Annotated in this window: 222 protein-coding genes and 3 tRNA genes (1 of these 225 running past the window's edge); 107 read left to right on the top strand and 118 right to left on the bottom strand. The window is 66.8% G+C overall.

The window, feature by feature from the left end; translation table 11 throughout:
* A protein-coding gene (locus GO488_RS02310; RefSeq protein WP_162316190.1) for a DUF7973 family transport facilitator crosses the window boundary here: on the top strand, window positions 1–401 show its 3' portion. 703 nt of this gene lie to the left of the window's left edge; the window shows 401 of its 1104 coding nt (coding positions 704–1104); its start codon lies beyond the left edge, outside the window; the stop codon is at window positions 399–401.
* A gap of 62 nt (window positions 402–463) precedes the next feature.
* Window positions 464–1639, top strand: coding sequence for a Cdc6/Cdc18 family protein (locus GO488_RS02315; RefSeq protein WP_162316191.1), 1176 nt, complete (start codon window positions 464–466; stop codon window positions 1637–1639).
* A 1-nt stretch (window position 1640) separates the two neighbouring features.
* Here GO488_RS02315 and GO488_RS02320 read toward each other — a convergent pair whose 3' ends face one another.
* From GO488_RS02320 to kdgK1, 3 genes are all read right to left on the bottom strand, one after another.
* Complete coding sequence (locus GO488_RS02320) at window positions 1641–2612, bottom strand: ROK family protein (RefSeq protein WP_162316192.1); 972 nt, start codon at window positions 2610–2612, stop codon at window positions 1641–1643.
* Between the two features lie 56 nt (window positions 2613–2668).
* Window positions 2669–4429: a pyruvate kinase gene (pyk, locus tag GO488_RS02325; RefSeq protein ID WP_162316193.1), complete on the bottom strand. Its 1761-nt coding sequence runs from the start codon at window positions 4427–4429 to the stop codon at window positions 2669–2671.
* Window positions 4430–4547: 118 nt separating this feature from the next.
* Window positions 4548–5507: a bifunctional 2-dehydro-3-deoxygluconokinase/2-dehydro-3-deoxygalactonokinase gene (kdgK1, locus tag GO488_RS02330; protein ID WP_162316194.1), complete on the bottom strand. Its 960-nt coding sequence runs from the start codon at window positions 5505–5507 to the stop codon at window positions 4548–4550.
* Between the two features lie 162 nt (window positions 5508–5669).
* On the opposite strand from kdgK1, the gene GO488_RS02335 reads away from it, so the two are divergent.
* From GO488_RS02335 to GO488_RS02345, 3 genes are all read left to right on the top strand, one after another.
* Window positions 5670–7031 carry an ABC transporter substrate-binding protein gene (locus GO488_RS02335; protein ID WP_174242480.1) on the top strand — a complete coding sequence of 454 codons (1362 nt, stop codon included), beginning with the start codon at window positions 5670–5672 and terminating at the stop codon, window positions 7029–7031.
* A 2-nt stretch (window positions 7032–7033) separates the two neighbouring features.
* Entirely contained in the window at window positions 7034–8944 is a 1911-nt protein-coding gene (locus GO488_RS02340) for a HAMP domain-containing protein (protein ID WP_162316195.1), read from the top strand.
* 75 nt (window positions 8945–9019) lie between these two features.
* Window positions 9020–9496: a hypothetical protein gene (locus GO488_RS02345; protein WP_162316196.1), complete on the top strand. Its 477-nt coding sequence runs from the start codon at window positions 9020–9022 to the stop codon at window positions 9494–9496.
* 185 nt (window positions 9497–9681) lie between these two features.
* Here GO488_RS02345 and GO488_RS20045 read toward each other — a convergent pair whose 3' ends face one another.
* Entirely contained in the window at window positions 9682–9804 is a 123-nt protein-coding gene (locus GO488_RS20045) for a hypothetical protein (RefSeq protein ID WP_277814704.1), read from the bottom strand.
* 1365 nt (window positions 9805–11169) lie between these two features.
* On the opposite strand from GO488_RS20045, the gene GO488_RS02350 reads away from it, so the two are divergent.
* Entirely contained in the window at window positions 11170–11592 is a 423-nt protein-coding gene (locus GO488_RS02350; protein ID WP_162316197.1) for a DUF5805 domain-containing protein, read from the top strand.
* Entirely contained in the window at window positions 11589–12629 is a 1041-nt protein-coding gene (locus tag GO488_RS02355) for a tyrosine-type recombinase/integrase (protein WP_162316198.1), read from the top strand. Before GO488_RS02350 ends, GO488_RS02355 begins: the two co-directional genes overlap by 4 nt.
* Window positions 12630–13103: 474 nt before the next feature.
* Here the strand turns inward: GO488_RS02355 and GO488_RS02360 are convergent, their stop codons facing one another.
* Complete coding sequence (locus tag GO488_RS02360; protein ID WP_162316199.1) at window positions 13104–13880, bottom strand: HpcH/HpaI aldolase family protein; 777 nt, start codon at window positions 13878–13880, stop codon at window positions 13104–13106.
* Window positions 13881–14199: 319 nt separating this feature from the next.
* Here GO488_RS02360 and GO488_RS02365 point away from each other — a divergent pair, with 319 nt between their 5' ends.
* The 5 genes from GO488_RS02365 to GO488_RS02390 all read left to right on the top strand — a co-directional run bounded on the left by GO488_RS02365 (window position 14200) and on the right by GO488_RS02390 (window position 20530).
* Entirely contained in the window at window positions 14200–15297 is a 1098-nt protein-coding gene (locus GO488_RS02365) for a Gfo/Idh/MocA family protein (RefSeq protein ID WP_162316200.1), read from the top strand.
* A gap of 100 nt (window positions 15298–15397) precedes the next feature.
* Complete coding sequence (locus GO488_RS02370; RefSeq protein WP_162316201.1) at window positions 15398–16675, top strand: sugar ABC transporter substrate-binding protein; 1278 nt, start codon at window positions 15398–15400, stop codon at window positions 16673–16675.
* Window positions 16676–16699: 24 nt separating this feature from the next.
* On the top strand, window positions 16700–17761 hold the full coding sequence (locus tag GO488_RS02375) for an ABC transporter permease (RefSeq protein WP_162316202.1): 1062 nt from the start codon (window positions 16700–16702) through the stop codon (window positions 17759–17761).
* 78 nt (window positions 17762–17839) lie between these two features.
* Window positions 17840–19648 carry a thiamine pyrophosphate-binding protein gene (locus GO488_RS02385; protein ID WP_162316204.1) on the top strand — a complete coding sequence of 603 codons (1809 nt, stop codon included), beginning with the start codon at window positions 17840–17842 and terminating at the stop codon, window positions 19646–19648.
* A gap of 84 nt (window positions 19649–19732) precedes the next feature.
* Complete coding sequence (locus tag GO488_RS02390; RefSeq protein WP_162316205.1) at window positions 19733–20530, top strand: ATP-binding cassette domain-containing protein; 798 nt, start codon at window positions 19733–19735, stop codon at window positions 20528–20530.
* Window positions 20531–20558: 28 nt separating this feature from the next.
* Here GO488_RS02390 and GO488_RS02395 read toward each other — a convergent pair whose 3' ends face one another.
* Together GO488_RS02395 and GO488_RS02400 are read right to left on the bottom strand one after the other, a co-directional pair.
* Entirely contained in the window at window positions 20559–20996 is a 438-nt protein-coding gene (locus tag GO488_RS02395) for a universal stress protein (protein WP_162316206.1), read from the bottom strand.
* A gap of 42 nt (window positions 20997–21038) precedes the next feature.
* Entirely contained in the window at window positions 21039–22109 is a 1071-nt protein-coding gene (locus GO488_RS02400; protein WP_162316207.1) for a 2,3-butanediol dehydrogenase, read from the bottom strand.
* A gap of 228 nt (window positions 22110–22337) precedes the next feature.
* Between GO488_RS02400 and GO488_RS02405 the strand changes: the two genes are divergently transcribed.
* From GO488_RS02405 to GO488_RS02420, 4 genes are all read left to right on the top strand, one after another.
* On the top strand, window positions 22338–23096 hold the full coding sequence (locus GO488_RS02405) for a hydroxypyruvate isomerase family protein (protein ID WP_162316208.1): 759 nt from the start codon (window positions 22338–22340) through the stop codon (window positions 23094–23096).
* A gap of 590 nt (window positions 23097–23686) precedes the next feature.
* Window positions 23687–25654, top strand: coding sequence for an archaea-specific SMC-related protein (locus GO488_RS02410; protein WP_162316209.1), 1968 nt, complete (start codon window positions 23687–23689; stop codon window positions 25652–25654).
* 45 nt (window positions 25655–25699) lie between these two features.
* Window positions 25700–26326 (top strand): rod-determining factor RdfA, encoded by a 627-nt coding sequence (rdfA, locus tag GO488_RS02415; protein WP_162316210.1) that lies wholly within the window; start codon window positions 25700–25702, stop codon window positions 26324–26326.
* Between the two features lie 272 nt (window positions 26327–26598).
* Window positions 26599–26850: a hypothetical protein gene (locus GO488_RS02420; RefSeq protein WP_162316211.1), complete on the top strand. Its 252-nt coding sequence runs from the start codon at window positions 26599–26601 to the stop codon at window positions 26848–26850.
* 71 nt (window positions 26851–26921) lie between these two features.
* Here the strand turns inward: GO488_RS02420 and GO488_RS02425 are convergent, their stop codons facing one another.
* Complete coding sequence (locus tag GO488_RS02425; protein ID WP_162316212.1) at window positions 26922–27467, bottom strand: phosphopantetheine adenylyltransferase; 546 nt, start codon at window positions 27465–27467, stop codon at window positions 26922–26924.
* 95 nt (window positions 27468–27562) lie between these two features.
* Between GO488_RS02425 and GO488_RS19875 the strand changes: the two genes are divergently transcribed.
* The 4 genes from GO488_RS19875 (at window position 27563) to GO488_RS02445 (ending at window position 30745) form a co-directional block, all read left to right on the top strand.
* A complete protein-coding gene (locus GO488_RS19875) occupies window positions 27563–27988 on the top strand; it encodes a universal stress protein (RefSeq protein ID WP_162316213.1) in 426 nt (141 codons plus the stop codon).
* 71 nt (window positions 27989–28059) lie between these two features.
* Window positions 28060–29022, top strand: a complete 963-nt coding sequence (locus tag GO488_RS19880) for a CapA family protein (protein ID WP_162317517.1) — start codon at window positions 28060–28062, stop codon at window positions 29020–29022.
* 38 nt (window positions 29023–29060) lie between these two features.
* Window positions 29061–29456: a secondary thiamine-phosphate synthase enzyme YjbQ gene (locus GO488_RS02440; protein WP_162317518.1), complete on the top strand. Its 396-nt coding sequence runs from the start codon at window positions 29061–29063 to the stop codon at window positions 29454–29456.
* Between the two features lie 77 nt (window positions 29457–29533).
* Window positions 29534–30745 (top strand): PEP/pyruvate-binding domain-containing protein, encoded by a 1212-nt coding sequence (locus GO488_RS02445; RefSeq protein WP_162316214.1) that lies wholly within the window; start codon window positions 29534–29536, stop codon window positions 30743–30745.
* Window positions 30746–30756: 11 nt separating this feature from the next.
* Here GO488_RS02445 and GO488_RS02450 read toward each other — a convergent pair whose 3' ends face one another.
* From GO488_RS02450 to GO488_RS02460, 3 genes are all read right to left on the bottom strand, one after another.
* Window positions 30757–31128, bottom strand: a complete 372-nt coding sequence (locus tag GO488_RS02450) for an Hsp20/alpha crystallin family protein (protein WP_162316215.1) — start codon at window positions 31126–31128, stop codon at window positions 30757–30759.
* A 526-nt stretch (window positions 31129–31654) separates the two neighbouring features.
* Window positions 31655–31819, bottom strand: a complete 165-nt coding sequence (locus GO488_RS02455) for a hypothetical protein (RefSeq protein WP_162316216.1) — start codon at window positions 31817–31819, stop codon at window positions 31655–31657.
* Between the two features lie 275 nt (window positions 31820–32094).
* Window positions 32095–33558, bottom strand: coding sequence for a dihydrolipoyl dehydrogenase (locus GO488_RS02460; RefSeq protein ID WP_162316217.1), 1464 nt, complete (start codon window positions 33556–33558; stop codon window positions 32095–32097).
* Window positions 33559–33800: 242 nt separating this feature from the next.
* Between GO488_RS02460 and GO488_RS02465 the strand changes: the two genes are divergently transcribed.
* Window positions 33801–35213: an FAD-binding oxidoreductase gene (locus tag GO488_RS02465; RefSeq protein WP_162316218.1), complete on the top strand. Its 1413-nt coding sequence runs from the start codon at window positions 33801–33803 to the stop codon at window positions 35211–35213.
* A gap of 482 nt (window positions 35214–35695) precedes the next feature.
* Here GO488_RS02465 and GO488_RS02470 read toward each other — a convergent pair whose 3' ends face one another.
* The 4 genes from GO488_RS02470 to GO488_RS02485 all read right to left on the bottom strand — a co-directional run bounded on the left by GO488_RS02470 (window position 35696) and on the right by GO488_RS02485 (window position 40020).
* Window positions 35696–36322 carry a DUF7344 domain-containing protein gene (locus GO488_RS02470; RefSeq protein WP_241692878.1) on the bottom strand — a complete coding sequence of 209 codons (627 nt, stop codon included), beginning with the start codon at window positions 36320–36322 and terminating at the stop codon, window positions 35696–35698.
* 245 nt (window positions 36323–36567) lie between these two features.
* Window positions 36568–37938, bottom strand: coding sequence for a nucleotide sugar dehydrogenase (locus tag GO488_RS02475; RefSeq protein ID WP_241692879.1), 1371 nt, complete (start codon window positions 37936–37938; stop codon window positions 36568–36570).
* Window positions 37919–38920, bottom strand: a complete 1002-nt coding sequence (locus GO488_RS02480; protein ID WP_162316219.1) for a Gfo/Idh/MocA family protein — start codon at window positions 38918–38920, stop codon at window positions 37919–37921. The genes GO488_RS02475 and GO488_RS02480 overlap by 20 nt, the downstream gene beginning before the upstream one ends.
* Window positions 38917–40020, bottom strand: a complete 1104-nt coding sequence (locus GO488_RS02485) for a DegT/DnrJ/EryC1/StrS family aminotransferase (protein WP_162316220.1) — start codon at window positions 40018–40020, stop codon at window positions 38917–38919. The genes GO488_RS02480 and GO488_RS02485 overlap by 4 nt, the downstream gene beginning before the upstream one ends.
* Window positions 40021–40348: 328 nt before the next feature.
* Here GO488_RS02485 and GO488_RS02490 point away from each other — a divergent pair, with 328 nt between their 5' ends.
* Together GO488_RS02490 and GO488_RS02495 are read left to right on the top strand one after the other, a co-directional pair.
* Window positions 40349–40882 carry a DUF7344 domain-containing protein gene (locus GO488_RS02490; RefSeq protein ID WP_162316221.1) on the top strand — a complete coding sequence of 178 codons (534 nt, stop codon included), beginning with the start codon at window positions 40349–40351 and terminating at the stop codon, window positions 40880–40882.
* A 131-nt stretch (window positions 40883–41013) separates the two neighbouring features.
* A complete protein-coding gene (locus GO488_RS02495; protein ID WP_162316222.1) occupies window positions 41014–41295 on the top strand; it encodes a winged helix-turn-helix domain-containing protein in 282 nt (93 codons plus the stop codon).
* Between the two features lie 4 nt (window positions 41296–41299).
* Here the strand turns inward: GO488_RS02495 and GO488_RS19550 are convergent, their stop codons facing one another.
* The 3 genes from GO488_RS19550 to GO488_RS02505 form a co-directional block, all read right to left on the bottom strand.
* Entirely contained in the window at window positions 41300–41443 is a 144-nt protein-coding gene (locus tag GO488_RS19550) for a hypothetical protein (protein ID WP_164509604.1), read from the bottom strand.
* Window positions 41444–41522: 79 nt separating this feature from the next.
* Window positions 41523–41783: a HalOD1 output domain-containing protein gene (locus tag GO488_RS02500; RefSeq protein WP_162316223.1), complete on the bottom strand. Its 261-nt coding sequence runs from the start codon at window positions 41781–41783 to the stop codon at window positions 41523–41525.
* A gap of 144 nt (window positions 41784–41927) precedes the next feature.
* Window positions 41928–42851, bottom strand: a complete 924-nt coding sequence (locus GO488_RS02505; RefSeq protein WP_162316224.1) for an NAD-dependent epimerase/dehydratase family protein — start codon at window positions 42849–42851, stop codon at window positions 41928–41930.
* Window positions 42852–43022: 171 nt separating this feature from the next.
* Between GO488_RS02505 and GO488_RS02510 the strand changes: the two genes are divergently transcribed.
* Window positions 43023–44123, top strand: a complete 1101-nt coding sequence (locus tag GO488_RS02510; RefSeq protein ID WP_162316225.1) for a DegT/DnrJ/EryC1/StrS family aminotransferase — start codon at window positions 43023–43025, stop codon at window positions 44121–44123.
* Complete coding sequence (locus GO488_RS02515; RefSeq protein ID WP_162316226.1) at window positions 44120–45124, top strand: Gfo/Idh/MocA family protein; 1005 nt, start codon at window positions 44120–44122, stop codon at window positions 45122–45124. Before GO488_RS02510 ends, GO488_RS02515 begins: the two co-directional genes overlap by 4 nt.
* Window positions 45125–45208: 84 nt before the next feature.
* On the opposite strand, the gene GO488_RS02520 is transcribed toward GO488_RS02515, so the two are convergent.
* From GO488_RS02520 to GO488_RS02570, 11 genes are all read right to left on the bottom strand, one after another.
* Window positions 45209–45550 carry a HalOD1 output domain-containing protein gene (locus GO488_RS02520; protein ID WP_162316227.1) on the bottom strand — a complete coding sequence of 114 codons (342 nt, stop codon included), beginning with the start codon at window positions 45548–45550 and terminating at the stop codon, window positions 45209–45211.
* Entirely contained in the window at window positions 45534–45989 is a 456-nt protein-coding gene (locus GO488_RS02525; protein ID WP_162316228.1) for a DUF7344 domain-containing protein, read from the bottom strand. Before GO488_RS02525 ends, GO488_RS02520 begins: the two co-directional genes overlap by 17 nt.
* A 195-nt stretch (window positions 45990–46184) precedes the next feature.
* Window positions 46185–47042 carry a formyltransferase family protein gene (locus GO488_RS02530; RefSeq protein ID WP_162316229.1) on the bottom strand — a complete coding sequence of 286 codons (858 nt, stop codon included), beginning with the start codon at window positions 47040–47042 and terminating at the stop codon, window positions 46185–46187.
* Window positions 47043–47135: 93 nt separating this feature from the next.
* Window positions 47136–48605 carry a flippase gene (locus GO488_RS02535; protein WP_162316230.1) on the bottom strand — a complete coding sequence of 490 codons (1470 nt, stop codon included), beginning with the start codon at window positions 48603–48605 and terminating at the stop codon, window positions 47136–47138.
* Window positions 48602–50473 carry a hypothetical protein gene (locus tag GO488_RS02540; protein ID WP_162316231.1) on the bottom strand — a complete coding sequence of 624 codons (1872 nt, stop codon included), beginning with the start codon at window positions 50471–50473 and terminating at the stop codon, window positions 48602–48604. The genes GO488_RS02535 and GO488_RS02540 overlap by 4 nt, the downstream gene beginning before the upstream one ends.
* Window positions 50474–50551: 78 nt before the next feature.
* Window positions 50552–51496, bottom strand: coding sequence for a glycosyltransferase family 4 protein (locus GO488_RS02545; RefSeq protein ID WP_162317520.1), 945 nt, complete (start codon window positions 51494–51496; stop codon window positions 50552–50554).
* A 5-nt stretch (window positions 51497–51501) separates the two neighbouring features.
* A complete protein-coding gene (locus GO488_RS02550) occupies window positions 51502–52506 on the bottom strand; it encodes a lipid II:glycine glycyltransferase FemX (protein WP_162316232.1) in 1005 nt (334 codons plus the stop codon).
* 36 nt (window positions 52507–52542) lie between these two features.
* Window positions 52543–53499, bottom strand: coding sequence for a polysaccharide deacetylase family protein (locus GO488_RS02555; protein WP_241692880.1), 957 nt, complete (start codon window positions 53497–53499; stop codon window positions 52543–52545).
* Entirely contained in the window at window positions 53496–54533 is a 1038-nt protein-coding gene (locus GO488_RS02560) for a DUF354 domain-containing protein (RefSeq protein ID WP_162316233.1), read from the bottom strand. Before GO488_RS02560 ends, GO488_RS02555 begins: the two co-directional genes overlap by 4 nt.
* Window positions 54530–55303 carry a polysaccharide deacetylase family protein gene (locus GO488_RS02565; RefSeq protein ID WP_162316234.1) on the bottom strand — a complete coding sequence of 258 codons (774 nt, stop codon included), beginning with the start codon at window positions 55301–55303 and terminating at the stop codon, window positions 54530–54532. Before GO488_RS02565 ends, GO488_RS02560 begins: the two co-directional genes overlap by 4 nt.
* Window positions 55300–55881 carry an acyltransferase gene (locus GO488_RS02570; RefSeq protein WP_162316235.1) on the bottom strand — a complete coding sequence of 194 codons (582 nt, stop codon included), beginning with the start codon at window positions 55879–55881 and terminating at the stop codon, window positions 55300–55302. Before GO488_RS02570 ends, GO488_RS02565 begins: the two co-directional genes overlap by 4 nt.
* Window positions 55882–56113: 232 nt before the next feature.
* On the opposite strand from GO488_RS02570, the gene GO488_RS02575 reads away from it, so the two are divergent.
* Window positions 56114–57064: a polysaccharide deacetylase family protein gene (locus GO488_RS02575; protein ID WP_162316236.1), complete on the top strand. Its 951-nt coding sequence runs from the start codon at window positions 56114–56116 to the stop codon at window positions 57062–57064.
* 46 nt (window positions 57065–57110) lie between these two features.
* On the opposite strand, the gene aglF is transcribed toward GO488_RS02575, so the two are convergent.
* On the bottom strand, window positions 57111–57890 hold the full coding sequence (aglF, locus tag GO488_RS02580) for a UTP--glucose-1-phosphate uridylyltransferase AglF (protein ID WP_162316237.1): 780 nt from the start codon (window positions 57888–57890) through the stop codon (window positions 57111–57113).
* A gap of 250 nt (window positions 57891–58140) precedes the next feature.
* Between aglF and GO488_RS02585 the strand changes: the two genes are divergently transcribed.
* A complete protein-coding gene (locus tag GO488_RS02585; RefSeq protein ID WP_162316238.1) occupies window positions 58141–58755 on the top strand; it encodes a DUF1326 domain-containing protein in 615 nt (204 codons plus the stop codon).
* A 49-nt stretch (window positions 58756–58804) separates the two neighbouring features.
* On the top strand, window positions 58805–59596 hold the full coding sequence (locus GO488_RS02590) for a DUF2182 domain-containing protein (RefSeq protein ID WP_162316239.1): 792 nt from the start codon (window positions 58805–58807) through the stop codon (window positions 59594–59596).
* A 23-nt stretch (window positions 59597–59619) separates the two neighbouring features.
* Here the strand turns inward: GO488_RS02590 and GO488_RS02595 are convergent, their stop codons facing one another.
* The 3 genes from GO488_RS02595 to GO488_RS02605 all read right to left on the bottom strand — a co-directional run bounded on the left by GO488_RS02595 (window position 59620) and on the right by GO488_RS02605 (window position 62676).
* Window positions 59620–60492: a beta-keto acid cleavage family enzyme gene (locus GO488_RS02595; protein WP_162316240.1), complete on the bottom strand. Its 873-nt coding sequence runs from the start codon at window positions 60490–60492 to the stop codon at window positions 59620–59622.
* A 67-nt stretch (window positions 60493–60559) separates the two neighbouring features.
* Window positions 60560–60760: a hypothetical protein gene (locus GO488_RS02600; RefSeq protein WP_162316241.1), complete on the bottom strand. Its 201-nt coding sequence runs from the start codon at window positions 60758–60760 to the stop codon at window positions 60560–60562.
* A gap of 2 nt (window positions 60761–60762) precedes the next feature.
* Window positions 60763–62676 (bottom strand): hypothetical protein, encoded by a 1914-nt coding sequence (locus GO488_RS02605; RefSeq protein ID WP_162316242.1) that lies wholly within the window; start codon window positions 62674–62676, stop codon window positions 60763–60765.
* A gap of 281 nt (window positions 62677–62957) precedes the next feature.
* Here GO488_RS02605 and GO488_RS02610 point away from each other — a divergent pair, with 281 nt between their 5' ends.
* The gene (locus GO488_RS02610; RefSeq protein ID WP_162316243.1) at window positions 62958–64568 is read left to right on the top strand and encodes an alkaline phosphatase family protein; all 1611 of its coding nucleotides are present in this window, start codon (window positions 62958–62960) and stop codon (window positions 64566–64568) included.
* Between the two features lie 15 nt (window positions 64569–64583).
* On the opposite strand, the gene GO488_RS02615 is transcribed toward GO488_RS02610, so the two are convergent.
* Both GO488_RS02615 and GO488_RS02620 read right to left on the bottom strand, forming a co-directional pair.
* Complete coding sequence (locus GO488_RS02615) at window positions 64584–66008, bottom strand: hypothetical protein (protein ID WP_162316244.1); 1425 nt, start codon at window positions 66006–66008, stop codon at window positions 64584–64586.
* A gap of 86 nt (window positions 66009–66094) precedes the next feature.
* Window positions 66095–67144 (bottom strand): glycosyltransferase family 2 protein, encoded by a 1050-nt coding sequence (locus GO488_RS02620; RefSeq protein ID WP_162316245.1) that lies wholly within the window; start codon window positions 67142–67144, stop codon window positions 66095–66097.
* Between the two features lie 231 nt (window positions 67145–67375).
* Here GO488_RS02620 and GO488_RS02625 point away from each other — a divergent pair, with 231 nt between their 5' ends.
* Together GO488_RS02625 and GO488_RS20050 are read left to right on the top strand one after the other, a co-directional pair.
* Window positions 67376–68485, top strand: a complete 1110-nt coding sequence (locus GO488_RS02625) for a Gfo/Idh/MocA family protein (protein ID WP_162316246.1) — start codon at window positions 67376–67378, stop codon at window positions 68483–68485.
* A 104-nt stretch (window positions 68486–68589) separates the two neighbouring features.
* Window positions 68590–71331, top strand: coding sequence for a PKD domain-containing protein (locus GO488_RS20050; protein ID WP_162316247.1), 2742 nt, complete (start codon window positions 68590–68592; stop codon window positions 71329–71331).
* A gap of 605 nt (window positions 71332–71936) precedes the next feature.
* On the opposite strand, the gene GO488_RS02635 is transcribed toward GO488_RS20050, so the two are convergent.
* On the bottom strand, window positions 71937–72989 hold the full coding sequence (locus GO488_RS02635; protein ID WP_162316248.1) for a DUF1616 domain-containing protein: 1053 nt from the start codon (window positions 72987–72989) through the stop codon (window positions 71937–71939).
* Window positions 72990–73222: 233 nt separating this feature from the next.
* Here GO488_RS02635 and GO488_RS02640 point away from each other — a divergent pair, with 233 nt between their 5' ends.
* On the top strand, window positions 73223–74257 hold the full coding sequence (locus tag GO488_RS02640; RefSeq protein WP_241692881.1) for a GNAT family N-acetyltransferase: 1035 nt from the start codon (window positions 73223–73225) through the stop codon (window positions 74255–74257).
* A 9-nt stretch (window positions 74258–74266) separates the two neighbouring features.
* Here the strand turns inward: GO488_RS02640 and GO488_RS02645 are convergent, their stop codons facing one another.
* The gene (locus GO488_RS02645) at window positions 74267–74626 is read right to left on the bottom strand and encodes a DUF7344 domain-containing protein (RefSeq protein ID WP_162316249.1); all 360 of its coding nucleotides are present in this window, start codon (window positions 74624–74626) and stop codon (window positions 74267–74269) included.
* 543 nt (window positions 74627–75169) lie between these two features.
* Here GO488_RS02645 and GO488_RS02650 point away from each other — a divergent pair.
* Window positions 75170–75700, top strand: a complete 531-nt coding sequence (locus GO488_RS02650) for an HTH domain-containing protein (protein WP_162316250.1) — start codon at window positions 75170–75172, stop codon at window positions 75698–75700.
* Here GO488_RS02650 and GO488_RS02655 read toward each other — a convergent pair.
* A complete protein-coding gene (locus GO488_RS02655) occupies window positions 75697–76053 on the bottom strand; it encodes a DUF5658 family protein (RefSeq protein ID WP_162316251.1) in 357 nt (118 codons plus the stop codon). The genes GO488_RS02650 and GO488_RS02655 overlap by 4 nt on opposite strands.
* A gap of 245 nt (window positions 76054–76298) precedes the next feature.
* Between GO488_RS02655 and GO488_RS02660 the strand changes: the two genes are divergently transcribed.
* Window positions 76299–78389, top strand: a complete 2091-nt coding sequence (locus tag GO488_RS02660) for a pre-peptidase C-terminal domain-containing protein (RefSeq protein ID WP_162316252.1) — start codon at window positions 76299–76301, stop codon at window positions 78387–78389.
* A 57-nt stretch (window positions 78390–78446) separates the two neighbouring features.
* Here GO488_RS02660 and GO488_RS02665 read toward each other — a convergent pair whose 3' ends face one another.
* From GO488_RS02665 to GO488_RS02675, 3 genes are all read right to left on the bottom strand, one after another.
* Complete coding sequence (locus GO488_RS02665; protein ID WP_162316253.1) at window positions 78447–78800, bottom strand: HalOD1 output domain-containing protein; 354 nt, start codon at window positions 78798–78800, stop codon at window positions 78447–78449.
* Window positions 78801–78876: 76 nt separating this feature from the next.
* Entirely contained in the window at window positions 78877–79446 is a 570-nt protein-coding gene (locus GO488_RS02670; protein WP_162316254.1) for a metal-dependent hydrolase, read from the bottom strand.
* A 353-nt stretch (window positions 79447–79799) separates the two neighbouring features.
* Window positions 79800–80324 carry a DUF7344 domain-containing protein gene (locus GO488_RS02675; protein WP_162316255.1) on the bottom strand — a complete coding sequence of 175 codons (525 nt, stop codon included), beginning with the start codon at window positions 80322–80324 and terminating at the stop codon, window positions 79800–79802.
* 318 nt (window positions 80325–80642) lie between these two features.
* On the opposite strand from GO488_RS02675, the gene GO488_RS02680 reads away from it, so the two are divergent.
* Window positions 80643–81254, top strand: coding sequence for a DUF7344 domain-containing protein (locus tag GO488_RS02680; RefSeq protein WP_162316256.1), 612 nt, complete (start codon window positions 80643–80645; stop codon window positions 81252–81254).
* Between the two features lie 42 nt (window positions 81255–81296).
* Here the strand turns inward: GO488_RS02680 and GO488_RS02685 are convergent, their stop codons facing one another.
* From GO488_RS02685 to GO488_RS02705, 5 genes are all read right to left on the bottom strand, one after another.
* Entirely contained in the window at window positions 81297–82193 is an 897-nt protein-coding gene (locus GO488_RS02685; RefSeq protein WP_162316257.1) for a phosphoribosyltransferase HisG-related protein, read from the bottom strand.
* Window positions 82194–82257: 64 nt separating this feature from the next.
* The gene (locus GO488_RS02690; RefSeq protein WP_162316258.1) at window positions 82258–83391 is read right to left on the bottom strand and encodes a hypothetical protein; all 1134 of its coding nucleotides are present in this window, start codon (window positions 83389–83391) and stop codon (window positions 82258–82260) included.
* Window positions 83392–83462: 71 nt separating this feature from the next.
* On the bottom strand, window positions 83463–84293 hold the full coding sequence (locus GO488_RS02695; protein ID WP_162316259.1) for an MBL fold metallo-hydrolase: 831 nt from the start codon (window positions 84291–84293) through the stop codon (window positions 83463–83465).
* 32 nt (window positions 84294–84325) lie between these two features.
* Entirely contained in the window at window positions 84326–85684 is a 1359-nt protein-coding gene (locus tag GO488_RS02700; RefSeq protein WP_162316260.1) for an MFS transporter, read from the bottom strand.
* Between the two features lie 123 nt (window positions 85685–85807).
* On the bottom strand, window positions 85808–86206 hold the full coding sequence (locus GO488_RS02705) for a YlbF/YmcA family competence regulator (protein WP_162316261.1): 399 nt from the start codon (window positions 86204–86206) through the stop codon (window positions 85808–85810).
* Between the two features lie 172 nt (window positions 86207–86378).
* On the opposite strand from GO488_RS02705, the gene dph2 reads away from it, so the two are divergent.
* Complete coding sequence (dph2, locus tag GO488_RS02710; RefSeq protein ID WP_162316262.1) at window positions 86379–87425, top strand: diphthamide biosynthesis enzyme Dph2; 1047 nt, start codon at window positions 86379–86381, stop codon at window positions 87423–87425.
* Between the two features lie 79 nt (window positions 87426–87504).
* On the top strand, window positions 87505–88128 hold the full coding sequence (locus GO488_RS02715) for an METTL5 family protein (RefSeq protein ID WP_162316263.1): 624 nt from the start codon (window positions 87505–87507) through the stop codon (window positions 88126–88128).
* 24 nt (window positions 88129–88152) lie between these two features.
* Here GO488_RS02715 and GO488_RS02720 read toward each other — a convergent pair whose 3' ends face one another.
* Window positions 88153–89802, bottom strand: a complete 1650-nt coding sequence (locus tag GO488_RS02720) for a rhomboid family intramembrane serine protease (RefSeq protein WP_162316264.1) — start codon at window positions 89800–89802, stop codon at window positions 88153–88155.
* Between the two features lie 86 nt (window positions 89803–89888).
* Window positions 89889–90308: a DoxX family protein gene (locus tag GO488_RS02725; RefSeq protein ID WP_162316265.1), complete on the bottom strand. Its 420-nt coding sequence runs from the start codon at window positions 90306–90308 to the stop codon at window positions 89889–89891.
* Between the two features lie 136 nt (window positions 90309–90444).
* Between GO488_RS02725 and GO488_RS02730 the strand changes: the two genes are divergently transcribed.
* Both GO488_RS02730 and GO488_RS02735 read left to right on the top strand, forming a co-directional pair.
* Window positions 90445–90795, top strand: coding sequence for a winged helix-turn-helix transcriptional regulator (locus GO488_RS02730; protein ID WP_162316266.1), 351 nt, complete (start codon window positions 90445–90447; stop codon window positions 90793–90795).
* Window positions 90796–90863: 68 nt separating this feature from the next.
* Window positions 90864–91190, top strand: coding sequence for a DUF5789 family protein (locus tag GO488_RS02735; protein WP_162316267.1), 327 nt, complete (start codon window positions 90864–90866; stop codon window positions 91188–91190).
* Here GO488_RS02735 and aglJ read toward each other — a convergent pair.
* Both aglJ and GO488_RS02745 read right to left on the bottom strand, forming a co-directional pair.
* Window positions 91187–92281 carry an S-layer glycoprotein N-glycosyltransferase AglJ gene (gene aglJ / locus GO488_RS02740; RefSeq protein ID WP_162316268.1) on the bottom strand — a complete coding sequence of 365 codons (1095 nt, stop codon included), beginning with the start codon at window positions 92279–92281 and terminating at the stop codon, window positions 91187–91189. The genes GO488_RS02735 and aglJ overlap by 4 nt on opposite strands.
* A gap of 250 nt (window positions 92282–92531) precedes the next feature.
* Window positions 92532–92711: a hypothetical protein gene (locus tag GO488_RS02745; RefSeq protein ID WP_241692882.1), complete on the bottom strand. Its 180-nt coding sequence runs from the start codon at window positions 92709–92711 to the stop codon at window positions 92532–92534.
* 86 nt (window positions 92712–92797) lie between these two features.
* Here GO488_RS02745 and GO488_RS02750 point away from each other — a divergent pair, with 86 nt between their 5' ends.
* Window positions 92798–93652, top strand: a complete 855-nt coding sequence (locus GO488_RS02750) for a TrmB family transcriptional regulator (protein WP_162316270.1) — start codon at window positions 92798–92800, stop codon at window positions 93650–93652.
* A 15-nt stretch (window positions 93653–93667) separates the two neighbouring features.
* Here GO488_RS02750 and GO488_RS02755 read toward each other — a convergent pair whose 3' ends face one another.
* The 3 genes from GO488_RS02755 to GO488_RS02765 all read right to left on the bottom strand — a co-directional run bounded on the left by GO488_RS02755 (window position 93668) and on the right by GO488_RS02765 (window position 96424).
* Window positions 93668–94555: a sulfotransferase family protein gene (locus tag GO488_RS02755; protein ID WP_162316271.1), complete on the bottom strand. Its 888-nt coding sequence runs from the start codon at window positions 94553–94555 to the stop codon at window positions 93668–93670.
* Window positions 94556–94581: 26 nt separating this feature from the next.
* Window positions 94582–95430, bottom strand: a complete 849-nt coding sequence (locus GO488_RS02760) for a polysaccharide deacetylase family protein (protein ID WP_162316272.1) — start codon at window positions 95428–95430, stop codon at window positions 94582–94584.
* Window positions 95431–95536: 106 nt separating this feature from the next.
* Window positions 95537–96424 (bottom strand): sulfotransferase domain-containing protein, encoded by an 888-nt coding sequence (locus tag GO488_RS02765; protein ID WP_162316273.1) that lies wholly within the window; start codon window positions 96422–96424, stop codon window positions 95537–95539.
* Between the two features lie 151 nt (window positions 96425–96575).
* Between GO488_RS02765 and GO488_RS02770 the strand changes: the two genes are divergently transcribed.
* On the top strand, window positions 96576–97358 hold the full coding sequence (locus tag GO488_RS02770) for a glycosyltransferase family 2 protein (protein WP_162316274.1): 783 nt from the start codon (window positions 96576–96578) through the stop codon (window positions 97356–97358).
* Here GO488_RS02770 and GO488_RS02775 read toward each other — a convergent pair.
* The 6 genes from GO488_RS02775 to aglG are packed head-to-tail and all read right to left on the bottom strand — an operon-like array spanning window position 97355 to window position 103675.
* On the bottom strand, window positions 97355–98776 hold the full coding sequence (locus tag GO488_RS02775) for a lipopolysaccharide biosynthesis protein (RefSeq protein ID WP_206674378.1): 1422 nt from the start codon (window positions 98774–98776) through the stop codon (window positions 97355–97357). The genes GO488_RS02770 and GO488_RS02775 overlap by 4 nt on opposite strands.
* Before the next feature lie 48 nt (window positions 98777–98824).
* A complete protein-coding gene (locus GO488_RS02780; RefSeq protein ID WP_162316275.1) occupies window positions 98825–99673 on the bottom strand; it encodes a PHP domain-containing protein in 849 nt (282 codons plus the stop codon).
* Between the two features lie 43 nt (window positions 99674–99716).
* Window positions 99717–100340 (bottom strand): adenylyl-sulfate kinase, encoded by a 624-nt coding sequence (gene cysC / locus GO488_RS02785; protein ID WP_162316276.1) that lies wholly within the window; start codon window positions 100338–100340, stop codon window positions 99717–99719.
* A 2-nt stretch (window positions 100341–100342) separates the two neighbouring features.
* Window positions 100343–101494, bottom strand: coding sequence for a sulfate adenylyltransferase (gene sat, locus GO488_RS02790; protein WP_241692883.1), 1152 nt, complete (start codon window positions 101492–101494; stop codon window positions 100343–100345).
* Window positions 101495–101541: 47 nt separating this feature from the next.
* Window positions 101542–102723, bottom strand: a complete 1182-nt coding sequence (locus tag GO488_RS02795) for a glycosyltransferase family 4 protein (protein ID WP_162316278.1) — start codon at window positions 102721–102723, stop codon at window positions 101542–101544.
* A gap of 4 nt (window positions 102724–102727) precedes the next feature.
* The gene (aglG, locus tag GO488_RS02800; protein ID WP_162316279.1) at window positions 102728–103675 is read right to left on the bottom strand and encodes a glucosyl-dolichyl phosphate glucuronosyltransferase; all 948 of its coding nucleotides are present in this window, start codon (window positions 103673–103675) and stop codon (window positions 102728–102730) included.
* A gap of 95 nt (window positions 103676–103770) precedes the next feature.
* On the opposite strand from aglG, the gene GO488_RS02805 reads away from it, so the two are divergent.
* The gene (locus GO488_RS02805; protein ID WP_162316280.1) at window positions 103771–106851 is read left to right on the top strand and encodes an oligosaccharyl transferase, archaeosortase A system-associated; all 3081 of its coding nucleotides are present in this window, start codon (window positions 103771–103773) and stop codon (window positions 106849–106851) included.
* 58 nt (window positions 106852–106909) lie between these two features.
* On the opposite strand, the gene cutA is transcribed toward GO488_RS02805, so the two are convergent.
* Window positions 106910–107227, bottom strand: a complete 318-nt coding sequence (gene cutA / locus GO488_RS02810) for a divalent-cation tolerance protein CutA (RefSeq protein WP_162316281.1) — start codon at window positions 107225–107227, stop codon at window positions 106910–106912.
* 56 nt (window positions 107228–107283) lie between these two features.
* The gene (locus GO488_RS19555) at window positions 107284–107460 is read right to left on the bottom strand and encodes an HEWD family protein (protein WP_164509606.1); all 177 of its coding nucleotides are present in this window, start codon (window positions 107458–107460) and stop codon (window positions 107284–107286) included.
* A gap of 84 nt (window positions 107461–107544) precedes the next feature.
* Here GO488_RS19555 and GO488_RS02815 point away from each other — a divergent pair, with 84 nt between their 5' ends.
* The gene (locus tag GO488_RS02815) at window positions 107545–108096 is read left to right on the top strand and encodes a class I SAM-dependent methyltransferase (protein ID WP_162316282.1); all 552 of its coding nucleotides are present in this window, start codon (window positions 107545–107547) and stop codon (window positions 108094–108096) included.
* Here GO488_RS02815 and GO488_RS02820 read toward each other — a convergent pair.
* From GO488_RS02820 to GO488_RS02830, 3 genes are read right to left on the bottom strand one after another with little or no spacing between them, the layout of a single operon-like run.
* The gene (locus GO488_RS02820; RefSeq protein WP_162316283.1) at window positions 108093–108548 is read right to left on the bottom strand and encodes a DUF7992 family protein; all 456 of its coding nucleotides are present in this window, start codon (window positions 108546–108548) and stop codon (window positions 108093–108095) included. The two genes, GO488_RS02815 and GO488_RS02820, sit on opposite strands and share 4 nt — an antisense overlap.
* Window positions 108549–108579: 31 nt before the next feature.
* Window positions 108580–109017 (bottom strand): acyl-CoA thioesterase, encoded by a 438-nt coding sequence (locus tag GO488_RS02825; RefSeq protein ID WP_162316284.1) that lies wholly within the window; start codon window positions 109015–109017, stop codon window positions 108580–108582.
* A 53-nt stretch (window positions 109018–109070) separates the two neighbouring features.
* The gene (locus GO488_RS02830; RefSeq protein WP_162316285.1) at window positions 109071–109346 is read right to left on the bottom strand and encodes a PadR family transcriptional regulator; all 276 of its coding nucleotides are present in this window, start codon (window positions 109344–109346) and stop codon (window positions 109071–109073) included.
* 249 nt (window positions 109347–109595) lie between these two features.
* On the opposite strand from GO488_RS02830, the gene GO488_RS02835 reads away from it, so the two are divergent.
* From GO488_RS02835 to purM, 3 genes are read left to right on the top strand one after another with little or no spacing between them, the layout of a single operon-like run.
* On the top strand, window positions 109596–111131 hold the full coding sequence (locus GO488_RS02835; RefSeq protein ID WP_162316286.1) for a TraB/GumN family protein: 1536 nt from the start codon (window positions 109596–109598) through the stop codon (window positions 111129–111131).
* Entirely contained in the window at window positions 111083–111763 is a 681-nt protein-coding gene (locus tag GO488_RS02840; protein WP_422111215.1) for a zinc metalloprotease, read from the top strand. The genes GO488_RS02835 and GO488_RS02840 overlap by 49 nt, the downstream gene beginning before the upstream one ends.
* A gap of 48 nt (window positions 111764–111811) precedes the next feature.
* Window positions 111812–112822 (top strand): phosphoribosylformylglycinamidine cyclo-ligase, encoded by a 1011-nt coding sequence (purM, locus tag GO488_RS02845; protein ID WP_162316288.1) that lies wholly within the window; start codon window positions 111812–111814, stop codon window positions 112820–112822.
* 231 nt (window positions 112823–113053) lie between these two features.
* Here the strand turns inward: purM and GO488_RS19560 are convergent, their stop codons facing one another.
* The 3 genes from GO488_RS19560 to GO488_RS02860 all read right to left on the bottom strand — a co-directional run bounded on the left by GO488_RS19560 (window position 113054) and on the right by GO488_RS02860 (window position 114329).
* Window positions 113054–113215 carry a hypothetical protein gene (locus GO488_RS19560; RefSeq protein ID WP_164509607.1) on the bottom strand — a complete coding sequence of 54 codons (162 nt, stop codon included), beginning with the start codon at window positions 113213–113215 and terminating at the stop codon, window positions 113054–113056.
* 139 nt (window positions 113216–113354) lie between these two features.
* Window positions 113355–113897: a CBS domain-containing protein gene (locus tag GO488_RS02855; protein ID WP_162316289.1), complete on the bottom strand. Its 543-nt coding sequence runs from the start codon at window positions 113895–113897 to the stop codon at window positions 113355–113357.
* A 63-nt stretch (window positions 113898–113960) separates the two neighbouring features.
* Complete coding sequence (locus GO488_RS02860; protein WP_162316290.1) at window positions 113961–114329, bottom strand: DUF555 domain-containing protein; 369 nt, start codon at window positions 114327–114329, stop codon at window positions 113961–113963.
* Between the two features lie 275 nt (window positions 114330–114604).
* On the opposite strand from GO488_RS02860, the gene GO488_RS19565 reads away from it, so the two are divergent.
* The gene (locus GO488_RS19565) at window positions 114605–114775 is read left to right on the top strand and encodes a hypothetical protein (protein WP_164509608.1); all 171 of its coding nucleotides are present in this window, start codon (window positions 114605–114607) and stop codon (window positions 114773–114775) included.
* Window positions 114776–114849: 74 nt separating this feature from the next.
* Entirely contained in the window at window positions 114850–115566 is a 717-nt protein-coding gene (gene psmB / locus GO488_RS02865; protein WP_162316291.1) for an archaeal proteasome endopeptidase complex subunit beta, read from the top strand.
* 206 nt (window positions 115567–115772) lie between these two features.
* Here psmB and GO488_RS02870 read toward each other — a convergent pair whose 3' ends face one another.
* The 5 genes from GO488_RS02870 to GO488_RS02890 all read right to left on the bottom strand — a co-directional run bounded on the left by GO488_RS02870 (window position 115773) and on the right by GO488_RS02890 (window position 120623).
* The gene (locus GO488_RS02870; protein ID WP_162316292.1) at window positions 115773–116597 is read right to left on the bottom strand and encodes a nucleoside phosphorylase; all 825 of its coding nucleotides are present in this window, start codon (window positions 116595–116597) and stop codon (window positions 115773–115775) included.
* A complete protein-coding gene (gene cdd, locus GO488_RS02875; RefSeq protein ID WP_162316293.1) occupies window positions 116594–116980 on the bottom strand; it encodes a cytidine deaminase in 387 nt (128 codons plus the stop codon). Before cdd ends, GO488_RS02870 begins: the two co-directional genes overlap by 4 nt.
* A 62-nt stretch (window positions 116981–117042) precedes the next feature.
* A complete protein-coding gene (locus GO488_RS02880; protein ID WP_162316294.1) occupies window positions 117043–118404 on the bottom strand; it encodes a phosphohexomutase domain-containing protein in 1362 nt (453 codons plus the stop codon).
* A 396-nt stretch (window positions 118405–118800) separates the two neighbouring features.
* Window positions 118801–119964 (bottom strand): NAD(P)/FAD-dependent oxidoreductase, encoded by a 1164-nt coding sequence (locus GO488_RS02885; protein ID WP_162316295.1) that lies wholly within the window; start codon window positions 119962–119964, stop codon window positions 118801–118803.
* A gap of 125 nt (window positions 119965–120089) precedes the next feature.
* Window positions 120090–120623, bottom strand: coding sequence for an HTH domain-containing protein (locus tag GO488_RS02890; RefSeq protein WP_162316296.1), 534 nt, complete (start codon window positions 120621–120623; stop codon window positions 120090–120092).
* A gap of 124 nt (window positions 120624–120747) precedes the next feature.
* Here GO488_RS02890 and GO488_RS02895 point away from each other — a divergent pair, with 124 nt between their 5' ends.
* Window positions 120748–121668 (top strand): NAD-dependent epimerase/dehydratase family protein, encoded by a 921-nt coding sequence (locus GO488_RS02895; protein WP_162316297.1) that lies wholly within the window; start codon window positions 120748–120750, stop codon window positions 121666–121668.
* Window positions 121669–121694: 26 nt separating this feature from the next.
* Here the strand turns inward: GO488_RS02895 and GO488_RS02900 are convergent, their stop codons facing one another.
* Window positions 121695–123209, bottom strand: a complete 1515-nt coding sequence (locus GO488_RS02900; RefSeq protein WP_162316298.1) for a sensor histidine kinase — start codon at window positions 123207–123209, stop codon at window positions 121695–121697.
* 75 nt (window positions 123210–123284) lie between these two features.
* Here GO488_RS02900 and rocF point away from each other — a divergent pair, with 75 nt between their 5' ends.
* Entirely contained in the window at window positions 123285–124199 is a 915-nt protein-coding gene (gene rocF, locus GO488_RS02905; RefSeq protein ID WP_162316299.1) for an arginase, read from the top strand.
* A gap of 4 nt (window positions 124200–124203) precedes the next feature.
* Here the strand turns inward: rocF and GO488_RS02910 are convergent, their stop codons facing one another.
* From GO488_RS02910 to gyrB, 3 genes are all read right to left on the bottom strand, one after another.
* Window positions 124204–125247, bottom strand: a complete 1044-nt coding sequence (locus GO488_RS02910) for an FAD-binding oxidoreductase (RefSeq protein WP_162316300.1) — start codon at window positions 125245–125247, stop codon at window positions 124204–124206.
* A 250-nt stretch (window positions 125248–125497) separates the two neighbouring features.
* Window positions 125498–127951: a DNA gyrase subunit A gene (gyrA, locus tag GO488_RS02915; RefSeq protein WP_162316301.1), complete on the bottom strand. Its 2454-nt coding sequence runs from the start codon at window positions 127949–127951 to the stop codon at window positions 125498–125500.
* Window positions 127948–129876, bottom strand: coding sequence for a DNA topoisomerase (ATP-hydrolyzing) subunit B (gene gyrB / locus GO488_RS02920; RefSeq protein WP_162316302.1), 1929 nt, complete (start codon window positions 129874–129876; stop codon window positions 127948–127950). The genes gyrA and gyrB overlap by 4 nt, the downstream gene beginning before the upstream one ends.
* Before the next feature lie 179 nt (window positions 129877–130055).
* Here gyrB and GO488_RS02925 point away from each other — a divergent pair, with 179 nt between their 5' ends.
* Together GO488_RS02925 and GO488_RS02930 are read left to right on the top strand one after the other, a co-directional pair.
* A complete protein-coding gene (locus GO488_RS02925) occupies window positions 130056–132446 on the top strand; it encodes a DNA topoisomerase VI subunit B (protein WP_162316303.1) in 2391 nt (796 codons plus the stop codon).
* Window position 132447: 1 nt separating this feature from the next.
* Window positions 132448–133554 carry a DNA topoisomerase IV subunit A gene (locus GO488_RS02930; RefSeq protein ID WP_162316304.1) on the top strand — a complete coding sequence of 369 codons (1107 nt, stop codon included), beginning with the start codon at window positions 132448–132450 and terminating at the stop codon, window positions 133552–133554.
* Between the two features lie 46 nt (window positions 133555–133600).
* Here the strand turns inward: GO488_RS02930 and GO488_RS02935 are convergent, their stop codons facing one another.
* The 5 genes from GO488_RS02935 to GO488_RS02955 all read right to left on the bottom strand — a co-directional run bounded on the left by GO488_RS02935 (window position 133601) and on the right by GO488_RS02955 (window position 140591).
* Entirely contained in the window at window positions 133601–134347 is a 747-nt protein-coding gene (locus GO488_RS02935; protein WP_162316305.1) for an MBL fold metallo-hydrolase, read from the bottom strand.
* 72 nt (window positions 134348–134419) lie between these two features.
* The gene (ligA, locus tag GO488_RS02940) at window positions 134420–136078 is read right to left on the bottom strand and encodes an ATP-dependent DNA ligase LigA (protein ID WP_162316306.1); all 1659 of its coding nucleotides are present in this window, start codon (window positions 136076–136078) and stop codon (window positions 134420–134422) included.
* Window positions 136079–136136: 58 nt separating this feature from the next.
* Window positions 136137–138578, bottom strand: coding sequence for a type II secretion system F family protein (locus GO488_RS02945; protein ID WP_162316307.1), 2442 nt, complete (start codon window positions 138576–138578; stop codon window positions 136137–136139).
* A 1-nt stretch (window position 138579) separates the two neighbouring features.
* Window positions 138580–140202 carry a type II/IV secretion system ATPase subunit gene (locus tag GO488_RS02950; protein ID WP_162316308.1) on the bottom strand — a complete coding sequence of 541 codons (1623 nt, stop codon included), beginning with the start codon at window positions 140200–140202 and terminating at the stop codon, window positions 138580–138582.
* 221 nt (window positions 140203–140423) lie between these two features.
* On the bottom strand, window positions 140424–140591 hold the full coding sequence (locus GO488_RS02955; protein ID WP_162316309.1) for a hypothetical protein: 168 nt from the start codon (window positions 140589–140591) through the stop codon (window positions 140424–140426).
* A 429-nt stretch (window positions 140592–141020) separates the two neighbouring features.
* Between GO488_RS02955 and GO488_RS02960 the strand changes: the two genes are divergently transcribed.
* Window positions 141021–141227: a hypothetical protein gene (locus tag GO488_RS02960; protein WP_162316310.1), complete on the top strand. Its 207-nt coding sequence runs from the start codon at window positions 141021–141023 to the stop codon at window positions 141225–141227.
* 120 nt (window positions 141228–141347) lie between these two features.
* Here the strand turns inward: GO488_RS02960 and GO488_RS02965 are convergent, their stop codons facing one another.
* Window positions 141348–141848: a TIGR04206 family protein gene (locus tag GO488_RS02965; protein ID WP_162316311.1), complete on the bottom strand. Its 501-nt coding sequence runs from the start codon at window positions 141846–141848 to the stop codon at window positions 141348–141350.
* A 121-nt stretch (window positions 141849–141969) separates the two neighbouring features.
* Here GO488_RS02965 and GO488_RS02970 point away from each other — a divergent pair, with 121 nt between their 5' ends.
* On the top strand, window positions 141970–142395 hold the full coding sequence (locus GO488_RS02970) for a DUF5793 family protein (RefSeq protein WP_162316312.1): 426 nt from the start codon (window positions 141970–141972) through the stop codon (window positions 142393–142395).
* On the opposite strand, the gene GO488_RS02975 is transcribed toward GO488_RS02970, so the two are convergent.
* Window positions 142392–143174 (bottom strand): NAD-dependent protein deacylase, encoded by a 783-nt coding sequence (locus GO488_RS02975; RefSeq protein WP_162316313.1) that lies wholly within the window; start codon window positions 143172–143174, stop codon window positions 142392–142394. The genes GO488_RS02970 and GO488_RS02975 overlap by 4 nt on opposite strands.
* A 209-nt stretch (window positions 143175–143383) precedes the next feature.
* Here GO488_RS02975 and sucC point away from each other — a divergent pair, with 209 nt between their 5' ends.
* The 4 genes from sucC to GO488_RS02995 all read left to right on the top strand — a co-directional run bounded on the left by sucC (window position 143384) and on the right by GO488_RS02995 (window position 147048).
* Entirely contained in the window at window positions 143384–144532 is a 1149-nt protein-coding gene (gene sucC, locus GO488_RS02980; RefSeq protein WP_162316314.1) for an ADP-forming succinate--CoA ligase subunit beta, read from the top strand.
* Complete coding sequence (gene sucD, locus GO488_RS02985; protein WP_162316315.1) at window positions 144529–145401, top strand: succinate--CoA ligase subunit alpha; 873 nt, start codon at window positions 144529–144531, stop codon at window positions 145399–145401. Before sucC ends, sucD begins: the two co-directional genes overlap by 4 nt.
* Before the next feature lie 228 nt (window positions 145402–145629).
* Window positions 145630–146631: a sensor histidine kinase gene (locus GO488_RS02990; RefSeq protein WP_162316316.1), complete on the top strand. Its 1002-nt coding sequence runs from the start codon at window positions 145630–145632 to the stop codon at window positions 146629–146631.
* Between the two features lie 180 nt (window positions 146632–146811).
* Complete coding sequence (locus tag GO488_RS02995; protein ID WP_162316317.1) at window positions 146812–147048, top strand: transcriptional regulator; 237 nt, start codon at window positions 146812–146814, stop codon at window positions 147046–147048.
* 21 nt (window positions 147049–147069) lie between these two features.
* Here the strand turns inward: GO488_RS02995 and GO488_RS03000 are convergent, their stop codons facing one another.
* On the bottom strand, window positions 147070–147507 hold the full coding sequence (locus GO488_RS03000; protein WP_162316318.1) for an SRPBCC family protein: 438 nt from the start codon (window positions 147505–147507) through the stop codon (window positions 147070–147072).
* Window positions 147508–147567: 60 nt separating this feature from the next.
* Here GO488_RS03000 and GO488_RS03005 point away from each other — a divergent pair, with 60 nt between their 5' ends.
* From GO488_RS03005 to GO488_RS03020, 4 genes are all read left to right on the top strand, one after another.
* Window positions 147568–148470 carry an ABC transporter ATP-binding protein gene (locus GO488_RS03005; RefSeq protein WP_162316319.1) on the top strand — a complete coding sequence of 301 codons (903 nt, stop codon included), beginning with the start codon at window positions 147568–147570 and terminating at the stop codon, window positions 148468–148470.
* Window positions 148471–150366, top strand: a complete 1896-nt coding sequence (locus GO488_RS03010; RefSeq protein WP_162316320.1) for an ABC transporter permease — start codon at window positions 148471–148473, stop codon at window positions 150364–150366.
* Window positions 150359–151447, top strand: a complete 1089-nt coding sequence (locus tag GO488_RS03015) for an ABC transporter permease (RefSeq protein WP_162316321.1) — start codon at window positions 150359–150361, stop codon at window positions 151445–151447. The genes GO488_RS03010 and GO488_RS03015 overlap by 8 nt, the downstream gene beginning before the upstream one ends.
* A gap of 84 nt (window positions 151448–151531) precedes the next feature.
* Window positions 151532–152509, top strand: coding sequence for an aldo/keto reductase (locus GO488_RS03020; protein WP_162316322.1), 978 nt, complete (start codon window positions 151532–151534; stop codon window positions 152507–152509).
* 217 nt (window positions 152510–152726) lie between these two features.
* Here GO488_RS03020 and GO488_RS03025 read toward each other — a convergent pair whose 3' ends face one another.
* Together GO488_RS03025 and GO488_RS03030 are read right to left on the bottom strand one after the other, a co-directional pair.
* The gene (locus GO488_RS03025) at window positions 152727–153008 is read right to left on the bottom strand and encodes a DUF8145 family protein (protein ID WP_162316323.1); all 282 of its coding nucleotides are present in this window, start codon (window positions 153006–153008) and stop codon (window positions 152727–152729) included.
* Complete coding sequence (locus GO488_RS03030) at window positions 153005–153505, bottom strand: macro domain-containing protein (protein WP_162316324.1); 501 nt, start codon at window positions 153503–153505, stop codon at window positions 153005–153007. The genes GO488_RS03025 and GO488_RS03030 overlap by 4 nt, the downstream gene beginning before the upstream one ends.
* An 85-nt stretch (window positions 153506–153590) precedes the next feature.
* Between GO488_RS03030 and GO488_RS03035 the strand changes: the two genes are divergently transcribed.
* From GO488_RS03035 to GO488_RS19570, 9 genes are all read left to right on the top strand, one after another.
* Complete coding sequence (locus tag GO488_RS03035; RefSeq protein WP_162316325.1) at window positions 153591–154286, top strand: DUF2071 domain-containing protein; 696 nt, start codon at window positions 153591–153593, stop codon at window positions 154284–154286.
* A 47-nt stretch (window positions 154287–154333) separates the two neighbouring features.
* The gene (locus tag GO488_RS03040; protein ID WP_162316326.1) at window positions 154334–154975 is read left to right on the top strand and encodes a DUF998 domain-containing protein; all 642 of its coding nucleotides are present in this window, start codon (window positions 154334–154336) and stop codon (window positions 154973–154975) included.
* A 49-nt stretch (window positions 154976–155024) separates the two neighbouring features.
* A complete protein-coding gene (locus tag GO488_RS03045; protein ID WP_162316327.1) occupies window positions 155025–155756 on the top strand; it encodes an ABC transporter ATP-binding protein in 732 nt (243 codons plus the stop codon).
* On the top strand, window positions 155753–157150 hold the full coding sequence (locus GO488_RS03050; RefSeq protein WP_241692884.1) for a hypothetical protein: 1398 nt from the start codon (window positions 155753–155755) through the stop codon (window positions 157148–157150). Before GO488_RS03045 ends, GO488_RS03050 begins: the two co-directional genes overlap by 4 nt.
* Before the next feature lie 69 nt (window positions 157151–157219).
* On the top strand, window positions 157220–158632 hold the full coding sequence (locus GO488_RS03055) for a sensor histidine kinase (RefSeq protein WP_162316328.1): 1413 nt from the start codon (window positions 157220–157222) through the stop codon (window positions 158630–158632).
* A gap of 36 nt (window positions 158633–158668) precedes the next feature.
* Window positions 158669–159463 (top strand): HAD-IIA family hydrolase, encoded by a 795-nt coding sequence (locus tag GO488_RS03060; RefSeq protein WP_162316329.1) that lies wholly within the window; start codon window positions 158669–158671, stop codon window positions 159461–159463.
* An 88-nt stretch (window positions 159464–159551) separates the two neighbouring features.
* Window positions 159552–160142, top strand: a complete 591-nt coding sequence (locus GO488_RS03065; RefSeq protein WP_162316330.1) for a DJ-1/PfpI family protein — start codon at window positions 159552–159554, stop codon at window positions 160140–160142.
* A gap of 100 nt (window positions 160143–160242) precedes the next feature.
* On the top strand, window positions 160243–160476 hold the full coding sequence (locus GO488_RS03070) for a zinc ribbon domain-containing protein (protein ID WP_162316331.1): 234 nt from the start codon (window positions 160243–160245) through the stop codon (window positions 160474–160476).
* 1 nt (window position 160477) lies between these two features.
* Window positions 160478–160645 carry a DUF8143 family protein gene (locus GO488_RS19570; RefSeq protein ID WP_164509609.1) on the top strand — a complete coding sequence of 56 codons (168 nt, stop codon included), beginning with the start codon at window positions 160478–160480 and terminating at the stop codon, window positions 160643–160645.
* A gap of 41 nt (window positions 160646–160686) precedes the next feature.
* Here the strand turns inward: GO488_RS19570 and GO488_RS03075 are convergent, their stop codons facing one another.
* Window positions 160687–162006 (bottom strand): PQQ-dependent sugar dehydrogenase, encoded by a 1320-nt coding sequence (locus GO488_RS03075; protein WP_162316332.1) that lies wholly within the window; start codon window positions 162004–162006, stop codon window positions 160687–160689.
* 121 nt (window positions 162007–162127) lie between these two features.
* Here GO488_RS03075 and GO488_RS03080 point away from each other — a divergent pair, with 121 nt between their 5' ends.
* Entirely contained in the window at window positions 162128–162376 is a 249-nt protein-coding gene (locus GO488_RS03080; RefSeq protein ID WP_162316333.1) for an MTH865 family protein, read from the top strand.
* On the opposite strand, the gene GO488_RS03085 is transcribed toward GO488_RS03080, so the two are convergent.
* Window positions 162373–162873: a metal-dependent hydrolase gene (locus tag GO488_RS03085; RefSeq protein WP_162316334.1), complete on the bottom strand. Its 501-nt coding sequence runs from the start codon at window positions 162871–162873 to the stop codon at window positions 162373–162375. The genes GO488_RS03080 and GO488_RS03085 overlap by 4 nt on opposite strands.
* 99 nt (window positions 162874–162972) lie before the next feature.
* Between GO488_RS03085 and GO488_RS19575 the strand changes: the two genes are divergently transcribed.
* From GO488_RS19575 to GO488_RS03135, 11 genes are all read left to right on the top strand, one after another.
* Window positions 162973–163134, top strand: coding sequence for a hypothetical protein (locus tag GO488_RS19575; RefSeq protein WP_164509610.1), 162 nt, complete (start codon window positions 162973–162975; stop codon window positions 163132–163134).
* Window positions 163135–163198: 64 nt separating this feature from the next.
* Window positions 163199–163888 carry a metal-dependent transcriptional regulator gene (locus GO488_RS03090; RefSeq protein ID WP_164509611.1) on the top strand — a complete coding sequence of 230 codons (690 nt, stop codon included), beginning with the start codon at window positions 163199–163201 and terminating at the stop codon, window positions 163886–163888.
* Window positions 163885–164592, top strand: coding sequence for a TMEM165/GDT1 family protein (locus tag GO488_RS03095; RefSeq protein ID WP_162316335.1), 708 nt, complete (start codon window positions 163885–163887; stop codon window positions 164590–164592). The genes GO488_RS03090 and GO488_RS03095 overlap by 4 nt, the downstream gene beginning before the upstream one ends.
* 42 nt (window positions 164593–164634) lie before the next feature.
* The gene (locus GO488_RS03100) at window positions 164635–165225 is read left to right on the top strand and encodes a winged helix-turn-helix transcriptional regulator (RefSeq protein ID WP_162316336.1); all 591 of its coding nucleotides are present in this window, start codon (window positions 164635–164637) and stop codon (window positions 165223–165225) included.
* Between the two features lie 134 nt (window positions 165226–165359).
* Entirely contained in the window at window positions 165360–168026 is a 2667-nt protein-coding gene (locus GO488_RS03105) for a heavy metal translocating P-type ATPase (RefSeq protein ID WP_162316337.1), read from the top strand.
* A gap of 49 nt (window positions 168027–168075) precedes the next feature.
* A complete protein-coding gene (locus tag GO488_RS03110) occupies window positions 168076–169818 on the top strand; it encodes an ABC1 kinase family protein (RefSeq protein ID WP_162316338.1) in 1743 nt (580 codons plus the stop codon).
* Between the two features lie 388 nt (window positions 169819–170206).
* A complete protein-coding gene (locus GO488_RS03115) occupies window positions 170207–170680 on the top strand; it encodes a YeeE/YedE family protein (RefSeq protein ID WP_162316339.1) in 474 nt (157 codons plus the stop codon).
* A gap of 32 nt (window positions 170681–170712) precedes the next feature.
* Window positions 170713–171147, top strand: a complete 435-nt coding sequence (locus tag GO488_RS03120; protein WP_162317526.1) for a DUF6691 family protein — start codon at window positions 170713–170715, stop codon at window positions 171145–171147.
* Window positions 171148–171229: 82 nt separating this feature from the next.
* Window positions 171230–171931: a DUF2270 domain-containing protein gene (locus tag GO488_RS03125; RefSeq protein ID WP_162316340.1), complete on the top strand. Its 702-nt coding sequence runs from the start codon at window positions 171230–171232 to the stop codon at window positions 171929–171931.
* Between the two features lie 548 nt (window positions 171932–172479).
* Window positions 172480–172863, top strand: coding sequence for a hypothetical protein (locus GO488_RS03130; RefSeq protein WP_162316341.1), 384 nt, complete (start codon window positions 172480–172482; stop codon window positions 172861–172863).
* A 255-nt stretch (window positions 172864–173118) separates the two neighbouring features.
* A complete protein-coding gene (locus GO488_RS03135) occupies window positions 173119–173778 on the top strand; it encodes a plastocyanin/azurin family copper-binding protein (RefSeq protein WP_162316342.1) in 660 nt (219 codons plus the stop codon).
* Window positions 173779–174260: 482 nt separating this feature from the next.
* On the opposite strand, the gene GO488_RS03140 is transcribed toward GO488_RS03135, so the two are convergent.
* The 3 genes from GO488_RS03140 to GO488_RS03150 all read right to left on the bottom strand — a co-directional run bounded on the left by GO488_RS03140 (window position 174261) and on the right by GO488_RS03150 (window position 175102).
* A tRNA-Arg gene (locus GO488_RS03140) sits at window positions 174261–174334 on the bottom strand.
* Between the two features lie 65 nt (window positions 174335–174399).
* Window positions 174400–174717 carry a twin-arginine translocase TatA/TatE family subunit gene (locus GO488_RS03145; RefSeq protein WP_162316343.1) on the bottom strand — a complete coding sequence of 106 codons (318 nt, stop codon included), beginning with the start codon at window positions 174715–174717 and terminating at the stop codon, window positions 174400–174402.
* A 148-nt stretch (window positions 174718–174865) separates the two neighbouring features.
* Window positions 174866–175102: a hypothetical protein gene (locus tag GO488_RS03150; RefSeq protein WP_162316344.1), complete on the bottom strand. Its 237-nt coding sequence runs from the start codon at window positions 175100–175102 to the stop codon at window positions 174866–174868.
* Window positions 175103–175230: 128 nt separating this feature from the next.
* Here GO488_RS03150 and GO488_RS03155 point away from each other — a divergent pair, with 128 nt between their 5' ends.
* Genes GO488_RS03155 through GO488_RS03165 form a run of 3 tightly spaced genes read left to right on the top strand, consistent with a single transcriptional unit; the run spans window position 175231 to window position 177016 of the window.
* Entirely contained in the window at window positions 175231–175704 is a 474-nt protein-coding gene (locus GO488_RS03155) for a redoxin domain-containing protein (protein WP_162316345.1), read from the top strand.
* 46 nt (window positions 175705–175750) lie between these two features.
* Window positions 175751–176563 (top strand): HD domain-containing protein, encoded by an 813-nt coding sequence (locus GO488_RS03160; RefSeq protein ID WP_162316346.1) that lies wholly within the window; start codon window positions 175751–175753, stop codon window positions 176561–176563.
* A gap of 57 nt (window positions 176564–176620) precedes the next feature.
* The gene (locus tag GO488_RS03165; protein ID WP_241692885.1) at window positions 176621–177016 is read left to right on the top strand and encodes a hypothetical protein; all 396 of its coding nucleotides are present in this window, start codon (window positions 176621–176623) and stop codon (window positions 177014–177016) included.
* 39 nt (window positions 177017–177055) lie between these two features.
* Here the strand turns inward: GO488_RS03165 and GO488_RS03170 are convergent, their stop codons facing one another.
* The 3 genes from GO488_RS03170 to GO488_RS03180 all read right to left on the bottom strand — a co-directional run bounded on the left by GO488_RS03170 (window position 177056) and on the right by GO488_RS03180 (window position 178877).
* The gene (locus GO488_RS03170; RefSeq protein WP_162316347.1) at window positions 177056–177589 is read right to left on the bottom strand and encodes an NUDIX domain-containing protein; all 534 of its coding nucleotides are present in this window, start codon (window positions 177587–177589) and stop codon (window positions 177056–177058) included.
* Between the two features lie 436 nt (window positions 177590–178025).
* A tRNA-Gly gene (locus GO488_RS03175) sits at window positions 178026–178096 on the bottom strand.
* 124 nt (window positions 178097–178220) lie between these two features.
* On the bottom strand, window positions 178221–178877 hold the full coding sequence (locus tag GO488_RS03180; RefSeq protein WP_162316348.1) for a class I SAM-dependent methyltransferase: 657 nt from the start codon (window positions 178875–178877) through the stop codon (window positions 178221–178223).
* Window positions 178878–179102: 225 nt separating this feature from the next.
* Here GO488_RS03180 and GO488_RS03185 point away from each other — a divergent pair, with 225 nt between their 5' ends.
* A complete protein-coding gene (locus tag GO488_RS03185) occupies window positions 179103–180113 on the top strand; it encodes a right-handed parallel beta-helix repeat-containing protein (protein ID WP_162316349.1) in 1011 nt (336 codons plus the stop codon).
* A gap of 54 nt (window positions 180114–180167) precedes the next feature.
* On the opposite strand, the gene GO488_RS03190 is transcribed toward GO488_RS03185, so the two are convergent.
* Both GO488_RS03190 and GO488_RS03195 read right to left on the bottom strand, forming a co-directional pair.
* Entirely contained in the window at window positions 180168–181211 is a 1044-nt protein-coding gene (locus GO488_RS03190) for a tyrosine--tRNA ligase (RefSeq protein WP_162316350.1), read from the bottom strand.
* Between the two features lie 80 nt (window positions 181212–181291).
* Window positions 181292–181924 (bottom strand): DUF4013 domain-containing protein, encoded by a 633-nt coding sequence (locus tag GO488_RS03195; protein WP_162316351.1) that lies wholly within the window; start codon window positions 181922–181924, stop codon window positions 181292–181294.
* A 118-nt stretch (window positions 181925–182042) separates the two neighbouring features.
* Between GO488_RS03195 and asd the strand changes: the two genes are divergently transcribed.
* Both asd and GO488_RS03205 read left to right on the top strand, forming a co-directional pair.
* Entirely contained in the window at window positions 182043–183080 is a 1038-nt protein-coding gene (gene asd / locus GO488_RS03200; protein ID WP_162316352.1) for an aspartate-semialdehyde dehydrogenase, read from the top strand.
* A gap of 84 nt (window positions 183081–183164) precedes the next feature.
* Window positions 183165–183545, top strand: coding sequence for a hypothetical protein (locus tag GO488_RS03205; protein ID WP_162316353.1), 381 nt, complete (start codon window positions 183165–183167; stop codon window positions 183543–183545).
* Here GO488_RS03205 and GO488_RS03210 read toward each other — a convergent pair whose 3' ends face one another.
* Entirely contained in the window at window positions 183546–184499 is a 954-nt protein-coding gene (locus GO488_RS03210) for a D-2-hydroxyacid dehydrogenase (RefSeq protein ID WP_162316354.1), read from the bottom strand.
* Window positions 184500–184656: 157 nt separating this feature from the next.
* Here GO488_RS03210 and GO488_RS03215 point away from each other — a divergent pair, with 157 nt between their 5' ends.
* Both GO488_RS03215 and GO488_RS03220 read left to right on the top strand, forming a co-directional pair.
* Window positions 184657–185241 (top strand): response regulator, encoded by a 585-nt coding sequence (locus GO488_RS03215; RefSeq protein WP_162316355.1) that lies wholly within the window; start codon window positions 184657–184659, stop codon window positions 185239–185241.
* Between the two features lie 54 nt (window positions 185242–185295).
* Window positions 185296–186654 carry an NAD(P)/FAD-dependent oxidoreductase gene (locus GO488_RS03220; protein ID WP_162316356.1) on the top strand — a complete coding sequence of 453 codons (1359 nt, stop codon included), beginning with the start codon at window positions 185296–185298 and terminating at the stop codon, window positions 186652–186654.
* 487 nt (window positions 186655–187141) lie between these two features.
* Here the strand turns inward: GO488_RS03220 and GO488_RS03225 are convergent, their stop codons facing one another.
* The 3 genes from GO488_RS03225 to GO488_RS03235 all read right to left on the bottom strand — a co-directional run bounded on the left by GO488_RS03225 (window position 187142) and on the right by GO488_RS03235 (window position 190934).
* On the bottom strand, window positions 187142–189322 hold the full coding sequence (locus tag GO488_RS03225; RefSeq protein ID WP_162316357.1) for a heavy metal translocating P-type ATPase: 2181 nt from the start codon (window positions 189320–189322) through the stop codon (window positions 187142–187144).
* Window positions 189323–189432: 110 nt separating this feature from the next.
* A complete protein-coding gene (locus GO488_RS03230) occupies window positions 189433–189861 on the bottom strand; it encodes a universal stress protein (RefSeq protein WP_162316358.1) in 429 nt (142 codons plus the stop codon).
* A gap of 149 nt (window positions 189862–190010) precedes the next feature.
* Window positions 190011–190934, bottom strand: coding sequence for a hypothetical protein (locus tag GO488_RS03235; protein WP_162316359.1), 924 nt, complete (start codon window positions 190932–190934; stop codon window positions 190011–190013).
* A 249-nt stretch (window positions 190935–191183) separates the two neighbouring features.
* Between GO488_RS03235 and GO488_RS03240 the strand changes: the two genes are divergently transcribed.
* On the top strand, window positions 191184–192290 hold the full coding sequence (locus GO488_RS03240) for a NosD domain-containing protein (protein WP_162317528.1): 1107 nt from the start codon (window positions 191184–191186) through the stop codon (window positions 192288–192290).
* A 17-nt stretch (window positions 192291–192307) separates the two neighbouring features.
* Here the strand turns inward: GO488_RS03240 and GO488_RS03245 are convergent, their stop codons facing one another.
* Together GO488_RS03245 and GO488_RS03250 are read right to left on the bottom strand one after the other, a co-directional pair.
* The gene (locus GO488_RS03245) at window positions 192308–193657 is read right to left on the bottom strand and encodes an FAD-dependent oxidoreductase (protein ID WP_162316360.1); all 1350 of its coding nucleotides are present in this window, start codon (window positions 193655–193657) and stop codon (window positions 192308–192310) included.
* 248 nt (window positions 193658–193905) lie between these two features.
* Window positions 193906–195231, bottom strand: coding sequence for a permease (locus GO488_RS03250; protein WP_162316361.1), 1326 nt, complete (start codon window positions 195229–195231; stop codon window positions 193906–193908).
* 385 nt (window positions 195232–195616) lie between these two features.
* Here GO488_RS03250 and GO488_RS03255 point away from each other — a divergent pair, with 385 nt between their 5' ends.
* On the top strand, window positions 195617–195967 hold the full coding sequence (locus tag GO488_RS03255) for a four-helix bundle copper-binding protein (protein ID WP_162316362.1): 351 nt from the start codon (window positions 195617–195619) through the stop codon (window positions 195965–195967).
* A gap of 86 nt (window positions 195968–196053) precedes the next feature.
* A complete protein-coding gene (locus GO488_RS03260) occupies window positions 196054–196377 on the top strand; it encodes a hypothetical protein (RefSeq protein WP_162316363.1) in 324 nt (107 codons plus the stop codon).
* Between the two features lie 10 nt (window positions 196378–196387).
* On the opposite strand, the gene GO488_RS03265 is transcribed toward GO488_RS03260, so the two are convergent.
* The 6 genes from GO488_RS03265 to GO488_RS03290 form a co-directional block, all read right to left on the bottom strand.
* Window positions 196388–197302 (bottom strand): TIGR03571 family LLM class oxidoreductase, encoded by a 915-nt coding sequence (locus GO488_RS03265; protein ID WP_162316364.1) that lies wholly within the window; start codon window positions 197300–197302, stop codon window positions 196388–196390.
* Between the two features lie 7 nt (window positions 197303–197309).
* Window positions 197310–198164 (bottom strand): CPBP family intramembrane glutamic endopeptidase, encoded by an 855-nt coding sequence (locus tag GO488_RS03270; RefSeq protein ID WP_162316365.1) that lies wholly within the window; start codon window positions 198162–198164, stop codon window positions 197310–197312.
* A 44-nt stretch (window positions 198165–198208) separates the two neighbouring features.
* Window positions 198209–198748 carry a DUF1684 domain-containing protein gene (locus GO488_RS03275; protein WP_162316366.1) on the bottom strand — a complete coding sequence of 180 codons (540 nt, stop codon included), beginning with the start codon at window positions 198746–198748 and terminating at the stop codon, window positions 198209–198211.
* 48 nt (window positions 198749–198796) lie between these two features.
* Complete coding sequence (locus GO488_RS03280; protein WP_162316367.1) at window positions 198797–200689, bottom strand: hybrid sensor histidine kinase/response regulator; 1893 nt, start codon at window positions 200687–200689, stop codon at window positions 198797–198799.
* A 96-nt stretch (window positions 200690–200785) separates the two neighbouring features.
* The gene (locus GO488_RS03285) at window positions 200786–202762 is read right to left on the bottom strand and encodes an AMP-dependent synthetase/ligase (protein ID WP_162316368.1); all 1977 of its coding nucleotides are present in this window, start codon (window positions 202760–202762) and stop codon (window positions 200786–200788) included.
* A 102-nt stretch (window positions 202763–202864) separates the two neighbouring features.
* A complete protein-coding gene (locus GO488_RS03290) occupies window positions 202865–203272 on the bottom strand; it encodes an Hsp20/alpha crystallin family protein (protein WP_162316369.1) in 408 nt (135 codons plus the stop codon).
* A 135-nt stretch (window positions 203273–203407) separates the two neighbouring features.
* On the opposite strand from GO488_RS03290, the gene GO488_RS03295 reads away from it, so the two are divergent.
* The 5 genes from GO488_RS03295 (at window position 203408) to GO488_RS03315 (ending at window position 207604) form a co-directional block, all read left to right on the top strand.
* On the top strand, window positions 203408–204253 hold the full coding sequence (locus GO488_RS03295) for an NOP5/NOP56 family protein (protein ID WP_162316370.1): 846 nt from the start codon (window positions 203408–203410) through the stop codon (window positions 204251–204253).
* A complete protein-coding gene (locus tag GO488_RS03300; protein ID WP_162316371.1) occupies window positions 204250–204882 on the top strand; it encodes a fibrillarin-like rRNA/tRNA 2'-O-methyltransferase in 633 nt (210 codons plus the stop codon). Before GO488_RS03295 ends, GO488_RS03300 begins: the two co-directional genes overlap by 4 nt.
* A 72-nt stretch (window positions 204883–204954) precedes the next feature.
* Entirely contained in the window at window positions 204955–206037 is a 1083-nt protein-coding gene (locus tag GO488_RS03305; protein WP_162316372.1) for a glutamate--cysteine ligase, read from the top strand.
* Window positions 206038–206499: 462 nt separating this feature from the next.
* Window positions 206500–207000, top strand: a complete 501-nt coding sequence (locus tag GO488_RS03310; protein ID WP_162316373.1) for a helix-turn-helix domain-containing protein — start codon at window positions 206500–206502, stop codon at window positions 206998–207000.
* Between the two features lie 115 nt (window positions 207001–207115).
* Window positions 207116–207604, top strand: coding sequence for a phosphopantetheine adenylyltransferase (locus GO488_RS03315; protein ID WP_162316374.1), 489 nt, complete (start codon window positions 207116–207118; stop codon window positions 207602–207604).
* Here the strand turns inward: GO488_RS03315 and GO488_RS03320 are convergent, their stop codons facing one another.
* Window positions 207605–207913: a cyclin family protein gene (locus tag GO488_RS03320; protein WP_162316375.1), complete on the bottom strand. Its 309-nt coding sequence runs from the start codon at window positions 207911–207913 to the stop codon at window positions 207605–207607. It lies immediately after the preceding gene.
* 84 nt (window positions 207914–207997) lie between these two features.
* Between GO488_RS03320 and GO488_RS03325 the strand changes: the two genes are divergently transcribed.
* Window positions 207998–208081, top strand: a tRNA-Leu gene (locus GO488_RS03325).
* A 405-nt stretch (window positions 208082–208486) separates the two neighbouring features.
* A complete protein-coding gene (locus tag GO488_RS03330) occupies window positions 208487–209719 on the top strand; it encodes an ABC transporter substrate-binding protein (protein ID WP_162316376.1) in 1233 nt (410 codons plus the stop codon).
* A gap of 96 nt (window positions 209720–209815) precedes the next feature.
* Here GO488_RS03330 and GO488_RS03335 read toward each other — a convergent pair whose 3' ends face one another.
* Window positions 209816–209977, bottom strand: coding sequence for a hypothetical protein (locus GO488_RS03335; RefSeq protein WP_162316377.1), 162 nt, complete (start codon window positions 209975–209977; stop codon window positions 209816–209818).
* 302 nt (window positions 209978–210279) lie between these two features.
* Complete coding sequence (locus GO488_RS03340) at window positions 210280–210504, bottom strand: DUF7385 family protein (protein WP_162316378.1); 225 nt, start codon at window positions 210502–210504, stop codon at window positions 210280–210282.
* A gap of 154 nt (window positions 210505–210658) precedes the next feature.
* Here GO488_RS03340 and cobT point away from each other — a divergent pair, with 154 nt between their 5' ends.
* The 4 genes from cobT to GO488_RS03360 all read left to right on the top strand — a co-directional run bounded on the left by cobT (window position 210659) and on the right by GO488_RS03360 (window position 214713).
* Window positions 210659–211687, top strand: a complete 1029-nt coding sequence (gene cobT, locus GO488_RS03345; RefSeq protein WP_162316379.1) for a nicotinate mononucleotide-dependent phosphoribosyltransferase CobT — start codon at window positions 210659–210661, stop codon at window positions 211685–211687.
* Window positions 211684–212979: a cobyrinic acid a,c-diamide synthase gene (locus GO488_RS03350; protein ID WP_162316380.1), complete on the top strand. Its 1296-nt coding sequence runs from the start codon at window positions 211684–211686 to the stop codon at window positions 212977–212979. Before cobT ends, GO488_RS03350 begins: the two co-directional genes overlap by 4 nt.
* A gap of 127 nt (window positions 212980–213106) precedes the next feature.
* On the top strand, window positions 213107–213916 hold the full coding sequence (dacZ, locus tag GO488_RS03355) for a diadenylate cyclase DacZ (RefSeq protein ID WP_162316381.1): 810 nt from the start codon (window positions 213107–213109) through the stop codon (window positions 213914–213916).
* A gap of 2 nt (window positions 213917–213918) precedes the next feature.
* Entirely contained in the window at window positions 213919–214713 is a 795-nt protein-coding gene (locus GO488_RS03360; RefSeq protein ID WP_162316382.1) for a mechanosensitive ion channel domain-containing protein, read from the top strand.
* Between the two features lie 9 nt (window positions 214714–214722).
* Here the strand turns inward: GO488_RS03360 and GO488_RS03365 are convergent, their stop codons facing one another.
* From GO488_RS03365 to purD, 4 genes are all read right to left on the bottom strand, one after another.
* Complete coding sequence (locus GO488_RS03365; RefSeq protein ID WP_422111212.1) at window positions 214723–215235, bottom strand: acyltransferase; 513 nt, start codon at window positions 215233–215235, stop codon at window positions 214723–214725.
* A 108-nt stretch (window positions 215236–215343) separates the two neighbouring features.
* Window positions 215344–215544: a DUF7576 family protein gene (locus GO488_RS03370; protein WP_162316384.1), complete on the bottom strand. Its 201-nt coding sequence runs from the start codon at window positions 215542–215544 to the stop codon at window positions 215344–215346.
* A 341-nt stretch (window positions 215545–215885) separates the two neighbouring features.
* Window positions 215886–218438 carry a bacterio-opsin activator domain-containing protein gene (locus GO488_RS03375; protein ID WP_162316385.1) on the bottom strand — a complete coding sequence of 851 codons (2553 nt, stop codon included), beginning with the start codon at window positions 218436–218438 and terminating at the stop codon, window positions 215886–215888.
* Window positions 218439–218557: 119 nt separating this feature from the next.
* Window positions 218558–219850: a phosphoribosylamine--glycine ligase gene (gene purD, locus GO488_RS03380; protein WP_162316386.1), complete on the bottom strand. Its 1293-nt coding sequence runs from the start codon at window positions 219848–219850 to the stop codon at window positions 218558–218560.
* An 89-nt stretch (window positions 219851–219939) separates the two neighbouring features.
* Here purD and GO488_RS03385 point away from each other — a divergent pair, with 89 nt between their 5' ends.
* A complete protein-coding gene (locus GO488_RS03385) occupies window positions 219940–222132 on the top strand; it encodes a thioredoxin domain-containing protein (protein ID WP_162316387.1) in 2193 nt (730 codons plus the stop codon).
* A gap of 2 nt (window positions 222133–222134) precedes the next feature.
* Here the strand turns inward: GO488_RS03385 and GO488_RS03390 are convergent, their stop codons facing one another.
* Both GO488_RS03390 and GO488_RS03395 read right to left on the bottom strand, forming a co-directional pair.
* Complete coding sequence (locus GO488_RS03390) at window positions 222135–222539, bottom strand: thioredoxin family protein (protein WP_162316388.1); 405 nt, start codon at window positions 222537–222539, stop codon at window positions 222135–222137.
* Between the two features lie 9 nt (window positions 222540–222548).
* Window positions 222549–223016 (bottom strand): DUF488 domain-containing protein, encoded by a 468-nt coding sequence (locus GO488_RS03395; protein ID WP_162316389.1) that lies wholly within the window; start codon window positions 223014–223016, stop codon window positions 222549–222551.
* 120 nt (window positions 223017–223136) lie between these two features.
* Between GO488_RS03395 and GO488_RS03400 the strand changes: the two genes are divergently transcribed.
* Window positions 223137–224048 carry a PLP-dependent cysteine synthase family protein gene (locus tag GO488_RS03400; protein ID WP_162317529.1) on the top strand — a complete coding sequence of 304 codons (912 nt, stop codon included), beginning with the start codon at window positions 223137–223139 and terminating at the stop codon, window positions 224046–224048.
* Between the two features lie 43 nt (window positions 224049–224091).
* Here GO488_RS03400 and GO488_RS03405 read toward each other — a convergent pair whose 3' ends face one another.
* The gene (locus tag GO488_RS03405) at window positions 224092–224853 is read right to left on the bottom strand and encodes a helix-turn-helix transcriptional regulator (protein ID WP_162316390.1); all 762 of its coding nucleotides are present in this window, start codon (window positions 224851–224853) and stop codon (window positions 224092–224094) included.
* Window positions 224854–224942 lie beyond the last annotated feature (89 nt).

Here is a 224942-nt window from a genome sequence, read left to right on the forward strand (position 1 = left end):
GCGTGCTCATGATAGGAAGCGTGACCGGCATCCTCGCCGGGTGGACCGCGATCATCACGAACAGCGCCTTCCTCGCGTTCGGTATCTCCGCGGCGCTGCTGACGTTCCTGAACCTCGGCGTCGAGAAGATCCCGGTGACACACCACATGACGCTCCCGGCCAGCACGGCCGCGCTAGCCGTCATGCCCCTCGGTATGGGCGAACCCGTGACGCTCGTCGTAGCCGCGGCGTTCGGCGTCATCGGCGCGCTCGCGGGCGAAGTCGTCCAGCGCACCTTCTACGCTCACTCCGACACCCACTTCGACCCGCCGGCGGCGGCGATCGTGGTCGCGACGTTCGTCATCGCGATCCTGGCGATAGTCGGCGTCTTCCCCACCTCCGTGTGGATTCCGCTGCCGTAAGCGGTTCGTACGGCTTTTAACTCACTACTTCGGACTAGCGGTACTCACGACTCAGCCAATCTATGGACATCGAAGCGAGGATCAAGCGACGACAGCGCCGAAACGGGCACCCGCGTCTGATACGGGACTACGAGTCCCTCTCGCCCGTCGCACACATCGACGAACCGGCCGACCGCGGCCCGGTCCTCGAGCGCCTGCTCGACCACCTCGACCCGGTCTTCGACGGGAACCTCCCGCCGAACGCGTACGTGTACGGTCCCGCCGGATCGGGAAAGTCCGCCGTCGTCACGGCGCTGTTCTCCCACCTCGACCGCCTGCCGTCGGAAACGCGCGCGGTCATTCAGACCAGCACGCGCGCACAGACGCCGACGTCGCCGGCGTTCGTCTACGTCGACGCCCGACGGACCGCAAGCGAGTTCGCGTTCTACCACGCGGTGCTGGACGCCCTCGTCGACGAATCGGTGCCCGAACACGGTATCGGGACCGACAGGCTCCGCAGTCGGCTCGACGACCGGCTGGCCGGGTCGCGGGCCGGGGTGGTGATCGCGGTGGACCACGTCGGCGAACCCCGGAGCATCGACGAGGGGGACCTCGTCGACCGCCTCGCCGGCCTGCCGAGTAACGTCAGCTGGCTGGCTATCGGCCGGGACGACCCCGAGGCGACAGGCCTCACCGGCTACACGGCGGCGTCGATACACGTCGACCGCTATCAGCGACAGATGCTGGTCGACGTCCTGATGACGCGGGCGTCGCTCGGCCTCGCACAGCAGGCCCTCGACCACGGCCTCGCCCGGTCGATCGCCGAGTGGGCCGAGGGCGACGCCCACGACGCCCTCACGGTGTTGTTCGTCGCGACCGACCACGCGAGCGAGGCCGGACGCGCGCGGCTCACCGAAGCGGACGTCGAGCGGGCGATCGACGAGATGCCCCGGCCCTGTATCTCACTGGGCATCGTCCTCGGGCTTCCGGCGAACAGACAGGCGGTACTGCGGGCGCTCGTCGACGTCAGTCCGGAAGACCGGTCCTCGGTGACGGCGACCACCGCCGCAATCAGCGAGTCGTCGTCGGTAGACCTCTCGGAGGGCACCGTCAAACGGTTCCTCTACGAGATGGCCGAGGCGGGCGTCGTCGAGCGGGTCCAATCGGAGGCGCGACACGAGCAGGGCCGACCGCCCAGTCGGGTCGTCCCCCGGTTCCCGCCGACGGCGTTTCGCCGGCTGTACGACCTTCGACAGTGAGCTAGACGCCCTTCGCCGGGTCGCCGGTCCCGGCGGTGAGCGCCGACGCGAGCGCCCCGCGGACGCCGACGTCGTCGCCGAGGTTGGTCAGCTGGATGTCGGGGATGTTCGACATCACCATGTCGTCTAAGCGGTTCCGGATGGGGTCTAACACCTGCTCGGGATTGTTCATCGCGACGGCACCGCCGACGTAGATGACCAGCGGCGCGTAGGAGTGGACCATGTTGGCGACGCCAATGGCGTTCCAGTGACAGACCTGCTCTAAGACGTGCGAGGCGAAGTCGTCCTCGCCGGCGTACTCGAAGACGTCGGCGGCGCTGAACCCCTCGGTGTCGAGGGGGAGCGCCGTCTCGACGGGGTCCTCGCGGTGGAGACGCGTGGCGTAGCGGGGGATGTTCTCGCCCGAGCAGTACGCCTCCCAGTGCCCGTCGTGGCCGCAGCCACAGGTCATGAACCCGTGCGGGTCGATGGTGAGGTGGCCGACCTCGCCGGCGTTGCCGTCCCACCCGCTGAGGACGTTGCCGTCGACGACGACGCCCGCGCCGACGCCCGAGGAGATAGTCAGGTAGATCATGTCGTCGGGGTTGCGGTCGGCGTAGAAGCGCTCGCCGATAGCGCCCGCGTTGGCGTCGTTGTGGAGATACACCTTGGACGTGCCGAGCAGGTTCTCGACGGGACCGGTGAGCGGGATGCGGTCGATGGTGTCGGGGAGGTTCGCCGGGTTCTCGACGATGCCCTCCGCGAGGTCGAGCGGGCCGAACGAGCCGATCCCGGCCGCGACGACGTCGGTGGGCTCGATGTCGGCCGCCGCACAGGCCTCGCGCAGCGCGTCGAGGACCGCCTCGGTGACGGCGATCCCGTTCGGTCCGCGCGGCGTTTCCGTCTTGTACGACGATATCGGCGTTCCGGACTCGTCGCCGATGATGGCCCGGATGTGCGTCGCACCGAGGTCGACCCCAGCGTATGTGCCCATGTTGCTGGGGAAGTCGCTCTTGCGGTACTTAATTGCACATATTCGTCCCGCCCGTGCTATCGCGCGTCGTCCAGGCGTTCTCGACCGACGGCTTCCTCGTAGACGACGCCGCGTTCGGCGTCGAGGGTGATGACCGCGCCGTCCTCGACGTCGGCGGGGAGGCGGGCGTCGGATACCATCGGGATGGAGAGCTCCCGAGCGACGATGGCGGCGTAGCTCGTGATCCCCTCGTGGGCGTCGACGACGCCGCCGACGCGGCTCGTATCGCCCGTGAACTCCCCGTCGAACCCCTCGGGGATCGAGAGGATCGCGCCGTCGGGGGCGTCCGTGAGGTCGCCGTCCTCGACGTGATACACCGGGCCGGTCACCAGGCCGGAGACGACCGACCGGCCGCTGACCAGCGTCTCGGCGGCGACGTGGACCTTCAGCATGTTCGCCGTGTTCATCCCGTCCAGTTCCGTCATCATCCCCGAGAGGACGACGACCGTGTCGCCGCCCTCGGCGGCCTCGGTGTCGAGGGCCGCCTGCACGGAGGTCTGGATGATGGCGTCGGCACCCTCGTTGGTGTATTTCGTCGTCACCGGCGTGATGCCCCACGAGAGCGCGAGTTTGCGCCGCACCCGCTCGTTGGGCGTCGAGGCGACGATCGGGATCGACGGGCGGTACTTCGCGGCCTTGAGCGCGGTGTAACCGGACTCGGAGGCGGCGACGACCGCGGACGCGCCGATGTCACGGGCGAGGAAGCGGGCCGACCGGGCCAGCGCGTCGGTCCGCGTCTCACCGGCGGTCGGGACGCGCTGTTCGCGCGACTCGGCGTACTCGTCGCTCTCCTCGACGTCGCGGACGATGCGGTCCATCGTCTCGACCACGCGCGCGGGGTGGTCGCCGATGGCCGTCTCGCCCGAGAGCATCACGGCGTCCGTCCCGTCGAGGACGGCGTTGGCCACGTCGGAGGCCTCCGCGCGGGTCGGTCGCCGGGAGTGGACCATCGAGTCCAGCATCTCTGTGGCGGTGATGACCGGGACCCCCGCCTGGTGGCACTTGCGGATGATGCGCTTCTGGATGATGGGGACGTCTTCGAGGGGGCACTCGACGCCGAGGTCGCCGCGAGCGACCATGACGCCGTAGGCGGCCTCGATGATCGAATCGAGGTTCTCGACGGCTCCCGAGCGCTCGATCTTCGCGATGATGGGGATGTCGATGCCGCGTTCCTCCATCGCCTGGCTGATCTCGTAGATGTCCTCGCCGTCGCGGACGAACGAGGCGGCAACGAAGTCCGGTTCCTTCTCGGCGGCCACGTCGAGTTCCCGCTCGTCGTTCTTGGTGATGGTCGGCAGGTCCAGTTCGACGCCGGGGACGTTGACGCCCTTCCGCGCGCCGAGTTCGCCGCCGTTCTCGACGTGTGCGAAGACCGCGTCGCCCTCGACGCGCTCGACGGTGGTCTCGATGCGGCCGTCGTCTAAGAGGACGCGGTCGCCGGGTTCGACGTTGGTGATCGACTGCGAGAGGCCGATCTCCTCGGGGGTCGCCTCGTCGCCGACGACGAAGCGGACCGTCGTCTCCTCGACGAGTTCGATGGGCTCTCGGACCGGCGCGGTCCGGACCTCCGGGCCGGGCATGTCCAGCATCGCCGCGACGGGCGAGTCGACGGCGTCGTCGACCTCGCGGATGCGGTCGATCATCTCCCGGCGGTGCTCGGGGGACCCGTGGCTGGCGTTGAGCCGGGCGACGGACATTCCGGCCTCGGCGAGCGACGCTATCTCGTCGACGGATTCGCTCGCGGGACCCAACGTACAGACGATTTTCGCGTTACGCATCGGTACAGTCACCCGAGAAAAACGGCAGTGAGCGTGCGTTTCGGTGGTTCATAGGAGTTGCTAGCGAGGGAGGGGATAAGAAGGTTGGCGGATAGCGAAGAACTTCTTCGCTATCGAGTTACCGGGAGATAGCGCGCGTGTCGCCCGCGATGACTTCCCGGACCTCGTCCGGCGAGACGACGGCGATGTCGCCGGGGACCGAGCGCTTGAGCGCCGCCGTCGCCGCGCCCCACTCGAGCGCGTCGGGGACGGACTCGCCCGCGAGGTACTGCGAGAGGAAGCCGCCGACGAAGGAATCGCCCGTCCCGACGGGATAGGCGTTCGACGCCTCGTAAGTCGGCTGCTCGTAGACGTTCCCGTCCGCGACGGCGAGGGCGCCCTCCGCGCCGCGGGTGACGAGCGTCACGTCGAAGCCGTAGTCGTCGGCCAGCCCGCGAGCGACCGCCTCGGCATCGCCGTGGCGCTCCAAGACGAGTTCAGCGTCCCGACGGGCGACGACGAGGACGTCCACGTCGGGAAAGAGATCAGTGAGGACGGCCTTCGCCTCTTCGGGCTCCCAGAGCTTCGACCGGTAGTTCAGGTCGAAACTCGTCACGGTGTCCGCGTTCCCCGCCAGCGAGAGGAGGTCGGCGGTGGTGGATTCGAGCGTCTCCGAGAGCGCGGGCGTGATACCGGTCGTGTGGAAGCCGGTGGCAGCCTCTATCGTCTCGGTCGGTAGTTCGGCCGTTCGCGCGGTGGTCACGCTCGCGTTCGCGCGGTCGTAAATCACTTCGTTACCCCGCGGCGGCCGGCCCTGTTCGAGGTAGTACGTCCCCTGTCTGCTCTCCTCGGAGTCGTCCCACGAGATATCGGTCGTGACGCCGTGGTTGCGGAGTTCCCCGACGACGCGCCGGCCGACCGGCGAATCCGGGAGCTTCGAGGTCCAGACGGCGTCGAGGCCCAGTCGCTGTGCGGCGACGGCGACGTTCGACTCGGCCCCGGCCGCCCGGACGTTGTACTGATCGGCGGTCTCTAACCGTTCCTCGTCCGGCGGCGAGAGCCGGAGCATCGTTTCGCCGAACGTGACCAGGTCTGTCATATGCCTCTCTCGTAGTCGGCCCGGTATAAATCCACGAGAGACGACTGCCCGCTCGCTTCCGGTGTAACTGTGCCGTAATATCTACACCAATACCTCCTAATTTGGTCTCTAACTATTGATATTCTCCAAAGGCTTTTGTACCACTATTTTACACAAGTGTCTATGGGTCGTAGGCAAGTGAGTGGCGGGAAGCCCCTTTCTCGAAGGCGATTTATCCGAGCGGCGGGGGTGTCCGGCGTCGCCGGGCTGGCCGGCTGTGGCGGAGGCAACGGCGGCGGTGGCGGCACACCCACCGCAGAGCGCATCGGTAACTACCCCGTGACCGGGGAGACCGTCGCGTTCGGCTTCAACGTCGCGCGGTCGGGACCGTTCTCGACGACCGGCGAGGAGGAACTCCGCGGGCATCGCCTCGCGGTGAAACACATCAACGAGGGAGGGGGGTGGGTCGATACGCAGTACTCCGGCCAACTGACCGGCGACGGGTTGCTCGGCAAGACCGTCGAGCCGGTGGTCGGCGACACGGAGAGCGACCCCGACACCGCTCGCGCCTCCGCGAATTCGATGATAGAGAACGACGACGTCATCATGCTCTCGGGGGGGTCCACCAGCGACACCGGTCTCGCGCACCAACGACTGGCCGCCGAGAAGGAGGTCATCTTCATGGCGACGATGACGCACATCGATACGCTGACCGGGGCCTCCTGCAACCGGTTCACGTTCCGCGAGCTGTTCAACGGCTACATGACGGCGAGGGCGCTGAAGCCCGTTCTCGTCGACGAGTACGGCGAAGACGTCGACTTCTTCCAGATATACTCACAGGACGACTGGGGGAGCGCCCAGAGGGACCTGATGAAGCGGTCGCTGACGGACGCCGGCTGGACGCCCGTGGGAACGCTGAGCGCTCAACTCGGCACGCGGGACTTCAGCCAGTACGTCTCCGACATCGAGAACGCGAGCGAGGACGTACTGATCCTCAACCTCCGCGGTCTCGACGCCGCGAACGCCGTGCGAGCGATCCGCGAGGCGTTCCCCGAGGAGAATATCGTGATTCCGCTGTACACGCGAGCCGTCGCACAGACCGCGGGCGGAGCGATCGAGGGCGTCATCGGAACCATCGAGTGGGACCCCTCCATCGAGACGCCCCTCTCGGAGGAGTTCCGGTCGGCGTTCAGCAGCGAGTACAGCGGCGGAACGGGGTCGGCGTCGTCGTCGATCCCGTCGGGGCCGGCTCACGTCGCGTACACGCAGACGTTACAGTACGCCTACGCGGCCCAGAAGGCGGGGACGTTCGACCCGAACGCGGTCATCTCCGCGCTGGAGGGACTGGAGTACGGGGCCGGAATCGGGTCGGAGACGCTACGGGCGTGCGACCACCAGTCCATGCGACCGGTGCCGGTCGTCCGCGGACGGCCCGGCGACCAGCAGGCGTTCGGACGGTACTACAATCTGATAAACACGACGCGGGACGCGATGTACCCGTGTAGCGAAGGCCCGGCGGCGGAGTGTTCGCTGGACGGTAACTGACTATGAGCTCACAGGACACGACTTCGGCAGGGGAATCGGGAATCGACGACACCAACGGCGGCCTCGTGGCGACGGTCGTCCCGGACGCGATTCGTCGGAACTTCGCACTGAAGTTCGCTATCGTGCTGATGGTCATGGCGCTGTCGGTGGGCGCGATCGGGCTGTTCGCCACGGGACAGATTCAGACCTACACCGAGACGCAGGTGACCGACGAGTACCAGGGGATCGCTCAACAGGAGGGCGACATCATCGAGCAGTGGTTCGAACGAAACCGCCTGTCCGCACAGTTCGTCTCCTCTAGCGGCGTCTGGGCCGCCGACGACACTGAGGATCTCCGGGCGGAGCTCCGGAACCGGGAGGCGGGGCTGTCGGCCGACGTGGCGGACGTCCACCTCGTGGAACGCCGTATCACCGGGACGTCTATCGTCGCCAGCACGTCGCTGAGCGCCGGCACGAACGTCTCGGACGTGCGTCGCGGCTGGACCGACGGGCCGGAGTTCGACCGCGCGGGCGAAGTTGTCAACTCCGACGTCTACCGGACCCAGACCGGTCCGGTCGTCGGGTTCATGAGTCCCGTCGACGCGACGCAGAACCGCTACATCGTCATCGAGTACTCGCTTTCGGGGATCACCGAGTCCCTCCGAGGGTCCGAACGGGCGGCGGGCGGGTTCACGCAGGTGGTCAACGCGTCTAGCGTCGTGATGTTCGACGAGCCGACGGGCGAGAACAGCGCCATCGGCGAGGACACGCTGCGGCCGTACGCCGAGAGCGACGGCGCGCTCCAGCCGATTCGCGCGGCCAACGAGTTGCGCGGTGGCGACCGAGAGGCCGGTGTCGTCGCCGCCATGCCGGCCGGTTCCGTCCTCGACGAGCGGTACACCGTCGGTTACTCGCCGATAGCGGGGACCGACTGGGTCGTGCTCGTCCACGCGCCGTACTCGGCCGTCTTCGGATTCGTCGAGAACGTCCAGCTGTACGGCCTCGTCGGCACGGCGCTGATGGTACTGCTCATCGGCGGCGTCGGGGCCGCGCTGGGGTACAACACGGCGACGTCGATCGACCGCCTCACGCGCAAGACCGAGCAGATGCGTCAGGGGAACTTAGACGTGGACATCTCCACCAATCGCATCGACAACGTCGGTCGGCTCTACGCCGGGTTCGGTGACATGCGTGACGCGCTCAAACAGCAGATAGACGACGCCGAACGCGCCCGGAAGGAGGCCGAGGTGTCCCGCGCCGAGGCGATGGAGATGAACAACTACCTCCAGGAGAAAGCCGAGGAGTTCTCCGACGTGATGGAGGCCGCCGCCGCCGGCACCCTCACCGAGCGGATGGACACCGACGGCGAGAACGAGTCGATGGACCGCATCGCGGGCGAGTTCAACGGGATGATCGCCGAACTGGAGAAGACGCTCGGCCAGCTCAAGAGCTTCGCCGACGAAGTCGCGGAGTCCGGTGACGTGGTGCTCACGAGCGCCGAGTCGGTTCGGGACGCGTCCGAACAGGTCGCGGCGTCCGTCCAGATGATCTCCGACGACGCCTACGACCAGAAGGAGCGCCTGCAGGCCGTCTCCGAGGACCTCGATCACCTCGTCGAGACCCTGGAGCGGGTCGAAGCGGAGAACCCCGACGTCGACCTGGGGAGTTCCGTCGAGCAGTTCCGGACGATGGCGACCTCGCTACAGGCGGCCGCGGACACCAGCGAAGACATGATGGCCGAATCCGAGAACGTCGCCGGGGCCGCAGAGGAGCAAGCCGCCGAACTCAACGAAGTCTCCGCTCGCGCCGAACAGCTCAAGCGCTACGCCCAGCCGCTGGGCGACATCCTGAACCGCTTCGAGACAGAGGCCGAACACGAGTTCGTCTTCTCCGGCGGTCCCTCGCAGGGGCTGGCCGAGAACGACGACCGGTAACCACTCGCCGCGCGATCTGATTTTCCGCTTTTCCGCTCCGGAACCGATTTCCCACGGCCCCGAGTAGCTTCGGCGATGCCCACCGACGATACGGGCGACCCGACCCCCGAGGACTACGTCGAGTATTGCCAGACGCAAGCCGCCCTCCTCGCCGGCCGGATCGAGACGATGCGCGAGGACGTCGACGAACTGCTGGCGGACGTCGAGGCCGAGACCGCAGCGGTTCGCGAGGAACTCGACCGAGCGCAGACCGAATCGCCGACCGGCCCGGCCTCGCCCGACGCCGGCCGCGACCCCGAGGCAGACGTCGAGGCCATCGAGGCGAAACAGGAGACCATCCGGGAGAAACAGGCCGCCATGGAGACGTATCGCGACCTCGCCGACGGCTACGCCGACCTCGCGGAGCGGCTGTTAGACGACGAGTTCGACGCGAGCGAGGCGCTCGTCGAAGTCGTCCGCTTCGAGACTGAACGCGACGCCCCCGCGTGCTTCGACCGGACGACGCTCGCCGAAACAGTCGCCGACGCCGCCGAAGACGAGCAGAGCGAGTGATTGCGCGACGAGACCCGTTCTTCGCGACAGCCTCCTCTTTCCGTCTCTGTCAGGAGCAGGAATTCGTGGCAGTTTTAGTATAGCACTATACGATTTACGAGTTCGTAGCGCGACAGACCAGTGTGATCAATTCTAGTTGCTATTCTATCACTATTGCAGTCTCGATGGAAAAGAACAGCCGCTGACTACGACTCGAAGGTATAGCCGATCAGGTACTTGACGAGATAGAAAGAGCCGACGAGCCCGACCAGCATCGCGACGAGGACGATGACGATCATGTAGAGGCGGACGAGAGCGGGGTCAGCCATCGATACCGTCCCTCCCCGCCGCGGTCGTTTCCGGAGCTGCCGAGTGCATACATCGCGCTATCGCTCGGAGACGGGAAGCGATTTCGGATTGCGCACCCCGCAGCGATTCGAGACCACGAACTCGCGCGAGCATGACGGTGTCCCCCTCGTAATCGAAGACCTACGGCCACAACTGCTACTCTCGCTACAGGCTGGAAGTCACCGTTCGGCGCTCGAAGCTGTATTCGACTCTCGGAGACGCCACTACCCGGTCGGGGACTGATCACGTGTCTCGATGGGAGGCACGAGGATAGCCGGGCAGTACCGAACCGTATCCCTTGTGGGAAATAATCGTCTGTGGATGGCATCCCGCTCCGTGTATTCCCGATCGCGACTGAGAACCAGTAGTGTCGGTGGTAGCGTAGACGACGGTGTATCGAGACCCAGCGCAGGGATTCGACTCCCGGTATACGGCGACGAATGCAGAGCGAATACTGGGAACGCGAATACGATCAGGCGGATAGGCGCTGCAGCGTCCCACAGCATCGGGTCGTTACGATGGGATCCCCTGAAACCGCGGGTGAGGTGCTATCTCTCGGGCGATAAGAGGCCGTCTCGTCGGATTCGTTACGGACTTCCGCCGCCGGCAGTGTTGCGTCGCCGCTTGGGTCCAACGCCCCGTAGCGACGTGGTTTCGAGTTCGTTCTATGCTCGGCGCGGCTAGCAGCTATCAGTTACCGCTCTATCTACGGTTTCGCTTACGGCTCACTCCCGACAGCGGGAGGCTAAAACCGGGTAGTTGAGCGATCGGGGTCTCACCCCTCTCACAGTTCAGAGGGAGAATGAGACTGGCGGGTCTCCCCGGGAGCTTAGATAGAGGCCCCGCTACTCGTATTGAACACCACTGTCTCGTGAACCACTCGATTACGGTGAGCGAGTGTTCATCGGAACTATCCACACGAATGTCGTCGACAGCCCCTTCTGTCAATACCTCGCCATCGAGAGATAGAAACCGATTCTCACCCAAGATCCGACCGCTAATCGAGCGTCTCTACAGTCCACTGTGAGGTGCCCTCTAAACAACAGTCGAGCCATCTCACTCCTTCCATCGGAGCACGACCGGTCGGGTTTCAGGGGGGAGAAGGAACTCGAGCTGTGACGGAAGCGCGACGAACCGATACAGATCGACTCGACTTCGAACGGAGCTGCCAATATTTAGATGCGTAAGTATGGGCACATCAAAATCCCTGCCTTCCCGGCGTGCACACTTTTATTTGTGTATATGAGTACAGAATGCCGGCTATCGAAGTACTAGACTCCCAAATAAGTGTGTTTATCCGTACGAATGGGATTAGATTGAAGTGGACACGCAGAGAGGGGGAGGATATGGCAGTAGACGGTGATGGAGACGAACGGACCTCCGTTCGGACGTACGTGCCGGCCTACCAGAAGGAACTGTGGCGCGAACACGCCGACGAACTCGACATGAGCCAGAGCGAGTTCGTCCGAACGATGGTGCAGGCGGGCCGTAGCGGTTTCGAGCCCGCCGAATCGGGATCGACTGATGGGACCAGCGAACCGTCCACGGCCGAGGAACCCACTTCTCCGAACGCAACCCCTGGGGTTGACGGGTTGAAAGACCGTGTCCAGGCTGTTCTCGCTGACGGCGACCCACACGACTGGGACGAACTGCTCGCGGAGCTCACCGACGACATCGAGGAGCGTCTCGACCGGACGCTCCAGGAACTCCAGTCGTCGGGCCGGGTTCGATACAGCGGCCGCCACGGGGGGTACGTCCTGGACGAATGAGCTCTGATGCCGCCGACGCTACGGACGAAGAAGACCCGATCGCATATTTCCTCGACGACATTACCTATCACGGAAAGAGCGACCGAACGCGGGCGTTCTACGAGCGAGTGCTGCGGGACTTCGAGGCGTTTCTCACCGAGGGCAGTCGACCGGTCCCGGTCGCAGAGGCGTCACACCGGGACTGCATGGCGTACGTCCACGGGCTCCGCGGCGAGAAGAGCGAGAGCACGATCGCCACGTACGCCTCGTATCTCCACCGCTTCTTCGCCTACATGATACAGGTCGGAACGTTCGAATCGAACCCGATGGCGCTGGTCGTCAAGGAGATGGACGAATCGATCAACACGGACCCGACGCGCCGCGAGATCGGCGTCGCACCGATGCGAGAGTTCGTCGCAACTGTTCGCCATCCGCTCGAACGCGCCGTCGTCGTCACGCTGCTCAAGACGGGGATGCGCGTCGGCGAACTGTGTAACTTGGACGTTCGGGATGTCCACCTCGAGACTCCTGGACCACGCCCCGACGTGCCCGTTCGCGCCGGGCTGGACGGTCGCCCCGACTCGCTGTACGTCTCCGCGTCGCCGTCTCGCGGGCAGGTCTCTAACGGCGAGGAACGGACCGCCTCGAACAAGCGCAAACGGGATACGACGATACCGATAGACGGCGAACTCGCCCGCGTCCTGCGGTACTGGCTGGCGATTCGGCCGGATACGCGCTCCTCGGCGACGCCGCTGTTCGTCTCTACGAGCGGCGAGTGGGGAGCGCGCCTCACACCCGATATGGTGCATCACCTCGTCGAGACCCACGCCCGCGACCGGGGCTGGTATCGAGACGGCGGCGGTGCCGAGGAGAACGTCACGCCGCATTACTTTCGACACTTCTTCACTACGCACCTGCGCGACCGCACCGGCGACCGCGGGGTCGTGAAGTACCTCCGGGGTGACGTCGCACAGGACGTCATCGACACGTACACGCACGACTGGGGTGACCGGGTTCGGGACGTCTACGAGGCGAATATCTACTCGTTGCGGGTATAGCGCCGAATTCTGTCGTTCTCATTCCGACTGTGGTCTGGCTCGTAGAGGACTCATGAATGCTATGTCGCTATATAGAATCGAGCGGCAAACCTCTCGAACCGTACTGAACGCGCTTTCGGGAGAGATGAAAATATCAATAGTACGCGCGTTATCTGACTGCAGTCTCTCCAAATGTGACGAGAAAGCGCAGCGACCCCCCATTCTGTGAGATGGAACCGAGAACGTTCGTAGGTGACGAACGGCTCTCTGGTACCGTCGAAGAAGCGACTTCGTGTACTCTCAGAGAACAGACTGGCCTGAGTTCCGTACTCTCGAAAAGCGGGTCGTACTTCGGAACGGTCTTTACCGAGGTCGGGTTACTCGTTCGGCGATGCCGAACGGGTATACGTCGCGTTTATCCGAAGCACCCCGTGGCAGATTGTTCGAGGAGCGACCGCCGTCCGCAAGTTGTCTATCGACGACGTACGACGGTCGTCACTCGGTCGAGGCAGCGGCCTCTTCGTATTCGTCGATCGCCGTTTCGATCCCATCCATCAGCAACGAGACGTCCTTTCCGGCGATGAGGAAGTCGAACCCCTGTGCGACCCGCTTGGGTATGTCCCGGACGTCGACGGTGAGCGTGCCGACGGGGACGTCGGCGGCGTTGCCCGCACGGACGACGGCTTCGATGGCGCGGTCGAACTCCTCGGAGTGCCACTCCCCGAAGAGATCGAGGGCCGCCGAGAGGTCCGCGGGACCGACGAACAGCGCGTCGATGCCGTCCACGCGTGCGATTTCCGCGACGTTGTCGAGGCCCTGCTGCGTCTCTATCTGCGCGACGGTCAGGATAGAGCCGTTGGCCGTCCGGACGTATTCCTCGAAGTTGCGGCCGTAGCCGGTCGCGCGACTCCCGGCGATACCGCGAATCCCGTCGGGGGGATAGCGGAGCGCCCGGACGAGGGCGCGGGCCTCTTCGACCGTGTCGATCATCGGAACCATGACCCCGGCGACGCCGATATCGACGATCCGTTTCAGCCTGACCGGGTCGTTCCACGGAACGCGAACCACCGTCTCGGTGTCGCCCCCGGCGGCGTCCACGCCGCGGGCCATCCCCTCGACGGTCTCTGGGCACATCGCCGTGTGTTCCATGTCGACGAGGACGAAGTCCACGTCGAGTCCGGCGGCCGCTTCCGCCACGGTCGGATGCCCGATGGAGAGCCACGTTCCGAGCGGCTGATCGAACGCTTCGATGGCGCGCTTGATACCTGCCATATCACGTCCTCGAGGCGAGCGATGCGGCTGGACCTGATGCCACCGGCGAGCCCGTACAGTGCATGTTATTATCTACCATTGCAATTTGGGATGGGGCTACAAAAGCGTTGAGGGTCGGTCGCGAACAGAGCGGCTCCCGCCGCTGTCGCGCACCGTCGTAAAGAGCGTCGCGAGAGCGGCGTCGCGCGGACTAGGTTTTTGCCGTCGGGCGTCGCAGTGCGAGTCGTATGACCAGACCGATCTCCGGTAGGAGCGCCGGGTTTCGACGGACGAACGAAACGAAGACGACCGCGCCGAGTGCGGACGGAAGGCGGTACCGATGACGTACGACGTCGGCTTCGTCGGGTACGGGCTGATGGGGAAGGCCCACGCGAACGCGTTGGCTCGCCTGCCGATGTTCTTCCCGGACGCGCCGGCGACGAACCGGCGGATCATCGCCGGTCGCGACGAAGACGCGCTGGCCCGGGCGGCGGAGCGGTACGGGTTCGACCGGACGACGACGGAGTGGCGAGACGTCATCGACGAGGTGGACGTCCTCTACAACCTTACGCCGAACGACCTCCACCCCGAGCCGTCGATCGCGGCGCTCGAAGCGGGCGTCCACGTCCTCTGTGAGAAGCCGCTGGCGTCGACGCTCGACGCGGCCGAGGAGATGGTCGCTGCCGCAGCGAACTCGGCCGCGCAGGCCGCCTGTGCCTTTAACTATCGGTACGTGCCCGCGGTGACACTGATGAAACGGCTGGTCGAAGAGGGCGCACTCGGCGAGATTCGACATTTCCGCGGGACGTACTTACAGGATTTTCAGGCCGACCCGGAGGATTCGTGGATCTGGCGCAACGACGCCGACGTGGCGGGCTACGGCCGCGTCGGAGACGTCGGCGCGCACACGATCGACCTCGCCCGGTGGCTCGTCGGCGACGTCGAGCGAGTGGCCGGGACGCTCTCTCGGTTCGTCGAGGAGCGGCCCCATCCCGACGACGGGACGCCGACGCCGGTGACGACGGACGACGCCTACGGCGCGCTCCTGCGGTTCGAGTCCGGCGCGCAGGGCGTTATCGAGGGGTCTCGCGTGGCGACCGGCCACAAGAACACCAACGCGATCGAGATAATTGGCACCGACGGGGCGGTCAGATACGACGTCGAGCGGTTCAACGAGCTCGAACTCCGCGGTGCGGACGACCGGGGGTTCCAGCGGATCAGCGTCACGGAGCCGTCGGACCCCTACATGGACGCGTGGTGGCCGGCGGGTCACGGCATCGGGTGGGAACACTCGTTCGTCCACGAGAACTACGAGTTCCTCACCGCCGTCGATGCCGGTGAGGGTTACGAGCCGGGCTTCGCCGACGCCTACGCCGTCCAGACGGTCGTGGACGCTATCGTCGAGAGCCACGAGAACGGTTCGTGGACGACGGTCTGAGTTACTGACGCGACGGTCGACGGACATTTCGCGTATCTACGACGATCTTTTGAGAAAGATATTTATATCGCGTGAGCGAACAATCATGCGTGTTAGACCCATGGTAAGCGATAGCCATTGTGACGGACGCGTCTCGCGGCGAAAGTATATCACCGCAGTCGGAATCGGCGCCACAGTCGGCCTTGCCGGCTGTGGCGGCGACGGTGGTGATGGCAGCGACGGCGGTGACGGCGGCGGTGGAACCGCGACGGGCGACGGCGGCGCTACCACCGGCGGCGAGACCTCGACCACGGGTAGCGGCGGCGGAGAGTCCTACCGATTCGGGTTCTCCATCAAGAACATGAACAACCCGTGGCTGCAGGTATTCCGCAAGATCGGGGAGGTGTACGCGCAGGAACTGGGCCACGAGATCCAGGTCACACAGGCCGGCGGGCAGGCCCAGCGACAGATTCAGAACGTCAGGAGCATGCTGAACAGCGGCATCGACGGCCTCCTCATCAGTCCGTACTCCTCGGACGCCGCCGTCGGCGTCATCGAACGCGCCGCCGAACAGGGTGTGCCGGTGTACACGGCCAACTCCTCGGCCCCGACCGACGCCATCGAACTGTTCACCGGATTCGGGAGTTTCAACGCCGGCTACCGCGCCGGCCAGCTGATGGTAGAGGCGCTGAACGACACCTACGGCGGGAGCCGTGTCGTCGACCTCGTGGGCGACCAAGCCGACCAGTCGGCCGTCCGGCGGAGCGAGGGGTTCCGGCAGGCCATCAGCGAGGCCGACGGCGTCGAGATCGTCCAGGTCATCTACAACAAGGGTTGGAGCCAACAGGCGGCGACCCAGAACCTGAGCGCGTTCTTAGAGAGCGACAGCGACATCGACGGCATCTACGCCGTCTGGGGCGGCGGCGCGCTCGCTGCGGTCAACGTCTTGGACCAGATGGGGATGCTCACCACGATGGACGACACGGAGAACTACATCCCGATCATGAACATCGACGGGTTCCCGGGCGTCCTCGACAACATCAGGGAGGGGTACATCCACACGACGCTCCAGCAGCCGATGCCGTTCTACGCGCCCATCTCGATGGAGTACATGATCCACCAACTGGACACGGGCGAGGCCGCTATCCCGCAACCCGACAGCGAGGTGACGGCCGCGGACTCCGCGAACCTCCCCAACGAGGTGGCCGTCCAGAACATCGAGTACAACGGCGTTCAGCCGCTGTCGAACAGTTACTGGTCGCCGGGGACGGTCACGCAGTGGTCCTCGGGCGACACGAACTACTACCCGTGGCTGCAGCCGAAGACCGTCGCCATCACGCAGGAGAACGTCGACGCGGAGTACCTCTGGGGCAACTACGCGAGTGACCTCCTCGGCTAACGAACCCGGAAAGTACGCATTCACATGAGCATTCGAGACCTCGACTGGAGCGAGTGGTTGGACCGGACGAGCGGCGAGGGAACGAAGTGGCTCCTCTGGGGCCTCGACAACATGATCTGGCCCATCGTGGTCGTCACGTTCGCCATCTTCGCCGTCCTGATGCCGCAGGTGTTCACCTCGGCGAGCAACATCCAGTTCATGCTGTATTCGAGCGCGGGGCTGGGAGCGCTCGTGCTCGCGGAGTCGCTGTGCCTACTCAGCGGGAACTTCGACCTCTCTATCGGCTCTATCGCGGGCTTCTCCTCGATGGTGACGGCGCTGTTCTTGAACACGTGGTTCCCGGGGACGCCGGGGCTCGTCGGCGTCGTCCTAATCCTCTTCATCGGCGGCGCGATCGGGCTCGTCAACGGCGTCTCCATCGGCTATTTCGGCATCAACCCGTTCCTGCAGACGCTCGCCTTCTTCATCATCTTCCGCGGGGCCGTCTTCCTGCTCTCGACGATAACCGTCGCGCCCCTTCCGGAGTCGTATCTGTTCGTCGGCGGCGCGCTCATCGGTGACCTACCGGGCCTCGGCGGCGCGGACTCGCTGTGGATATTCGGCGGGATCCCGATAGCGGTGCCGCTGATAATCGCGCTCTACGCCGGCGTCTGGTTCGTCATGAACTACCGGCGCATCGGCCTCGCCATCATGGCGGTCGGCGGCGACGAGAACGCCGCAGAGGAGGCCGGCATCCCGCGCGAGCGCGTCCTGCTCATCGTCTTCACCGCCTCGGGCGTCCTGAGCGGGCTCGCGGGCCTGCTGTACACCGGCTACCTGAGCGCGGCCCCGCCGGGTCTCGCCGAAGGCGACCTGTTCCCGGCGTTCGCGGGCGCGGTCATCGGCGGCATCAGCCTCGACGGGGGCCGCGGCGACATCAAGAACGCCTTCGGCGGGATGTTCCTCCTGACGATGATTCAGGTCGGACTGGTGCAGGTCGGCGTCGGCGGCGACGCCATCCAGTTCATAAACGGCCTCGTCCTGCTGGTCGCCATCTACCTTTACACGACCGAGTCGAAGATCCGCCGTCGCCTGCTCTCCACCTGAACGGTCGCTTTTCGGCCCCGGAATGATGCTTGCCAACACCCCACAACCTATAAGAGCGCAGTTGCCGAATCTCTCGCCATGGTTCGCCTGAACGGCAGTGAAATCATCGCCGAGTACCTGGAGCGAGAGGGCGTCGAGTACATCGTCGGCATTCCGGGCCACGGGAGCACGCTGATGATCGACGCGTTCAACGACTCGTCGGTGGACGTGGTCCAACCGCGTCACGAGCAGGGAGCGGCACACCTCGCGGACGGCTACGCCCGTGTGAGCGGCGATCCGCTGGTCGTGTTCACCTCAATTGGTCCGGGTGCGACGAACACGGTGACGGGCGTTGCGACTGCGTTCGTCGACTCGGTGCCGATGGTCGTCCTCACCGGCGGCCCGCAGACCCACGAGTACGGACAGGGCATCCTCCAGGAGATAGAGCGCAAACGCCCCGGCGACTTCCCGAACGTGATGGAACCCATCACGAAACAGACGTTCCAGGTCCACGACGTCGAACAGTTGCCCCGGACGCTTCGCCGGGCGTTTCAGGAGGCGGTGACGGGACGGCCCGCGCCGGTCCACGTCGAAATCCCGATGGACGTACAGGCCGCCGTCGCCGACGTGGACATCCCGGACCCGACGCGCTCGCGGGCGCAGTATCGGCCGGCCGGCGACCCGCGAGCGGTCTCCGAGGGGACGGAGCTGCTGATTGACGCCGAGCGCCCGGTCATCGTCGCGGGCGGCGGCGCGATGCTCGCCGAGGCGTGGGACGAGGTGCGCGAACTCGCGGAGTTCCTGCAAGCGCCGGTCAGCCCGACGTTTCAGGGGAAGGGCATCGTCCCCGAGGACCACGACCTGTTCGTCGGCTACGCGGGCGCGTGGGGGACGACGGCCGGCAACGAGCTCTGCAGCAGCGCCGACGTGATCCTCGCGCTGGGCTGTCGGTTCTCCGACCTCCACACGTCGTCGTTCGACCCCGGCGTGAGCTTCGAGATCCCGCCGACGAAGCTCGTCCACGTCGACGTCGACAGCCACGAGATCGGAAAGAACTACCCCGTCGAGGTCGGCGTGCAGGGCGACGCCAAAGTCGTCGCCCGCCAGCTCCGCGACGAGCTGGAAGAGCGCACCGACCCCGTCGGCACCGAGGACAACGAGTACTACGAGGAAGTACAGCGCCGCTGGGAGGACTGGGAAGAGCGCATCGAGGAGCGCCATACCGACGACTCGGTACCGCTGAGCATGGCCCGCGTGCTGGGCGGCCTGCGCGAAGTCCTCGACCGCGACGCGATCGTCACGTCGGGTGCGGGCCACCCGCAGGACATCACGAACCCCGAGTTCCCGGTGTACGAACCGCGCTCGAACATCTCCGCGGGCGGGTTCTCGACGATGGGCTTCTCGCTGCCCGCGTCGATGGGCGCGAAGCTCGCCGCGCCGGACAGACAGGTCGTCTCGGTTCAGGGCGACGGGAGCTTCCTGCACTGCAATCAGGAGCTCATCGCCGCGGTGCAGGAGGACATCGACGTGAACGTCCTCGTGCTCAACAACCACGCGTGGCTCTCGATCCGGAACCTGCAGGTCACCCAGTCCGGCTGGGACCGCGTCATTGCGACGGAGTTCGACGAAGAGCACGACTACGACGCCGTCGGGATGGCCGAGTCGATGGGCGTCGAGTTCGCCGAGCGCGTCTTCGAGGCCGACGACCTCGATTCGGCGCTCGAAGCGATGGTCGAACACGACGGTCCGGCGCTGGTCGAGGCCGTCGTCGAGCGCGATTCGACGGAGACGGGCGGCATCATGACCGGCGCGTGGCACCTCCCGGGGCTCGGCGAGGGCTACGAGGCCGGAGAGCGCCCCGGCGAGGAGAGCGCCGAAGCGGAGGAAGAGGCCGCCGGCGACGACTGATTCGCCGCTCCGGAGCGGCCTGTCTAGCGGGCCGAGACCGCGCTGCGGGAAACGCTTATGTGACCGAACGGTGTAACGATTCTCATGGTTGACGGTAGCACGGATAACCTCGTGGAGATGCGCGGCATCGAGAAGCACTTCGGCCGCGTCGTCGCGCTGAACGGCGTCGACCTGGAAGTACGGGAGGGCGAGATAATGGGGCTGCTCGGCGACAACGGGTCGGGGAAGTCCACGCTCATCAAGACCCTCGTGGGCGTCCACCAGCCGGACGCCGGCGAGGTGTACATCCGCGGCGAACGGGTCCGCATCTCGAACCCGAAGGAGGCCCGCAAATACGGCATCTCGACGGTGTATCAGGACCTCGCGCTCGTGGATACGCTCTCGGTCTCGGCGAACCTGTTCCTCGCTCGCAACCCGATGAAGAAGTTCGCCGGCGTCTCCGTCGTCGACTGGGACACGATGAACGAGCAGTCAGAGGAGATCATCCGCAGTCGGCTGAACCTCGAGATCGACCCGACGGCCCGCGTCGAGTTCCTCTCGGGCGGCGAGCGACAGGCCATCGCCATCGCCCGGTCGCTCGTCACCGACCCCGACCTCGTCATCATGGACGAGCCGACCTCCGCGCTGTCGGCCGACTCGGCGCGGCGGGTGCGCGAGCTCGTCCGGACGCTCAACGACGAGGGCATCACCGTCCTCCTCATCACGCACAACATGGACGAGGTGTTCGGACTCACCGACCGCGTCACCATCCTCGACAGTGGCGACCTCGTCGGCACGGTCGACACCGACGCGGTGACCAAAGAGGACATCGTCCAGATGATGGTCTCCGGGGAGATGCCCGCCGATCTGCGGACGGCCTCTGACACCGAGGCGCAGGCGTAGTCATTACCGCTCTATCTGATGTCTCACTTCACTCCATCACGAGCGTCACCGGCACGTCGACGCTCAGGAGGACTTCCTGTGCTGTATCGCCGAAGACTGCCTTGCCCGTCGGCGACCGCCGACGGCCGGTGAGGAAGACGTGCGTGCAGTCGAACTCCTCGACGGCGGCGACGATCCGCTGGGCCGTCTCGCCGAACGCGCCCTCGACGGCGAAGTCCACGTCGTCAGCGAGCAGTTCTCTGCCGAGGTCGCCGGCGAACTCCTCCGCGCCCTCGATACCGGACCGATAGTTGTGATCGATCCCGGTGAGTTCGCGCATCCGCTCGCGGACGGCGCTGCCGTCAAACGTATCGGTGACGTGAAACAGGAGCAACTGCGCGCCCGACCCGCGGGCGAAGTCGCTGGCGACGTCCAGTAACTCTCTGACGCGCGGTTCCGGTTCTACGACGACGAGTGCACGCGGCATACGGTAGCTGATGACATAGACGGACAAAAAACGATAGGGCCGTCAGGGCGAGACGAGCACCTTGACGTGGCCGTTCTCCGGGTCGCCGATGGCCTCGAACCCCTCCTCGACGATGTCGTCCAGGTCGATGGTCGCCGAGACGAACGCGTCGGTGTCGACCTCGTCGGCCGCGAGCGACCGGATGACGGCGTCGAACTCGGAGCGGAACGACAGCGGCGGGTACGCGTAGGTCTGGCTCCCGAGCACCGTCCGCTCGGTGGTGACGATCTCCTTGAGGTCCGTCGAGGTCTCCTCCTCGAAGACGGCACCCACGGTGACGGTGCCGCCCCGGCGCGTACTCTTTACGGCCGCGTTGAACGAGGGGTCGACGCCGGCGTACTCGAAGGCGGCGTCGACGCCGCCCGGTGTCTCCGCTTTGATGCGCTCTACGGGGTCCGTCGAGAGCGGGTCTATCGTCACGTCCGCGCCCAACTCGGCCGCCTTCTCCCGGCGGACCGCCTGCGGTTCGGAGACGAACAGACGCTTGATACCCGCCGACTGCGCCGCGTGAACGACCGTGAGGCCGATCGGGCCGGCCCCGAAGACGGCGGCGGTGTCGCCGGGACTGATGTCCGCTCGGCGAACCGCGTGGAGGCCCACGGCGAGCGGCTCGACCAGCGCCCCGTCTCGCAGCGATACCTCGGCGGGCAGTTCGTGGACCTGCTGTTCCGGGACGACGGCGTTCTCGGCGAAGCCTCCCGTGTCCGTCTGGAGGCCGATGGCCGCGGCGTTCTCACAGAGGTTGTACCGCCCCTCCTCGCAGTAGTAACACTCGCCGCAGGGGATGTTCGGCTCGACGACGACGCGGTCGCCGACCGAGAGGCGCGATACGTCTGCCCCCACCTCCGCGATTCTCCCGGTGAACTCGTGGCCGAGCGTCAGCGGGAGCGTCTTCCCGGTCCGGGGATGGGGCTCGTCCGGGACGAAGATCGGGCCGCCGAGGTACTCGTGGAGGTCCGTCCCGCAGATACCGCACCACGCGACGTCGATGCGAACGTCCGAAGGGCCGACCTCGTCCGCCGGTACGTCTTCGATGCGAACGTCTTCCGGTCCGTGGTACACTGCTGCTTTCATGGTTGGAATCGGAAACGATCGGCTGGTGACCGAGCGTATCGACGCGTTCGTCGCCCCGTCGCATAAGGTTTCGGCCGCCCGAGAAGCCGAATTCACAAACGGGGCAAACGCTATTGAGTGGGGACGCCAATCGCCGTCCGTGATGTCACAACGTAGCGACCGAAGCGGCAGGCGTACCTCCCGACGACTACCCAGGAGATTCCACGAATCGAACCGGAGGCGAGACTGATGCCGGCGCTGTCGGTCTGTCTGGAGATGCTGTACACCGACCGAGCCTTCATCAACCGCTTCGAACCCGTCGCCGACCTCGGGGTCGACGCCGTCGAGTTCTGGACGTGGCGGGACAAGGACCTCGATGCCGTCGAACGAGAATTGGACGCACACGGTCTCGACCTCGTCGGGATGGTGGGCACGGAGGGACCGCTGACCGACCCCGAACGCGTCGACGAGACGGTGGCCGAGATCGAGCGGTCGGTCGAGGTCGCAGCGGACCTCGGCTGTCCGACGCTGTTCGTCCTCACGGGCGACGAACGGGACGATATCCCCAGAGAGCGACAGCGCGAACTCGTCGTCGAGGGACTGACGGCCGCTGCGCCCGCGGCGAAGGCGGCCGGCGTCACGCTGGTCCTCGAACCGCTGAACACCGCCGTCGACCATCCGGGGTACTTCCTCGAAGCGGCGGCGGAGGGGTTCGATATCGTCCGGACCGTCGATAGCCCGGCGGTGGAACTCCTCTACGACGTGTATCATCAGCAGGTGACCGAGGGGAACATCATCGAGACGGTGACAGAAAACGTCGAGGAGGTCGGGCACATCCACGTCGCCGACGTTCCCGGTCGGTGCGAACCCGGGACCGGCGAACTCAACTATCCGAATATCGTCGAAGCCATCGACGACGCCGGGTACGAGGACTACTTCGGCTTCGAGTTCCGGGCGGAAGAGGACTCGGACGAGGCCGTTCGGGCGGGACTCTCGCTAGGGAAATGATCTCGTTCGCCGGAGGACCGTCGAACGAAGTTCCGGTCGCTCGGCCGTCCACTCCCTTCGAACGGCGTCTACGGGATACTGCTCTCGAAGGCATCTCTGAAAGAGGTTCGGCCCTCGCGAACAAGTATTGGTACCAGGGAACATGGATTCGACACTGCTCCCGGGGTTCATCGCGTTCGGAGTGACGGGCCGTCCAGCGGATTACAGCGAAGCGCACGCCCCGGATAGACCGCTGAGACGGTCGTCGCCGCGTTCGAGTCTGCCGAACAGCCGTCGCGACGCGACGGAGAGCGGGGTCGGACCGTCTCCGTATCGTTCTGAGACCGACGTTGATCGGACACTCGATTGGATGCGGCGAAGAGTAACACTATCGATGAGGGTACCGATTGCCAGCCGCCCCTGCTCGCCGAACCGGTAGCGTCCCGGGTCGAGCGCCAGAATAATAATGTACGTACTTTTGTTATTTAGTTGCGATCGAAAACGACGCTATGTTCGTTGTGGGGTTGCTCTCAGTGGCGAATCCCGTTGAGACAGCCAATGATGCGTAGGATGTAAGAAGATTTATTACACTACAGAGTCTTGCCATCGATATGTCTACATCAGAGGAACTCGCAGAAAATGCCAGATTTGCCGTCGAGAATATCGGTGGCATCGACGAGGCCGAACTCTCCGTCTCGAGCGGTGTGACGGTCCTCTCGGGGAAGAACGCCACCAACAGGACGTCCTTCCTGCAGTCGATCATGGCCGCGATGGGGAGCCGCCAGGCGACGCTCAAGGGCGACGCGGACGAGGGGAGCGTCGAGATGGAGTTCCGGGGCGAGACGTATAAGCGAACGCTCACTCGGGCCGGCGACAGCCTCCAGTTCTCGGGCGAGGGCTACCTCGACGACTCCGACGTCGCGGACCTGTTCGCGTTCCTCTTAGAGACCAACGAAGCGCGCCAGTCGGTCGCCCGCAGCGACGACCTCCGGGACATGATCATGCGCCCGGTCGACACCGAGGCGATCAAACGCGAGATCGAGGAGCTAGAGGAGGAGAAAGGCGAGATAAACGAGGAACTGGCCACCATCGAGTCCCGACAGCGCGACCTCCCCGACCTCGAACAGCGCCGGAACTCCCTGCGCGAACAGATCGAGGAGAAGCGCGAGGAACTCGCCGCAAAGGAAGAGGAGATCGACGAGAGCAGTCGGGACGTTCAGGAGAGTCGACGGGAACAGGAGAAGCTCGAAGAGAAGCTCGACGAACTCCGTTCGACCCGGTCGGACCTCGAATCGCTGCGGCAGCAGATAGAGTCTCAGGAAGCGAGCGTCACCTCGCTCAACCAGGAACAGAGCGAGCTCGAAGACGAGTTCGAGGACCTCCCGGACGCGCCGATGGGCGATAAGGACCACCTCGAGAGCGAGATCGACCGGCTCCGGGAGCGACGGCAGGAACTCAACAGCGACATCTCGGATCTGCAGAGCCTCATCCAGTACAACGAGGAGCGGATCGAGTCGGGCGACTACGACGTCCTCGATACCCTCGAAGGCGACGGCGGCGAAACCGCGGACGGCGGTGCCCTGACCGAGCAGCTGCTCGACGACGGTGACGAGGACCAGGTCGTCTGCTGGACGTGTGGCTCCACCGTCGAGCAGGAACAGATCGAGTCGACCATCGACCGCCTGCAGGACCTCAGAGAGGAGAAGCTCTCGGAGCTCTCGTCGGTGAAAGACGACCTCGAAGAGCTGAAGAGTGACCAGCGCGAGGCCGAGCAGAAACAGCAGCGACGCGAGCAACTCCAGCGGAAGATCGACGACATCGAGGACGAACTCGATCAGCGCACCGAGCAGATCGATTCGCTGAAAGAGCAGCGAGACGAGCAGAAGTCCGAAGTCGAAGACCTGGAGACGGCCGTCGAGGACCTCGAATCCGAGGACTTCGAGGACATCCTCACGCTCCACAAGGAGGCCAACCAGCTCGAGTTCGAGATCGACAGCCTCGAATCCGACCTGGACGACGTCAGCGAGGAGATCGAGGAGATCGAGGGTCGGGTCGACGACGCCGACGACCTGCGCGAGGAGCGCGACGCCCTCATGGACGAACTCACCGACAAGCGGACGAAGGTCGGACAGATCGAGGAAGACGCCGTCGAGGCGTTCAACGAACACATGGAGGCCGTCCTCGATATCCTCGGCTACGAGAACCTCGAACGGGTCTGGATCGAACGGCTCGAACGGACGGTTCGAGAGGGCCGTCGGAAGGTCGAGAAGAGCGCCTTCGAGCTTCACATCGTCAGAAGCACCGAGAACGGCGCGGCCTACGAGGACACGGTCGACCACCTCAGCGAGAGCGAGCGCGAGGTCGTCGGCCTCATCTTCGCGCTGGCGGGCTACCTCGTCCACGACCTCCACGAGACGGTGCCGTTCATGCTGCTGGACTCGCTCGAAGCGATCGACTCGGACCGCATCGCCGCGCTGGTCGATTACTTCGCCGACTACGCCGACTTCCTCGTCATCGCGCTCCTCGAAGAGGACGCGCAGGCGCTCGACAGCGACTACGAGCGCGTCACCACCATCTGAGCACAGCAGCCTTTTTAAGTGCCAGTTGCGAAGGGAAGGTAAGAGATGTCAGAGACGACCGACGACCGGCCGCCGAGCAAAGTCGCGCGACTCATCGACGAGTACGAACTCGACGGGCTCGGGGCGGACCTGGAGACGCGATGGACGGGCGAGGGCGTCGAGCGGATGAGCCTCCGCGACCTCGCCGACTACTTCAACAAGCAGCTGCTGGAACAGGCGCTTCGAGACGCGGGGATGAGCACGCTCGATACGGACGTCGACAGCACCTACGTCAACCTCACGGACGACGAGGTGAGCACCGGCGTCCGGACCGACACGCGGAACCGCCTCGAACAGAACGGCGTGGACGTGGACGCGGTGGAGACGGACTTCGTCACGTATCAGGCGATCCGCTCGTACCTCAAGGAGTGGCGCGGCGCGGAGTACGACCACCCCTCCGACGAGGAGAAGCGAGCGAACGACCGCGAGAGCATCCAGCGGCTGCTCACCCGGACGCTCTCGGTGACCGAGGACCGCATCGAGAAACTGCGTGACACGGAGCGGATCGCCGTCGAGGACTTCGAGGTGTTCGTGGAGGCACAGGTGCTCTGCCAGCGCTGCGGGACCCAGTACTCCGCGACGGAGTTCATCGAGAACGGCGGCTGTGACTGCCTGCTCGACGACGCCGAGTGAGCGTCGCCGCTCCGTAGGACGCCCCTACTCGGAGCGAGGGGCGTGATCTGTGAGGTGATATTCCGTTCGAGCGACCGGTTCGCGGGCGAAATCGAAGCGTCGAGCGTCCCTCGACGGGCCGAAAGCAGACGGCGGGCTAGGACCTCGCTACGGCGGCGTGGGCGGCGAATACTAAATACCGTCTCCGCAGTGTGCAGACGTATCATGATACTCCATGACACGAATCCGGCCCCGGCGAAGCGAGACAGGGACGCGCACCGGAGGGCGGACCCGTGAGTACCGACCGGCCCGCGTCGGCGAGTGCCGGAGGGACGCGACAGCAGGAGTTGCGGAGCGTCTTCGTCGAGGTGACCGGGACCGAGGAGTTCGTGACCGAGCAGGAACAGGAGACGAGCGGGACGCGCGACGTCACGGCGGGCGGCGCGGCGTCGGCCGAGACGCTCTCGGAGTACGTCTCCGCGATGGTGCGGGCGGACGGCCTCGCCGAGACGTACGACGACCCCGAGAGCGAGTCGGGTGACTGACCTCGAACGCGGTCAGCGCGGCGGTAATCAGTCGTTACCGCCGCCGTCTTTCGATAACAGGCATACCTTTGTTACCGCATGCGGTCGGAATCAGGGGGAGATTCTCCCGATAGCAGGCGGCCGTGGCGGTCGATCTCGCCGTCGCGGATGCGCGTGCTACTGATGCGGTGGCCGTCCTCGGCGACGACGAACGGCGAGGTGTGGATCTCGAGGGGGCGGAACCCGCGGTCGATCCGCTCGTCGTTCAGGTCGTGGGCGCGCCGATGCGCCTTCCCCTCCGGAGCGACGACGAGGGCGTCGGCGTTCTCGCGGCTCACTGCGGGTCCGTACGCGTCGGTAAGCTTCGATATCTCGTAGGTCGCCGTGTAGGCCCCGCTGACGCGTTCGAGCGTCTGTTCCAGCGCGTCCCGCCGGGCGTCGAACGGACCGAGCAGTTCGGCGTGCGAGGGGTCGCTTCGGGTCTCCGTCGCCAGGTCGGTCGAGGTCAGACCGACGACGACGTGGCCGTCGCCGTCCCCGTCGTGCGAGGCGGTCTGGAACGCGCTGTGCAGGAGGGCGCGGTGCCCGTCGTGGAGGGGCGTGAACGTTCCCCCGAGGATGGCCATGCGGTCGTTCATGCAGGGTCGTCGCGGGGGACGCTCCTATAGTTGTGGGACTCCGCAACCGCGGGGTAGTGACAAAAACTTAACTACTGATGCGTGGTACTCCAGGTATGGAGCACATCCTGTTAGCGACGGACGGGAGCGAGTACGCTCGCGCGGCCGCGAAACACGCGATCGACCGCGCCAAGGAGACGGGCGCGACGCTGCACGTCCTCTGTGTCGTCGACGAGCGGCGGTTCAACGAACCGGCGCTGAGTTCGGCGGAGCTGTCGACGATATACGCCGAGGACCACGCCAACATGTGCGTCGCCGAAGTCTCGGAGATGGCGGCGGGCAGCGGCGTCCGCGTCGAGGGGGACTCCCGCCACGGCCTGCCCCACGAGGTCATCGTCGAGTACGCCGCGGACGTCGGGGCCGAGACTATCGTCGTCGGCGAGCACGGCAGTCACGACACGCACTTCTCCGGCGTCGGCCGGAAGGTCCGGGAACTGGCCGACTGCAAAGTGGTCGTCGTCGGCGCACCGGCCCGAGCCTGAGCGGCGACGAGACGGCGGTGAATCCAGTGAACACACCGACGGCGATCAGACTCGGACTGGCCGGCGACGTGATGCTGGGCCGGCTCGTGGACGAACGGCAGCGACACCGGCGGGTGACGGCGGTCTGGGGCGACCTCCGGGAGCGTCTCGTCGCGCTCGACGGCCTGTTCGTCAACCTCGAATGCTGTCTCTCGACGCGGGGCCGGCCGTGGCGGCGGACCGACCGCGCCTTTCACTTCCGAGCGAGCCCCAGATGGGCGGTTCCGGCGCTCGAAGCCGCCGGAGTCGACTGCTGTGCGCTCGCGAACAACCACGTCCTCGACTTCGAGGAACCGGCGCTGCTGGACACGCTCGACGCGCTCGACGAGGCGGGTATCGCTCACGCCGGAGCCGGTCGGGTTCGTTCGGAAGCGTTTCGGCCGGCGGAGGTGGCCGTCGCCGACCTCGACGTGGCCGTCGTCTCGCTGACCGACAACACCCCCGAGTACGCGGCGACTGACGCCTCGCCGGGGACCGCGCACGTCGAGACCGACCCGACCGACGCGGCCGTCCGACGGACGGTCGGCGAGACACTCGATCGGGCGCGCGAGCGCGACCCGGACCTGCTCGTCGCCTCCCTGCACTGGGGGCCGAACATGCGGACGGAGCCGCCGGAGCCGTTCCGCGAGTTCGCGCACTGGCTGGTCGACGCGGGCGTCGACGTCGTCCACGGCCACAGTGCCCACGTCTTCCAGGGCGTCGAGGTGTACGACGGTTCGCTCGTCTGCTACGACACGGGCGACTTCGTCGACGACTACGCGGTGGACGAGCGGCTCCGGAACGACCGGAGTTTCCTCTTCGAACTGTCGGTGACGCCCGGCGGACGCGTCACGGCGCTCCGACTGGTGCCGACGGAGATCGCCGACTTCGCCGTGCACGCGGCGAGCGAGACGGCCGCCGCGTGGAGCCGCGACCGGATGCGCCGCCTCTCGGAGCCGTTCGGGACGACGTTCGAACGCGACGGCGACCACCTCGTGCTCTCGGTGGCAGCGTGAGCCGCACTTTCATCACGCCGGCCGGCGTCCCCGCGAACATGCGAATCGAGATCGACACGGACGAGCGGGTCACCGTCGAGGATATCACCTCGAAAATAACCGAGGCCGTCCCGGACGGCGTCGAGCGAGGCGTCTGTACAGTGTTCGTGCGACACACGACCGCCGGTATCTGCGTCAACGAGCACGAGCGGCGATTGCTCGACGACGTCGAACGGGCGCTGGACCGACTCGCGCCCAGCGAGGAGGGGTACGCTCACGACCGGATCGACGACAACGCCGACGCTCACCTCCGGGCGATGTTACTCGGGTCGAGCGCCTCGGTTCCCGTCGCGGACGGCGACCTCGACCTCGGGACGTGGCAGTCCGTCCTCTTCGTGGAGTGTGACGGCCCGCAGACTCGCACGCTGGACGTGACGACGACGCCCGTCCCGTAGCCGGACGTTACAGCCCGCGTCCGGGCCGGTATGACAGACATGTCCTTATCGCTCCAGTGCCTATCGCCTCGGAGTAGATGACAGACCTAGTGCTCCCGTTCGACGACCCGGTCGCCGCGGAGCCGTCGGTGAGCGGCGGGAAGGGAGCGACGCTCGCGCGGCTGCGCGCGCTCGGCTTCCCCGTTCCCGACGGCGTCGTCGTGACGACGGCGACGTACCGACTGCTCGCGGACGCGCCCGAGATCACCGACCGGCTCGACGACCTCGACGCGGCCGTCGCGCGAGGCGACGACGAGGCGCGGTCGGCCGCCGCCGCGTCGCTCCGAGACCTGCTGCGCGAGCGACCGCTTCCGGCGGGAGCCGTGGACGGCCTCGAACGGCACCTCCTCGACGGACCGTCCGCGGTGCGATCCTCTGCGACCGCGGAGGACCTCCCCGGAGCCTCCTTCGCGGGCCAGTACGACTCGTTTCTCGGCGTCGAGGGCGTCGACGCTGTGACGACGGCGGTGCGGGACTGCATGGCCAGCCTGTTCACCGACCGGGCGGTCGCCTACCGCGCCCGGAACGACATCGCCGCCGCGGACGCGGCGATGGCCGTCGTCGTCCAGCGCTTCGTGGAACCGGACGTCTCGGGCATCCTCTTCACCGCCGACCCGGTGAACGGGAGCCGCACCGTCTCCGTCGTCGAGGCCGGACCGGGCCGCGGCGACCGACAGGTCTCGGGCCGGTCGACGGCGGATTCGATACGCGTCGGTGAGGACGGGACCGTCCTCGACTATCGGATCGGTCCGTCCCGGGAGGGGCCGGTACTCTCGGACGAACTCCGCGCGGCGCTGGACGACCCCCGGACGCTCACCGGCGTCGACTTCGCCGCCCGCCGTCGGGAGTTCGAGCGACACGAGCGACTCACCGCGCCCAGTATCCTCACGAGCGACGGCGAGCACCCGACGCCGACAACTAAGGCGACGACGGGACGGCTGCTCGGGACGGGTGCCGCACCCGGCGTCGCCGAGGGCGTGGTCCGCGTCGTCACGGACCCGAGCGAGACGCGGCTATCGAGGGGCGAGGTCCTCGTCGCGCCCTACACCGACCCCGGGTGGACGCCGCTGTTCCCGAACGCCGCCGCCGTCGTGACGGAGGTCGGCGGGCGGCTCACCCACGGGTCGCTCGTCGCCCGCGAGTACGGCATCCCCGCGGTGGTCGCCGTCGAAGACGCGACGACGCGACTACGGAGCGGCGACCGGGTCAGGGTCGACGGCACCCGCGGCGTCGTCGAGCGGTTGGAGTGAGCCGGCGGCGTTCACTCCACGTCGATTCGCTTGCGCCTCCGCAGTTTCGGTAACGTCACGCGGAGAACGCCGGCGTCGTAGGAGGCCGAGACCCGCTTCTCCGCCACCGGTTCGGGTAACTCGACGACCCGACTTCGACCGGCCGGGCCGCGCTCTCGCCTGAGGTAGGTGCCGCTCGCCCGGTCCCCGTTCGGGTCGGCGACGATCTGGAGACGGTGCTTCCGAACGCTGATGTCGAGGTCCTGTTTCCGGAGACCCGGGAGTTCCGCGGAGACGACGAACTCGTCTCCCCTGTCGACGATGTCGACGGGAAACGGAATCCGTCGGTCGGGCAATTCGCGCTGTCCCTGCCGCCGTGGGTTCGATCGCCGTCTCGGAGACATGGTAGTATCGAACTGACGATTCAGCAACACTTAAAGGTACGTCCCGACTGGAGTACGATATCGGGTCGAAACCGCGCTACGGTGTGAAACTGGTCCCGTGCTGCCACCGGGAGCTACCACCATCAGTACGGTTAGCGTTCACGTTTATACTAGAAGTTACTCGTTTACTCAACGAAGGTAGTGACTCACCGTGTGATTCGCCACCTTACTGCGCCGTGGCGGGCAGTAACCCGTGTATGCTCATAATGGACCGTCCACAACGTGGGGCTGTCGCGTCCAGTGTCGAGGCCCTCACTGGTCCTGTCCTCGGACTGCGTCGCGGCACGGAACGCGTTGGGACGGAGCGACGCATCCGGACCACCCCCAGCGTGACGCCCCAGGATAACGTGCCGACCTCGGCTCAGGCGGGAACGGCGGGGCGAGCGTCAGACCGGACATCACCCGCGTCCAGTTCGGCGAGCCGAACTGGACGCGGCGTCGCTTCTGTAACCGATGCGCATCTCTCTCGCCGAGCGGCGGCCGGGTCTCACTCGTCGTCGGCCAGTTCCGCCTCGGCGTCCCGCTCCTCGCGCTCTCCGCGTCGCTCCTCGGCGTCCTCGCGTTCTTCGAGTTCCGCCTCCAGCTCTTCCTCGCGCTGTCGTTCGTCCTCGCGCAGGCCCTTCTCGTCGCGGCCCTCTTTGGTGTCTCCCATACTGGTGATAGATCGGTGCAGAGCGACATAATACTGTCCAATTGACACCTGCGAGACGACAGAATCGCGAGCGCCCGCCGTGATCGCCCGGGGGCACGCTCCCTCGAAAGTCCGGTCTGTCGCGACCGGACGACGACCGAGAGGTGATCGGCCTGGTCCGAACGCACGCGGACGAGAAACACGACATGGACGTCTCGGAGGGAGACGTCCGAGACGGCTGGGAGGAAGTCGAAGCGGCGGCCGACGACTGACCCCTTCGGGCGACCGGTCGGCGCTCAGTCGTGGCGGTGATGACCGTGGCTCCCGTGCGTGAACCGCCCGGCGAAGGCGCGCTGGACCACTTCCGGCAGCGCCGGGTGGACGTGGACGGACTCGCGGACGTCGGCGACGGTCCCCGTTCCGGCCTTCATCGCCACGACGACCTCCTGAATCAGCGCTGAGGCGTCCGGGCCGACGATGTGCGTCCCGAGGATCTCGCCGTCGGGCGCGACGAGTACCTTCACGAGACCCTCGGCGTGCATCGCGTTCCCGCGAGCGGTGTCCTCGTAGCGGTAGGTCGAAGTCGCGTACTCCCTGCCGGCCGCGACCAGGTCCGACTCGCGCGCCCCGACGCCGGCGACTTCCGGCGATGCGAACACGGCGAAGGGCATGGCGGTGTAGTCTACCGGCTGGCGCTCCGAGCCGAACAGGTTGCGGATCACGGCGCGGGCCTCGTGGTTGGCGCTGTGTTTCAGGAGGTACTCCCCGACGATGTCGCCGAGCGCCCAGACGCCGTCGGCGGTCGTCCGCAGGTACTCGTCGGTCTCGACGAACCCCGCGTCGTCGACGGCGACGCCCGCCGCGTCGAGGTTCAGCGCGTCCGTGTTCGGCCGCCGTCCGGCGGCGATCAGGAGGGCGTCTCCCGTCGCCGTGACCGGGTCCGCGTCGTCGTCGATCCCGCCCGACTCGCCGTCCGCTGCGTCCTCGCCCTCGCCGTACGTGTACGGGCGCGCGGTCAGCGTCACCGTCCCGTCGTCGCCTTCGGCGACGGCCGTGACCGCGTGGCCGGTGTGGACGGTGAAGCGGTCGGCGTACCGGTCGGTGAACAGTTCGGCCACTTCTCCGTCCGCCTCGGGGAGCAAGTGCGGACGGCGGCCGACGATAGTCACGTCGCTGCCGAACGTCCCGAAAAAGTGCGCTAACTCCGCGGCGATGTAGCCGCCGCCGACGACGACGAGGTGCTCGGGCGGCGTCTCCAGTCTGAGCGCTTCCGTGCTCGTCAGGTACTCGACGTCGTCGATGCCGTCTACGTCCGGAATCGTCGGGCGCGTCCCGGCGGCTATCAGGACGTTCTCCGCCTCGATTCGGGTGCCGGCGTCGTTTCCGCCGGTAATCTCGATAGTTCGCTCGTCGACGAAGCGCCCCTCACCCTCGAACAGCGTGTGGTTCGGCGACTCGCGCAGTCCGTGACGAATCGCCTCGGCCTCTCCGGCCACCTCTTCGGTCACCTCGCGGACGATAGTTCCGAAATCGACGTCCCGTACTTCGACGTCGACGTGGAACTCCCCGGCCCGTCGCACCGTCTCCAGGACGTCGGCGTGATACAGCAGCAGTTTCGAGGGGATACAGCCGCGGTTGAGACACGTCCCGCCGAGTGGCCCCTTCTCGACGACGGCGACGGACTGGCCCCGGCTCGCCGCGACGCTCGCCACGCTGAGCCCGGACCCGGATCCGACGACCGCGAAATCGTACGACTCCATGTCGAACTGTTGTATCGCTCGCGTAATGAATCTCCGTGCAGCGGGCCGGAGCCGGTCATCGGTACCGAGCCGGGGCCGACTGAGGGCTGCCCGCTCGGAGAGTATGACCGCCCTAGGCGCCCGACCGTCGTCATTTTCGGCGATACCGCTCGCCCGAGATGACTGACCGAAGGCCGGCCTACCCGAACGCCGTCGGCGATTCTCAGCGCATAACTACGCTCTCGGACCGCGTCCCTGTTCGCATGTCTCAGGAACCGTCAGACAGCCCGGCGGAACTGCCGGACGTGCAGGTCGCGCCGCTTCGAGAGCGCGTACGGGGCGAAATAATCACTCCGAACCATCCCGCGTACGACGAGACCAGAGCCATCTGGAACGCGATGATAGACCGGCGACCGGCGCTCATCGCCCGATGTACCGGGACGGCAGACGTGGTCGCCTGCGTCGATTTCGCGCGGGAGAACGACCTCGAGATATCCGTCCGCGGCGGCGGCCACAACGTCGCGGGGAAGTCGGTCACGGAGGGCGGGCTACTGATAGACCTCTCGCCGATGGACGGCGTCCGCGTCGACCGGGACGCGCGGACCGTCCGGGCGGGCGGCGGCGCGGAACTGGGCGACGTCGACCACGAGACGCAGGTGTTCGGTCTCGCCACGGCGCTCGGGGCCGTCTCACAGACCGGAATCGCGGGACTGACGCTCAACGGCGGCTACGGCCACCTCTCTCGGGAGTACGGCCTCGCGGCGGATAACCTGGTGTCGGCGGACGTGGTGACCGCGGACGGCGAGGTGCTGACCGTCAGCGAGAACGGCCACGAGGACCTGTTCTGGGCGATCCGCGGCGGTGGGGGCAACTTCGGCGTCGTCACGTCCTTCGAGTACGAACTCCACGAGGTCGGTCCGGAGGTGTACGCCTTCTTCGTCTGGTTCCACGGCGACGACGCCGAGACCGTCTTCGACGCTTTCCGCGAGTGGGCCGACGACGCCCCTCGGAACGCCGGCGCGTTGCCGTTCCTCGCACACATCCCCGAACTCGACGAGTTCCCGGAACCGTCGTGGGGCGAGCCGGCGATCGCCCTGCTCGGCTCGTTCCGCGGCGAGATCGGCGATGCCGAGGACGTCTACGCGCCGCTGCGCGAGGCCGCGACGCCCATCGCCGACCTCAGCGGACCGATACCCTACGAGACGCTCCAGTCGATGCTCGACGAGGACTACCCCGACGGGCTACGCTACTACTGGAAGTCCGTCTTCCTCACCGACCTCACCGACGAGGTGGTGGACATCGCCATCCGCTACAACGAGTCGGCCCCCTCGCACCTCTCGACGGTCGACGTCTGGCACCTCGGCGGTGCCGTCGCCGACGTGCCGCGGGACGCGACGGCGTTCTGGCACCGCGACAAGCCGTTCATGCTCACCGTCGAAGCCAACTGGGAGGACGAGAGCGGGGACGACGCGAACGTCGAGTGGGCGCGCGACCTCTTCGACGAGGTCGCGTCGCTCGACGTCGCGTCCGGTCGGTACGGCAACTTCCCCGGATTCGCCGAGGACCCGACGACGATGCTGTACGGCGACAACTACGACCGACTGGTCGAGGTCAAGACGAAGTACGACCCGGAGAACGTCTTCCACCTGAACCAGAATATCGAACCGCGGACGTAGAGCGGTTCCGTCGGGAAGAGAGCGATACGTAACGGCGGTATACCGCGGAGTTAAACGCCCTTTTCGCGCGCTAACGATGACTTCGATGCGGATTTTAGCCTGGTGTAAGCCAGTCCTACCGCCAGATAGCGCCCGTTTCGTCTGACAGTCGGCCGAGCGACGTGAACTATCTGAACAATCGTGAACGTTGGCGAAAACGGAGTGAGTCGAATCCCGAAGGGAGCGCGCCGTCGTGATCTGATACCCGACCCCTGGGACTTGCTTGGATCGGGCCACGAACTCGACGCGGTCGGTCGAGACTGTCGTCGTTCTCGACTCGACGGCTCCGCTGCTCGCGTCGCCGTGCGCTCGTCGCTGAGCGGCCGATTCGGCACACACCGCTCTCGTAGTCGGTGACAGTCGCTACGGCGGCCGCTGCTGTGGTCGCCGGCGAAAGTGAAGAAGCGGTGGAGACGGTCGGGACAGCGCCGGTCGCGCCGCAGTCAGTCGTCGGTACGGGACTCGGCCAGCCAGTGGCAGGCCGAACAGAAGGTGAACGTCCCGACGACGAGGCCGACGAGCGCCATCAACACGCCGCCCGTGAGTCCGGCGGCCACCGAGAGAGTCAGTACGGCGAGACCGATGCCCGAGATGGCGGCGTAGTAGCGGTGCCAGGGGACGGCGGCCGCGTCGCTCGGCGTGTCGAGGTACTCCGTCAGGTGGTCGGCCGCGGGCGCGAGCGCGACGTGACCCCTGTCCTGATTGAAGTCGACGACGCCCATGTCGTCCATCTTCGGGAGGTGACACTGATACAGCCCGACGTAGACGCGCTTTCGCTCGCTGGACGTCAGCGCGTCCGTGGTAGTGTCGTTCTCGATCGCCGCGACGTGCTCGGCCAGCTCTCCCAGCGAGACCCGTTCGTCCGGGTCCGCCTCGCGGAGGTAGTGCAGCACTTCGCGGCGACGGCTGTTCTTCAGGATCTCGAATATCAGGTCGAGCGAGAGCGAACTCTGCTCGGCCTCCTCCGCCTCGACGTCGGCCGGCACCCCCTGCTCGGCCTCCATCGACTGACCTTGGCGTCCTGGTTCCTCGATGCTCGTTCCGGTGGTGGGTTGGTCCTGTGTGCTCATGGATAGCCCTCGACGGCGTGGTTTCGGACGGCGTTTCGGGAACCGCGTCGGGAAGGTCTCGACCGCACCCCCGTGGGTCGTGACCAGTGGTACCGTCCGAACCCAAGCGCGTGTCAAATCAGTCACGCGATTAGCACTTAATACTTTGTTATGAAAACATTCTTACACATAAGGCGGGCGCTACGAACTCGTTCGCGCGTTCGTCACCGAGACGCGCGTTAACAGGTCAAAATCGAACGGCGCGCTCATCGCGTGCCGCTACCGACCGTGTACGTAGGCAATGACTCACCGTCGAGGGCCGCTCGCGTATCGACCGCGACCGCGTCCTCGAACGCGCCGTAGTCGACGCGTTCGTACTCCTCGTGGGCCGTCACGAGGACGACGGCGTCGAAGCGCACGGCAGCGTCCTCGATGTCGCCGTGGTCGAGCGGCGTCGCCTCGAACTCCGGGACACTCGACACGTCCACGACCGGGTCGGTGGCCCATACTGACGCGCCGAGTTTCGAGAGCCTGTCCGCGATCGGGCGGGCCGGCGTCTTTCGCGTCTCGTCGACGCCCGCGCGGTAGGCGACGCCAAGTAGCAACACGTCCGCGTCCGCCACGTCGACATCCCGGTCGTCGAGGCACCTGACGACGGCGTTGGCGACGAACGTCGACATGGCGTCGTTAACGGACCTGCTCGTCTCGATAAGCGGCAACTGGATGTCGACCTGCGAGGTGAGGAAGTGCGGGTACAGCGGGATGCAGTGGCCGCCGACGCCCGGACCGGGGTCGTGGATCTCACAGAACGGCTGGGTGTTGGCCACCTCGATGGCCCGGTTGACGTCCACGTCCAAGGGGTCGGTCACGCGCGCGAGTTCGTTGGCGAGCGCGATGTTCACGTCGCGGTAGATCCCCTCGAACACCTTCACGCACTCGGCGGTGGTCGCGTCGCCGACGCGGATGACCTCGTTGCTCGTCACCTCCTCGTAGAGCAGGCCCGCGACGCGCTCGCTCTCGTCGTCGACGCCGCCGACGACCTTCGGGTAGGCACCGCGGATGTCCCGTAGCGCGCGCCCGCTCGCGGTCCGCTCCGGGCAGAACGCGACGCCGAACGACGACGGGTCCAGCCCGCTCCGCTCCGCCAGACGCGGCGTGACCACGTCGCGGGTCGTCCCCGGCGGCACCGTCGACTCGACGACGACGAGGTCGCCCGAGTCGAGCCCCTCGCCGACGGCGTCGACGGCTGCGAGCAGCGCCGAGAGGTCCGGCTCGTTCGTCTCGTCCAGCAGCGTCGGGACGATGAGGACGTGCATCCGCGCCGCCTCGGCGGCCGCGGCGGGGTCGGCGCTCGCGGTCAGCGACCCGTCGGCCGCCGTCTCGGCGACGAGCTCGGAGAGCCCGGGTTCGCCGCCGACGGGGGACTCGCCCGCTTCGACCGCGTCGACCACCTCGGGGTCGATATCGACGCCGGTGACGTTCCCCGTCACGTCGGCGAGGACGGCCGCGAGCGGCAGCCCCATCTTCCCGAGCCCGTAGACGGCGACCGGGATCTCGCCGTCGGCGAACGCCTCCTGGATCGCCAGCCCACCGGTCTCTGCGGCGTAGAGCGCCCCCTCAGGTCGTGCTGCCGTCACTGACGCTCACCTCCCTGTGTTCGAGCCCGTGAGCGGACGCGAGGTCGCTTATCTCGTTGGCTATCGAGAGCGCGCGGAGGCCGTCGTCGCCGGTGATGCGCGGGGTCTCCCCCTCGCGAACGCAGTCGACGAACGAGCGCAGTTCCCGCTTGAGCGGTTCGTCGCTCTCGACGGCCGGGCGCTCGATGATGCTCTCCTGGCTGTACCTGACGTCGCCGTCCTTCGTGTGGTAGGACGGGTCCGAGTGGCGGTAGATGCGCATCGATTGGTCCATGAAGTCGACGTCGACGTGACACTCCCGGGCGGTCACCGAGAGGTCGCGTATCCGTTCCTGCGTGACGCGACTGGCGGTCAGCGAGCAGACGGTGCCGCCCGCGAACTCGATCTGCGCGTCGGCGTAGTCGCCGTTGCACGCGCCGAGGGCGCTGACGCCCGCCACGTCGTCGTCGAACAGCGAGCAGACGACGTCGATGTCGTGTATCATCAGGTCGATGACCACGTCGTCCTCGACGTCGCGCGAGACCGGCGGGCCGAGACGGCGGGCCGAGGCGGCGATCGGTTCGACGTCGGCGAGGACGTCCTTGAGGACGTCCACGACCGGGTTGAACCGCTCGACGTGACCGACTTGCAACTGGACGCCGACGTCGTCGGCGTGGCGGATGAGTTCGCGGCCGTGCTGCGGGTTGCTGACGAAGGGCTTCTCGATGAGGACGGCGGTGCCCGCCTCGATGGCCTTCGAGGCGACGTGATAGTGGAACCGCGTCGGGACGGCGATGGAGACGAGGTCGACCACGTCCAGGAGGTCGTCCGCGTCCGCGACGCCGGTCCCGTACTCGGCGGCGACTTCGGCGGCCGCCGCGTCGTTCGCGTCGGCGACGCCGGCGAGCTCGACGCCGGGGAGTTCGTTGTACACGCGCGCGTGGTGCTTTCCCATGCTCCCGACGCCGATAACGCCGGCGGCGAGCGGATTTCTCGTGTTCATGCTTCGTACTCCGTGAGCGCGACTGTGATCCGCCGGACGTCGTCCGCCGAGAGCGACGGATGGACCGGCAGCGAGAGGACTTCCTCCGCCGCGCGTTCCGCCACCGGGAGCGACGCGTCGACGTCGTCGTAGGCCGGTTCCTCGTGTATCGGGGTCGGGTAGTACACCGCGGGGCTGATGCCGTAGTCTCGGAGGTGAGACCGCAGCGCTTCGCGGTCGTCACAGCGGACGGTGTACTGGTGGTAGGCGTGCCGACAGCCGTCGGGTTCGACCGGCCCGACGACGTCGGTCTCGGTCAGCGCGTCGTCGTACGCCGCGGCGTGCTCTCGCCGAGCGTCGACGTAGTCGTCGAGCTTCTCCAACTGCACGCGCCCGACGGCGGCGCAGATGTCCGTCATCCGGAAGTTGTGGCCGACGACGGCGTGGTTCCCCTCGTCGTCGCGGCCGTGGTCGATGTAGCTCCGCAGCCGGTCGGCGAGCACGTCGTCGTCCGTGACGACCATCCCGCCCTCGCCCGTCGTCATGTTCTTCGTCGGATAGAAACTGAAGCAGGCGACGTCGCCCAGGCTGCCGACCGGGCGGCCCCGATACGCCGCGCCGTGGGCCTGTGCGGCGTCCTCGACGAGGGCCGCGTCGTATCGGTCGGCGAGCTCGCGCAACTCCGCCATCGGGGCGGGACAGCCGTAGAGGTGGACGGCGACGATGGCGTCGATGTCGCCGTGGGATTCTGCGGTCGCCTCGACCGCTTCGGGATCCAGGTTGTACGTCGTCGGGTCGATGTCGGCGAAGACCGGCGTCGCGCCGACGTGACGCACGGCGTTGGCCGTGGCGACGAACGAGAACGGGGTCGTGAGGACGGTGTCGCCCGCGCCGAGCTCCAGCGCTTCGAGGGCGGCGTGGAGGGCGGTCGTTCCGTTGCTGGTCGGAACGCCGTGTGCAACTGTGCAGTAATCCGCGAATTCCTCGCCGAACGCGGCCACCTCGTCGCCGCCGCTGAGGTGGCCGGAGCGCAACACGTCGTGGATGCGACGCAGCTCCGTCTCGCCGACGTCCGGCGATGCGATGGCGATGTCGGGTTCGAGCGGCCGGGTGTCGCTCATCCCGCCTCACCACCGCGCGGGGAGTCGGGCCGACGCTGTCCCGTCGGCTTCAGTTGTGCAACTATCACGGTTTGGGGCAAGCAAAGTATAGCCATTGTTATGGGCGTCCTGTGTCTCGAAGGTGTAGATTTCGCCCTCCCCGGGGGTACTTGCACCGTCGTCGGAACGCTCCTACAACTACGTTGGTATTGTGTCGTTTCTCCCGGGGGACCGTCTCGCGCCCGAGGGATATGTAATACGTAACAAAGGGTGGCCCATGTGATTGTCACTCAACAGTGGCTTCAGGACACGGACACCTCCGCGCACGCCGACGCGTCCGGAGGGGACGATGACAGCGCCGGTCGCCCGCGATACGGTGTTCGAGGTGTTGAGCAACAACCGGCGGCGGTTCATCATCTCGACGCTCCGGCAGCGCGACGACCCCGTGGAACTGACCACGCTCGCCAGAGAGATCGGCGCGCACGAGGCGGACATCGACCCGTCGGCGGTCGATTCGGCCGAGCAGAAGCGAGTCTACGTCTCGCTGTACCAGACGCACATCCCGAAACTGGAGAGCGCCGGGTTCGTCCGATACGACGAGGAGACGCGCACCGTCGCCGCGACGCCGACCGTGGCCGAAGTGGATCGGTACCTCGGTCCGGTGCAGTCGGCGCTCCCGTGGTCGCGGCTCAACGGCGCGCTCTCGCTGGTCGTCGGCGGACTGTTTCTCGGGACGCTGTTCGAGATCTCGGTGCTGACCGGCGTTTCTCCGCTGTTGCTGGCGAGTGCGATCGTCGTCGTATTGCTCGTCGTCGCCGTGGCACAGCTCGTCGATCACCGGCGGTGTCAGCGCGCCCGCCCGCTCGAACTCAGGGATCCGTGAAACTGCAACGATGTTCCACACTAAAACCTCAAGACGGCGTATCGACCAACGACCGAAATGGTTATCGACAGCTCCCGGCAAACGACAGACGCGCCCTCGCCGCGCGGCGGGGACCCACAGAGGGTGGACAGATGAGTGACTCAGATCCGTGGGACGACGTCAGCTACGTCATCAGCTCGCGCTATCGCGTCGAGACGCTCAAACGACTCGCCGAGGGGCCGGCTACCCCCTCGCTCATCGCCGAGGAGACCGGGTTGAGCATCGCACACGTCTCGCGGGCCTTACAGGAGCTCAAAGAGGGAGACCTCGTCACGTTGCTGGTCTCTGAGGACCGACGAAAGGGCCGCGTCTACGGGATTACCGATCCGGGACAGGAAGTCTGGAACACCATCGAAGCGGAGAACATGCTGTAGGTCGCTATTCGGCCGTCGACGCGTCGTCCGGTTCGCGCTCGTCAAGCGCCCCCTCGGGGAGGAGTTGTTCCGGCCGTCTGCGGTGTTTCGGAGTCTGCGCGAACTCCGTGATGCGTCGCCACTCGTCCGACGTGAGGTGACCACTCATACAACCCTGTAGTGAGTAGTCGACGCTCTTCGTAATTTGGGGGTTACGGCGAGAAACGTCCGCCTAGCGGACAGGTGGGCTACTCGCGAGCGACGGTGACTTCGGTCGACGAGACGGTGATCGCGTGGCCCTCGTGCGTGAACGTGAGTTCGAAATCCGCGTCGCTTCCCCGGAAGAACGCGTTCAGCGCGTCGGTGTTTATCGAGTCGGACAGCGGCGCGATATCCATCGGATCCTCGTTCCGGACCGCCGCGAGTTCGAGCGCGACGACCGTCGCTACCGACTGCTCCGGCCCGATAGACCGACTGCTTGTGGTCCCTGCTCCCATGCAAATCTCCATACGAAATCTCTTCCGGAGCGGGGATATATATTTTTCGAAGCCGTCGTAAACTCAATCATCGATATCGCACCATCGGTACGACTTGATTACTGTCGGCCGAACGACGGAAGCGATGACCGGCGAGCGGTCTAACACGTCGACGGCTCAGTCCTCGGCGAGCGTCAGGGCGAGCCCCTCGCGGAGGCCCACGTCGGCTTCGAACCCGAGTCGGTCGCTGGCGACGGTCACGTCCGCCTCGCTTCGCTCGATGTCGCCCTCGCGGGGCGGAACGTGTTCGATGGAGACGTCGGAACCCACCACGTCCCGAACCGTCTCGGCGAGGTGGTTGATCGTGACGCTCTCGCCGGTGCCGACGTTGAACGGGCGGCCGGTCGCGTCGGTGGTGGCCGCCCGCAGGTTCGCCCGGACCACGTCGCCGACGTAGACGAAATCGCGGGTCTGCTCGCCGTCGCCCTCGACGGTCAGCGGCTCGCCGGCCTGCGCCTGCCGGACGAACGTCCCGATGACGCCGGCGTACTCCCCGTCGAGGCCGCGCGGGCCGTAGACGTTGAAGTACCGGAGCGGCACGGTCGGCAGGCCGTACGTCTCCGCGTAGAACCTCGCGTACTGCTCGTTCGAACGCTTCTCGAAACCGTACGGCGAGGCGGGCGACAGCGCGTCGCTCTCTTCGACGGGGACCTTCTCCGGCGTCCCGTAGACGGCGGCGCTGGACGCGAGGACGACCCGGGCGTCGTGTCGGCGCGCGCGGTCGAGGACGCCGACCGTCGCCCCGCCGTTCAGCCGGTGGCAGTCCACCGGCCGCTCGACGGACTCGGGCACGCTGACCATCGCCGCCTCGTGGAAGACGACATCGATGCCCGCCATCGCCTCGTCGACGGCGGCCTCGTCCCTGACGTCGCCCTCGACGACCGTGACGTCCTCGGGGAGGTGGTCCCGCGCGCCCGTCGAGAAGTCGTCCAGGACGGTCACGTCGTTCGTCGGTGCGAGCGCGGCGACGAGGTGGCTCCCGACGAACCCCGCGCCGCCGGTGACGAGCACTCGCCGGTCGCTGACTGACTCCAGTGCCATCTTCTCGGGTCCCACTCCCCTTCGGCGGTAAGTTATGCGGTGACGAACCCGTCGTTGGGACCGCCTACGGTGCGTCGGCTCGCCTCGCGCCCGCGAACCGGCGGCTCGAACGCGGGACACGCGCGCGAACGCGGAGTATAACAATGGGTATCTCTCGACAACCCGAGTCCGATGACGGAGCAAGTCCCGTTCACAGACGTCTACGTCGACGATACCATCGTCGAGAGGGTGGTGGAGACGGTCGAATCGCGGCGGTACGTCAAAGGACCGCGCGTCGAGGAACTCGAAGCGCAGTTCGCCGAGACCTGCGGCGTCGACCACGCGGTCGGCGTCAGCAGCGGTACCGCCGCGCTGTACCTGACTATGAAAGCCGCCGGCATCGGTCCCGGCGACGACGTGCTGGTACCCGCCCACACGTTCTTCGCGACGGTCAGTCCCGTCGTCGAACTGGGCGCGAACCCGGTGTTCGTCGACGTCGACCCGCAGACGTACACGATGAGCGGGACCGACCTCGCCGAGAAGGCCGAGGACGCCGAGAGCCCCGAAGCCGTCGTCCCGGTCCACCTCTACGGCCAGCCGGCGGCGATGGACGCGATTCACGGCGTCTCCGACGCGCACGACCTGACCGTGATCGAGGACTCCTGTCAGGCCCACGGCGCGACCTACCGCGGGGACCCCACGGGGAGCCTCGGGGACGCGGGGTGTTTCAGCTTCTACCCCTCGAAGAACATGACCGTCGCCGGGGACGGCGGCATCCTAGTCACGGACGACGCGGACCTCGCGCGCACGGCCCGCGAGCTGCGCAACCACGGCCGCGACGGCGAGGGCAACCACGTCCGCGTCGGCCTGAACCACCGAATGAACGAGACGAGCGCCGCCGCCGGCATCGAACAGCTGTCGCACTTGGCCGACTGGAACGCGGAACGCGCGGCCGCCGCGGAGCGCTACAACGAGCGTCTCGACGACGTCGACGCCGTGGAACTGCCGATGCAGATGGACGACGCGACGCACGTCTATCACCTGTACGTCGTGCAAGTCCCCGACCGGGATGGCTTGCGCACGCACCTCGACGCGAAGGGCATCCAGACGGGCGTCCACTACGACCCGCCGGTGCATCAGACACCCGCGATGCGGGACGCACTCGACGAGATTCCGTCGCTGCCCGTGACCGAGGAACTCAGTAAGCGCATCGTCTCGCTCCCGATGCACCCCCGCATCACCGACGAGGAGATCGACCGCGTGGCGAGCGAGATACGGGGGTACCACGAATGAGGTACGGCGTCGTCGGCACGGGCTACTGGGGGAAGAACCACGTCAGAGTCGCCAAGGAACTGCTTGACGACGGACAACTGGACGAGGTGGTCATCTGCGACGTCGACGAGAGTCGCGTCGAGTCGCTGGCCGACACCTACGACCTGCCGTACGTCACCGACGTCGACGACTTAGACGTCGACGCCGCGACGGTCGCGACGCCCTCGACGACACATCCGGCCATCGGCGACGCGATGCTGAACCGCGGCATCGACCTCCTCGTCGAGAAGCCGCTGGCGCTGACCAGCGAGGAGGCGTGGGAACTCGTCACGACCGCCGAGGACAACGACTGCACGCTCGGCGTGGGCCACATCTTCCGCTACCACCCGGCGCTGCGGGCGCTGAAACGCCGAATCGACCGCGGCGAGCTCGGCCGCATCAAGTACCTCCAGACCCGCCGCTTCTCGTTCCGCGTCCCGCGGACGACGACGGGCGTGGTCTACTCGCTGGCGGTCCACGACGTTGATATCTACGACTATCTGCTGGACAGTCGGCCCGACACCGTCCACGGCCAACTGGACTCGTTCGTCCGCGAGGGGATCACCGAGACGGCGACGATAACGCTCGGCTACGGCGACACCACGGGCGTCGTCAACTCCTCGTGGCAGATCCCGGTGTTCGATAAGACCCGCGACCTCGTCGTCGTCGGGTCGAACCGCTCGGCGTACATCGACTACTTAGAGAACACGAAGCTCGAACTGTTCGACGCCGAGGTGTTCTCGGACCCGCACGACGGGCTGAAATCCCGCAGCGACGGGTCGATCACCCATACGGCCGAGGAGCGCGAACCCCTGAAGTTCGAGGTCGAATCCTTCATCGAGGCCAGCGAGAACGGGACCCAGCCGCCCGCGAGCGGCGCGGTCGGAGCCCGCGCCGTCGAGACGCTCGAACACGTCGAGCGCTCCGACGCGGAGAACGTCGTGGTGGACGTCGAGCAGCCGCCGATGGTCCAACGGCCCTGAGATTCTGACGACGCCGTCGAACGATGCGGCCGCGTTTTCGCCTGCCAGTCGGCGCAGATTGCAGAGCCGGTTGCGGTCGGGCGGTTACTCGTACACTTGTATCCACCCGTCACTCCGAACTTTGACGAGATACTGGTCGAATTCAAATTCGATGGTTCCTGTACTGCGGCGAGATTCCCCGTTCACGTCTGGTCCAAAGAAGCTCTCTTGAATCGCGGGTGCGTCCACCGCGTTGTACAGGATCGGGGATTTGAGTTCCGTCCGATCAACCCCTTTGGCGTCGGCGATCGCAGTAACGAGTGCAGTCGTCAGGTCCGCGTCGGCGTCTGGGTCGAAGTGATACTGAGCGGCCTGGCTCCACGAATTCTCGCGACCGAGCGTCGGGTCATCCTCGCTCTCGAGGCCGTCGTCAGGACTCTTGGTCATCCATCTCCCCCCGCGCGTGCGTTTCCTGTTTGCTATCGAGGTGTGCGCCCATTCCGTTGAGCGCGTGCAAGACTTGCTCGGCGTTTTCATCGGTCGAAATTCGCTCGCGGTCCTCGTCGAACGTGAGCACCTCCTCGGCGACCAATTTCGGAACGTGTGCGTGATAGAGCGAGACGTAGACGTCGTCCCGCTGGTCGTCCGTGACGGCACCTTCCGGAATCTTGTTCTCCCACGCGGCTATTTTCACTGCCAGGTCGGTCAACGACCACTCTGTCTCTTCCATGAGCGTGTAGCAGAGATACCGACGGCGCGGATGAGCCAGCGCCGAATAGACGTAATCGAGTTCCAGCATCTCGGGTGAAACCGTTTGCTCCTCGGGTAGCCCGGTGAGTGACCTCCGAAGTGTGTCTTCCGTCCTCGCTTGGTCCTCCTCGGTCATCGTGTGGGACACGTTACTCTTACGAGGAAAAAAAAGAATCGTTGACTCACATCTTCACACCCGTACTCGCTGATGCACAACCCTCACCGACGCTATTTCACGCCGAAGTAGCCACGCTGCGCCGTAGCACGAACGCCGGGAAGACACCCCGGGAGGCGGCGAAAAAAGCGGGCGGTAGTGAACTGCTCGGTCCGCTCAGTCCTGCGCGAGCGGCGTCGACTCCTCGGGCGCGTCGACCTCGAAGTCGGGGACCGGCGCGTCCTCGAAGAGGTCCTCGTAGGACGTGGCGGTCAGCTGGACGCGGTGGCCGCCGAGCGTCGTGTACGCCGGCTGGAACGGCGGGAAGTCGAGCGCACGGATCTTGTCGTACACTTCCAGTTGCGTGTCATCGTCGGTCGCCGCCAGTCGCTCGACCGGGATCTCCTTCTCGCCGTCGAGGCTCTGTTTGGTGTAGAAGTAGCGCTCGCCGTCGAACTCGGACTGCGGGGTCGCAAGCTCGCGGACGCGCTTCTCCCGCATCAACGGGAGCTGTTCGCGGAACAGCTCGACGGACTTCTCGGTGACGCGGTCGTACAGGGTGCGAGCGGTATCGGTCTCGCGGATGGGGACGAACGCGCGGGCGACGATATCGCCGGCGTCGACCTCCGGAGCCATGACGTGGAACGTGGTGCCGTACTTCCAGTGGTCGTCTTCGCGGGCGTTCAGGATGGCGTGGCTGAAGACGTTGCTTCCCCGGTAGCGCGGTAGCTCCGCCTGGTGGAGGTTCAGCGGCGCGACGTTCGGATGACCGAGCAGTTCCTCGCCGAGGATGTTCGGGTAGTAGACCGAGAGCAGGTAGTCGATGTCGAGGTCGAGCACGTCCCGCTCGTCCTCGCGCGTGACGACGGCGTGCCCGAGTGACTCGGCGGTGTCGTACAGACAGCCGTCCCACCAGGTGTCCTCGTCGGGACCGTAAGTGACGACCAGTTCCACGTCGAAGGCGCCGTCGTCGGTGAGCAGTTCGAGGCATCGTTCGCCGAGGGGGTGACTCCCCATGAACGCGACTGATGGCATGGCCGGTTCTAGTCGCAAGACCGGTGTAGTTATGGAGTCCCTGTGGCGACAGTCGTCGCCGATCACGCCGACCGCCCACTCAGCTCTCGGCTCTCAGCTCATGAAGGCGAGGACGGCGCGGGGCTTGAGCAGGCCGCTGGCAACGGACAGTCCGGCCCAGACGCCGCCGCCGACGACGATAGCCCCCGCGAGCGTGAGGAGGCCGGTGACGTGGGGCATCACCGTCATCACGGCACCGGCCATGACGGCGGCGATGGCGAGGACGCGCGCGAGGTGGCTGCCGATCGCCGTCGCGTCGAAGGGGAGCTCGCGGTGGATGTAGTAGACGTTGACCAGCGTGTAGGCGCCGTACGTTATCACCGTCGCGATCCCGGCCCCGAGCGCGCCGAGCGGGGGGATGAGGAGGACGTTCAGACCGACGTTACAGGCGGCGCTGACGCCTCTGGCGACCGCTCGGACGCGAGCCAACCCGAGATAGTCGAGAGCCGAGCCGGTTATCTTGTGGACCGCCCGAACGACGACGAAGAGGCCGTAGAGTCGGATCAGCGGCACCGCGCCGAGGTAGTCGGAACCGACGACGTACCGGACGGTCGGTTCGGCGACGACGGCGAGGCCGAACGCCGCGGGCACGTACAGCAGGAGGACGTTCCGGAGCGACGAGGCGTAGATGTCGCCCGCTCGATCGCGGTTCTCGGCGGCGGACTGCTCGCCCAGCGTCGGCGTGATAGTGAATCCGAGCGACTGCGCGGGCGCGATACAGAGATCGGCTATCTGGCGGGCGAGCGTGTAGAAACCCACGGCCGCCGGCGTCGCCAGCACGCCGACGAGGACGGTGTCCATCTTGCTGTCGACGACGACGCTCGCTCGCGTCGCCGCCGTCGGGACGCTGTACCGGAGCAGCCGGTTTCGGAGGTCGGGCTCTATCGACCCGTCGGTCGGCAGCGTCCGGTAGAACCGGACGTACAGGAGACCGAGTCCGACGGCGACGGTGACGAAGAAGCCGACGACGTAGCCGATCATCGCCCCGGCGATGCCGTGACCGAGCGCGACCAGCCCGGCGGCGGTCAGCAGTCGCACGACGCTGTTGATGCTGGTCAGAACGGCGCTGTAGGTGACGCGGTTGAACGCCTGAAAGGCCGACTTCAGGTAGCCGAAGAGGGAGCGGCCGACGACGTAGAGGCCGCCGATCGCCAGCAGCGGCGCGGCCTCCGGTCGGCCGAGCAGCGACGCGATGAGGTCGCTGGCCACCGTGAAGACCAGCGCGACGGCGACGGCGATGCCGGTGATGACGGCGAGCGACGATCGGAGTATGTAGCGGACCTGCGTCGCGTCCCGCTCCACGTACTCGTTGACGTAGCGGGCCGTCGCCTTCGGGACGCCGAGCGTACCGAACAGCTCCGCGACGCCGACGACGGAGATGGCGAAGTAGAGCAGGCCGTACTGGCCGGGGTCGAGGAGGTACCGCGTCAGAACGAGCAGGAGCGCCCCGTTCGCGAGCGCGTGAACGACGCGCGCCGCGAGCGTCGCCTTGAATCCCGCGGCGATGCGCTCCTGGATGCTCATCGCAGGCAGTCCTCGCCCCTGACGAAGTAGAGGCGGTAGTCGCCGTTGGACTGGACGCGGTAGACGTCGGGGTTCTGCCGGAAGTTCCGGAAGTCCTCGGCGGAGTAGCGGAACCCGTCGTAGAGCCCGATCTCCTTCTCGTAATCGCGGGAGGTCAGCGGGACGTATCGGCAGTGCGAGTAGTGTGTCGTCGTGTTCGTCCCGAAGACGGAGAAGGGTATCTTATCTTCCTTGCCGGGGAAGTGCTCGCCGGACGGGGTGTAATCGGAGTAGGTCGTCCCGTAGTAGGCGTCGACGTAGCGGCGCGGCCCGCCGCGCGGGCCGGCGAACCAAACCGACGGATCGCGGTTCTCGAAGGTGGTGACGTGGCCCTCCATGTACGTCTCGGGGACGTGGTCGGAGGTCTTGTACATGTGCGGCGATTGGTGGAGTATCAGCGCCTGCGGGATCAACAGCAGGACCAGCACCACGGCGACGGCGGCCCGCCAGTTGTCAGAGGAGAGGGAGAGGCCGAACGGAACGCCGTCGGAGACCGCCACTGCCGTCAGGACGGTCACGAACACCATCATGAACCCGAGGTAGCGGAACGGCTGGCGGGTGACGCTCGTGACGAAGAAGATACCGAACAGCATGAACACGGGGATGAACCCGAAGGTGACGTACCGCAAGAGCGCGTTGCGGTCGGGATAGCGGTCGTCGAGGCGGCCGGAGAGCGCCGCCAGCATCACCAGCCCGGCGACGACCGAGAGGACGGCGCTGACGAGGAATATCTTGGCGAAGAGGACGCCGATACCGCTGCCGATCGCGTCGAGCGAGCTCGCCGAGGTGGATATCTCGTCGGCCGGGTTCGCCCCGTACAACAGGCCGTTGACGACGGTGCCCATCGTCCCCGTCGCCCGGTCGAATCGAGGCGTCCACAGCGCGAAGAACAGTCCGACGACGACGGCCTGGGGCGCGAGCGAGCGATGGCTCGTGTACCGCGTCCCCGCCTGGCCGTAGGTGGTGGAGAGCGACGCTCGGTTCCTGCGCTCGTCCCAGATCTCGTAGAGGCCGGCGAGTACCTGCAACCCGAACCCGGCGGCGATGACGAACAGCACGTTCGACCCGGACTGCGGGTGAATGAGGATGGCGCTGATGCCCGCGAGGATCAACAGGAGGCCGAGGGGCGTCAGGACCCGTCGGCCCCCGACGGAGAGCAGCGAACTGTCGTCGCCGAGATATCGGAGCACCAAATACAGCGCGAAGGGCGTGAAGAAGATGGCGGCGCTCGTCGGATACGGGAAGATGTAGGTGTGGATGTTGTTGATGGGCAGGAACAGGAGCGCGAAGAAGACGCCGACGGCGAGCGCGTTCGACCGGGCGGCGAGCCGCGCCACGCACAGGCCCGTAAACAGGATGTACAGCGCGACGAAGAAGACCATCACGAGCTGGAGCGTCCGGCGCGGTGCGAGCCCGGTCACCGACGTCAACACGACGGAGGTGCTGTGGATCCCCGGATAGAGGAAGTTCACGGGGTTCATCGTCCCCTCGGCGATCATCCGCGTCCAGCCGAGATAGGAGAGGGCGTCGCCGAGGCCGTAGTAGTAGTAGTCCCGTATCGTCGGCAGCGCGGCCATCGAGATGCCGACGAGCGTCCCGAGCAAGAGCGCGAGGCGGTTGCGGAGCGTGCCCGTCGGCGCGTTCAGGCCGACGAGGACGGCCGTGACGAACGCGACGGCGACGCCCGCCCAGAACGCGATCGGCGTCGCCCTGTATATCGATATCTCGTACCCGGTCGGCTGTTTCTGTGCGGCGAACCACACGCCGATCGTGTACGCGAGGAAGCCGACGAGGAGGACGGCGACGTGACGGCGTCTATTCGATGACATTTCGGCTATCTGACCCCTGCTGTGAAGTGTTCGGGCATTGTTATGGTCTGGTTGTGCGTGGTATGGGTCGCTTTCCGTTCAGTCCTCCAGCACTTTCTCGTAGACGGCGACGATGCGCTCGCCCATCCGTTCGAGGGCGATGTCGGCGGCGTACTCGCGGCCGGTCGAGCGCTCGCCGCGTTCGAGTATCTCCGTGAGGCCGGCGACGAGGTCGTGGTCGTCGTCGCTGACCGTCGAGGGCTCGACCGGGTCGAGCCGGGTCCGGACGTCGCCGACGTCGGTCGAGACGACGGGGAGGTTGCAGGCCATCGCCTCCTTGACCGTGTTGGGCGACCCCTCGCGGCGGGAGGTCATGATCATCGCGTCGGCGGCGTTGAGGTAGTACGGCATCCGGTCGTGCGGGACGCCGGTCGCCGTCTCGAGCGTGACCGACTCGTCGACGCGGTCGCTCGCGCGCTCGACGATGCGCTTCGCCCGCGGGTGGTTCTTCACGTCCCGCTTCGGCGGGTACGGGAACAGGACGATGCGTTCGTCCCGCGGCCAGCCGAGCGCTTCGCGCGCCTCGGCCCGCTCGATGGGGCGGAACACCGAGAGGTCGACGCCGTGCGGGATGACGAGACAGTCGCCGTCGTACTCCGCCGCCATCCCCTCGGACATGACGATGACCTCGTCACAGAAGCGCGCGAACCGCTTGGTGACCGGGCCGTACTTGCCCATGAGGTCCGATCCCCACAGCGAGAGGACGACGGGCAATCGCGGCTGGGCGACGGCCATCGGCGCGGTCAGGCCGTAGTTGGCGTGGATGAGGTCGTAGCTGTCCAGCGAGTTCGCAAGCACCGACGGGTAGAAGCGGGCGTACTCCAGTATCGACCGCTCGCCGTCCTCCTCGGCGTCGATGGACTCGGAGCGGTTCCGACCGGGGACCGACAGCGTCGTCAGCTCGACGCCGCGGCGTTCGAGTTCCTCGACCTGCGCGCGGAAGAACTGCGCTTCCTCGTTGGTCACGAGGTTGAGGACGCGCAACGGCATCACCTCGTCACCGCCATGAACGCCGACTTCGCGATGTTCATCGCCGCGCTGTCCGTCTCGATCGTGTAGTAGGGAACCAGCTCGCCGGCGAACTTGCCCTTGTAATCACAGAGCCGTCGGGTGTTCGCGCCCATCAGGTCGTACTCGGTGACGCCCTCGAAGGTCGGGTCGGCCAGGATGTCCTTGATGACGCGCCAGTGGATGAGGCTGTTGACGACGATGCCGTCGTGGTCGGTCTTCGCGCCGCCCTGCCAGAAGTACGCCGTGTCCGGGCCGTAGAGGACGGTCACGCCCGAGAGGAACTCGCCGTCGGCCGACCGAGCGACGTAGGTGCGCGCGTCGTCGCCGAGTTCGGTGACGAGGTCGCGGACGTAGGGCCACGACAGCGAGAAGCCGCGGTTCTGGTCGGCGTAGCGGTCCCGCGTCGTCCGATAGATGTCCTCGGCGGCGTCCAGCCCCTCGACGGAGACGGTGACGTCGCTCTCTCGACCCCGGCGGATGTCGCGCCGGAGGCTCTTCGAGAAGGATTCGAGGACCGTCTCGGCGTCGGTCTCGGCGAGGTCGACCACGTACGTGAACTGCGTCGTGAGGTCGAAGTCGGCCCACTGGAACGGGCGCGGGTCGCCGTACTGTCGCGGCGTCAGGAGTCGGACCAGCGACAGCGGCCCCATCGCGCCGATCTCTTCCAGCACCGACTCGACGAACTTCTTGTTCACGCGCTCTCGCTTGCGCTGTTTCGGGCTGGTCGGCATCACGATCGGGCCGAGGCGGGGGATGTTCATGCCCGGCGGCGGGGACATGAGCGTCCGGCCGACGGTTCTGGTCGTCTCGACGACGGGGAGTAAGCCGACCGGTTGGTCGCCCTTGAACCCGCCGAAGAGGACGAGATCGCCGTCGGCGTAGCGCTCGACGACGGAGAGCGCCGCCGGTCTGTGAAACACCTCGTAGCCAGTGTTCGGTAGCGCGTCCCCCCACTCGGAGAGCGTCAGTCGTTCGACTCGCATGTTGCTCGACTCCGAGTCGCTATGGAAGGGTATTGGTTATCGGGTTCCTACGCGGTCGTTGTACAGGTCTCCGGGCGACCCGACCCACGCGCCGCGGTCGAGCGCGGTCCGCACGAGGCGGCGGTAGAGGCGGTCGAATCCGGGGTGGTCCGAACTGAAGTAGCGCGGGTGCCACAGCACCGTCATCACCGCGTCGTTCTCCTGGGCCTCCGAAAGCAGCGACTTACAGGCGGCCCACGCTTCCTCGAAGGAGTCGCTCGGGTCCGGGAGCGCCGCCTCCATCGCCGTCAGCGGGAAGACGACGAACTCGTCGTCGAACGGTCTGAACGGTTCGTAGCCGTCGGTGAACCCGTACTCGGTGGGACTGCCGAGCGTCGTGTCGTATCGGAGCCCGAGATCGCGGTAGTGCTCCCACGTCTCGGGTTCCTCCAGACGGAGATAGTGTTGTCGCCCCCCCAGTACCGACTCGCCGAGGACGGTTTCGAGGTGGTCCTTCTCGGCGGCCAGCCGCTCCCGGTCGTCGACCGACTCGTAGGAGCCGTGGAGACCGACTTCCCAGCCGCCGTCGCGGAGTTTCGAGAGCAGGCCGCGGATGCGCTCGTCCTCGATGTCGTACCGGCCCGCGTACAGTTGCCAGCCCTCCATCGTCAGCCACTCGGCCGGCGAGCGGTCGGTGAACAGCGACTGCTCGTCCAGGATGTAGAAGGCCGAACGGACCCCCTCACCGCGCTCGAAGTCGAGCAGGTCGTCGAACGTCCAGTAGGGCGTCCGCCACGGCGCGAGGTCCAAGAGGTGGCTCGGATCCTGTCGAGTGAGCGCGTAGAAGACGGACTGATAGGTCTTGAACGGCCGGTCCACGTCGTGGGTGAGACAGAGCGCGAACTCGTGGTCGTCGGGGATCCAATCGACGTCGTCGTCACTTTCGGATACGTCGCGGTCGCTCGCCGTCTCGGCACGCCCGTTCGCCGTCGCGTCGGGCCTGCTCGCCGTCATTCTGCGGCACCCAGCGCCTCTTCGAGGACCACGTCGGTCACGTCGACGCGGGTCTCCAGGAGCCGCTCCCGTCGGCCCTCCCACTGGGCCGCCGTTTCGGGGTCCTCGACCAGTTCCTTCAGTTTCGCAACCGCGTCGCCCTCCTCCCGGAAGTTGAAGACGAGGCCGTAATCTTCGAGTTCGCCGAACATCGAGACGTCGTCGTCGCCGACGAAGGAGTTCGAGCGGATCGACGGCGTCCCGAGCAGTCCGGCCTCCATCGCCATCGTCTGGGAGTCGCCGACGTAGCCGTCGGCGTAGTACAGCAGGTCGTGGATCGTCTCGGGCGGGACCGGGAGCCGGTACGCCTCGAAGGCCTCGGGGAGCTCGGACTCGCTGGTGATGTACACCTCGCCGTGACTGGAGAGGTACTCGACGAGCTCGCGCTTGGCCTCGCGGCTGAACCCGGAGTTGCCGACGTCGTGGTGGGCCTCCCAGGAGACGAACCGCAGGACGTAGTACGGTTCGTCCACGGTGACGCCATGCTCGCGCAGCCGCTCGGGGTCGGGGTCGAACCGGTCGGGATGGAGGTACGCCAGTTCGTGGTAGCCGTCGTAGCGGCGGTGTTTCCGGCCGAAGCCCATCTCGAAGTTGGCGGGCGTGCAGATCCGGGCGGTAAAGGGGACGGTCAGGCGTTCGAGCGTCCGCGTCTCGACCTCGTCGTCGGTGAAGGTGACGCTCGGCGTCCCCGTCAGGCGCGCGGCCTGTGCCGCGACGGGACTCAGGTGACTGACGACCACGTCCGAGCCGAACTCGCGGATGGCCCGCATCAGTTTGAGCTCGCGCAGCGCCCACTCCAAGACGAGCCCCGGCGTCGAGTCGGCCTGTCGTGAGAGCACCCGGTAGTCGATGTCGTAGGCGTCGAGTAACTCCGTCGTCACCTCCTTCTCGCGGGCCGTCACCAGCGTCTCGTGGCCCGCGTCCTCCAGGTCCCAGATGGCGTGTTTGAACAGGTGGACGTGAGCCGGGTGGCCCACCTCGAAGTGGACGTTCATCGCAGCAGCGTCAACCCCCGCTTGCCCACGTTCGTGATCGCGTCCTTGGCCGTCTCGGCGACGTACTCCGTCGTCGAGTCCGCCCAGCGGTTGGGATGAGTCAGCAGACACGCCCGGGAGACCCGGCCCTCGCGGAGCAGGGCTTCGAGGTCGGCCGTCGAGTCGGCGCTGACCCGCTTGTCGCCCTCGCCCATCGTGTGGTCCTTTATCTTGAGCGCGCCGTCCTCCCACGTCCGGCCGGTGTCCGAGAAGTACGTCACGTCGGTGAAGTCCATCGACAGGTAGGCCTCGCCGATAATGTCGAACGGTTCGAGGTCGGCGGGGTCGTCCCACATGTCGCGGTTGTCGTGGGGCGTCAGCGGATTGCCGTGCATGCAGACGGTGTCGACGTCCACGTGGTCCCGGAGCCTAGCGAGTTGCGTTCCGAACGACTGGCGCGCCCGCTCGACGTCCCCGTCCGCTCGGTCCAAGTCCTCGTAGTGATAGCCGACCTCGTGGCCGAGCGCGGCGAGGTCGCGGACGAACTGCGGGTCGAACACCTTGTCGATTGTGCGGACGTAGTACGTGCTCGAAACGTCCCGCTCGGCCTCGATGCGGGCGAAGCGGGTCGAGTTCTCGGGCTTCCGGTCCACGTCGTGCCGGAGGATGACGAACCGCTCCGGGAGGGTCTCGCGTCGGATGTACTCCCTGACGGTGAGGAAGTCGTACCCCGCGTGCAAGCCGGTGTCGAGCAGGCTCGCGTACGCTGCGTCGGTGAAGTCCCGCGTCATCGGTAGGCGTTGACCGCGTCCAGGTGTTCCGGGAGCGGGCGATGTTTCGCGGGCGTCCCGACCGCCAGCGTCCGCGGCGGCACGTCGTCGGTGACGACGGCCCCGGCCGCGACGAACGAGCGCTCGCCGACGGAGATACCCGGCAGGATCGTCGCGTTCGCCCCGATGGAGACGTCGTCTTCGAGCGTCGGTCCGCGGAGGTCACCGCCCCGCCGCAGCGGATAGGGGTCGTTTGTCAGCACGGCCCGCGGCCCGAGGAACACTCGGTTCCCGATGGTCGTCTGCGGCGGGACGTAGACGCCCGTCTGCATGCTCACCTCGTCACCGACGTCGCACTGGCCGTCGATGACGGTCTGTGTCCCGACGACGGCGTCGTGACCGATGGTCGTCTCCTCGCGGATCAGGGCGTTGTGACCGGTCTGCAACCGGTCGCCGACGACGACGTCGGGGTAGAGGATCGTCCCGCCGCGTATCACGGAGTCGTCGCCGATGCTCGCGGGCGACTGCTCGCCGTCCGGCGGGAGGAGCTGTGCGGACTCGGCGATGCGACAATTGCTGCCTATCCGGCACTTACTCATCGAGATACCTCCGTTCGGGCTGTCGGTGCGTCACTGGCTGGGCGCGACTGTCGGAGCCGGTCATCTTGCGTTCGAGCGAGATTTCGGCCAGTTCGAGGCTTTGTTATGGAGAGCCTGTGCGGCCGCCGCACTCGGCGGCTCGGTCTCTGTCCTCGGTAAATTGACGCTACGAATCCCTTACTCCCGTATCGTCGTCGTATAACCAAGGTGAGCGCCGGCCACTCGACGACAAATGGGAACCGTCGTCATCTCCGTCGACGCCGAACTGGGCTGGGGGTTTCACGACTACGAACCGGGAGACCGCCCGACCGAACGCATCGAGCGGTCGCGCTGGGGGTGGAACCGACTCGCCGACCTCTTCGAGGAGTTCCGCATTCCCGCGACGTGGGCGATCGTCGGCCACCTCTTCGAATCGGAGTGCAACGGGGCGCACGTCGGCCACCCGTCGCCGCCGGGGTGGTTCGACCACGAGCGCGACCCCGACCCGATGCCCGCGGAGTTCCGCTTCGCACCGGACCTGATCCGCTCGCTCGTCGACGGTCCGGTCGACCACGATATCGGATCGCACACGTACTCCCACGTCGAGTTCGGCGAGTCGTACGCGACGCCCGAGCTCGCGCGCGCCGAGTGCGAACGCTCGGTCGAAGTCGCGGAGGCCGCGGGGCTCTCGCTGTCGTCGTTCATCTTCCCCCGGAACAAACTCGGCCACCGCGCGGCGCTCGCCGAGACCGGATTCACCTGCTACCGGGGGCCGGCACCGGAACCCGCCATCGACGGGCCGCTGTTGGCTCCGGCGCGGAAGCTCGCTCGCGCGACGGTCGTCGACGCCGCGCCGCCGCTGGTCGAGCCGACGGTCGACGAGCACGGGCTGGTGAACGTCCCCGCGTCGCTGTTCCTCTACGAACTCCAAGGCCCCGCGCGCCGGGCGATCGCGTCGGCAGTCGGCGACCCGGTTCTGAAGCAGGCCCGCCTCGGCATCGACGCGGCGGCGGCCGGCGACGGCATCTGTCACCTCTGGTTGCACCCGAACAACGTCAGACGGGAGTACGACGTCGAGCCGCTCCGAGAGATACTGCGCTACCTCGACCGCGCGCGCGAGCGGACGGACTTGACCGTCGAGACGATGGCGGACGTCGCGGAAGCGACGCTGCGCGGTGAGCGGCAGACGGCGAAACAGGTCTGAGCGAGGAGGACGGTTTACGCTCGGACGCGCCGAGGCGGCGTCGCGTTCACTCGCCCGACTGCGCGGCCGAGGCGTCTCCCTCTCCGCTCTCGGAGTCGGCGTCGGCGGCGATGGGTTCGTCGCGGAGGCGGCGCTCGGCCTCGTCGCGGTCCTCGGGGTAGCCGATGTCGTTTCGCCAGCCGTTCATGCGGATGGCGTCGATGGTGCGACCCGAGTCCAGGAGGAGGTCGACGGCGTCGCTGATCTCGTACTCGCCGCGGTCGGAGGGCTGGACGAGGTGACAGGCGTGGAAGATCGCCGGCGTGAACGTGTAGAAACCGGTCATCACGAGGTTCGACGGCGGGTCGTCGGGCTTCTCGACGACGTTCGTTATCTCGCCGTACTTGTTGGTGTCACAGACGCCGTAGCGACTCGCCTCGTCCCAGGGCACCTCCTCGACGAGGAAGGCGGCGTCCGCGCGCTCCTCCTGCTGGCGGTTGACCACGTCGCGGAGGTTGGCCTCGAAGATGTTGTCGCCGAGCATCAGCATGAAGTCGTCGTCGATGTGCTCTTCGACGGTCAGCATCGCATGGGCTAACCCCTTCTGCTCGCGCTGGTGCGTATAGGTGATCGGGACGCCGTCGAAGCTGTCCTCGTAGTGGTTGATTATCGCCTGTTTCTTGTAGCCGACGACGACCAACAGCTCGTCGGCTCCCAGTTCGATCAGCTGTTCGAAGCAGTGCGTCAGGATGGGCTTGCCGTCGACCTCGACCATCCCCTTGGGCTTGTCCTCGGTGAGCGGGCGGAGGCGGCTCCCCTTCCCGGCCGCGAGTATCACAGCGTCCATCGTACTCGGAGTACGGAACCTGACCGGGGAAAGGTATAGTCCGCCTTCGCGGAGTAGCGGCCGGTTTCGACCGGGCTCTCGGCCGGGAACCGTCCGCCCGGAGACGGGTCCGTGTCCGACGAGTAGAGACTCGACTCGTCACGGTTCGACGGGTCGGTATCGTCTCCGACAGCCGCTAATACGCCGTTATCTCCCGTCCGGGGGCGGCTCGCTCCGCATAACAAAGTACGCCCGAAGCATGCGCGTAACTATGACACAGCAGTGGACTATCAGCGGCGACTACGTCGAGGCGTGCAACTGCGAGGTCGCCTGCCAGTGCGTCTGGCTCGAACCGCCGGACGACGACGTCTGTACCGTCTCGCTCGCATGGCACATCCGCGAGGGGAACTACGGGGACGTGGACCTGAGCGACCTCTCGGTCGGGATGCTCATCTCGACCGAGGAGGGGGTCATGTTCGACTCCGAAACCGAGTGGGACGTCGTCCTCATGATAGACGAGACGGCCGACGACGACCAGCGCGAGGCGATCGAGGACATCTACTTCGGCCGGGCCGGGGGTATCTGGGAACCGGTCGCCGACACGCACGTCAGGTCGGCCGAGACCGCCACCGTCCCGATCGAGTTCTCCCGGGACGGCGACGAATACGCCGTCGAGATCGGCGACGCCGTCACCATGGAAGCCCACGGGGCCGTCGGCTTTAACGACGAGGTCGGCACCATCTCACCGCATCCGCTGACGAAGAGCACGAAAGTCCAGACCGGCAAGTCGACGACGGCCACGGTGTCCTACGGCGACGGCGAGTTCGAGTGGGACGTCTCGGGCAACAACGCGTATCTCGGGGACTTCGAACTGGCGAACTCGTAGGTCATGGCCGACGACCGCCCCGGCGATACCGCCGACGACGGGGGAGGCGATGCGAGAAGCGTTTAGACGGCGGTTCGGGCTACAGCGCGCTCCGACGGTCGCGCTCGTCACCTACGTGATAGCGCTGCTCGCGTGGGTCGCCGTCGTCGAGCGCTGGCTCCCGATGGTGGGGTCGGACGGCGGGATGGAGATGCAGATGTCGGCACCCGGCGCTCCGGAAGCGATGGCGCTCTCGAACGGCCTCCCGGGCGTGGGGCTGTACCTCGTCATGTGGGGCGTGATGATGGTCGCCATGATGTACCCGTCCTCGGTCCCGCTGTTTCGCATGTACCACCGGACGATCGCGGGGGCCACGCGCTCGGGCAGGGCGGCTCGTCTGGCGGCGTTCATGGGCACGTACGCGCTCGTCTGGACGCTCACCGGCGTCGTGCCGCTCGCGGTGAACGCCGTCGTGCCCGTCGCCGCCGTCGCCGAATCGCACACCGCGCTCCTGTTCGGCGGGACGCTGGTGTTGCTCTCGGCGTATCAGCTCTCGCCGTACAAGTACCGGTGCCTGAGATACTGCCGGACGCCGCTCGGATTCCTGATGGAGTACCAGCGGCCGGGGATCCGCGGCGCGGCTGCGATGAGCGCCCGCTTCAGCCTCTTCTGCGTCGGCTGTTGCTGGGCGCTGTTCGCCGTGATGGTCGTCGTCGGCTCGATGAACGTCCTCTGGATGGCCGCGCTCACCGTTGTGCTCTCGCTCGAACGTCTCGTCGGGTGGGGTGAGCGGCTGGCCAGCGGCGTCGGCGTCCTCGCGGGCGTCGGCGGCGCGGCGTTGCTCCTGTTCGCACTCTCATGAGCGAGAACGAGATAGAAGAGGGTTCAGGCTTCGATATCGTCGTTCGCTACCTCTTTCCCCGGGAGACCGACGAGGCGACGCGCGCCGTCGGCGTCGGTGAGGTCACGGAGGGAGTTGCGCGCGAGTTCCGCGACCTGTCGGACCAGCTGCGCGTTGCGCGACACCGGCGTCTCGGGGTCGAAGAAGAGGTTGTCCTCCATGCCGACCATCGGGTGAGCACCGAGGAAGAACGCCATCGCCGTCAGCGGGTACTGGTTGGGACCGGTCGCCCGCACGAGGCAGTGGGCCCGCTCCGGCACGGCGTCGAGCAACGCCAGCAGGTTCTGTGGCGTTCCGACCGTTCCGTCGGGAGCGCCGAACAGCAGCGTCACGACCGGCGGCCCGTCGAACGCCCCCTGCTCGCGCAGGCGGTCGACCTCGTGGAGGTCCCGACCGCTCGTGACCAGCAGGTTCGGAACGACCCCTCGGTCTTGCAGTTCGCCGACGAACTGGTCGACGTCGCGGCGGCTCGTCGCCGACGTCCCGCGGTGACCGTGCTGTGCCGGGCCGACGCGAACCGACGCGAGATCCGGCAGCGGGCCGTCGTCGATGGCGGCGAGGAAATCCCCGGGCGGGCAGTCCGGCCCGACGGCGTACTCCACAATCACGTCGTCCCCGCAGCGGTCGTGGACGGCGGTGCCGAACGCCGGCAACCGGGCCGGCGCGGGGTCACCGTCGCTGTCGCGCCCGTGGAGATGGGCGATAGACGCCCCGAGGGCGACGGCCTCGTAGATTTGATCGGCCACGTCCTCGGCGGTCACGGGCAGCGAATCGTTCGCGTCGGTCGAGTAGCGATACCCCGTCGGCGCGACACCGAGTGTGACCTCGTCACCGCGGATGTAGTCGTCGTACGTCATCGTCGGCCCCCTGAGATCGGGTGTGTGGTCACACCACGGACCGACCGTTAGTTATGGAGGTCTTTCGTCACCCCTCCAGTTCGACGAGGGCGTCCTCGTCGGCGACGATGAACGCCTCCTCCAGCAGTTGGTCCTCCTCCGCGGGGAGAAAGACGTACCGGTCGTCCGTCTCCGACTGGATGACCGTCAGTTCCTCCAACTCGTAGCCGAGGTTCTCGTGCGGGTCCGGGTCGTCGGGGACCTCGTCCCAGTTGCCATCCGAGAACATATTCAGTCCTGGAAGCGGTTGACGTCGGCTTTCCCGTGGACGTCGATGGAGCGAACCTCGCCGCTGTAGTAGTAGGCGGCGACGCCGTTGCAGACCCGGCCGGACGAGGAGCTCCCGTCCGTCGCGCGCTTCTTCGCCTCCAGCGTCGTCCCGCCCTTCACGACGGTTCGTTCCTCGTCGACGACGAGATCACCGGAGACGGCGAAGCCGTACATCGCGCCCTCCTCGGCGTCACCGGTCCCGTCGATCTCGATGCGCTTGGGGAGCGGTTGACTCGCCTCGGACTCGCTTTCGGCGTCGCCCGACGGGCTTTCGGAGGACTCGTCGGAGTCCCTTTCGGGCGCCGAACTCGCAGACGCGGAGTCGTCCGCCGACGAGTCGACCAGCTGCCCCGTGATCGTCGTCGAACCGTCTTCGGACTCGCCCGACGAGGAGCTGTCCTCGGTAACGACGTCGCCGACCGACGACTCGTTCGCGGAGCTATCGGACGCGGACAGGGCCGACGCGTTCGAGGACTCCGGTGTCGGAGTCGACGGTTCCGTCGAGGAGCTATCGTCCGACGAGTCGTCGTCCGCTTCCGGTTCGTCGGTCTCCGCAGCCGTCTCGTTCGACGCGCTTTCGGTGGCGGTCTCCGTTTCCGTGGTCTCGGTTTCGGTTTCCTCGGTTTCCGTGGTCTCGGTTTCAGTTTCCGTGTTCTCGGATTCCGTTTCTGTACTCTCGGTCGATTCCTCGGTGGTGTTCGTCTCGGTCGACGCGTTGGAGCTGTCCGCGCTCGTCACGTCAGTCGAACCGCTCTCGGTCGTGCCCGCGGAGCTGTCCCCGACCGGCGTCCAGATCGCGTAGTCGGTGTTCGGCGCGGTCGCCTCGCTGCCGGTGACGGCCTCGAATCCCTCCGGCAGTTCCGTGTCACCGCTACCGGTCAGGCTGATGTTCTCGCCGGACCAGTTGCCCTGGACGTCCCACTCGGTGTCGATGGGCGCGCTGTCGGAGTCGTTCCGGATGCGGCAGTTCCGGACGACGCCGGACCCGCCCTGCCCGCGTTCGTGGAAGTCGAAACAGGGGCCGCCCGGGTCGCCCCAGACGAAGTCGCAGTCCTCGACGACGACGTCCTGCCCGGCGTCGTCGAACTTGATACCGCGCTGAGCGACGCCGCCGCCCTCCTCTGCCGGCGCGGTCTCGGTCGCCTCGAAGTAGCAGCCGCGAATGACGCTGTCGCCGGGTGCGAAGCGCACGCCGGCCGCGTTCGTGTTCCGGAGAACGCAGTCCTCGACGACGACTTTCCCGTTCCCGCCCGTGTAGGGGTCGGAGACGTACAGCGCGACGTTGCCGAACCCCTCGAGATAGCAGGACTGTATCCGGAGCGTGCCCGCGTGGTCCGTCCCGGCGTAGAGCCCGGTCGAGTCGGACCCGTCGACGGTCCCGTCGGGCATGTTGACGTTGACGACCTCCATCGTCGCGCCCTCGGCGGCGCCGACGCGCCAGCGGGACTGCTCCTGCCCGCGCTTGCCCTTGACCGTGATGTTCTCGACGCGGACGGTCCCGCTCGTCGCGCGGATGCCCGGTCGAACCGTCGTCTCCGGGTCGTCGGGCCGGTTGAACGTGACGCCGTCGGGCGACCCGACGAGCGCGCAGTTCCCCTTGTCGCCGCCGAGGCCGGCACCCGTATACTCGTACTCGCCGGCCGGGATCAGTACCCGGTTCCCGTCTGTGAAGTGCTCCTCGAGATAGGAGTCGATGTTGTCGCCGTTCGAGAGCCCCTCTTCGCCGAGGTCGACGGTCGTCTCGGCCGCGGTGGCACCGCCGAACGTCGAACTGCCGAGCGCCGCCGTCGCGGCGACGCCGACCGTCTTCACGAACGTCCGTCGGGTGGTATGTTGACCTTTCTCCGCTTGCGCGTCGTCGTGGCGTTCTGCCATGGTCGGGCAGGCTTGACTTACGGGAAAAGGCGTTCTGGCCAGCTACCGCGTAAGGTTCACCTACTCCATAGCAAATACCCGTCGGACGAGTACGGTCTGTTTACCACGCGCTCTTGGTTCCCCGAAAGCGGCGCTTAATTCAGTAGATACCGCCACACACGTATTATCACCCATGAAGGAATCATTTTCTGTTCGCTCTGACAGAGTAAGCATCAGATAGTTCGATTGAACGGTCGGTAAGGCTTCGATAACAAAGCCGAACGGCGAGAGAGACGCCCACGATGCGGACGCTCTTACTCGGACTGGACGGCACCTGCCGGCCGGTCCTGGACTCGGTGTTCGAGGCCGGCGTCGCGCCCGCGCTCGAATCGCTCTTCGAGGAGAGCGCGACGGGACCGCTCACCTCGCAGCTGCCGCCGTGGACGCCGAGCGCGTGGCCGTCGCTGTACACCGGCGTCAATCCCGGGAAACACGGGGTCTACGGCTTTCTGACGTTCGACGGCTACGACTACGACGTGGTGGACGCGACGGACGTGCGTGCCCACGCGCTATGGGAATTGCTCGACCGACAGGGCCGTTCGAGCGTCGTCGTCAACGTCCCCGTGACCGCCCCGGCCGCTCCCATCGACGGCGCGATACTCCCCGGGTACGTCTCCCCGGAGGACCCGCCGGGTCACCCAGATGGGATCTTCGACGACGTGCGCGAGGAAATCGGAGCTTACTCGGTCTACGGGCCGATGGATACGCCCGGCGAGGCCGACCTCGACGACGTGGCGGCTCACTCGGAGACCCGCGGCGACGCCTTCGCCTATCTCGTCGATCGGTTCGATCCCGACTTCGGCTTCCTGGAGTTCCAGCAGACCGACACCGTCTTCCACCGCCGCCCGACGGACACCGAGGCGATCGAACGCGTCTTCGGGGCCGTCGACGACGCCGTGGCGACGGCGCTCTCGGCCGCCGACCCGGACAACGTTATCGTGGTGAGCGACCACGGCATCGGCGAGTATAGGGGGCACGAAATCCGCGTTAACGAGTGCTTACGCGACTGGGACCTGGTCTCAGCGACGGCCGGCGGGGAGGGGATGCCATCGTGGGACGCCATCGCGCGCCGCCGCCTCCAGCGCGGCGAGAGCGGCGGGACGCCCGACCCCGGACTGCTGGAACGCGGCGTCTCGTCGCTCGCCCGGGTCGGCGTGACCAGCCAGCGGATCGAAGCGGTGCTCGAACCGCTCGGACTCGCCGAGGTCGTCGCCCGGATCGCGCCCACGGACGCCGTCCGCGCGGGGACCGAGCAGGTCGACTTCCGGAACTCCAGGGCGTACATGCGGGACCGGATCGAACTCGGCGTCCGGATCAATCTCGCGGGCCGCGAACCCGAGGGCGTCGTCGACCCGGACGAGTACGAGGCGACGCGGACCGAGCTGCTCGACAGACTGCGCGACCTCAACGATCCGGACGGCGAGCCGGTCTTTGAGACGGTCCTCCCGCGAGAGGACGTCTTCGAGGGACCCTACGTCGAAGACGCACCGGACGTGGTGGTCGTCCCCCGAGAGTTCGAGAACTTCCTCAACGGCTCGCTGCTGGGCGAGCGCTTCGGGACGCCGCGGGAGTCGTGGAACCACAAGCGCGACGGGATCGTCGCCGCGACGGGCGCGGACGTGGACGAGACGGCGTCGCTCGCCGACGCGCACCTCTTCGATATCGCGCCCACCGTACTGGGGACGCTCGGGGTTCCGCAGTCCGACCTGATGGACGGCGCGGCGCTGTCGGTCGTCGAACCGCCGCCGGTCGAGACGTATCCCGAGTACGAGGACCGCGACGCGAGCACGCGGGACGACCACGACGTGGCCGATCGACTCGCACACCTCGGCTATCTCTCCGAGGACCAATAGGCCGGTTCCACGCCCTCAGCGGCAGCCGCACGACGGACCGCCGAGCGCACCGATCCGACCGAGTGAATGGAGGCGGACGTCCCGCCGAGCGAGCGGCGCTCGCCGCGTCACGAGCGGTCGTCCGGTGACGGTGATGTTCGCTCGGCGGAGCACCCCGTCGGCGGAGGCGAGGACGTGGACGCCGTCGCGGTCGAGACCGGACTGGCAGAGACAGAGGTCCTCGATGAGCGTCCCGTCGCGGTACGAGACTTTGACTGCCGCGCCGCGAGCGGCCGAGCCGTCGACCGTGAGTCCCCGGAGCTGGATCGGGTGACGGCGAACGTCCGCCCCGACCGCGTCCGGCTCCTTCGCCCAGACCGCCGGGACGTCGTCGGCCGCGACGGTGACGTGCGTGTCCCGGATCGTCGCCTCGTCGAGCCACTTCGCGCAGGTGATGCCGCCGTCGCTCGCCGTCACTTTCTCCATGACGACTCGACAGTTCTCGACGAGGACGCCCGACCCCTCGCGGAGGCGGATACCGCGCATGTTCGGGACGCTCCGCCGGGCCTCGTCACAGCGGACCGTGACGCCGCGCACCGTCGCCGGGCCGCTGACGCGGACGTTCGAGACGCCGCTGTTCCGGTAGACGCCCCCGACGACGTCGACGCGGCCGACGGCGGGCGAGGCGTATAGGCCGTTGTCGGGGAAGCCGTCGATGCGGCAGTCCGCGAACGCGACGTGACCGCGATGGTCCTCGCCGACGTAACAGCCGGTGTTCGTAAAGCGGGGGTCGCCGCCGTCGGGCATCCGGAGGCGGCGAACGACGCCCGTACCCTCCTCGCGGGTCACGCCGAAGCGCATTCCGTCCTGGTCTAGGTCCATCTCGCCGCGGACGGTCACGTCGCTGACCGCCAGCCCGTCTTCGACGGCGGCGTATATCGGCCGCGGTCCGGTGTCCGCCCGCCGGAAATCGAACGTCAGCCCGGAGATCGCGAGGTCGCGGGCGTCGCCGTCGCCGCCCAGTCCGAACAGCGGGCCGGTGATTCCGGGGTCGGTCGTGATCGTCGCCTCCGGGCCGACGATAGCGAGGCGCTCGAACTCCTCGACGCGCCAGCTCCCGTCGAGGCGGTACTCGCCCGGCGGAAACCTGACGAGCGTGTCGTCGGGGTCGATCGATTCGAGAATCGGCAGCACGGACTCGGAGCCGCCGGTGTCCCCGCCCGCCTCGGCGACGTCGACGACGGTCCCGTACCGCTCTGCGTCGGGCGGCCACTCTTCGGTCTGTCGCTCGACGTCGAGCGGCGTCTCGCTCTCCGGCGTCGGGCCGGGGGTCCTCGGCGTCGGCGTCTGCTCGTCGGGTCCCGGCCCCGGATCGTCGCTCGGGCACCCGGCGAGCGAGCCGAGCAGCCCGGCCGCTCCCAGTCGCTCGACGAGCTCTCGCCGGGTCCAGTCCCTGCCCATACCCACGCTGACGGCGGTCGAGGAATTGTTATAGTGCTCGTACAGGGAGTAAGGCCGCTCTGCTCGTCCGGCCCGTCGTAATCGAGCTAGTCCTGCCCGATCGGGGCGGAGACGGCCGCAGCGTCGTCGTCGTCATCGTCGTCGCCGTCGTAACCGCTCGCTTCCGCCTCGACTGTCGCCCGCCCGTCGAGATAGCTCTCGTGTGAGTAATCGAGCAGCATCGCACCGAGGAGGAATACGGCCGAGAGCGCCAGCGCCCCGACCGCTCGGGAGAGCGTCGAGAGCGGACCGCCGTCGCCGCGGGCCGCGCGGACGAGACCGGCCACGCCCGTCGCGCCCGCGGTCCCGTACAGCACGGCGACCGGATGGACGCCGTCGGAGAGGTGTTTCGCCCGGAGCCGCCAGAGGAAGTTCCGGAACAGCATCCCCGACACGCGCGGGATGTACGAGCGGTAGCTGATGTGGCTCTCCTCCTCGCCGTAGTTCGCCGGTCGCGGCACGTCGAGGACGCGCAGGCCCGCGACGTTCAGCCGGACGAGGAGGTCGTTGCAGTAGCCGTAGAACTCGTACATGTCCTCGATGCCGGCCGTCTCCAGCGCGTGCAGGGAGATGGCGGTGTAGCCGTTCTGCGGGTCGCCGATGGACCAGTAGCCGCTGGCGATGCGGGTGAGCCAGGTCAGGATGCGGTTGCCGACGTACCGGAAGCGCGGCATCGTCCCGTAGTGCCCGTCGAGGAGGCGGTTCCCCTTCACGTAGTCGGCCTCGCCCTCGACGATGGGGCGGATGACGCCTTCGAGCAGTTCGGGCTGCATCTGCGCGTCGCCGCCCATCACCGCCGTGACGCCGATCCCGTCCTCGCGGGCGGCGAGGTAGCCGGTCTTTATCGCGCCGCCGACGCCGCGGTTCTCCTCGTGACGGATGGGGACGACGCGTCGCCGGAACCCGTTGGTCCGGCTATCGCGCTCGTTGACCCGCTCGGCGGTCTCCCGTATCTCCCGCCACGTCTCGTCGGTCGAGCCGTCCTCGACGACGTAGACGCGATCGACGTAGTCGGGGACCGTCTCGATCACCGTCCCGACCAGACCCTCCTCGTTGTACGCCGGAACGACGACGGCAACAGTTGTCTCCCGGTACATCTCACCGGCCCCCGACGCGGCGTTGATGCTCGAAACCCATTCTCATCAGTACTGCCGGCGAGACCCGCATTGTTATGGTCGGCTTGCGGAGACGGACGGCCGTGCGGTGACTGTTTCGGCGGCGCTCCCCCGCGTACGGCGGCCTTATGCCGGTCACTATCGGCGGTAATCACCGATTACCGGCCCACACAGCGCCTATAACAATACCCGCAGGACCGAGGTACTGTGACGATGACGCTCGAAAGCGCGGTCGTCGGCGGTGGAACTGTCTCGGACTTCCATCTGTCAGGATTGAAGAAGTGTCCAGCGACGAACCTCGTCGCCATCTGCGACGTGGACGAGTCCAGAGCGCGGACGAAGGCCACGGAGTACGACATCAGCGCCTACGCCGACTTCGAAGGGATGCTGGCCCGTGAGGACCTCGACTGGATCCACCTCTGTACGCCCGTCCAGACCCACCTCGACCTGGCGCGGATGGCTATCGAGGACGGGATCGCGGTCCAGATCGAGAAGCCCGTCACGACCTCCGTCGCCGAGGCCGAGGAGCTGGAGAAACTCGCCCGGGAACACGACGTGCCGGTCTCGGTCGTCCACAACCACAACTTCGACCCGGCGGTTCGCAAAGCGTCGAAGCTCATCGACGCGGGGGCCATCGGCGACGTGCGCTCGGTCGACCTGCTCTACTCCGGCGAGACCTACCCCGACGACGTCCGCCGGGGCGCGTGGGCGTTCGACCTCCCGGGCGGCGAGTTCGAGGAGGGGCTCCCGCATCCGATATACCTGGTGCTGAAACTCGGCGGCTACCCGGTCGACGCGGCCTCGATCCAGTCCCAGACGGAGCGGACCCGCGAGTACGAGCAGGGGTTCGACTACGACAGCGCCGGCTTCCAGTACACGAGCGAGTCGGGCGTCCTCTGTAGCGGGACGATACTCGCGAGCGACGTCCCGCACAAGGCGGTCCGGGTCCACGGCGAGCGCGGGAGCCTGGACATCGACATCGTCTCACAGTCCGTCACCGTCCTCGACAAGGACTACGAGGCCTCGCCGAAGGCCCGAGCGCAGACGAACATCGACCACGTCCTCGGGCGCGTGCAGGGGACCGTCGAGAACGTGGTCGCCGTCGCGCGGCGGGCCCTCGACGACGACTGGACGGCGGAGCGCGACCTCGATTCGCACTACTACCAGATCGACGCCGACGCGCGAGCCATCATCCGCGGCGAACCGATGCCGGTCCCCGTCGAGGAGGGGACATGGACCATGCGAATCGTGGAGTCGGTGCGGGCGGCGGCCGTTCAACCGATAGACGACGGGCAGATTCGAGTCAACACCGATTCGGCGTAAGCGGTCGTTACCGGAGCGGGTCGCGACGACGGCGCTCCATAACAAAGCGGGAATCTTCTGAAACCCGGGCATACCGAGGCGGGCCACCGGCCCGTAGGACCACAATGGAACGGGACACACTTGCAATCACGAGTATCGCGTGGGTACTGCTGGTCGTCGGGGCCAGTATCGCGCCGTTTACGCCGGTCGGGACGGCCGCCGGGAACGTCGAGAACGTCGAAGAGCGGCCCGACGAATACGCGGTCGTCCAGGGGAGCCAGTGCATCCCGCTGGCGATGGTCGGCGACGCCTCTCAGAACGTCTCGACGTACTACGACTACCGGGGCGGGACCGGCACTGATTACAGCTCTCACGGGACCGACGACCTGCAGGTCTCGGGGGTAAGTCAGCTCTACGTCTACCGCGGCGAGGGCGGCGATAGTCTGGTCTTCCTCCACGACAGCCGGAACGACGACACCGGCGGCGGGGCGCTCTCGATGGACATCACCGGCATCCCGACGCAGGCGGGCTGGGCCGTCGAGGACGACAACTACGACGGACAGGACGACAGCTTCGAGCACACCGAGACGACCAGCGACGTCGACTGGCAGTGGCAGCCGAGCCGCAACGACGGGGGCGCGCTGCGCGGAATCGCTCACCTCTCCGGGAGCGACGGTATCGAGATCTCGGCTGGCTTCGGCGAGAACAGCGACTCGCCGGACTCCGACTGGGCCGACGACCCGCTATCTTGGCGAGCACGGAGTCCGAGCGGACTCGTCGAACTCGATAAGTCCCAATCGGTCTCCGTGGTCGCGGGCGGCTGTCCGACCGCTGACCTGACGGCGACGCCCGCGAACCCGGCCGTCGGCGCAAGCGTGACCTTCGACGCCGGAGGCTCGACGCCGGCGGGCGACATCGTCAGCTACCGTTGGGACGTCGGCGACGACGGGAGTTTCGAGGCACAGACCGCCCAGCCGACCTTCGAACGGGCGTTCGAGACGACCGGCGAGAAGACGGTCGCCGTCGTGGTCGAGGACGCGAACGGCAGGCAGAGCGAGGCCAACGCGACGGTGACGGTCGGGTCGAACCAGCAGGTCGAGGCCGTGATCGAAGCGCCCGCGTCCGCTCGCGTCGGCGACGCGGTGCAGTTCGACGGCCGGAACTCGACGGCCGGGCAGTCGGCGACCTACCGGTGGGCGTTCGGCGACGGCGCGACGGCCACCGGGCCAGCGCCGACCCACGCGTACGGGAGCGCCGGCACGTACGACGTGACGCTCACCGTGACCGACGGCAGCCAGAGCGATACGGCCAACGCGTCACTCGTCGTGGAGGCGAACGAGAGCGACGATCCCACGGCGGCGCTCGCCGGACCGGCGACGGCGACGGTCGGCCAATCCGTCACGTTCGACGCCTCGAACTCGACGGTCCCGCGCGGCGGTGCGACTTACCGCTGGGACGTGAACGCCGACGGCACCGTCGAGACCGAGACGAGCCAGCCGACGCTGGCGACGGCCTTCGACGCGCCCGGTGATCGGACCGTCAGCGTCACCGTGGTCGACGGAACGAATCGGTCGGCGACGGCGAGTACGACAGTCACCGTCGAGCGTGAGTCGTCGAGCGGCGGCGGGAACGGCGGCGATAGCGGCGGTGACGACGACAGCAGTAGCGGTGGCAGCACGGGCGGTGGCGGTGCCGCCCCGCCGCCGTCCAACGATGGGCCCCCCGCGACTGCGACGCGGACCGACGAGGGCGTCCGCGTCGAGGTCAGTGACCCCGGGACCGGTGCCGTCGGCGTGGCACTGGACGACGGAATGCTGGGCTCCGGTCCGGCAGCGGTCCAGCGGATCGCGCTCGCCGACGCCAGAGCGGGGACGGCCCTCACCGTGACCGACGCGTGGAACGGGAGCGAGGGACCGCCGACCGGGAGCGACGAGACCCTGTTGGCGCTCGACCCGACGGTCCAGGACGGGTCGGCACCCTCGTCGGTCACCTACCAGATAGCGCTCGACCGCGAGGCGATCCGCAACCGCGGCGGCTCCGTCGAGTCGCTCGCGGTGGCGACGTGGACCGGCTCTGACTGGCAAGCGGCCGAGACGACCGTCGTCAGCAACGGTTCGACGGTCGTGGTGAACGCCACAGCCGGCCCCGAGACGCCGCTCGCGGTCGGCCTCGCGCGACCGAACATGGTCGGCGGGAATCTGACGGTCGAGGGGGACGCCGTCGCCGACCAGCCGGTGAACGTCACGGCGACGCTCACGAACGCGGGGCAGCTCGAGGGGACGAAGACGATAACCGCGGTACTGGGCGGTCGCGTCGTCGGGTCCGAGCGAGTGACGCTCGGCCCGGGCGAGACGAGGCGGCTCACGATGTCGGTGATACCGGCCGCGTCGGGCCGTCAGCGGCTCACAATCGCCGGCCAGAGCCGGATGGTCGACGTCGCGCCCTCCGAGGCGGACATCGGCCGGCCGACCGTCACCGTCGAGCGCGACGCCGTGAACCCCGGCGAACCCGTGCGCGTGACCGCGACGTTCACCAACGATGGGACCGAGTCGGGCACCGTCACCGCGTCGTTCGTCGCCTTCGGCGACGTCGTCGGGACGGAGCGCCTCACCGTCGCCGCGGGGGCCTCCGAGACGGTCACGTTCGAACAGCGCATCGAGCAGCCCGGCCAATACACGGTCGGCGTGAACGGCCAGAACGCCAGCGTCACCGTCGACGGCGACGCGACGCAGCGCCGGAGCGAGACGCCGGCGGGCGGTGACGGCGGGTCCGACGGCGGGACGTCCCCGCTCCTGCTCGGCCTCGTCGCCGTCGGGAGCGTCGGCGCGCTGGCCGGCGGCATCGTCGTCCTCAGCCGACAGCTCTGACACGGACGAGACGCTTTTTTCCGCAGGGCAGACTTTCGCTGCCATTCGGTACGCAGTCAGCGACGCACAGTCGAAGCGCGATTGCTCAGCGACCGATCGCGATAGACGGCCGGGGGTCGGCGCTCGGCCCGCGCTCGACGCCGCCGAGGACGCGCGTACGGCCGACGCACCGAGCCGCATCGACATAGTCTCACGACGCGCTGGGCGACCGAGAGCCGGCGGGCTCCGGACGCCGGCCGGTGGGTTCCAGTACCCCGTCGCACGGCAGACCACGCTGGACCGAACGACGAGAGCGGGTCGACCAGACGACGGGCCAGCGCCGACTGATCGACGGACCAGTTCGGCTGTACGGCGAACCGTCGGCTCGCCGCGGCTCCATTCACCGACGCCGCGTAGCCGCCGAGTCGACACGGAGCGACACGCCGCTCTCGTGGGGAGGCGACGGCGGTGACGGCGTCGCTGTGCCGACACGACTGCCGTGACAGGCTGTCCTGATTGCTGGACGGGTGAGCGTGTCGTCGGCTCAGAATAGCATCGACGGGAAGGCGATGCGGAAAAGACGGAACTGCGCTCGAACGGCGGCGTTACTGGGACGGCGTCGGGGCCTAAGTCGCGTTCGCTGACTGCGTCGCGTTCGCCGACTGGGCCGTCTGTGACTGATCGGTCGGCGTCACGTCGAGCCGCAGGTAGAGGACCCGTTCGGCCGTGTTCTCGTTCACGTCGTCGGGCATCGGCCCGCGGACGACGTAGTAGACCAGGCGGAGGTCCTGACCGGCCATCGACGGGCTGACGGTGTGGTCGTAGGTCCACGTCTCGTTGACGCCTACGCGTTGGTTCTGGGTCAGCAGGTCGTTGCTCGCCAGTACGGTCCCGCCGTCCACGCGCTGAATCTTCGCGACGATCGTGTAGTTGGCCGCCTCCTCGTGGTGGTTCGTGACCTCCACGACGAGCTGCTGCGGTTGGCCCTGCGTGACGTTGGTCGGGTAGCCGCCCAGTCCGCCGTCGCCGGACTTCGTCAGCAGCGACGCGCTGGTATAGGACATCGACTGCTGCGGCCCGGCGAGGGCGACGGTGGCCGACCCGAGGGCGGCCACGACCGCGAGACAGAGACAGACCGTCAGCACGTTCGTCACCGCGTCCCCGGCAAAGACGCCCTCGTTCCGTGGCTGTCGCGCGACGGTCAGCGGGTCGAAGCGCTCCCGGGACGGTAGGAGGAGCCGCCGCGCACCGCCGACGACGACGCCGACGCCGACGATGGCCCACACCGCCGCCAGGACGGACTCGGTCGTCAAGAGGACGCCCGCCGCGCCGAGAGTGACCGCGAAGAGCGGGATCAGCGTGACGCTGACGCCGAAGGCGAGCGCCAGTCGCTCCTGGGGGAGCAGACCGTCGTGGGCCGAGGACAGCGAGAGCGTCCGCGACTGCTCGCCCGCGTCCCTGTTTCGCGCCCGGCCGGGAAAGAGCGCCGCGACGACGGCGTAGCCCGGGGCGAAGAAGACGAGTATCGACCCGACGACGAACAGGCCGACCTCGCCGCCGACGCCGCCGGCGACCGCCGCCGTCGCGAACGCGACGTACGCGACGAGGACGACGAGGTCCACCGGGACGACGTCGAGAGTCGATTCCACGAGGCGACGGGCAGTTTCCGTGACACTCACACGTCGGTCCCCCACTGGTCGGCCGAGCGCGAGGCGTCGGCCGGGACGCTGACCACAGACATTGTTCGGTTACGGGCTTTCCCCGAACGTCGCTTTGTTATACCGCGCATACCACCGCTGGCCGTCGGTTCGGGGGCGGCAGACTACCGACGGAGGCCGTACCGTAGGCTGGGTATAACTTACCCCCCGGGGCGGCCACTTTCTGGCCGACAGATGTGGGCGTGTAACTGCCAATGGCAAGGGCCGACACACCGCGGGAGGGACCGATGAGTCCGGAGATCTCGAAACTATCGACGAACGACGGAGCGGTATGGAACGACGCGCTCGATCGGACCGACGAACGGACGCCGTTTCACCGGTTCGAGGCGCTCGAAGTGTTCGCCGCGCACTCGGGGGCGGAGTTTCACCCGCTGGTCGGCTACAAGGGACAGGAGGAGATCGGCCTGTTCCCGCTGTTCACCCTGGAGAAGGGGCCGATAACGACGGCGTTCTCCCCGCCGCCGAACCTGAAGGTGAGCTATCTGGGGCCGGTCCTGTTGACCCAGCCGGGGATGAAAGCCAACACGGTCGAGCGCCGGCGACAGCGGTTCATCTCCGCCTGTATCGACTGGCTCGACGAGGCGCACGCGCCCCGGTACGTCCACGTTCGGACGGCCATCACGACGCCGGACACCCGCCCGTTCGACTGGGAGCTGTTCGAGGAGACGCCGCGTTTCACGTACGTCGTCGACCTCGACACCGGACCGGAGGCGCTGTTCGACCGGTTCAGCCGCGACGCGCGCTCGAACGTGCGCGAAGCCGAGGAGGCCTGTTCCGTCTCGCTGTCCGGCCGAGACGCCGCTCGACGGATCATCGAGCAGGTCAAACAGCGCCACGACGAGCAGAACATCGGCTTCCCGGTGACCCCGGAACTGGTCGGGGACCTCTACGACGCGCTCCCGGAGGGATATCTCAGACCGTACGTCTGTACCATCGACGGCGAGTTCGCGGGCGGGAGTCTCGTCCTCGACGACGGCGAACGCGCCTACGGCTGGCAGGGGACCGTCAAGCAGGACATCGAGTACGACATCAACGACTTGCTCCACTGGGAGATCATCCGGGACGCCGCCGACCGCGGCGTCCGGAGCTACGACCTCGTCGGCGCGAACAACCCGCGCCTCTCGCGGTACAAATCGAAGTTCGCGCCGACGCTGACGCGGTATCACTCCCTGGAACGGAGCGCGACGGGGTTCGGGATGATGGCGCAGCTGTACCGACGAATCCAGTGAGAAGCCGGATCAGGACTCGTCGACGGCGGCGAGCCACGTCTCGATCCGCTCGTCGCCGCGGTACCGGACGCTGTTCGTCTCGCGGTCGTAATCGACGACGCCGGCGGCGTCGAGCTTCGGGAGGTGCGCGTGGTGAAGCGAGACGGCGATCCGGTGGCTCGGCGTCGCGCCGAGGCCGGTCGCTCGCTCGGTCTGTGCGATGGCCGTCGCGAGCGACTCCAGCGTGACGGGCCCGCCGGCGTCGACCAGCAACTCCAATAGGGTTCGCCGCCGCCGGGAGGCGAGCAGTTCGATCGCGTCGGAATCGGGGAGCAACCCCGTCTCGCTGTCCCCGTCACGGAGCGGCGATTCGTCGTCCTCAGGCGACATGGGTAGACCGAACTCGCGGGGCGATCGGCGCGCTCGCGACGGCGACCACCTCACTCATCGCGGGACGGTGAACGGCGGGTTCTGTACCAGACGCCGAAGGCGAGCGCTGCGATGCTGACCAACAGGATTCGTTTCGATGCGAACATCACGCCGGATACTCACACGAGGAGACAGTAGTTATACGTCGTCTTCTCGCGTTTCCAGATTCGATATTCGAGTGAAACAGTTCGTCCCGTCCGGCGGACGAACGACTGCCTACCGCCGCTAACCAGGGAATAACAATACAACTAGCCCGTGCAGTCAGAACGCGGGGAGAGCGACACTGCACGTACTGGCCAACCGGTCCATCCCTTGCCAACTCACCCACCCCACCCCCCCACTCAGGCCACGCGACGGCGGGCGTCGTCGTCCGAACTGCGCTGTCCGCTCTCCCCCAACGCGATTCGTCCGGGAGTCTCGGGGAGAACGTTCGTAAGAGTTTCTTAGCCCCGAAAAGGCTGTGTGTATTTAATACCGTGCTCGGGACATCCCGATCCGAGACCAATGAGTTCAGGTGAGTCCCACGAACGCCTCGACAGGCTGTTGCCTTCCGGCGAAACGGACCTCCGCGTCGAGGTGTTCGTCCACTCTCTCGCGCCCGTGGGATGTAAAGAGAAACAGGATACCCTGGTCGAACGACTCAGGGCGCTCGTCGCGGACGGCGAGCTCGCGGATATCGATCTGCATGTCTGGGGAGACAGCGTCGCGACCGGCGGCCCGCTCGCGGAGGTCGGGGCCGGCGAGCGAATCTCGGCCGCGATCGGCGAGTTCTACGAACTGGCCGCGAAAACTGACGTCTCCATCTCGCCGTTCTTCCGCATCTCGAAGGTGACGTCGAGCGTCACTGACGAGTCGTTCCGGCGTATCGTCCCCCCGCACTGCTGTATTGCGCTGTACGCCGAGGACGAACTGGTCGGCGTCTTCCCCAGTCTGATAGACGGCGTCGCTTGCACACCCGACGACGCGGTCGCGTACCTCGAAGCGCGCACGCCCAGCGAGCTCCCCTCTCAGATACTCGCCGACGACCGTCCCTAACTGCAGAGGTGCGCGTAGCGGGCCAGCAACAGCCCGTTGTGGCCCACGGCGTACAGTTGCGGCAGCGAGAACGCGAGCAGCGCCGCGCGCCGATAGGTCGTATCGAGGCGGCGACAGACCGCGAACAACACGCCCAGCGCGGCGATTTTCAGGGCCAGTAACCCGACACCGCCCGCGACGTCGAGGATAGCTCTCGCGACCGGGTTCGCTTCGCTGAAACACAGCGACAGCCCGACCAGCGTCAGGGCGACGTCGGCGCTCGATGCCCCCAACACGACGCCCCAGAGTACGTGGTCGTATCGCAGTCGGGAGTCCCGAAGGAATCCGACGTTCGCGGCGAGATCGGAGGTCACCGGTGAGTAGTGGTCGGGACGTGCATTGGTAACAGGCCGTATAACGGCCCGCTGCAACGGTCGAAGGGAGCGGTTACCGCGAGAAATCGAGACCTAGGTGGCCCAACCGCCGCGGAACCCGTTATTCGGGCCGTACGCCCCAGCGAGGCCCCGTACAGAGTGGGTAACTATACCATAGTCTCCTGTTCTCTCGCTGTGATGTCCGATACAGACAGCAGTTCGGAATCCCGAGATGGGGGTGACCGATGACCGCACGCCTCGCGACCGTCGGCGTGGTCCTCTTGGTGGCGCTCACCGCGCCGATCGCCGGCGTGGGTGCCGTCGCCGCCGCGCCGGGAGACGACACGCGCGAGATAGCCTACGGCGAGACCGTGAGGGGTGCCGTCGACAGCGTCGACGCGATACGAGACAATCCGACCGAGAACGGCCACAGCGGCCAGTGGTACTACGAGCCGGTCTCGTTCGAGGGCGAGGCCGGGGACGTGGTCAACATCAGCCTCTACGGCCCGACCGACACCTCGATGGTGCTCGTCGGTCCCGACGGCCAGCGCCTCTCGCACAACGAGGACGGCGGGACGGGCAACAACTCCGAGATCGTGACGCGGCTGCCCGCGGACGGGACCTACACCATCCAGGTGACGAGTCACTTCCCGGAAGACAGCTACGAGTACCTGCTCTCGCTGCACCGACTGGACGCCGAGGACCGGACGTCCATCGAGCTGGGTGAGACTGTCGTCGGCACCGTCGACGAGTCGAACCCGGAGAGCGAGCAGTTCCACGGCCGATACGCCGAGCTCTCGCTCTCGGCACCCGTCGGGCAGGAGATCGAGCTGACTCACTCCTCGGCAGCCGACTCCGGGCTGTTCCTGATCGGCCCGAACAACCGAGTCGTGGCCCAGAAGGTCGCTCCGTACGCCGGACAGGACGTCACGCTCCGGTACGTCATCGAACAGGAGCGGCCCTACACGGTCATCGTCGCGAGCGACGACTACGAGGGCGAGTTCTCCTACCAGGTGAGCGCGAGCGCGGTCGCGGAGAACGAGAGCGCGAACGACAGCGCGACGGGGAACGAGACCGCCGCGAACGAGACGAGCGACACCACCGATGACGAGACCGAGGGCCACAGCGGCCACGCCCCGGACGCTCCCGCTTCGTCGTCGCTCCGCGTGCTCGACGGCGGACTCAACCAGTCCGCGACGACGCTCGGGACGTCCGTGACGCATACGGTGACCGTCGCCAACTTCGGCGACGCCGCGGGGACGTTCGACGAACCGATCGTCGTCGACGGCACCGAGACCGTCCGGTACAACGCGACGCTCGCGCCCTACGAGATGCGGACGCTCAGCGTCAGCATGACGCCGAACCGGACCGGCCAGTACGCCGTCGCCCTCGGTGACAGGGCCGCGCAGTCCCTGACCGTCGTGCCGCCGGCGAACGCCGACGGCAACACGGTGCAGATCGGTAACGACACCTACGTCGGCGTCGCCCAGAACGCGATGGCCGGGCAGACGGTCCCCTTCGAGTTCGAGATGGGGGCGGCGGACGCGACTCTCCGGACGGTGTCCGTCGACGCCGGTGGGTCGGGGACGCTGTGGCTCGAGGCGACGCGAACGGCGAACCTCTCCGCCGGCGGCCCGCCCGCCGACGGGCTCGCCGTTCAGCACGGCTTCGCGCTCAGCCCGTCCCTACAGAGTAACGGAACCACGGTCGATCAGTCGATTCAGCGCGGCGCGGTCACCGTCGACGTGTCCCGAGCCGCGCTCGGCGAGACCGCCGAGGCCGACGTCGTCCTCTACCGATACGACGAGGACGCGGGGACGTGGAACGCGCTGCCGACGACTCGCGTCTCGTCCACCGCGGAGAACGTGACCTACCGGGCGGAGACCGATCGGTTCTCCACGCTCGCGCTCGGGACCGTCACGGCCGCCCAGACCGGCGGCTCGCTCTCGACGAACGCCGTCTCGGCCGGTGAGACGGTCACCGTGACCGCGACCGTTCGGAACGCCGGGTCCGCGCCCGTCGAGACGACTGTCCCCGTCACCGTCGACGGTGATACCGTCACCGAACGAACCCTGACCGTCCAGCCGGGCGGCGAGCGGACGTTCACCGCGACGCTCTCGCCGGCCGCCGGGACGCACGCCATCGGCGTCGGCGACACGCAGGTCGGCACGCTCGACGTCGCGGCGTCGGGAACGGCCGACGGCGAGGACGCGGTGACGACCGACGCGACCCCGACCTCGACGACCGGCGGCGACGGTCCCGGCTTCACCGCCGTGGTCGCGCTGCTCTCGGTCGTGGCGGCGCTGCTGATGGGATACGGGCGCAGAGAAGCGTAAGCCGACGCCCGAACGGCCCACCAAGCCGTTCGAGGCGATCGGTATCGCTAGGTACCGTTATTCCGGCGGCGAAATCTCTATTTTCCCGCCGCTGGTGACGACGATCTCGAACCCGTCGACCGTGGCCGTCACGCTCACCGAGTCGCCGCTCCCCGTGATGATCGCGTCGAGCGCGTCCGTGTCTATCTCGTCGTACAGCGGGCTGAGCGCCGTCGTCTCGCAGTGACGGACAGTCGCCAGCGCCTCGGCGACCGCGATACTCGGCGAGACGTCCGCGAACGAGACAGTCGTCGTGTACGTGTCGGTCATCGGGTCGTAAGTCGGTTTGGCCGCGTCCGCGTCAGCCAACTCACCACCGGGTAGTTCCCATGCCTGTGCCTGCTCAGGATGGCCGGAGTCGTTGCCGTTCATCGAGCTAACAGGAGGTCGATGCACAGCGTAATAAAGGCTCCGTCAGACGCGACCGACGAAGGCAACTAGCGCGCCCTTACCGACTGTTCGCGCGCGGTCGGAGCAGATCGAGGCCGGGCCACCCGTCGTCCCACCACAGGATGAACGTTACCCCGAGCAACAGCGCTTCCAGCGCGAGAAACCGATACCCCATGGGCGTGCCGAGAATCCCGACGAACTCGACGAACAGCTCGCCGGCGCGGGCGAAGATCGCCGTCGGCTCCATGGGATGGGCCGGGACCACCGGCCAGAGCAGGAAGCCGAGCCTGAGGTGCCCCCCGAGAACGAACGAGTAGACCGCGTCGGCCGGCGGGTGTGCGAGGTACGCGAGCGCGAACCCGACGCCCACCGAGGAATGGCCGTACCGATGCGCGACCGCGACGACCAGGAGCGATATCGGGACGGCGAACAGGATCGAGTGTGCGAGCGACGTCCCCGAGGGCAACAGCGTCGTCCCCCAGCCGAGCGGTTTGTCGACGAGGTCGGGGAACTGCGAACCGACGGCGACGGCGACGACGTCGACGCCGCTGGGGCGCTCCCGCCCGCGGACACGAACGTACAGCGAGTAGACGAGGTATCCGACGGCGAGGTGTTCCCACGGCCACATCGGCTATCCGCTCCTCGGAGCGACTGCAGTTGAGTGTCTCACGCCAGCCGCTGAGGAGCGTTTCCGTATTGTTATACTGATTATACTCCGGGACGATACCGCTCCCGTCTGGTGGTTTTTCCGCTCGGTCGACGGACGTGAACCCCGCCGTCTGACTCGTAAAGTATGAACTACATTATCTGTCCTATGAACTTAATTACTAACCCCGAAGGAGGGGTTGTCGCCGGTGATGCCTGAGCACATCACGGACCAGGAGTTGGAACGGATGGCCGAGTTCGCGAACACGCCGGTGTACCTGCGAAAGCCCGAACAGTTACTCCCCGAAGACGAGGAGTGACCGCGCCGGGGCGATCTCACTCGGTGAATTCGACCGGTGGCGGGCGTTCTCGCCAGCGGTAGACGACGTGGACCGCGGTCAACACGACGAACGCACCGACCACTATCATCGCGACAGTCCCTTCCGCGACGCCGAGTCCGGCGACGGACGCGGCGATGAGGAGCGTACTCAGGACGGCCAACCCGAGATAGTACAGGTACCAGCGCGGCTCCTCGGACTGCTCGCCGAGATACGGGTCGATCTCGGACGCCTTCCGCGAGATCGACACTTCTCCGGAGTCCTCGTCGTACTCGACGAGACCGGAGTCCGCGAGCTTGGGGAGATGTGTCTGATACAGTGACACGTACACGCGTTTGCGCTGCTGTGTCGAGAGCTCCTCGACCGTCGTGTCGTTCTCCCAGGCCGCGACGTGCTCCGCGAGGTCGGTCAGCTGGATCGGGTTCGGCTCGGTCCGCAGGAAGTACAGGACGTACCGACGGCGCGGGCTACTGAGGATGTCGAAGACGCGGTCGCGTGAGAGTTCTGTATTGTTTTGTTCCATCGCATCCGTCACTGCGGTTGGTGAGGAGGCTGTTCATCTGGCTGTCGTCCGAGACGACACGAACGTACCGATAATCGGACACCCATTTGTTACAGCGTCGTTACTCCCGAGACAGGCCGGATTACTGCCTTCGGCGGCAGCAAGATCCGAACCTGATACCGCCGTTCGCGACGCGTCGGGACGGTCTCGACAGCCGTTCGCCTCGCTACCGAACTGGTTAGAAAATGGTAAAGAACTATATACTTCGATTGTCAGATAAGAAGTGGAACCGTCGCTACCGCACCGTCGCTGGACCCCGTTCCCGAAATTCAACTACCCGTGACAGATAACGCGAATCCACAGGCGAGATCGAAGTCGAACGCGCCGAGCGAGGCCGACGGAGCGACCGAATCCGCCGGCGAGGGTGGTGACGAGGCTGCGGGACGCGCGGCGGACTCGACCGCCGCGCCTCTCACCGACAGCGAGCTGTTCGACGTCTTGAAAAACGAGCGCAGACGCGCGGCTCTCTCGCTGCTCTTCGCCTCGGAGGACGCCCGGGTCTCGGTCAGTTCCGTTTCCGAACAGGTCGCGGCCCGGGAGAACGACACGACGGTCGATTCGCTCGAAGAGCAGCAGCGAAAGCGCGTCTACGTCTCCCTCTATCAGTGTCACCTCCCGAAGATGGACGGGCTGGGAATCGTGGAATTCGACCGCGAGACGGGCACTATCGCGCTGGGCCCCAACGCGACGGTGCTCAGCGGCTACGTCGACGGCGAAGCGAACGCCGGACGAGCGTGGTATCGCTACTACGCCGCGGTGGCGGTCGCGGGGGCGGTCGGCGTTCTCGCCAATCGAGTCGCCGGGCAGATTCTCGCCGCCGAACTCCTCACCGGGGGCGTCCTCCTCGCCGTCGCCGCCTGTGCGGTCGCTCACTGGTACCGGGAACGCTAACGCGGGGGAATAACCGGTTCGTACCGGCCCGTGAACCGGGACTCAGACCGACTGCAGCGCCGTCTCCTCGGGAGCGGTAAAGAGGTCCGCGACTCGCCGAGTGGTGTCGTCGCCCTCGCTCGCGTTCTCCAGGAGGACGGTCTCGCTCGGGAAGAGGCGCTCGCCGAGTTCCAGGTCGTGGTCGCGTGCGGTCGATCCCGTCACCGTGAGGTAGACGCCGATGCCCGTCGCGGCGATATCGGCCTCCTCCTCGTTGCCGTTATCGGGGTAGGTGAACGTGATACCGTCCAGGGCCGCCGTTCCCAGCACCGCCTCGACGAGCCGTTCGTAGCGCGGCGAGATACAGAGCTCCCCCTCGTATTCGGCGACGAATTCACGGTTCAGCGGTCGGTTCTGGGCGTCGATCACGCCGGGCAGCGCCAACAGCGTGTGATAGACCGTATCGCCGAGTCCGGTGACCACCCGGACGTCCGTATCGAGCGGGTCGATGCGGTCGTTTATCTCCCCGATGCTCGTGAGCGGGTCGTCCCGGAGCTGGACGACCTCCTCCAAGACGAGGTCGGCGCTGTCGAAGCCGAGCGCGAACTCGTGGGTCCGGAGGGCGCGGAACGGCTCCTCGCGGCCGATCAGCTGCACGTCGCCGTGGTCGGTCGGGACGGTGACGCTGTCGAAGACGACGCGGCGCGGCATCCCGTCGCGGTCGTCCCGGAGCAGCGTGTACTCCGGTCGGCGCGGGTCCGAGAGCGTCGAGTACTCGGCGAGGCGATGGTAGACGTCGTCGTCGGCGCGCTGGTTCCCCTTGGTGATGGCCTTCTCGTAGCGAAGCGTCGAGATGATGTCGTCGGCCAGCTCGGCGGTCCCGGTCCGAGACGCGAGCCGTTCGAGGACGGCTTCGAGGGGCCTGCCCTTTCGCGGCACGGCCACCCTGGTCGTCGTCATTACGGCGATCGACAGGAGCGAGCGGTAAAACCAGTTCGATTCGAACGAGGAGCCCCGGCGGGGTTCAGTTGCCGCCGCCGATGACCGACGAGAGCTGTTCGCGCCACTGTTTGAGCTCCTCGATCTCGTCCTCGAGGGTCGTGAGGCGCTCGTCCACTTCGCCGTCGCCGATCTCCTCGCGCAGCGAGTCGAGTTCCGATTCGAGGTCGTCGAGCTGGTCGTCCAGCTCGTCGACGGTCCCCTCCACGTCGTTTACGTCCGATTCGACGGTCTGGACTTCGTCGTCGAGGCGAGAGACATCCTCGCTCGCCGACTGTGCGGTCGACTTCGCGCTCTGAATATCGGACTCGAAACTGGCGAGCTCGGACTCGAATCGCTCCAGACGATCACTAAAGTCCGAGATCATCTGATCTCCGGTCCCATTTTCAGCGAGAAACTCTTCGAGCGCGTCGGTATACGCACGGAGGTCGGATATATCTCCCTGAATACGCTCGATACGCGCCTCGTTGACGCCGTCCGTCGGTTCGTCGTCCTCAGAGACGGCATCGAGCGCTCGCTGGAGGAGCTTTACGTCCTCGGGCGAGACGTTCTGTCGTCGAATCTCGTCGGCCATCGCCGCGACGACGCCGTCCTCCACGTCGGGTGCCGCCTCGTCTCCGTCCCCGTGCGTCGCCCCGTCACCGCCGCCGGGGCGGTTCGGGTCCTTCAGGTCGAGCGTCTCGATGTCCTCGTCGTCCTCGTCTTCCAGTCCGGGGACGCTGTCGGCGTCGCCCGCGATGACGTCCCTGACCGCGTCGTCGCCGCCGCCAACCAGGTCGGCGTCGTCCCCGTCAGTCGGCGGGTCGACGGACTCGATCTTCGGTTCCGTGAGGAACTTCTCGACGTCGTCGGTGCCGGTCGCGCGGATGCCGTAGACCGTCGTGTAGTCCGCGTCGGCTTCGACCTCCTTCTCGAAGGCGATGCGGTCCTCGTTGATGTCCCAGTACTCCGAGCCGTACTCGGGGTGGAAGCCGAGGTCCTCGACGGCCACGTCCTCGGGCACCTCGTCGACGAGGCGAAGCGTCACCGGTTCCGTTCGACGGGACTGTACGTTGAACGCGATCGCGGGCACGGGGAACTCGTCGGCCTCGAACCGCTTGGTGACGGTGACCCCATCAGAGGCGACGGTAACCTCTTCATATGTTTGCGAATCACTCATGTTTGTTAATCCATACCCCGCAGTATTAAAGCTACTTCGCCTCTCGCAAGCGCTGATTTCGACCGCCGCCGTCAGAGGTCCACGCGATCGCCGATCTTCGCGATCTCGAGCGATCGGGGGTACTCGAAACTGTTGGCGTGGTTGTGCAGGACCGTCGGCTCGGTCGTCATGCCCTTCCACATGTCCCAGTGGCTCGGCAGCAGCCGGTCGAGTCGGAGTTCGTTCGCCGCCTCGATGATCATGTTCTCGTCGCTGTACCACTGCGTGCGCGTCGGTTCGCCGGTATCGCTGTCGTCGATCATACCGATGGTCCCGAACGCGAGGACGCCGAGGTCGATGTCGTACGCCTCGCCGACCGCCTCGAAGTCGCCGGGGCGGGCGTCGCCGCCGTGGAAGAACGTCCCCGACTCGTGTTCGAAGACGTAGGAGACCGGATGCTCGGCGTCGGGGTCGTTCGCCGGTTCGACGTGTATCGTCAGATCGCCGATCTCGAGCGCGTCGCCCTCCTCGACCTCGTGGAGCTGGTCGTCGGTCACCGACCAGTTATCCATCCACGCCTCCTCGCGGATGACGTCGTGACCGCTGTCGGTGGTGTAGTAGTCCGCGTTCGTGCCCGCGAGGATCGGGGCCTGCGAGGGACCGTGGACGTGATCCGTGTGCTCGTGGGTGCCGAGCACCGCGTCGGCCTCTTGTACGTCCGTCGGATCGAACGGCACCGGTACCATGCGGACCGTGCGCGGCGGGTCGCCGATACCGAGATACGGGTCGATGAACACCGTCGTATCGCCGCTGGACTTGACGATGAAGCCGTTACAGCCCAGATACCAGATGGCCAGCCCGTCGGGGTCGGCGTCCTCGACGGCGCGCAGGAGCCAGTCGTCCCAGTCGGAATCAACCGTCATGTCCCTGTCTGCGACGGCGGCGGGCTAAGTCGTTACGGACTCCGGAACTCCTCGATGCGGTCGTCGCCGTACTCGACGCTCGCGACCGACGGGAGCGCCCGGAGCGACCCCGAGAAGAGGAAGTAGAGCGTCCCGAGGAAGTTCGCGCCGCCGACGAACAGGACGATGGGGACCGGGCCGACGACGGCCGCCGCCGCGCCGCCGAGGAGCGATCCGAACGGCGTCGCCACCTGCTGGAGCGTCGACATCGAACTCGTCACCCGCCCCAGTTTGCGCTCCGGAACGACCGTCTGGACGAGCGTATCGAAGAGGACGCTGTTGCCGCCCGAGTAGACGATCGCGAGCGCGAAGAACGCGACGACGGCCGGCGTCCACGTCGCGAGACCCGCGCCGATCCACGCGAGGCCGGTCAGCGCCGTCCCGCCGAGCATGAAGTAGCCGTAGGGTACGCGGTCGAGTCGCGCAGAGAGCACCGACCCGACGAGCGCGCCCGCGGCCAACGCCGACAGCAGGACGCCGTACAGGCCGGCGCTCCCGCGGAGCTCGGCGAAGGCCGGGAGGATAGCGAGCATCATCCCGGTCGCGAAGCTGATGAAGATCTGCGGGAGCAAGACGGGAACGAACGCCGTCCCGCGGAGGTACGCGAGGCCGTCGCGGAAGTCGCCGACGTATCGCCGCGTCCGCTCGCGGAGCGACTCCGAGTCGGAACCCTCTCGCTCGGTGTCCCCGCCGCCGTCGGACGCGGCCGACACTCCGTCGCCGGGGTTCGTGTCGTCGGCGTGCGCGTCGGTGTCCGCGTCCGGAGCGCCCCTGCGCCCGGGCAGCGTGAGACCGGCGAACAGCAGGATCGCGACGCCGAAGGTCGCCGCATCGACGAGGAACGCCCCGACGGCACCGACCGCGGCCAGTCCGACGAGGACGCCGCCCACCGCGTTGAACGCCATGTTGACGCCCTCGTGGGCGGTGTTGAACACCGCGTTGGCCGACGAGAGGTTCTCCCGGCCGACGGCGCGGGGGAGCGCGGCGGACTGCGCCGGGTAGGTCACGAGGTTCACGAGCGACGCCAGCGGAATGACGACGAGGACGAGTTCGACCGTCAGCGCGTCGAACCACGCCGCGACCGGGATCGTCAGCACGAGCAGGCCCTGAACGGCCTGCGTCACGACGAGCGCCCACCGGACTTCCACGTCGTCGACCAGCGGCCCGACCGCGAAGGAGAGCAGGCCGGGGACCATCACCAGAAAGGAGGCGACGCCGGTGTAGAACGTGGACTGGGTGAGGTCGTGGACCAGCCACAGCGCCGCGACGTAGTAGATGCTGTCGCCGGCGTTGGTCACCAGCCGGCCGACGAGCAGGCGGAGGAAGGTCCGATTGGAGAGCAGTTCGCGCACGACACGTCTCTCGCACGACGATTCAAATATGTGTTGTGGTGGTTCCTCGCAGTTTCAAGCGAGGCGAACCGCACCTCGGATCGGCGGCCGAGGGGGGGGGACTTCCTAAAAGGGGACTCCGCGTCAGTCCTCGCAGCAGCCGCCGGCCTTCTGCCCGAAGTCGACGGCCAACTGCTCGGAGACGAGTTCGTTGAGCTCCTGCAGGCGGAGTTCGAGGTCGTTCTGGACCTGCAGGTACTCGCTCATCACGGGGATGTCGTGAAGCTCCTCTTGGGCGTCCTGCAGTTTCCGGAGGTCCTCCTGGGAGGCGCGGCCGGTCTGGCGGGCGAGCTGGAACTCCTCGCGGAGCTGCTCGAACTCCTGGATGGCTTCCTGGGCCTCCTCGTGGTTCTCGACGGTCTCCTTGGCTTCGAGGTAGCGCTGGTACACCGGCAGTTCGGTGATGGCCTCGCCGAACTCCGTGGCGAGTTCCTCGACGCTGTCGTCGGTCGGGTCGGCGGCGGTGTCGCTCTCGATGCTCATGTCCCGGGGTTGGGACTGGCGATGTATAGGCTTGCCGAAACCCCACCTACGAATTGTCGTGGCTGTTTACCGGTAATCGCCGTACCGGAGCTGGCGATACCGGGAAGAGACTACAATAGTCCGTAGCCCAGAAGCGCGGAGGTTTTACACCGCGAAGCAGTAAGCCGTCTCAATGAGCCAAGAGCGTACCGAGGGCGACCTCCGAAACACGGGCCTCTCGCTGAAACACGACCGGGAGTGGGACTACGAGATCGACCGCATCGTCGAGGCGGTCGAGGAGCGCGACGCCGAGACGGTCGGACTCCAGTTCCCCGAGGGGCTGAAGCGGCGCGGTCCCGCCGTCACCGACGACCTGCGGGAGACGCTTCCCGACGACGTGCAAGTGATGATGTCGGGTCAGCCCTGCTACGGGGCCTGCGACCTCGACACGTACATGATGCGCCGGACCGACGTGTTCGTCCACTTCGGCCACTCGCCGATGAAGGAGTCCGAGAAGATCATCTACGTCCCGCTGTTCTCGAACGTCGACGTCTTCCCGATGATGGAGCGGGCCACCGAAGAGGAACTGGCGAGTCCGGACGAGGACCCCGACGTGGGCCTCGTGACGACGGCCCAGCACATGAACAAGTTCGACGAGATGCGCTCGTGGCTCGAGGAACGGGGCTACGAGGTCCACGTCCGCAAGGGCGACGACCGCCTGACCCACGAGGGGCAGGTGCTTGGCTGTAACTACGCCAGCGCCGACGTCGACGCCGACCAGATCCTCTACGTCGGCGGCGGCAAGTTCCACCCGCTCGGCCTGGCGATGGAACACCCCGACAAGAAGGTCGTCATCGCGGACCCCGTCAACAACGCCCTGACCGTCGCCGACACGGAGCAGTTCATGAAACAGCGCTACGCCTCGGTCCACAAGGCGATGGACGCCGAACAGTGGGGCGTCATCTTCTGTACGAAGATCGGGCAGGGCCGCTGGGACCAGGCCCAGGAGATCGTCGAGAACAACGACGACGCCTACCTCATCACGATGGACGAGGTGACGCCGGACCGCCTGACCAACTTCGGGATGGACGCCTACGTCAACACCGGCTGTCCGCGCATCACGACCGACGACGGCCCGCAGTTCAAGAAGCCGATGCTCACCCCCGGCGAGTACGAGATCGCCATCGGCGAGAAGCCGCTCGACGCCCTGGAGTTCGACACCTTCCACGGGACGTGGTGAGGCGCGCCGCCGGGAGAGGGTTCGAATAACTCCCAGACATTCCCAAAGGTTTTTGGATGAATCTGGCGTATCCCCGCTGATGCCGACAAAGAGCGCCCTCGCCCAGCAACTCGCCGTCGTCGCGGGATTCGACGACCCACGGGCAGACCTCGAACAGTACCGGACGCCCCCGGAACTGGCGGCGCATCTCGTCCACACGGCGGACCTCCAGGGCGACGTGCAGGACCGCACCGTCGTCGACCTGGGATGCGGGACCGGCATGCTGGCCCTGGGCGCGGCACTCAGAGGACCGGACACCGTCGTCGGCCTCGACATCGACCCCGCGCCGCTCTCGACGGCCCGGACGAACGAGCGCAAGGTCGGCTCGACCACGTCGGTCTCGTGGGTGCGCGCGGACGCGACGCGGGCACCGCTCTGTCCCCCCGAGGAGACCACCGTCGTGATGAACCCGCCCTTCGGCGCGCAGTCGGGCAACGAACACGCCGACCGCGGCTTTCTCGAAACGGCCGCCGAGGTGTCCGAGGTCTCGTATTCCATCCACAACGAGGGCAGTCGCGAGTTCGTCGAGTCCTTCGCCGCGGACAACGGCGGCGAGGTGACCCACGCCTTCGAAGCCGAGTTCGACCTTCCCCGCCAGTTCGACTTCCACGAGCGGGACTCGCAGGTCATCACCGCCGAAGTGTATCGCATCGCCTGGGACTGAGACGGGCGAGCGGCGCGTCCCTCGTCAATTCCGCGGTTTCCGCTTCTCCGCGACGATCACGCGCGTCCCGTTCTCACCGGCGTATAGTCGGGTTCGATTCCGGTCGAACGTGAGGCCGCCGATGGTGCTCGTCGTCATGTTCGCCGGGACGGGCCCCCGCCCGACGGTCTGATTCGCGCGGGTGACCGCGATCCGAAACCCGTCTTCGCTCGGGCGGATCGTGACGTTCCTATCGGCGATCGTCGCGTCGGCCGTCGACGGCGGCGACGTGAACGCCGTCCGACGCTCGCCGCCCTCGCGGCGGAGTTGGACCCGGTAGACGGTGTCGTTTCCGAGCACCGACCAGCCCGTGCGGTTGGCGTACACCGTCTCGCGCCAGCCCACGCCGCCGACGATCACGGGAACGCGCTTGTTCAGGGAGAGCCGCCCCTTCGGCACCGCCGCGATCCACACCTCTCGGTCGGCGTTGACGACGACGACGCCGCTCTGGGTGACGTTGGTCTGGGCCTCGCCGACGCCGAACGGCGTCGGAACCGAACCGACGTAGGCGTCGCGGACGCCCTCGTCGTAGGTGACGACGTAGTCCCTGACTTCGACCCCGTTCTCGGGCACGTCGTCGGGGCCGATCTGGACGAGATTCGTCGGCACCGACGCCAGACAGAGCGCCCCGAGCGCGACCACGATCGCGATCGTCGCGATCGAGGGGCCGTGCCACTCGAAGCGGGGGAATCGACCGTCGAGCGGCCTCGCTCCGGCGGCGAGCAGGAGCGCGAGGAGGAAGACCAGCCCCGTCCCGAGCCAGCGGTACAGCGTGAACCGACCGCCGCCGACCGGAAGGTACACCGCCCAGAGGCCGTTCGCGATGGCGAAGACGAGCGTGGCGAAGAAGACGCGCGTCGGCCGCGGCCGCCTCTCGCGAGTCCGGAGGAGCAGCCCCGCGACCACGACGCCGGCCAGCAGTCCGATGGCGTGACCCTGGATGGCGATGTCGGCCCACCAGGGCGTGATGTAGCGGGTCGCGCCGCCGACGGTCGGTTCGGGGTAGCGAAGCGCCGTGTAGACGAGGTCGACGATGCGGTTGGCGAGAAAGGCACCGAGGAAGAGGAACGGACGCGTGACGAGGGCGAACCCGGCGAGCGCGAACACCACGCCGGAGAAGCCGACGACGGGACCGATGGCGAAGACGCCCGTGAACACGCCGACGGTGGCCATCGCCGCCGGAACCGCGAGGATCCGCGCGAACGGGTTCGTCGCGAGCGAGGAGAACGTCTGCGTGCCCCGCTCTCGCGGGTAGTGGCCCCACACGTACTCGACGACGGTGCCGTAGACGAGCGTCGCCATGAGGTTGCCCGTGATGTGACCCTGGCCGGCGTGGGTGAAGGGACCGGTCAGCATCCCGAGCGGGTAGAAGTACGACCACGTCCGGAACGGCGTCACGAGCGGACGTGAGTACCACCAGGCCCCCTGTACGAACCAGTAGACGGCGAGGACGCCCGCCATCGTCAGCAGCGTCCCCCACGGAACGCCGAACAGGAGGCGACGGCGGAGCGGGTCCAGCAGTCGCCCGCCGGCGAGGCGGCGCAGCGCGACCAACACGACGACGACGGCGACGACGACAGCGAGCGGCCGGAACGGTGCCGCGGCCACCGCCCCCCACAGCGACGACTGCATCATTCACCCACTCTCGGGACGGCGACGGCTTAGATGTGGCGGCGATGTCGGCGACGGTGAGCGATCAGAACGTGTTCGATGGCCCCGGTTCAGAACAGACCGATACCGACGCTGTAGGGCCAGGACGTGCCCGCGACCGTCAGGACGACGAGCGCGCCGCCCGCGAGCGCGACGTTCTTCAGGAACTGCGTCATCTCGTCCTGTTGCTGGTCCTCCGGGACGGCCCAGAAGTCGTGCATCGTCACCGCCGAGGCGACGAGGAAGACGGCGAGCGCGCCCGCCGCGACGACGGGGTACGCGCCGAGAATGACGAGCAGGCCGCTGAACACCAGTAACCCTCCGCTCCCGTACACCGCCGCCGCGGGCGCTGGCAGCCCCTTCGCCTCGGCGTAGGGGATCATCCCGTCGGCGTTCAGGAAGTGATTCAGCCCGGTGAACGCGAGGACGCCGCCGAAGAGGAGCCGGCCGAGCAGGAACAGCTCGGCCGATCCCGCAGTTTCGAAGGCCATCAGTGTTGCACCTCGACGACGACGGCAGTTCGAGCTCGGGTCGACCGTGCAGCGAGTTGTGGTTTCATTACGTTACTTGGTTCGGATGCGAACCTATATATCGCTTCCCGGACATAGTCGATACCAGGTAACGTCGATGTCATCAGAAATCTTCTCCGAGGAGGCGGCCGACGCCGATGACGGCCCCTGCGCGCTGGTCGAATCGCTCGAACAGATCGGCTCGAAGTGGCGACTGGTCGTCCTCCACGAACTCCAGGGCGGCGAACGCCGGTTCAACGAACTCAAGCGCGCGACGGACGCGAGCTCGCGGACGCTCTCGCGCGTCCTCGACGACTTACAGGAGATGGAGTTCGTCGAGCGGCGACTGGAGGAAGACGCCCCGGTCGCGACCTACTACAAGCTGACGCCGAAGGGCGAGTCGCTCTGTCCGGTCTTCGACGAGATCGAGTGCTGGGCCGGCGAGTGGCTGGCGGCGTGCGACGAATAAGAGGTCTCGTACTTCGCGAGTAACCGAGAACACAGCCTTTTCCACCCGGTAGGTCGATAGAGGTACTGATGGGAGTACGGCCACCCGCAGACGACAACGACGACCCGGACGTCATCGAGTTCGGTATCGCGGCGCTAGACGCGGCCCTGTCGGACGCCGATATCGAGTATCCCGCTGACGAGCGCGAGGTACGCGAGCGGGTCGGGCACGTCGAGGTGCCGTACGACGCCGCCGGACACACGACGACCGTCGGCGAGGCTCTCGACGAGATCGACCTCGGGCGATTCGAGAACGAGCAGGCACTGTTGAACGCGCTCCACCCCGTGTTCGAGCGCAAGCGCGAGGCGACCGGCAACAGCATCCTCTCGCAGCTGCGCTCGCTGGTCCCGTTCTAGTTCTGCCGGTCGTTCGTCGTCACGGCGGTCTCCGTTTCCGTCTCCATCTCGGGGCGCTCGGCCCCCTCACCCTCCTCTGTGTCCGCCGAATCGGCAGTAGCGTCCGCGTCGGCGCTCCCTACTGTCTCCGCCGGCGGCCCGGACTGTCGGTCCGTGCCGACGCGGTTCGCGATGTCTTCGAGCCGTCGGGTCTGCTCTCTGTTGACGGTCACGATCATGTCCGAGAGGACGCCGAACATCAGCAACTGGAGCCCCAGGAGGATCGCGACGCCACCGACCATCGCGATGACCTCGTGCGAGATGCTGTTGACGACGTAGTCGTAGACGACGAACGCCCCCAGCAGGACGCCGAGACCGATCGAGCCGAACCCGACGCTGCCGAAATAAAACAGCGGGTTGTTCGTCTTGGCCATCCGGTAGAGCGTGACGATGATCGTCGCGCCGTCGCGGAACGGCCGGAGGTTCGTCTCGGACTCGTCGGGCCGCGGCCGATAGGTGATGGGGACCACCGCTGTCGGGACGCCGTGTTTCACGCACTCGACGGCCATCTCCGTCTCGATGCCGAACCCCTCCGAGTTGAGCGTGAGACGGCGGAACGACTCGGCGGTGAACGCTCGGTATCCCGAGAGGATGTCCGAGAGGTAGCGGCCGTGGATGACCGAGAAGGCCCAGTTGATGACGGTGTTGCCCGTCTGGTTGAGGCGGGTCATCGCGCCCGATCGCATATCGGCGAAGCGGTTGCCGATGACGTGCTCGGCCCGCCCCTCGAAGAGCGGTTCCAACATCCGGTCGGCGTCCTCGGGCCGGTACGTCATGTCGGCGTCGGCGAGCAGCACGTACGGCTGATCGACGTGGCGCTCGACGGCCTCGCGGACGGCCTGTCCCTTCCCCGAGCCCTCGCCGCCGACGGTCTGTTCGACGACGCGAGCGCCCGCCGCCGCCGCGAGCTCGCGCGTGTCGTCGCTCGACCCGCCGTCGATGACGAGGACGTTCTCGAACCCCGCCTCGCGGAACCCGGAGACGACGGGTTCGATGGTCTCCGATTCGTTGTAGGCGGGCAGGAGGACGCAGACGTCGTCGCGGTCGGCCATTGACCCAACGTCGGCCACGCGCACCCAAATAAATGCGGGTCCGCGTCTGGCAGTACGTGAGTGATCGGTCAACGGCAACGTAGTCGTTCAAAACGGCCAGAAAGTCCCCGCCCGCTCGGCTCTTCCGACTCGCTGTGGTCCTCAGTCGCTTCGCTCCTTGCGGTCCTTCCTTCGTCTCATCCGCCGAGCGACCGGCCCCTTTCAGTCCCACCCGTTTCGGACGTTCAGCCGGCTACGAGACGCCGAACCCTCAGTCCGCGTCGCCATCCCGCTGTTCGCTCAGGTGTTCCCAGATTTCCGTACAGCCACAGCCGTCTTCGACGCCGTCGAGGTGATCGTCGCGGCCGTCGCTGCTGTCGTCGAGGTCGCCGTCAGTGTCGCCTACGTCGCCGTCCCGCCGACCGCGCGGAGCCTGTCTCTGGTTACTCACGTTGCGAGTAACTATCCGCGTCAACTGATAAATACGTTCCGGCGACTCCCCGCGCGTTTTACGTACCGGGAGGTGAACCACTCCGTATGGCCGATGCGTCCGACGTGTTCGACCGCGTTGGGCTAACCGAGTACGAGACGACGGCGTTAGAGGAACTCCTCTCGCTGGGCCGGACGACCGCGCCGAACCTCGCGGAGGCCAGCGGCATCCCGAAGGCCCGCGTTTACGGCGTCCTCGATTCGCTCGCCGACCGCGGGTTCATCAAGGTGATCCCGGGCCGTCCGAAGGAGTACCAACCGAAGTCGCCGGCCGAGATCCTCGACCGCGCCGTCGAAAACAGGCGACAGTCTTTCGAGGGCTTCGCCAGCGACGTCGAGGAGTACCGGGAGGCCTTCCTCTCGGAGTACCGCCCCCGCTACGAGCGCGCGAGCGAGGACATCTCGCCGACGGCCGAACTGTTCCACGTCGTCGACGTCGGCGACCCGAGCGAGCGGGAGACGCGCCGCCTCTACGACCGCGCCGAGGAGACGCTGCGGGTCATCACCAACAGCTTCGCCTACCTCGACAGCGTGGACCGGGCGCTCGCCGATGCCGTGGAACGCGGTGTCGACGTCGCCGTCCTCTTTCTCCACCCCGACCGACTCCCGCCGGAGAAGGCCGCGGTGCAAGCAGAGGTGGTGGAGCGACTGGCCGACGAGTTCCCGGAGATAGCGGTCCGCTTCAGCACCGAGAAGCTCCCGTGGCGCGGCACCCTGGTGGACCCGAGCATGGACTACGCCGGCGGCGAGGCGATACTGCTCGTCGAGGAACCCGACGTGCCGAACCACATGCGACAGGCCGCGCTGACCGACAACGGATCGTTCGTCGCGGGGATGAAGCGGTACTTCGACCTGGTGTGGGAGTACGAGAGCGTGAGTAGTTTCGACCGGACACAGTCGTAGCGACCGGGTACTTTCTCAGAAGGGATCGTTCCGCCAGACGTCCAGTTTCCGCCCGATGATCCTCTCGACTGCCGATATCTCCGACTCGAAGGCGTCGGCGAGATATCGTTCCATTTCGGAGTCCATCTCGGGATATCCCGTCCGGAGATTCAGGTAGTAGATGAGTTCGCCGATACCGGTCCAGCGAAGGTGGTCGTGATAAATCTCGTTGAGACGGAGGTTCTTCGGCGTCTTCGTCTCGTTCTTCTGTCGGTCCGTATCACGCCACTGCTCCGGTGGCTCGACGTCGAGGAACTCACAGATCCGATCCAACGCGGCGGGCGGGTCACCGATCCACTCTTCGAATATCAGCAGGAGTATCTGGTCCTCGTCGAAGAGGTCGAACCACCGCTCTAAGTGAGTCGAATACTGGTTCTTGTAGTACCAACACATCGCGGTGTCTCGGTGGTCGCGGCTTCCCTCTATCTCGGCCTCGATCGCATCGCTGAACGGATACACCCGTTCCCGTCCCTGCCTAACGTTCTTCCAGTACTGAGAGTACGCCCGTGATATCGGGTTACGAAGCGTGAATATCAGCTTGATGTCGGGGTACTGCTCGCGGATACGAGCCGGAGGATCGTCGCTGGGGTCGAAGCGGTAGTTGCGGTTCGAATCGAACGTGATGCCCCGATACCAGTACGGTGGCGACGCCTCGCCGACGGCCGTCTCGCCGTCGTGATTCGCGAACTGCTGCTCGTAATACTCAGTCCCTCTGGAGTAGTTCTCGTCTCGATCGAAGAACCGGAGTTCCTTCGCTGCCGGCATGAATATATCGTCGTGTTCGGAAAGATAGTCGTGAAGCGTCGTAGTCCCGGCACGCGAGACGCCGGGGATGAGAAATGTCGGGCGGCTGGCGTTCTGCATAATGGCTGCATCCGACTCGACTGTTATCAATACCGCGGGACTGATACTGTCGCCCCGTCGAGTCTGGGGATTCGAAATCGGGAACCCGAAACAGCGGCCGCTGATATGCGACGTGGGACGGTCGTCACGGCCGATCGGAACCCTGCACGTTCGACCGCCTCGGCGACCGCTTCGGAGCAGGCACCATAGGGATAGGAGAACTGTTCGATATCTCGGTCGAGGTACCGCTCTAGCTCGGTCTTCGAACGCAGAACGTCGGATGTGAGCGCGTCCTCGTCCAGCGATGTCAACGGGACGTGTTCGTACCCGTGCGCGCCGATCTCGATCAGCCGGTGGGTATCGAGTCGCCGTAGCTCGTTACCGCTCAACATCGCCGGAGCGGCGGTAGTCGTCCCGTCGATTCGCGCTATGACTGCGTCTCGGACATCGGATCGTTCGAACTTCAGCGTCGCTCGAAGGCGCTCGTACGCGTCGTGTCGGCTCTCGTCGTCAGTGAGTGGCTGATCGACCGTTTCCCCGCCGATAGAGACGGCCACGCCGGTAGCAGACTGCAACTTCGCCGCGAGCCGATACTCGTACGGAGACATCCCGTCGAGATACTTTCCGGCGACGAAAACGGTGGCGGGTGCCTCGTACCGCTCCAGTAGCGGGAGCGCCTCGGTCAGATTGTCCCGGTAGCCGTCGTCGAACGTGATGACAGCGGTCGGTTCGGCCGGCGGTGACCCTGCAAGACACGATTCGAGGAGGTCCGAGAGCGACGAGACGTCGTATTCGGTGGTGATATACGCGAGCTGTCGCTCGAACGTCTCCGGCGTCACGGCGTACTGCCACGGCCCCCACTCCTTCTCGGCGCCGGGGTGTACGCTATGATACATGAACGCGACGACTGGGACGGATCTGCCAATTCGGAACCCGACCTCGTCTACGGCCTGTCGAGCGCGCCAATGGAGTCGCTGGAGCGGAATCACGAGCTCTCCGTCCTCAGTAATCCACGTGTTCGAACCAGTGTTCGAACGTCTTATCCACCCGTTCGTCTAAGTCCTTGGTCTTGGGTAGGTATATCTCTTCGAGACGCCGTCGCGTCTCGGGATTCATTCCCTTTTCGTATTCCGATTCGGACTGGAACGGGTTACTGAGGTCGCCGCTCTGAACGAACTCGTGGAGCGGTCGAATCGGTCGCTTGATCGACTCGCCGAAGTTTCGATAAACGAAGTTCACCGCCCGATAGTAGGCCTTGTCGACGGCGTTGATACCGAAACTCCGCCTGGCGTCGTTGACCCGCTCGTCGAGTATCGACGGTCGGAACGTCGGGTCCGCACCGACGAAGTCGTACACTGATTCGATGAACGATTCGTCGTCCGCGACCAGGTCGTCGAAATACAGCAGCTTGAGTTGGTCCGAGTCGAAATGCTCCTCGAAACGCTCGATGTGGTCCACGTACATCCCGGGTCGAATCCAGTTCTCGTAGAGGTCGTAGTTCTCGAAGAGTTCCTCAAACTCGAAGGATATCTTCCCCTTCGACTTCTCGTGCCAGTAGTGAGAGAACGCCCTGTCCACCGGGTTCCGAAGCGAGAACAGTAGCTTCGCGTCCGGGTTCAGCTCCGCTATCCGCTCGGGAGTCACTTCTGATCGGATGTACGACGGCGTCTCCTCCCCGATGACCGCGTATTCATCGGGGTCCGCCGGGAAGTGCTGGCGGTACCACTCCGTACCGCGGTGGTACCCCATGTCGAAGTAATGGACGGAGTCCGTATCGGGGACGTAGACCTCGGGGTGTTCGGCCAGCCCCTCGTACATCCACGTCGTGGCGCACTTCTGGGGGCCGACGATAACGAAATCGGGGACCCACTCGTCGGTATCAGACAGCATAGTCCTAGAGGGAGCAGGTCGCTACAAAAGTGTACAGATACACGGCGAACGTCTCGCCCGTTGGAACACCCACGACCGGGGGACGCGGTTCCGAACGTCGAAGCGAGCAGAAACGTTGATAGGAACACTATCCGCTAGTACGATCGGAGGGATGGCGGAGCCATCAGATACCACGAACGGAACCGAGGCAAGTACCAGTGAGAGTCCCGTCTCGGTCGTCGTCCCGTATAGTCCCGCACACACGCCGGAAAATATCTTCGACGACGCCGTCGCAACGGCGCAATCTCAGTCGGTTCCGACGGAACTGATCGTCGTAGAGGACACCGAACAACGAGGACCGTCATGGGCGCGTAATCGAGGGCTCGAACGCGCATCGACCCGTTACGTCGCGTTTCTCGATGCCGACGACTACTGGCACGACGGGAAGTTGGCCCGTCAGCTCGCCGAGATGGACGAGTCCGAAACGGGGATCTGTGTCGAAGCCGACGACGTGCAGCCGTCGCAGTTTCTCCGGGAGCTGTATCTCGGCAACATCGCCTCGCTCACATCGTCCGTACTCGTCGATACCGAGCGGACCGACATCCGATTCGAGGAAGCACTCGAACGCCGGGAAGACCACTTATTCGTCCTCGAATCGGCCGCACAGAGCGGTATCTGTTTCGTTCCCGACCTCTTTACCGTCGGCGGTCACGACGAGAGCCTCTCACAGGGGACGGCGACTCGGTACCGGCTCGAACAGGATTTCCGCTTCTCTCGGTACGTCAAAGAGCGCGTACCCGAGGTACGCGATGCGCTCCGGTTTTACGAACAGCCTCGGTGCGACCACGCGTTCGACAACACGCCGGGAGACCTCTATCGGCTCGCGCTCCTCTGGCCGTCTCTACGGGCGGTCGTCGGAATGTGGATCTCGCTACTGTGCCAGCGGCTCAGTTAGGCTGGAATGACCGAATCGAGCAGCGAGATCGCCTTGTCCCTGACTCTCGTAGAGAGACTGACGAGTAGCCCCAGATAGACGCCTGCGGCCAGAATCACGATTGCTACCGTCCAGTAGTGACCGGCTGGTATCGTATCGCGAGCGGCTAGCAAAATACCCCCCATCCCGAGCGCCGAGACAGCCTGTGAAGCGAATTCCGTCCAAGGCAGGCTCGGTCGGCCGATGAGCCGCGCGATGACGCCGAAGCTCACGACGAGCAGACCGGTCGCCGAGAGCGCCGTAGCGGCCGCCGCCCACTCCCAGCCGTACGTCGAGACGAGAGCGACGTTCAACGCGACGTTCACGGCGATGAACGCGCCACTAACCCGAAACGCTACTTCGGGGCGATCGATCGCGTTGATAGCCGAGATGAACTGCTCACCGAACGCCGCGACGAGTTGGGCGTAGACGAGAACGACCAAGACGGTCGCACCGGCTCGGAACGCGCCGTCGTATATCGCCAGAATACGCGGTCCGACGAGCGCGGCGCCGACCAGTCCCGGGAGACAAAAAACGCCGGTGAACACGAGTCCCTCGTTGAGTAAGTGATGTATCTGGTCGTAGCTATCGTCCGTACTGAGGTCGCTGAACTCGGGAAACAGCGTATGCTGGACCGACTTACTGACGAGAATGAGCGTCGCCGACAGCGTCCAGGCGACTTCGTAGATACCGACGAGCGACGACGTCACGAACAGGCCGAGTACCGCGGTGTCGGTCCAGCTAAACGCTCGGCTCTTGAGTCGTGCGAGCCAAGAGAAACGGGAATACTCCACGAGGCTGTGAAGGTGTTCTCGCTCCGGGAGACGCGGCCGCGACTGAGAGAGATACAGCCCCAACACGCCGGCCGTCAGCAACGCCACGGCGTGTCCGATGAGCAGCCCGGAGATGCTGTAGCCGAGGAGTATGAAACCGACCTGTAGCACCGTCCGCACGATCCGCTCTACGCTCTGTATTGACCCCGAGTGGACGACCTGTTTCTCGCCGCTCAGTACGGCCTGCAGTAGTCTGAAGACTCCGGTACCGACCAAGAGGAATACGAATTCGGTCGTGACCGGTGCACCGACGTACTGTTCGAAGTACGACTTTGACAGCGACACGGTCACAACCAACACGAGCAGTATCCCGCCAATGATGACGATTCCGCCGCCGAAATACGCGTCCCGTTCCCCCGCTTCGCTCATTCGCTTGATTATGGCGGTGTGGACGGCGATTATCGGTACAGCGACGAGGAACAGAACTGCCGTCGCCTTCGCGTAATAACCGAGCGGCTCGGGACCGAGCAGTCTGGCGATCGCGAACGTGGCGACGAACCCGGACAGCGAAACCACGACCTGCGAGAGAAAGTGAAATGCGGCAGTCCGACCGAGTTTCAACGCCATTACTGGCGGAAGCGCGCCGAGGCTTGTGTGTGTTCCTATCGAAGTTCGTCACTCACTGCGTTCAGCGCTGGCCGAGCGGAGCGCCTCTACCGTCTCCGCTGACACGCCGACCGTCCCGATTCTGAACTTTCCGGATTCCCGCCCGTGACAGTCTGATCCGCCGGTTTGCAGCAGGTCGTGATCAGCGGTCAATCGGTCGGCGTCCTCGATACCGAACTCGACGTCCGCATCGTACGGATACCACGTTTCGATGGCGTCGACCCCGTTCCGAACCGCAGCTTGGACTATCTCCGGGATCCGGTCGGATCGGATGCGACCGGGGTGGGCGAGCGACGCGACACCGCCGGCCGCGTGGATGGCGTCGACGACCTCGCCGCAGGGAATCCGCTCCATCGGGACGTAACATCGGCCATCCTCTGCGAGATACTCGGAGAACGCCTCACCGATGCCGTCTACGTATTCCTCTTCCAATAAAATCTCGGCCAGATGTGGCCGTCCCATCCCGCCACGGACATCGCTTTGTAACGCTTCGTAGCTCAGCTCGAGGTCGGTCACATCATTGAGTTCGCTGACGAGTCGTCTATTTCGCTCGCGCCGATACGTTCGAGCGCGGTCGAGAACTGAGTCGAGCGCCGCGTCTGTCGGATCGATGAAATACCCCAGCAGCTCGACCTTCGTCTCGAAAATGTCGGCCCTGATTTCGACGCCAGTTACCACCTCTATCCCGCTCATTCGTTGCGAGCCTGCGCCGAGTTCGTCGAGAACACGATCGTGGTCCGTTATCGCGATCGCCTCTAAGTCCCGCTCTCGCGCCTGTTCGATTCGATCGTCGAGCGTGTCGGTTCCGTCGGATCCGACTGTATGCATGTGGAGATCCGCCGCGATCTCGGAGGTCATCGCGGCAGCATAGCGGCGTGACGGGTGAGAACGTTCCGGTCGGTTACGAGTCCGAGTCGAGTTTTCCCTTCTCGCGTAGCTGTTCGATGACGGACAGCTCCTCGTTTCGGGAGATGCTGAAGTCGTATCCTTCGAGCGGCTGGTCGATGATGTGGTTCGAACCCAGATAATTCATGACTTGGCCGACGCAGTCGTCGAGCGAGTCGTGTTCGGTGTCGACGATGAGATCTGGATCGAGCGGTTCCTGGAAGGGGTGGTTGACGCCGGTGAACTTCTCGATTTTGCCTTCCCGCGCCTGTTTGTACAGCTCTTTCGGGTCACGCCGTTCGCACTCCTCTATCGAGCACTTCGTGTAGATGAGGACGAAATCGCCTTCAGATTCGATTATCTCACGCGCCTGCTGCTGGGACTCTCGGAACGGCGTTATCATACCGACGATGACGGGAATGTCGTTCCGATTAAGCAGTTTACAGATGTATGCCGTCCGTTTGTTGTTCAATCGCCGGTCTTCCCGAGAGAAGCCGAGTCCGGGATGGAGATTTTGTCGGAGATCGTCTCCGTCCAAGTTCTCTATTGGCAATCCGTGTTCGATCAATTCGTCCTCTACGCGGCTCGCCAGTGTCGACTTCCCGGACGCCGGACGACCCATGAACCAGAGTGTGAACATCGTTAGTTACTCACAAATACGTCGTCCATTTGCAATATATCTTCGGCCACTTCGGGTCGCATCAGTTTCTCGCTGGGCAGTTCTCCGTCGCCGAGCATCGCTCGTAGCTTCGTCCCGCTCGGTTCGACGTGCTCCGAAGCGTCGTGGGGACAGATCTTCTCGGAGACGACTCCGTCACAGCGTCGGCAGAAGAACGCGTAGTGGTAATACAGTGGCGTGATACCGACCGTCCCGACGCGATCGAAGATTTCCTGTGATGCGAAGTCACTATAGTACTCACCGACGCCGGCGTGGTCGCGGCCGATTATGAAGTGGGTACAGCCGTAGTTCTTCCGGACGATACTGTCGAACACCGCTTCACGCGGTCCGGCGTACCACATCCGCGAGGAGAACATCGCGAGGACGATGGCGTTCTCCGGATAATACCCCTCGACGAGCGTCTCGTACGCGGAGAGTATCGCTTCGTTAGCGTAGTCGCCGGCTTTCTTCTCTCCGATTTTGGGCTGGATGAACAGCCCGTCAGTCTGTTCGAGCGCCGACTTCTGGAGATACTCGTGAGCGCGGTGCGGGACGTTCCGTGTTTGAAAGCCGACGACAGTGTCCCAGCCCTTTTGATTGAATAGAACGCGCGATTCGATCGGCTTCAGAAAGTGGTCCGCGTTCATGCCGTCCGCGTCGTCGAACGCCTTTATATCGCCCCCGACGAAGAAGGGATCCTTCTCCAGAAAGGTCTCGACGCCGGGATGGTCCGGGTCGTCGGTTCCGAATATCTTTCTGGCCGCTTCCTCACCGTTGTAGCGATAGATCTCGTCTACGTCCAGTAGGCCGAGTCGTTCCCCATTCGGCCCCGTAATACCGACGCGGTCGCCGGGGCTCATCTCGTTTGCTTTCTGCGCGGTGACGTCGAGTACGATCGGGAGCGTCCACGGTTCCCCCCCTTCGAGCGTCATATCGTTCACGACCTTCAGGAAGTCGTTCTGCGATAGGAAACCGGTAAGCGGACTGTAGGCTCCACTGGAGATATTCAGAAAGTCGTAGTAGAGGTTCTGGTCGAGTTGAATCTCCGGATAGCTGTCGAACTCATCTCTTAGTTCCTCGCTACGTTCTGGGGACAAAAAACGGTCGACGAGCGTATTTCCGTGGGGAGGAATCATTACGTAACCGCCAAGAAGTGCGATTCGCCGAGGTGAAAATGTTTCGTCTACGGACGACGCCACCCCTCGGCTTCGGACGAGCGGGGGGGCGCATACTGACGCAGAATCGCCCGATAGCGCTCGACGGCCGCCTCGAAACTGTACTCGCGCTCTATCAGCGCACGCCCGTTCTCACTTATTCGCTCGCGGTCGTCGCGGTCGAGGATCGATTCGATGCCCTCTCTGAGCGCCGAGGGCTCTCTGGAGTCGATGAGAAAACCCGTCTCGCCCTCCCGCACCACGTCTGGAACGCCGGAGACCGGCGAGGCGTACACCGGGGTGCCACAGGCCAGCGCCTCCAGTATCGTCGTCGGCAATCCCTCCGTCGGTTGGGAGGGCAAGACGAGCAGGGAGAGGTCGTTCAACTGGGCGGGCACGTCGTCGTGGTCGACCCAGCCCGCGAGTTCGACGCGCCCGGCGTCGATCTCGGCGGCGAGTTCGGCCTCCAGCCACTCGCGTAAGTCGCCGTCGCCGATGAAGCGGAAGGTCACGTCGTCGGGAAGGGTCCGAGCGACCGTCGCCAGTTCGCGGATACCCTTCTCCTCGTCAAGGCGGCCGAGGAAGCCGACGACGCGCTCTCGCTCCGCGTAGGGTTTCTCGACGGCGAACTCGTCGGTCCGAACGTACCGCGCGCCGGTCGGGAAGACGTCCGGTGCTTCGGGGTGGAGGTCGAGTTGCCGAGCCATGCTCGGCGTGTAGGTGACGACGCCGTCGGCCGCGGCGAACCCCGCCCGTTCGAGGGCGCGCACCGCGCCGGCGAGTCCGCGAGCGAGCGGCGCTGGTAGCCGCTGTTCCCAGTTGAGACGCAACGTGAGCGGAACGTCCCCGCGCGGTTCGACGAGGACGGTCTTGCCGAGTGCGCGGGCTACGAGAATCGGGAGCAGATACGACGTCGCGCCGTAGAAAAGGACGACCTCCTCGTCGCGGTCGGCCAGCACGCGACACATCCGTAACTGGTTGAGGAGGAAGCGGGTCGCGGCAACGAGAACGGTATCACCCGACCCCTTCCGGGTGAGTTCGATCAGTTCGCGGTTCTCGCGAATCTCCGAGTCTCCGGGGAGGTCGGCGGTCACGAGGGCGACACTCGTGATAGCCGAGAGCACGTCCAGCAGGCTTCGTGTCGCGTTCTCACCGGCGGCGGCGAGTGGATGGGTGACGACGCAGACGTCGGGGAGGTCGGGTTCCGTCATCGAGTCAACCCCACACGTACGCTCCGTAGAGGTAGCCAGCGCCGACCGCGCCGGTCAGCACGAAGAGGAATATCAGTTGCAGGACGGCGGCCACCGACGGCGAGCGGACGAGGCCACGGAGACGGTTCGGCACGAATTCGAACAGCAAGTCGCCCAAGAACGCCGACTCGTCGCCCGTCGATTCGGGGACGAACACTTCCATCCCGCGTTTCGAATACCCCTGCCAGAACGCCCGGTCGACGAGCCAGCCGGGGTCGGTGCGGTAGTCGAAGACCTTGTGCGCGACGAGGGCATCGGGAACGTAGTAGACACCGGTACCGTACTCGCGCTGGAGTCGAGCGCACAGCTCCGTCTCGCCGCCCTGCAGGTTCTTCGCGCCCTGTCGGCCGCCGATGTCGTCCTCGAACCCGCCCAGTTCGAGGAAGGCGTCGCGTCGAAAGGAGATGTTCGAGCCGAAGGTGTTGCGAACCTCGCCCGCTTTTTCGGGGTCGCCGTCCGGGCCGAACCCGCGGTGCGTGACGCCGACGAGCCAGTAGAACTCGTCGGGGAGAAAGGCGGGCTTGCCGGCGACCCACGCCGGGACCATCCGTCCGCCGACGGCCGGGACGTCGCCGTCGGCGTCGTCGCGTTCGTAGCCGCCGACGAGTTTCTCGACCCAGTCTTCGGCGGCGACGGCGTCGTCGTCGAGAAAGGCCACCACCTCTCCTGTCGCCAACTCGGCTCCGTTGTTCCGGCTCTCCAGTAAGCCGACGTTCTCGTCGTTACAGTGGACGAGGACGCTCTCTCGGCCGCCGAAGTCGGTTTCGAAGCGATCGGCGACGGCCTCGCTCCCGTCGGAGACGAGGACGAGTTCGACGTCGTCGTAGGTCTGGGAGAGGACACTCTCGGCCGCCGCCCGACAGTCGTCGTATCGCTCCATCGTATGCGTACACAGGACGACCGAGACGCGCATGCACGCAGGTGCACGACGGCCGCTGTTAGGCGTTTCCATCCCGCGACCGGTCGGAGGTCAAAAGGCTTATGCGCGCGTTGGAAGTGTTTCCGGCAATGAGTCAATCGCGGGGCTATCTCGACGAGAACCCCGAGCTCGAGTCCGCCCTGGACTGGGTACAGGAGTGGTATCACATCCCAGCCCTCGTGGTGCTGATCGGGTTCATGCTGTGGAATCGGGTTCGCAACTACTCGCAGTTCATCGTCGACGGCGAAGTGCTGTTCAGCGCACAGGACCCCTGGTATCACTACCGGACGACGATGTTCGTGGTCAGGAACTGGCCGGCGACGATGCCGTTCGACCCGTGGACCTACTTCCCCCACGGCACCCGTTCGGGCCAGTTCGGAACGCTATTGGACCAGACCGTCGCCACGGTCGCGCTCGTCGTCGGCCTGGGATCGCCGAGCGAGCAGACCGTCGGCATCGTCGCCATCCTCGCTCCGGCGGTCATCGGCACGCTCGCGGCCATCCCGGTGTACTTCATCGGTCGTCGCCTCGGCGGCCGCCTCGGCGGCGTCACCGCCGTCGTCGTCCTCGCGTTCTCGGCGGGCGTGTTCCTCCAGCGGAGCCTCGTCGGGACGTACGACCACCAGGTCGCAGAGGGATTCCTCCAGACGCTCGCGGTGCTGGGCGTGATGGTCGCGCTCGGCGTCGCAGAGCGCGAGAAACCCATCTACGAGCAGTTCCTCGAACGCGACGTCGACGCCCTGAGAGACACCGTCGGCTACTCGCTGCTGGCCGGGTTCGGCATCACGCTGTACCTCTGGACGTGGCCCCCGGGCGTCCTCCTCCTGGGCATCCTCGGAGCCTTCTTCCTCCTGTGGCTCACGATGGAGTTCGTCCGCGGGAAGAGCCCGGAACACGTCGCCATCGCCGGCGCGATAATGATGGGGGCGGTGACGGTGTTCGAACTGGCCGTCATCAAATCGCTCAGAATCACCGCGACGGACCACTCGCTGTTGCAGCCGCTGATGGCCGCCGCGATCGGCGTCGGCTGCCTGTTCATGGCGTGGCTGGCCCGCTACATGGAGGCAGAGGACTACGACCGCAACCTCTACCCGGTGACGGTCGGCGGCATCCTCGTCGTCATCACGGTCCTGATGGCGGTGCTGACGCCGGACCTCCTGAGCTACATCGTCGACCAGGTCCTCCGCGTCGTCGGGTTCACGTCGAGTCCGTCGGCGACCCAGACCTCCGTCGGCGAGGCGACGCCGCTTCGCAACCCCCTTCGCCTCTATCAGTACCACGGGCTCGCGCTGTTCGTCGCCATCGCCGGGGCGATCTACATCACCGCGAAGCAGTTCCTCGACCGCGACGCGCCCGCAGAGCAGTTCCTGATGGTCGTCTGGGGCGCGTTCATCCTCGCAGCTAACTTCACGCAGATCCGCTTCGGCGTCTATCTGGTTTTCCCCGTCGCCGCTCTGACTGGATTCGCCATCGCGCGAATCGTCAGTTGGGTCGACCTCTCGGCCGACGACGGCGTCGAGGTGTACGAGGTGTTGACCGTCATCGTCCTCGTGTTCACCGTCATCGGACCGCTGCTGTTCGTCGCCCCGACGGCCACCGCGGTCGGCGCGACGGCCGCGCCGGGACAGGAAGCGCAGGGCTGGGACGACGGCCTCGACTGGATGGCGAACCACACGCCGGAGGAAGGTGCCTACGGCACCGGCGGCGACCGGTCGCTCGAGTACTACGGCACCTACCAGATCCGAGACGACTACGACTACGAGAACGGCGAGTACGGCGTCATGTCGTGGTGGGACTACGGGCACATGATCACCGTCGAGGGCGAACGCATCCCGCACGCCAACCCCTTCCAGCAGGGTTCGACGACCGCGGCGAACTTCCTGCTCGCGCCCAACGAGTCACAGGCCAACGCCGTCCTCGAGAACATCAACGAGGACGACGCGAAGGTGCAGTACGTCGCGGCCGACTGGAAGATGGCCAGCGTCAACAGCCAGTACGGCGGGAAGTTCTTCGCGCCGCCGCGCTTCTACAACGTCTCGGACGTCGCGGCGAACGACTACTACCGGTCGATCACGAGCAGGAACACCGGTCAGCAGTTCAACTACCGGACGCAGTCGTACTACGACACCACCGTCGTCCGGCTCTACCGGTACCACGGCAGCGCCGTCGAGCCGCAGCCGATCGTCCTCGACTGGGAAATCGCAACCCAGAACGGCCGGAGCGTCGCGGCGACGCCCGAAAACAGCCGAACCATCAAGACCTTCCGGTCGATGGAACAGGCGCGGGCGTACGTGGAGAACGACTCCACATCGCAGGTCGGCGGCTTCGGGGGGCTCCCCAGCGAGCGCGTCCCGGCGATGGAACACTACCGCTACGTCGGGTCGAGCGAGCGCAGCGCTTACGCGTCCGATAGCTTCAACTACGCCACGCTCATCGAGGCGCAGGGCGCCGGGTTCGCCCCGCGACCCGCCGGCAATCAGAGCTGTTTCGCCAACGAGACGTCGATGCCGGTCGGCGGCCAGAACTACTGCATGGCCGACGGCATCGCCAACGCGATGAACGAGAACAACCCGGCGTGGACCAAGATATTCGAGCGCGTCCCCGGCGCGACAGTCGAGGGGACCGGTCCCGCCGACTCGGTCGTCACGGCCTCGGTGCAGATGCGCAACCACGAGACCAACGAGACGTTCGTCTACCGCCAGCAGGCCCAGACGGACGCGAACGGGAACTTCGAGATGACGCTCCCCTACTCGACGACCGGCTACGACGAGTGGGGCACCGAGGAAGGCTACACGAACGTCAGCGTCCGCGCCGAGGGACCGTATCAGTTCAGCACGCCGGCGAGCTTCCAGAACAACAGCATCACTCGGTCGACGGGCACGGCCGACGTGAGCGAGGGGCAGGTGCTCGGCGAGACCCAGTCGCCGGTGACGGTCGAACTGGAGGAGACGAGCCGCGACATCAACGTCGGCAACGACTCGTCGGATAACGGGACGTCCGGCGAGTCGCTGAACCAGACGGCGAACGGCTCCGACAGCGGGGCGACGAACACCACGTCCGGTGGCGAGCAGTCCGGGACTGCGACGCCGGCACCCGGGACTGACGCCGGCACGGCGACGGCCGAACCCGCGACCGACGCGGGGACGCCGGCCGCGACCGAGACGGCGTAACTCGTCGGCGATCGGGTCACCGACGCGAGGCTCGATTTTTCCGTAAGGTTCGATTCCCTCACTCCGACCCGTTCGGCTCGACCGCGCTCGCTCGCCAGTCGCCGAATCGGTCGAGCAGGTCGGCCTCCTCGAAGCGTTCGATGCAGGGCACGTCGTAGGGGTGCAGCGATTCGACTCGCTCGGCGAGTTCGGGATAGCGCTCGTCGGTCGTCTTCGCCAGCAGAATCACCTCCGCTTCCTCGTGAACCTCGCCCTCCCAGCGGTAGACGGAGTTACACTCGAAGCGATTGACACAGGCCGCGAGGCGTTCCTCGACGAGAGCGTGTGCGATGTCGCTCGCGGCGTCCGGCGGCGCGGTGACGTAGGCGGTCGGCATGGCCGACCCGATACGCGGAAGCGAGAAGAACGTTCGGGCGGCTGGCGGTCGGTACTCTACGGGAGGGGATTGAACGCGCCGTTGATGTCCCACTCGTGGAGACAGTGGGGGTTCCCGGCCAGTTTCTCCCCGTCTTCGACGGCGATTCGCCACGTCGTCTCCGCCGCGTCCCACACGTCTCGCCGACCACAGCACTCACACGTCCGTTCCGTGGGCGATACGATCCTTGCCATGACTGACCCAAACGCGTGAGCGGTTATCAGCGTGCCGGTCTCTGAGGGTGAGCGTTTTGTCCGTCGGCCGGCAATCCCGACGGGATGGGATTTCACACGTTCGACCCCGACCGCGCCGACCAGCTGGAGGACCCGAGTCGCTACGAGTACGTCTCCGTCGACGAGCTGCTGGCGCTGTTCGACCCAGGTCCCGAGGACGTCGTCGCGGATCTCGGGAGCGGGACCGGGTTCTACACCGACGACGTGGCGGCCGCGGCGGGGACCGTCTACGCCCTCGACGTCCAGTCTGAGATGCACGAGATCTACCGCGAGAAGGGGATGCCCGAGAACGTCGTCCCGGTGACGGCGACGGTGGAGGCGATGCCCGTCGACGAGCCGCTGGACGCGGTGTTCTCGACGATGACGTTCCACGAGTTCGCCACGCCCGAGGCGATGGCGGCCGTCGCTGACGCCCTCAAGGCGGACGGCCGAGTCGGCTTCGCGGACTGGACGCGCAACGGCGCGGGAACCGACGGTCCGCCGGTCGAGGAGCGCTACGCCGCGGCCGACGCCGTCGAGCTGTGTGAGGAAGTCGGTATCGAGGTCCACCGAGCCGAGGACCGCCGCGAGACGTTCGTCCTCGAAGGCAGTCTCTAGAAGTCCGGCAGGTCGCCGGCGTCCACCTCGTCTGCCTCCCAGTCGAGGTACTCGTCGGCCAGAACGTCACAGACGACCTGGCCGAGCTCGGTGAGCGAGGCGTTGATGGACGAGACCGTCTCCCAGGACTGGATGTCCGGGTGGATGTCCCGCTCGAGCCAGTTCTCCGGTAAGCCCGGCGCGTGATAGCCGACGCGACCGGCGAAGGAGTCCCAGAAGAAATCGAACTCCGCGACGAGGTCGAGGTCGGTGACGACGTTCCAGTCCGCCTCGTCCAGATTCGTCTCGGCCGCCCACGACTCGAAGGCCTCAGCCCACGCGCCGTCGTCCAGCGCCTCGGCGAGTTCCTCGCGGCGGTACTCGTCGCCCTCGACGGTCACGTCCTCGTAATCATCGGCGCTCATCGCGCTCTCGAGCTCGGGCCGGTCCGGCGTCGCCACGTCGAGTGTCATGGGTCGTCTTCGCCGCCGACCGTGAAAAACCTCAGCGCTCGCCGTCGAGGGCCGCCGACCGTAGCTCCTCGCCCCGTTCGGAGTCGACGGTGAGCGACGGCACTTCCATCGGGTCGCCGTCCTCGTCGACGGCGACGTAGACGGAGTAGGACTCCGTGGTCGGTTCGCGCTCGCCGGTCCGCGGATTCTCGCGGGCGGCCTTCAGCCGGACCTTGACGCTGGTCGTCCCGGTGTCGTAGACGTACGCTTCGACGAGCGCCGTCTCGCCGACGTTGATCGGGCGCTTGAAGTTCACCTGGTCCATCCGGGCGGTGACACAGCTCTCGCCGGCGAAGCGCATCGCGGCCATGCCGCCGAGTTCGTCCATCCACTTCAGGACGTTCCCGCCGTGGGTCGTCCCGAGGTGGTTGGCGTGGTTCGGCTGGACCATCCAGCGGTTCTCCAGATACGTCTCCAGCAGTTCCGGCATACCGATTCCTGTCCGGCCCACCTAATTGAGTGTACCGGCGAGGGGTCCGTCACTCAGACCGTGACGTACTGCGCTTCCCAGTCTTGCCGGGCGTCGAGTTCCCGCTCGCCCCGGCGCGTCAGCGTATAGAAGTTGGTCCGCCGATCGAGTTCGCCCTTCTCGATGAGTCCCTTCTCGACGAGCGTATCGAGGTTGGGATACAGTCGCCCGTGGTTGACCTCGCTCTCGTAGTAGTCTTCGAGTTCGTCCTTGATGGCGAGTCCGTGCGGTTCTTCGAGCCCCGCGATGACGTACAGCAAGTCGCGCTGAAAGCCAGTCAGATCGTGCATGGTTCCCGCTCGTTCCGTCGGACTCCGCACATATCACTATTGCTAAACTGGAGGTGAGTAGATAACCCACAGGTAATCTTCCGCCGTCGTGTAGTTACCGTCCTTGGAACCCGCAAAATAACAGCGAAAGCGACCGTCCGTCAGAGGAACGTGTATGTCTACTGAATATTGTGCTCTCCGAGGGCCGGCGAAGGACGGCGTGTCGCCGACCCGACAACGGTAAAGGAAACGCCCGTGTACCCCGGACTGATGACCGAACACGCGGCGTCGGCGGGCGACGACCCCCCGCGGCCCTCGGGGGAGGGGTCCGTCACCGTCGTCGGGACCGCCCACGTTTCCGAACACAGCGTCAAGGAAGTCGAGACGAGCATCGAGGAGAGCCGGCCCGACATCGTCGCGGTCGAACTCGACGAGGGTCGGTACAAACAGATGCAGGGCGAGGCCCCCGACGACCTCGACGCCGGCGACCTGCTGCGTGGCAACACCGTCTTTCAGTTTCTGGCGTACTGGATGCTGTCGTACATCCAGACCCGACTCGGCGACCGATTCGACATCGAGCCGGGCGCGGACATGAAGGCCGCCATCGACAAGGCCGAGGAGCTCGGCCTGGGGGTCGCCCTCGTGGACCGCGACATCCAGACGACCGTCCAGCGGTTCTGGGCGCGCCTGTCCTTCCGCGAGAAGGTCGCCCTCGTCGGCAGCCTCGCGGCCGAGATGGGGCCGCCGCTGACCGTCGGTCTCACGATCGGCGCGACGGTCGGTGCAGGAGTCGCCATCGTCGCCGGCGCGTTCGGCGGTCCGTTCGTCGTTCCGTCGGGATTCCTCGCCGGGATACTGCCCGGCGGGATCGCCAGCACGATCGCCGGCTTGCTCGATACGCTGTTGCTCGTCGTCGGCGCGAGCCTCCTCGTCGGCTTACCCATCGCCGCCTTGCTCGCGCGGTTCCACAGCGAGACCGACGACGTGGAGGAGTTTGACATCGAACAACTGACCGAGACGGACGTTGTCAGCGCGATGATGGAGGAGTTCCGCCAGTTCTCCCCCGGCGGCGCCGAGGCGCTCATCGACGAGCGCGACGCCTTCATCGCGCACCGACTCGTCGGCCTCCGCGAGGCGGGCTACGACGTGCTGGCCGTCGTCGGTGCCGGCCACCGAGCGGGCATCGAACACTACCTCGAACACCCCGAGGAACTCCCGCCGCTGGAATCGCTCACCGGCACCGAGGACGGCCGACGAATCTCGCTGTATCAGGTCGTCGGCTACGGCGTCGGCCTCGTCTTCCTGGTCTTCTTCGGCCTGCTGATACTCGGCGGGGCGAGCCAGGCGGTCCTCCTCGAACTGTTCGTCGCGCTGGTCGTCGTCAACGCCGTCTTCGCGGGCGGACTGGCGAAAGTCGCCGGCTCGCACTGGTCCAGCGCCGTCGTCGCCGGCGCGTTCGGCTGGCTGACGAGCCTCTTCCCGCTGCTCGCGGCCGGCTGGTTCGCCGGCTACGTCGAACTGCGCTACATCTCGGTCAACGTCGGCGACATCGCGAAGCTCAACGAGATCCTCGGCGACGAGCAAGCCCCGATATCGGACCTCCTCGCCCGGATGCGCGCGGTCCCGCTGTTCCGGCTCATCCTCATCGTCGCGCTGACCAACATCGGTAGCGCCGTCGCCTCGTACGTCGTCTTCCCGGCGCTGCTGCCCTATCTCGCCGCGGACATCGGCGGGATGGCGGGTGTGACCGCCCTCCTCTGGGAGGGTATCAACCGCGGAACGCAGATACTCGTGGGGGCGCTGTAATGGGACTCAGCTTCAGTCGGCAGGAACTCCGGGACCTACTCGTCGCGTGGCTGGCGCTCGGGCTGGCGTTCACGCTCCTCTTGCAACCGCAGTTCCGGTCAGCGCTGCTCGGGCGGGTCGGCGACCTGACGCTCGCTTCCGTGATCTCGACGCTCGTCGTCAGCCTGCTGACCGTCGGCGTCGGCTTCCTGCTCCACGAACTGGCCCACAAGGTCGTCGCGGTACGCTTCGGGCAGGTCGCGGCGTTCCGCGCGGACTACCGCATGCTCGGGTTCGCCATCGTCGGCGCGCTGGTCGGCTTCCTCTTCGCCGCGCCCGGGGCCGTCGTCCACCGCGGCCGCATCAGCGCGAAGGAGAACGGCCTCATCGCGCTGGCCGGCCCGGTGACGAACCTCCTGTTGGCTCTCGTCTTCCTCGTGCCGTTTCTCTTGTTGGTCGGCACCGACGGGTTTCTCACCGACCTTGCCAGCCGCGGCCTCCAGATCAACCTCCTGCTCGCGGGGTTCAATATGCTCCCGTTCGGCCCGCTGGACGGCCGGAAGGTGCGAGCGTGGAGTAACGTCGTCTTCTTCGTCGTCGCCGTCCCGTCGATTCTGCTCGCGTTCGCCGCGCTGTTCTTAGTTCCGTTCTGAACGCGGGCGAACGATGCGCTTTTGCCCGCGCCGCGTGCCCCCTCTGGTATGACCGACGACGACGCCTCGGCCGAGGACACCGAGGACGCTGAGGGACTGACTTACGCCGAAACGGGCGTGGACATCGACGCGAGCGAGGCGGCGACGAAGGCGCTCATCGGCGCGGCCGGCGAGTTCGAGGGCGACTACGCCGGTCTCGTGGACATCGGCGACCAGTACCTCGCGCTGGCGACCGACGGCGTCGGGACGAAGTTGCTCGTCGCGGAGGCCGTCGACGACTACTCGACCATCGGCATCGACTGCATGGCGATGAACGCCAACGACCTGCTGGCCGCGGGCGTCGAACCCGTCGCGTTCGTGGACTACCTCGCCGTCGAGAACCCCGACGAGGAGACCAGCGAGGAGATCGGGGCGGGTCTGAAAGCGGGGGCCGAACAGGCCGGCGTCGCCCTCGTCGGCGGCGAGACGGCGGTGATGCCCGACGTCATCAGGGGACTGGACATCGCCGGGACCTGTGCCGGTCTGGCTCCGAAAGACGCCGTCTTCCCCGGCGAGGCCGAGGCCGGCGACGCCATCGTCGGGTGGCCCTCGTCGGGCGTCCACTCGAACGGGCTGACGCTGGCCCGGGAGGCCGTCACCCGAGAGCACGACTACACCGACCCCTTCCCGCACAACCCGGACGTGACCATCGCCGAGGAACTGCTGACGCCCACCCGCATCTACAGCGAAGTCCTGGCCCCGCTACGGGACGCCGAGACTCACGCCGCGGCCCACGTCACCGGCGGCGGGTGGACGAACCTCGCGCGCATGGGCGAGTTCCGCTACGAGATCACCGACGCCTTCGAGGCCCAGCCCATCTTCGAGTTCGTTCAGGCAGAGGGTGACGTAACCGACGAGGAGATGCATCGAACGTTCAACATGGGGACGGGGTTCGTCGCGGCGCTTCCTGAGGCGGACGCCGAAACCGTCGTGGAAGCGTCTGCCGATGCACGCGTCATCGGTCGCGTCGAAGACGGAAACGGCACGGTCGCGATTCGCGGGCTCGAACTCGACAGCTAACGGACCCGAGGAACGAGGGTCCGTCTTTTTCGCCCACGTTTTTGCCGCGAGCGGTTCGACAGCGGCGAACCCGAGCGGGAAAAAGGTGGATGCGGGACGGGATTCGTCGCGGCGCTTCCTGAGGCGGACGCCGAAACCGTCGTGGAAGCGTCTGCCGATGCACGCGTCATCGGTCGCGTCGAAGACGGAAACGGCACGGTCGCGGTTCGCGGGCTCGAACTCGAATAGAACTCAGGCGGAGAGGGGGTCGTCGGGCCGTTCGTCGGTGACGTCTTCGTTTTCCGCGATGCGCAGCTGCATCGCTTGGCGGAGGTGATACAACGTCGTCTCGTCTTCGGCCGCGGCGAGTGCCGCTTCGAGGTGGAAATCCAGCGAGGTGTCCGTCGGTGGCATGTCTCGACTGCTACTCCAGCGACGACCAGTATATAATGCCGGGACCGTTCTCGCGGTTAGGGCGCGTTTACGGCGGAGAAAAGGTCGTTTTCACCGATCCTCAAAATCGAGGCCGAGAGATGGGAGCGCGTACCGCGAGCTAGCTCACGGTGCGGGCGATGTCGGCCTCCGTGATGACGCCGATCGTCTCGCCGCCCTCGACGACCATCACGGCGGCGTTGTGGTTGAGATAGGCGTCCACCTCGTCGATGGTCGCGTCGGGTTCGACGGTCGCGATGGACTCGTGCATCACTTCGGCGACGGGGAGTTCGCCGACGTTCTCCTCGGGTCGCTGGCGGATATCGGAGTTGCCGATGAGTCCCTGCGGCGCGCCGTCGCGGATGACCGGGACCTGCGAGTATCCCTTCTCGTCCATGAGCTGTTTGCTCTCGTGGACGGAGTCGTCGGGCGCGACGCCGACGACCGGCGAGTTCATCACGTCACGCGCTCTGACGATGCCGCCCTCGGCCTCGTCGAGCGCGTTGACGATGCGTCGCAGCGTCGAGAGCCGGGGGTCCACGTCGCCGCCCTCGATCCGGGCGATGAGCGGTTGGGAGACGTCGGCGCGCTCGGCCAACTCGCTCTGGGTCAGGTCGAGTTCGTTTCGCCGCTCCCGCAAATCGTCGGGCGTGGGTAAGTCCATGACCCACGATAACTATGGGTAATACAAAAAGCCACCGGCTGGATACGGGTCGTCGGTCGCCGTTCAGCCCTGGGTTTCGCTCTCGTCGTCTTCCTCGGTCTCGAAGACCTCGATGACCTTCAGCGGGACGTCCCGGAGCGCGCCGCCGATCTCGCTCTTGGCGATCCGCTGGGCGTGTTCGGTCGATTCGGCGTTGAAGACGTCCATCTCAAGCACCAGTCCGACGAGGGCGGTATCCGCCGCGATGAACGCGGAGTCGAACGGTTCGCCGCAGGCGGGGCAACCGGTCGCGCCGACCTCCACCTCGACGTAGTCCATCTCGGCCTCGTTGAGGCGCTTGCCGGCCTCGCTCACCGCGACGCCGATGGCGTCGTCGATGTCGTCTACGTCACGGACCAACCAGGCTGCTTCCATCGCCACCAGGTAGTTCATACGAGGAGTCACACAGTCGCGCTACTCGTTAGTTTTGATTCGCGCCCGCTGCGCACGTCACTGTTACTATCGCCATAAGTTACGAGAACGCCGAGTCGTTCCAATGCTCCAGTTACGCCCGACAGGCCAGTTCGCTCTCATAGATTTGTCCTCTCTCCAAGTGTAGTTTAATCGCCGGACGGCGACGCCACTATCTGTCACGAACGTAATTGTACGTTTACGATACAGGCAGAAAATATATATGTCGGTCTCGCCCTGCCAGCTATCGAGGGACGATGGAATCCCGACTGTACCCCGCAACGCTGCTCGTGCTGTATCAACTCACGCTGCTCGCCGGCATCGTGTTACTACCCCTGGCGATGGTTACCGAACGCCTCGGCCTGCGACTCCCGATCGACCGGGCCGTGACCGGGCTCAACGACGCCTACGAAGAGGCACGAGCGTAGACGAAAGCGGCCGGAGGCGGTCAGCCTCACCACAAAAAGAGGTTTTATCAGCGCCCGAGTGATACGGAACGGTAATGAGAGACACGACTCCCGACTTCTCACGCCCCCAGACGGCCGACGAGTTCCAGACCGACCCCTACGAGCCGGAGGTGGGGTCGCTGCCCGAACAGAGCGGCCGCGACGACGAGAAGGTCAACAAGACCGGGACGACGACCATCGGCATCACGACGAGCGAGGGCGTCGTCATCGCCACGGACATGCGCGCGTCGCTGGGCGGCCGGTTCGTCTCGAACAAGAACGTCCAGAAGGTCGAGCAGATCCACCCGACGGCCGCGCTCACCCTGGTCGGCAGCGTCGGCGGTGCCCAGTCCTTCATCCGCTCGCTCCGCGCTGAGGTCAACCTCTACGAGGCCCGCCGCGGCGAGGAGATGAGCATGCAGGCGCTCTCGACGCTCGCGGGCAACTTCGCCCGCGGCGGCCCCTTCTTCGCCATCAACCCGATCCTGGGCGGCGTCGACGAGGAGGGCCACCACGTCTACAGCATCGACCCGGCCGGCGGCGTCATGAAAGACGACTACACCGTCACCGGCTCGGGGCTCACCGTCGCCTACGGGACGCTCGAAGACCGCTACGAGGACGGCATGAGCAACGAGGAGGCCCGCGAAGTCGCCGCCGCCTCGATCAAGGCCGCCGCCGAGCGCGACACCGGCTCCGGCAACGGCATCTTCCTCGCGGACGTCACGAGCGACGGCGTCGACATCCAGGGCTACGACTTCGACGAGCTTCTATAGTACCTTTTTGTGACTCGGATGTCCTCGCGGCGCTTCGCGCCGCTGTGGGCACCACTCGCCACAAAAATCTACGCTAAAAAGGCCGAACTCGCGGCGTCGCCGCGAGTTCGGTGTCTGCCGGAGCACAGCGACGGCAGGCTCGTCAGAACTCCGTTCTGACGGCGTCTTCGCGCGACGGAGCGCTCCCGGCCCGCAGCCACCGCCCGCTACCGCTCGATCGAGAGGCCGGCGTGCCAGCCGTCGGCGTCGGCTTCTTCGACTGCTTCGTCCATCCGTTCCAAGTACGTCACCGCGAGGCTGGCGCACTTGGCGGCCTTGCGCTCGCCCTCGGTGCGGAACTCGCCGGTCTCGCGGTTAGCGTAGACGGTACAGACCGCGCCCGCTCGCAGGCCGTAGATGCCGGCGAGCGTGAGGACGCTCGCGGCCTCCATCTCGAAGTTGTAGACGCCGGCCTCGCGGAGTTCGCCGATTTTCGCCTCGCTGTCGCGGGCCTCGAAGCCGTCGAAGCCGGGTCGGGACTGACCGGGGTAGAAACTGTCCGTCGAGCAGGTGACACCGAGGTGGTAGTCGTAGCCCAGTTCCTCGGCGGCGGCGACGAGCGCCGAGACGACGCGGTGGTCCGCGCTCGCGGGGTAGTCCTCGCGGACGTACTCCTTGCTGGTCCCCTCTTGTCTGACCGCGCCGGTCGTGATGATCAGGTCGCCGACGTCGGCCTCGGGCTGGATGGCTCCACAGGACCCGACGCGGAGGAGGGTGTCCGCGCCGACGCGGGCCAGTTCCTCGACGGCGATGGCGGCGGAGGGCGAGCCGATTCCCGTCGACGTGACCGAAATAGGCGTCCCCTCGTGAGTACCCGTGGCAGTGCGGTACTCGCGGTGCTCGCCGACGATCTCGTGGTCGTCCCACCCCTCGACGACTTTCTCGACGCGCTCGGGATCGCCCGGCAGGAGCACGCTGTCGGCCACGTCCTCGGGGCCGACTTCGAGGTGGTACTGCTCCCCGTCGTTCGGGTCCTCGCTGTCGCCGGTCATCTATCCAGATGCGACCGGGAGATAGTCGTCGGGAGCAGTTCGCCGAGCGTGTACTCCTCGGCCTCGTCGCCGTCGGTGTAGATGCGAAAGGACGCGTCACAGAACTCGGAGAGGGTCTGTCGGCACATCCCGCAGGGCGTGACGCCGTCGCGCTCGGCCGACGTGACGGCGAGGCGCTCGAACTCGCGGTGGCCGTCCGCGACGGCGCTGCCGATGGCGACCTCCTCGGCGTGGAGGCTGTTGCTGTAGTTGGCGTTCTCGATGTTGCAGCCGGTGTACACCGAGCCGTCGGCCGTCTCGATGGCCGCGCCGACGCGGTACTCCGAGTAGGGTGCGTAGGAGGACTCCATCGCGTCGCGGGCGGCTTCCATCAGGTCGTCCATACCGGCGGGTCGACCGGCCGGGGCAAATAGCCACCGGCGACTCCGAAGTCACCGCGGTTTCGTCATTCCCCTTCGGCGAACTCGACGGCCGCCTCGACGACGGACCGGACCTCGGCGACGAGCTCGTCCACGTCGTCGCTCTCGGCGTAGACCCGCACGTACGGCTCGGTGCCGCTCGGGCGGACGAGCGTCCACGAGTCGTCCGGAAAGGAGAGGCGGACGCCGTACGCCGTCGAGACGCTCGCCTCGGGGAACGCCTCGGGCAGCGCCTCCTCGATGCGGACCATCGCCTCGGCCTTCCGCTCGTCGGGGCAGTCGACGCTGACCTTGCGGTAGGGGCGCTCCGTGACCGTTTCTCGACGATCTGCCAGCGACTCGGCGGCGAACAGTCGCGCGAGGACCGCAGCGCTGACGACGCCGTCGATCCAGTCGCCGAAGGCCGTGTGGAGGTGTTTCCACGGTTCGGCGGCGAAGACGATCTCGGTGTCCGCGTCGCCGGCCGCTCGCTCGCGGGCGACGCCCTCGTGGAGCGCGCCCAGACGGACGCGTTCGACACGCCCGCCCGCCGCCTCGACCCGTTCGTCGATGCGGCCCGAGGCGTTCGGCGTCGTGACGACCACGGGGTCGGCGGCGGCCGACGCCCGAACGTAGTGTTCGGCGAGTATCGCCAGGATCGTGTCCTCGTGGACCACCTCCCCGTCGCCGTCCACGATGACGATCCGGTCGGCGTCACCGTCGTGACCGATGCCGAAGTCGACCGCCGTCGCGGCGACGAACGACCGGAACTTCGAGAGGGTCTCGGCCGTCGGCTTGCTTCCCCTGGCCGGGAAGTAGCCGTCGACGTTGGCCTCGGTCGCGCGGACGTCGGCACCCAGCGCTCTGAGGACCTGTGGCGTGGCGACGCCGGCCATCCCGTTACCGCAGTCGACGGCAACCGTCAAATCGTCGGGCTCAGCGCCGTATTCCCGCGCGTACTCGGCGACCGACTCGCGGTACGTCGGGAGCACGTCGGTCCGTCTCGGCTGGCCCCACTCGCCCCACGCCGTCGGTCCGTCGCCGTCGGTCACTCGGTCCTCGATCCGACTCTCGGCGTCGCCGTCGTACTCCTGCCCGTCCTCGAACAGTTTGATGCCGTTGTCCGCCGGCGGGTTGTGACTCGCCGTCACCATGACGCCCCGGCGACCCCGCGAGGCGTAGGCCAGCGCGGGCGTCGGGACCCGACCGACAGAGACGACGTCGGCTCCGGCGCTCTCCAGTCCGGCGGTCAGCGCCGCGGCCAGCGCCGGCGAGCTTACCCGCCCGTCGTGACCGAGCACGAACTCCCCGGCGTCGCGGCCCGCCGCCCGCCCCACTCGAAGCGCGAGTTCGGGAGTCACTCGCTCGACGACGTCCCCGCGGATCCCGGCAGTCCCGAACAGGTTCATACCCGTCACTCGGGCTGGTTCCTGTATAGTTCTCCCGCTCTCGGAAGGAATAGAGCGGTGGCGCGCACCCGCGAGGGCGCTCGCGGCGACCCCGCGAGCGGTTCCCCGGTACGCGCGAGGGACGAGTAGCGCAGCGACGCGAGCAACGCAGTCGGTTGGGGAGGCGTGTGGCCGTCGGTAGATGCTGTGCGGAGACGCATACCGCGCCGAGCGACGCGAGGCGCGGTTTCGCCGTCAGAACGGAGTTCTGACGAGCCTGCCGTCGCTGTGCTCCGGCAGACACCGAACTCGCGGCGACGCCGCGAGTTCGGCCTTTTTAGCGTAGATTTTTGCGGACCGGGTTCCCGCAGGTCGCCGCAGGCGACCGAGGAAACCCGGTTTCGGAAAAAGGTACTTCTACATGTCCGGCCACGCCTTCGCGGCGCGGCCGAGGCCGGCGACGTCGTTGATCCAGTTGGCGGCGATCCCCTTCTTGAGGATCTCCGCGGGGAGGCCGCCGAACGTGTCGATGGGGACGCCCTTCACGTCGTGGGCGACGGCCTCGTCGCCGACGGAGATGACGGTTCCCTTGTCCTTGTGGGTCCAGGTCTTCAGCGGCTGGCTGCGGACCGAACGAGCCAGGTTCTCTCCGGCGACTTCCGCGGCCTGCCAAGCGGCCTGTGCCGTCGGCGGCGCGGGCTGTTCGCCGGGCTGCTCGATGAGCGCGCAGTCGCCGATGGCGAAGACGCGCTCGTCCTCGGTCTGGAAGTCGCCCTCGGAGTGGATGCGGTGGTTGCGCTCGTCCTTTTCGAGGTCGACGTCGCGGACGCAGTCGCGACCGGTGATGCCGCCGGTCCAGATGAGCACGTCGTAGTCGAGTTCCGCCTCGTCGCCGATGTAGACGGTCTCCTCGTCGACTTCGCCGATGAAGTCGCCGCACATGATGTTGACGTCGCGGGCCTCCAGCCGCTTGCGGAGCGCGCCCTGCAGTTCGGGGTCATTGCCCGGGAAGACGTCGTCCAGCCCCTCGACGAGGTGAATGTCGATGGGCGCGCGGTGCTCGTCGCGGAACTTGGCGATCTCGCCGGAGGCCTGGATGCCGGAGAGGCCGGCACCGCCGACGACGATCTGCGCGGGGTCGCTCTGGGAGGCCTCGCGCGCGGCCTGCTGGACGGCGTCGTGGATACCCAGCGCGTCGTCGAGGCTCTTGAGCGTGTGGGCGTGTTCTTCGAGGCCGTCGATGCCGAAGAAGGCGGTCTGGGAGCCGATACCGACGAGCAGGTAATCGTAATCGACCGTCGAGTCGTCGTCTAAGACGACCTCGCGGTCGTCGGTGTCGATGTCGGCGACGGTGGCCTGGACGAACTTGGTCGTCGGCTCTTTGATCTCGTGGACCGGGATGGCGATCTTGTCCTGGATCGTCGGGTCCCGAATGCAGCGGTGGGATTCGTGGAGCACGAGGTGGTAGTCCGTATCGGAGATCCACGTCACGTCGGCTTCGCCGTTCAGTTCGTCTTCGAGGCTCTTGACAGCGCCTGCACCGGCGTAGCCGGCACCGAGCACGACGACCTTGTCAGTCATACTCCCGTCTCGGAGGTGCGGTGATACAAAGGCTACGGAATCGCCATCAGCGACCGGCTAAACCGTGGTAACGTGAGACAGGAATGAGAGCCGCACGCACGCCGAACGGGGAGAAAAGAGACCGACTAGTGCTCGGGTTCGCCGGCGGGGGCCCGCATGTCGTCGATGGTGAGGATGAGTTTGTTGTTGGTGTCGTCTTTGCCCTCCAGGGTCCCGATGATCTGGAGCTTCGAGAGGGGCGTCGGGCCGACGGTGACGGAGTCGCCCTCGTGGAACGCGGAGATAGAGCCCTGCAGTTGGATCTCGGCGCGGCACTCCTCGGGGTGGTGGACGCTCGTCAGATCGATCTCCTCGACGTTCGAGTGTTCGACGAGGTCCCCGTTGTGACGCAGCGGGACCTCGGCGGCCTGGTCCATGTCCTGAATCTGCAGCGCGTCGTAGGCCGTCGCGGTCGGCTTGTAGCCGCCCTTGGGACCGGGGACGCCCTCGACCAGTTGGAGCGCTTTCAGGCTCTGCATCTGGTTTCGGATCGTGCCCGGGTTCCTGTCGACCTTCTCCGCGATGTCCTCGCCCTTTACTGCCGTCTCGCTCTCGCGGTATAGATTTACCAACTCCTGCAGAATATTTTTCTGACTGGGAGTCAGTTCGATCGATGACATAGTCGATGGTTCGGTATAGCCGTCCTTAAAGGCGACGGTGGTGGCCGTCCGCCGCGGATTTTGCCGGATACCCGCGAGAGCCGAAAGCGATACGGACTTACGAACCGACAGACCTCCTACAGATATGCAGGACAAGCGGATTTTGGTGACGGGCGGCGGCGGTTTTATCGGCTCGAATCTGGCGAACGCTCTCGCAGCCGAAAACGACGTCGTCGCGCTGGACGACGGCTATCTCGGGACGATCGACAACGTAGACGACGCCGTCGAGTACGTCGAGGGGAGCGTCCTCGACGACGACCTGCCGACGGACGTAGACGTCGTCTTCCACCTCGCCGCGCTCTCCTCGTACGCGATGCACGAAGACGACCCGACGACCGGGGCTCGCGTCAACGTCGAGGGGTTCGTCAACGTCGTCGAGCAGGCCCGCGACGACGGCTGTGACACCGTCGTCTACGCCTCGACGTCCTCGATCTACGGCGACCGCACCGAGCCCTCGCCGGAGGACATGGACGTCCACGTGAACACGGGTTACGAGGCGTCGAAGCTCGCTCGGGAGCGATACGCCGAGTACTTCCACAACCACTACGACGTATCGCTGGCCGGAATGCGCTTCTTCTCCGTGTATCAGGGGATGGAGGACGGGGCCGAGGAGCACAAGGGCGAGTACGCGAATCTCATCGCCCAGTTCGCCGACGACATCGCCAACGGCGAGAACCCCGTGATCTGGGGCGACGGCACGCAGACCCGCGACTTCACGCACGTCGACGACATCGTCCGCGGGCTCGAACTCGCGGCAGACCACGAACTGAACGGCATCTACAACCTCGGCACCGGCGAGCAGTACAGTTTCAACCATCTCGTCGACGTACTCAACGAGACGCTCGGGGCCGACGTGGACCCGGTGTACGAGGACAACCCCATCCCGGAGGACGTGTACGTCCACGACACCTGCGCGGACTACTCAAAGATACACGAGGCGACGGGCTGGGAGCCGACGATCTCGTTCGAGGAAGGCGTCGAACGCGTCTGCGAACAGTACGACTGAGACGGAAAGCGGGAAGGAACGAGCAGTTACTCGCCCTCGGTCGGTCGCTCGACGCCGCGGAACTCCACTCTCGCACCGCCGTCGCTCCCGGCCGTCGCCGCGACGGTCCAGTCGTGCGCCTCGGCGATCTCCCTGACGATAGAGAGCCCGAACCCGGTCCCGTGGTGGGTCGTCGTGTAGCCGGCTTCGAACAGCGCTTCGTCGTCGATGTCCGGGAACCCCGGGCCGTCGTCTTCGACGAAAAATCCCTCGTGCCGGTCGAGGCGACCGATACGGACGGTGACCGTCGGGCCGCCGTGTTCGATCGCGTTCCGGAAGAGGTTCGCCGTCAGCTGTCGGAGCCGGCTCTCGTCGCCCATGATCGTTCCGAGCGGCGTGACGCGTTCGACGGTCGCGTCCGGAGCGTCGACCGCCGCCCACGTCACGTCCACCACGTCGTCGGCGTCGACCGGCGAGGGGGCGACGACCTCCTGTCCCTGGCGTGCGAGCGCGAGGACGTCCTCGATGAGCTCAGCGATCCGTTCGAGTGCCGACTCGGCGGCGTCGAGGTGCGTCTCCTCGCCGGTGTCGCGAGCGAGGTCGAGGCGCGACTGTGCGACCTGTAGCGGATTCCGAATGTCGTGGCTCAGCATGTCGGCGAAGCGGTTGAGGCGCTCGTTCTGGCGTCTCACCTGCTCCTGTCGCTCCTTTCGTTCGGAGATGTCGCGGGTGACGCCGATGAGTCCGACCACTTCGCCGTCCGGACCGTGCCACGGGACCTTCGACGTGAGGTTCCACTGGTCGAGCATCGGCAGGTACTCGACCTTATCGAGGACCGGCTCTCCCTCCTCGATGACGTACTTGTCTTCGACGTAGGCCCGCCGGGCGTGCCGGTTGGCGACGATGCCGATCTCGGGGTCGGTGTTGCCGAGGAAGTCGTCGACCGACTCCTCGAAGTAGCCCGAACTCACGTACTGGTGGCGGGCCTGGTCGTCCTTGACGTAGAGGTGAACCGGAATCGACCCGAAGATAGAGTCGAAGAGACGACTCTTGTGGAGCAACTCGGTGAGTTCCGCGCTGTCGAGTCCCTGTTCGAGCATCCTATCGACGGTCGCTTCGTCGACGTTCGGTGCGGCCGTCGGGTCGATCTCGTCGGTCTCGTGGTCGGTGTCGATGCGAGACTCCACGGCGACTTCGACCGCCGTCGCTGCGAGCGTCTCGAAGGCGTCCGGCCCGTCGTGGACGACGAACTCGTCGATATCGGTCCCGACCGCTCGGGCGGCGGCCTCGTCGCCGGCGCGGGAGAAGAGGACGACCGGGAGACAGGGGTGGGCGGCACCGATTCGTTCGGCCGCGTCGATCCCGTCGAATCGGTCGGGGTCGTGACCGATCACCAGACAGTCGATATCGGGCCAAGCGAGACGTTCGAGCGCGGCCTCGGCGGAGTCGGCCGTGTATACCGTCGCGTCGGACCGCCGTTCTAGCTCGCGCGCCCCCTGTTCGGTGCGGACCGCATTGGCATCGAGATAGAGGAGATGCGAGGCGACGTCGTCTGACCCCATCGATGAGCGACAATACGGGCGATACCACTTAACTGATGTCCCTACTTTTATTCGGTCGCTGGCGTAGCACGGTGTATGGACAGAACCGTTCGCGTCCTCGGCGTTCCCATGGACCTCGGGGCCGACCGGCGCGGCGTCGATATGGGACCCTCGGCGATTCGCTACGGGGGGCTGGCCGAACAGCTAGACGGACTCGGCGTCGACTGCACCGACGGCGGCGACCTCGCGGTGCCGAGGCCGGAAGCCCGAGACCCCGACGCGGACCACCCACGCGGCGGGCGGGCGAAGTTCCACCGAGAGACGAGAGAAGTCTGCGAAGACGTTCGAACGGCCGTGAGCGGCACGATCGACGACGGCGAGTTCCCGCTGGTTCTGGGCGGCGACCACTCCATCGCCATCGGTACCGTCGCGGGTGCGGCCGAACCCGACGAGTCGCTCGGCGTCGTCTGGTTCGACGCCCACGGCGATTTCAACACCCCACAGACGACGCCGAGCGGGAACATCCACGGGATGTCGCTCGCGGCCATCCTCGGCAAGGAGTCGTTCGCCGACGAATCCTGGGCCCACACGCCCGCGGTCAGCGAGGAGAACGTCGTACTGGTCGGACTCCGCAATCTGGACGAGGGCGAGCGGCGGCTCATCCGCGAGAGCGACGTGACGGCGTACTCCATGTCCGACGTCGACGCTCGGAGCGTCCCGGAGGTCGTCGAAGAGGCCCTCGGTATCGCGGCGGACGGCACCGACGCCATCCACGTCTCGCTCGATATGGACTGGCTCGACCCGACCGAGGCCCCCGGCGTCGGGACGCCGGTCCGGGGCGGCGTCTCCTACCGCGAGGCCCACGTCGCCATGGAGTACGTCGCGGAGCGACACGACAAACTCCGCTCGATGGAACTGGTCGAGGTCAACCCAATCCTCGACGACCACAATCAGACCGCGGAACTCGCCTGCGAACTGGCCGCGAGCGCGTTCGGCAAGCGGATCCTCTGAGCGGTCACCCGAACCCCTCGTACTGCATCGAGTCCTCGGGGACGCCGACCGCCTTCGCCGCGCTGACGAGCGTCGTCACCATCGCCGTGACGCCGCAGGCGTACAGTTCGGCGTTCTCGGGGTGGATTCTCGCGTCGATGTCCGTCTCCGGCTGTTCGGTCGCGACGTCCGCGAACGCGTCGGGCAGGTCCGCCTCGTCGAGTTCGTCCACCAGGTACTTGATGAACACCTGCTGGACGTAGTCGGTCTCGCCGTCCCAGTCGGTCAGCAGCGACTCGCGGGTCAGCGTCGGGACGAAGTGGAAGTTCTCCCGCTCGTCGGCGAGGTCGCGGAAGTGCTCCCCGTGCGGGATGTCGTCTTCCCAGCCGCAGCCCAGGAACAGCCAGATGTCCCGCTGTTCCCCGTCGACGGTATCTCTCCCCTCCTCGAACGTGTAGTCGATCATGCTCTTGAACGGGGCGGCACCGGTCCCCGTGGCGAGAAACACCATGTCCCGACTCGAGGGCTCGTCCAGCGTCATCTCCCCGTTCGGACCGCGGACGACCACCTGGTCGCCGACCTCGAGGTCCTGGAACAGGTCGCTCGTCAACCGACCGCCGGGGACCCGCCGGATGCCGAAGGCCAGTTCGTCCTCGTTGGGCGAATCCGCCAGCGAGTACGCCCGCGGCGTGTCGTGAAACTGGAGCGTCACGTACTGTCCCGGCGCGAAGTCGATCTCCTCTTCCGCCCGGACCCGCACCTGCAACAGCGACGGATAGGCCCGTTCGAGCCGGTCGACGAGCGTCGAGATGTCGTCGCGGCGGTGCTCCGAGACGTCGACCGCGTCCAACCGCTCGGATAGCTCGTCCCACTGGTACTCCGCGCCGTCGTGGATCTCGTCGAGCCAGTTCGCCCCGTCGAGGGGTTCCAGCTGCCCGCGGATGGCCTCTTCCACCGCTTCCGTGCGGTTGTCGTCCATCGCCTCCGCGAGCGTCACCGTCGCGGATTTCGTCGCGAGGGGCAGCTGTTCGGCCCGCTCGTGTTGAGACAGATGCTCCCGAACGTCCATACCCGCTGTACCACCCCCGCCCTGTTAGTCCCTCACCTTTCATTGACAGCGGCGCGTCGCTAACTGGACGGGTCTGCACCAAAAAGCTCGAATCGCACAGCGATTCGAGTCCGCTACTCCTCTACCGCGACCGCCGACGGGACGACCGTTACGCTCACAACGCACCTTTTTCTTCATCGGGTCGCTGTCGGCGACCACTCTTCGAAAAATCTGCACCAAAAAGCTCGAATCACACAGCGATTCGAGTTCGCTACTCCTCTACCGCGACCGCCGACGGGACGACCGTTACGCTCGCGACCTTATCGCCCTCATCTAACCTCATGATGGTGACGCCCTTCGTGTTGCGACCGACCTGCGAGACGTCACCGGCCCGGATACGCATTATCTGGCCCCGTTCGGAGATGATGATGAGGTGGTCGTCGTCCGTGACGGCCTTCGCCGTCGAGACGCGCCCGTTGCGCTCGTCGGTCTTGATGTCGATGAGGCCCTGCCCGTAGCGGGACTGCGGGCGGTACTCCGAGAGGAGCGTTCGCTTCCCGTAGCCGTTCTCGGTCACCGTCAGCAGCGCCCGGTCGTCGTCGTCGTCGGTGGCGACCATCGCCGCCACCTTGTCGTCGCCGGTCAGTTTGATCCCGTTGACGCCGCGGGCCGACCGCCCCATCTCGCTGACCTCGTCCTCGTCGAAGCGGATGGTCATCCCCTCTTCGGAGGCGATGACGAGGTCCATCGTGCCGTCCGTGACCTCGACGTCGATCAGTTCGTCACCGTCTTCGAGCTTCGCGGCGCGGATGCCGGTCGAGAGGATGTTCTCGAAGTCAGTCGCGCACGTCCGCTTGACGTAACCGTCTCGGGTGACCATCGTGATACACTCGTCCTCCTCGAAGTCGTCGGTGGAGACGACGGCGGTGAGCTCCTCGCCGTCGTCCAAGTCGATGAGGTTGATGGCGGACTTCCCGCGCGCCGTGCGAGACATCTCGGGCACCTCGTAGGTCTTCAGCCGATAGACCTGCCCCCGATTGGTGAAACAGAGCAGGTAGTCGTGGCTGTTGGCCCTGAACACCTTCGAGACGCGGTCGCCCTCCTTGGGGTCGGCCCCGATGATGCCCTTGCCGCCGCGGTTCTGCGGGTCGAACTGCTCGACGGGCATCCGCTTGATGTAGTCGTCCTCGGTGATGACGACGACGCAGTCCTCCTCAGGGATGAGGTCCTCGTGCGTGACTTGGCCCGCGTCCTCGATGACGTTGGTCCGGCGCTCGTCGTCGTATTCGTCCTTGATCTCCCGGAGTTCGTCCGTGATGACGCCGTCGAGTTTCTCGCGGCTCGCGAGGACGGCTTCGAGGTAGTCGATGGTGTCCTGGACGTCCTCGTACTCCTCCTGTATCTCCGCCGCTTCCATCGAGGTCAGCGAGCCGAGCTGCATCCGGACGATGTGGGCCGCCTGTTCCGCCGAGAAGTCGAAGTCCTCCTGGAGGCCGTCCCTGGCGGCGTCGCGGTCCTCGCTGTTGCGGATGAGTTCGACCACGTCCTCGACGTTCTCCAAGGCCTTCAGCCGCCCTTCGAGGATGTGGGCGCGCTCTTCGGCCTCCGCCAAGTCGTGTTCGGAGCGTCGGCGGACGACCTCGCGGCGGTGCTCGACGTAGTGCTGGAGGCTCTCCTTCAGCGAGAGGACCTGCGGCTGGCCGTCGACCAACGCGAGGTTGATGACGCCGAAGGTGGATTCGAGGTGGTGGTCGAGCAGTCGGTTCTCGACCACGTCGACGTTCGCGCCGCGCTTGAGTTCGATCACGACGCGGACGCCGTTGCGGTCGGATTCGTCGCGCAGGTCCGAGATGCCCTCGATCTTCCCCTCGTTGACGTCGTCGGCGATGCGCTCGACGAGGCGGGCCTTGTTCTCCTGATACGGGAGTTCGCTGATGACGATCCGCCCGGCCTCCCGGTCGACCTCGTACTCGGCGCGCACTCGCAGGCGGCCGCGGCCGGTCGCGTACGCCGAGTAGATGGCGTCGCGGCCGACGATGTTGCCGCCGGTCGGGAAGTCCGGCGCCTTGACGTGTTCCATCAGCTCCTCGACGGTGGCCTCCGGATTCTCGATGAGGTGGACCGTCGCGTCGACGAGCTCGCCGAGGTTGTGCGGCGGGATGTTCGTCGACATCCCGACCGCGATGCCCGACGAGCCGTTGAGCAGGAGGTTCGGTACCTTCGCCGGCAGCACGTCCGGTTCCTGCAGGCGGTCGTCGTAGTTACCCGAGAAGTCGACGGTGTCCTTCTCGATGTCTTCGAGCAGTTCCTCGGCGAGGGGGGCCATCCGCGCCTCCGTGTATCGCATCGCGGCGGCCGGGTCGCCGTCCATCGAGCCGAAGTTCCCCTGGCCGTCGACCAGCGGATAACGCATCGAGAAGTCCTGTGCCATTCGGACGAGCGTGTCGTAGATGGCCGAGTCGCCGTGCGGGTGGTAATCACCCATCGTCTCGCCGACGATGGACGATGACTTCCGGTGGGCGGTGTTCGAGGAGACGCCCATCTCGTGCATCGCGTAGAGGATGCGACGATGGACCGGTTTCAGCCCGTCGCGCACGTCCGGCAGCGCGCGGCCCGCGATGACCGACATCGCGTAGTCGATGTAGGACTGCTCCATCTCGTCCTCGATGCGGACGTGCTTGATGCGGTCCGCCGGCGCGTTGGAGTCGGGTACGTCGGAGCTCATATGTCCACCCACTCCGCCTCAGGCGAGTGTTCCTTGATGAACTCCTTGCGCGGTTCGACGGCGTCGCCCATCAGGATGTTGAACATCTTGTCGGCGGCCGCCGCGTCCTCGATGGTGATCTGCTTGAGGATGCGGTTGTCGGGGTCCATCGTCGTCTCCCAGAGCTGCTCGGGGTTCATCTCGCCCAGTCCCTTGAACCGCTGGACCTGGGTCGGGTTGCCGTTGCACTTTTCCTCGACGATGCGGTCGCGTTCCTCCTCGGTCATGGCGTCGTAGGTGTTACCGCGGTAACGGACGCGGTACAGTGGCGGTTGCGAGGCGTAGACGTAGCCGGCCTCGATGAGCGGCTTCATGTGCCGGTAGAGGAGCGTCAACAGCAGTGTCCGGATGTGCGCGCCGTCGACGTCGGCGTCCGTCATCATGATAATCTTCTCGTAGCGGACGTCTTCGATGTCGAACTCGTCGCCGATGCCGGTTCCCAGCGCGGTGATGAGGTTCCGTATCTCGTTGTTCTCTAAGATGCGGTCGAGGCGGTGCTTCTCGACGTTCAGAATCTTCCCCTTGATGGGGAGGATGGCCTGGAACTCGGGGTTGCGCCCCTGTTTCGCGCTCCCGCCCGCGGAGTCGCCCTCCACGACGAACAGTTCGGCCTCTTCGGGGTCCCGGGTCTGGCAGTCGGCCAGTTTCCCGGGCAGGGCCGTCGAGTCGAGCGCGGACTTCCGGCGCGTGAGCTCCTCGGCTTTCTGGGCGGCCTTGCGGGCCTTCGCGGCCTCGACCGCCTTCCCGACGATGACCTCGGCGGTGTCGGGGTTCTCCTCGAAGTACGTCGAGAGGCCGTCGTGCATCGTCGACTCGACGATGCCCCGTACCTCGCTGTTGCCGAGCTTTGTTTTCGTCTGGCCTTCGAACTGCGGGTCGGGGTGTTTGACCGAGATGACCGCCGTCAGGCCCTCGCGGATGTCGTCGCCCTTCAGCGTGTCGTCTAAGTCGTTCAACAGGTCGTTGTCGGTCGCGTAGTCGTTGATGACGCGCGTCAGCGACGTCTTGAACCCGGTGAGGTGCGTCCCGCCCTCACGCGTGTTGATGTTGTTTGCGAAGGCGTGGATAGACCCCTGCAGGTCGTCGGTCCCCTGCAGGGCGATCTCGACTTTGACCGGCCCGTCGGCGATCTCCTCCTCGGCCTCGAAGTAGACGATGTCGGGGTGGAGGGGTTCTTTGGTCTCGTTCAGGTACTCGACGAACTCGCGGATACCGCCGCCGTACTCGAAGCGCTCCTCGGTGCCGTCCCGCTCGTCTTCGATAGTGATGGCGACGCCGGAGTTGAGGAAGGCGAGTTCCCGAAGCCGGGACTCGAGCGTCGAGAAGGTGAACTCGCCGGTCTCGAAGATGTCGTCGTCCGGCCAGAATCGGACCGTCGTCCCGGTCTCTTCACCGGGTTCGAGGTCCCGAACCCGCTCTAGTTCGTACTCGGGTTCGCCGTGGTCGAAGCGCTGCTTCCAGAGCGCGCCGTCCCGCTTGACCTCGACTTCGAGCCACTTCGAGAGGGCGTTGACGACGCTGACGCCGACGCCGTGGAGGCCGCCGGAGACCTGGTAGGACTTGTTGTCGAACTTCCCTCCGGCGTGGAGGATGGTCATCACGACTTCGACGGCCGGGCGGCCGTGCTCTTCGTGTTCGTCCACGGGGATGCCCCGACCGTCGTCGGTGACGGAGACGGAGCCGTCTTCGTGGATAGTTACGTCGATAGTGTCACAGTAGCCCGCGAGGGCCTCGTCGATAGCGTTGTCGACGACCTCGTAGACGAGATGGTGGAGACCGCGGGCATCGGTCGACCCGACGTACATCGCCGGCCGTTTGCGGACGGCCTCTAACCCTTCGAGGGTCTGGATCGACTTTGCGCCGTACTCATCAGACTCTCCTGACATAGGAACTGATTTCCTTTAATCGATGCGGGATTATAAAGTTCCCGCACGCGCGTGTGCGCGGCGTCCCACGGTGACGATAAGCGGGTCCTACCGACCGCCCGACCTCCCCGCGACCGCGTTTCACTTTCACCCTGGTGGCGATTACCTTTTAACCTCCACGGCGGTACCTATGGCACGACATGACCTCGTATCAGTCTCAACTCGGCGAGGGAGACGGCATCGCCGAGGAGTTGGCCGAATCTCAGCGGGCCATCTCCATCGCCGAGTTCTTCGAGAAGAACAAACACATGCTCGGCTTCGACTCGGGGGCCCGGGCGCTCGTCACCGCCGTCAAGGAGGCGGTCGACAACGCGCTCGACGCCTGCGAGGAGGCCGGCATCAAACCGGACATCTACGTCGAGATCCAGGAGGCCGGCGACTACTACCGCCTCGTCGTCGAGGACAACGGCCCCGGCATCACGAAGGAGCAGCTCCCGAAGATCTTCGGGAAGCTCCTCTACGGCTCTCGGTTCCACGCCCGCGAGCAGAACCGCGGTCAGCAGGGTATCGGTATCTCCGCCGCCGTCCTCTACTCGCAGCTCACCTCCGGCAAGCCCGCGAAGATCACCTCCCGGCCGAAGGGCCAGGCCGACGCGCAGTACTTCGAACTCATCGTCGACACGGACTCGAACGAGCCCGAGATAAGCGTCGACGAGACCACCTCGTGGGAGCGCCCGCACGGCACCCGCATCGAACTGGAGATGGAGGCCAACATGCGCGCTCGGGGCAGCCTCCACGACTACATTCAGGACACCGCCGTCGTCAACCCCCACGCCCGCATCGAGTTCGACGAGCCCGGGCTGGACGAGCCGCTGAAGTTCGAACGCGTCGAGGGCGCGGGCCTCCCCGACGAGACCGAGGAGATCCGCCCGCACCCCCACGGCGTCGAACTCGGGACGCTCCTGAAGATGCTCGAGGCGACCGATTCGTACTCCGTCTCCGGCTTCCTCCAGGAGGAGTTCACCCGCGTCGGCGGGAAGACCGCGCGGAGCGTCGTCGAGAACTTCAACGACCGCCACTACGGCCGCGGGATGGCGTGGCAACCGCCGAAGGTACAGGAGGAGGTCGACGTCGCGTCGGCCGTCGAGGAGGCCGTCGCCAACAAGGGCGCGGCGGCCACCAGCGAGTTCGCCGACTCGATCTCGGAGGCCGTCCACGACCGCGATAGAGTGGCCCACCACGAGATCGAAGCGATCGTCGCCGAGGCCGCCGAAGCGGTCGAGGCCGACCACGATACCACCTTCGGCGAGACGGTACGGGAGAACGCCGTCGCCGCCGCGTGGTCTGTCGTCACCGACGAGCGGGCGAGCGACCTCTACGGGCTGGTCGACGCGGCGACGACCACGCGGAAGGACGACGCCGTCGTCGAAGGGCTGGCGAGTCGACTGGCGGATAAATTCGACTCCGAAGGGCGACACCGTCTCACCCGCGACGAGTTCCGCGAGTACGTCGACCGCGCGGCCGACATGACCGAGGAGCAGGACGACGCCACCTTCGGCGAGACGGCCCGCGAGAACGTCGTCGACCAACTGTGGGACGCGGCCGTGCGGGTCCCCGACGACCCGCCGAACGTCTCGGCGGTGGCCGACGACCGCGACACGGCGAGCGAACTCCTGACCGCGATGCGGGAGACGGACATCATGTCCCCGCCGACGGACTGTCTGGCCCCCATCACCGCCGAACTGGTCGAGTCCGGACTCCGAAAGGAGTTCGACGCCGACTTCTACGCCGCCTCGACCCGCGACGCGGCGGTCCACGGCGGCGACCCGTTCATCGTCGAGGCCGGCATCGCCTACGGCGGCGAACTCAAGGCCGAGGGCAGCGTCGAAGTGATGCGCTTCGCCAACCGCGTCCCGCTGGTCTACCAGCGCGGCGCGTGTGCGACGACGGACGTCATCAAGACCATCAACTGGCGAAACTACAACTTAGATCAGCCCGGCGGGTCGGGCGTCCCGAACGGCCCGGCGGTCATCATGGTCCACGTCGCCTCGACGAACGTTCCCTTCACCAGCGAGTCGAAGGACGCCATCGCCAACGTCCCCGAGATGGAAGACGAGATCGAACTCGCCATCCGGGAGGCCGCCCGCGAGCTCAAGAGCTACCTGAACAAGCGCCGCTCGATGCGCCAGCGCCGCGAGAAGCAGGACAAACTGGCGACCATCCTCCCGGAGATGGCCGAGAAGTTGACGCAGGTCACGGACAACGAGGAGCTGAACATCGACGACTCGATCGCCCGCATCATGAACAACGTCCTCGTCGAGCGGGAGATCGAGAACGGGACGGTCCGCCTCATCGTGGAGAACAACGACGACGTGAACGCGGACGTGGACCTGACCGACATCGTCACGGCTCGCCCCGAGGTCACGAACGGCGCGAACGTCGTGGAGATGGACGGCGAGTGGTTCGTGAAGTGGTCCGCGACGGTCGAGCCGGGCGAGACCGCAGTGTTGGAGTACAGCGTGGCAGACGACGCCGAGTTCACCGTCTCGGTCGACGGCGTCGAGGACGAGAAACTGACGGTGGACGCCTGATATGAGCACAGAATCAGACATCCCACAGAACGAGGAAGAGGCCCGCGAGAAACTCATCGACCTCGCGGCGGAGTTCTACGACCAGTTCGCAGAGGGCGACGTGCCGCGGATGACGCTGCCGACCCGGACGAAGTCCAACATCGAGTACGACGAGGACAAGGACGTGTGGGTGTACGGCGACCGCACCTCCACCCGGTCGGCGAAGTCCGTCTCGGGCGCGGAGAAGTTGCTGAAAGCGACCTACACCATCGACTTCCTCGCCCAGCAGTTAGAGGAGGACCGCTCGTCGACCCTGCGTGAACTGTACTACCTCTCGGAGTCGTGGGACTTAGAGGAGGCGCAGTTCAACAGTCAGGACGAGTCTAACGACCTCGTCGAGGACTTGGAGATCGTCTCGGAGGTCACCCGCGAGGACTTCCACATGCGGCCCGAGGAATCGGGGGCGACGCTGATGGGACCGCTGCAGATCCGCGAGCAGACCCGCCGCGGCGAGCGCGAGATCCACTGTCAGGAGGACGTCGGCGAGGGCGGCTACCAGATTCCGAACAACCCCGACACCATCGAGTTCCTCGACCACGACGCCGACTTCGTCCTCTGCGTGGAGACCGGCGGGATGCGCGACCGGCTCGTCGAGAACGGCTTCGACGAGGAGTACAACGTCATCGTCGTCCACCTGAAGGGCCAGCCCGCGCGGGCGACCCGCCGGATTACCAAGCGACTCCACGACGAACTCGACCTGCCAGTCGTGGTCTTCACCGACGGCGACCCGTGGTCGTACCGCATCTACGGCTCCGTGGCCTACGGCTCCATCAAGTCCGCGCACCTCTCGGAGTACCTGGCGACGCCGGAGGCCGAGTTCGTCGGCATCCGCCCGGCCGACATCGTGGAGTACGACCTGCCGACCGACCCGCTCGGCGACTCGGACATCAACGCGCTGGAATCCGAACTGGAGGACCCGCGCTTCCAGACGGAGTTCTGGCGCGAGCAGATAGAGCTCCAGCTCGACATCGGGAAGAAGGCCGAACAGCAGGCGCTGGCCTCGCGGGGTCTCGACTTCGTCACCGACACGTACCTGCCCGAGCGGCTGACCGAGATGGGCGTCATCTGAGGGCCGTCGCGCTCGGACGCGAGCGGGTTATCGGACGACGAGGTCCTCAGTCGCGGTCTAAGACGACCGGGACGCGGCGGCCGGCGACGTCGGCGGCGAACGCCTCGTCGTCGGCCTCCAGCGAGTCGAACGTGTTGTAGTGCATCGGGAGGACGAGGTCGGGGTCCATCGCCTCGGCCAGTTCGGCCGCGTCGTAGCGGTCCATCGTGTAGCTCTGGGAGATAGAGGGGACGAACAGCGAGACGTCGAGTTCCGAATGGCCCGGAAGCACGTCCGAGTCGCCCGGCCAGAACACTCGGACGCCGTCTATCGAGACGAGGAAGCCACAGCCGATCCCCTTCGGATGGATCGGGTCGCCGCTCTCGTCGACGTTCGGCCCGTCGGGGTCGTTGTACGCGGGGACAGTCCAGATGGGCACGTCGTCGACGACGAGTTCGTCTTCCATCGAGACCTCCCGAACGTCGTAATCGAGGTCCGAGAGGCGCTCTAGGTCGCGGCCGGAGTCGCGGACGTTGATGCCCTCGAAGGCGACAATTGTCGCGTCGTCCTTCGCGACGCGGCGGATGCCGTCGGGCTCGTAGTGGTGGACGTGCGTGACACAGACCACGTCGCCGTCCTTCGGGGCGTAGTCGCGCGTCTCGGGGTGGCCGACGCCGGGCGTATCGGGTTCCCACTCGCCGGTCAGGACGCCGTACCGCCCCGGGTCGAGGTAGACCACGGTGTCCTCGCCCTCCAGTCGGAGCGTCGCGTAGCCGAGCCACTCGGCCGTGATACCGTCGTGTCTGATGGTCATATCGGTGATACAGACGGTGGCGGTATACGCCTACTGGTCGCGAATCGTTCCGGCGTGCGACGCGCGAGCGGCTCACTCGCTCTCGGCCAGCCGCGTCACGCGGTCGAGCGAGTCGGCGGCGTCGGGGGGCTTGTCTTCCCGAACCGCGAGGAATCTCGGGAACCGGAGCGCGTAGCCCGACTCGTAGTTCGTCGAGGACTGGATCTCCTCGTAGCCCACCTCGAAGACGAGTTCGGGCGAGAAGGACACGTCTCGGCCCTCGCTCGCGGTGACGCGGGGTTCGAGGCGCTCGGTCAAGTCGTCGAGTTCCTCGTCGGTGAGGCCGGTGGCGACGTTGCCGACCGTCGCGAAGCCGTCGTCGGTCCGCACGGAGAGTTCGAACGTCCCGAAGACGTTCGCTCGCCGGCCCTCGCCCCACTCGCCGCCGGTCACCACGCAGTCGAGCGTCTCCACGTCGGGCTTCCGCTTGCGCCAGTTCTTCCCGCGCTTGCCCGGCGTGTAGGCCGCGTCGGGGTCTTTCAGCATGATGCCCTCGTGGCCCGCGTCGAGGGCCGCGGCCTCGATCTCGGCGATCTCGTCGGCGTCGTCGGAGAGCCGGAGGTCCGAGACGGCTTCCTCAGAAACGAGCGAGTCGAGCGCCGCGTGGCGCTCTCGGAGCGACGCGTCGAGTAAGTCCTCGCCGTCGGCGTGCAGGCAGTCGAAGAGGTGGAGGCGAACCGTCACGTCCTCGCGGGCCGCCGCCACGTCGTGTTTCCGGCGGAAGCGCCGTAGCACCTCCTGAAAGGGGAGCGGGTCGCCCGCGTCGTCGACCGCGACCACCTCGCCGTCGAGGATGGCCGGCGCGTCGAGCGACTCCTCGACGGTGGCGACGATCTCGGGGAGCGGGTCGGTCACGTCCTCCATGTTCCGCGAGAAGAGGGTCGCTGACTCCCCGTCGAAGTGGACCTGTACGCGAGCGCCGTCGTACTTCCATTCGACGGCCGCTTCCTCCCAGTCTTCCAGCGCGTCGGTGACGGTGCCGGCCTGTGCGAGCATCGCCTGCACGGGCCGACCGACTTCGAGGTCTATCGCCTCGAGTCCCGCCTCCCCCTCGTCGCGGGCCACCTCCGCGACGTGGCCGTAGTCGTTTGAGACCTGCAGAGCGCGCTCGACGGCTTCGACCGACACGTCGAACGCGTCGGCGATCGCGTCCCGGACGGTGCCGTCGCCGACGCCGATGCGCATCTCCGAGAGGACGAGTCGGGCGAGGTAGCGCGCTTCCTCGGCGTCACAGCGGTTGAACAGGCCGAACAGCATGTCGACCTTCGTCTCCTGACTGCCGTCGCCGGAGACGGCTGCGAGGTCCGACAGCTCGCGGGCCACCTCGGCGACGGTGAGGGCGTCGCTCCCGCCCTCGTCCCCGCCGAAGGCGGCCAACCCCCGCTGGCCGCCGAAGTCGTAGCTCGCCGCCACGTCGCCGATCTCGCCCCGCTCGGCCAGCCGCTCCTCCACGTCGTCGGCGCTCACGTTCCGTCCGGCGGCCCGCGCGATGGCCTCGTAACAGAGTCGCGGGCCGATATCGAGCGTGGTCGAGGCGTGGGCGGGAAATACCCGCCCCTGCGCGAAGCGAGCCAGCGTATCGAGGTCGTCGTCCGCCTCGGCCAGTAGCGCCGTGACGGATTCGATTATGGCTGTATCGGCGCTCTCGGCTTCGATGGCGGCGGCGCGGTCGGCGAAGGCGGCGAACTCCATCGGCCGTCCCTACCGGACAGGCGACCGTAAACCCAGCGTCATACGGCAACTGACCGTCTCAGCCGAGTTCCACCTCGACCGCTACCACGTCTCGCCGGCCCGACGCGGCGTACGGCCTGTCGAGTTCGCCCGGCGACCGGAAGTCGTAGCCGAGCCGCTGGTCGCCGTTCGTGTCCCGATGCGCGACGAGGACGACCGACCGGCCCTCTGCCGGAACCACGTCCAACTGGACGGTCACGTCGTCGTGCGAGCCGGGTTCGAGATAGCCCGAGACGCCGAGCACCTCGCCGTCGGCGTCGTCGGCGCGGACGACGACGAACCCTCCCGATGATAGCGACGCCTGATCGACGGTCAACTGCCCGCCCTCGACGGTCGGTTCCGTCACCGTCATCGACGCCACGGGCGAGGAGAGCAGGACAAAGGCGACGTAGGCGACGCCCAAGAGGACGGCCGCGTGTTTCGCGCCGTCCTTGAGCGTCCCCTCGCCCAACTGTCCGCCGATGAACCCGGTCAGCACCGCCTGCACGAGCGCGGTGTGGAAGAAGACCAGCGTGTACGCCGCCTTGTCGACCCGCCCGAGCCGCGCGAACTGGTCGACGCCGACGCCGAGTCGGTTCGAGGAGTCCGGCACCGGCACGGACGAGGGGAGACTGGGCACGAGCACCTCCTGCACCGCGACGATGATGACCAGAAACACCAGGAAGGAGACGTAGATGACGACGAGGTAGGTGAGCATCTCCTGTCGGCGGCGACGCCGGAGCCGGCGGTCCGCGCGGGACTGGGAGGCGGCGATTCGCAACACCGGACCGAGTTCGCTGGAGGCCCGAACCGAGTTGGTCACCAGCGCCACGACCCGCGAGATAGGGGTCGTCCGGATGCGCTGGCCGAACCGGACGAGGGCGTCGTCGGCGTTCGCGCCCATGCTGATGTCCGCCCAGATTCGGTCGAGTTCCGTCGAGAGGACGCCGACGTCGCTCCCGCGAACGCGACGGAGGCTCTCGACGAACGTCATCCCCGCCTCGTTGAGGCTCGCCAGGCGTTCGAGCAGTTCCGGCGTCGCCGCCTCGATACGCCTGATTCGGCGGGCGTAGACGGTGCGGACGACCGCGAACGAGCCCAGAACGAGGAGGACCGACTGCACGACGAGGTCGTCCAGCAACCTGACGTTTACCGTCTCGGTCTGGAACGCGGCCGGTGCGCGGACGGCGAAGAGCAGGAGAGCGACCGAGACGGCCACGTAGAGGACACGGGTGGGGTGCCAGACCAGCGACCGTATCGGCGACCGGAGCCCGCGCTTCAGCCACCTCAGCCGGTCGTAGAACCGGAGGCGGGCGACGTTGGCCCGCTCGCCGGGAACGATCCCGCCGTCGGTGAGCCCGGAGCGAGACCGCGCCGCCGTCGGCCGGCCGAACGTCGCCGTCTCGTGGTCGTCGAAACTGTCGCTCGTCCCCGAGTCGCCGATGCCGAGCGAGTCGAGTTTCTGACTCAGGTACACCATGAACCCCAGATTTCCGAGCGGGATGGCGAGGTAGGCGAGCAACTGGAGGAGCGCGAGCGTATCGGCCGTCGTCAGGCCGAACACGAGCAGTATCGTGATGAGGAACAGGACCCCGGCGACGAAGATGGTGACGTATCCCTCGGCGATGGTGGCCAGCGACTCCAGCAGGTCGGCCTGTCGCTGTTCGGCCTCCTCGTGGTGGCGCTCGTACTGGTCGCGGAGGAACGTCGAGAGCGACTGGCCGCTCTGGAGGACGCTCCCGAGGTTATCCGAGAACGTCTTGAACTGCTCGCTCGGCGTCCGCCGGGAGACGCGTTCGAGCGCCGTGATCACGTCCCGGCCGAACAGGTCCATCTCGCGGACCGCGACGCTGATCTCCCGGGCCGTGTCGCCGTAGATCTCGTCGTTGCGAGCGAGGACGCCCATCACGGCCGGGAACGACATCCCGCCCCGGGAGAGCGCGTACATGAACGCGATGGTGCGAGCCATCCCCTCGTCGATGTTTCGCTGGCGCACCTCCGCGGTGCTCTTGGGCATCTCCCAGCGCATCGCGTAGGTCAGTCCCGCGATGAAGACGCCGAAGAACACCCCGCCGGCGACGAGAATAGCGAGCGTCTGCGTCGGGCTCAGGACCAACTCGAATCCGACGAGTCCAACCGCGCCGGTTATCGTCCGCGGCAGGCCCATCGATAGCTCGACCAGCGTCGGGACCAGCAAGAGGAACCCGCCGACGGTGTAGGCCCCCGCGATCGCGCCGCCGACGGCGGCCAGTCCCGTGAACAGGAGCGTCCGCGCGGCGTAGCCGCGGTAGGTGCGGCCGACGTAGGCGGCCTCCAGTTGGCGCTCGCGTTCCGGCGACGACCGGACGTACCGGCCGAACAGCCGGCGTGCGATACGCGTCAGTCGGTCGTCGACCCCCTCGTGGACCATCCCGAGGCCGACGAGCGCGAGGACGGCGACGACGACGGCGAGCGGTGCCAGCCCGAGCGGGTTCAGCGCCATGTCAGACCGTCACGTCGTCCCCGATGCGGGCCAGGACTTCGTCCTTGTCCGCGTAGTACTTGTTCACCATCGCCGTGAACTGGCGGAAGTCGTCGACGCCCTCCCGCTGGAGATACCTGAGGAAGCGCTGTCGGTCGTTCATCTCGCGGAGGAGCTCCGAGCGCTTCCACCCTCGCTCTTCTCGGATCTCGTCTAAGAGGTCGCTGTTGCGCTCCTCGAAGCGGTCCTCGGTCGGCTGCCAGGAGTACGTGTTCGAGTAGTCGAGCTCGCCCGTCCGCTGGTCGATGCCCTCGATCTCGGCCAGCGTCTTCGCCCGGCGGACCCGCTCGTCGCCCGAGCGCCCGAGCACCTGCACGCAGAGGATGTCCAGGCTCTGGACCATCGGGCGCGGGACGTTGATGGGCTCGTTCTCCAGCCGGTTGATGACCGTCTGCACCGAGTCGGCGTGCATCGTCGAGAACGTCGTGTGGCCGGTGTTCATCGCCTGGAACAGCGTGATGGCCTCCTCGCCGCGGACCTCGCCGACGACGATGTACTCCGGCCGGTGGCGGAGCGCCGACCGCAGGAGGTCGTACATCGTGATGTCCGAGTCGTCCAGTCGCTCCCGCGTCACCGACGAGAGCCAGTTGTCGTGATACAGCGACAGCTCGCGGGTGTCCTCGATGGTCAGCACCTTCGAGCGCGGCGGGATGAACATCGCCAGCGCGTTCATCGAGGTGGTCTTCCCCGCGGCCGTCCCGCCGGCGAAGACCAGCGACTTGTTGGACTCGATGGCGAGCCAGAGGTACGCGAGCATCTCCAGCGAGAACGTCCCGTGGTTCAGCAGGTCGATGGGGGTGAACGGCTCGTCGGCGTACTGCCGGATCGTGAACGCCGACCCGCGAGGGGTGACCTCCTCGCCGAGGGCGAGTTCGATGCGCGACCCGTCCGGCAGCGTCGTCGAGACGACCGGGTCCGAGACGGAGACGTGTCGCCCGGACCGCTGGGCGAGTTGCACGACGAAGTCGTTCAGTTCCGTCTCGCCGAAGACGACGTTGGACGCGATGTCGGTGTACTCGTCGTGATAGACGAACACCGGGAGGTTCGGGCCGTCACAGGAGACGTCCTCGATGGCGGGGTCGTGCAACAGCGGGTCGATGTGACCGTAGCCCAGAAACGAGCGATAGAGGTAGTAAAAGAGGCGGTAGAACGTTTCGACCTCGACGACGACACCGTACTCCTCCAGTCTGCGGCGCACCTCCGCCGCGAGCGCGCCCTCGGGGTCGTCCTCGACGTCCTCGCGGTAGATGAGCGGCCCGCGAACGTCCTCGAAGAGGCGGTCGAGCAGTTCTGCTTCGACGTCGGTCAGCGAGGGCTCGACGACGTGGTAGCGGTGCTCGTCGGTCTCGGGGTCGCGGTTGATGGAGACGAACGCGAAGGGCGCGTTGAGCCAGTAGCGCTCAACTTCCTCGTAGCCCGCCAGCCCGTCGAACGCCACCAGGCTATCGTGGCGGGCGGGATCGTAGTTCGATTCGGGCACCGCCGATCCGGACAGCAGCGTCGCCGTTCGAGAGAACCACGCCCGTATCGCGTCCAGCGGGTCGGTCGGGGCGTCGCCGGCGTCGGGGGAGTCGGAATCGGACATCGGTGGCGGAAGGCGGAGGCGTCGACGCCCCCAGGTTACCTGCGATTTCGCAGCCACCTACTTAAAATTCGCTCGCCAGTTCTCAGTCTTCGTACTCGGCTCTTCAGATTGCGGAACTGTCGGTAGTCGCTGGTTCCGCAACACCCTTACTACTGGCTTTGTTGGAATTTTCCGCAGATGATAGAGTCTGGATAGTGTGGTCAATATCGTGGAGAGAGGTATCACTCCGCTCTCCCTGGAAACAGCCCTGACAGCACGACGGCGGTGCCTGCCAGTCCGAACAGGAAACCCACCAATGGAAACGGGTACACTCCCTCGAAGAACACAACGAGAAGCAACCCGACGAGCGTCATCTGTATACCGAGAATCCCCGATTCTATTGTATTCACACCCTCATGTGTTCGTTGAGACCTCAAAATACTCCGGTCGGTACGCACCCCTAACTAACGACTATATACGTAGAAATCAAACCGAATAATAGAACCTCAATAGAGCCTTGTCACTATATTCGGATTTAAACCGGCGCAATCTCCCTTCACGAGCGGTTGTCTCGTTCGATCGCCGACAAAGAAGGCTACCGATGTCGGGCCGTTACCGCCCTCGAGAGCGTGTAGAGCAACGCCGTAAGCAGAGTCGTATATCGAACGACTGCCAAGAGCGTACTTTCGATCGCATAGAGTAGTTCGATAGCAAACCCATCGACGAGGAGAGCGAACAGGTGGGCGAGGAGAAACTCGACCAGAACGATGGTCCCGATACGCGCGCTCTCGGCGGTTATGGCAAAAGAATTAAATAAACAGTATTGATAAATCGTGGCCTTGGCCCGAGCAACGAGCGGGATCGTAACCCTCCTTTTGCTGGTCGCGGGAGCGGGCATCTCCTTCAAAGTAGGAGTTCCGCTGATCCGATCGTTCCTCGGCGGTGATCTCCCCGATTGGATCGCGATTCCCCTGCTCATCGTCGGAATTATGACTGTCGTCGCCAGGCTGTTCTTCGTTCTCTCCCTCGTCGGATTGGTACTCTAACGGTCGGCTCGACTCGAAGACGCGCCTTTTCGAGCGGGATGGACGAGTCGGATGTAGCGCCGCCTTCGACTCGTTGCTAACTGGTGAAACCGGGTCGCCACCTACCGGTGCGGCTACCACTCAAGTGCGGTCGATGGTGAGAAGCAGGTACGCGAAGACGGCGGCGACGGCCGCGCCGACGGGGAGCGTCACGCCGGGGAAATAGCGGAAGAACAGCGCCGTCGCCGCGAGCGTGAGGAGGGCGACCAGTCCGAGCAACACGCCGAAGAGGCGAACCGGGTCGGCGGGCAGCGCCGCGGCAATCCGCTCCTCCTCGAAGTAGTAGTAGAGGCTGAGCGCGAACGGGAACGCGAACGCGACGAGGGCGGCGAAGCCGAGGTCGCCGGCCAGCGAGAGTTCGGCGGCCGACTGGAAGTCGGCGACCTGCCACGCCCAGAGGAAGGGGCGCTCGTTCGGGAGCGTCGCGCCGAAGATGAACTGAAACCGGAAGGGGAGAAACCGGAGCGCCACGACGGTCAGCCCCGACACCTCGAAGACCGAGGCCGACCACGGCGCGAGCGCGACCAGCCACGTCGAGAGAACGGCAAGTTCGCCAGCGTACTCGGATTTGACCCACGCCATCCTGTCACCAGCACCGACAGGCACCGGGTAAAAGCTACCGGAAAGACGGTGCTAAGAGCGTTGCGGTGCTGCCGTCGCCGTTACGTTCATTGCGACGGACTACCAACCCTCACGTAGCCGAATGAGGCGCGACCACTTCACCGTCGACGTAGAGAGCGAGCACGACGGCACTCCGACCATCAGTATCGACTACGACGGCCCGGCGGACGGCCTTCGCGAGCGCCTCACGACAGGGACAGACGGCACGCTCGACGCGGGCGAGATCGACGTCGTCTTCCGCCGACAGGCCGACAGCGACGGCGGCGTCCTCTCGCTGACGAACCGCCTGACCGGCGAGTTCGTCCTCGAAGTGCCCGCGGACACGGACGACGTGACGGCGCTCGTCAGCGCCGCGGAGGGCCGCGAGGACGACGGCCGGTACGAGGTCAGGCTCACCGACAGCGACGGCGAGTCGCTGGTCTACGAGAAGCGGACGCTGCTCGTCTACGACCACGACGGCAGTCTGCTCCGCCAGCGGAGTCTCATCCCCGGCGGCGTCGAACTCTAGGGCGAGAGCCGCGATTCGACCGCCGGCAACACCTCGGTCACGTCCGCGCGGAGGACCCACTCCGCGGCGTCGTCTTTCGGCGTCTCCTCGTAGTTCACGACGGCGAGCGCCGCGTCCGACTGAGTGGCTATATCGGGTAGCATCGCCGCCGGATCGACCGACAGCGACGACCCGACGGCGAGGAACACGTCGCTCTCGCGGGCGAGTCGCTGTGCCTCGTCCATCGCCGCGTCCGGCAGGGCTTCGCCGAACAGCACCACGTCGGGGCGGTAAACGCCCCCGCAGTCACAGCGGGGCGGCACCTCGCCGTCGGCGGCGCGGTCGAAGGCCTCGTCGGCGGGCAGTCGGTCGCCGCAGTCGTCACAGCGGACCCGGCGGTGGGTCCCGTGGAGCTCGACCGCGCGGTCGCTCCCCGCATCGTCGTGGAGGCCGTCGACGTTCTGCGTGAGCACGGCGTCGAGGTCGCCCGCCGCCTCCATCTCGGCGAGGGCGACGTGCGCCGCGTTCGGCTCCGGATCGAGACCGCCGTATAGCTCGTCCCGGAGGTCGAGTCGGTCGCGCCAGAACCCCTCCGGGTCGGCGTCGAGTCGCCGTCGGTGGAAGGCCATCGGATCGAAGCGGTCCCAGACGCCGTCCTCGCCGCGAAACGACGGAATGCCCGAGGCCGTCGAGACGCCCGCGCCGGTCAACGCGACCACGCTGTCGGCGTCGTCGATCGCGTCGGCGACGGCGTCGAGGCGTGGTTCGGAGACACCGACTCCGTCGGCGTGTTCGTCCATACGTGCGGGCACGGGCCGACGAAGTAAAGTTCGCGCGGTCGGAGCGGACGCCGAACCGCCGCGACTTCCCTGCGTCGAGGTCACGTATCGAATCGTCCACGTCACGAAGAAATTCTTCGACGTTCGGAGACGCCTCGACGGGCGAGGTTCCGGCGGGGCGAACCGATACAGACGGATTTAAACCGCCACCGCACCGCACTCCGCATGACATGCGATTACATGAGTATCAGGCGAAGCAGGTCTTCGCCGACGCGGGAGTCCCCACGCCCGCAGCGAAACTGGCCGAGACAGTCGACGAGGCCGTCGATGCGGCCGAGGAGATCGGCTATCCGGTCGCTATCAAGGCACAGGTTCACGTCGGCGGCCGCGGGAAGGCCGGCGGCATCAAACTGGTCGAGAGCGAGGAGGAGGCCCGCGAGGCCGCCGAGGACATCATCGGGATGGACCTCAAGGGCTACCACGTCTCGCGCGTGCTCGTCGAGGAGGCCGTCGACTTCGTCAACGAACTGTACGTCGGCGTGACGATGGACCGCGGCGAGGGCAAGCCGGTCGCCATGGTCTCGACGAAGGGCGGCGTCAACATCGAGGAAGTGGCCGAGGAGGACCCCGACGCCATCGCCCGCGAGCACATCGACCCCGCCTTCGGGATGCATCCGTTCCAAGCCCGGAAAGTCGTCTACGAGGCCGGCGTCGACCGCGACGTGGCCAACGACGTGGCCTCGGTGCTGACGACGCTCTACCGGCTCTGGGACGACCGCGACGGCAGCGACGTCGAGGTCAACCCGCTGATGATCACGAGCGACGACGAGGTCATCGCCGCCGACGCCGTGATGAACGTCGACGACGACGCCCTGTTCCGGCAGCCCGAGATCGCGGAGATGAGCGAGGAGGCCGCCGAGGGCGACGAACTCGAACAGAAGGCCGACGAGTACGACTTCGACTACGTCCGCCTGTCGGGCAACGTCGGCATCATCGGCAACGGCGCGGGCCTCGTGATGACGACGCTCGACCTCGTCGACCACTACGGCGGCTCGCCCGCCAACTTCCTCGACGTGGGCGGCGGCGCGAAGGCCGACCGCATCGCCAACGCGCTCGACATGGTGTTCTCCGACGAGAACGTCGACTCTGTCGTCTTCAACATCTTCGGCGGCATCACCCGCGGTGACGAGGTGGCACAGGGTATCAATCAGGCCCTCGAACAGTTCGACGAGATTCCCAAACCCGTCGTCGTCCGCCTGGCGGGGACGAACGCCGAGGAGGGGATGGAGATCCTGAACGAGGACCTCGTGACGGTCGAGCACACGCTGGAGGACGCCGTCCAGCGTGCGGTCAACTACGCCGAGGAGGTCGAACAATGAGCATTCTAGTCGACGAAGACACGCGCGTCGTGGTGCAGGGTATCACCGGTGGGGAAGGGAAGTTCCACACCGAGCAGATGATGGAGTACGGGACCAACGTCGTTGCCGGTGCCGTCCCCGGTCGAGGCGGGCAGGAAGTCGCCGGCGTGCCGGTCTACGACACGGTCCAGCAGGCCGCCCGCGAGGAGGACGCCAACGCCTCCGTCGTGTTCGTGCCGCCCGCGTTCGCGGCCGACGCCTGCTTCGAGGCGCTGGACGCGAAGGGGCTGGACCTCGTCGTCGCCATCACCGAGGGCGTCCCGACCCAGGACATGGCTCGGGTCTACCGCAAACTGCAGGAGACGGACACGCACCTCATCGGACCGAACTGCCCCGGTCTCATCACGCCCGGCGTCGCCAAGCTCGGCATCCTGCCGGGGAACATCTTCTCCTCGGGTAACGTCGGACTCGTCTCGCGGTCGGGGACGCTGACCTACCAGGTCGTCGACAACCTCACCGAGCGCGGGCTGGGCCAGTCCACCGCCGTCGGCATCGGCGGGGACCCGATCATCGGAACGGATTTCATCGACGCGCTGGAACTGTTCGAGAACGACCCCGAGACCCACGCCGTCGCGATGTGCGGCGAGATCGGCGGTGAGGACGAGGAGGAGGCCGCCCGCTACATCGGCGAGCACATGGACACGCCGGTCGTCGGCTTCATCGCCGGCCGCACGGCCCCGCCGGGCAAGCGCATGGGTCACGCCGGCGCGATCGTCTCCGGGAGCGGCACCGGCACCGCCGAGTCGAAGATCAACGCGTTGGAAGACAACGGCGTCCCGGTCGGCGACACGCCCGAAGAGGTCGCGGACCACGTCGAAGACCTGCTGTAACGCCGAAACTCTATATCTCTCCCGTTTTTTACTGGCGAGGTGAATAGGAGCCGAACGGGGCTCGATAGACGAACGAAGTGAGTCTATCGGCGTCCCGGTCGGCGACACGCCCGAGGAAGTCGCGGACCACGTCGAAGACCTGCTGTAACACGGCGCTTCCGACACGTCCCCTCTCGGAATCCGCTGTAACCCGCCCTTTCTTATCCTCGCTTTTCGTACGTGCGCTGAATGACCGAGCAGGGGACTCCGTGGACCGTCGTACTGACCGGGCAGGAATCGGGAAGCACGGCCGAGTTACCGACGGCGATGGGTGAGTTCGACGACCTGCGCACGGAGCGCGTCGACGGCGAGGGGCTCCTCGACCGACTCGACTCGGGCGGCGTCGGCGCGGTCGTCGTCGGCGATGCGCCGCCGGCACAGGACGCCGTCGAGACGCTCGACCGCGTCCGCGAACACGGCGCGTCGCTGCCGGTAGTGGCGGTCGGGACGGACGCGGACGCGGAACGGATCGAGACGGCGCTATCCGCCGGCGTCAGCGACTACGTCCGCTGGCGCGACGAGGACAGCGCCGGTGAACTGGCCGCTCGGCTCCGAGCGCTCCGCACGACCCCCTCGCGCGACGGCGTGGCGGCGGCCGACCGCTGGGAGCGTATCGTCAGAGGCGTCGCACACGACGCGAAGAACCCGTTGAACGTCGTCAGCGGCCGGCTCGAGCTGCTCGACGTCGAGGAGACGCACCGAGACGCGATGACGCGCTCGGTCGGCCGCGTCGAGACGCTGCTGGACGAACTCCGAGCGGTCGCGATCGCCTCGGGGCCGGTCGACCACGTCGAGTCCGTCGCCCTCGCCGACGCGGCCAGACAGGTGTGGGCCGGGATGGACGCGAGCGAGGCGACGCTGCGCGTCGAGACGGGCGGGAGCGTCGAGGCCGACCCCGACTCGCTCCGGCTCGTCTTCGAACGCCTCTTCGAGAACGCCCTCGTCCACGCCGGTCCCGACGTAACCGTCACGGTCGGCGACGCCGACGGCGGCTTCTTCGTCGCCGACGACGGCCCCGGAATCCCCCCGGAGGACCGCGGCGAGACGCTCGAACAGGGATACAGCACGGTCCCGGGGAACGAGGGCTACGGCCTGTTCGTCGCCGCTCGGGTGGCGGCCGAACACGGGTGGACGCTCGACCTCGCCGAGAGCGAGGCGGGCGGGGTGCGCGTCGAAGTGACTGTCCGCTGAGAAGTGCGTCGGTAAGACCGCCTGAACCGGGTCGCCGCTCGCCCGTCGACCGGCGAAACCGGAGCGAATAAATGGACAGATGAGCGGAAAACCGCCGGACGTGACGGTTTTCAGTCGGAACGAACCGGGTGACGTGAACGTTCCGGTGTAGCTATAAGGCCAGAATATGAACGTTCGCATATGCCCCACACCTGCCGGAACTGCAAGCGGACGTTCAGCACGGAGCTCGAACTCGAACTCCACCTCGACACCTGTTCGGACGGGCAGCTGTACTGCGACGACTGCGGCGACCGGTTCGCCGAGCGAGCGGCCACAGAGGACGGCTGGCACTATCGCTGCCCGAACGAGGACTGCGACGGGAGCGGCATTGACGACGACATCCACCGCGTATCGGACGCGCGCATCGTCGAACAGTAAGCTCGGTCGCGGCGAACCGAGTCATTCGCCGCCGCGGTCCGCCTCTGCGATGTCGGCCAGCCGAGCGCACGCCCGGGCGCAGACCGGCGCGTAGCCGGCGGCGAGTACGGGGAGTTCGAACCCGACGACGGAGCCGCCGGGGTGCGGATCGACGAAGTGACCGGTCGCGGGGACGCGCGCGACGGTCCACGTCCACCGATAGTTCTCACAGGTCTCGATCTCGAAGGGGAGCCAGAAGCCGCCGACGACTCTGACGCGTCCGGTCGTTCCGGCCCGAACGTATCGGTCGTCGCAGTCGACGGCGGTTATCGAGGGCCCCCACTCCGGCCACCGCTCGGTATCCGTCAGCGCCCGCCAGACCGCCTCGACCGGCGCGTCGACGACCCGTCGGACGACGAGGCGGCGTCCGTCCGGCGTCGCCGTCAGTTCCACTTCGGTATCTCCCAGCGAGCACGCCATTATCAGACGAGATAGGACGGGACCAAGGTATAGGTTGGTCCGGTCACAACCGCCGGCAAGATGATAGAGGCCCGCGATTTACGGAAGGAGTACGGCGACTTCGTCGCCGTGAAGGGGAGTACGTTCTCGGTGGGGAGCGGCGAGGTGTTCGGCGTCATCGGCCCGAACGGGGCCGGGAAGACGACGACGCTGAAGATGCTCGCCGGCCTGCTGGAACCGACGGCCGGCGACGCGGAGATCGCCGGTCTCGACGCCGAGACGACGGAGATGCGCGAACGACTCGGCTTCCTGCCCGAGGAGTCGCCGCTGTACGAGGAGATGACGCCCGTCTCGTACCTCTCGTTCTTCGCGGACCTCTACGACGTGCCCGGCGACGTCGCCGAGGAGCGGCTGCACGAGACGCTCGACGAGCTGGAGTTGGAACACCGCGACCGGAAACTCGGCGACATGTCGAAGGGGATGAAACGGAAGGTGGCCATCGCCCGCTCGCTCATCAACGACCCGGACGTGCTGATCTACGACGAGCCCGCGTCCGGACTGGACCCGCTGACGACGAACTACGTCATCGAGTTCACCGAACAGCTAGCGAGGGAGGGGAAGACCATCGTCTTCTCGGCGCACAACCTCTATCACGTCGAGTCTATCTGCGACCGCGTCGCCATCATGAACGAGGGGGAGATCGTCGCCCGCGGGGACCTCGATACCCTGCAGGCCGACTACGGCGAGACGCGCTACCACGTCTACACGACCGTCGAAGTGCCGGACGCGGCGAAGGAGAACGGCCACTACCACCGCGTCGTCGAGAGTATGGACGCCGTCGAGGAAACTCGCGGCGCGGCCGAGTCCGCGGGCGGAGCGGTCGTCGACATCCGCACCGAGGAGTCGAGTCTGGAGGACGTGTTCCTCAACGTCGCGGAGTCGGGGACGACCGGGAGTCGCTACGTCGGGGAGGACGCGGCGTAGATGCAGTGGCGGAAGGTCCTGCGCGTCGCGCGCTGGGAAGTCACGAAGAACGCGGGCGGCGTGGACAGGCGAACTGTCGCTGTCATGGCCCTCGCCATCGTCTCGATGGGCGCGGTCGCCGGCCTCTCCGTCGCCGGCGGCACGACGGGACTGGACGCCGGTATCTACCGCGTCGGCGTCGAGGAGTCGAGCCCGTACTACGGCGTCGCGGCCGACGACGGTAGCTTCCGCGTCCAGAACCCCGACCCGCGGGCCGTCCGTCGGGGTGAACAGGAACTGGCCTTCGACGGGACCCGGCGCGTAACCGAGATCCGCTCGGCGAAACAGGCCGCCGCGCTCACGGCGTTGCGCGACAGCACCGAGCGGTACAACGACCGGCGACTCGCCCGCGACGACAACCGGACGGCGGCGTTCCCGGTGGCCGTGACGCTCGTCTACGCCGAGCAGGACGGCGTCGAATCGCTCGACAGCGGCGGTTCGACCGGCGGGGTCGGTGACGGTGGTGCTGACGACGGTGGCACCGGTGACGGCGACGGTGGTACCGGTGACGGCGGTACGAACGCCGGCGAGAGCGCCGACGGCGGCGCGGGAACCGGCGGCAGTGCGGGAACTGGCGACGGCGCGGCCGGCGGTGGCGGCGCGAACCTCGGCGGGCTCGGCGCGCGGCTGACCGGCGACGTGCAGGGCGGAACGCCCTCGGACATCTCGCCGCCGTTCCCCTTCGAGTCGCTGGTGCTCGCCTTCCTCTACATCGTCCCGATGAACTTCGTCATCCAGGCGTACGGGTCGTCGATGCTCTCCGAGCGGTTGAACCGCCGGGGCGAACTGCTGTTGGTGACGCCGGCCTCGCGCGGCGACATCGTCACGGGCAAGACGCTGCCGTACTTCCTCGGCGCGATGGCCGTCGCCACGGCCATCACGGCGACGCTGTTCGCGACCGGAATCGCGCCGAGCGCGAGTCCGATCGCCGTGCTCGCGGTGTTACCCATCCCCCTGCTCTTCCTCGCGGCGACGTTCTGCGGCGCGATGTTCGCCCGGTCGTTCAAGGAACTCACGTTCGTCACGGTGACGATAACCGTCTCGCTGACCTCCTACGCGTTCGTGCCGGCCATCTTCACCGACGTGACGCCCATCGCGCTCATCTCGCCGCTGACGCTCGTCGTGATGGACCTCACCGGCCAGTCGGTGGGCCTCGCGGAATTCGCGTTCTCGACGGTGCCGCCGCTGCTGACCGCGCTTGTGCTGTTCGGTCTCGGTGCGGGCCTCTACCGCGAGGAGGACATGTTCACCCAGCGCCCGATCCCGCTGAAGGTGCTCGACTCGCTCTCGGGGCGCATCGCCTCGCGGAAGAGCGCGGCGAAGATGAGCGCCGTCCTGCTTCCGTTCGTCGTCGTCGCCGAGTTGACCGCCGTCGCGTTCCTGTTCGTCCTCGATTCGGTCTCGCTGAACGTCTTCGGGACGAACCAGACGCTCGGGATCGTGCTCGTGCTCCTCGTCGTCGCACTCATCGAGGAGGTGGCGAAGAGCCTCCACGTCTACGCGGGCTACGTCAACGCTCGGTACGAGCGCACGCTTCGCTCCGCTATCGGCCTCGGCGCGCTCTCGGGACTGGGCTTCTTCGTCGCCGAGAAGGGGCTGCTCATCGCGCGCCTCTCGAACTTAGAGGGGCTGCCGATCGGCAACGCCGCCCTGCAGGGCGCGACGCCGCCCGCGGGCGTCCCGCTCTGGCTGGTCGCGCTCCTCTTCCTGCTCGCGCCGCTCGCGCTGCACGCGGTGACGGCGGCCATCTCCTCGGTCGGTGCCCAGCGGGGCCGGACCGCGTACGTCGCCGGTATCGGGGTGGCCGTCCTCGTCCACTTCGCCTACAACCTCACGGTGGTGACCGCCCTTGTCTGAGGACCGCCCGTGGTACCGCGACCCGCGACTGGTCGTCGCTCGTCGGGACGTGGCCTCGCTCTCCCGCGAGAAGACGATCGTCCTCGCGCTGCTCATCCAGCTCTTCGTCGCGGCGTTCTCCTCCTTTCTCGTCGTCGGCCTCACGTCGCTGTACGACCCCGGCTCCGTCTCGACGGGCGAGGTGGAGATGGCCGTCACCGGCGACGCGCACGAGGAGCTACTGGACGCGGCGCGCGAACAGGAGGGATCGAACGCGGTCCACTACGAGAACCCCACCGAGGCCGAACTGGCGTTTCGGGAGGGTCGCGTCGACGCGCTGCTGCGGGTCGACTACGTCGAGAGCGCCGGGGGCGGCGGCCAGCGCGTCGCCGTCACGGCGCGCGTCCCCGAGGGGTCGATCCGCTCGACGCTCATCGTCGTCGAGGTGCGCCGCGTGCTGAACACGCTCGAACGACAGGTGCGGGCCGACAGGGTCGAGTCACTCGACGAACCGCCGGTCCCGCTCCCGTCCGAAGTCGCCGCCAGCCCGTACTTCGGCTTCACCTACACCGTGTTGATTCCGCTGTTGCTCTTCCTCCCGCCGTTCATCAGCGGGTCGGTGGCCGTCGACACCGTCACCGAGGAAATGGAGCGCGGGACGCTCGAACTGCTGCGCGTTGCGCCGGTGTCGCTCGTCGACATCGTCGACGGGAAGGCGCTCGGCATGGTGCTCATCGCGCCGTTGCAGGCGCTGCTGTGGGTGGCGCTGCTCGCGGCGAACGGTATCCCGGTGGCCAACGTCTCGCTGTTGCTCCTGTTCGTCACCGCCGTCGCGGCGGCGGTCGTCACGCTCGGTGTCACGCTCGGCGTGTCGATGCGGCGTCGCCGCCCCGCGCAACTGCTGTACTCCGTGCTGACCCTCGTCGTGTTCGGCGCGGCGGTGGTCCTCCCCGAGCACCCGACGACGACGGTGGCGAAACTGGCCGTCGACAGCCCGACGCTGTCGACCTACGGCCACGTCTTCGGGAGCGTCGCGCTGGCCGTCGCGGCCTACGCGGTGGCCCGGCGCTACGTCGCGGGCGTGAACGCCGACGCGCTCTGACGCTCTCCGTCACGGTCCGAGCACCCGCGTCCCGTCTGTCCCGTCCGCCGCGGCACTTTTGCCGCCGGCGCTCGGCCGTTCGCTATGGAGTACACCACCCTCGGCTCCACCGGCACGGAGGTCAGCCGCCTCTGTCTGGGCTGTATGAGCTTCGGCACCTCGGAGTGGCGCGACTGGGTCTTGGACGAACCCGAGAGCCGCGACATCATCGAGCGGGCCATCGACCTCGGCATCAACTTCTTCGACACCGCGAACATGTACTCGCGGGGGGAATCCGAGCGCGTCCTCGGCAACGTCCTCGCGGACTACGAGCGCGATTCGGCCGTCGTCGCCACGAAGGGGTACTTTCAGATGGACGACAGCAACCCCAACTCCGGCGGGCTCTCCCGGAAGGCCTTAGAGCAGGAGCTCTCGAACTCGCTGGAGCGGCTCGACATGGACACGGTCGACCTCTATCAGATCCACCGCTGGGACTACGACACGCCGGTCGAGGAGACGCTTCGCACCCTCGACGACGCGGTGCGGCGCGGCGACATCCGCTATCCCGGCGCGTCCTCGATGTGGGCCCACCAGTTCGCCGACTCGCTGCGGGTGAGCGAGCGGGAGCGCCTCGAACGGTTCGAGACGATGCAGAACCACTACAACCTCCTGTACCGTGAGGAAGAGCGGGAGATGCTCCCGCTGTGCGACAGAGAGGGCGTCGGCGTGATGCCGTGGAGCCCGCTGGCGCGGGGTTACCTCACGCGACCCCACGAGGAGTTCGAGGCGACCACGCGCGGCCAGTCGGACGACTACGCCCGCGAGCACCCGTACTTCGAGGGCGGCGGCCGCGAGGTGAACGAGCGCGTCCAGGAACTCGCCGACGAGCTCGACGCCACGATGGCGCAGGTCGCGTTGGCGTGGCTCCTCCATAAGGAGTGGGTCGACACGCCGATCATCGGCACCACGAGCGTCGAGCACTTAGAGCAGGCCGTCGAGGCGCTGGACATCGATCTCGATTCGAGCGACGTGGCGTGGCTGGAGGAGCCCTACGAGGCTGTGCGGGTTTCGGGGCACGAATAGGGAGACTCCGAGCGGAGCGAGGAGTCTCCGAAAGTATGAGCGGGAGCGCAGCGACCCGCGAATAGCGAGGGGCGCGACCAACGGGAGCGGCCCTCGGCGGAGCGGTGACCGCAGGGAACCGCGGAGCAGTAGCGAGGGTCCGAACGGAGTGAGGACCCTCGATAAAGCGCAGCGGGGAACGAAGTGACCCGTGAGCAGGCGACCGCTCGAAGCGATCTCAGGGAACCCGCCCGCCCGGCGTGCCGGGCTGCCCGGTCTCGGCCTGTTCGTGCGTGTGATGGAAGAAGCGGACCAGCGGGGCCCCCGCGTCGTCGCTGACCGGCTGGAAGCAGACGCGCTGGAACCGGTCGTTGTCCAGCAGGTTCACCATCACGCCCTCGTCGTGGACGGAGACCGACTCGAAATCGGCACCGCAGACCGGGCAGACGACCGGCCGGTCGACGTCCGTATCGCCGCCGTTGCCCGGCCGGTCGTCTCTCTCCCGATCGCCGTCGCTCACCCGCGCACCTCGCCGGCAATTCGGCGTATCGTCTCGTAGTCGGTGTCGTCGTACGCGATGAGCCGCACGTCGGAGAGCGATTCGGGTTCGAACGCGGCGATCTCCTCGCAGATGATTCGGACGCCGGACTCGAAGTCGAAGCCGGCGATGCCACAGCCGATCGCGGGGAGGACGACCGACTCACAGCCCAGCGCGTCGGCCTCCGCGAGCGCGTTCCGCGTCGCGTCGCGGATGCTCTCGCCCGTCGACTGGCCGCCGGGCGGCATCGCGGCGGCGTGGACGACGTACTCCGCGTCCAGCTCGTACGCGTCGGTCGTGGCGACGCCGCCGAGGTCGACCGGACCCTTGCTGACGGCCTCTTTGTCGAGGCCGCCCCCCGCCGCGCGCTTGAGCGCGCCGGCGACGCCCGACCCCATCCGGAGGCTCGTGTTCGCGGCGTTGACGAGTGCGTCCGCCGACTGTGCGGCGATATCGCCCTGGATCACCTCGAACTCCATGTCCGGGTGTGGGACCGACTCCACCATAGAGTTACGGGCCGCGAGGCCCGGCAGACTGATTGTCTCGGCGCGCCGAGTTCGCCCCGTGCTCTCGGTGACGCCGCTCTCCGCGACCGTGACTGACGCCTGCTTCTGTCACTGGCCGGTCGAGGCCGACGCCCTCTCGCGGTCGCTCCCCGACTGGCTCGCCGTCGAGACGGCGGACGGCGACGCGTGGGTCACGGCGCTCGCCCACACCGTCAGCGGGGTCGAGTCCTTCGGCGTCGAGTTGGTCGGACCGGCCCACGCGGTCAACGTCAGAACCTACGTTCGCGGCCCGAACGGCCAGCGCGGCGTCCGCTTCCTCGCGCTGTTCACTGACGACGCGTTCGCGACCGCGGCGGCCGCCCCGACGCTCCGCCTCCCGTACCGCGACGGCGTGCTCACTCACGAGACGAGCGGCGGCGAGTTCCGCTCGCGGCGGACCCTCGACGTGGACGGTCGTCGGGCGCTCGATCTCCGCTACGCGCCGAGCGACGGCGAGGCGACGACGGCTCCGCCGGACTCGCTCGCCTCGTTCCTCGTCGAGCGCCAGCGGTACTTCACGACGGACCCCTTCGGCACTCGTCTCGTCGGAAGCGTGGGCCACGACCCGTGGCCGCTCCGAACCGTCGACGCCGATGTGAGCGGATCGCTGTTGCGGACGCTCGGCCTGCCGAACCCGGCGGGCGACCCGCTGTTTCACTACAGCCCCGGCACCGAGTTCGCCCTCGCACCGCCACGGCCGCTGTGGCTGGACTGAGTGTTTCCAGAACGCTTACAACTGACCGGGCGTGGATAGTTGACACAGTGAGCGAACTGGACGGGAGTTTGGAGGAATTCGGCGGGTGGGCCGGCGTCGCGTCGGTGGTCTCGACCAACGCCGCTATCGCCGGGGCGACCCTCGCATCGCCGTCCTTCGCGTGGGGCGACCACGCGCTGTCGAACCTCGGGCAACCCGGCGACCCCGTGGCGACGCCGGTGACGACGCTGCTGTTCGACGGCGGCCTCGTCCTCGGCGGACTCGTCGGGCTGCTGTTTTCCTACGCGCTCTGGACCGGCAGCACGAACCTCGTGGAACGCCTCGCCGCGCTTCCCCTCTGCGTCGCGTTGCTGGGGATGGTCGGCGTCGGCGTCTTCCCGTACACGCAGCCCCTTCACGGCCCGGCAGCGATCACGCTCTATCTCGCGTCGATGGTAGCGATGGCCGTCTACGCCGTCGGCAACGCGCTCGCCGGCGCGACCGAGCGAGCCGCGGGAACCGTCGCGCTGGTGGCGCTCCACGTCGGCGTCTGGTGGTGGTGGCTCTCGGGCGGCGGGCTGTCCCGCGGCGGGCTCGCGATCCCCGAACTGCTCGGCTCGCTGCTGTTCAGCGCGTGGGTGCTCTGGACCTCCCGCTGGCACCTCCGCGGCGCGCGGGCCGACGGGCGCGACGCCCAGTTTCAGCGATGATTTCGGGGACCGAACAGCTAAGAGAGCGCCTCGTCTGTTCCCGCTCGACATGGTTGCCATCGAGACGAGCGACCTGACGCGCCGGTTCGGGGACGTCACCGCGCTCTCCGGCCTCTCCCTCTCGGTCGAGGAGGGGGCGCTGTTCGGGCTGCTCGGTCCCAACGGCTCCGGGAAGACGACCGCCATCGAACTGCTGACCGGTCAACTCGAACCCACGAGCGGGACCGCCCGCGTCGTCGGCCGCGACCCGGTCACAGAGCCGATGGCCGTCAGGGAGGCCATCGGCATCCTCCCAGAGCGCGAGGACCCGCCGAGCTTCCTCACGCCGCGGGAGTACCTGACGTTCGTCGGCGAGGTGCGTGAGACCGCGGAAATCGAGACGCGGATCGACGGGTGGGCCGACCGCCTCGAATTCGCCGGCGTGTTGGACGCGCTCGCAACGGGCCTCTCGGAGGGCGAACGCCAGCGCGTGATGCTCGCGGCGGCGTTCCTCCACGACCCGGACCTCGTGTTCATCGACGAGCCGCTGGTCAATCTCGACCCCATCATGCAAGAGCGGGTCAAAGAGCAACTGGCGGCGTACTGCTCGCGGGGGAACACGCTCTTCCTCTCGACGCACTACGTCGACGTCGCGGCGGAGCTGTGCACCCACGTCGGCATCGTGGACGACGGCGAACTGGTCGCCGAGTGCGACCCGCGCGGGATGAGCGAGGAGGAGTTGCTCGCGTACTTCGTCGAGGAGGTCGGCGGCGACCCGGCGGTCGCGGAGGCGCGGGCGTGACCGGGACGCTGTTCCGCTGGATGCTCCGCGAGGAGTGGCGGCTGCACAGCCACCTCTTCGGCGGCGGCCGCTTCGCCGCCTTTCCGATAGCCATCGCCGTCCTGACCGGCGCGGGGACGTGGCTGCTCGGCCTGACCGGAACCGGCCCCGAAGCGGTCGCCGGCGGACTGGTCGCCCTCGTCGGCTTCTTCGGTCTGCAGGTCGGCACCATCGGCCTCGTCGGCCGCGATGCGCTCCGGGACGTGCTGGGTGACACGACGCTGCTGGTGTTCTCCGCGCGGACGCTCCCCGTCTCCTGGCAACGCCTGCTGGCGACGTTCCTCCTGAAGGACGTCTGTTACTACGCCGGGTTCGTCCTCACGCCGGCCGTCGTCGGCTACGGCGCGGTTGCGGTCGCGGAGGGGACCGCGATCCACCCGCTCCTGCGCCTCTGGGTGGCCGTCGTGGCCGCGTTCGCCTTCGGCGCGTCGCTGAGCCTCGCGCTGGTCGCGCTCGCGGGCCGGAGTCGGGTAGCGTTGCTGGCTGTTCTCGCGGTCGGCGCGGCGGCCGCCGTCGGCGGGTTCGTGGACCTCGTCGCGTACACGCCCTACGCGCTGTACGCCGGCGGAACGCCCGGATCGGTCGTTCGGGGCCTCCTTCCGACGGCGCTGTTGGCCGCCCTCGGCGTCGCGCTGTTCGAACCGATCGAGGAGGGTTCGTCGGGTCGCCATCGGCGGACTGACGGCCTGTTCACGGGCGTCGCGGATCCATTGACGCGGCGGCCGCTGTTGTCCGTGGCCCGCTCTTCGGGGTCGGTCGGGAAGGTCGTCTTCTCGATGGGTGTCCTCTTCGCGGTGACGGCGCTGTTACTCGACCGGATAACGATGGCGACGGGAATCGAGCCGCACGCGGGCATCGCCTTCGGGACGCTGCTGGGACTGGGCGCGTTCACGACGTACAGCTGGGTGACCCAGTTCGATGCACCGCGTGAGTACCTCCGGTTTCCGGTGCGCTACGAACGCGTATTCTCGGGGACGCTCCGGGCGTATCTCCTGCTCTCGCTCTCGGCAGCTGCGGCGTACCTGGCCGTCGCGGCGCTGTGGTATCCGCTCGCTCAGCTGGCCGTCGGCCTCCTCGTCGCGCCGGGCGTCGCCGGCTACGTCTTCGGCGTCTCGGCGTACCTCACCGGACTCGCTCCCAACGAACTCCTCTTCGATACGGCGCTGTTCGCCTGCTTCGGGGCGGCGCTCGCGGCGCTCGCGGTCCCCCTATTGGTCGCGGCGCTGGTCGTCTCCATCGCGCCCTCGTTCGCCGTCGTCGGCGCGGTCGCGCTCTCGGTGATCGCGGGCGTCGTCGGGCGGTGGCTCACCGGGCGGGCCGGACCGCGGTGGGAACGCCGGTTCCGGACCGCTTGATTTTCTCACATTTTTCTGACCTCTACCTATAAGTAACGAAGCGCTCTCTAGGAGAAAGTACGAGCCACGATGGCAGCGGAATCAATCAGGGTACTGGTCGTCGACGACAGCGAGTTCTTCGCGCAGATGACCGCAGAGACGCTGACCGAGGAGCACGGCATGGAGGCCGTCGCAGAACACAGCGGGACAGCCGCGCTCTCTCGACTGGCCGACGGGGAGTTCGACTGCGTCGTCAGCGACTACGAGATGCCGGAGATGGACGGACTGTCGCTGTTGCGGGCGATTCGTGAGGACGACCCCACGCTCCCCTTCATCCTCCTGACCGGGCGGGGCGACGAAGAGACCGCCAGCGCGGCCATCGCCGCCGGGGTGGCCGACTACCTCCTCAAGCTCGAAGTCGTCGAGGACAAACAGTACGGTCGCTTAGCCAACCGCATCGAGAGCGTCGTCGGGCAGGACCGCACCCGCCGGAAGTTCGAGTCGCTGGTCGAGAACTCCCCCGACGGCATCGCGCAGGTGGCGACCGACGGCACGATTCTCTCCGCGAACCGGGCGATGGCCGACCGACTGGGCCGAGACCCCGATTCGCTGGTCGGCGAGCACCTGACCGACGTGATGGACGCGGAGCCCGCTCAGCGCAGAGTCGCCGCGGTCAGGCGGGCCGTCGAGACCGGCGAGACCGAAGAGCTGGAGGACTCGGTCGACGGTCGGCACTACCAGACGCAGTTCGTCCCCGTGGAGAGCCACCGGCAGCGAGACACGGTCCAACTCGTCGAGCGCGACGTGACCGAGCGGGTCGCTCGCCAACGGGAACTGGAGCGACAGAACGAGCGACTGGAGGAGTTCGCGAGCGTCGTCAGCCACGACCTGCGGAACCCGCTCAACGTCGCCCAGAGCGCGATGGAGCTGCTGGAACGCCCCGACGACGAGACGGAGGCGGACCTGCTGGCGAAAGTGGATCGGTCGCTCACGCGGATGGGCGAGATCATCGAGGACGTGCTGACGCTGGCCCGCGAGGGACGCACTGTCGATGACCCGCAGCGCGTGACCGTCGAGGCGCTGGCGACCGACGCGTGGGCGTGGGTCGAGACAGGCGACGCCACGCTGTCGGTGACGACCGACGCGACGATACTCGCCGACACGAAACGCGCCCACGACCTCTTCACCAACCTCTTTCGAAACGCCGTCGAGCACGGCTCGACGAGCAACCGGACGCAGTCCGACGACGCGACCGAACACGACGACCCGGTCGCCGTCGAGGTCGGTTCGCTCCCGGGCGGTTTCTACGTCGAGGACGACGGCGTCGGTATCGACGCGTCGGGAGACGTCTTCGAGATGGGGGAGTCCTCGGGCGAGGGAACCGGCATCGGCCTCGCCATCGTCTGGCAGGTCGCGCGGGCCCACGGGTGGTCCGTCGAGTTGGCCGAGAGCGAGCGCGGCGGCGCGCGCTTCGAGTTCACCGGCGTCGAACCGGCCGACTGAGACGGGTTTTTGCGTCTCGGCCCCCTACGTCGGTCGATGACACTCCGGGGCGTGATTCTGGACCTCGACGGGACGGTGTACCACGACGATAACCTGCTGCCCGGGGCGGCCGACGCCGTCTCCCGCATCCGGGAGCGGGGGCTCTCGATCTGCTTCTTCTCGAACAACCCGCTCCACGACGGCGCGGAGTACGTCGACCGCTTGCGGTCGCTCGGCGTCGACGCCCGAGAGGGGGAGGCCTGCTCGTCGGCGGAAGTCACGCGGGAGTATCTGAACGAGAATCACGGTGGAGACGGCGTCTTCGTCGTCGGGTCGCCGTCGCTCCGCGAGCGCGTTCGGGGGACCAGCGCCGAGCTGGTGACCGACCCCGGCGGCGCGGCGGACGTGTTGCTCGCCTCCTGGACCGACGAGTTCCACTATCGGGACATGCACGACGCGCTGCGCGTCCTCGACGGCGACACCGCGTTCCTCGGGACCGACCCCGACCGGACGTTTCCCGACGCCGACGGGAACCCGATACCGGGGTCCGGCGCGATAATCCGAGCCGTCGCGGGCGTCGTCGAACGCGAGCCCGATCGAATTCTCGGGAAGCCCTCCTCGGTGGCCGTCGACGCGGCGCTCTCCCGGGTCGACTGCGCCCCCGAGGAGTGTCTGGTGGTCGGCGACCGGCTCGACACGGACATCCGAATGGGCGAGCGCGCCGGGATGACGACGGCGCTCGTCCGGTCGGGCGTCAGCGACGACGCGGCCCTCGAACGGAGCGACGTGACGCCGGATTACGTCCTCGACTCGCTCGCCGACGTGGACGACGTCCTCGACGCCGCCCGGTGACGAGACGGTCGTCGTCCGTTACGACGCTCCTGTTGGCTGGCCTACGCCTTTATGCCGCCGCCGACCGTTGTTCCGGGTGGTGATACCGATGGGCAAAGACATCCTCATGATCGTCGGCGACTTCGGCGAAGACTACGAGATAATGGTCCCGTACCAGACGCTGCAGACGGTGGGCCACGAGGTAGACGCCGTCTGTCCGCAGAAGGAGGCCGGCGACACTATCAAGACGGCCATTCACGACTTCCGCGGCGACCAGACGTACATGGAGAGCCGCGGCCACAACTTCGAACTGAACGCGACGATGGCCGACGTGACGCCGAGCGACTACGACGCTCTCGTCGTCCCCGGCGGCCGCGCTCCGGAGTATCTGCGGACCCACGACGAGGTCATCGAGGCGGTCCAGCACTTCTTCGAGGCGGACAAGCCCGTCGCGGCGCTCTGTCACGGCCCGCAGATCCTCGCCGCCGCCGACGTGTTAGACGGCTACGAGATGACGTCGTACCCGGCCTGTCGCGCCGAGTGCGAGGCCGCCGGCTGTTCGTGGGTCGACGGCGTCGTCACCGACCGGAACCTCGTCACCGGGCAGGCCTGGCCCGACCACCCCGAGTGGGTCGCCCAGTTCATGGATCTGCTGGGCGACGAAGTGAGCCACGGCGAGCCGGTCGCCGCCGACGACTGACCTCCGGCGAGCGGCGTTCCGACGGCATAATACCGACGGCTGCCAACCCTTCCCACGGCGGGAATAGATTTGTAAGGGGACCGCGCGAATTCGAAGGTGCATGGTCCCCGATACACCCTCCGACGACAGCGAGAGCGACAGCGGTTGCCCGAAGTGCGGTCACACCGGCACCGACGTCGGTCGCATCTCCACGACCGGCGGCGGCATCTCGAAGATGTTCGACGTGCAGTCCAACGAGTTCCGCGTCGTCTCGTGTACGAACTGCGGCTACTCGGAACTGTACCGAGACACCGGATCGGCGGCGAGCGACCTCGCCGACGTCTTCCTCGGCTGAGATGACGACCGGACTGGTCGCGCTCGTCTTCCTGATCCTCGCGCTCGCCGCACCGCTCGCGCTGTTCTTGCTGGTGCGAAGCGAGGGCGAGCAGCGGGTCGAGACCGACCGCGAGTCGGCCGAACGAATGGCGCGTCGCGACACCGACGACGGTCGGCGGTCGCGCTGATCGCTCGCCGACCTCGCACCAGCCGCGCGGTTTTCCGGTCCTCAGGCTTCTCGGAGCCGATGGACCGCGCCGGTGGACCCGGAGAGGCCGCCCTCGTCGGTCGAACAGACGAGGAGCTCCCCGCTCGGCGTCCGGCCGAAGGAGAGGACGTTCGACCCCATCTCGCCGTCCGCGACGGGGACCGCCGTCACCGACCACCGCGACTCGCCGGTGTCCGTCCCGACGAACAGGTCGCCGTTCGCCCGCCAGTCGGCGAAGACGTAGCGGTCGGTGAGCGCCGGAACGGCGTCGCCATCGTACAGGTAGCCGCCGATGACGGAGATGCCCGACACCGCGCCGCCCTCGTGGGGATACTGGATGATCGGATCCCGTAGTGGCGTCCCGTCGGGCGTCTCCGACGGGCACTCCTCGGCCTGAAAGCAGCGCCGGCCCTCGCGGACGTTCCAGCCGTAGTTGCCGCCGGCCTCGACGATATCGACCTCCTCGAAGCGCGACTGGCCTACGTCGGCGACGAAGAAGTTCCTGTCCGGGCCGAAGGAGAATCGCCACGGGTTCCGAAAGCCCCACGCGAACTGCTCGTCGAGGCCCGACTCGCCGACCAGCGGATTGTCGTCTGGAATCGCGTAGGGCCGACCGTCTTCGCCCTCGCCGTCCACGTCGATGCGGAGGATGCTCCCCAGCAGATTCTCGGTGATATCCTGCCCGTTACCGCCGTCGACGGCGTCGTACCAGTCCTCGACGTGGCCGGTCCCGACGTCGCCGCCCCCGCCGCCGTCGCCGACACCGACGTAGAGGTAGCCGTCCGGGCCGAACCCGACCGACCCCGCGTTGTGGTTGGACTGCGGTTCCGGAATCTCCAGGATCGGCCGCTCGCTCTCGGGGTCGAGCGCGCCGTCGGAAACAGCGAACTCTGAGAGGACGAACGTGTGCGAGTAGTTCGCCGGCGTCCCCTCGCGTCGAGGCGCGCTGTATCTGACGAACGCGCGTCCCGATCCGTCGTAGTCGGGGTGGAGCGCCATCCCGAGGAGGCCGCGCTCGTCGTAGCCGCTCACGTCGACCATCCGGTCGGTGACGTCGAGCGCCATCGTCGGCTCGTCGGCGTCGGGACCGAGATACGCTATCTGCCCGGCCTGGTCGACGACGAAGTACTCGTCTCCGCGCGGCGCGACGACGTCCACCGGCGCGGTGAACCCGGAGGCCACCGGGTCGACGCCGAGTTCGAGGGCCGACAGCGAGGCGTCCGGGGTTCGCGTCGGCGTCGTCTGCCCGCCAGCGCCGTCACCGGGACCCGTACAGCCGCTGAGCCCGGTGAGCGCGAGTCCAGCGCCAGCGAGGAACTGACGGCGAGTGGGACCGTTCATACGCGGGAAAGGGTATCGACGAGCAAGAAGGTTCGCCGCCCTCGAATAAACTCAAAACAACGGGAGAGTGTACCGATGTCGAACCCTTTATGAAACGGCTTGTGCAATGGGTCAAACGATTATGGTCGACAGAGACGAACTCCGCGAGCAGTTCACCGAGGCCTTCGAGGACGCCGACTACCCCGTCTCCAGCCCGATGGGGCTCATCCCGGCGCTGCCGAACGGCCCCTCGACGAAGTTCGAGTCGGGCGACTTCTCGATGACGGCGATGGAGCTCAACACGAAACTCGACGGCGACTTCCCCTACGAGAACGTCGATTCGCTCGTCGACGACGTGATGGCCTCCCTGGAGAGCCGCGACCTCATCTAAGCGGCCGGGAGCGCCGATCGCGAGACGGAGACGACGAGCGCGACCGCGAACACCCCGAGTGCGAGCAGCAGGTAGTTCGCTATCGTATTGTCCGCACGGGCGAGTCGGAGCGTGTAATTCTTCCGCGAGAGCGGCCAGAACGGGGTTATCCCCATCGGCGTGATGACGTCGGCGAGCAGGTGCGAGAGGACGGCGGCGGTGCCGACGACCCCGCCGAACGCCGCCAGTCGCCTCGACGTCTCGACGCCCGTCCCGGTGCCCGCGGCCCACCCAATGGCTCCGAGGACGCCCCCGACGACGAGGGCGAAGAGGAGCGTGTGGGTGACGCCGCGGTGTCTGATCAGCGGAATCCGCTGGTCGAGGTCGGGGACTGGCGCGAGAGCGAGCGAGAGCGCGCCGCCGAGGACCGCCAGACCCGCGAAATCGAACGACAGGAGCGCGAATCCCACCGGCGCGTAGACGAGCAGCGCCGCGCCGTAGTGACCCGGTCGGTACATGGCGCGGCGTTCGTCCGCCGGTGGCTTGTACCTGCCGAGTAGTCCGCGTCCCCGTGCCGCATCCTCGTCGTTTATCCGTCGGGCGTCCCAAGCCGGCGCATGGCCGTCACGTCGGGACTCGACTTGCTGGTGCGGACGTTCGGGCCGTTTCTCATCCCGGCGACGGTGTTCGCCCTCGGTGCGGTCGGCTACCTGTTCCTCTGGTTGCTGACCCGGAACCGCCGGCAGACGTACCGCGCCGAGGACGAGAAGCGGTGGTAGCTCTCCGCGAAACTTGCGCTTAGCCTGCACCATCCTTTTGTGTTAGACCGGTCTAAAATGGCGTATGTTGAGCGCGAAGATGGAGGACTATCTGAAGGCTATCTACCGCCTCGAACGGGAGGGGGACCCGCCCGTGGCGACCTCGACCATCGCGGAGACGGTCGGCGTGACGCCGCCGACGGCGACGAGCATGGTCGAGAAGCTCGAGGACCGCGGCCTGCTCGAACGCGAGAAGTACAAGGGCGTCACGCTGACGCCGGAGGGCGAGACGGTCGCGCTGGAGGTCATCCGCCACCACCGCCTGCTGGAGACGTTCCTCACCGAGGAGCTGGGGTACGACTGGTCGGAGGTCCACGAGGAGGCCGAGATCCTCGAACACCACATCAGCGAGGAGTTCGAGCGACGCGTCGCCGCCGCGCTGGACGAACCCACCGTCGACCCTCACGGCGATCCGATCCCCAACGACCAACTCGACCCCATCGACGACGTTCCGGCGGCCGTGCTGGCCGACCACGGCGAGGGCGCGCGCCTCGAAGTCGTCCGCGTCCGCGACCGCGACGCGGAGGAACTCACGTACCTGGACGAGGTCGGTATCACGCCGGGGACCGAGCTCGTCGTCGAGGAGATCGCGCCCATCGGGATGGTGACGGTGCGCTTAGCGGACGGCGAGACGGTCTCGTTGCCGGACCACATCGCGGACGCGATCCAGGTCCGGAGCCGCGACGACGTCGTCGCCGAGGTGAGCGGTGCGTGAGCGAGGCGACGTGGCTGACGGTCGTCTTCATCGCGGCCGGCGCGCAACTGGCGGTGCTGCCGGGCGAGAAGGTCCAGTTCATCATCGCGGGGCTCTCGACCCGCTTCAACCCGTACACGGTCGTCGCCGCGGCGGGCACCGCCTTCGCCGGGTGGACGGCGGTCGAGGTCTGGCTCGGACAGACCGTCACCGGACTGCTCCCTGGGATCTACCTCGACGCCATGACCGCGGCGCTGTTCGTCGTCTTCGCGTACCTGCTGGTGCGAACGGCACCGGCGGCGGACGACGCCGAGACGGAACCGGCGAGCGGCGTCCTGACTGACGGCGGCGAACTGGACGTTCGCGTGCCGGTCCTCGATTGGCAGGTCCCCAACAAGATGGGCGGCTTCCTCCCGATCTTCGCCCTGATGGCCTTCGGCGAGTTCGGCGATAAGACCCAGCTCATCACCATCTCGCTTGCCGCGCAGTACGCCGCGTTCCCGACGGCCATCTGGACCGGTGAGATGCTCGCTATCATCCCCGTGAGCGTGGCGAACGCGCTGTTCTTCTATCGCTTCTCGCACGCCTTCGACCTCCGGAAGGCCCACTTCGCGGGGGCGGCGCTGTTCGGCTTCTTCGCCGCCGACTTCGCGATGAGCGTCCTGTTCGGCTTCTCGGTCTGGGAGACCGCCGTGGGGGCCGTCGCCGCCGGTCTCCCCTTCTGAGCGACAGGGACACTCATTAGCCTCCGCCGAGGATGCACGGATATGCGAGGACTCGACGACACCGACCGCGAGATACTCAGACTGTTGCTCGCGGACGCGCGCCGCCCGTTCAGCGACATCGCCGAACAGGTCGACCTCTCGGCGCCCGCCGTCTCCGACCGCGTCGACCGCCTGACCGAGATGGGCGTGATTCGCGGGTTCACCGTCGACGTCGACCGGTCGCTCCTCCGCTCCGGGGTACCGGTGCTGGTCGAGATCGACGCCGAACCCGGTCGCGCGGGCGCGATACGCGACGCGCTCGCCGACGCCGAGGCGGTCGAACACGTCTTTCGGACCGCCGACAGCCGCGTGACGCTCACCGCGACGGTGCCACAGTCGGCGGTGCCGAGCTTCCTCGATTCGCACCTCGACTTCGAGGACGTTCGGCAGTACGACGTGCGACTCGTCGCCGACACCGAGTGGACGCCCGGTCTCGGCACCGCCGACTTCGCGCCGGACTGCGCCGAATGTGGCAATACCGTCGACGAGGAGGGCGTCCGCACGACCCTCGACGACGATCCCTACTACTTCTGCTGTGGCTCCTGTGAGGCGCGCTTCGTCGAACAGTACGAGACGCTCAAGGAGCAGGCGTAACGACTGAGTGTGAAACCATAGCTAAATCGAATGTGAGGCGGCCATATTGATTTGGATAGTTGTGTCTGAGTCCACTACGCTTTTCATTCTAATGGAAAAGGGGCATCAAAGAGTAGCCCGTACTAGATACCATCATGAGTGAGCGAACCGTCCGGCTCGAACTGACCGGCATGAGCTGTGCCAACTGTTCGGCCACCATCGAGGAGGCCGTCGGCGAGTTGGACGGCGTCGAGAGCGTCGACGCCAACTACGCCACCGACGAGGGGAGCGTCACGTACGACCCCGATTCGGTGTCGCTCGCCGAGGTCGTGGCCGCCGTCGAGGACGCGGGCTACGGCGTCGTCACGGAGACGGCGAGCGTCGGCATCACCGATATGTCGTGTGCCAACTGCGCGGACACCAACGAGGAGGCGCTCGAACGGACGCCCGGCGTCGTCTCGGCGGACGTGAACTACGCCACCGACGAGGGGCAAGTGACCTATCTGCCGTCCGCGGTCTCTCTCTCGGAGCTCTACGACGCCATCGAGTCGGCCGGCTACACGCCCGTCCGAGAGGACGAGGGCGGTGCGGACGGCGAAGCGGGCGACGGCCAGCAGTCCGGGTCCGACCGGCGCGACGCGGCCCGCAACGCCGAAGTCAGGAAGCAGCGCCGCTTGACGCTGTTCGGCGCGGCGCTGTCGCTGCCGCTGCTGGTCTTCATGGCGGATCACCTGCTCTCGCTCGGCCTGTTCGAGGGGACGCTGTTCGGCGTGCCGCTCGGGTGGGTGCAGTTCGCGCTCGCCACGCCGGTCCAGATCGCCCTCGGCAAACCGTTCTACGAGAACGCGTACAAGGCGCTCGTCAAGAACAAGCGCGCCAACATGGACGTGCTCATCGCGCTGGGTTCCTCGACGGCGTACGGCTACTCCGTCGTCGCGCTACTGGGCCTCATCGCCAGCACGGGGCTGTACTTCGACACGGCGGCGTTCATCCTCGTGTTCATCACGCTCGGAAACTACCTCGAGGCCCGCTCGAAGAGCCAGGCCGGCGCGGCCATCCGCCAGCTGCTGGAGATGGAGGCCGACACGGCCACCGTCGTCCGCGAGGACGGCACCGAGGAGGAGATCCCGCTCTCGGAGGTCGAGGTCGGCGACCGACTGAAGGTCCGCCCCGGCGAGAAGGTCCCGACCGACGGCGTCGTCGTGGACGGGGACTCGGCCGTCGACGAGTCGATGGTCACCGGCGAGTCCGTCCCCGTCGAGAAGGGCGAGGGCGACGAGGTCATCGGCGCGACGGTGAACCAGAACGGCGTCCTCGAGGTCGAGGCGACGAAGGTCGGGTCGGAGACCGCGCTCCAGCAGATCGTCGAGCGCGTCAAGCAGGCCCAGTCGCGCCAGCCCGAGATCCAGAACCTCGCCGACCGCATCTCCGCGTACTTCGTCCCGGCGGTCATCGCCAACGCCCTGCTGTGGGCCGCCGTCTGGGCGCTGTTCCCCGAGGCGCTGGCCGGCTTCGTCGGGTCGCTCCCGATATGGGGGCTGGCGGCCGGCGGTCCCGCCACGGTCGGCGTCGCCGAGTTCGCGGTCGTCGTCTTCGCCTCGTCGGTGCTCATCGCCTGTCCCTGCGCGCTGGGGCTGGCGACGCCCGCCGCGACGATGGTCGGGACCACCATCGGGGCGCGCAACGGCGTCCTGTTCAAGGGCGGCGACGTGCTCGAAACCGTCCGCGACGTGGACACCGTCGTCTTCGACAAGACGGGGACCCTGACCGAAGGCGAGATGGAACTGACCGACGTGGAAGTCGTCGGCGCGGCGGCCGACGGCGGTGAGGCGAGTGCGGCTACCGACGGAGGGACCCTCCGCGAGGCCCCGGAACTCACCGAGGAGTACGTCCTCGAACTCGCCGCCAGCGCCGAGAGCGGGAGCGAGCATCCGCTGGCCCAAGCCATCGTCGAAGGGGCCCGGGAACGCGGCATCGACGTGGCCGACGCCGAGGGCTTCGAGAACGTTCCCGGCCACGGCGTCCGCGCGACGACGCCCCACGGCGTGGTGCTCGTCGGCAACCGCAAACTGCTCGAAGACAACGGGGTCGACACCACGCCCGCCGAGGAGCAGATGAACCGCCTCGAACGCGAGGGGAAGACGGCGATGCTGGTCGCCGTCGCGGACGGTCGACAGAGACAAGCCGACCGGTCGGAAGTGGACACCGGCGACGAGTTCCGCCTCGCCGGCGTCGTCGCCGACGCGGACACGGTCAAGCAGAGCGCCGTCGACGCCGTCGGCGGCCTCCGCGAGCGCGGGCTGGACGTGTGGATGATAACCGGCGACAACGAGCGGACCGCCCGCGCTGTCGCCGAAGAGGTCGGCATCGACCCCGAGAACGTGATGGCCGGCGTCCTGCCCGACGAGAAGGCCGAAGCCCTCGAAGACATCCAGTCGGGAGACCGACTGGCGATGATGGTCGGCGACGGCGTCAACGACGCCCCGGCGCTGGCGACGGCCGCCGTAGGCTGTGCCATCGGCTCCGGCACCGACGTGGCCATCGAGGCCGCCGACGTGACGCTGCTGCGGGACGACCCCGCGGACGTGCTGAAGGCCATCCGCATCTCAGCGGCGACGCTCCAGAAGATCAAGCAGAACCTCTTCTGGGCGCTCGGGTACAACACCGTCATGATCCCGCTGGCCTCGCTGGGGCTCCTCCAGCCGGCGCTGGCCGCGGCGGCGATGGCGGCCTCCTCGGTGTCGGTGCTCGCGAACAGCCTCGCGTTCCGGAAGTACACGCCCGATTCGGACTACGAGCTGCTCGGGTTCCTCCGGCCCTGAGCGGGGGGTTCCAGTACACTCATCTGGCGTGGACTCCGACAGTAGGACAGTGAGCGACTCGCAGCGACCGGCCGGCGGCGGCCCGGCAGCGGATACGGACGTCCGGCAGCCGACGGGTCTCCGCGTCACGCTCCGCGCGCTGTGGCGGGTCCTCGTCGTCGGCTGGCAGTTCCTCCCGTTCGCGGTCGCGTGGGCGCGCGACCGCAAGCGGTTCGTCGTCGTCGGCCGCTCCCGCTCGGTTTCGAGCGAGGATCGGACCCGGCGCGCCCGCCGACTGAAGTCGACGTTTCTCGACCTCGGCCCGGCGTTCATCAAGCTCGGGCAGATGCTCTCGACGCGGCCCGACGCGCTCCCGCGGGAGTACATCGACGTGCTCGCGGAGCTGCAGGACAAGGTGCCGCCGGACCCGTGGGACGAGATCGAACCCCTGCTCGAACGCGAACTGGGCGGTCCGGTGGCCGAGCGCTTCGACGAGTTCGACACCTCCCCCATCAGCGGCGCGTCGCTCGGGCAGGTGTACGAGGCCGAACTCGACGGACAGCGAGTCGCCGTGAAGGTACTGCGGCCGGACATCCGCGAGCGCGTCGAGTCTGACCTGCGCGTGCTGTCGACGCTGACGCCGATTCTGACCTCCGGCGCGGACCCCGCACAGGCGTTCACGCTCGAGAACCTCACCGAGGAGTTCTCGGCGACCATCCGCCGGGAGATGGACTACGCCCACGAGGCGCGGATGTTGCGCGAAATCGGGGATAGCTTCGCGGACACCGACGACGTGGCGATCCCCGACGTCGTCGAGAGCCACTCGACCGATCGCGTGGTGACGATGAGCTACGTCGACGGCGTGAAGATAGACGACGTGACGAGACTCGATGAGATGGGAGTCGACCGCGAGCGGCTCGTCCAGCGCCTCGAAGAGGTCTATATCCAGATGATCGTCGAGGACGGGCGCTTCCACGCCGACCCGCACCCGGGGAACCTGGCGGTCCAGCCCGACGGGACGCTCGTCTTCTACGACTTCGGGATGACCGGCCGCCTCGGCGCGCGGACCCGCGAGCAACTGATGGAGTTCTACGTCGGGCTGGCGACCGACGACGTGGAGCGGGTGATGGACGCCTTCGTCGCCATGGGCGCGCTGGACCCGATGGCCGACCGCGAGGTGATGCGCGAGGCGTTCGAGATCGTCATCCAGCAGTTCCGCGGCGAGGACATCAGCGAGTACCGCATCGAGCAGCTCGTCGGCGAGTTCGAGAGTCAGCTGTACGAGTTCCCGATGCGCCTCCCGCAGGACCTCGCGCTGGTCGTCCGTGTGACCACGGTCTTAGAGGGCGTCTGTCGCACGCTCGACCCGGAGTTCGACTTCATCGAAGTCATCACCGACTACGTGATGGAGCAGGGAGCGACCGATATGAGCGGCGCGCTCCGCGAGGAGATAGAGGAGACGGTGACGCGGTCGGTGCGGTCGAGCGTGACCGCGCTCCCGCGTGCCGAAGCGGCGCTCGACACCGCCGCGCGGGACGAACTCGTCCTGGAGACGCTACTCGAAGACAGCGGCGGGCTGGCCCGACAGATGGCGATACGGCTCCTGCTCGGCATCGTCGCCGCCGCGGGGATCCCGGTGGCGGCGTTCCTCTTCGTGACGACGACCATCGAAGCGACCGCCCTGGCAGTCGCGGTCACGGGTATCACGCTCGGCGTCATCGGGTGGTCGTTCCGCGGACAGCGGCGGGCGGCGCTGACGACGCCGCAGTTCACGCGCCACGAGATGCGGCGACGGCGCGAGGACGAGCGATAAATCCGCAGATCGACGGTAGCGCGTCCGCAGAACTTGACCCTCTACGGCCATCGTCCGCTCACCGGTCGCTCTATCGTCGCGGCGTCGCAGTCGTCGAGAGAGCGGCCGCCCGAATATTGTTCCTTTTGCGCTACGCTATACCGGCAGATAGCACAGCATCTCTACGAGGATGCGATTTGGGTGGCCGACAAATGCGCTTATAGCGAAGGTCGGGCACTCTGTAGTGTATGAATAGCACAATACTCTAGCAACCCTTTTGTATCTCCGCCGGTTAGGTCGGGGTACAGAATGAGCGACGACTCCTTGGGGTTCCCGGACGGCGGTGTAGTTATCGATCAGCGTGAGGCAAACAAGCGCTTCGGGCCTGAGACCGTGACGAGGGACTGAGATGGTCTTCGAGACGCTATTCCCGAACGGGTGGGTTCACTACCTGCTCGGCGGGCTACTCATCGGCGCGGGCACCGCGATTATCTACCTCTCGACCGGGATCATCGCGGGTGCCAGCACGTTCCTCGAATCGACGCTGTCGTACGTCTCCGCGAAGTCCCGCTTCCAGCAGTATCGATTCCGCGCATCACGTGACTGGCGCGTCGTCTTCACGCTCGGCATCGTGCTGGGCGGTGCCGCCTACGGCCTGACGTTCGGCGAGTTCGGTTGGACCACCGACGTTCAGTGGTGGCGACTGCTCGTCGGCGGCCTCTTCGTCGGCGTGGGGACGCGCCTCGGCAAGGGCTGTACCTCCGGCCACGGCGTCTGCGGCGTCGGGTCGCTCTCGGAGACGTCGCTGCTGAACGTGGCGACGTTCGTCGGCGTCGCCGTCGGGACCGCACAGATCGTCGCGGCGCTGGGGGTGACGCCGTGAGCGACGCGAACGCCGGCCGTCACCCGCTGTTCATGCCGGCCATCCTGCTCGGCGGCGTGGTCTTCGGTTTCGGTCTCGGACTGAGTCAGATGTACCGCCCGGAGGTCGTCCTGCGCTTCCTCCGGTTGTCGGACCTCGGCCTCCTGCTGGTGATGGGCGGCGCGAGCGTCGTCGCCGGCGTCGTCTTCGCAGTCGGGTCGCGGACCGACCGGACCGCGCCGCTGACCGGCCGCGAGTTCGGCAAGCGCGTGAAATCGATGGACCGAAACGTCCTGCTGGGCGGCGGCGTCTTCGGCGTCGGCTGGGGGATCTCGGGCATCTGCCCGGGGGCGGCCTACGCCAGTCTCGGCGTCGGTAACGTCACCATCCTCTATGCCGTCGTCGGCATGTTCGCCGGCGCGTACCTGCAGGGATACCTCCGCTCGGAGACCAGCGCGGCCGAACAGACGGCGGAGGAACCGGCATGACTGAGACGACAACGTACTTGGACGACGCACAGATGGGACAGTTTGTCTACGAGTTCCACCAGAGATCCGACCAACGAAAGCGATGACTGATCGAGAGTTCGACCCGAGCGGCGAGCGCGAACGGAGTCTCGGCGCGGGCCTGTTCGAACGGGAGATGGGACCGAGTTCGTCGATGGCCCACCTCTACCGCGGCGAAGTCCACCGAATGACCCGGTGGCGCGAGCGACTCGACCGCACCACGAACTGGGCGGTCACGGTCATGGCGGCCATCCTCACGTGGTCGTTTTCCGCCCCCGGACGGCCGCACTATCTCGTACTGGTGGGGTTGGTCACGCTGGGCGTCTTCCTCGGCATCGAGGCCCACCGCTACCGCGGGTTCGACGTGTGGCGCTCGCGTGTGCGCCTCATCCAGCAGAACGTCTGGTCGCACGGGCTCGACCCGCGAGAGGACGTCGACGACGGCGCGTGGCGGCGGAAACTGAGCGCGGACTATCACCGACCGACGCTGAAAGTGCCCTTCGAAGAGGCCGTCGCCCACCGACTGCGACGGGTGTATCTGGCGCTGTTCAGCGTCGTGACCGCCGCGTGGTTCATCCGCGTCACGTCGTTCGCCCAGTCGGGACCGTGGCCCGAGAGCGCCCGCATCGGTGCCGTCCCCGGCGTCGTCGTCACCGCTGTCGTCGTCGCCGCGTATCTCGCCAGCGTCGCCGTCGCGTTCCGCCCGCGAACGTGGTACTCCCGATCGGAACTGCGGGAGTGTCAAGTGGACGATTGGCGGGAGTAGCGGGGTCCCGACTGTAGGGAGGGACCCCGAAAGCGATACGGCGACCACCGGGAGCCGTGGAGCAGTAGCGAGGGGTGCGCGAGGAAGGGAGCGCGGCCCTCGTAAGAATGAGCGGGGGAGGAACGACCCGCGAGTAGCGAGGGTCCATCGCGCCGAACCAACAGCGACGGTGTAGTGGAGGAGGGACGTTTTGGTATGGACGACTGCACTCCTGTCGGGTGAACTGATTCGTTCGACCGATGGCGAGCTAGCTCCAGCCACGGACCAACTGGTCACCACATCTCCAAAGCGACACGATCGGCATCTCTCATTTCTGGCTGACTCCGGACGGACTCGCAAGCGATAGTTCGAATCGTCTCGGTATTCCGAACGTATCGGTCAGGAATGTATTCGTTCGTATATTTATATACCAGACTATATCGTTCCATACTGTCTTCCGCGACAAAACGGCATAATTGGACATACCGATAGTTGAACACGCATGTTTTTTAATAATGTATGGAAACGGCCAATGGACTTTAGTTTCTTTGTCCCGCAGTTCGGCTTGCATGTCGGACAACCTGGATAGACGGTCCTTCATTCGTCGTACAGCTGCTGTCTCAACTGTCGGTCTGCTGGCTGGCTGTGGCGGCGACGGCGGCAGCGGCGAGTCTGAAGGAACGGACGCTGGCGACGAAGGCGGCGAAAGTGGCGGTATGGGTACCGGAACCGAGTCCGAGATGGGTTCGGAAACCGAGTCCGAGATGGGTTCGGAAACCGAGTCCGGAATGAGTACCGAAACCGAGGAAGGTATGATGAGCAACGAGACGTCCACCGAGGGCGGTATGATGGGCAACGAGACGTCCACGGAAGACGGTATGATGAGCAACGAAACGTCCACCGAGGGCGGTATGATGGGCAACGAAACGTCCACCGAAACCGACAGCGTCTAATCCACTACTCCAAACGCGAGCATCGCCGACGGAATCGGAGACGGATCCGTCGATACAGGTGGGGTTGGGGCGGTTTCACTCCGGAACTCGACGTGGAGACCCGTCTGTCTGCAGACGGAAACTGTGAGCTAGCAGGCGACTGGAGTGCCTCATCTCTCTCGTAACCCGATGAAAGTGACGGGAGATAGGTAAGTGCCGTCAAATTGCCATACGGTTACCATCAAGCTTTAACTAGCGGGAACGGAGATTACGGATGTGAAACGGCGTAACTTTGTCCGCACTACGTGTCTCGGTCTCGTCGGAGCGATCGCCGGCTGTAACGGACCGGGTACAGAGTCTACGCCGACGGATGGCACGGAGACGCCGACCGAGGCGGCGACCACGGCTCCCGCCGCGACGGAGTCCCAGCCCGAGACGCCGACCGAGACCTCCACCGCGTCGTCGACTGAAACGCCGACCGAGACCCAGACCGAGGCCGGCACCGAGAGGCCGTCATATCCCCTCCGGCAACTGACCGAGGAACAGAAGCGGAAACTCGACTCCGGACAGACGTACGACGGCTCGTTCGCCGACAGACGCGGGAGCGGGACCGTCGCCGTCGCCGTGGGTCAGACCCCCTCGAACGCCCTCTTCGAACCGCCCGCCATCTGGATAAATCCGGGTCAGACTGTCCACTGGGAGTGGCGCGACGGGGAACACGAGATCACACACACGAACGGCGACGCGTTCACCGAGAAGACCCCTACCCCCACGCGGACGCTCACCGGGACGGCCACCGCAACGCCGGGGGGGAGCATCTCGCATACGTTCGACGAACGCGGCGTCTACATGTACAAGTGCACGAACCACGCGTCGGTCGGCGCGTACGGCGTCGTCGTCGTCGGCGGTCCCCAGACGACGGCCACCGCGAACTGAGCCTTCCAGACGGCCGGTGACGCGCTCGTTCGTCTCGCGAACGCGAACGCGTATCGTCGGTCACTCGTCGCTACATGGCTGTATCAGAGCTGAGCAGTATCTGTGATTTTACGTGGGTAAAAACGGCATTCGCCGTCTTTCGCGATCGAGCGCAGCGAGCGGGCGGGGCGGGACTGAGCGGAATCCGAAGATTTCGCGAGGGTCGTCACGACCGCGAACGAGCACAGCGAGTGAGCGGGCGGGGCGGGACTGAGCAAAGCCGGAGGCTTTGCGAACGTCGAGAGACGACCGTGGCGTCTCTCGGGATTCGAACCGGAACAAGACGGTCGCCTCGCTTCGCTCGGCGCTGCGACTTGCAGGGTTCGAATCGCCGAGCCGTTCCACGCTTCGCTATCGCTCGGCGGAAACGGGCGTGGCGGGATTGAGCGGAACCTCCGGTTCCGCGATGTTCGCCACGGCCGCGAACGAGCACAGCGAGTGAGCGGGCGTGGCGGGATTCGAACCCGCGCTCTAGGGGTTAGGAACCCCTCGCCCTCGTCCACTAGGCCACACGCCCTGCTGGAGGGTCACGGGACTGCTGAAAAACGCTTTCGTTCGCGCGGAAAGCGGAAGAAGCGAGAGTCAGTTGTTCGTTTCGGTTGCCGTCTCCTCGGACGTCGAGGTGGCGGTGTCGGTGTCCGTCTCGGTGGTCGTCGTTTCGGTCGTCTCCGTGGTGGCATCGGCATCCTGTGATTCGGGAGAGACGCCGTCGCGCATCTCTTCGAGCTCCTGCTCGACTTCTTCGCGGCCTTTCTGGAACTCACCCATCGCCTCGCCCGTCGAGCGAGCGAGTTTCGGAATCTTGTTTGCGCCGAACAGCAGGACGGCGATGAGGAGGATGACCATCATCTCCATCCCGCCCGGGAACCCCGGGAATAGCGGTACGAATGTCCCTGACATTGTGTCCAAATTTTACGTGGTTGCTATTATAACCTTTTTGCTCAACAGCGCCCCGTCGAGCCGCCTTATAGGCTTTTTCCACCGTTCGGGAAACGACCTGATCCGGACCTGGTGTGTTACGGACTATCACGGCCCGTAGCGGGGGAATTCACTGCTGTATCAGTCGAGCGGTCACGTCGTCGAGCCACGCGGGAACGCCGAGATCGGCGAGCGTTCCCTCGCGCCAGGTCGTCACGACTTCCGTCTCGCCGTCGCGCGTCAGGTCGATTCGCCACTTCCGACCGTCGTCGGCGGTGATATCGAAACGCGCGCCGCCGTTGGCCAACGAATCGACGTGGGCGACGGTCACCTCGGTCCCGTCGTAGACTTCCATCGTGTCGGGCATATCTATGCGAACGGGCGCGGATCACTTAAACTGATTTCCCGGGATGACCGGTCCATCGTGAGGCAGTTCAACCGCTGGCTAATCACATCGGTCACAAGGGATTTGAATCGTCGCCCGATAGACCGGGTATGGTTTCTGTCGGCGACGAGGCTCCGGACTTTACCGCACCGCTCGCGAACGGCGACGTAGACGAGGTCACGCTGTCCGAGGCCGTCGACGACGGCCCGGTCGTCCTCGCCTTCTTCCCGGGCGCGTTCACGAGCGTCTGCAGCGACGAGATGGAGACCTTCGACGACAAACTGGAGGAGCTGGCCGACGCCGGCGCGACGCTCTACGGCGTCAGCATCGACACGCCGTTCGCCCAGAACGCCTTCCGCGACGACGCCGGACTCACCTTCGACCTGATAAGCGACAACGACCGGGATATCATCGACGCCTACGATCTCTCGATGGATTTCGCGGCGCTTGGCGTTCACAACCTCGCCAAGCGGTCGGTGTTCGTCGTCGACGACGACGGCGTCGTCGCCTACGAGTGGGTCAGCGACGACCCCGGCGTCGAACCCGACTACGACGAGGTGCTCGAAGCCGCCCGAGCCGCCTGACAAATTGAGGCGTGGGTTTTTCTCGCTGGCACCGCGTACAATAGCTATGAGCGAGCAAGAAGCGGACACCCGCGGCCGCATCTACGAGCCCAACGCCGAGCACGCCTTTCCCGACGAGCGAGTCAACGACGTCCTCGACGCGCTCGCCGCCGACGAGGAGGTACAGGCGTATCTCGAAGCCCAGAACGTCAATCCGGTCAAGCGCAAGCGGTACAACGACCACGGGGCGAAACACATCAGCATCGTCCGCCACCGAGCGATGTGTCTGTACGACCTGTTGAAAGCGGGCGGCGTCGAGTTCAACGGTGCCGGCGATCAGGGGCTCGACGAGGCCGACGAGGCGGTCATCGTCGCGCTCGCCTCGACGCTACACGACATCGGACACGTCGTCCACCGCGACGACCACCCCTACTACTCGATCCCGCTCGCGGCGGACCTCCTCGATAAGATCCTCCCCGAGTTCTACGACGTGGGCGACCAGGTCCGGGTGAAAGGCGAAGTCCTCCACGCGATCCTCTGTCACCACACGGAGGAGCAGCCGCTGACGCTCGAAGCCGGCGTCGTCAGGGTCGCCGACGCGCTGGACATGGAACGCGGACGCTCTCGCATCCCCTACGAACGCGGCGGACGCGGCATCAACACGGTCTCCAGTCAGGCCATCGAGACGGTGACGCTCAGCTCCGGCGACGACTATCCGGTCCTCGTCGAGATCGAGATGAACAACGCCGCCGGCGTCTATCAGGTCGACAACCTTCTGAAGGCGAAGCTGACGGATTCCGGGCTCGAAAGCCACGTTCGCATCGTCGCGCTCAACACCCGCGAAGACGGCAACCAGATCGTCGAACGGATCGAGCTCTAGTCGGTCGGATCTGTGGGCGACACAACCGTTTTGTAGCACCGAAACCAACCCCTGCGTATGAGTCTCACACCCATAGACAAGCAGCGGGGTGGCCCGCCCGGCACCGCCGGCGAGGAGGGTGACGACTCCTCTCTCGTCGGCCGGGCGTGGGCGCGGACCCGGTCGGTCGTCGGTCACCTCTCCGATCGGATTCGCGAGTGGTTCGACCGCGACCGCCGGGGTCGCTCACAGACGACCGCGCGCTCCGACGATGAGCCCGCTCCAACGGAGTGTCCGCCCATCGCCGACCTCCCGGAACGGGACCGCCCGTTCACGTACCCCGCGCGGGGCCACGCGGACGCCAATCGAGCCGACCTCGTCAGCGTCGAGAGCGGCGAGGAGTTGACCATCTCGCTTCCCGACAATCCGGACGCGACGATAACGTCGGACGTCTGGGAATCCGTCGAACCCTGAGCTCGGGTACGCTCTCGATTTCTCTCTCGATTCTCGCGTTCACTCGAAGAACAGGTCGGTGCCCGGAACCGCTTCGGCACCATCGGGTAGTTCCGTGAACCACCCGACTTCCGCCGCCGCGTCCGCCGCGTCGACGCCGTCGGCCGGTAACTTGCCGCCACCGTCTTCGTTCGCCGGCGACGCGCCGAAGACGACGAAATTGCGGGTCGCCGTTCGGTCGCCGCCCGCACTCTGGGCTTCGTAGCGCCAGACGCCGACTACACCGTCGAGTTCCACGTCGAGACCGACGTTGTTCTCGACCCACTGCCGAGCGGCCTCGGCGTAGTCCTCGCCGGGCGCGACGGCGCTACTGGGGATCTTCCACCTGCAATCGTCGGTGACTCGCATCACGAGCACCTCGCGGTCGTCGTTCGTCACGCCGACAGGGGCCATATCGTCTAGCTCGTCGAGCCGGTCGAGGACCGCCTCGTCGACGACGTCGCTCTCCTCGTGAAACGGCACGTCGCCGCGCAGCGGTTCGGGGTCGGTGAGATGATCGGGTACTGAAGGGTAGTCTGTGGGTGCTGTTGTCATCGGAATGTCAGTGTCGCGGTCACCGCGGGGCGCGGTGGCTGATCGGCGAGTCGGTCTCTTGCCGTCGTGTGCGAACGAGGTAGCACGTCCCGATTCTCGGGCGTGCGCTCGCTACTGCTATCGAGAGGAGAAAGTGATAGAAGAAACTAACGATTTCATTCCGCGGTATATTTTCACGTAAATATTCGGAGACCGAGATTATAAATCTTTCCCAGAACGGCGTCTCCATCTCTCTGGTCCAGATTCAGTCGAAAAGCGCCGGATGGCGTAGCCGTTTCGTGCGGCGGCCGAGAGGGGCAAACGCGAAGCGTTTGCGAGCGCCGATGGACGGAGTCCATCGGAATTTGAACCCGATGGCGAGACTCGCTTCGCTCGTCTCGCGTGATTCAAATCCCCCTATACAGCAGTTGCTGCTCGCGGACTGCTCGCAGCAAAATGCGGCGGCCGGGATTTGAACCCGGGCCATGAGCTTGGAAGGCTCAGGTCCTACCACTAGACCACCGCCGCGCGTTCGCTTTGCTCACGCGCGCCGAGGCTCGCAAATCCATAGGATTTGCTCACCACCGCCGCTCCTTTCGGTGCGGTGTCTTCCGACGCCGAGCGAACGTACTCGGTCATAGACGGAAGGTGATTAAGGCACTTTCCCTTCGGAGCCGACGACGGCGTAGCAGTTGCCGCTCGAAATTTCGAGCGAGTGAAGGGCGAGCCCGCTGGCTTCGATATCGCGTTCGAACTCCGCGGGCGCGTAGATGTGATAGAAGCGCGGGACCGTCTCGCCGCCGGGGAGCGTCCAGTCGACGGTGGTGTCGAAGCCCTCCTCGGCGTCCGCGTCGGCGTCGAAGCGGTCGTGGGCGGTGCTCCACGCGCTGACGAGGGCGCGGCCGTCGGGCGCGAGGACGCGGGCGAGCTCATCGAGGCTGGCGCGGCGGTCGGCGGCCGACGGGAGGTGATGGAGCGTCGCGACGTAGACGGCGAGGTCGACGGTCCCGTCCCGGAGCGGGAGCGTCGCCGCGTCGCCCTGGACGAGCGAGACGCGCGGGCCGACGCGGGCGCGGGCCTCGGAGAGCAGCGCGCGACTCGCGTCGAGGGCGATCACGCGGTCGGCGACGCCGGCCAGCAGTTCGGCGTGGCGGCCGTTGCCACAGCCGAGATCGAGCGCGGTCTCGGCGGACGCGGCGTCGGCGACGAACGACTCGACCTCGGGCCAGGCGTACTCCCGCGTCTTCGAGAAGTGGTCGCCGATGCGCTCGTAGGTCCGACGGACGCCGGCCCGGGAGCGGTCTTCCATACGAGCAGGCAGGGCGAACGGCGGCTTACGGGTTGCGACTGCGAGGCGGCCTCTCAGGTCGAGAGAGACGGTGTAGAGACTCCCTTCCGCCGTCGGGTTCCGAGCGGTCGGCCTCCGAGGCGGATTCAGAGAGCGCCTGATGCGACGGTATGCGCCGTCTTCGACGGTCGGCGCAGCGAAACCTGTCCATACTAATCCCCGTTTGGCTCGACGGTCCGGACGACTATGGGCGAGAGAGAGCTCTCACGGCGGGCCGTCCTCAAGTACGGAGCCGTCGCGGGGGGACTGACAGCGGCCGGCGGTGCGCTGGGTAACGCGGCGGTCTCCGACGACGAGGAAGCGCTCGACCGGCCGGCGGACGAAGCGGCCCTCGCACAGACGAACGAGTCGACCACCGAGATCCAGTCGGGTTGCGACGCGACTATCGACGCGAGCGGCGGCGGCGACTACGAGGCGATTCAGGCCGCCGTCGACGCCGCCGAGACCGGTGACACGCTCTGTGTCGCGCCGGGTACCTACGCGGGGACGGTCACCCTCTCGGTCGAGGGCGTGACGCTCGCCCCGACCGAACAGGGAGCCGCGACCATCAGCGGCGGCGACGCGGCGACCGGCCCGGTGCTCGACGTGACTGCCGACGGCGTCACGGTGGAGGGCTTCGAGATCACGAGTCCGGACGGCGCGCGCGGCGTCCGCGTGGCCGACGGGCTCGCCGACGTCACGCTCCGCAACAACCGCGTGACGGAGATCGGTCCGGTCGCCGAGGTCGAGACGGTCGGCGTCCTGCTGGATGGCGACGTCGAGTCGGTGACGATCGTAGACAACGATGTCACGGGCCTTGCGGCCGAGGGCGCGGGCGCGACCGCACAGGGACTCGCCGTCCGCGGCGGGACGAGCGACGTGGTCGTCCGGGGCAACGTCTTCGAGGGGATCACCGCGACCGAGTCCGTCGGCGCGGCGATCGCGGTCGACCGGGGGGCCGACGGCCTCGCCGTCGAGACGAACGACCTGCTGACCGTCGTCGGCGTCGAGAACGCGGACGACGCGACGGTCGCGGCGTCCTGTAACTACTGGGGAATGCGCGACGGCCCGCGACAGGTCGGGACGAACCGCGCCGCGGACAAGGGGCCGATGGCAGACGAGCGAAGCGCGGCCATCGGCGACGTCGAGTTCCGGCCGTGGCTCGTCCAGTCGATTCAGACCGCGAGCGGCGCGGAGTCCTGTTTCGGCGGGCGGTAGCGGGCTCGAAAGCGAGAATAGCGTCGGCGGCCGCGAGAACGCGCGAGCGAGTCGTTACGCGTCGTCGCCGTACGTCTCAGGGTAGGCCTCGGCCAGGAGTTCGGGCCGCTCGTTCAGGCGCGTCCGCACCGGGTCGATGACCTCGGAGACGGCGCTCGCCACGGCGGGCTTCAGATCGGCGGGGTGGAGTTCGCCGCTGAGGAAGTCCTCCTCGACGGCGTCGTAGCTCTCGTAGACGAGATCCCCGCCGTACTCCTCGGGCCGGGAGACGACGAACGACTCGCCGCCGGCTTCCAGAACCGGGAAGACGAGGTGGTTCAGGTACTCCAGCACGCCGTTGTCTTCGAGCTCGCCGGCCGGGCAGTAGGCCTGTCCGATCTTCTCCTCGACTTCCTCGTCGCTGTCGGTGAGGTTCACCTTCGAGGCGGCGTCGGAGGCGCTCATCTTCCCGCCGGAGAGGCCCGAGAGCAGCGGCGCGAAGACGCAGACCGGGGATTCGCCGCCGTGGTCGGGCAGAATCTCGCGAGAGAGCATGTAGATGCCCCGCTGGTCGACCCCGCCGTAGGCGATGTCGGCGTCTAGGGCCTTCACGTCCAGCGTCTGCATCAGCGGGTAGATGAGGCCGCCGAGGTTCGGGCTCTCGGACTCGCGGACGACTTCGCTCGCGGCGCGCTGTGAGCGCGCGATGGTCGTCTCCGCGGCCATGCGGTACATCTCTAAGGTGTACTCTTCGTCGAGTTGGAAGTCGGTCCCGCGAACGAACTCGACGTCGTCGGGGTCCGCGCCGGCGGCATCGATCATCCCCTCGATGGCCGTCTCGTAGTACGTAGAGCGAGCGTCCAGCAGGTCGAACGGGCTCTTGTTGTCGTCCAGATGGGCGTGGAGGTCGGCGATGAGCACCGTCACCTCGACGCCGGCTCGCAGGAAGTCCGCGAGCTTTCGCATCGTCGTGAAGTGGCCGATGTGCATCTCGCCGGTGGGCGCGTAGCCGATGTACGCCGTCGGGTCGCCAGCCTCGAACAACTCCGCTAACTCCTCCTCCGTGACGACCTCCTGGGTGTGCCTGCTCACGAGGTCGATTCGCTCGGCCGTATCCATACCTCGGCTCCCCGCTCCGGCGAGTAAAACGTTCCTGTGTCGGGCCGCGGTCGACTCGGCTCGCTCGGCCTCGCTCGCGGTCAGGCCATCGGGTCCTGTCCGTCGCCGATCGCCCCGGCGTAGCCGCGCGCGAACAGGTGATAGCCGACGACCTGGCCGTAGAAGGCGAACGCCGCCCCGACGAGGATGAGGACGAAGACGCCGCCGAGACCGGCGATGACGAACAGCGCGACGTACGCCTCGACGATGGCGACGACGTAGATGGGCTGGCGGGCGGTCTCGGCGATCGCCCGGGCGTCGAACGCCGCGGCGAGACGGTCGGTCGTCGCCAGCCGAGCGAGCGCCGCGGGGAGCGCCACGGCGGCGACGGCACCGACGAAGCCGGCGACTGCCAACAGGGGCGTCCCCAACTGCGGATACCCCACCGTCGGCGCGAGCACGGCTCCGAGCAGCAGCATCACCGGGACGAAGACGTAGGCGACCTGCACCGTGATCGAGCGCGCGCCGTCGAGGAAGAGGTCGCCCCAGTCCGAGAACTTCGGCGGGTTCGGTCGCCCCTCGGCCGTCGAGCGGACGACCCGGAGCAGATACCCCTGGACCGGGATGAGCGGGACGAACAGCACGACGCCGGCCAGCGTCAGCAGGCTCCCGGTGATCACCGTCCAGAGCCACCCCGGTCCCCGCTGTGGATAGGAGAGCGCGTCACGCAGCATTGCCCGGAACTGCCCCGGCGCGGCACTTATAGCTCGACGGTCCGTTACTGTCGCCGGTCTGCCACACAGCACCGAGACCCAAACTGTTTTGCGTCACCGAAGCAGACGGAGCACCACAATGTCTGTACGCGTAGGCGTCCTCGGAGCCACCGGGGCTGTCGGACAGCGACTCATCCAACTCATCGACCCGCACCCGGAGTTCGAACTCGCCGCGATGACCGCGAGCGAGTCGAGCGCCGGTAAGACCTACAGAGAGGCCGCCAAGTGGCGCGTCGACGCCCCCATCCCGGACGGCGTCGCGGAGATGGAAGTCGGCGCGACGACGCCCGATGACGTCCCCGACGACGTGGACCTCATCTTCTCCTCGCTCCCGTCGGGCGTCGGCGCGGAGGTCGAACCCGACTTCTGTCGAGCGGGCTACGTCGTCTCCTCGAACTCCTCGAACGGCCGGATGGACGAGGACGTGCCGCTGGTCGTCCCCGAGGTCAACGCCGACCACGTCGACCTCCTCGAAGTCCAGCGGGACGGACGCGGCTGGGACGGCGCGCTGCTGAAGAACCCCAACTGCTCGACCATCACGATGGTCCCGCCGCTGGCCGCCCTCGACGGCGCGTTCGACCTGACGGACGTGCGCGTCTCGACGCTGCAGGCCGTCTCCGGCGCGGGCTACGACGGCGTCACGTCGATGGAGATCATCGACAACGCCATCCCGCACATCGGCGGCGAGGAGCAGAAGATGGAGAGCGAGTCCCGGAAGCTGCTCGGTTCCTTCGACGGCGCGGAGGTCGAGCTCCACGGGATGGACGTCGCCGCCTCCTGTAACCGCATCGCCACGCTCGACGGCCACCTCGAGAACGTCTGGGCCGATACCGAGGAGGAGGTGACCGTCGAGGCGGCCGAGGACGCGATGGCCGAGGTCACCGGCATCGACCTGCCGTCCTCGCCCGAACAGCTCATCAAGGTGTTCGAGGAGCCCGACCGCCCGCAGCCGCGGCTCGACCGGAACGTCGAGGACGGCATGGGCGTCGGCGTCGGCGGGTTCCGCGAGACGACCGACGGCGTCCAGTTCAACTGCCTCGCGCACAACACGATGCGCGGCGCGGCCGGCGCGAGCGTCCTCAACGGCGAACTGCTCAACCAGCGCGGCTACCTCTGAGACAGCCAGCCGGCGTCACAGCGTCGCTCTTTCCACTGACCGGACCACGAAGCTTTTGTCCCGCTCAGACGACGACTACCGTATATGGTCTCCCGCGATACGATAGCGCAGTTCGGTGCCGTCGCCGTGGCGATGGCGCTGGCCGCGCTCTCCGCACAGTTCGGCGACCTGAACGCCGCTCCGTCCCTCCTGCTGGCGGCCGCCACGTACCTCGTTCTGTTCGCCGGGTCGCACGTCTACCTCGCGCTGCGCGGTGACGGCGAGGCGGTTCCCGTCGCCGCTCGCTGGCGGTTCGTCGGCCTCGTCCTCGGTGCCGTCGCGGCGTTCGTCGCCGCCGTCCGATACGGCGGCGTCGAGGTGGCCGGGGTTCGCCTCGAAACGCTCCTCGCGGCGGTGGTCGGCGTCTCTGTCCTCGGTTACTGGGGCTACGAGATTCGGGACGGCTATCGCACGGCGAGGTCCTGATTACGGCTCGATCTGATTCCTCAGACCGCTCCACTCGCCGTTCTCGACACCGCGGCGGACGTTCTCGGCGACGATGTCTGCCAGTCGCTCGTAGTACTTCGGCGTGTGTCCGGCGTTGTGCGGCGTCACGAGGACGTTCTCGAAGTCCCAGAGCGGGTGGTCGTTCGGCAGCGGCTCCGGGTCGGTCACGTCGAGCGCGGCCGCGCCGAGGCGGTTCCGCCGGAGAGCGGCGACCAGCGCGTCCGTCTCGACGACGGGGCCGCGGGCGACGTTGACGAGGACGGCTTCGGGGTGCATCGTCTCGAAGACGTCGGCGTCGAACAGCCCGCGAGTCACGTCCGTGAGCGGGCACGCGACCGCGACGTACCGCGCGTCGGCGACTGCCTCGTGTATCTCGTCGTAGCCGTACACCTCGTCGGTCGGCCCGCCCTTCTCCGGGGAGTGACGGACGCCGACGGTCTCCACGTCGAAGCCGTGGAGTCGGTCCACGATGGCCTCGCCGATCGCGCCCATGCCGACGACGCAGACGCGACTGCCCCCGAACTCCGACGCCCGAAAGGAGTGCCAGGCGTGCGCTTCCTGTCGCCGCCTGGCCGTGAAGAACTCCCGGGTGAACGAGAGCCACGCGCCGAGGACGTACTCCGCGATGTTCGGGCCGTGGACGCCCGACGCCGTCGTCACCGCGACGCCGCGGTCGGCCAGCTCGGAGAGCGGGAGGTGGTCGTACCCGGCGCTGCTGGCGGCGAACAGCCGGAGGGAGTCGGCGCTGTCCAAGAGTTCGGTCGAGATCGAACCGCCCGCGATCACCGTCGCGTCGGTGACGTGTTCTCGCTCCAGTGCGGGCGTCCGAGCGAGGACCACCTCGTGACCGGGAAGCCGTTCGCGGAGCTCGGTCGCGTACTGGTCGGCGGGCATCCCGTGAACGCTGTAGTTCCGGACGAGGACTTTCGCCATATCACCGCTGGCCGCGGGAACGGGAAAACGGTAGCGGCGACGTCGGCGTGAAGTCTCGAAAATCGCGCTAACGTGCCGAAAACGGGCGATTTGAACGGTCCTGAACGGTTCGAAGGGAGTGTATACTATATGTTCGAACTTCCCGTCACCAGTAGTAATGGTCGAGACAGTCGGAACGGTGTTGGTGGTCGACGACGAAGCGGACTGTCGGACGCTCTACCGAATCTGGTTGCGGGAGGCGTTCGACGTGGTGACGGCCGCCGACGGCGTCGAGGCGCTCGATCGGTTCGACGAGACCGTAGACGTCGTGATCCTGGATCGGGAGATGTCCCGGAAAGACGGAGTCGAAGTGGCGACCGAACTCGCCGCGCGCGACGCCGACGCCTTCGTCGCCATGATAAGCGGTATCGAGCCGGGAACGGAACTCCTGGAGATCCCGGTTGACGAGTATCTACAGAAACCGGTCGGCCGGGAGGACGTGCTCGGTCTCCTCGACCGGGCGACGACACTCGGCGAGTACGGGGACCGCTTCCGCCGGTTCTGCTCGCTCGCCGCCCGGATCGCGACCGTCGAGCAGCACGTCCACCAGACCGAACTCGACGGGGACGCGACGTACCGCGACGCTGTCGCCCGCCTCGAACGGGAGCGACGGACGGTCGAAGCCGCTTCGCTCTCCGGCGACGCGGTCGACGAACTGCCACCGAGTACCAGAGACTCCCCCACCGCGCAGGAATCGCTCTAACGCGACCGAGCGAGACAAACAGGTTTTAGCCGTCGGGGTGGCACCGTAGCGCGTATGGAACGCGTAGACGTGGCGATCGTCGGCGGCGGCCCCGCGGGGTCGTCGGCCGCCGAGGCCGCCGCCTCCCGCGGTGCTGACGCAGTCGTCCTGGAAAAGGGGGTTCCCCGGGCCGACCGCGCGGGCACCGGCCCGGATTCGACGGACGCTGCCGGACTGCTCGACTATTGGCTCGACATCATGGAGTTCGACTTCGAGGAGTTCCCCGACGACGTGGTCCTCAGCGAACTCGACGGCGCGAAGTTCTACGGTCCCGACAGCGAACTCGCGCTGACGGAGACGGGGATCGACGCGAGCTACGACGGCTTCGGCTTCACGATGCACCGCGCGAAGTTCGACGACTGGCTCCGCGAGCGGGCCGAAGACGCCGGCGCCGACTACCGGGTGGGCGTCAGCGTCACCGGCGTCGAGACCGGTCTCGCGGGGACGCCGCGACACACCGTTCGGTTGGCCGACGGCGAAGACGTCCAGACCGACCACCTGATTCTGGCCGACGGTCCACAGCGGACCGTCACCGGCGGCGTGCTCGACCAGTTCCTCCCCGCCGGGCGGAAGCTGAGCGACAGGATGCCCTCGACGGAGGCCAACCACATCGCCTATCAGGAACACCGCCGGATGCCCGAGGAGCTGTTCGACCCCGATTTCATCGAGTTCTGGTGGGGTATCATGCCCGGCCACACGGCCTATCCCTGGATCTTTCCGAACGACGCGCCGGTCGCCCGCATCGGCCTGACCATGCCCATCGGGCTGGACATCGCCGATTACGACAAGCGCGAGTGGGCGCTGCTGCGCGACGACGACGAGGGGATACCGCGCGGTCGCGAGTACGTCGAGCGATTGCTCGAACGCCAGTTCCCCGACTACGAACTGGAGGACTTCCCGCTCGTCACGGACCGCGGGAAATCCGGCGGCACCGAGACCTACCCGATCTCCTCGACGCGCCCCATCGAATCGCCGGTCCGGGCGGGTATCGCCGTCACCGGCGGCGCGATGGGCGCGACGTCCGCCTTTCACGAGGGCGGCGACCACGTCGCCGTCCGGACCGGGCGGATCGCCGGCCGCCTCGCCGCCGCGGACCGCCTCGAACGCTACAACGACGAGTGGCAGGCCGCCATCGGCGACGAGGTCCTGCGCAACGTCACGTTCGCCGACTTGGTTCGAGACTGGGGGCCGACCGACTGGGACCGCGCGTTCACGACTGCGAAGGACCTCATGGACGCCCGCGGCATCAAGGCCGACGCCGCGCTCAGAGGCGGCCTCCACGGCCTCGATCTGGTCGCCCGCTACAAGTGGGGGAAGTTCAGCAACCGCAAGGCCCGCTACGTCCAGTTGCGCGAGGACGACTACGCCGTCTGAACGCCACCCTTAGATACGAGCGCCGACTAGCGCCGCTGCGTGCCTTCAATCCCCGGCCGAGGCCCGTCACCGGGACGATGACAGTCCGGAGAACCCGGGCGCGCGACATCCGGCGGCTCACGTCGCCCGACTGGCGGTCGTAAACCGCCTCGGCAATCGTCGTCCTGACGGACGACCTTCGAGCCGGCGTCAGCCGGCTCGGCAGTTGGCGGCGACTGCGTCGCCGCCCGCCTCAGCGGTTTACACCGCTTCGGCACCTGTCGTCCTGACGGACGACCGCCCGGCACGAGGGTTTGCCGGCCGACGTGGCACACGGCCGAGGATGACGCCGGTCGTTAGTGTTCCGGGCGCACATTTCGGATACGCTCCCAGACACATCTCTCACTGAGACAGACGTTCCGGTACTCGACTCCCTTCTCGCTGTGTTCTTCAGAGAACAGTCGGTGATAGCGATCCCGAGAGGCTAGGTCCCGAGAGTAGAAAGCGCTCACCCGCGAAAGCCGAGCAACCGAAGGCCGTTCAGCGAGACGAGGACCGTCGAGCCCTCGTGGCCGACCACTGCGAGCGGAAGCGGGAGCCCTCGGAGGAGTATCGCGCCCACCATGAGTGCGATCGCGCCGAACGCGATGGTGAGATTGATGACGAGCGTTCGACGGGTCTTCCGGCCGAGGCCGAGCACGTAGGGGATCTTGCTGAGGTCGTCGCCCATCAGCACCACGTCGGCCGTGTCGAGCGCGACGTCGGTCCCCGCGCCGCCCATCGCGATGCCGAGGGTCGCCGTGGCGAGCGCCGGCGCGTCGTTGACGCCGTCGCCGACCATCGCCACGTTCTCGTGTCGCTCGGTCAGCGCTTCGATAGTCGCCACCTTCTCCTCGGGCAGCAACTCCGCCTGGACTTCGTCGATGCCGACCTCGTCGGCGATCCGCCGCGCGACGCGCTCGTTGTCGCCCGTCAGCATGACGATGTGCTGCACGCCGAGCGAGCGGAGGTCGTCGATCATCTCGGCGGCGTCGGGGCGAACGGTGTCGGTGAAGGCGAGCCACCCCAAGACGCTGACTTCGCCCTCACTCTCTCGCGCGACGAGGACGCTCGTCTTTCCCTCCGCCTCTAACGTTTCGAGCCGGTCGAGGCCCGATTCGAGACCGTCGATCGCCGCGTCGCCGAGAACGGTTTCGAAGTAACTGCGATTGCCGATATGGATTGTGCTGCCGTCGACGTCTGCTCTGACTCCCTTCCCGGCGACTGACTGGAACCGCTCCGCGTCGGCGACGGCGAGTGACCGGGCTTCCGCCGACCGCACGGTCGCACGAGCGAGGTGGTGTTCCGAGCGGGCCTGCACTGCGGCCGCGATGGAGAGGAGTCCGTCCTCGGTCAGCGTGCCGTCCGCCGCCCCGTCACGGACGAACACGTCGGTCAACTGCGTGTCGCCCCGCGTGAGCGTCCCGGTCTTGTCGAACGCGACCGCGTCGATGCGTGCCGCGGTCTCGACGTGTTCGCCGCCCTTGAACAGAACGCCCTGCCGGCCGCCGGACGCGATCGCCGAGAGGACCGCCGCCGGCGTCGAGATGATGACCGCACACGGCGAGGCGGCGACCATGAGCGTCATCGCCCGATAGAACGTCCCCGTGAACTCGCTCCCGAGCGCGACCGGAATCGCGATCGCCGCGATCGTGAGCGCGAACACGCCGAGGACGTACGGTTGCTCCAGTCGGTCGATGAGCCGCTGCGTCGGGGCCTTCTCGCTCTGAGCGCGTTCGACCATGTGGATGAGGCGGCTGATCGCCGACTCGTGGGCCTGCCGCGTGACTTCGATTTCGAGGCTCCCGCTCTCGTTGATCGTCCCGCCGAACACCTCGTCGCCGGGTTCCTTCGGCACGGGGACGGACTCGCCGGTGAGCGAGGCCTGATCGACCGTCCCCTCGCCGGACGTGACGACGCCGTCGAGCGGAATTCGGTCGCCTGGTCGGACGACGAACACGTCGCCGATGGCGACCTCGTCGATGGGGACGGTGACTTCCGTACCGTCGCGCAGGACCTGTGCCTCGTCCGGTCGCATCTCGACGAGGGACTTGATCGCCCGGCGCGAACGCCCGATAGCGTAGTGTTGGAGCGTGTTCGACAGCGAGAATAGGAAGAGGAGCATCGCTCCCTCGAAGGGGGCCCCGATCGAGAGCGCGCCGAGCGCGGCGACGATCATCAACAGGTCGATATCGACCGCGCGGTGGCGGAGCGTCTGGATAGCTCCCACGAGCCCGTACCACCCGCCGAAGACGTACGCGACGCCGTAGCCGGCCCAAACGAGGAGAGACGGCCCGTCGAGCCATCCCATCGCCAGGCCGGTCACCATGCCGACCAGCGTCAGACCGACGAACGACGCCTCGCGTCTGAGTTCCGAGCGAGAGGTCGTCTCGTCGGGTGCCGGGTCGGGCTCGTCCTGGATGGAGACGTCACGGTCGCGGACCGCCTGTCTGAGCGTTTCCTCGGAGGTGACGCTCCCGTCGTAGGTGAGCCGAACGCTCCCCGTTCGGAACGAGACGTCGACGTCGTGAACCCCGGGCGTCTCTCGGAGGTGTCGTTCGAGCGCTCGCGCCCCCGCTTCCCCGCGACCGCCTCGCCGTTCGATCCGGACAGTACACGTCGATAGCGGGGGTGATTCGGTAACTGTCACGCGGTTTCTCCATACGAAGCGTGTCGCTTTTGCACTGTCGATACGTCCCTACGTCCTCGTCTGCCGCGTGCGGGCGGTTTCTCGACCCTCGTCATTCTGGTCCGAACGACTCAACTGACGATCGTCACCGGGATCCGCGCTCGGCGGGTGACAGTCTCGGCAACGCTCCCGAGGAGCGCGCGGTCGATTCCCGATCGGCCGTGGCTGCCCATGACAATCTGGTCGACGTCGCGGTCGTCAGCGCATTCGAGGATCGCTCGCGCCGGCTTTCCGACTTCCGTGACGGTATCGATTCCGGTATTGCGTTCCGCCGCGAGGGCCGCGGCCGCCTCGTGGGTTCTGGTCGCTTCCTCTTTCGCGTTCTCGTACCAGTCCTCGGCGACCGGTAAGCCGCCGGCCTCCACGTCGATGACGGAGTCGATGGGATTGATGACGTAGATCGAGGTGATGGACGCGTCCGGGAACGTCTCGATAGCGTACGTGAGCGCGCGCTCTGAGAGCGGGGAGCCGTCGAAGGCGACGAGCACGTTAGCAGGCATTGGAAATCTCTTCGCGGTGAGTCGAGATGAACGCACTGCTCCACAACTGGCGGACGATGGGTTAGCCGGAGAGAGAGGGTCAGAGGGGCAGACTGCGGAACAACGCCCGTCCGTACGAGAAACGCCGCGTCACAGCAGCGTCCCGACCGTCACTCGGCGCGGCCGTCGGCCCGCTTCGAAGGGAGCACGCGAAGCACGCCGTCGGCCGCGAGACGGTCGGTAGTGACGAACAGAACGTCGTCGCCGCCGGTGACTGAGGCGGCGTCGTCGAGCACCTCGTTCCAGTGGTTGAGGATGACATCGGGGATCGGGAGCTCGCGGGCGTCTGCCCCGATCTCGCTGCTGGCGACGTAGTGGACCTCGTCCTGCCCCTCGATGGCGTCGTAGTCCTGCGAGACGAGTACGGCGTCGTCACCCGAGCGGATCCCCCAGAACGCCTCGGCCGAGTGCGCCAGAAAGCCCCGGTCGAAGGCCCGCTGTGGTGCCGGCACCTCTCGGCTTTGTCCGTCGAAGGCCGCCTCACCGAGGCGGTCGACGTCCTCCGCCTCGCTGTCGTCGGCGGTAGCGCCCTCCTCGGTCGTCGCCGTTCCGTCGTTCGTTCCGCTCTCGGGCTCGGACTCGGGTTCGGCGTCCGATTCCACGCTCTCGACGTCCGGGGAGGTATCGACGGCGTCCGCGACCGCCTCGTCGGTAGCGCCGTCTCCCTCACCGACGCCGCCGGCCTCGTCGGCGACCGCCTCGACGTCCGGGCCGGTGTCGGCCACGTCGGCCTCCTCGACTGATAGTTCCTCGCCGCGGTGGCGGAACCGCCGCCGGGCGAGCGTGAGCGCGACGAACCCGGCACCGACGACGAGCCCGACGAGCCCGCGCCCGCGCTCGCCGTCGCGGAGCGCTCTGAGGCCGCCGAGTAGACCCGTCCCGCCGATGGCCGCGGTCACCGCGTCCGATTCGACGCCGCGCCGGAGATACGGCGCGGCCTTCGAGAGATACTCCCGACCGCTTTTCGCCGCGGTCCGCGCGGAGTCGACGCTCGACTCCGGCTCCGACTGCGCGCTGGTATCGGTCTGAGTCACGTCGGGCCGTTCGGTCCCGACGCACAAACCTCCATTGCCGGCTATCTCGTCGTCCGAGCTGTGACCGCCTCGGCGGCGCTCTCCCGAACGCTGCCGGTTCAGCGCTCTCCGGAGGCGTCGGAAACGCTCGCGTCGCCCGCGTCTGACCCCCGTGAGTTCCCGCTCGAACGTATCTACCCCATCGTGTCGCTTTCATATAACGTCCATTCGCGAATATCTTATTTCAGCCGGGGTGGCGACGTGTGGGTCATGGGAAAGAGACCGGCTCGCAGTTCAGGCGACGACGCTGTCACCGAATCCCGACGGCGGTTCCTCAAAACCGCAGGGGCGGCGGGGGCGCTCCTCGCAGTCGGCAGCGGACAGGGCGTCGCGAGTACCGACCCGTCACCGGAAGGGGCGACGCGTGAGGCCGTCGGGGGAGACGGAACCGGCGGAGGATCGACCGGCGGCGACGCCGCTCGTTCGCTCACCAGCCACGAGATATCGTCCTGTACGACCATCACGTCGCCGGGGACGTACGAGGTCGTCGGCGACATCGCCTCGACGGGGAGCGGCGTCTGCATCGACGTGCAGGCCGACGACGTGACGATTCGGGGCAACGGCTACACGCTCAGCGGCGACGGGAGCGGGACCGGCGTGGGTGCGAATCTGGGCGCGACGAGCGGCGGCCCCATCCCCATCCGCGAGAACGTCGAGGTCGAGGACCTCACCGTGACCGGCTTCGAGACGGCGATCGGCTACGAGGAGGTCACCGGCGGCCGGGTCGAGGGCGTCACGGCCCGCGAGAACGGAACCGGCGTCTCGCTCCGATACGGCGTCACGGACGTGGCCGTCCGAGACTCGATGCTCGCCGACTCCGGCATCGGGTTCCGGACCGTCGGCAGCCCGAACGTCTACGGCGGCCCGGAGAACAACACGTTCGAGTACAACGACGTGGAGTCCAACGACCGGGGTATCTGGCTGGGACTCATCACGATCGACCACGAGCTGTCCTGCAATCGAATCGTCGGCAACCGCGGCGGCGTCCTCCACAGCGGCGGTGAGACGCGGGGGCACGTCTACGACGGGAACGTCATCTGTAGCAACAGCGAGTACGGGCTCCGCAACGTGGACAACCCGCCCGAGGACGGCATCCCGGCCTTCGAGGACGTGGTCGAGGCGACGGGCAACTACTGGGGCGCGTCGGACGGGCCGTCGAGCATCGGCGACCCGGCGACGCCGTACGAGGACCCCGTGACCGGCGCTCTCGCCGACGGCGGCGGCGACGGCGTCAGCGAGTCCCTCGACGCCGGGGTCTCGAACGTTCACTTCGACCCGTTCGAGACGTCTTCGCTCCCGAGTGCCGGGCGACGGTGAGTCGCGAGTAGCCGCGGCTACGTCGGTTTCAGCACCCGCCACGCGATCTCGGGTCGCAGGAGCGACGTCGGCGGCACCTCCATCATGATGACGCGATAGAGCGCGTCGCGGAGCACGCCGTCGGTGTGGGCCTTGCGAGTCAGACGGGAGAGGTATCGGTTGAAGAGATCTGAACCTCGGGGCTTCTGCCCGTCGGTCGCAGAGAACTGGAAGTCGGCCCCGACCGCCAGCAGCCACGCGTCGTCGACAACGCTCTCGGCCCGGTCGAAGAACCGGGGCGCGAGGTCGGTTCGGCCGCCCGCGGCGAGGGTGTGATGGAGGACGAGCGCTTCGAGCGCCGCCACGGACATCCCCTGCCCGTAGATCGGGTTGAAACTCGCGATGGCGTCGCCGAGCACGAGCAGTCCCCCGGGGAACCGGTCGAGCGCCTCGTAGCGGTGGCGGCGGTTCGACGGGAACGGGTACTGCGCCACCTCGTCGGCGGCGGTCGGGTGCGCTTCGAGGAGGTCCCGGATCTCGGGCGTCGGCAGGTCCGCGGCGAACTCCCGGACGCCCGCCGCGTCCGCCGGCGGGTTGTCGCCGTGCATCCCGTGGAGCGTCACCAGCCAGCGGTCCCCCTCGACCGGTAGCGCCACGCCGCCGCGGGTGTGGGGCGGCGAGGCCGGCGCGAAGACGGCGCGGCGGTCGTCGGGCGGCCGTCGGACGTCGACGGTGCTGTAGCGGACGTCCACCTCGACTTCCTCGACCGGTGGTCTCCCGTAACCGTGTTCGTCCAACCACGTCGGGGTTCGGCTCGTCCGGCCCGTGGCATCGACCACCAGATCGGCGGGGATCGTCGTCTCCTCGTCTTTCGAGTCCCGAGCCCGTATCCCGGTCACGGCGGTCGCGTCGCTCTCCGTGAGGTACTCGACGCACTGACACTCGGAGCGCAGGGTCACGCCGTCGAACTCGACGAGCCGCCGCCGGGCGACGTACTCGATGAGCGGCCGCGTCGCGATGTACTGCGGGATCCGTTCGGGACCGTCCGCGAGGAAATCGCCCTCGTCGTAGAACTTGACGTCGCTGGCACCGTCTATCAGCACGCCGCCCGCCGAGAGCAGGTCCTCGCAGTAGCCGGGAAAGAGGTCTTCGATCGTCGCGCGGCCGGCCTCCAACAGCGCGTGGGGATGTCTCGACTGCGGCACCCCCTTCCGCGGGGTCGAGTCCTCGGAGAGCGAGTCGCGTTCGACGACGGTGACTCGCTCGAACCCGTCGGAGAGCACGCGAGCGGCGAGGAGGCCGGCCACGCTCGCGCCGACGACGACGGCGCGGTCGCCGACGGTGGCGACGCGCTCGCGCTCGTATCGCGGAACGCTGGCCAGCGTCATCGTATTCGGGCCGCGTGTCCGCCTCGTTTGCCGTCGCTGTTCGGCTCGGCGACCGCGTCGTCGGTGGGTGATCCGTCCATCGTGTCTCTTCGTCCGCTACTCGTCTCTGCGGCGTCGCGTCGGGTCGTCGACGCGACCGCGGCGAACGCGCACTGACCGACGAGTCGGTTATTGCGATTCCAGTACCGAGCGAATAAATATCCTCCGCGTCGGCAGTCGAAGGCGAGCGCCGTCCGACGAAACTGGCGTCAGTCAGCCATGTGCGCGTGTTCGCCCTCTCCGCTCCCCGCCGACTCCGAGGCGTGGAGCCAGTAGAGGAACAGGAACAGCCCGGTGGCGAGGACGTTCAGCACCATCTTGTAGTTCATCTCGATCTTTATCTCGGCGATCTGGACCGAGGACGGGTCGGGGATGAACCCCATCCCGAGGAACACGAAGTGGATGATGATTCCCGTCAGGACGGCGGCGACGAATATCATCCCCGAGAGCAGCGCCGCGAACTTCGTCCCGTAGTAGTCCCGGTAGGCGTCCATGATGGGCGGGACGATGAGGTCCGCGTAGATGTAGCTCAGGACGCTTCCGAAGGGCAGGCCGTTCGAGAACAGGACCGCGCCGAACGGGACGTTCCCGACCGAGCAGACGAACGTGGCGACCCCGATGAGCGCGCCGACGACGGCGGTCCAGAAGACGTACACCGGCAGGCCGAACGTCGCGCCGGAGAACACCGTCGTCCACACCTGCTCGGGGATGAACCCGGCGATGAGACCGGCGAAGACGAACCCGATGGCGATCTCGTCCCAGAGCATCCCCCACTCCTTCCACTGCTTGTCCGCGAGCGCCTTCCACCCCGACATCGAGGTGGCCTGCTCGCGGATGGTCGTGTTGGCCTCCTCGGGGTCGAAGCTCTCCTTACACGACTCCGAGCAGAAGTAGTAGGTCTCGCCGTCGTGTTCGATGGAGTGGTCGGCGTCGTCGGGGTTCACTTCCATCCCGCAGACCGGGTCCTGCACCGTCCGCTCGCCGTCGTCGCGGACGTTCTCCCGCGCCTGTTCGACGACGTCGTCGGGGACGAGATAGGTGAAGGCGAAGGCCATCATCCCGATGAGGATGAACCCGCCGACGATGTCGGCGAGCAGGAACTGCCAGCCGAGCAGGATCCAGATGACCGCGCCGATCTCGATGACGAGGTTCGTCGACGCGAACATGAACGCGCCGATGGTCGCCGCCGCGGAGCCGCCCTTCTTGAAGAGGTTCTTCGCCGTGGCGATGGCGCTGTAGGAACACGACGAGGAGACGAACCCGAACAGCGACCCGTAGCCGATCTCGCGGAGGCCGTGGCCCTCTAACAGGTCCGAGACCTTCTCGTCGGAGGTCCACGCCTCGACGCCGCCGGCGATGGCGAACCCGACGACCAGCGCCCACCACGTGATCCACGCCATCGCGGCGGTGGTCGTGAGGAACTCGCGCGTGCTCTCGACGAAGAACGTCGAGAGCGGTTGCGAGGTGGTGAATACGCCGACCGCGACCGTCGCCAGTGCGATGACCGCCAAGACCGCGTATTCTTTCTTCTCCATGGACGGGGATACGCCGCCCAGTTTTAACGCGATTTCGCCTAGCGAACCAAAGCGCCTCTCGATCCGCCGATCGTTCCGGTGTCACGGGCCGGAACGGCCGCCGACTGCGGGGGCTCAGCCGGTCGGCTAGCCGGTTTGGTGTGGCGATTCGTCCAGCGACGCGACCTTGGCTTCCAAAGTCGGCTACGAAATAGCGAGCGAAGCCCCGAGGCCGTCGCTCCGCTCGGACGGCCGCGACCACCTGCTCAAGGCGCGGGAAGCACTCGGAAGGGAGCTGGTTCGAACGGTACCACGGACCGTACGCTTCGGGTAACCATTGCCGAAAAACGGGGTTCGGAACGTTAGCGGAAAGACACGAAAACCCCCCGGCCGAACTATCCCGTGCATGTCCCTGTCAGAGACCGTTTCCGAGATCGATCGGCTGAGCGAGGAACAGCGCGAGTGTATCGAACTCTGTACGCGGGCCGCGGAGGTCTGTGAGTGGTGTGCCGACGAGTGCCTCGGCAGCGAGGACATGGAGGAGTGCGCCCGGCTCTGTCGCGACGTCGCCGACATCGCGTCGCTGCACGCCCGATTTATGGCTCGGGACTCGCAGTTCAGTTCCCACCTCGCCGAAGCGTGTGCGGACGCCTGCGAGGCCTGCGCGGAGGAGTGCGAACAGCACGACCACGACCACTGCCGGGCCTGCGCGGAGATCCTGCCGGAGTGCGCCGAGAGCTGCCGGAACATGACCTGAACGCTCCCGGGAGTCCGGGGTATCGAACCCAGTCGCTCACGGTCCAGTCACCCCACTTTTTGCCGACGCGCCGCCTCGCCCGTCGTATGACAGAGGACGCCGACCCGGAAGCGAACCTACGAGAGTGGAAGGAGGCGATGCGGGCCGAACACGACGACGCCATCGAGAACCCCGCGCCCGACGAGCGACACCGGATCGAGGGCGTGGCGCAGGTCAGCTATCGCGTCTACTTCGAGTACGACGAGGAGCGCGACGCGCTCTCGCGCACGCGGCGCGAGCAGGTCGATGACCTCTCGGACCCCGAGTTGCTCTCCTGTGCCTGTGGCGTCCGCGGGATGACGCCCGAGGAGGCCAGACGCCACGTCCGCGCGGCCCGCGAGGCTCGCGACGCGAACGGCGACGCGGAGTGACGCCGCCGTCTCAGAGCCGCTCGAACACGCTCTCGGCCAGCGCCGTGAGTTCGCGCTCCGGGTCCTCGCTCGGCGTCGAGACCACGACGTGATCGACGCCCATCGCGTCGAGCGTCCGGAAGTACTCGACGAACCACTCGCTGCCGGCCCGATACCCCTGGTGGACCGGTTCCGGGTCCGCGGTCGGATCGTCGGCGAGGACCGTCCGGACGACCATCGCGTAGGGCTTCTCGCCCGCGGCCCCGCGCCACTCGTCGAGGTACGATTCGAGCGTGTCCTCGGGGAGGTGATAGAACAGCCAGCCGTCGCCGTTGTCGGCGATCCACTCGACGGACTGGCGGGCGTTCCCGGTCGGTAACAGCGGTATCGTCTCGGCGGTCGGCTTCGGCACGAGGTCGAGATCGCCGTCGAGGCGGCCCCACCGACCCTCGGCCTCGGGGAACCCTTCGCGCCAGACCGTTCGCAGGAGGTCGACCGACTCGCGGAACAGCGCGCCGCGGTCGTCGGCCTCGACGTCGAAGGCCGGATACTCCGGGTCGCGGTCGCCGGTGGCGACGCCCAGCACGAGGCGACCGTCGGAGAGGCGGTCCACGGACGCGGCCGACTTGGCGACGTGGAGCGGGTGTCTGAGCGGCAGGACGACGCTCGCGGTCCCCAGCGCGATCTCGTCGGTATTGGCGGCGGCGGCCGTGAGCCACGTCCACGGGTCGAACGTCTGGCCGGCGTCGCCGAACCGGGGCCAGTACAGCGGCACGTCTCTGGCCCAGAGCGCGTCGAAACCGAGCTCCTCGGCGTGGCCGGCGAGACGCAGTTCCGTCTCGTGGTCGGGTCGCGATTCGCTCGCGTCTGTCAGCGGGAAGCCGACGCCGACGGTGAGGTCGTCGGTGCCGAAGACGCGCTCGTAACCGGCGTTCGCGTGGTCCATCACGGTCTCAGAGCGAGGCGGCCAGCAGCGCCTGCTGGGCCGCTTCGAACTGGTCGCTGTACGCTACTGTGACGTACAGTAGCGTGAACAGCGTCGCGTTGTAGACCCCGTGAATTAACGACGGGACGACGATGTTGTCGGTGTACTCGTAGCTGATTCCGAAGACCAGCGCCGGGACGAGGAGGATGCCGAGCGCCACGAAGTTCCCGCTCGCCGACCCGCCGGTGAGCGCGAACCAGTGGAGACCGGCGAAGATGGCGCTCGGGATGAGGATGCCCGGGACCGGGCTGAACACCTCGCGAACGCGCCCCTGCACGACGCCCCGGAACAGCAGTTCCTCGCTCGGACCGATGACGAGGACCGACGCCGGTATCAGCAACAGGAGCAACTCCGGGTTCTCCATCCCTATCTGGGCGGCCTGATTCGTCCCCGTCTCTAACTCCGTCCCGGTGAGCCGCTGTGCGAGCGTGATGAGGACCGAGCCCAGGATGGCACCGCCGAGCGCGACGCAGTACCCGACGCCGACGGTGATCGCGTCACGCAGGTCGGGAACCTCGGCGGGGATGTCGAACACCGACGACTCCGCGACGATGCCGAGTTTCGACCGGACCCACGGAGCGACGGCCGGGCGGGCTTTCACGTAACTGAACGCGACGCCCGCACAGCCCACGCCCTGGATGAACAGCAGACTGAGGACGATGTTCAGCGACGGCGTGAGTTCGAGACCGACGAGCGTGAGCGCGATGACGGCGGGGATCATCAGGCCGAAGCCCAACAGCAGGCCGCCGGCCCCGAGAAGGAGGGCGGACAACAGCGCCACGGCCGATTGGAGGAGCGGGCGGTTGCTAGACGCAGTGGACATACGCCGCTCTAGCGGCGTCACGGTGAAAACAGTTCGCTCGTCGGTCAGGGCGCGCGCTCGCCGGCCTCGATCGAGACGTCCAGCCAGTTGGTCTCGGGCGGGAGCGGACAGTCGAAGGTGTCGCTGTAGGCGCAGAACGGCGAGTACGCGAGGTTGAAGTCGAGTACGAGGGTCTCGCCGTCCGCGAGGTCGCCGCTCACTTCCAGTTCCATGTAGCGGCCGCCGTCGTAGCTCTGCTGGCCGGTCGTCTTATCGCGGAACGGGACGAACAGCGTCCCCGACTCGTCGCCCGCCTGCCGGTAGCCGGCCAGTTCGTACGCCTCGCCGCCGAGTTCGAAGGAGAGCGTCGCGAGGTGGAGATACCGGACGGTGCGGCCCTCGGTCGTCTCCATCTCGACCGGGTCCGGCTCCTCGTGGCGCGAAACCGTCGCCTCGACGCGGTAGGTCCCGTCGGGGTCGAAGTACTCCAGCCCGTCGAAGGCGTCGCGCTCCTCGGGCGGGATCGGCGACTGCTGGTGCTCGGCGAAGAAGTCGTCTTTCTCGGCCCGCTTCCGTCGAAGCCGCTCGGCCCAGTCGTCGGTCATACGTCGGGTAGCGGGCCGCCGCGTTTGAGTCCGGCGACTCGACCGCGGCTAACAGCGTATCTCGAAGCGCGCGCCGCCCGCCTCGCTCTCGGCGACACGGATCTCCCAGCCGTGGGCCTCGATTATCTGGTGGACGATCGCGAGGCCGAACCCGGTGCCGCTCGTCGAGAGGGTGTAGCCGAAGTCGAAGACGTCCTCCCGTTCGTCCTCGGGGATGCCGGGGCCGTCGTCCTCGACGTACACGCCGGAGCCGTCGTCCAAGTCGCCGACGCGGACGCTGGGGGCCTCGCCGGCGTGAGTGAGCGCGTCGTCCAGCAGGTTCTCGACCACCCGACGGAGGCGCTCCCTGTCGGCCTCGACCGCGCGCTCGGTCGTCACCGTGAGGTCGGCGTCGCCGGTCTGCAGCGCCTCCCAGCACCCCGTGGCGAGCGAGCGAATCGACACCGTCTCCGTCGCGTCGACCGCCTCCCCGTCGCGGGCCCACGTCAGCACGTCGTCGATGAGCCGCGACATCCGGTCGTGGGCCGCCGCGACGCGTTCGAGGTGGTCCTCCTCGTCGTGGCCCTCGACGGCGAGTTCGAGGTGGACGGCCGCCAGGTCCAGCGGCGTCCGCAGGTCGTGGCTGACGATCGACGCGAACTCGTCTAAGCGCTCGTTCTGCCGAGCCAGCGCCCGTTCTCGCTCGCGGAGGGTCTGTTCGCGTTCGACCTGCTGCAGCGCCGACTGGACGGTCGCGGCGAGGACGCTCCCCAGCGAGACGTCGGCGTCGTCGAAGGCGTCCACGTCCGTCGAGGAGAGGAGCAGGACGCCGCGATCGCCCAGCGGCAGCACCATCTCCGAGCGGAGGGGCGTCTCCGGGTTGAGGACGTCCGGATCGTCCCGAACGTCGGCGCAGACGCTCACCTCGCCGCGCTCGTAGGCGCTCCACGCGATGCTCCCACCGCCTTCGGTGAACGTCGGCACGTCGCCGAGGAGGGTCTCGGTGGCCTCCGTCGTCGCCGCCGGGACCAGTCCCCCCGCGGTCTCGTCGTAGAGGTGTATCGCGTTGAGGTCGTGGCCGAGGATGTCGCGGGCCGCCGCGAGTCCGAGGTCGAGCACCGCGTCGCTGGACTCGGCGGCCATCAGCCGACGGGCGGTCTCGTGCAGTTCGGTCAGGCAGCGGTCGTAGTCCATCCGCTCGGTGATGTCGGTGTAGATGCCGTACCTGAGCGAGTCGCCGTCGGCTCGCTCGACGCGGACGTTCCGGAATAGGAAGTCGCGCCACTCGCCGTCGGCGGTCTGCCGACGCACCTCTCGACAGACGTCCGCGCCGTCGACGAGAGCGGTCTCGAGCGAAGTCGCCACCGTGTCCCGCTCGGTCGAGGAAAGCAACTCGGTGACCGACGTCCCGGCGGCGGTCTCGCCGTCGTATCCGAAGACGCGTTCGAAGGCGTCGTTGACCCGCCGGACCCGCGAATCGCCGTCATCGACGTCGAAGACGACGGCCGGATCCGGGAAATCGTCGAACAGCGCTCGGGCGCACCCGTCGGCGTCGTCGCCGGACCGCCGTCTGCTGCGGCTACCGGTCGCGCTTCGGATACGCGCCGCCAGCGCGTCGTACTGGTCCTGCCCTCCCTTCCGGAGATAGCCCGAGACGCCCGCGTTCAGCGCCTCCGCCGCGACCCGTTCGCTACCCTGCTCGACGAAGAGGACGAACGGGAAGTCCGGACGGTCGAACTGCGGGGCGAGCCGATCGTACAGCTCCAGTCCGTCGATTCGGGGGAGCTCGTATTCGCTCACGACGCAGTCGTACGTCGCCGGGTCGAACCGGTCGAGCGCGTCCGTCGGCGAGTTACTGCTGCTGACGCGGAACTCGCCGTCCCGTTCGAGCTCTCTCGCCGCGCTGTCGGTGACGGCTTCGTCGTCGTCGACGTGGAGGACGCGGATGTCACCGGCGGCCATTGGTCACGCTACTCCGACCAGCCACTTGAACGCGAGGGGGCGATTATCAAAATCCATATGCGACCTCTGTGCGGCAGCGGGCCGATACTCGGCCGCTCAGTCTCCGGCGTTGTATTCGTCGCCGTAAATCGAGCGTAGCTTCGCCTCGAACTCGCCCCTGATGTTGCGTCGCTTCTTCTTCATCGACGGGGTCAACAGGTCGTTCTCGGCCGTCCACTCGGCGGGCACCAGTTCGAACTGCTTGATCCGCTCTATCTTCTCGAGTTCCTCGTTCGTCTCGTCGATGGCCGACTGTATCCACGCCCGCACGCGGTCGTCCTCGCACTTCGCGTAGTCGTCCTCGGGGAGGTCGACGCCCTCGGCGTCTGCCCACCGTTCGAGTTCCTCGAAGTTCGGGACCACCAGCGCGGCGACGAACTTCTGGTCGTCGCCGACGACCATTATCTGCTCGACGCGGTCGCTCGTCGAGAACATGTCCTCGATGGGCTGTGGCGCGACGTTCTTCCCGGTCGAGAGGACGAGCAGTTCCTTCAGGCGGTCGTGATAGACCAGGAAGTCGTCGGGGGTCTGCTCGACGATATCCCCGGTTCGGAACCAGCGCGCCCCGCCGATCTCGGTGAACGCCCGCTGGGTCGCGCCGGGTTCCTCCCAGTAGCCGGTGGTCACGTTCGGCCCGTCGACGAGCAGTTCGCCGAGCGGACCGGTCACGTCCTCGAACTCCGAGGCGTCGACGACGCTCTCGTCGATGCGCACGTCCACGTCTGCGACGGGCATCCCGAGCGTGCCCGGGCGGATGTCCTCGGGCGGGTTGACCGAGATGACCGGGGCCGTCTCGGTGAGTCCGTATCCCTCGACGATGGTCAGTCCCATCCCGAGGAACGTCTCGCAGAGGGACTTCGAGAGGCTGCCGCCGCCGCTGACCATGAATTCGATCTCGCCGCCGAGCCTCTCCTTCACCGTCGAGTAGACGAGTCGGTCGGCCAGCCCGCGCTTGGCGTTCAACACGGGACCCGGGTCCTCGGTGCGGGCGTACTCGCGGGCGACGTCCATCGCCCACTCGAAGATGCGCTGTTTGACCGGTGACTCGCTGGCCTGCTCGCGCATGTTGCCGAAGATGCGCTCGTACACCCGCGGGACGCTCGCGCCGGTGTTCGGCCGAATCTTCTGGATGTCGTCGGCGAGCGTATCGGGGTGTTCGACGTAGCCGACGGCCGCCCCGGAGCCGTACATGAAGAAGTGACCGGCCAGTCGCTCGAAGACGTGTGCGAGCGGGAGGAACGCGATCGAGGTCGTCTCGGACGTGACCGCCGGCAGGTCCGGGTGCTTGTCCGCCCGCGGCGCGAGGCGCTTTCGCGTCTGGTTGACGTTCGCCCGGAAGTTGCGGTGGGTCAACTGGACGCCCTTGGGTTGGCCGGTCGTCCCCGAGGTGTAGATGAGACTCGCGAGGTCGTCCGGGTCGCGCTCGTCGAGCCACGAGCGGTAGGCGTCCTCCTCGAAGGCCGCCTCGCCGCGCTCGTACACGTCGGCGAGCGAGTAGACGTCATCCCGGTCGACGTCACACTCGTCCATCACGACGAGGAAGGAGAGCGAGAGATCGTCCTCGACCGACAGCACGCGCTCTAAGAGTTCCGCGTTCTCGACGACGACGGCCTCCGCGCCGGGGTCAGAGAGCAGGTACTGCACCTGCTTCGGCGAGGACTCGGTGTACACCGTCGTCACGACGCCGCCGGCCGACAGCAGCGCGAAGTCCGACAGCGCCCACTCCATGCGCGTGTTCGAGAACAGGCCGACGCGCGTGTCCGGTTCGACGCCGAGTTCGCGGAACCCCGCGGCGAGGTGTTTGACGAGCTCGTGCATCCGCCCGTAGGTGATGCTCGCGTACTCGCCCGGCGGCGCGGCGGACAGAATCTCGTCGGTCAGCGACCGGTCGTAGACGCCGCCCTTATACAGCTGGGCGTCGCTCTCGGCGTTCCGCTCGGCGCTCGCCGCGAACAGCTCCCCCAGCGTGTCGTCGCCGATCACCTCGTCGGTGTAGGCCGCCTCCGCCTCGCGCCAGCTCGGTGTCCCTGCCATGGCATCCGCTTTTGCCGGCGAGGGCAAATACATAAGGGATGTTCATACTCGGCCCGTTTCGAAAAGTTTTCTCAGAGCGCGGCCGCGTCGGCCGCGTCTCGCTCATTCGATGTCGATGCTGTTGCCCTCGTCGGACTCTTCCTCGACGGTGAACCGGACTTCGAGCACGCCGTTGCGGTAGGTCGCACTGGCGTCCTCGGCGTCGACGTGCGTCGGGAGGTCGATCGTCTCGGAGACGGTCCGCCGGCGGTAGGTGGACCCCTCGCCGACCTCGTGCTCGCCGCTGAGGTGGAGTCGGTCGTCGCGGAGCTTCAGCGATAGCTCGTCGCGTTCGAACCCCGGAAGGTCCGCGAGCACCACGAAGCCGTCGTCTGTCTCCTCGATGGAGATTCCGGCGTCCCAGCCGCTGGCGTCTTCGAGAGCCGGACCGCTCGCGCCGCCGAACATCTCTCGGCGCATCTGGTCGAACAGTCGGTCCATGCCGTCGAAGGGGTATCGTTGTCCTCTCATAACAATCACACATACGCATTGGTAGGATATAAACGCGTATGGATACGTGATAGCAATCGATAAGCTACGGAATCTATTCGACAGGACGAACGGAGAAGGATGACACCTATACCCGTCTGCCCACTCATCCCCAATATGACCGAAGACACGGGGGCCTGGTTCGCGGGGCTCGATCCCGAGGACGCGGCGGGTGCGGCCGACCGCATCGAGAGCGGGCGCGCCGACGAGCCGGCCGACTGGCCCCAGCAGGCCGTCGAGAGCGGCTTCGCCGCCGACGAAGCGGAGTACTACGAGCGGTTGCAGAGGGCGACGATAACGGCGACGGAAGCCGCCGTCCACGAGCGCGAGACGGCCGGCGATCAGCAACTCGTCCACGCGGTTCGGGCGATGGCCGACTGCGAGCGCACTGCTAACGAACTGGCCGAACGGGTCGCCGAGTGGGGCGGCAGTCGCTACGGCGAGAGCGGGAGCGGCGTCGAGTACGCCCGCGAGATAGCCGAGCGAGCGTCGGAGAACCGCGGCGACGAGGCGCTCCGGTCGCTGGCCGAGCGGACCGTCTCGCTCTCCGAGGAGGCCGACGAGCTGCGGGCGTTCATCGAACGGACCGCCCCCGCCGCCGCACCGAACCTCTCGGCGCTGGCCGGGCCGGTGCTGGCCGCGCGGCTGATCTCGCTGGCCGGCGGTCTCGAACCGCTCGCCAAGCAACCCAGCGGCACCGTTCAGGTGCTGGGCGCTGAAGACGCGCTGTTCGCCCATCTCAAGGGGAACGCCCCCTCGCCGAAGCACGGCATCATCTTCACCCACAAGTACGTCAGCGGGACCCGCCGCGAGGAACGCGGGTCCGCCGCCAGAGCGCTCGCGGGGAAGTTGAGCATCGCCGCGCGGGTGGACCACTACAGCGGCGAGCGAAAGCCCGAACTCGACGCGGAACTGGACGAGCGCATCGAGCGCATCCGTTCGCGCGGGGGTGACGCGGAATGAGCCTCCCCGACGGCGTCGAACGGCACGAGTTCGACGGGACGACGAGCGTCGCCACGCGGGGCCATCCGGAGTACGGCGAGCGCACCGACGGCGAGTGGCGGCGTTGGGACCCCCACCGCTCGAAGCTCGGCGCGATGCTCGAACTGGGGATGGACACCGGGCTCTCCGGCGGCGAGACGACGCTGTATCTGGGTGCGGCGGCCGGAACGACGGTGAGTCACGTCGCCGACTTCGGCGGGCCGACCTACGCCGTCGAGTTCGCGCCGCGGCCCGCGCGGGACCTGGTCGGCGTCGCCGAGCGCCGGTCGAACCTCTTCCCGCTCTTGAAGGACGCCCGCAAACCCGAGACGTACGCCCACGTCGTCGAGCCGGTCGACGTGCTCGTTCAGGACGTGGCGACGCGCGGACAGGGCCGCGTGGCGAGGTTGAACCGGCGGTTCCTCGGCGACGACGGCCGGCTGCTTGCGGCCATCAAGGCCCGGAGCGAGGACGTGACCGCCGACCCAGAGAGCGTCTTCGACGAGGTGCTGGACGACATCGGATCGGAATACGAGGTGCTCGAAACCGAACGGCTGTCGCCCTATCACGACGACCACCTCGGCGTCGTCGCCCGCCCGCGCCCCGAGTGAGGCGGTCCCGAGACAGGCGGCCCTCGGGGGCGGACGGAAGGCTTTAACGGGTCGCTTCCGATTCCCAAGTCGATGGACAAGACGGGGTCTCCAGAGAGCTTCACCCGGATGGGTACGCTCGGTATCGAGGAGGAGTTCTACGTCGTCGACGAGTTCGGCCGCCCCACGTCCGGGACGGACGAACTGGTCTACGAGACCGACCCGCCGGAGATTCTGGAAGAGCGACTCGACCACGAACTGTTCAAGTGCGTCATCGAGACGCAGACGCCGCTCATCGAGGAGCCGGGCGAGGCGCGCGACCAGCTGCTCGCGGTGCGTGAAGCGCTGGCCGACCACGCCGAGCGCAACGGCTTTCAGATCGCCGCGGCCGGGCTCCACCCGCTGGCGAAGTGGCGCGAACTCGAACACGCCGAGAAGCCGCGCTACCGGGCGCAACTGGACCGCATCCAGTACCCGCAGCACCGCAACACGACCGCGGGCCTGCACGTCCACGTCGGTGTCGACGACCCCGATAAAGCCGTCTGGATCGCCAACGAACTCCGCTGGCACGTTCCCGTGATGTTGGCGCTGTCGGCGAACTCGCCGTACTGGAACGGCTTCGACACCGGCCTGCAGTCGGCCCGAGCGAAGATCTTCGAGGCGCTCCCGAACACCGGGATGCCGACCAGATTCACGGACTACGAGGCGTTCCAGCGCTACGAGTCCCGGATGGTCGAGAGCGGGAGCATCGACGACCGGGGCGAACTCTGGTTCGACGTGCGCCCACACTCCGGGCACGGCACCGTCGAGGTGCGCGCTCCCGACGGACAGGCCGACCCCGACCGAGTGATGGCTTTCGTCGAGTACGTCCACGCGCTCGTCGAGGACTACGCCGCGCGCTACGAGGACGGCGAGCCGGGGACCGACGTCCGCCGAGAACTCTTAGACGAGAACAAGTGGCGTGCGATTCGTCACGGTCAGTCGGCCGAACTGCTCGCCAAGGATTCGCTGGAGACGCGACCGCTCGCGGAGATCGTCGAACGGGAGGGCGAGCGGCTCGACGTCAGCGGCCTTCGGACGCTGTTCGACGGCGAGAGCGGTGCGACGCGCCAGCGGCGGATTCGACGCGAGGAGGGTGTCCAGTCGCTGTGCGAGTCGCTCTTACTCGAATACTGACTGGCAAAGGGGCTGCCGAAGAGCGACCGATACCGAAGCGGTATCGGGGCGAAAGGCTCTGGCTGCCACCACACGGTGTCCCCACACCTGTTCGTACCCCACTGCGAACGCGTCGGTCGCGCTTGGTCCACCACTGGACGACGTCCCCGTACCCCACTACGGACGGACGCCGGTCGCCACATCACCGTCGGAACCGGTGAGAGTGGCGCGCCGTGGACGGAGAAAACTATTGAGTACAATAGTAAAATACTATAGGGTCACTCTCATGCACGATAGTCGGAACACATTTCAGGTATCTTTTAAGTTTGTATCGGACAGGTCTACAGTTTCGAAAATCGTTTCTGCTCGCGACGGCTGAAACGTTCGAATATACGCAGTCATCACTCGACTTCGCCGCCGGGTCGAAGGGGTGGAGCCAAGGTTTTTATCCGGCACTCGCTTTCGTCCCCACAGAGACGACGCATGTCTAGTGACGACACACCCGACGACGGAGAGGAGACCGGAGACGTGCGCGGGCGCATCGAGCAGGAGGCCGACCGCGCCGTTTCACAGTTCGACGAGGGCATCGTGGACTTGCTGGCGTGGGTACTCGATACCGACACTCGCGCGCGCATCTACGTCAGTCTCCGGCAGAACCCCGAGAGCACGAGCGACGAGATCTCCGCGGCCACCGGTCTCTATCCGAGCACCGTCCGCGAGGCGCTGGCCGAACTCCACGACGAGGGGACAGTAACCCGGAAGAAACGCGAGAGCGACGGCGCGGGCAACAACCCCTACGAGTACAGCGCGATTCCGCCGAGCGAACTCGTCAACAACATCGTCGAGGACGTCCAGGCCGAGCTGAACACGGTGTTCAATCTCGACGACCATCTGGACGAGAACAACGATTCGGTGTCGGACAGCGAACCGGTCACCATCTCCGTCGACGACGCGGACGACGAGGACGAGAGAGAGGACGAGTAGTCCGCTGGAACTGAGAGCGAGAGATCACCGAGACCGGGAGACGATTCCGTGTGACGCTCTCTCGGGGGTTCACGAAGACGACACCACTAAATCAGACCCCGCCGTTGCCGGGAACATGAAGGTCGCGCTGGGTGGAACGTTCGATCCCATTCACGACGGGCACCGCGCGCTGTTCGAGCGCGCGTTCGAACTCGGTGACGTAACTGTCGGACTCACCAGTGACGACCTCGCGCCGAAGACGCGCCACGACGAGCGACACGTCCGCTCGTTCGAGGACCGGCGAGACAACCTCGCGGCCGAACTGTCGGCGTTCGCCGACGGGGGCGACCGGGACTGGCAGATCCGCGAGCTCACGGAACCGACCGGCATCGCTACCGAGGCCCAGTTCGACGTGCTCGTCGTCTCGCCGGAGACCGAGACCGGCGGCAAGCGGATCAACGAGATCCGCCGCGAGCGCGGCCACGACCCGCTGGAGATCGCGGTCGTCCCCCACGTCTACGCCGACGACGGCGACATCATCTCGTCGACCCGCATCGTCAACGGCGAGATCGACGAACACGGCAACCTCACTCCCGAGCGCGAGGGGCGCGGCCAGCCCTCCTGATCACCAGTCCGGCGCTTCCAGCCCGACGCTCTCGATGAGTTCTTTCCATCGCTTCTGAATGGACAGCCGAGAGACGTCCGCCGCGTCGGCGACGGCGGTCTGTGAGCGTTCCTCGCCGGCGACCAGCGCTCCGACGTAGAGACTGGCCGCCATCGACGCCCGCTTCGAGCGCTCCTCGTCGGGCAGCGTCGAGAGAAACAGGTCCACCGCGTGCGAACGCGCCTGCGTCCCGAGATCGAGCGTCTCGGCGGTCGCCTCGATCTCCGAGAGCCACTCGTCCTGTTCGACCCGGTCGCTGGCGCGATACATGCACCTCGGTTGGCGACCGACCCACCTAAAGCTCTCGCCCCGGAACGAAGGCTTCTTGATGGCTACGCGGAAACGGTGGACTGCGCGCGGGTTGCCGAGCCAGGAAAAGGCGTAGCGCTTAGGACGCTATCCCGTAGGGGTCCGCCGGTTCAAATCCGGTCCCGCGCATTTTGTGGCGAACGATTCGTGAGCCACAAATTCGTGTGAGGATTTGAATCCTGCAAGGAACGCGCAGCGAACGACGTGAGCGAGCATTTCTTGCTCCGGTTCAAATCCGGTCCCGCGCATTGCTGCTGCGAGCAACACCGCGAGCAGCAGCAATCGTGACGAACGGATTCTGAACCCCGCAAGTCGCAGCGGCCGAAGGGAGTGAGGCCGACCGTCTTGCTCCGGTCCAAATCGTCCCTGCACACGTCAATTCCCCTTTCGTCGTACTCTTCTTGCCGGTCCAGCGATCCGTGTCGCCACTCGACGCAGAAAGCGACGGAACCAGCTGATAGAATAACTCACCCAATGGATTTGGCCGGCCTAAAACTCGAAAGCTATATAAGACGATTAGGCAAGCCTAAAAGTATGGAACGCGATTCCGATACGACGAGCGAACGGACGCGGCGAGAATATCTGAGATACGGTGGGGCAGTCGTCGCCGGCGGCCTGCTCGCCGGTTGTTCGAGCGACTCGGACGGCGGATCGGCGGCAGATGAAACGGGAACGGGCGACGGATCGGCGTCGGCCGAAACGGCCTCGGATGCGGATACGACCGACGGCGGTTCGTACTCCGTGACGATGTCGCCGGTCGGGACAGTCGCGTTCGAGTCGCCGCCGGAGACGGTGTTCACGCGGCTCACTCACCACGCGGACATGGCGTTCGCGCTCGGCCGCGGCGACGGCATCACCGCCATGCACGCGCCGGACTACTACGACGGGCTGTGGAACCAGTACGTCGAACGGCTCCCGGGCGTCTCCCTCGACTGGACGGGGCTGTACTCGTCGTGGAAGCCCTCGAAGGAGCAGTTGTACGCGCTCGACAGCGACGTCCATCTCGCCGACCCCGCGTGGATCACGCAACTCGATAAGTGGAGTCAGTCGGACATAGAGGAGATCGCCGAGAACGTCTCGCCGTGGTTCGGGAACTCCCTCAGCGACATCCACCGGGAGCCGACCGGCGAGTGGGCCGCGGACTACGAGTACTACGGCCTGTGGGAGCAGTTCGAACTCGTCGCCGAGGCGTTCCGCGAGCGGGCGCGCTACGAGGAACTCGCCGCGGTAAACGAGCGGTTGCGGTCGACGATCGAAGCCGACCTCCCGCCCGAGTCCGAGCGACCGACCGCGGTCATGATCGCCGCCGCCGACATCGAGGAGATATACACCTATACGATGAACACGCCGGGGTTCCTGACGGCGCACACCCGCCCGCTCGGCCCCCACGACGCCTTCGAGGGGAGCGTCGAGAGCAACTCCGTGATCGACTTCGAGACGCTCCTGGAGGCCGACCCTGACGTCATCCTCCACCTCGGGGGAATGGAACCGGAGACGGACATGGCCGAACGCCGAGCGGCGTTCGAAGAGGACCCGGTCACGTCGGAGATCGCCGCTGTGAAGAACGGCCGCGTCTACGCGCAAGGCGCTCGGTATCAGGGGCCGATTCTCAACCTGTTCCAGCTCGAGATGACCGCAAAGCAGCTGTATCCCGACGTCTTCGGCGAGTGGCCGACCTACGAGGAGGGGCCGTATCCGGAGATTCCGACCGAGGAGCAGCTATTCGACCGGCAGCGAGTTTCGGACGCCATCCGCGGGAACGTCTGAGGTGACGGCGGTCGAATCCGGAACGGACGCAGCCGACGCCGAGGAATTGACTGTCGCTCGTGGCCGATGGGGAACGGAGAACTCTCTTCGGACGTCTCAGCGGTCGCCCATGCGGAGCAGCTGGAGCGTCTCGCGGATGAGGTAGTCTTTCTTGGCCGAGTCTTCGGCTTCGAGCGCCTCCGTCAGTCGCTCGCGGGCGTTCTGCTGTGCGATGCTCTTCGCGGTGACGTCGCCGGTGGGTGGTCTTGCCGATGTCATGTCAGATACCTCGGACGGGCAGCGGCGCACTGCCCCTGTGATGCGCTCGTATGTGGACTAGACGAACGGGACTTCCTTCACCGCTCGGCCTGTATATTCCGGCTTTCGGCTTCTCGGCCTCGCATCGTCGAAACGGAGCGCACAGTACCCGCGGTTCTCTGATACCGATTGACAGCAGCTACCTAAGACGATTGTGACGGACCGTTCGAACAGATCGGCGGCGGGAGAGGCGCGGGACGAGCGGAAACCCGAGGACGGGAACGCCATCGCTCGGCGGTCGCGCTGCCGAGAGGAGGCGGGTGCTACTTGTGTGTGAACAACACGACGTTGCCGTCGTGGGTGGTCGTACACAGGTCCATCTCGAAGTCGAGGTTCAGCGAAGTTAGCTCCTGCTTGCAGACGACCATGTCGTCGAAGGGCTTCTCGCAGGCCGGACAGGCGACGGCGGTCGTGTTCTGGTACGATTTGATGGCGTCGTTGTCCTCGCGCGGCGTCAGCGACGAGACGAGGTCGTCGAAGTCCTCCATACCCGGACTGACGGGCGGGATCGCTTAAATCATGTGCCCAGCGCGGGATTCCGACGAGAAGCGACGGGGGTCGGGACCAGCGACGGCGACCAGCGCGAACTCCCGATCGCTCACACCGGTGTGTTAAAGTGCGCTTGCAGTATCGCAAACCAGTATGGAACACACGGGCGACGGGAGCCGGTTCGTCCTCGTCGCGGGGACGACGGAGACGGCACAGCGAGACGGTATCAGCGCCGCCGGAGCCGATCCCGAACTGATGGTCGAGACGCCCGCGGCGGACGCCGAACTGCTTGCGTACGGGCGGCCGGTGCGAACGGAGCACGTCCCGGTCAGTCCCAGCGGCTGTCCGACGCCCGCGCTGGTCACGCGCGCGGTGCGAGAGCTACTGGGCTTCGAAGCGACCGTCGTCGACGGCGGGCTGGCGAAACCGACCGCCGCGCCGACGGTGACCGTCGGTGCCGGTGTCGGTCGCGACATCGCGGAACAGGACCCGGTGCCGACCGCTCACGGCGCGTTCGAGGCCGCGCGGCAGTTCGGCCGAGCGCTCCCGGCCGACGAACTGTGGCTGGCGGAGTCGATCCCCGGCGGGACGACGACGGCGCTGGGCGTACTGCGCGCGCTGGGCGAGGACGCGATGGTCTCCTCGTCGCTCCCGGCGAACCCGACCGAACAGAAGCGGGCGGTGGTCGAAGCGGCACTCGAAGCGAGTTCGCTCGCACCGGGCGACGCCGCCGCCGAACCCAAACGGGCTGTCCGACGAATGGGCGATCCGGTGTTGGCGACGCTCGCGGGGCTCGCTGCGGGAGCGGTCGAGACGGATACGCCCGTGACGCTCGCCGGCGGGACGCAGCAACTCGCCGTCGCGGCGCTGGTTCGCCACGGCGGTTACGAGGGGCGACTGGGGCTGGCGACGACCGCGTACGTCGCCGACGACGAGACGGCGGACCTCCGAGCGAGCGCGGAGTCGCTCTCGCTCGACCTGACCGTAACCGACCCCGGATTCGACGAGAGCGATCACGTCGCGATGGAGCGCTTCGTCGCCGGTGAGGCGAAAGAGGGCGTCGGCATGGGCGGGGCGCTGGCGTTGGCCGACCGAGCGGGCATCGCGATGGCCGAGGTCCGCGAGCGGTTTGCCGCGGTGTACGACGACCTGCTCGACGGAGCGGTCGGTGAGTCGCCGTGAAGGGCGTCGTCCTCGCGGGGACGGCCTCCGGCGTCGGCAAGACCGTGGCGACGCTGGCCGCGCTGACCGCCCTCGACGCGGCGGGCTACGACCCGCAACCGGCGAAGGCCGGCCCGGACTTCATCGACCCGAGCCACCACGAGGCAGTCGTCGGAAAGCCGTCGCGCTCGCTGGATCCGTGGCTGGCCGGCGAGGAGGGAATGCGACGAACGTACTGGCGCGGCGAGGGCGATATCTGCGTCGTCGAGGGGATGATGGGCCTCTACGACGGGTCGGCGGCCTCGACGGCCAGCGTCGCCGAAGCGCTCGACCTACCGGTGGTGCTGGTCGTCGACGCGAGCGCCGGGATGGAGAGCGTCGGCGCGACGGCGCTCGGGTTTCGCGCGTACGCCGACCGAATCGGGCGGGACGTGGACGTGGTCGGCGTCCTCGCTCAGCGCGCCCACGGCGGGCGACACGCCGAGGGCATCCGCGAGGCGCTCCCCGAGGAACTGACGTACTTCGGCCGGATACCGCCGACCGACGATCTCGAAATTCCGGAGCGGCATCTCGGCCTCCACATGGGCGAGGAGTCGCCCGTCGACGGGGAGGCGCTTACGGAAGCGGCGGAACACGTCGACGCCGAGAGACTGGCAGACGCGGCGCGCGACCCGCCGACGGCGTCGCCGTCCTCGTCGGAACCGACCGGAAACCGAATCGCGGTCGCCCGCGACGCCGCCTTCTGCTTCGTCTATCCGAGCACCGTCGAACGCTTCCGCGAACTGGGCGAGGTGACGACGTTCTCGCCGCTGGCCGGCGATCCGCTGCCCGACGCTGACGCCGTCTACCTGCCCGGCGGCTATCCGGAACTGCACGCCGCGGAACTGGCGGAGTCGCCGACGCTCGACGAGATCGGGGAGCGGGCGGCGGAGGGACTCCCCACCTACGGCGAGTGCGGCGGGCTGATGGCGCTCTCGGAGTCGCTCTCGACTACCGAGGGAGAGACCTACGAGATGGCGGGCGTGTTGCCCGCGTCCGTCGAGATGCGCGAGCGCTATCAGGCGCTCGATCACGTCGAACTGACCGCGAGGCGGACGACGCCGGTCGCCGAAGGGGGGACGACTCGCCGCGGCCACGAGTTCCACTACTCCGCGGCCGCCGTGGAGTCGGACGCGAGGTTCGCCTTCGACGTCGAACGCGGGACCGGCATCGACGGCGACCGCGACGGCCTCACGGAGTACGCCACCGTCGGGACGTACTGTCACGCCCACGCGGCGAGCGGCGCCTTCGACCGACTGCTGACCGGGCGCTGAGCGACCGCCGACCGCGGGCCGGCCAGCGGCCGACCGAGTGCTCGGCGGCTCGAACCGTCTGACAGGAGACGGACGGACGGCAGACCGCCCATAAACTTTTTTCCTGTCTGCCATCGTGATACGTACAATGAACGAGTTGCGCGACCTGCTCGCCGACGTGGTCGCAGACGCCGACGCCGTCTCGCTGTTCTCCCCGAACGCCGCCGCCTTCGAGCGGTTCGAGGACGCGGATATCCCAGTCGTCGTCGTCGGCCCGGAGAACGCCGTGGACGCGGAGAACTTCGTCGAACTACCGATCGACTTCATCGACCTCGAAGGCAGGGTCCGCTTCGGTATCGAGGGGGCGCTCGAAAAGGAATTCTTCGAGGAAGGCGACGAAGTCGTCTGCGTGACAGACTTCTTGGGCGGGGTCGGAAACACCGTCGCCCGCATCGAGACCAGCGACTTCTCGCCGTCGGGCGTCTACGATCTGTTCGTCAACTCCCGGGCCGAGCCCGGCGTCGTCCGCGACGTCTTCGAGGTGGCCATCGAACTCGGGAAGAAGGGACAGAAGGGCAAGCCCGTCGGCGCGCTGTTCGTCGTCGGCGACGCCGGCAAGGTCATGAACAAGTCCCGACCGCTCTCGTACAACCCCTTCGAGAAGTCCCACGTCCACGTCGGCGACCCGATCGTCAACGTGATGCTGAAGGAGTTCTCGCGGCTCGACGGCGCGTTCGTCATCTCCGACGCCGGGAAGATCGTCTCGGCGTACCGCTACCTCGAACCCTCCGCCGAAGGGGTGGACATCCCGAAGGGGCTGGGCGCGCGACACATGGCCGGTGGGGCCATCTCTCGGGACACGAACGCGACCGCGATCGTCCTCTCGGAGAGCGACGGGCTCGTACGGGCGTTCAAGGGCGGGGAAATCGTCCTCGAGATCGACCCCGAGGAATACTGACGATGCAACTTGGATTCGACTGGCCGGACGTCATCCGGACGCTGTTCTCGCCGGAGAACGCCGTGTTGCTCTCGATCATCGTCCTCTTCGTCGGCCTGGTGCTCGGCGTGCTGGTCTGGCGGGCCTCGCGGCAGTTCATGCGGGAACTGGGCGTTCCAGAGGCCGTCGAGGGCACCCCCTTCGAGCGGACCGCTCGGGGTCTGGGCACGTCCACGGTCGGTATCGTCTCGAACCTCACGGCGCTGTTCGTCTACATCGTCACCGTCACGGTGGCGCTGAACATCGCCCAACTGGGCAATCCGGAGGCGTACTGGACGCAGTTCACCGAGTTCCTCCCGGACCTCTTCATCGCCGCCTTCGCGCTCATCATCGGCCTCATCGCCGGCGACAAGGCGCGGCTCGTCGTCTCGGAGCGCCTCCGAAGCGTGAAGCTCCCCGAGGCGACGCTCGTGCCGGAACTCGTCAAGTACAGCATCTTCTATCTGGCCGTCCTCATCGCGCTCGGTCAGCTGGGCGTCGATACGATGGCGCTGCTCATCCTGCTGGCGGCGTACTCCTTCGGACTCGTCTTCATCACCGGGCTGGCGCTGAAAGACCTCTTGGCCGCGAGCGCCGCCGGACTCTACCTCCTGCTGTCGGAACCGTACAGCATCGGCGACGAGGTCGTCATCGGCGACCGGCAGGGAATAGTTCAGGAAGTCGATATGTTCGTCACGCACGTCGAGAGCGAGGGAAAAGAGCACATCATCCCCAATCAGTTGGTCATCCGGTCGGGGATCGTCCGCGTCCGGAACTAACTGTCGGCGCTAACTGTCGGCGTCGTCGCCCCGTTCTATCGGCTCCGCCGGGACGCCGGCGACGGTCGTCCCCGGCGGGACGTCGTCCGCGACGAGGGAGTTCGCGGCCACCTGCGCGTCCGCTCCGACCGTCACGCCCGGGAGGACGACCGCGCCCGCGCCGATCATCGCTCGCTCGCCGACGACGACCTCGCCGGTCCGGTACTCCGTCTGTAGGAACTCGTGACAGAGCAGCGTCGCGTCGTAGCCGACGATGGCGTCGTCTCTGACGGTGATGAGTTCCGGCCAGAAGACGTCGGGCGTCGATTCGAGGCCCCACGCGACGCCGGTGCCGACGGTGACGCCGAGGCGGCGCAACAGCCGGTTCTTGAGCCGCAGGCTCGGCGAGACGCGACAGACGAGGATGACGGCGTAGTTGAGCATCACGCGCAGCGGGTGTTTCGCGTCGGGCCACGAGAACAGGGAGTTGCGCGGACCGGGGGTCGGATGACGGTCGAGGTCGTCGTGTCGTTGGCCGCTCACGGGAACCGATAGCGGGCCGGAGGTAATCAAACCACTCGGACCTGCGGTGTCAGCGGTGCCGCCGTCCGTGTCTCGAAAGCGGTGCGACCGCAGCCGTCGGCAAGCGACTCAGTCGCGCTGGAACGCCGCTTTGCAGTCCTCGTCACAGAAGAGGTAGACGGTGACGCCGTCCGCGACCGTCGCCACCGTCGGCGTCCGCTCTCCGGGGTCGAGTTCGCCGTCGCACTCAGCACAGACCGTTACGACATCGCCGTCCCCCGTTTCACTGAGCGATCTATCGGCGATCGTATCGTCCACGTGCGGGGCCATCATATCCTCCAGCGCGTGCCGTCGCGGCCGTCGGTACGCTCCGACCGCCGCGGTCCGTTCGCCGCGGATGCCACCACGAGGGTCCCCACCCGCCGACTGCGAGTGCGACTGGCGGCCCGTAGCCCTCTCCCCACCATCCGAGTCTGCGTCCGTTCGCTCATGCACTGATCCCGCCACCTACTGGTATCTCTTCTATCACGATATCGCTGGTCCGTATACTCGTACGCTTAGCGGAGGCGACCTCCGAATACTGATGCGCACCCGGCAGGTGAGTCACGCGGCGAAGAACCCGGCTCGTCCGACCACTCGGACGAAACCGCCGCTCGGGCGACGCCGCCGAATTACTGTTCCGACCCGACCGTCGGCTGGTCACCGAAGACGATGTCGAAGAGCTTTCGCTCCCCCTTCCGGATGTGGCGGCTCACCGTCGGTTGAGAGATGCCGAGAATCTCCGCGACGTCGCTGCCGGAGCTGTCCCGCGGGAAGTTGAAGAACCCGGCGTGATAGGCGGTCCGCAACACCTCCTCTTCGCGGTCGGTCAGCTGCTCCAGATAGACGGCCTCGAACTCCTCTTCGGTGAGGACCGGCCGGTCGAGCTCCCGTCTGGCGGTCAGCTCCGCGTCGTACTGACTCAGGAACATCTCCAAGAACGCCTTGATGTCGCCCGAACTCGGGAGTTCGACCAGCAACTCCGCGCCGTCCGGCGTCGAGGAGAGTGCGGTCGGGTGCGCGCCGGCCCCGAGTAACGTCGCAAGGAAACTCGTCTCGGTGAGCGTCGCTTCGTAGAAACACCCGTCCTCGCGCTCCGCGATCAGCCGGACGTCCTTGATCTCCGTCGAGCGGTCGGCGAACGTCCGGATGGCGTCGGGACTGCTGCCGTCGATGGTGAAAAAGGCCCGCAGCGTCCCATCGGCCTGATCGACCAGCGCCTCGAACTCGAACTGACTGCCGGTCTCTCGCGTGAACTCGACCGCCGCGATGTCGGGGTCAGTCACTCGGAACTCCAGTTCGACGGCCGTCTCGCTCACGAGCATCTTCTTCCGTTCGAGGGCGTTGATCGCGTAGCCGATCATCCGCCCCAACTCCGCCAGCACGGTCTCCTCTAACTCGTCGAAGATCTCGGGGGTCTCCGCGTACAGGTTCAAGACGCCGTAGAGGATCTCGTCGTGGACGAGCGGCACCGAGATACTCGCGCGATAGCCGCGCTGGAGCGCGGCTTGCCGCCACGGTTCGAATGGCGGGTCGCTGTGGAGGTTGTTCTGGACCTGGGGTTCGTGCGTCTTGACGGCCCGTCCCGTCGGCCCCCTCGCCGACGACGATTCGTCGGTCGTGATCTCGATCTCCTCGAGATATCCCTGTTCGACGCCGGCGGACGTCCGGGGGACGACCCGCCCGCCGATCGTCTCCTGTTCACCGACCCACGCGAAGCGGTAGGACTCGGCGTTCGCCAGTTTCGTACACACCGTCTGCTCGATCTCCTCGCGGGTGGTCGCCTCGGTCAGCACCTGCGTGATCTCGCGGATCACCGAGTTGAGGCGGTTGACTCGGTCTAACGTCTCCGTGCGCGCTTCGAGTTCCGCGGTCCGCTCCCGCAGTTGCTCCTCGCGCTCGACCCGGTCGAGGGCCGCCTGGACGTTCGCCACGAACAGCGTCACGAGCGTGATCTCGTGCTGGGAGAACGTCCTCGGCTCCGTCGCGCCGCTCACGAACACGCCGTAGCTCCCGATGGGAAAGAGGACGACGCTCTGTAAGGGCGTCTCCGACGCGGAGAGGTCCGACGCCGCCGAGACATCCGGGATCACCCGCCGCTCCTGTTCGAGGTAGACCTCCCAGGGGAGGTCGCGCTCCGGGGCGAACAGGTCCGTCTCGTCGGTGAGCGCGTCGGCGGCGATTGTTCGGGCCATCGGCTGGAGCGTCCCCGTCTGTTCGTCGTAGTACGCGATCATGGAGATCGGCAGACCGAGCGTGTCCTGTGCGGTCCGAACCGCGATGTTACAGGCCTCTTCGACCGTCTCGGCCGTCGAGAGGGCCTGTGCCCCCTCGTTCAGCTGCCGCAGCCGCTGCTCCCGCCGTTTCTGCTCGCTGATGTCCCGAACGATACCGGTGAAGAACCGCTCGCCCTCGTGAGTGATCTCGCTGAACGAGATACTGAGAGCCACCTCGGTGCCGTCGCTGTGCTGGCCCGGCAGCTCGACGTTGTCCCAGTCGAGTTTGCGCTCGCCGGTGTCGAGATACCGCTGGAAGCCCGCGTCGTGCTGCGAAGCGAGGCGGTCGCTCATCAGGACGGTCAGCGGTTCGCCGAGCAGTTCCGACGGCGTGTAGCCCAGGATCTCCTCCATCGCGGGGTTCACGAAGCGAATCGTGCTGTCGGTATCGATGGTGATGATGCCGTCGTTGGTAATCCGAGCGACCGCTTCGAGCAGCCCTGTCGGGTTCTGTAGGTCCGACTCTGGCGAGGGCTCTCCGTCGGCCGCGGGGTCGAGCCCGGTCCCCCGCGCCGAGGAGCGGGCCGGTTCGAGACGGGCGCGGAGCCGGTGGGCCAGCGTCGACTCGTCGGCCGGGTCGACGGAGAGGGGGACGACTTCGTCGATCCCGACCGCCGACGCCTCTCGAAGCAGATCGGTCGTGACGTCGTCCGCGAGCAGTATCGTCTGCAGGTCGGGGGCCGTCTCGGCGGCAGCGGCGAGAAACGAGAGCCCGTCCGTCGTCCGGAGGTCTTCGCGGGCGAGGAGAACGTCGTACTCGTCGGTTTCGAGCAACTCGGCGGCGTCGTCGGCGGTCTCTGCCACGTCGACGTTCGCCGCCGACAGTACTTCCCGCAGCGCCTCGACGTGGACCGACGATTCCGCCGGGTCGCCGTCGACGAGCAAGATGTGGATTGGAGATGGCGACATAGTATCTCGACTAGTGTGACACTCGATACCACTACATTAGGAATTCTCCCTCAAAAATCAGGGGGACAGAGGTTATCTATCTTATATTTAGAACGGGTGAGAGAACCCTCGGGCCGTCGTCAGTCGCCGCGGATCTCGTCCATGTGGTCGATCCGCTGTTGGACGAGGTCGGGTTTGCCGATGTCGTGGCGCACCCGCAGGCCCTCGGTTCCGGCCCGTTCGAGAGCGTCTTCGGCGATCTCCTCGGCCTCGGTGATGCTGTCGGCGACGCCGACGACGGCGTAGGAACGGGAGGTCGTCGTGTAGATGCCGTCCGCTCGCTGGTCGACGCTGGCGTAGTACAGAATCGCTTCGCCGGCGTTGTCCTCGTCGATAGTGACTTTCGCCCCGGACTCGGGGTCGGTCGGGTAGCCGTCGGGGACGGCGTACTTACAGACGGTGGCCTTCGGCCGGAAGGACAGCTGCGGGAGCGACCCGTCGTCGCGGGCGGCCGTCAGCACGTCGAGGAAGTCCGTGTTCAACACCGGCAGCGTGTTCATCGCCTCGGGGTCGCCGAAGCGGGCGTTGAACTCCACGACGCGCGGGCCGGTCTCGGTCAGCATGAACTGGCCGTAGAGGACGCCCTTGTAGCCGGAGAGCGCCTCGACGGTCGCCTTGAGCACGTCGACGGCGTCGCCGTAGTCCTCCTCGGTCATGAACGGCAGTTCGAGGGTCGAATCGGAGTAACTGCCCATCCCGCCGGTGTTCGGCCCCTCGTCGCCCTCGTAGGCGCGCTTGTGGTCCTGCACCGCCGGCGTCACGCGGAGGTCGCCGTCGGCGACGAACGCCTGCACCGTGAACTCCTCGCCGACGAGGCGCTCCTCGAGCACCACGCGGTCGTAGTCCGAATCCCGGAGGTACTCCTTGGCCTCCTCGGCGGTGCACTGGTCACCGATGACGCGGACGCCCTTGCCGCCGGTGAGACCCGCGGGCTTGACCGCGAGGTCACCGTCGTACTCGTCGATGTAGTCGCAGGCGGCCTCCATGTCCTCGAACGTCTCGAAGTCCGGACAGCCGGGGATGTCGTGTTCGCGCATGAACCGGCGCTGGAACGCCTTGTCCGTCTCGATGCGGGCCTCCTGTTCCTGCGGTCCGAAGGCGTAGATGCCCTCGTCGTCCAGCGCGTCGGCGACGCCCGCCGCGAGCGGTGCCTCGGGACCGACGACAGCCAGCGTCGCCTCCACCTCGCGGGCGTAGGTCGTGACGGCCTTCGGGTTGGTGGTATCGAGCGTCTCGAAGCCTTCCGCCAGCGCGGCGATGCCCGGGTTCTTGTTCCCGGCACAGGCGTACAGGTCCGCGTCGGAGTCGGCGAGCGCGCGAGCGACGGCGTGTTCCCGGCCGCCGCCGCCCACCAGCAGCACAGTCTCGGTCATACCCGAACGCCGGATGGGCGTCACCGTAAGTATTGCTCTCTCGCGTTGCGGACGCACTCCTTTTCCCGCCGGCCGACCGAGTGGCGAGTATGAGCGACAGCGCGGATCCGACGGCTCGAAACCGTCTCGACGAGGAGGAGAGTCCGTATCTCCGCCAGCACGCCGACAACCCGGTGAACTGGCAGCCGTGGGACGAGCAAGCCCTCGACGCCGCGAAGGAGCGCGACGTGCCCATCTTCCTCTCGATCGGCTACGCGGCCTGTCACTGGTGTCACGTCATGGAGGAGGAGAGCTTCCAGGACGAGGCCATCGCGGAGACGCTGAACGAGAACTTCGTCCCCGTGAAGGTGGACCGAGAGGAGCGCCCGGACGTGGATTCGGTCTATATGAGCATCTGTCAGCAGGTCACCGGTCGCGGCGGGTGGCCGCTGTCGGCGTGGCTCACGCCCGAAGGCAAGCCGTTCTACGTCGGGACGTACTTCCCGCCCGAGGAGAAGCGCGGAACCCCCGGCTTCCACGACCTACTGCGCGACCTCTCGAACTCGTGGGCCGACCCCGACCAGCGCGGGGAGATGGAGAACCGCGCCGAGCAGTGGACCGACGCCATCGAGAGCGACTTGGAGGCGACGAGCGGACAACCCGGTGACCCCGACAAGAATATTATCGGGACGGCGGCCACCGTCGCCCACCGCGGCGCGGACCGGGACAACGGTGGGTGGGGGTCGGGCGGCCCGAAGTTCCCACAGACCGGGCGCATCCACGCGCTCTTGCGCGCCTCGGCGGACGGCGAATCGCCGTCTGACTCGGGGCTGTCGGGCGGCGACCAGCCCAGCTCGGACGACGGCGGTGACGACTACCTCGCCGTCGTCGAGGAGACGCTGAACGCGATGGCCGATCGGGGCCTCTACGACCACGTCGGCGGCGGCTTCCACCGCTACTCGACGGACCCCCAGTGGGGCGTGCCGCACTTCGAGAAGATGCTGTACGACAACGCCGAGATCCCGCGGGCCTTCCTCGCCGGGTATCAGGCTCTCGGCAACGAACGGTACGCCTCGGTCGTCCGGGAGACGTTCGAGTTCGTCCAGCGCGAACTCCAGCACGAGGACGGCGGGTTCTTCAGCACGCTCGATGCGGTGAGTCGGCCTCCCAGCGATCCCGACGGGGAGACCGAGGAAGGCGCGTTCTACGTCTGGACGCCCGAACAGGTCCGTGACGCCGTCTCCGACGAGGCCGCCGCCGAGATATTCTGCGAGTACTACGGCGTCACCGACCGCGGCAACTTCGAGGGACAGACGGTGCTGGGCGTGCGGAAACCGCTGCACGCCATCGCCGAGGAGCGCGACCTGACGGAAGAGGAGGCGACCGAGAAGCTCCGGCGGGCGTTAGACGAGGCGTTCGCCGCCCGCGAGGAGCGGCCGCGACCGGCCCGCGACGAGAAGATCCTGGCCGGCTGGAACGGGCTGATGATCTCGACGCTGGCCGAGGGCGCGATCGTCCTCGACGACGAGTACGCCGACGTGGCGACCGACGCGCTCGATTTCGTCCGCGAGCACCTCTGGGACGCCGACGCGAGGCGGCTCTCGCGCCGCTACAAGGACGGCGACGTGGCCATCGACGGCTACCTCGAGGACTACGCGTTCCTCGCTCGCGGCGCGCTGAACCTCTTCGAGGCGACGGGCGACGTGGCCCACCTCGACTTCGCGATGGACCTCGCCGACGCGATCACCGAGGCGTTCTGGGACGACGAGGCGGAGACACTCTACTTCACGCCGACCAGCGGCGAGTCCCTCGTCGCCCGCCCGCAGGAGCTCACCGACCAGTCGACGCCGTCGAGCACCGGCGTCGCCGTCTCCCTGCTGCTCTCGCTGTCGCACTTCCGGGACGACGACCGCCTCGGCGACGTGGCGGAGAAGGTCGTCCGCACGCACGCCGACCGCGTCTCCTCGAACCCGCTCCAACACGCGTCGCTGACGCTCGCGACCGACGAGTACGAACGGGGCTCGCTCGAACTCACGCTGGTCTGTGACCCGAGCGACCCGCCCGCGGAGTGGACCGAGACGCTCGCATCGACGTACGTACCGCGTCGCCTCCTCGCGTGGCGACCCGCCGACGCCGAGTCGCTCGACGCGTGGCTGGGGGCGCTCGAACTGGACGACGAACCGCCCATCTGGGCCGGCCGCGACGCCGCCGACGGCGACCCGACGGTGTACGCGTGTCGGAACTTCGCCTGTTCACCGCCGAAACACGACCTCGGCGAGGCGCTCCGGTGGGGTCAAAAGTAGCGCTACTCCTCTATCTCGTCGGTCTCTTCGAACTGGTCGGCGAGGTGAACCGCGATGGGGACCGGTTCCTCCTCGACGAATCGGGCGATCTCCTCGCCGTCGTGCTCGACGATGACGGTCGGAATCAACTCGATGCCGTACTCCTCGACTCTCGGCCCGGTCTTCGACCCGTCGTCTTCCTTCTCGACGGGGTAGTGGTGAATCCGCTCCTCGGGGACGTCCGCCGCGTCCAGCGCCGCCCCGAAGTCCGGGAGCTGCGCCCGGCAGTCCTTACACCAGTCGCCGCCCCAGATCAGGTAGTCGAACTCCTCCCTGTGCTTGCGAAGCGCGTCTACGGTGTCGTCGTAGGCGTCTTCGACCCAGACCGGATTCGGTTCGAGTGTCTCGAGTGTCCCGCTCTCGCTCATGACGGAGAATTACGTCGGCGAGTGGCTTGAATCTCCCGACTCCCGAACGTCGCCGATGCGAGAGCGCAGTCGGTCGCGGAGGATGGTGCGATGACACCGCTTGTCGTTCCCCTCGAAGCAGACGAGAGCGACGGATTCCCCGTCGAGAACCCGCTCAACGAGGGATTCGAGCGCGCTCTGTGCGGCCTCGCTCCCGTCGAGATGCGCCCGGTATCGGTCGGCGAAATCCGTCTCGTTCCAGGCCGCGTTGTGTGCGCCCTCGTCGCACAGACCTTGCATCTTCAAGTCCTCGGTGCGCTGTTTGGTCTCGGCGAGGAGGTCGCTCGGCGGGCCGAGCTCGGGGACGTTCTCGTCGACCGCCGCGTGGAACCAGCCCGTCGGCTCGCGGACGACGCCGACCAGCGTCTCCTCGCCCGAGAGGTCGGCCAGACCGTGCTGAACGGCCGCGACGTAGGTCTCGCTGACGCTCGCGCTCATACCCGAATGGAGGCACAGCCAGCGGAAAAGCCTGCCGGGACCCCCGATTCCCAGCGAGGATTCGTGACTCCACTAGGCGTTTAAGCGGTGACGGCGTATCCCGCGTCAATGCACGAATCCCTGCACGACTCCGTCCTCGGCGCGATCGGGTCGCCGCTGGTGTCGGTCACCGCGCCGGAGGGCGCGACGGTCGCGGCGAAAATCGAGTCGTTCAACCCGGGCGGGTCCGCGAAGGACCGCCCGGCGAAGTTCATGATCGAGACAGCCGAGCGAGACGGCGACCTCGAACCCGGCGACACGCTGGTCGAACCGACCAGCGGCAACACCGGCATCGGGATGGCGATGGTCGGCGCGGCGAAGGGATACGACGTCGTCCTCGTGATGCCGTCCTCGAAGTCCCCGGAGCGCCGCGAGATAATGCGGGCGTACGGTGCCGACATCGAACTTGTCGACGGCGACATCTCCGCCGCGAAGGAGCGGGCCGACGAACTCACCGACGAGAGCGGCTACGTCCAGCTGCGGCAGTTCGAGAACCCGGGCAACCCGCGGGCGCACTACGAGACGACCGGTCCCGAAGTTCTCGAACAGGTCGGCGACCGCACCGTCGACGCCCTCGTCGCCGGCGTCGGCACCGGCGGCACGATCACGGGCACCGGCCGCCGCCTCCGGGAGGCGTTCCCCGACGTCGACGTCGTCGCGGTCGAACCCGAGGACAACGCCGTCCTCTCGGGGATGGAGCCCGGAACCGGCGAGGACACCTTCCAGGGGATGGGACCGGGATTCGTCAGCGACAACCTCGACGTGGACCTACTGGACGACGTGAAGACGGTCACGCTCGACGACGCCGAGGACGAGTGCCGGCGTCTTGCCCGCGAGGAGGGCATCCTCGTCGGGCAGTCCTCGGGGGCGTCGAACCTCGCCGCGCGCGAGAAGGCCGCCGAACTGCTGGACGCGGGCGTCGAGGACCCGCTGGTCGTCACCGTCTTCTGGGACAGCGGCGAGCGCTACATGTCCACCGGCATCTTCGACTGAGATCCGTTCTGTCGACGGCTCGTCCGACTGACGACTCGTCGATCTACTCCAGCGGTCGCGCGTCGTCCTTGAACGCCTCGTAGCGGGCCTTCGCCCACTCGTTCATCGCGTCGGTGTCGTTGTTGACGACGCCGCGGACGCCGTCGTCGGTGTGGACGATGAGACCGCTCACCGTCTCGTCGGCCTTCTCTGCGACCCAGACGATGTACGGAATCTCCCGGTCCGTGACGTGAATATCGAGGTTGGCGGCCCCGGCGAACTGCTCGAAGGCGTCGGGGTACTCCGCCGAGAACACGTCCATCGCTTCCTCGGTCAACACCAGCTCCGTCTCGTCACCGTCTTCGACGAGTTCGCCGATCTCCTCGATGTAGTGCGGGAGGACCGCCGGCCCGGTCCCGTAGAGCGCCGTCGCGCCGTCCCCGAGGTCGGTCGCCGATCGGAGGGGTGCCTGCGGTGCCGCCATCGACGACTCGACGATCTCTGCGCCGTCGAGTATCTCCGGGTTCACCTCGACGTCCGACGGCAGTTCCGCGAGCACCGGCTGTGCGCGAGAGAGGGAATCGAGACGAGAGAGGAACCGCTCGTAGGCGGCCAGCGCCTCGCTGCCCGCGAAGGTCGTCACGTATCGGCTTCCTCTCCGCTCGACGAACGAATGTTCGGTGAGCGAGTCGATCGCCCGGTCGACCGTCGAGCGCGAAGTGTCGAGTTCCTCGACGAGTTCCGGTTTCGAGAGCGGCGTCGAGAGCGCGGCGAGAACGTCACGTCGCTTCGCGACCACGTCGGCGGTGTCCGGAACTGAGACCATAGCGAATGATATGTCTGAACATTGAAAAACGTTCTTTTAGAACCGACACACCGGAGCCGGACGTTCACGCTCCGGGAATTTTCCCGGGA

It is taken from the genome of Haloarcula limicola (assembly GCF_010119205.1).
Taxonomy (GTDB): domain Archaea; phylum Halobacteriota; class Halobacteria; order Halobacteriales; family Haloarculaceae; genus Haloarcula; species Haloarcula limicola.

Coding starts and splice junctions, on each gene's coding strand:
- GO488_RS03370 (WP_162316384.1), bottom strand. CDS start 215,544: ATGGCCCCGCACGTGGACGATACGATCGCCGATAGATCGCTCAGTGAA.
- dph2 (WP_162316262.1), top strand. CDS start 86,379: ATGAGCCAAGAGCGTACCGAGGGCGACCTCCGAAACACGGGCCTCTCG.
- GO488_RS03385 (WP_162316387.1), top strand. CDS start 219,940: ATGAGCGACAGCGCGGATCCGACGGCTCGAAACCGTCTCGACGAGGAG.
- GO488_RS03265 (WP_162316364.1), bottom strand. CDS start 197,302: ATGGACCACGCGAACGCCGGTTACGAGCGCGTCTTCGGCACCGACGAC.
- GO488_RS03160 (WP_162316346.1), top strand. CDS start 175,751: ATGAGCGAGCAAGAAGCGGACACCCGCGGCCGCATCTACGAGCCCAAC.
- GO488_RS02645 (WP_162316249.1), bottom strand. CDS start 74,626: ATGTCGCCTGAGGACGACGAATCGCCGCTCCGTGACGGGGACAGCGAG.
- GO488_RS02970 (WP_162316312.1), top strand. CDS start 141,970: ATGAGGCGCGACCACTTCACCGTCGACGTAGAGAGCGAGCACGACGGC.
- cdd (WP_162316293.1), bottom strand. CDS start 116,980: ATGGACGACCTGATGGAAGCCGCCCGCGACGCGATGGAGTCCTCCTAC.
- GO488_RS03310 (WP_162316373.1), top strand. CDS start 206,500: ATGTCTAGTGACGACACACCCGACGACGGAGAGGAGACCGGAGACGTG.
- asd (WP_162316352.1), top strand. CDS start 182,043: ATGTCTGTACGCGTAGGCGTCCTCGGAGCCACCGGGGCTGTCGGACAG.
- GO488_RS03000 (WP_162316318.1), bottom strand. CDS start 147,507: ATGGCGTGCTCGCTGGGAGATACCGAAGTGGAACTGACGGCGACGCCG.
- GO488_RS02320 (WP_162316192.1), bottom strand. CDS start 2,612: ATGGGCACATACGCTGGGGTCGACCTCGGTGCGACGCACATCCGGGCC.
- GO488_RS02470 (WP_241692878.1), bottom strand. CDS start 36,322: ATGAGCACACAGGACCAACCCACCACCGGAACGAGCATCGAGGAACCA.
- GO488_RS19570 (WP_164509609.1), top strand. CDS start 160,478: ATGACGACCGGACTGGTCGCGCTCGTCTTCCTGATCCTCGCGCTCGCC.
- GO488_RS03230 (WP_162316358.1), bottom strand. CDS start 189,861: ATGCCTGCTAACGTGCTCGTCGCCTTCGACGGCTCCCCGCTCTCAGAG.
- GO488_RS03120 (WP_162317526.1), top strand. CDS start 170,713: ATGCCGGCCATCCTGCTCGGCGGCGTGGTCTTCGGTTTCGGTCTCGGA.
- GO488_RS03275 (WP_162316366.1), bottom strand. CDS start 198,748: ATGACCGACGACTGGGCCGAGCGGCTTCGACGGAAGCGGGCCGAGAAA.
- GO488_RS03150 (WP_162316344.1), bottom strand. CDS start 175,102: ATGCCCGACACGATGGAAGTCTACGACGGGACCGAGGTGACCGTCGCC.
- GO488_RS03255 (WP_162316362.1), top strand. CDS start 195,617: ATGTCCCTGTCAGAGACCGTTTCCGAGATCGATCGGCTGAGCGAGGAA.
- GO488_RS02460 (WP_162316217.1), bottom strand. CDS start 33,558: ATGGAGTCGTACGATTTCGCGGTCGTCGGATCCGGGTCCGGGCTCAGC.
- GO488_RS03155 (WP_162316345.1), top strand. CDS start 175,231: ATGGTTTCTGTCGGCGACGAGGCTCCGGACTTTACCGCACCGCTCGCG.
- sat (WP_241692883.1), bottom strand. CDS start 101,494: ATGATTCCTCCCCACGGAAATACGCTCGTCGACCGTTTTTTGTCCCCA.
- GO488_RS02505 (WP_162316224.1), bottom strand. CDS start 42,851: ATGGCACTGGAGTCAGTCAGCGACCGGCGAGTGCTCGTCACCGGCGGC.
- GO488_RS02450 (WP_162316215.1), bottom strand. CDS start 31,128: ATGTCTCCGAGACGGCGATCGAACCCACGGCGGCAGGGACAGCGCGAA.
- GO488_RS02340 (WP_162316195.1), top strand. CDS start 7,034: ATGAGCTCACAGGACACGACTTCGGCAGGGGAATCGGGAATCGACGAC.
- GO488_RS02830 (WP_162316285.1), bottom strand. CDS start 109,346: ATGCACGATCTGACTGGCTTTCAGCGCGACTTGCTGTACGTCATCGCG.
- GO488_RS02900 (WP_162316298.1), bottom strand. CDS start 123,209: ATGGGGTCAGACGACGTCGCCTCGCATCTCCTCTATCTCGATGCCAAT.
- GO488_RS02605 (WP_162316242.1), bottom strand. CDS start 62,676: ATGGCAGAACGCCACGACGACGCGCAAGCGGAGAAAGGTCAACATACC.
- GO488_RS03115 (WP_162316339.1), top strand. CDS start 170,207: ATGGTCTTCGAGACGCTATTCCCGAACGGGTGGGTTCACTACCTGCTC.
- GO488_RS02525 (WP_162316228.1), bottom strand. CDS start 45,989: ATGACCGAGGAGGACCAAGCGAGGACGGAAGACACACTTCGGAGGTCA.
- GO488_RS02560 (WP_162316233.1), bottom strand. CDS start 54,533: ATGAACGTCCACTTCGAGGTGGGCCACCCGGCTCACGTCCACCTGTTC.
- GO488_RS02995 (WP_162316317.1), top strand. CDS start 146,812: ATGCCCCACACCTGCCGGAACTGCAAGCGGACGTTCAGCACGGAGCTC.
- dacZ (WP_162316381.1), top strand. CDS start 213,107: ATGAACGAGTTGCGCGACCTGCTCGCCGACGTGGTCGCAGACGCCGAC.
- GO488_RS03285 (WP_162316368.1), bottom strand. CDS start 202,762: ATGGCAGGGACACCGAGCTGGCGCGAGGCGGAGGCGGCCTACACCGAC.
- GO488_RS03060 (WP_162316329.1), top strand. CDS start 158,669: ATGACACTCCGGGGCGTGATTCTGGACCTCGACGGGACGGTGTACCAC.
- GO488_RS02675 (WP_162316255.1), bottom strand. CDS start 80,324: ATGGAACAAAACAATACAGAACTCTCACGCGACCGCGTCTTCGACATC.
- GO488_RS02360 (WP_162316199.1), bottom strand. CDS start 13,880: ATGGCAGGTATCAAGCGCGCCATCGAAGCGTTCGATCAGCCGCTCGGA.
- GO488_RS02750 (WP_162316270.1), top strand. CDS start 92,798: ATGGCCGATGCGTCCGACGTGTTCGACCGCGTTGGGCTAACCGAGTAC.
- GO488_RS02535 (WP_162316230.1), bottom strand. CDS start 48,605: ATGAGCATCCAGGAGCGCATCGCCGCGGGATTCAAGGCGACGCTCGCG.
- GO488_RS02870 (WP_162316292.1), bottom strand. CDS start 116,597: ATGACCGGCGACAGCGAGGACCCGAACGACGGGGAGCAGTACCACCTC.
- gyrA (WP_162316301.1), bottom strand. CDS start 127,951: ATGAGCTCCGACGTACCCGACTCCAACGCGCCGGCGGACCGCATCAAG.
- GO488_RS19560 (WP_164509607.1), bottom strand. CDS start 113,215: ATGCCACCGACGGACACCTCGCTGGATTTCCACCTCGAAGCGGCACTC.
- GO488_RS03020 (WP_162316322.1), top strand. CDS start 151,532: ATGGAGTACACCACCCTCGGCTCCACCGGCACGGAGGTCAGCCGCCTC.
- purM (WP_162316288.1), top strand. CDS start 111,812: ATGACCGACGACGACGCCTCGGCCGAGGACACCGAGGACGCTGAGGGA.
- GO488_RS03240 (WP_162317528.1), top strand. CDS start 191,184: ATGGGAAAGAGACCGGCTCGCAGTTCAGGCGACGACGCTGTCACCGAA.
- GO488_RS02780 (WP_162316275.1), bottom strand. CDS start 99,673: ATGACCTCCGAGATCGCGGCGGATCTCCACATGCATACAGTCGGATCC.
- GO488_RS02625 (WP_162316246.1), top strand. CDS start 67,376: ATGACGCTCGAAAGCGCGGTCGTCGGCGGTGGAACTGTCTCGGACTTC.
- GO488_RS02835 (WP_162316286.1), top strand. CDS start 109,596: ATGACCGAACACGCGGCGTCGGCGGGCGACGACCCCCCGCGGCCCTCG.
- GO488_RS02650 (WP_162316250.1), top strand. CDS start 75,170: ATGAGTTCAGGTGAGTCCCACGAACGCCTCGACAGGCTGTTGCCTTCC.
- GO488_RS03220 (WP_162316356.1), top strand. CDS start 185,296: ATGGAACGCGTAGACGTGGCGATCGTCGGCGGCGGCCCCGCGGGGTCG.
- GO488_RS02485 (WP_162316220.1), bottom strand. CDS start 40,020: ATGAGCGACACCCGGCCGCTCGAACCCGACATCGCCATCGCATCGCCG.
- GO488_RS02725 (WP_162316265.1), bottom strand. CDS start 90,308: ATGGCCTTCGAAACTGCGGGATCGGCCGAGCTGTTCCTGCTCGGCCGG.
- GO488_RS02570 (WP_162316235.1), bottom strand. CDS start 55,881: ATGAGTAAGTGCCGGATAGGCAGCAATTGTCGCATCGCCGAGTCCGCA.
- GO488_RS20045 (WP_277814704.1), bottom strand. CDS start 9,804: ATGGCTGACCCCGCTCTCGTCCGCCTCTACATGATCGTCATCGTCCTC.
- GO488_RS03245 (WP_162316360.1), bottom strand. CDS start 193,657: ATGACGCTGGCCAGCGTTCCGCGATACGAGCGCGAGCGCGTCGCCACC.
- GO488_RS02775 (WP_206674378.1), bottom strand. CDS start 98,776: ATGGCGTTGAAACTCGGTCGGACTGCCGCATTTCACTTTCTCTCGCAG.
- gyrB (WP_162316302.1), bottom strand. CDS start 129,876: ATGTCAGGAGAGTCTGATGAGTACGGCGCAAAGTCGATCCAGACCCTC.
- GO488_RS03045 (WP_162316327.1), top strand. CDS start 155,025: ATGGTTGCCATCGAGACGAGCGACCTGACGCGCCGGTTCGGGGACGTC.
- GO488_RS02770 (WP_162316274.1), top strand. CDS start 96,576: ATGGCGGAGCCATCAGATACCACGAACGGAACCGAGGCAAGTACCAGT.
- GO488_RS03305 (WP_162316372.1), top strand. CDS start 204,955: ATGGACAAGACGGGGTCTCCAGAGAGCTTCACCCGGATGGGTACGCTC.
- GO488_RS03280 (WP_162316367.1), bottom strand. CDS start 200,689: ATGGCCGCCGGTGACATCCGCGTCCTCCACGTCGACGACGACGAAGCC.
- GO488_RS02600 (WP_162316241.1), bottom strand. CDS start 60,760: ATGTTCTCGGATGGCAACTGGGACGAGGTCCCCGACGACCCGGACCCG.
- GO488_RS03145 (WP_162316343.1), bottom strand. CDS start 174,717: ATGTCAGGGACATTCGTACCGCTATTCCCGGGGTTCCCGGGCGGGATG.
- GO488_RS03250 (WP_162316361.1), bottom strand. CDS start 195,231: ATGGAGAAGAAAGAATACGCGGTCTTGGCGGTCATCGCACTGGCGACG.
- GO488_RS02455 (WP_162316216.1), bottom strand. CDS start 31,819: ATGGGAGACACCAAAGAGGGCCGCGACGAGAAGGGCCTGCGCGAGGAC.
- GO488_RS02685 (WP_162316257.1), bottom strand. CDS start 82,193: ATGACGACGACCAGGGTGGCCGTGCCGCGAAAGGGCAGGCCCCTCGAA.
- GO488_RS03030 (WP_162316324.1), bottom strand. CDS start 153,505: ATGGAGTTCGAGGTGATCCAGGGCGATATCGCCGCACAGTCGGCGGAC.
- GO488_RS02670 (WP_162316254.1), bottom strand. CDS start 79,446: ATGTGGCCGTGGGAACACCTCGCCGTCGGATACCTCGTCTACTCGCTG.
- GO488_RS03070 (WP_162316331.1), top strand. CDS start 160,243: ATGGTCCCCGATACACCCTCCGACGACAGCGAGAGCGACAGCGGTTGC.
- GO488_RS20050 (WP_162316247.1), top strand. CDS start 68,590: ATGGAACGGGACACACTTGCAATCACGAGTATCGCGTGGGTACTGCTG.
- GO488_RS03320 (WP_162316375.1), bottom strand. CDS start 207,913: ATGTATCGCGCCAGCGACCGGGTCGAACAGGACGAGTGGCTCTCGGAG.
- GO488_RS02585 (WP_162316238.1), top strand. CDS start 58,141: ATGACACAGCAGTGGACTATCAGCGGCGACTACGTCGAGGCGTGCAAC.
- GO488_RS02465 (WP_162316218.1), top strand. CDS start 33,801: ATGTCTCAGGAACCGTCAGACAGCCCGGCGGAACTGCCGGACGTGCAG.
- GO488_RS02805 (WP_162316280.1), top strand. CDS start 103,771: ATGAGTCAATCGCGGGGCTATCTCGACGAGAACCCCGAGCTCGAGTCC.
- GO488_RS03335 (WP_162316377.1), bottom strand. CDS start 209,977: ATGACATCGGCAAGACCACCCACCGGCGACGTCACCGCGAAGAGCATC.
- GO488_RS02825 (WP_162316284.1), bottom strand. CDS start 109,017: ATGCCGGAACTGCTGGAGACGTATCTGGAGAACCGCTGGATGGTCCAG.
- GO488_RS02610 (WP_162316243.1), top strand. CDS start 62,958: ATGCGGACGCTCTTACTCGGACTGGACGGCACCTGCCGGCCGGTCCTG.
- GO488_RS02550 (WP_162316232.1), bottom strand. CDS start 52,506: ATGCGAGTCGAACGACTGACGCTCTCCGAGTGGGGGGACGCGCTACCG.
- pyk (WP_162316193.1), bottom strand. CDS start 4,429: ATGCGTAACGCGAAAATCGTCTGTACGTTGGGTCCCGCGAGCGAATCC.
- GO488_RS03360 (WP_162316382.1), top strand. CDS start 213,919: ATGCAACTTGGATTCGACTGGCCGGACGTCATCCGGACGCTGTTCTCG.
- GO488_RS02665 (WP_162316253.1), bottom strand. CDS start 78,800: ATGAACGGCAACGACTCCGGCCATCCTGAGCAGGCACAGGCATGGGAA.
- GO488_RS03005 (WP_162316319.1), top strand. CDS start 147,568: ATGATAGAGGCCCGCGATTTACGGAAGGAGTACGGCGACTTCGTCGCC.
- GO488_RS02730 (WP_162316266.1), top strand. CDS start 90,445: ATGTCATCAGAAATCTTCTCCGAGGAGGCGGCCGACGCCGATGACGGC.
- GO488_RS02595 (WP_162316240.1), bottom strand. CDS start 60,492: ATGACGTACGACGACTACATCCGCGGTGACGAGGTCACACTCGGTGTC.
- GO488_RS02990 (WP_162316316.1), top strand. CDS start 145,630: ATGACCGAGCAGGGGACTCCGTGGACCGTCGTACTGACCGGGCAGGAA.
- GO488_RS02555 (WP_241692880.1), bottom strand. CDS start 53,499: ATGACGGCGAGCAGGCCCGACGCGACGGCGAACGGGCGTGCCGAGACG.
- GO488_RS19875 (WP_162316213.1), top strand. CDS start 27,563: ATGGAGCACATCCTGTTAGCGACGGACGGGAGCGAGTACGCTCGCGCG.
- GO488_RS02440 (WP_162317518.1), top strand. CDS start 29,061: ATGCGAATCGAGATCGACACGGACGAGCGGGTCACCGTCGAGGATATC.
- GO488_RS02695 (WP_162316259.1), bottom strand. CDS start 84,293: ATGACGGTTGATTCCGACTGGGACGACTGGCTCCTGCGCGCCGTCGAG.
- GO488_RS03390 (WP_162316388.1), bottom strand. CDS start 222,539: ATGAGCGAGAGCGGGACACTCGAGACACTCGAACCGAATCCGGTCTGG.
- GO488_RS02735 (WP_162316267.1), top strand. CDS start 90,864: ATGGGAGTACGGCCACCCGCAGACGACAACGACGACCCGGACGTCATC.
- GO488_RS03330 (WP_162316376.1), top strand. CDS start 208,487: ATGGAACGCGATTCCGATACGACGAGCGAACGGACGCGGCGAGAATAT.
- GO488_RS02640 (WP_241692881.1), top strand. CDS start 73,223: ATGGCAAGGGCCGACACACCGCGGGAGGGACCGATGAGTCCGGAGATC.
- GO488_RS19550 (WP_164509604.1), bottom strand. CDS start 41,443: ATGAGTGGTCACCTCACGTCGGACGAGTGGCGACGCATCACGGAGTTC.
- GO488_RS02410 (WP_162316209.1), top strand. CDS start 23,687: ATGTCTACATCAGAGGAACTCGCAGAAAATGCCAGATTTGCCGTCGAG.
- GO488_RS02880 (WP_162316294.1), bottom strand. CDS start 118,404: ATGAACCTGTTCGGGACTGCCGGGATCCGCGGGGACGTCGTCGAGCGA.
- GO488_RS03205 (WP_162316353.1), top strand. CDS start 183,165: ATGGTCTCCCGCGATACGATAGCGCAGTTCGGTGCCGTCGCCGTGGCG.
- GO488_RS02620 (WP_162316245.1), bottom strand. CDS start 67,144: ATGTACCGGGAGACAACTGTTGCCGTCGTCGTTCCGGCGTACAACGAG.
- GO488_RS02390 (WP_162316205.1), top strand. CDS start 19,733: ATGGTTGACGGTAGCACGGATAACCTCGTGGAGATGCGCGGCATCGAG.
- GO488_RS02395 (WP_162316206.1), bottom strand. CDS start 20,996: ATGCCGCGTGCACTCGTCGTCGTAGAACCGGAACCGCGCGTCAGAGAG.
- GO488_RS02935 (WP_162316305.1), bottom strand. CDS start 134,347: ATGACCATCAGACACGACGGTATCACGGCCGAGTGGCTCGGCTACGCG.
- GO488_RS03010 (WP_162316320.1), top strand. CDS start 148,471: ATGCAGTGGCGGAAGGTCCTGCGCGTCGCGCGCTGGGAAGTCACGAAG.
- GO488_RS02370 (WP_162316201.1), top strand. CDS start 15,398: ATGGTAAGCGATAGCCATTGTGACGGACGCGTCTCGCGGCGAAAGTAT.
- GO488_RS03215 (WP_162316355.1), top strand. CDS start 184,657: ATGGTCGAGACAGTCGGAACGGTGTTGGTGGTCGACGACGAAGCGGAC.
- GO488_RS03315 (WP_162316374.1), top strand. CDS start 207,116: ATGAAGGTCGCGCTGGGTGGAACGTTCGATCCCATTCACGACGGGCAC.
- GO488_RS02490 (WP_162316221.1), top strand. CDS start 40,349: ATGACAGCGCCGGTCGCCCGCGATACGGTGTTCGAGGTGTTGAGCAAC.
- GO488_RS03090 (WP_164509611.1), top strand. CDS start 163,199: ATGTTGAGCGCGAAGATGGAGGACTATCTGAAGGCTATCTACCGCCTC.
- GO488_RS02855 (WP_162316289.1), bottom strand. CDS start 113,897: ATGGACTTACCCACGCCCGACGATTTGCGGGAGCGGCGAAACGAACTC.
- sucD (WP_162316315.1), top strand. CDS start 144,529: ATGAGCATTCTAGTCGACGAAGACACGCGCGTCGTGGTGCAGGGTATC.
- rdfA (WP_162316210.1), top strand. CDS start 25,700: ATGTCAGAGACGACCGACGACCGGCCGCCGAGCAAAGTCGCGCGACTC.
- GO488_RS02565 (WP_162316234.1), bottom strand. CDS start 55,303: ATGACGCGGGACTTCACCGACGCAGCGTACGCGAGCCTGCTCGACACC.
- GO488_RS02795 (WP_162316278.1), bottom strand. CDS start 102,723: ATGACGGAACCCGACCTCCCCGACGTCTGCGTCGTCACCCATCCACTC.
- GO488_RS02445 (WP_162316214.1), top strand. CDS start 29,534: ATGACAGACCTAGTGCTCCCGTTCGACGACCCGGTCGCCGCGGAGCCG.
- GO488_RS02925 (WP_162316303.1), top strand. CDS start 130,056: ATGACCTCGTATCAGTCTCAACTCGGCGAGGGAGACGGCATCGCCGAG.
- GO488_RS02375 (WP_162316202.1), top strand. CDS start 16,700: ATGAGCATTCGAGACCTCGACTGGAGCGAGTGGTTGGACCGGACGAGC.
- GO488_RS03080 (WP_162316333.1), top strand. CDS start 162,128: ATGGTCGACAGAGACGAACTCCGCGAGCAGTTCACCGAGGCCTTCGAG.
- GO488_RS03055 (WP_162316328.1), top strand. CDS start 157,220: ATGGCAGCGGAATCAATCAGGGTACTGGTCGTCGACGACAGCGAGTTC.
- GO488_RS02690 (WP_162316258.1), bottom strand. CDS start 83,391: ATGAGTGATTCGCAAACATATGAAGAGGTTACCGTCGCCTCTGATGGG.
- GO488_RS19555 (WP_164509606.1), bottom strand. CDS start 107,460: ATGGCAAGGATCGTATCGCCCACGGAACGGACGTGTGAGTGCTGTGGT.
- GO488_RS02480 (WP_162316219.1), bottom strand. CDS start 38,920: ATGAACACGAGAAATCCGCTCGCCGCCGGCGTTATCGGCGTCGGGAGC.
- cysC (WP_162316276.1), bottom strand. CDS start 100,340: ATGTTCACACTCTGGTTCATGGGTCGTCCGGCGTCCGGGAAGTCGACA.
- GO488_RS03165 (WP_241692885.1), top strand. CDS start 176,621: ATGAGTCTCACACCCATAGACAAGCAGCGGGGTGGCCCGCCCGGCACC.
- GO488_RS02755 (WP_162316271.1), bottom strand. CDS start 94,555: ATGCAGAACGCCAGCCGCCCGACATTTCTCATCCCCGGCGTCTCGCGT.
- kdgK1 (WP_162316194.1), bottom strand. CDS start 5,507: ATGACAGACCTGGTCACGTTCGGCGAAACGATGCTCCGGCTCTCGCCG.
- GO488_RS02760 (WP_162316272.1), bottom strand. CDS start 95,430: ATGTATCATAGCGTACACCCCGGCGCCGAGAAGGAGTGGGGGCCGTGG.
- GO488_RS02530 (WP_162316229.1), bottom strand. CDS start 47,042: ATGCCATCAGTCGCGTTCATGGGGAGTCACCCCCTCGGCGAACGATGC.
- GO488_RS02720 (WP_162316264.1), bottom strand. CDS start 89,802: ATGATGCAGTCGTCGCTGTGGGGGGCGGTGGCCGCGGCACCGTTCCGG.
- GO488_RS02660 (WP_162316252.1), top strand. CDS start 76,299: ATGACCGCACGCCTCGCGACCGTCGGCGTGGTCCTCTTGGTGGCGCTC.
- GO488_RS02575 (WP_162316236.1), top strand. CDS start 56,114: ATGGGAACCGTCGTCATCTCCGTCGACGCCGAACTGGGCTGGGGGTTT.
- GO488_RS02705 (WP_162316261.1), bottom strand. CDS start 86,206: ATGAGCATCGAGAGCGACACCGCCGCCGACCCGACCGACGACAGCGTC.
- GO488_RS02860 (WP_162316290.1), bottom strand. CDS start 114,329: ATGAACTACCTGGTGGCGATGGAAGCAGCCTGGTTGGTCCGTGACGTA.
- purD (WP_162316386.1), bottom strand. CDS start 219,850: ATGACCGAGACTGTGCTGCTGGTGGGCGGCGGCGGCCGGGAACACGCC.
- GO488_RS02335 (WP_174242480.1), top strand. CDS start 5,670: ATGGGTCGTAGGCAAGTGAGTGGCGGGAAGCCCCTTTCTCGAAGGCGA.
- GO488_RS02495 (WP_162316222.1), top strand. CDS start 41,014: ATGAGTGACTCAGATCCGTGGGACGACGTCAGCTACGTCATCAGCTCG.
- GO488_RS03300 (WP_162316371.1), top strand. CDS start 204,250: ATGAGCCTCCCCGACGGCGTCGAACGGCACGAGTTCGACGGGACGACG.
- GO488_RS02500 (WP_162316223.1), bottom strand. CDS start 41,783: ATGGAGATTTGCATGGGAGCAGGGACCACAAGCAGTCGGTCTATCGGG.
- GO488_RS03125 (WP_162316340.1), top strand. CDS start 171,230: ATGACTGATCGAGAGTTCGACCCGAGCGGCGAGCGCGAACGGAGTCTC.
- GO488_RS03210 (WP_162316354.1), bottom strand. CDS start 184,499: ATGGCGAAAGTCCTCGTCCGGAACTACAGCGTTCACGGGATGCCCGCC.
- sucC (WP_162316314.1), top strand. CDS start 143,384: ATGCGATTACATGAGTATCAGGCGAAGCAGGTCTTCGCCGACGCGGGA.
- GO488_RS03100 (WP_162316336.1), top strand. CDS start 164,635: ATGCGAGGACTCGACGACACCGACCGCGAGATACTCAGACTGTTGCTC.
- GO488_RS03270 (WP_162316365.1), bottom strand. CDS start 198,164: ATGTCCACTGCGTCTAGCAACCGCCCGCTCCTCCAATCGGCCGTGGCG.
- GO488_RS02820 (WP_162316283.1), bottom strand. CDS start 108,548: ATGACACTCGACGTGGCGACGCCGGACCGGCCCGAGCTCGAGAGCGCG.
- aglJ (WP_162316268.1), bottom strand. CDS start 92,281: ATGGCCGACCGCGACGACGTCTGCGTCCTCCTGCCCGCCTACAACGAA.
- GO488_RS02405 (WP_162316208.1), top strand. CDS start 22,338: ATGCCGGCGCTGTCGGTCTGTCTGGAGATGCTGTACACCGACCGAGCC.
- GO488_RS03185 (WP_162316349.1), top strand. CDS start 179,103: ATGGGCGAGAGAGAGCTCTCACGGCGGGCCGTCCTCAAGTACGGAGCC.
- GO488_RS02815 (WP_162316282.1), top strand. CDS start 107,545: ATGGGATTTCACACGTTCGACCCCGACCGCGCCGACCAGCTGGAGGAC.
- GO488_RS03395 (WP_162316389.1), bottom strand. CDS start 223,016: ATGAGCGCGAGCGTCAGCGAGACCTACGTCGCGGCCGTTCAGCACGGT.
- GO488_RS02910 (WP_162316300.1), bottom strand. CDS start 125,247: ATGGACGTTCGGGAGCATCTGTCTCAACACGAGCGGGCCGAACAGCTG.
- GO488_RS19880 (WP_162317517.1), top strand. CDS start 28,060: ATGCTGGGCCGGCTCGTGGACGAACGGCAGCGACACCGGCGGGTGACG.
- psmB (WP_162316291.1), top strand. CDS start 114,850: ATGAGAGACACGACTCCCGACTTCTCACGCCCCCAGACGGCCGACGAG.
- ligA (WP_162316306.1), bottom strand. CDS start 136,078: ATGGAGTTCGCCGCCTTCGCCGACCGCGCCGCCGCCATCGAAGCCGAG.
- GO488_RS02945 (WP_162316307.1), bottom strand. CDS start 138,578: ATGGCGCTGAACCCGCTCGGGCTGGCACCGCTCGCCGTCGTCGTCGCC.
- GO488_RS03130 (WP_162316341.1), top strand. CDS start 172,480: ATGTCGGACAACCTGGATAGACGGTCCTTCATTCGTCGTACAGCTGCT.
- GO488_RS02715 (WP_162316263.1), top strand. CDS start 87,505: ATGCCGACAAAGAGCGCCCTCGCCCAGCAACTCGCCGTCGTCGCGGGA.
- GO488_RS03340 (WP_162316378.1), bottom strand. CDS start 210,504: ATGGAGGACTTCGACGACCTCGTCTCGTCGCTGACGCCGCGCGAGGAC.
- GO488_RS19575 (WP_164509610.1), top strand. CDS start 162,973: ATGGCCGTCACGTCGGGACTCGACTTGCTGGTGCGGACGTTCGGGCCG.
- aglF (WP_162316237.1), bottom strand. CDS start 57,890: ATGGACGCTGTGATACTCGCGGCCGGGAAGGGGAGCCGCCTCCGCCCG.
- GO488_RS03195 (WP_162316351.1), bottom strand. CDS start 181,924: ATGCTGCGTGACGCGCTCTCCTATCCACAGCGGGGACCGGGGTGGCTC.
- GO488_RS02540 (WP_162316231.1), bottom strand. CDS start 50,473: ATGTCATCGAATAGACGCCGTCACGTCGCCGTCCTCCTCGTCGGCTTC.
- GO488_RS02355 (WP_162316198.1), top strand. CDS start 11,589: ATGAGCTCTGATGCCGCCGACGCTACGGACGAAGAAGACCCGATCGCA.
- GO488_RS03065 (WP_162316330.1), top strand. CDS start 159,552: ATGGGCAAAGACATCCTCATGATCGTCGGCGACTTCGGCGAAGACTAC.
- GO488_RS02765 (WP_162316273.1), bottom strand. CDS start 96,424: ATGCTGTCTGATACCGACGAGTGGGTCCCCGATTTCGTTATCGTCGGC.
- GO488_RS02315 (WP_162316191.1), top strand. CDS start 464: ATGGACATCGAAGCGAGGATCAAGCGACGACAGCGCCGAAACGGGCAC.
- GO488_RS02890 (WP_162316296.1), bottom strand. CDS start 120,623: ATGTCATCGATCGAACTGACTCCCAGTCAGAAAAATATTCTGCAGGAG.
- GO488_RS03405 (WP_162316390.1), bottom strand. CDS start 224,853: ATGGTCTCAGTTCCGGACACCGCCGACGTGGTCGCGAAGCGACGTGAC.
- GO488_RS03375 (WP_162316385.1), bottom strand. CDS start 218,438: ATGTCGCCATCTCCAATCCACATCTTGCTCGTCGACGGCGACCCGGCG.
- GO488_RS03105 (WP_162316337.1), top strand. CDS start 165,360: ATGAGTGAGCGAACCGTCCGGCTCGAACTGACCGGCATGAGCTGTGCC.
- GO488_RS02520 (WP_162316227.1), bottom strand. CDS start 45,550: ATGACCAAGAGTCCTGACGACGGCCTCGAGAGCGAGGATGACCCGACG.
- GO488_RS02950 (WP_162316308.1), bottom strand. CDS start 140,202: ATGTCCGATTCCGACTCCCCCGACGCCGGCGACGCCCCGACCGACCCG.
- GO488_RS03295 (WP_162316370.1), top strand. CDS start 203,408: ATGACCGAAGACACGGGGGCCTGGTTCGCGGGGCTCGATCCCGAGGAC.
- GO488_RS02400 (WP_162316207.1), bottom strand. CDS start 22,109: ATGAAAGCAGCAGTGTACCACGGACCGGAAGACGTTCGCATCGAAGAC.
- GO488_RS03075 (WP_162316332.1), bottom strand. CDS start 162,006: ATGAACGGTCCCACTCGCCGTCAGTTCCTCGCTGGCGCTGGACTCGCG.
- GO488_RS02895 (WP_162316297.1), top strand. CDS start 120,748: ATGCAGGACAAGCGGATTTTGGTGACGGGCGGCGGCGGTTTTATCGGC.
- GO488_RS02965 (WP_162316311.1), bottom strand. CDS start 141,848: ATGGCGTGGGTCAAATCCGAGTACGCTGGCGAACTTGCCGTTCTCTCG.
- GO488_RS02510 (WP_162316225.1), top strand. CDS start 43,023: ATGACGGAGCAAGTCCCGTTCACAGACGTCTACGTCGACGATACCATC.
- GO488_RS03190 (WP_162316350.1), bottom strand. CDS start 181,211: ATGGATACGGCCGAGCGAATCGACCTCGTGAGCAGGCACACCCAGGAG.
- GO488_RS02590 (WP_162316239.1), top strand. CDS start 58,805: ATGCGAGAAGCGTTTAGACGGCGGTTCGGGCTACAGCGCGCTCCGACG.
- GO488_RS03180 (WP_162316348.1), bottom strand. CDS start 178,877: ATGGAAGACCGCTCCCGGGCCGGCGTCCGTCGGACCTACGAGCGCATC.
- GO488_RS02615 (WP_162316244.1), bottom strand. CDS start 66,008: ATGGGCAGGGACTGGACCCGGCGAGAGCTCGTCGAGCGACTGGGAGCG.
- GO488_RS02365 (WP_162316200.1), top strand. CDS start 14,200: ATGACGTACGACGTCGGCTTCGTCGGGTACGGGCTGATGGGGAAGGCC.
- GO488_RS02385 (WP_162316204.1), top strand. CDS start 17,840: ATGGTTCGCCTGAACGGCAGTGAAATCATCGCCGAGTACCTGGAGCGA.
- GO488_RS02345 (WP_162316196.1), top strand. CDS start 9,020: ATGCCCACCGACGATACGGGCGACCCGACCCCCGAGGACTACGTCGAG.
- GO488_RS02425 (WP_162316212.1), bottom strand. CDS start 27,467: ATGAACGACCGCATGGCCATCCTCGGGGGAACGTTCACGCCCCTCCAC.
- GO488_RS02515 (WP_162316226.1), top strand. CDS start 44,120: ATGAGGTACGGCGTCGTCGGCACGGGCTACTGGGGGAAGAACCACGTC.
- GO488_RS02885 (WP_162316295.1), bottom strand. CDS start 119,964: ATGACTGACAAGGTCGTCGTGCTCGGTGCCGGCTACGCCGGTGCAGGC.
- aglG (WP_162316279.1), bottom strand. CDS start 103,675: ATGCGCGTCTCGGTCGTCCTGTGTACGCATACGATGGAGCGATACGAC.
- rocF (WP_162316299.1), top strand. CDS start 123,285: ATGGACAGAACCGTTCGCGTCCTCGGCGTTCCCATGGACCTCGGGGCC.
- GO488_RS02350 (WP_162316197.1), top strand. CDS start 11,170: ATGGCAGTAGACGGTGATGGAGACGAACGGACCTCCGTTCGGACGTAC.
- GO488_RS03085 (WP_162316334.1), bottom strand. CDS start 162,873: ATGTACCGACCGGGTCACTACGGCGCGGCGCTGCTCGTCTACGCGCCG.
- GO488_RS19565 (WP_164509608.1), top strand. CDS start 114,605: ATGGAATCCCGACTGTACCCCGCAACGCTGCTCGTGCTGTATCAACTC.
- GO488_RS02930 (WP_162316304.1), top strand. CDS start 132,448: ATGAGCACAGAATCAGACATCCCACAGAACGAGGAAGAGGCCCGCGAG.
- GO488_RS03290 (WP_162316369.1), bottom strand. CDS start 203,272: ATGAGAGGACAACGATACCCCTTCGACGGCATGGACCGACTGTTCGAC.
- GO488_RS02975 (WP_162316313.1), bottom strand. CDS start 143,174: ATGGACGAACACGCCGACGGAGTCGGTGTCTCCGAACCACGCCTCGAC.
- GO488_RS03170 (WP_162316347.1), bottom strand. CDS start 177,589: ATGACAACAGCACCCACAGACTACCCTTCAGTACCCGATCATCTCACC.
- cobT (WP_162316379.1), top strand. CDS start 210,659: ATGGAACACACGGGCGACGGGAGCCGGTTCGTCCTCGTCGCGGGGACG.
- cutA (WP_162316281.1), bottom strand. CDS start 107,227: ATGCCGACCGCCTACGTCACCGCGCCGCCGGACGCCGCGAGCGACATC.
- GO488_RS03260 (WP_162316363.1), top strand. CDS start 196,054: ATGACAGAGGACGCCGACCCGGAAGCGAACCTACGAGAGTGGAAGGAG.